Genomic DNA, 226,459 nt, shown 5'->3' on the forward strand with positions numbered 1-226,459 from the left:
CCCGGCTTCGCCCTTCGGGCTACGCCGCGGCAGCCTTCGCTCACTTCGCTACGAGGGACTTCCTAGGCCTGCCGAGCCGTAGCTCGCGAAGCGAGCGAAGGCTGGTGGAGCCAGGCGGGATCGAACCGCCGACCTCTTGCATGCCATGCAAGCGCTCTCCCAGCTGAGCTATGGCCCCTTATCCAGTTGGGATGATCCTGGGGGATCAATCCCGGCCTCCGAGCCCTAGGCGACTCGTGAGGATGCACCCTTCACCACAGATCGGCACCGATCTCAAGTCTCTTCGTCGCCGCCGACGTCACCAATAATATCGGTCACGTCCTCATCGCCCTCTTCCTCGTCGGCGATGAAGGTCGAATCGTCGTCATCATCGTCGTCGATGGTCTCATCGACCTCGATATCGTCCTCGGATTCGGGAACCACGGCCTTGACCTTGCCAGTGTTCTCCTCGGCATCGGCCTCCTCGAGCGAGACCAATTCTTCGGTCTCGGCCGCCTCGGGCATCTCGGCGGCGGTCGCGGGCGAACTGACGGTCGCGCCACGGCCCCGCGGCGGGGCTACAGGCGCGATCGGCACGACCTCACCGGTGTAGGGCGAAATCACCGGATTCTTGTTGAGGTCGTAGAACTTCTTGCCCGTGGTCGGGCAAATGCGCTTGGTTCCGAGCTCGGACTTAGCCAACGTGGTCATCCCAGAATTTTGCTGAAAAACGGTGCTTCACTTGGCTAGTTGAGGAGCCGCTGTCAATAGCGGTTTGCGCGCAAGTGACGGGCGCGTGACGCGGTGTTGCCTATGTGATACCTGCCGCGTCGCGAGAGGACACAATCTTGGCTCATTCCGACACCCCGACCCCGCTGGAATCGCGCGTTTGCGGCCCCCTGGCCGGCAAGGTCCGCATTCCCGGCGACAAATCGATTTCCCACCGCGCCCTGATCCTTGGGGCGCTTTCGGTCGGCGAAACCCGCATTTCCGGTCTTCTGGAGGGCGAGGACGTCCTCAATACCGCCAAATCCATGCGCGCGCTGGGCGCCAAGGTGGAGCGGACGGCGCCATTTACCTGGTCGGTCGCAGGCGTCGGTGTCGGCGGCTTCGCCCAGCCCTCGGCCCCGCTCGATTTCGGCAATTCCGGCACCGGCTGCCGGCTGGTGATGGGCGCGGTGGCCGGCTGCCCGATCGCGGCCATTTTCGACGGCGACGCCTCGCTGCGTACGCGTCCGATGCGGCGGATTCTCGATCCCTTGGAGCTGATGGGGGCCCGTACCAGCGACATCAGGGAGGGCGGCCGGCTGCCGCTCACCCTGCACGGCGCCCGCTATCCGGTGCCGATCGTCTACAAGACCCCGGTCGCCTCGGCCCAGATCAAGTCCGCGGTGCTGCTGGCGGGCCTGTCCGCGCCCGGCATCACCACGGTCATCGAGCAGGAGGCGAGCCGCGACCACACCGAGCTGATGCTGAAGCATTTCGGCGCCGAGATCTCCTCGGAGAAGGAAGGCAGCCATGGCCGCAGGATCTCGCTGAACGGCGAGCCCGAGCTGCACGGCGCCGAGGTCGTGGTGCCCGCCGATCCGTCCTCGGCGTCGTTCCCGATCGTGGCGGCGCTGGTCGTCGAGGGGTCCGACGTCGTGTTCTCCGACGTGATGACCAATCCGCTACGCACCGGCCTGTTCACCACGTTGCGCGAAATGGGCGCCTCGATCGAGGAGAGCGATGGGCGCGGCGATGCCGGCGAGCCGATGGCGCAATTGCGCGTGCGTGCCTCGAAGCTGAAGGGCGTCGAGGTGCCGCCGGAGCGCGCGCCGTCGATGATCGACGAATATCTGGTGCTGGCGGTCGCGGCGGCGTTTGCCGAGGGCACCACGATCATGCGCGGTTTGCAGGAGCTGCGCGTCAAGGAGTCCGACCGTCTCGAAGCCACCGCGGACATGCTGCGTGTCAACGGCGTCAAGGTCGAGGTTTCCGGCGATGATCTGATCGTCGAGGGCCGCGGCCACGTTCCGGGCGGCGGCCTTGTTGCCACCCACATGGATCATCGCATCGCGATGTCGGCGCTGGTGATGGGCTGTGCGTCGGATCGGCCGGTGAAGATCGACGACACCGCCTTCATCGCCACGAGTTTCCCGGATTTCATTCCGATGATGCGCGCGCTCGGAGCTGACTTCGCATGATCATCGCCATCGACGGACCCGCCGCCTCCGGCAAGGGCACGCTCGGCAAGCGGCTCGCCCACCACTACGGCTACCGCCATCTCGACACCGGCGTGATCTACCGCGCGGTGGCCTATGCGATGATGGCGCAGGGCGCCGACCTCAACGACGAGGCGCTGGCGGTGGCGGTCGCGCTCGAGCTCGATCCCGAGAAATTCGGCAATCCGATCCTGAAGACCCAGAAGGTCGGTGAGGGCGCGTCGGTGGTCTCGGCCTTTCCGAGGGTGCGCGAGGCGCTGGTCAGCTTCCAGCGCCAGTTCGCCGCCGATCCGCCCGGTGCGGTGCTGGATGGGCGCGACATCGGCACCGTGATCTGCCCGGATGCCGACGTGAAGATCTTCGTGGTCGCCGATCCCCGCGTGCGGGCGCGGCGGCGCACCCTGGAAGCCCGCGCCCGCGGCGAGGACGCCGACGAGGAGGCGGTGCTGGCCGACATCCTCAAGCGCGACGAGCGGGACAAGAACCGAGCTGTTGCGCCGTTGCGGCCCGCGGCGGACGCCCACACGCTGGACAATTCCAATCTCGACATCGAGGCCGGCGTCCGCGCCGCCATCGCCATCGTCGAGGCGGCGCGCGCCAGACGCTAGAATAGCTGGCATTGGAGGGCCCTTTCGGCCCGAAAACCCAGCAAAATGGGGCATTTCCTGCTTGCCGAAAACGGCTCGCAGGGCTATATCAGCGCCGTTCGGAGCGCCATCGACCGTGTCGAGGCCGTGTCTGAGCGGGCCGGCGCCGGGTTTGAACCCTCGCCGCATCTGGAGGAACGCCCGCTCCCAGGTCTTGAAGGCGATATTTTCGTTTCAGGCTCCGGATCATTCAAACGTACCGAACGTGCAGTTTTACTGCCGGCCCGCTGTTGCACCTCCTGCAATGAGCGGTCGTCAGGGTTTGCGGAACCCTGACACTTCACGCGCGGTGCGCCCATCAACCCGAACGGCCGGCAAGATCCCGCATTTGGAGAACAAATGGCTTCGAATACTGTGTCTTCCTATACCCCCACCCGCGACGATTTCGCGGCGATGCTTGATGAATCCTTTGCCGGCGGCAATCTGCAGGAAAGCTCGGTCATCAAGGGCAAGGTGGTTGCAATTGAGAAGGACATGGCCGTCATCGACGTCGGCCTGAAGACCGAAGGCCGCGTTGCGCTGCGCGAATTCGCCGGCCCCGGCCGTGAAAGCGATCTGAAAGTCGGCGACGAAGTCGAGGTGTTCCTCGACCGGATCGAGAATGCGCTCGGCGAAGCCGTGCTGTCGCGCGACAAGGCGCGCCGCGAGGAAAGCTGGGGCAAGCTCGAGAAGGCGTTCCAGAACAACGAAAAGGTCAACGGCGTCATCTTCAACCAGGTCAAGGGCGGCTTCACGGTCGACCTCGACGGTGCGGTGGCCTTCCTGCCGCGCTCGCAGGTCGACATTCGTCCGATCCGCGACGTCGCGCCGCTGATGAACAACTCGCAGCCGTTCCAGATCCTCAAGATGGACCGCCGTCGCGGCAACATCGTGGTGTCGCGCCGTACGGTTCTCGAAGAGACCCGCGCCGAGCAGCGCCAGGAGCTGGTGCAGAACCTCGAAGAGGGTCAGGTGATCGACGGCGTGGTCAAGAACATCACCGATTACGGTGCGTTCGTTGATCTCGGCGGCATCGACGGCCTGCTCCACGTGACCGATATCGCCTGGCGCCGCGTCAACCACCCGACCGAGGTGCTGACCATCGGCCAGACGGTGAAGGTCAAGATCATCAAGATCAACCACGAGACGCACCGCATCTCGCTCGGCATGAAGCAGCTGTTGGATGATCCGTGGCAGGGCATCGAAGCCAAGTACCCGCTGGGTGCCCGCTTCACCGGCCGCGTCACCAACATCACCGACTACGGCGCGTTCGTCGAGCTCGAGCCGGGCATCGAAGGTCTGATCCACGTCTCCGAGATGTCGTGGACCAAGAAGAACATGCACCCCGGCAAGATCGTTTCGACCTCGCAGGAAGTCGAAGTGCAGGTGCTCGAAGTGGATTCGGTCAAGCGCCGCATCTCGCTCGGTCTCAAGCAGACCATGCGCAATCCCTGGGAAGTCTTCGTCGAGAAGTTCCCGGTCGGTTCGGTGGTCGAGGGCGAGGTCAAGAACAAGACCGAGTTCGGACTTTTCTTGGGTCTCGAGGGCGACGTCGACGGCATGGTCCATCTCTCCGACCTCGACTGGAAGCTTCCGGGCGAGCAGGTCATCGACAACTTCAAGAAGGGCGACATGGTCAAGGCCGTGGTGCTCGATGTCGATGTCGAGAAGGAGCGTATCTCGCTCGGCGTCAAGCAGCTCGAAGGCGACCCCTTCGCCGAGCCGGGCGACGTCAAGAAGGGCGCGGTCGTGACCTGCGAAGTGCTCGAAGTGAAGGAGAGCGGCATCGAGGTCCGGATTTCGGGCACCGAGTTCACCACCTTCATCAAGCGGTCCGAGCTGGCCCGCGATCGCAACGACCAGCGCGCCGAACGCTTTGCCGTCGGCGAGAAGGTCGATGCCCGTGTCATCCAGTTCGACAAGAAGGCCCGCAAGGTGCAGGTCTCGATCAAGGCGCTGGAAGTTGCCGAAGAGAAGGAAGCCATCGCGCAGTACGGCTCCTCCGATTCGGGAGCGACGCTTGGCGACATCCTCGGCACCGCGCTGAAGAACCGCGGCACCGACAAGTAAGGCTTCGTCTCGTTGAGGCGAACATCGGGGCCCCGGCGTAAGCCGGGGCCTTTTTTGTTTTGGGGAATACCGTAGCCCGGATGAAGCGCAGCGAAATCCGGGGCTTTGTATCCGCGGCTGAAGCCTTCCCGGATTGCGCTGCGCTTCATCCGGGCTACGGATACCTCCAATTACCGGGCCTTGTTTTCTTCATATTGCGTCGCAATTGATGTATTTGGCTAAGCTGATAGTGACGCTGCGACGGCAAAACGCGCGGATTGCGCGCTGACTATTTCTGGAGAGATCGGATGTCGCTGGATTCAGACGTGATCGTCGACCGCCGCCGGATCAGGCGCAAGCTGACATTCTGGCGCGTCGCCGCTGCGGCCATTGCAATCGCGGCCATCGTCGGCGTGGGCGTGATCGCCGCCGGCGGACGCGGCGCCTTCTCGACGTCGAACGCGATCGCGCGGATCAACATCGACGGACTGATCCGCAGCGACCAGGAGCGCGTCGAGGCGCTGGAGCGGCTCGGTAAGTCGAGCTATGCGGCCGTTGTCGTGCACATCAATTCGCCCGGCGGCACCACCGCGGGCTCCGAGCAGCTTTACGACTCGCTGATGCAGTTGAAGGCGAAGAAGCCGCTTGTCGTCGTGGTCGAGGGATTGGCGGCCTCGGGCGGCTACATCACGGCGATCGCCTCCGACCACATCGTCGCCCAGCAGACCTCGCTGGTCGGCTCGATCGGCGTGCTGTTCCAGTTTCCCAACGTTTCCGAATTGCTCAAGACCGTCGGCGTGAAGATGGAGGAGATCAAATCCTCGCCGCTGAAGGCGGCGCCCAACGGCTTTGAGCCGACCAGCCCGGAGGCCCGCGCCGCGATCGACGGCCTGGTCAAGGATTCCTATGCATGGTTCCGTGGATTGGTGAAGGAGCGGCGCGGCATGGACGACGCCTTGCTGGAGAAGGTCGCGGATGGCCGCGTCTTCACCGGCCGGCAGGCGGTCGATCTCAAGCTGATCGATCAGCTCGGGGATGAAAAGACCGCGATCGCGTGGCTGGTTGCGGAGAAGAAGGTCAAAAGCGACCTGCCGGTGCGCAATTACAAGCTTAATCCGCGCTTCAGCGACCTGACCTTCCTGCGCACCGCGGCGTCGATGACGCTCGATGCGTTCGGTCTCGGCGGCATCGCGCGGCGGATCGAGCAGGGTGGCGTGGCCCAGGCGGTCGACCGGTTCGGGCTCGACGGCATGCTGGCGCTGTGGACTCCCGGAGGAACCGACTAGTCGAGAGCGAAAGGCGTACTGATCAGGGTATTCCCGCTGTGCGGGAATCGCCGCATGCTCCAATTGGGCTATTTGTCACGCGATTTCACGGCGTCCTAAATCGATTTAGCGTCTTGACAGTGCACGGCATTTTCACGGAAATGGGTTTCCGCAAGAGCCCGGATCCCATTTTCGATGATCAAATCCGAACTTGTTCAGCGTATCGCCGAGCACAACCCGCACCTCTACCAGCGGGACGTCGAGAACATTGTGAATGCGATTCTCGATGAAATCGTCGCGGCGCTGGCGCGTGGCGACCGCGTCGAGCTGCGCGGTTTTGGCGCTTTCTCGGTGAAGCATCGCCCGGCGCGTGCCGGCCGCAATCCGCGTACCGGCGAGCATGTGCCGGTCGACCAGAAGAGCGTGCCGTTCTTCAAGACCGGCAAGGAAATGCGCGAGCGCCTCAATCGCGACGAAGCCGAGGCGGGAGCCTCCAAGATCGACGCGCCCAAGGCTGACGCCTAACAAGGCTGGCGCTTGGCGCGCGACGTCGGCGCTGCCGTTGCTGTGGGCGATGCGCCCGCACTTTCTCCATCGCGGCGAGAGATGGTCATGCGAAAGTTCTTCACGGCAGTCGTCGTCGTTCCACTCGGACTGATCTTCATCATCTTTGCCGTCGCCAACCGTCACTGGGTGACGGTGTCGTTCGATCCTTTCAACTCTGTGACGCCGACGGTTGCGGTCACGCTGCCGCTGTTCGTCGTCATCATCGCATCCGCCATTCTTGGCGTGATCGCCGGTGGCATCGGAACCTGGTTCAAGCAGGGGCGCTGGCGCCGCGCCGCCCGCCAGCATGAGGCCGACGCCCGCCACGTCCGCGCCGAGCTCGCCGACCTCAGGGCCACCGCCTCCCGGGACGACGCGCAGCGTCGTTCGGCCCCGGCCCAGCTGGGGTTCTACGGGCCCAATGGGCGAGACAAGCAGGGCGCGACGTTGTAGAACCCGCCCCGTCGGACCCGGGCCAGCCCCCGTTCCGGACGCCCGAAAACCCGTTTTGAGACCCGTTTCGAGACCATGCCCCTGCTCGTCAAAATCTGCGGCCTGTCCACGCGCGAGACGCTCGACGTCGCGCTCGAGGGTGGTGCCGACATGGTGGGGTTCGTGTTCTTTCCCCCGTCGCCGCGCCATATCAGCCTCGAGACCGCGCGCGAGCTCGGCAGCCGCGCCAAGGGCCGCGCCGTCAAGGTCGCGCTGACCGTCGATGCCGACGACGCCACCTTGGAAAACATCGTCGAGACGCTGCGGCCGGATATCCTGCAATTGCACGGCAAGGAAACCACCGCGCGGCTGCGCGACATCAAGCAGAAGTTCGGCCTGCCGCTGATGAAGGCGCTGCCGGTCGAGACCGCCGCCGACCTCGCCCCGCTGCCGGGCTATGCCGGCGTCGCCGACCGCATCCTGTTCGATGCCCGCGCGCCGAAGGATGCCACGCGGCCGGGCGGTCTCGGTGCGCCGTTCGATTGGCACCTGCTGGAAAATCTCGATCTCGCGCTGCCCTACATGGTCTCCGGCGGGCTCAATGCCGAGAACGTCGCTGAAGCTGTCCGCGTTACCCGCGCCGGCGGGGTCGACGTGTCGTCGGGCGTCGAGCGCACGCCGGGCGTCAAGGATCCCGAGCTGATCCGCGCCTTCATCCGCGCCGCACGCGCAACCGGCTCTTCTTCACCTCTCCCCGTTTACGGGGAGAGGTCGACCGCGCAACGCGCGGGCGGGTGAGGGGCGCCGCAATGATGATTGAGCAAGTGGAGAAACCCCTCACCCCAACCCTCTCAGGGCGAGCTATGCTCGTCTCGGCCCCGCAAGAGCGGGGCGAGGGAGCGGAAACAGCGCCGCGGCGCGGCCAGAAGAACTGATGGTTCGATGAATCAAAACCTGCCCAATTCCTTCCGCAGCGGCCCCGACGAGCGCGGGCATTTCGGCATTTTCGGCGGACGCTTCGTCGCGGAAACGCTGATGCCGCTGATCCTCGATCTCGAAAAGGCCTATGCCGACGCCAAGGCCGATCCGGCGTTCCAGGCCGAGATGAATGTCTATCTGAAGGACTATGTCGGCCGGCCCTCGCCGCTCTATTTCGCCGAACGGCTCACCGAGCATCTCGGCGGCGCGAAGATCTATCTGAAGCGCGAGGAGCTCAACCACACCGGTTCGCACAAGGTCAACAACGTGCTCGGCCAGATCATGGTCGCGCGCCGCATGGGCAAGAAGCGCATCATCGCCGAGACCGGCGCCGGCCAGCACGGCGTGGCGACAGCGACGCTGTGCGCGCGCTTCGGACTCGAATGCGTGGTCTATATGGGCGCGGTCGACGTCGAGCGGCAGCAGCCCAACGTGATCCGCATGGAAATGCTGGGCGCCAAGGTCGTCCCGGTGCAGTCGGGTGCGCGTACGCTGAAGGACGCGATGAACGACGCGCTGCGCGATTGGGTCACCAACGTGCACAACACCTTCTATTGCATCGGCACGGTGGCGGGTCCGCACCCCTATCCGATGATGGTGCGCGATTTCCAGTCGATCATCGGCCACGAGACGCGTACGCAGATGCAGGAGGCCGAGGGCCGCCTGCCGGACTCGCTGATCGCCTGCATCGGGGGCGGGTCCAATGCGATGGGCCTGTTCCATCCATTCCTCGACGATCCCCTGGTCGAGATATTCGGTGTCGAAGCGGCCGGTCACGGGCTGACGCAGCTGCATGCGGCCTCGCTCGCTGGCGGGCGTCCCGGCGTGCTGCACGGCAACCGCACCTATCTCTTGATGGACGCCGACGGCCAGATCGAGGAAGCGCATTCGATCTCCGCCGGCCTCGATTATCCCGGCATCGGCCCCGAGCACGCCTGGCTGCACGAAACCGGCCGCGTGAAATATCTCTCGGCGACCGACGAGGAAGCGTTGGCCGCATTCCAGCTGCTGTCGCGGCTCGAAGGCATCATCCCCGCGCTGGAATCCGCGCACGCCATCGCGAAACTGTCCGAACTCGCGCCGCAGCGGCCGAAGGATCACCTGATGGTGGTCAACCTCTCGGGCCGCGGCGACAAGGACGTGCCGCAGGTCGGCGACATCTTGAAGGCGAGGCAGAAGTGAGCGATCGGCCGCGTCTCCTTGACCTCTCCCCGCCGGGGAGAGGTCGGCTGCGTAGCAGCCGGGTGAGGGGTCTTTCCCCTCACTCGAACCGAAGTGATGTTTCGATCATCTCGAGTACGCCTTCGAGATTTTCGTACACGTCCGTATTGGACACTCGCACGACGAGAAACCCGCAAGCTTCGAGGACTTCAGTCCTCGCTGTGTCGCGCTTTACCTCGGACGACGTCGAATGTGTCACGCCGTCGACCTCAATGATCAGCTTACCGTCAAGTGTAACGAAATCGACTATGTACCGGTCAACCGGATGCTGGCGCCGGAATTTCCATCGCGACAGCCTGCGATTGCGCAACGCCTGCCAAAGCTTCGCTTCGGCGCTCGTTTGCGATGCGCGGAGGCTTCTTGCTCTTGCTTTGAACTGCTCCATCCCCCTCACCCGGCTGCTGCGCAGCCGACCTCTCCCCGGAGGGGAGAGGTATAGCACAGTGAATGCCGCCCCATGACCACCCGTATCGACGCACGTTTCGCCGAGCTGAAGCAGCAGGGCCGCTCCGCTTTCGTCACCTTCGTGATGGCCGGCGACCCCGACGCCAAGACCTCGCTCGACATCCTCAAGGCGCTGCCGAAGGCCGGCGCCGACGTCATCGAGATCGGCATGCCCTTCACCGATCCGATGGCCGACGGCCCGTCGATCCAGGCCGCCGGCCTGCGCGCGCTCAAGGGCGGCATGACACTGCGCAAGACGCTGGCGATGGTCCGCGACTTCCGCAAGGACGACAACACGACGCCGATCGTGCTGATGGGCTACTACAATCCGATCTACATCTACGGCGTCGAGAGCTTCCTCGCCGATGCCAAGGCCGCCGGCGTCGACGGGTTGATCATCGTCGACCTGCCGCCGGAGGAAGACACCGAGCTCTGCATCCCCGCGCTGAAGGCCGGGCTCAACTTCATCCGGCTGGCGACGCCGACCACCGACGACAAGCGCCTGCCGGCGGTGCTCGCGAACACCTCGGGCTTTGTCTATTACGTCTCGATCACCGGCATCACCGGCGCTGCGACGGCCGATTCGAACGCGGTCGCGGAAGCCGTCGCCCGCATCAAGCGCCACACCAAGCTGCCGGTCTGTGTCGGCTTCGGCATCCGCACCCCGGAAACGGCGCGCGCGATCGCCGAGAACGCCAACGGCGCCGTGGTCGGCACCGCGATCGTCGACGTGGTGCGCGCCAACCTCGATGCCGAGGGCCGCGCGACGCCCAAGACCGTGAGCGCGGTGGCGGACCTGGTGTCCGCGCTGGCGCAGGGAGTTCGGGGCGCCAAGCAGGCCGCTGAATAAGCCACATTTTGCGGCAACAAGGCTGCAGACGGCGGCTTGCCGGGTTCGCCCGGCCCGCCATATATCCAGCTGGTGCGGGACCGACCCGCATTTCGGAGCGAACCATGAACTGGCTCACCAACGTCGTCCGGCCGAAGATACGCAACATCCTGCGGCGCGAGACCCCGGAAAACCTCTGGATCAAGTGCCCGGATTCCGGGCAGCTGGTGTTCTACAAGGACGTCGAGGCCAACCAGTTCGTGATCCCCGGCTCGAACTACCACATGCGCATGGGTGCGGTGGCGCGGCTGAAGTCGATCTTCGACAACGAGACCTGGTTCGACGTCGCGCTGCCCGAGGTGACGGCCGATCCGCTGAAATTCCGCGACGAGCGCAAATATGTCGACAAGATCAGGGATGCGCGGGCCAAGACCGGGCTGAACGACGCGGTCAAGGTTGGCTACGGCAAGCTCGAGGGCACCGGCGTCGTGGTCGCCGTGCAGGATTTCGATTTCATGGGCGGGTCGCTCGGCATGGCCGCCGGTGAAGCGATCGTGCGCGGGCTCGAGCTCGCGGTCGAGAAAAAGTCGCCCTTCATCGTGTTCGCCGCATCCGGCGGCGCACGGATGCAGGAAGGCATCCTGTCGCTGATGCAGATGCCGCGGACCACGGTCGGCGTGCAGATGCTGCGCGAGGCGAAGCAGCCCTATATCGTCGTACTGACCAATCCGACCACCGGCGGCGTCACCGCCTCCTATGCGATGCTCGGCGACGTCCAGATCGCCGAACCCGGTGCGCTGATCGGCTTTGCCGGCGCGCGCGTGATCGAGCAGACCATCCGTGAGAAGCTGCCGGAAGGTTTTCAGCGCGCCGAATATCTGCGCGAGCACGGCATGGTCGACATGGTCGTGCACCGCCATGAGATGAAGGCCACGCTGGCGCGGCTCTGCCGCCTGCTGACCAAGGCACCGGCGCCTGAAACCGCGTCCAAGCCCACGGTCGCCGTCACCGAGCCGGCACAGATCGTCACGGCACCGGAGACGGTGCCGGCAGCGCCGCACGCGTGACCGCAAACGACGCCCCATCGCAACCCTCGTTCGAGGCGTTGATCGCGCGGATATCGGCGCTGCATCCGAAGCGCATCGATCTCAGCCTCGATCGCATGCGCGGCCTGATGGAGCGGCTCGATCATCCCGAGCGCAAGCTTCCACCGGTCATCCATGTCGCCGGCACCAACGGCAAGGGCTCGACGATCGCCTATCTGCGCGCAATCCTGGAAGCGTCGGGCCTGCGCGTGCACGTCTTCACCTCGCCCTATCTGGTGCGGCTCAACGAATGCTATCGGCTGGGTGCCACGGGCGGCGGCAAGCTCGTCGGCGACGACGAGCTGCGCACGACGTTCGAGCATTGCGAAGCCGTCAACGCCGGCTATCCCATCACCATCTTCGAGATGGAAACCGCGGTGGCGTTCTGCCTGTTCGCGAAGCATCCGGCCGACGTCGCGCTGCTCGAGGTCGGCCTCGGCGGCCGGCTGGATTCGACCAATGTGGTCGAGACGCCGCTGGCCTCGGTGATCACGCCGGTCAGCATGGATCACATGGAATTCCTCGGCGATACGCTGACGTTGATCGCCGGCGAGAAGGCCGCGATCATCAAGCGCAAGGTGCCGGTGGTTTGCGCCGAGCAGGCGCCGGACGCGATGGCTGTGATCGAGGCTGAAGCGAACCGCATGCGCGCGCCGCTGCATGCCGCCGGTCAGCAATGGCATGTCGGTGTCGAGCGCGGCCGGCTGGTCTATCAGGACGAGCGCGGCCTGCTGGATCTCGCCGCGCCAAGACTGTTCGGACGGCACCAGTTCGACAATGCGGGGCTTGCGATCGCAACCTTGCGCGCGATCGACACCTTCAGGCTCAACATCGCGGCCTTTGAGGCCGGCATCGTCAACGCGGAATGGCCGGCGCGGATGCAGCGGCTGGTCTCAGGCAGCCTGGTCTGCCAGGGACCGCAGGGCTCCGAGGTCTGGCTCGATGGCGGCCACAATGCCGAGGGCGGCCGCGTTGCGGCCGCGGCGCTCGGCGATCTCGAGGAACGCGTGTCGCGGCCGCTGGTCGTGATAACCGGCATGATGGCCAACAAGGACGCCAATGCCTTCCTCGCCAATTTCGCGGGACTGACGCGCCACATCATCGCGGTCCCGGTGCCCGGCCGCGACAACGGCATGGCGCCGGACAAACTCGCCGATGCCGCACGTGCGCTCGGCATGCGGGTCGAGATCGCATCCGGCGTCGACGCCGCGCTGCAACGGCTTGCCACGCTGGCCTACGAGGTGCCGCCGCGCATCCTGATCACCGGCTCGCTGTACCTGGCGGGTCCGGTGCTTGCCGCCAACGGCACGCCTCCTGCATGATCCATCCGGTGTCCCGGACGCGGTGCAGCGCGCAGCGATGCTCCGCCGAGCCGGGACCCATCTCGACGCAATGGGCCCCGGCTCAGCAGCGCATCACTGTGTGCTGCGCTGCGTCCGGGGCACGCAAGGGAAGTGACTGACACCATGCGCTTTGCTGCGATCGCCGACATCCACGGCAACCATCTCGCACTTCAAGCCGTGCTGTCGGATATCCGAGCGCAGGGAATTTCCGACATCGTCGACCTCGGCGACATGGTGAGCGGGCCGCTCGATTCCCGGCCGACCATCGATCTGCTGATGGCGCTCGATGCGGTCCATCTGCTCGGCAATCACGACCGCTATCTGATCGACCGCCCGCACGAGAAAATGGGCTCCTGGGAACGGTTGACCTATACCCAGCTCGAGCCGCGGCATCTCGACTGGCTGCGCACGTTGCCGGCGAATGCGGTCTATCGCGACGCGGTGTTCCTGTGTCACGCGACGCCGCAGGACGACGAGACCTATTGGCTCGAGACGGTGCTGCCGGGCGGCGAAGTCTGCATGTCGACGCTGGAATCGATCGAGGCGAGGGCGGACGGCGTGACGCAATCGCTGATCCTGTGTGCGCACACCCATACCGCGCGAGCCGTGCGGCTTCGCGATGGCCGGCTGATCGTCAATCCCGGCAGCGTCGGCTCGCCTGGCTATCGCGCCGGCAAGCCGCACCCGCATGTGGTCGAGGCCGGTTCACCCGATGCGCGCTACGCGATCGTCGAACAGGTCGATGGCGACTGGGACGTCACCTTCCGCCACATCCCCTACGATCACGCCGCGATGGCGGCGCTGGCGCAGCAACACGGCCAGGCCGAACTTGCCTCGGCGCTGGCGACCGGATGGATCAGGTAGTCGCCGCAAAGCAAGCTCGTCATGCGCGGGCTTGACCCGCGCATCCATCAATCTTCGCGTGAACGATTTTCGGAAGTGGATGGATGGCCGGGTCAAGCCCGGCCATGACGAGTGGGACGATCGTGCACAAAACAAAACGGCCGGCTTGGCGCCGGCCGTTTCACAAATCAGCTAATTCGAAATCGGATCAGACCGCAGCGGTGATCCACTGCTGCAGCTTGGCCTTCGGCGCGGCGCCGACCTGACGGGACGCCATCTCGCCGCCCTTGAAGATCATCAGGGTCGGGATCGACATCACGCCATACTTCGACGCGGTCTTCGGGCTCTCGTCGACGTTGAGCTTCACGATCTTGACCTTGTCGCCCATCGCGCCGGAAATCTCATCGAGAGCGGGCGCGATCATGCGGCAGGGTCCGCACCACTCGGCCCAGAAGTCGACGACCACCGGCCCGGTCGCCTTGAGCACTTCGGCTTCGAAATCGGCGTCAGAAACCTTGCCAACGGCCATGTCAGTACCTCGTTCGGTTGAGACAAAGGGCGCGGTGGAGAATCGCGCCCGGGGAGCATGGGTCAAACCTATGAACGCCCCCTTGCCGGGTCAAGCTCGGTCACATTGACATGATCTTATGCCAGCCCGGCGTCCAGCGCGGAGGCCGAAATCTCCATGATTTCAGGCGTTTCGGTCCAAAGCAGCGCCGCCCGGACGGGCAGTTGGGGATAAAGCTTCGAAAGCACGGCCCGATAGAGCGCGAGCTGCCGGACATAGCCCCGCGGCACCTCGGCGGCGGCCTTGGGCGGGGCGTGGTTGGTCTTGAAATCGACGATCAGGACGTCGGTCGGCGTCACCACCAGCCGGTCGATCTGGCCCGAGACCAGCGCCTTGGGCTGGCCCGGCCGCTCCAGCCGTCCGACGATCGAGACCTCCGCGCGGCTGCCGGGCGCGAACACGGCGGCGAAACGCGGATCGGCGATCAAGTCCAGCACCTGGTCTGCGAGCGCGGCCTGCTCCTGTTCGCTCCAGCCGTCGGCATTGCGCGCGAGGTAGCCAAGCGCGGCGGAGCGCCGCCGCTCAGGGGCAATTTCGGGCAGCGATTGCAGCAGGCGATGCACCAGCGTGCCGCGTTGCAGGGCGCGGGCACGCAGCAGCACCGATTCGCCGGTTCGTATCGGATGGCTGTCGCCATCCGCCGGATCGGACGGACGCAATACGCCCGCGGCGGAAGCTTCTGGTGCGGCCGCGGTCCGCAGCCAGGACGGCAGCGCGATCGGCGCTACGGCCGTTGATGCAGCAGCGCCGGTGAGATCGGCGACGTCATCCGGCCGCGAATAGCGCATCACCTTGCCGGCGGGCGTCTCGATCTCCTCGAGCTTGAGCCCGGCATTGGCGAGCCCCTTGGTGATCAGGTCGTACCAGGAGGATTTTCGCACCGTGTTCATGTTGCCGGGCATGCAGCCGCCGACGATCAGCCGGTCGGCCGCGCGGGTCATCGCGACATAGAGCAGGCGGCGATATTCGTCCTCGGTGTCGCCGAGCATCGCCTTGCGCGCATCGGCGACATTGGGGGGATCCTCGGCCTTCTTGCCGGCCCACACGACGACGCCGGGCGCGTTCGGCGCGGCATTGCCCTGCGGCAGATGGATCAGCCGCAGCCGCTGCGTGTCCGACGGCGAGGTCGTGGTGTCGACCAGGAACACCACCGACGCTTCGAGGCCCTTGGCGCCGTGCACGGTCATGACGCGGACCTCGTCGCGCGAAATCTCCATGTCGCGCTTCACCTCGGTGTCGGCGGCGCGCAGCCAGGCGATGAAGCCCTGCAGCGAGGCCGGCGCCTTGCGCTCATAGCTCAGCGCGAGTTCGAGGAATTCGTCGAGCGCGTCGTTGGCCTCGTGGCCGAGCCGGCGCAGGATGCGCGCCCGCCCGCCGTCGCCGCCGAGCAGCCAGGCGTAGAATGCGAACGGCGTCTCCTCGGTGAAGCGGCGCTCGCATTGTTCGAGGCGGCGCAGCGCGGCCGCGAACCGCTCATCGGTCGGCGCCTGTGAGGCCAGCGCCTCGCGCAGCGCGCCGCGGCGCTGGTACGCCAGTTTGAACAGATCGTCGTCATCGAGGCCGAACAGCGGGCTCTTCAGCGCCACCGCCAGCGCGAGGTCGTCCTGCGGCAGCAGCAGCGCGTCGGCGAGGTTCATCAGGTCGATGATCGCGATGTGCTCGGTCAGCTTCAGCCGGTCGGCGCCGGCGACTGGAATGTTGGCGTGCTTCAGCGCCTGGATGACCGCGTCGAAGGCGTTGCCGCGCCGCCGCACCAGGATCAGCATGTCGCCGTAACGCAATGGCCGTCGTCCGCCTTCGCTGCCGGTCATGGTGCCGCTGCTGACGAGGCGCTTGATCTCGGCCTGGATGCGCCGCGCGAGCTTCACCTCGGGGCTGGTCACCGAGACGCCGTCGAACGGTGCCCGCCAGCCTTCGATGTCCTGGCGGTCGTCGGCGACGGCGAGATCCCAGAGCTCGATCAGGCTGGGGCCGGCGTCAGTCATCGCATTGTGGATCGGATAGCCGTTCTCGACCGCATGGATGCTGCGAAAGATCTCCTGCTCGCGGAACACATGGTCGACCGAATGCAGGATCACTGGTCCCGAGCGGAACGAATAGGTGAACGACACCGGATCGAACTTCAGTCCGGCGTCCTCGAACCGCCGCTTCAACTCGCGCCGCCGCAGGTCGAATTCGCGGGGTGCTGCGCCCTGGAACGAGAAGATCGACTGCTTCTCGTCGCCGACCGCGAACACGGTGCGCACCAGGCCGTCGCGCGCGCCGGCGCCGGAGGTGAATTCCGAGATGATGTGCGCGACGATGTCCCATTGCCGGGGGCTCGTGTCCTGCGCCTCGTCGATCAGCACGTGATCGACGCCGCGGTCGAGCTTGTAATGCACCCAGCCCGAGGAGACGCGGTCGAGCATCGCCAACGTCTTGTCGATCAGATCGTCATAATCGAGCAACCCGCGTTCCAGCTTCTCGCGCCGGTAATGCGCGGCTGCCGCGGTCGCGATGTGGATCAGCGCCTCGGTGCGGTCGCGCGCCACCACGGCGCGGCGTCGCTCGATCAAGGGACCGAGACGGTCGATCTCCGCCTCGAACCTGTTGCCAGCGACCGGATTCTTCTTGATGAAATTGTTGGTGATGACAGACGCGCGTGGCGCGCGGTCATCGGTCAGGAAGACGCCGAGATATTCGTCGACCTGCGCTGCCCCGGTAAAGGTCAGCGCACCCCGCAGCCGTTCCGCCTGCTTCTGATCCGCCTTGCTGCTGGTGTCGAGGAGCGTCGCCATCTCCTTCCAGCTCGCGCGCGGCAGGTTCGGGCCGTCGACGATCTCGCGCTCGACATCCTCGATGCGAATATCGGCGGAGACGCCGAGCGCGGCTGACATCTGCGCGGCGGCAGCCGTGGCGTTGCCGGCGGCGTCGGTCCAGGCCATGAAATGGTCGCGGCTCAGACAAGCCTCGCGGACCACCTCCTTGAAAGTGACATCAGCGGCGTTTGCCATCGCCGTCCGCAGCGCGCGGCCGATGGGACTGTCGGGAATCCGCGACGCCTCGAGGAACACCGCGAGATTGGCGCGTTCCATCATCTCGTTCTGGTCGCGGTCGTCGAGCACGGCGAAGCGCGCCGGCACGTTGGCCTCGAACGGAAACTGCTGCAGCAGGCGGGTGCACAGCGCGTGGATGGTCTGCACCTTCAAGCCGCCGGGCGTCTCCAGCGCGCAGGCAAACAGCTTTCGGGCCTCGCGCCGCAGCGTGGCGCTGGGATGCGCGATGCCGGCCTCGCGGATCGCGGCATCGAGCCCGGCGTCATCGAGTGTCACCCAGTGGCCGAGCGTCGTGAACACGCGCTCGGCCATGTTCGCCGCGGCGGCCTTGGTGAAGGTGATGCAGAGGATCTTCTCTGGCGGCACGCCGGACAGCAGCAGGCGGATCACGCGCTGGACCAGCACATGCGTCTTGCCCGAGCCGGCATTGGCCGACACGAAGGTCGACGCCTTCGGATCGGACGCGCGCGCCTGCGCGTCGCGCACCGCGTGCGGAATAGGGCGGGGCGCCTTCACCATTCCTCGATCCCCAAACCGCCGGCGGCGGACCATTCCTTGATGCGCGCGAGGTCGTCATAGGCGCCGTAGCGGTTGGCCCACATCGAGAGGTTCAGTGAGGTGTAGGCCTGCTGCTCGTCGTCGAAGGCGCGAATCAAGGCTTCCAGCTTGCGCCGCGCGCTGTCGGCGGCTTCGTCGGGCGGCTGCGGCGTGTCGTTGGTCTTGATCTTCAGCTCCAGCGAGCGCTGCTCGCCCGGCGGGTTGTTGCCGCTCAGCCTGACATAGACGAGATCGCCGACCGAGGAGTCCGCCGGAATATCGGCGAAGCCGCCCTCGCGCAGGATCGCGGCTTCCAGCGTCAGCTGCGGCGACAGGCCCATGCGCACCTGCTTGCCGGTCGGCGGCTGGCCGGTCTTGTAGTCGAGGATCGCAAAGCTGCCGTCATCGCGCCGCTCGATGCGGTCGGCGCGCGCCGAGAGCACGAACGTCCTGGCATCGTCGAGGGGAATGCCGATCTCGCCGCGGATCTCGGCTTTGATCGAATCAATGCTGCCGCGCCGGGCCTGCTCCCATTCGGCAAACCACGCCGCGATGCGCTGGAACCGCGGCCACCACAGCGCGCGCGCCTCCGGCCGCTCCATCAGCGGCGCAAAATGCTTGGCCCCGATCTCGCGCAGCGCGCTCTTGATGTCGTCAGGCAGCGCGTCGGCGTAAGTTTGTGTGAACTCGCCGAGCGATTCGTGGATCGCCGAGCCGCGATCGGCCGCCGACAGCGGCATATCGACGGGATCGAGCGGATCGAGCTTCAGGATGTAGCGCGCATAGATCGTGTAGGGATCGCGCAGCCAATCCTCGATCGCGGTAACGGACATTTTCAGCGGCCGCGCCTCGCGCGGGGGCCGCGGCTCCGGCTGCGGGATCGGCTGGACCGTGTCGGGCCGGTCGAGCTCGGCGGCGTATTGCACGTAAGTTTCGCCGGCTGACGTCGCCACCTTCCAGCGTGCTTCGCCCGCAACCGCCTCTAACCGGTGCAGGAAGCGCGAAGCGACCGCGGGCGCGCCGCCGACCTTGGCGGCGTGGGTGAGGATCACCTCGTCATGGCCGAGCAGCTGCGCAAAGTCGTGCGCGGAGAGGCCGATGCGCCGTTCGGGGAGATCGAGCCCGAGCTCGTGCCGCATCGGCCGGCTCAGCCACGGATCGATCCGCGGCGCCGGCGGCCAGACGCCCTCGACCAGGCCGCCGAGGATGACGCGATCGGACTCGGTCAGACGCGCCTCGAGCTGGCCGAAGATGTTGAGCTGCGCGCGCGCCGATTCCGGCCGCCGCACCATGCGGTCGGCGAACGCGGTCTGGAACACCTCGGGATAATCGGCGAGCGGCGTCATCAATCCGCTTGGCTGCTGCTTGGCGAGCAGCTCGTCGAAGGCGGACGCGAGGGACGCGCCGGCGCGCTCCTCGAACACGATTGCGACGCCGTTCTGGTCGGCCGACAGCGCGATCAGCGCCTCGCGATGGCGCGATGCCAGCTCCGCGAAATCGTAGGGTCTTGATGAGGCCATGCCTTCGAGCGGCGCCAGCGCTGCCTGAAGTTTGGCGATCAAGGCCTGTGCCTTGTCGAGATCGTTGTCGCGCAGCTGGGCGCGTTGCTCCTGTCGATGTAGTGAGGAAGTCTCGCCACTGTTGAGTTTCACAAGTTCGGCGCGGAAGCGGGCGAAGTCGCGCGCGAGGCCGCCAGTTCCCGCTTGCGGCCGCGTGCCGCGGAGCAGCGCGATCTCCAGCACCTCGATCGCGCGCTTCAGCGCGCCATGGGCGCCGCCGAGCCGGAACAGCGGATGCTTGAGCAGCGCGAGCAAAGTCGGCGGCTCCAGCCCCTTGGCCGCGGCCTCCGCGGTGAGGCGGGCAAACACGCCGGCCGGCGTCTCGATCAGCGCATCACCGCCGGAATCGTCGAACTCGAGATTCCATCGCGTCAGCGAGGCCATCACGCGGCGCGCCAGCGCGCGATCCGGCGTCACCAGCGCGGCCGATTTGCCGAGGTGCCGCGCCTCGCGCATCGCGACCGCAATCGCCAGCGCCTCCATTTCCGGATTGGGCGCCTCGACCACGGTGAGATTGGTCATCCCCGCGGAAATCCGCGTCACGATCTCGGGCCGCTCCAGCCGGTCGTGCCATTGCGCCGTTGCGGTCGAGGGGCGCATCGTCTCCGACACCAGCACCTCGCGGCCGAGCGGCGCAGGCTCGGCAAGGCTCTCGACATCGCGGCGCTTGATGCCGAAGCGGTCGAGCAGCGCGTGCATCGCGAATTGCGGGTGGTTGGACGAGGGCGGTGTGGTGAACCTGCCGTCGTCGCTACGTTCGCCGCCGATCGTGTCCCAGGAGTCTTCGTCGAGGTCGGTGTCGAGCCCGGGCAGCACCACGGCGCCGTTCGCAAGCTTCGCCACCGCGTGCAGGAATTTCGCGGTGGCCGGCATCGAGCCGGTCGAACCGGCCGCGATCACCGGGCCCGTGGGATGCGCGGTCAGCCGCGCCGCCTCCGCCTCGATCAGCAGATCGCGGCGTGCCGCGGGTTCGATCCGGCCGATCTCCTTGAGGTAGTTCGGCCAGGCGTCGCGTGCGATGCGCAGGAAGTCGAGCGAGTGCTGCCAGTATTTGTCGAGCTGGTCCGGCACCAGGCGGTCGAGCGCTCGCCAGTCGACGCCGCGCGTCACCATGTCGTCCATCAGCCGCGCCAGGTCGCCGGCGAGCTGCAAGGTCGAGGCCGGGCCGCCGACCACCAGCGGCGCCGACACCGGCGTCTTCGCCCAGGCCGCGACCAGATGCGCCAATGTCAGGCGGCGCTCGAGCTCGCCCAGTCTCGGCGGGATTTCCAGCGGCGCGGTGCCGCCGACGTCGTCGCCCTGGTCGGCGAAAGCGAGTTCGTCCTCATCGATCTCGCCGAGCGCGACGATGCGCGGCAGCACCGCGGCGTCGGAATCGAGCACATCGAGGAAGATTTCGCGCGCCAGCCGTCCGGCGCGGCGGGTCGGCAGATAGAGCGTGGCGCCGGCGAGCTTTGCCGGATCGTTGCGTGCCTCGAATCCCGCGACCAGCCGGCCAGCGACCAGCGCCGAAATGACGGTGCGCAGGAACGGCGCAGAGACGGGAACGCTGAAAACGCGCATGGGCTGCCTGGTTCGAATCAGGCGCCAATATAGGGAGCGGCGGCTGTCGTTAGCCACCCCTCTCGCTCGACCGTGTCAGCTGATTATCGCAGCCGGCCGGCGCAGCGATCAACGGCATCCAGGAACCAGCGCCGCGCCGGATCCTCAGCCGCGCGGACTGTATGGATCAGGTCGATCGCGAAGGCAGGGATGTCGATCGGCGGCATCACGACGGCAATTTCGGCGAGCTGCGTCAAGCGCCGGGCGACGCGCTCGGCCATCGTCGCGATCAGATCGGTGCCGGCCACGGCGAAGGGAACGGCCACCACATGCGCCAGCGTCACGGCCACCCGCCGCTTCAACCGATGGCGCGCCAGCAGCGCGTCGATCACGCTCGGCAGCCCATCGCCGCCGGCCGCGGAGAACAGCGCATGCGGCAGGGTCGCGTAATCCTCCAGGCTGAGCTGCTCCGATTGATTTGCGCGCGCGCCATCGCGGATGCACACGAAGCGTTCCTCGAACAGGCGATGCCGGACACAGCGTGGCGAATCCGGCAGATGGCCACCGATCAGCGCATCGAGCTCGGCGCGCTCGAGCTTCGCCAGGGCCGCCGTCGTGTCAGTCAGCGGACGCACGGCGAGGTCGATGCCCGGCGCCTCCATGCGCAGCAAGCGGCTCAGTTCCGGCACCAGAACGAGGTCGCCGTAGTCGGTCGCAGCGATGGTGAAGCGCCGTCGCGCGCTGGCCGGATCGAAGCTCCGATCGGGCGCCAGCGCGCCCCTGATTTGCCGCAACGCCTCTCCGATCGGCCCGGCCAGGGCCAATGCCTTTTCGGTCGGCTGCATGCCCGCGCCGGCGCGCAGGAACAGTTCGTCCGCAAACAGCGCGCGCAGCCTGCGCAGCGCGCTGCTCATCGACGGCTGGGCCAGCCCAATGCGCTCGGCCGCGCGGGTGACGTGGCGCTCCTCCATCAGCGCCTCGAAGGCGACCAGCAGGTTGAGATCGACGGCGGCCAAATTCATTACAGCAATAATGCTTATAAGAATAATCGATTTCAACAATGATCTGCATGTGCCTACGGTCGCGACGGACACGACCACGAGGCGGAAAGACTTGAGACGTTCAGACTTGGGACGTTCAGACTTGGGACGTTCATTCGCGAAGCTGATGCCGCGCGGGCCGACCTTGCTGATCGTCGGCGTGCTGGCCGGGCTCGCTTTCCCTGCCTTGGCGGACGGCGCGCGCCCGCTGATGGCGGCGGCGATCTTCGTTCTGGTTCTCGGGACCTTTCTCCAGGTCGACAGCGCGGCGTTCCGGCGTGCGCTGGGGCGTCCGCTGGTCTCGCTGCTGTTGCCGGCGCTGGCGATGCTGGTCTGTCCGCTTGCGGTCGGCTTCGCAGCGCGCGGCGCCGGATTTCGGCCGGAGCTGATCGTCGCGCTGGTGCTCTCGGTGTGCGCGCCGCCGTCGACCGGCACGGCGGCGGTCGCACGCATGCTTGGGTTCGACGCGACCATTCCGCTCGCCGTGACGCTGCTGTCGATGGCCCTGGCGCCGGTCACAGTTCCGCTGATCGCGGCGGGATTTGCCGGCCTCGCGCTCGATCCGCTGGCGCTCGCCGCGCGGCTGGCGCTGCTGGTTGTCGGTGCCGGCGCGCTGGCGTTGCTGCTTCGCCGTCAGGCCGCTGCACAATTGGCGCGGCATTCGCGCATCATCGACGCGCTCGTACTCGCCTCGCTGTTGCTGTTCGCAATTGCCACCATGGCGGGAGTGCGTGCACAGATCGAAGCGCAGCCGGCCACCGCGCTAAGCTTTGTCGGCCTTGCCTTCGCCTGCAATCTCGCTTTGCAAGCGCTCGGCGCGCTGCTCACGCCGGGTCCGCTGGCCGAGCGGTTGACCACGGGGCTCATTCTGAGCAACCGCAACGTCGGATTGGTCTGGTCGGCGTTGGGCGCGGCGGTGTCGCCGATGACGGCGCTGTTCTTCGCCGCCACGCAATTCCCGATCTATATGATGCCGCGCCTGATCGAGATGCTGGTTCGGCGCGAGCGAAAGGAGAAAGCCCCATCATGAGCGAGACGATCCTGACCGAAGACCTCGCCGTCCGCTTCGCCCGCATCGCGCTCGGCCACGTCACACGCGAATATCCGAACAAGCCAGATCACGTGTTGGCCGGACCGCAGGATGCATGTACGCCGCGCGAGCTGCATCCGGTGTTCTTCGGCAGCTACGACTGGCATTCCTGCGTCCATGGCTACTGGATGCTCGCCCGGCTGCTGCGCCGATACCCGGCATCCGAAGCGGCAGCTGAGATCCGCACCCTGTTCGACGCGCAGTTCGTCACGGAGAAGATCGCGGCCGAATGCGCCTATTTCGCGGCCCCGACGGCGCGCGGCTTCAAGCGGCCTTATGGCTGGGGTTGGCTGTTGAAGCTTGCGGCGGAGCTCGCGCTCTTCGATGGCGTCAGCTGGCGCGAGCAGATCGCGCCGCTAGCCGCAATCGTCGCGCAGCGGTTCCGCGATTTCCTGCCGCTCGCCACCTATCCGGTGCGGGTCGGCACGCATTTCAACACCGCGTTCGGGCTTCGCATGGCCGCCGACTACGCCGCCGCGACGCTGGACGATGCACTTAGCGCGCTGCTGCGCGAGACGGCACTGCGCTGGTACGGCGCCGATCAGGATTGCCCCGCCTGGGGTGAGCCGAGTGGCGATGATTTCCAGTCGTCTGCGCTGATCGAAGCGGAATGCATGCGGCGGCTGCTGGCGCCGGGCGAGCTCCTGCCCTGGTTCGACCGCTTCCTGCCGCGGCTCGCGCAACGCGAACCCGCAACCCTGTTCCGGCCCGCAACGGTCACCGATCGGTCGGACGGCAAGCTTGCGCATCTCGACGGACTCAATCTCAGCCGGGCATGGTGCTGGCGCGCGCTGGCCGGCGCGTTGCCGGAGAGCGATGCGCGTCGCCCGATCCTGCTGGATGCTGCGCGAGGTCACCTCGACGCCGGCCTGCCGCACATCGTCGGCGACTATATGGGCGAACACTGGCTCGCGAGCTTTGCCGTGCTCGCGATCGACAGCGATGATTGACGGGTGGGTCTAGGTTGAGCTGGAACGGCGTCGTAGTTCACCTCTCCCTTCGGGAGAGGTCGATTTGCGGGTCCTAACCGGCTACATAGGTAACAGAATAGACCGGCGACATGGGTAACAGGTCAACTGATCGGCAAGGAGGAGCTTGCCGATGGGGTGGATGGAGACCTGTGCTGTGGATGAGCGGATGCGGTTTGTGGTTGCGGCGCAAAAGCACGAGGAGTCATTTGCGGCGGTGTGTCGGCGGTTCGGAGTGAGCCGTCGGGTGGGCTACAAATGGCTTGCACGGTTCGAGGAAGAAGGCGCGGCCGGACTGTTCGATCGTCCGCGAGCTCCTCTGCATCGTCCGCAAAGCGTTGCGGAGGAGATCGCCGAGCGCTGCCTTGAGGTGCGTCGGGCGCATCCGACCTGGGGGCCGATCAAGGTGCTGGCCTTTCTTGAACGGAAGTCACCTCGGACGGCATGGCCTGCGGCAAGCACGATCGGCGAGCTGTTCGATCGTGAGGGCCTGACGGTGAAGCGCAAGCTGCGCCGGCGTAGCCCGCCCTCGAGCGCGCCCTTTGCCGGTTGCGATGCAGCCAACGATACCTGGTGCATCGACTTCAAGGGCTGGTTCCTGACCGGGGACGGCATGCGCTGCGAGCCGCTGACGATCACCGATGCCTACAGCCGCTACCTGCTGCGCTGCCAGGTTCTGGCGCGCACCGACACGGATCATGTCTGGCCGGTGCTGGACGCGGCGTTCCGCGAGTTTGGGTTGCCGCATTACATGCGCTCGGACAACGGCTCGCCGTTTGCCTCGCGCGGCGCCGGAGGATTGTCGCGGCTGTCGGTCAAGCTGATCAAAGCCGGCGTGACGCCAGAGCGCATTGCACCGGGCAAACCTCAGCAGAACGGCCGCCATGAACGCATGCATCTGACCCTGCTGCAAGACGTTGCCAGTCCGCCGGCTCCCACCATGCGCGAGCAGCTCAAGCGCTTGCACAGCTTCCAGCATCTCTACAACCAAGAACGTCCGCACCAATCGCTCGACAACGCCACGCCAGCCGACCGTTACCAAGCCTCCTCGCGCCGCTTCCACGGTGTCTTGCGCGAGCCGGAATACGCTGACGATCAGGAGGTCCGCTCGGTCCGGCAGAACGGAGAGATCAAGTGGCTGGGCAACACGATCTACATCAGCGAAGCGCTGATCGGTGAGCCCGTCGGCCTGGCCGAGGACCAAGACGGCTGGACCGTCAGCTATGGCCCGATCGTGCTCGGCACGATCGCTCGCCGCGGTGACCAACTCCGCAGGCCGAGACGCAAAGCAAGAGGCTGTGGACTTGAGGACAACGCTGCGCGTTGCCCTCAGGGTCCACAGCCTCAACAACAACAGACCTGAACGAAACGAGAATTGTGTTACCCATGTCGTCGGTCTGAACTGTTACCCATGTTGCCGGTTGCTCATGCGCAGCAAATCGGGTGAGGGGTTACGGTCTATCGAGAGAGCAAGAGCCCTCACCCGGATTGCACTGGACGATGCTTCGCATCGCCAGGCGCAATCCGACCTCTCCCCGACGGGGAGAGGTGAACCGAAAGCGCGGCAGCCCATTCAACCCGCCTTACGCGACGCTTTCCAGAAAGGCTTCTTCCGCGGCCTGGATCGCGTCGGGAGTCCCGACATGCATCCAGACGCCGTCGAGGCGCAGGCCGAACAGCCGCTCCTGCTCGTTGGCGCGGTCGAACATCTTGGTCAGCGAGAATTCACCGGCGGGGGCGTCGGCGAACAGCGACGGCGACATGATCGCGGCGCCGGCATAGACGAACGGCACCACCTGGTTCTCCCGTCGCTTGCGCAGCGCGCCGTCCGGCAACATCGAATAGTCGCCGCGGCCGCTATAGCCGATGCTCGAGGCGGTCGGTGCCATCAGCAGCAGAATATCCATCCGGGCGGGGTCGAAGGCTTCCGCCAGCCGCGCCAGATTGGAGCGCACGCCGTCGATCCACATCGTGTCGGCATTGAGATGGAAGAACGGCGCATCACCGAGCAGCGGCAGCGCCTTCACGACCGCGCCGCCGGTGCCGAGCACCTGGTCGCGCTCGTCGGAGATGATGACGCGCGGGCGGCTGCGGGTCTTGACGTGTTCGATGATCTGGTCGGGCAGGTAATGCACGTTCACGACCGCTTCGCTGACGCCGGCGCCGGCGAGCTTGTCGAGCACATGGTCGAGCAGCGGCTGGCCGGCGACGCTCACCAGCGGCTTCGGCATGGTGTTCGTCAGGGGGCGCATGCGCACGCCGAGGCCCGCAGCGAGCACCATAGCCTTGTGGGGAGTGACGGGCATTTTCCTGATATTCTCGGTCATCATCTCTCGGCGCCGATCATATCACGGCGATTCGGCAAGCGCATCGATCAGACGCCATAGTCACCGGACATGACGGCCGTAAGACGGCAACGGGGCCTAGACGTCGGCAGCCTGCGCACCGCGTTTGGCAGTTTTCTTCTTCTTGTCGCCTTGTTTAAGGAAGTTGACGCCGATCTGGTCGCCATTGACCCACGCCAGCTCGCAGCGGCGATAGGCCAATCCTGTGGACGACAACAGCAGAAAGAACTCCTTCAGGTTCAGGCCCTCGACCGAGCCGTCGACGGAGAGCTTGGCGCCCGTCTCCGACACGTCTTCCATGGTGCAGTCGCGCCGCCAGGTGCCGTCAATGCCCATCATGTGCGCGGCTATGCCGCGCTCAAACGTGACACGATCGCCCTTGCGTCGTTCCGTCCCCATTGTGTGGTCCTGCTCCCGATCGGCCGCGCCTTGGATCACATGCGGCCTTGGCAACCTTAGGAGACCCAAGGCTAATAACCCGTAAACTAAGGTACTGGGGGAGGGACGTTGGCTGTGTACCAGATGCGGAAGGTGGCCAGCGCCGGATGGGCCAGCGACCGTTCGAGGTAGGTCCAGATCCGCGGCTGGTGCTTCAGATATTGCGGCTTGCCGTCGCGGCGGTTGAGCCGCGCAAAGGTGCCGAGCAGGCGGGTGTTCCGCTGCGCCGACATGATCGCATAGAGCTCGGCGAAGCCGGCGGGATCGAAGCTCTCGTCGGTGGCGCGCCGCGCCTTGATGTAGCGGGTCAAGAGCGACAGCTCGAGTTGCTCGGGCACGTCGATCCGCGCATCCTGCAGCAGCGACACCACGTCATAGGCCGCAGGGCCGAGCAGCGCGTCCTGGAAGTCGATGATGCCGACGCGCAGGATGCCGGTGCGCTCGGCAAGCCAGATGATGTTCGGCGAATGGAAGTCGCGGATCACCCAGGTCTGCGGCGCCGCGGCGGGCTTCTGCAGAAGGCCGCGCCACATCCCGAGGAACTCGGTGCGGAGCTCCTCGCTCGGCTGCACGCCGCGATCGGGCAAGTACCATTCCAGCATCAGCCCGATCTCGATCAGCCAGGCGTCGATATCGAACACGGGGATGTCGTAACTCTCGTCTGATGTTACCGGCAGCGTGTCGGGCAGCGCCTCGCGATGCAACGCCGCCAGCATGTCGACGGCGGCCTCGTAACGCTCGGCAATCGGCTGCGGCGGGTCGCCCTCGATCACGCCTTCGGCGCCGAGATCCTCGGTGATCAGGAAGCCGGTTTCGAGATCGATGTGGCGGATCGCGGGTGCGGAGAAGCCATGCTTGCGCAAGCCGTTTCCGATGGCGACGAAAGGCCTGACGTCTTCGGCGAGATGCACCGCTGCACTGTAGGACCGGCCGTTGTAGATCGCCGGGCCGTCGGGGCGGCGCGGCGAGTTCATCAGGATGACGCTGCCGTCGTCGTTGCGCAACCGCGCATAGGAGCGCGTCGAGGCATCGCCCGGCATGCGCTCGCGCCGGGCGTTGAGAAAGCCGCCGCGTTCGAGGAACTGGCGCAGCTCGTGGAGCCGCGCAACCTTCGCCGCGCCCTTGCCATAGCCGGTGATCTCGGCCGCGCGGGCCGCCGATCCCAGCGCCGGGCGGTGGCTGAATGCGATGTCGATGCGATCAGTGGGCATGGCGTCCGGCGCACGTTCCGGCCACTCGATCAGCGCCACGATGTCGTCGGGCAGCGGCGACAGCCCGATCTCCTCGAGCTCGCTGGCATCGTTGATGCGGTAGAGGTCGGCATGAACCAGCGGAAACGACGGCAGGTCATAAGTCTGCGCCAGCGTGAAGGTCGGGCTCGGGACTTCCAGCGCGTCGTCGGTGGCGAGGTAGCGGATCAGCGCGCGGGCGGCCGCGGTCTTGCCGGCGCCGAGATCGCCCGACAACGTGATGACGTCGCCGGCGCCGATCAAGAGCGCGAGGTCGGCCATCAGCTCGGCCGTCGCGGTTTCGTTCGCGAGGGCCACCGAGAATGTCGAGGTCGCCGTCATTCCGCGGCGTTACGATGCGCGGTCTGGTCGATCGGGAAGTCGCAGGTCACGGTCGTGCCGCGGCCTACGGTCGAATCGACGCGCACCCGTCCGCCATGCAGTTCGACAAAGGAGCGGACCAGCGACAGGCCGAGCCCAGCGCCGCGATGCCGCGAGCCGTGGGAATGGCTCTCGAACCAGTTGAACACCTTGTCGCGCATCTCGGCCGGAATGCCCGGACCGGCATCGGTCACCGAAAACACCACGCTGTGCTCGGTGCGGTGCGCGCTGATCGTGACGGTGGCGTCATGCGGCGAGAAGCCGACCGCGTTGGCGAGCAGATTGTAGAGCACCTGCACCACGCGCCGCTCGTCGCCGACGAAGGCGCCGATGTTGGGCTCGATGTCGACCTTCAGCGTGATGCGGTCGGTCGCGAGACGGTCCTGGATGCCTTCGGCGGCAGCCTCGATCGCCTGGCCGATATTGACCGGGCCGAGCTCGAGCTTCATCGCGCCGGCGTCGATGGTGGCGAGATCGAGAATGTTGTTGGTCAGCGCCAGCAGCGCGTTGGTCGATTTGGTGACGTAGTCGAGATATTCGGCCTGCTTCGGCGTCAGCGGCCCGGTCGAGGGATCGCTGAGGAAATGCGCGAAGCCGATGATGGTGGTGAGCGGCGCGCGCAGCTCGTAGGAGACGTGGTGGACGAAATCCACCTTCATCTGGTCGGCGGCTTCGAGCGCCTCGTTGCGCTCGCGCAGCGCCCGCTCGACATTCTCGGTGTCGGTGATGTCCTGGAAGGCCAGCAAGGTCTTGCCGTCGGGCAGCGGGATGGTCATGCAGTTCAGCACGCTGCCGTCCTTGCGCTCCAGCTTGAGCGCGACCTGGGCGCGGTTCTCGATCGCGGTGATCTGCTCGCGCAGCGTTCGCCAGGTCAGCGCATCGTCGAACAGCGGCCGGCACAGCGCCTCCACCGCCTCGATATGCGGCTCGCCCTGCAGCGCATCGGCCGGCAGCTTCCACATCTTGGCGAACGGCGGGTTGAACAGCTCGGCGCGGCCATTGCTGCCGAACACCGCGACCGCCTCGCCGAGATTGTCGAGGGTCTCGCGCTGCACCCGCGTCAGGCGGTCGTAGCGGCGCGCGAGGTCGAGGCTCTCGGTGACGTTGTCGAACAGATAGGTGACGCCGCCCTCGAGGTTCGGCGTGGTGACGACGCTGATGGCGCGGCCGTCGGGCAGGAACCAGGTGTAGGTCTCGGATTCGACCGCGCGATAGGCTTCGTGCAGCTTGGCCTTCCAGGCGCGGAAGTCCGGCTGCTCGGGCAGCTTGCGGTTGGCGCGCAGCCGGTCCAGCACGCTGGAATCGTCGGGGTTGCTGTCGAGGAAGGCCTGGTCGAGGCCCCACAGCCGCCGATAGGACTCGTTGTAGAAGGTGAGCCGCCGGTCGGCATCGAACACCGCGACGCCCGAGGACAATTGATCGAGGGTACGCCGGTGCGCTTCGACCATCCGTGCGATCGCCGCACGCAACGCCGCGGCTTCGCTGGCGTCGATCGCGATGCCGGCGCTGCCGCCTGACAGCTTGAGCGCCTGGACGTCGTAGATCCGCCGCTCGCCGCTGACGACGATCGGCAGCCGTGCAGCGTAATTGGCATTGTCGTTCAGCGCGCGGGTCAGTTCGGTGCGCTGGTCGCTTTCGAGCAGTTCGAGATTGCGCTGCAGCGCATCCGACACGCTCTTGCCCTCGGTGGCGCGGACATAGGCCGCGTTGGCGTAGCGCAGATTGCCCTCGAGGCTCTTGGCCCAGATCGGCCAAGGCGCGGCGGCGGCGAAATCGCGCAGCAGCTCGGTCTCCTCCTGCAGCGTCTTGTAGCGCAGGTTGGATTCGGCGAGCTCGCGGCGCAGGCCGCCGAGTTCGCGGATTCGCACGATGGCCTGGCCGCCGATCGCACGGCCCATCGCCTCGATGGCGCGGCCGGCCGAGGTCGAGAGGTTGAGCAGGAATGCCTCGCCCTTCTCGCGCAGCGCGTCGACCGCGTGGTCCATCTGCAACGCCGGCTCGGGCGGCAGCCAGGTTCCGAAGGCGAGGATGCGTTGCGGCGCGCTCTCCTGCGACATCACCAGCGAGACGTCGCCCGAGATCTGCGGCCGGTTGTCGCCCGCGGCCCAGGAGATAAGGACCTGCGGCTCGACGAACAGCAGCGCGCGCAGCCGGTCCGATTGCGCCTGCAGGTCCGTGATCTCGGACTGCAGCTGCTCCTCATTCCTCGTCGCGCGCAGGCGGGTGCGCATCAACAGGATCGCGGCGACGGCGGAGAAGCCGACCAGCGCGAACGACGTCGCGAGAACCGCGACCTCCTGATGGTTGAAGCCGAAATGATCCGACATCGCCTGAGCCACCAGGCTCTCGGCGGCAAAGGACGTGCGGGCCGGCAGCAATGCGGTGATGGCGAGCCCAAGCATGCCGTCGCGCGCCAGTGAGGTGCATGACAGCAGGGTTCGACGCATTGCCGCGACTACGCCCGACATATGTTGCCCCAGAACGCACAAACCTTAAGGCATGATCCGGAAAACAGGAGACCGGTATTCCCCCACGGCAAACGTATAACGTTTGTCCGGGGATCATGCCCAAGCAGGACCCAACAGCCCGACGAAGACCCCCCGTCGCGCTCGAATCAATCCAGAATAGTCCCAACCGGACTCGGCGAGTAAGAGTCCAGACCGTGAACGCAGAATCCGCTGTGAAAAAATGCGGCGGCTGATGTGGATTTTATGCGAATTGGCTCCGTATTCGCGCGGAGAGCGCGCCCCGAAGCGTGATCTTGCGGAGACGGCCGCACACTTCGCCGGTCGCGAAGGCGCTTGGCTCCCTCTCCCCGTTCTTACGGGGAGAGGGTTGGGGTGAGGGGCCGTCTCCGCAGATACGGTGATAGCTGTGTTTGCGGAGAGTCCCCCTCACCCGGAACGCATCTAACGATGCGTCATAGCCGAAGCTCTGCTTCGGCGTTCTTGAGAACGGCCGCCGAGGGCGGCCTATGCCTCTCCCCGCACGCGGGGCGAGGTGAAGTGGAGCCCGCCGTTCTAGCGTCCGGTCGAGCCGAAGCCGCCGCTGCCGCGCTCGGTCGGCGACAGCACGTCGACCGGAACCAGCTCGGCCCTTGTGACCGGCGCGATCACCATTTGCGCGATGCGCTCGCCGCGCCGGATCGAGAACACTTCGTGGCCGTGATTGATCAGCAGCACATTGATTTCGCCGCGATAGTCGGCGTCGATCGTGCCGGGCGAGTTCAGCACCGTGACGCCGTATTTGGCGGCAAGGCCGGAACGCGGCCGCACCTGCGCCTCATAGCCCGGCGGCAGCGCGATCGTCAGTCCGGTTGGAACCATTTCGTAGCGGCCCGGCAGCAGCAGCAGCGGCGCCGACCGCGGCACCGCGGCCAGGAGATCGAGCCCCGCCGCGTCGGCGGTCTGGTAGATCGGTAGCAGAAGATCTGCGCCATGCGGCAATTGGTGGACTTCGACCTTGATGATGGCGCTCACGATGCGGTTCCTACGGCTCTTGCGATACGCGACACCAGCGCGCTCGCGACTTCTTCCTTGGTCATGACCGGCCAGGAGTCGACGGTGACGTCCTTGCCCTCGCGCGAGAGCAAATGAACGGTGTTGCGGTCGCCGCCCATCACGCCGGTCGCCGGCGAGACGTCGTTGGCGACGATCCAGTCGCAGCCCTTGCGCGCGAACTTCGCCTTGGCGTTCTCGATCAGATGCTCGGTCTCGGCGGCAAAGCCGATCACCAGCGGCGGCCGCTTCTCCTTCAGCTTCGAAATGGTCGCGAGAATGTCGGGGTTCTCGACCAGCTGCAGCGGCGGCATCCCGGCCGCGGTCTTCTTCAGTTTCTGGCTGCCTTCCGTGGCGACCCGCCAGTCGGCGACCGCGGCGGCGAAGATCGCGACGTCGACCGGCAGCGCCGCCTCGACCCGGTGCAGCATGTCGCGCGCGGACTCCACGCGCATCACGGAGATCCCCAGGGGATCGCCGAGCTCGACCGGGCCGGTCACCAGCACGACCTCGGCGCCGGCGGCGCGCGCCGCGGCGGCAATGGCAAAGCCCTGCTTGCCGGACGAGCGGTTGGCGATGTAGCGGACCGGATCGATCGCCTCATGGGTCGGGCCGGCGGTGATCAGCACGCGCTTGCCGGCGAGCGGGCGCGGCTGCGGCGGGCGCAGCATGCGGTCGGCGGCGGCGGCGATCTCGGTCGGCTCGGCCATCCGCCCGATGCCGGCTTCGCCGGCTTCCGCCATTTCCCCCGCGTTCGGACCGACGGTATGGACGCCGTCACGGCGCAGCTGCAGCACGTTGCGGCGGGTCGCCGGGTTGTTCCACATCAGCGGGTTCATCGCCGGCGCCAGCAGGATCGGCCGGTTGGCCGCAAGCAGGGTGGCGGTGGCGAGATCGTCGGCATGGCCCTGCGCCATCTTGGCCATCAGGTCGGCGGTCGCCGGCGCCACAACGATCAGATCGCAGTCCCGCGCCAGGCGGATATGGCCGGCGTCGAACTCGCTCTCGGCGTCGAACAGGTCGGTGTAGACGCGCTCATGCGACAGCGCGCTGGCGGCGAGCGGGGTGACGAATTGCTGGGCCGCCTTGGTCAGCACGCAGCGGACCTGGATGTGCCGCTCCTTGAGCCGACGGATCAAATCCAGCGCTTTGTAGGCTGCGATCCCGCCGCCAATGATCAGGGTCACCCTGGGCTCGCCGGCCACGCTGGTGATCCGTGGAGCAGGGGCTGCAACTGCCAGGGAACCCGTCCCAAGCGTCTCTGCGGGCTCGGTACCGCCCTCTGCGAGGTCCCGGAGGATCACCCGGATCTCCTCCTCGACCGAGCGCCCGTTCCTGGCGGAGCGCAGCCGCAGATAGGCCTTCAGCGTGTCGTCGAGTTTGCGGATGGTCAGGCTGGCCATGGCGTGCCCCCAGCATCGTGCTCAAATATGATAGCGATGCTATCACATGGTGCATGCATTGCAATCAGTGCGCGCGGATCGCGAAGAAGATTGCGATCAGGGCCGCGGCAATGACCCAGAGGCCGACGGTCTGTACCCGCGCCTTGCGGGCCTCGGCGCGGGCCATTTCGTCGATCGAGTCGGACGACAGCATGTGGCCCTCCCGCGTCATGGTCTCCAGCTGCTCGAGCACCGTCACGGCGCGGCTGGCGATCGACGGCAGGTTGGCGATGACGCGGCTGAGCTCGCCCACACCCGATATCGCGCCCTGGATGCGTCCAGCCGGGCCGAGATTGTGCGTGATCCATTCGCGCACCACCGGGTCTGCGACCTTCCAGATGTCGAGTTTGGGATCGAAGCCGCGCGCCACGCCCTCGACCACCACCATGGTCTTCTGCAGCAGGATCAGTTCGGGCCGCGTCTGCATGTCGAACAGGCCGGTGACCTCGAGCAGAAGCGTCAACAGCTTCGCCATCGAGATTTCCTCGGCGGTGCGGTTGTGGATCGGCTCGCCGATGGCGCGGATCGCCTGCGCGAAATTCTCCACCGAATGATGGCCCGGCACATAGCCGGCCTCGAAATGCACCTCGGCGACGCGGCGATAGTCGCGGGTGATGAAGCCGAGCAGGATCTCGGCGAGGAAGCGCCGCTCCTTCAGCCCGAGCCGTCCCATGATGCCGAAATCCACGGCAACAAGTCGGCCGGCTTCGTCGAGGAACAGATTGCCCGGATGCATGTCGGCATGGAAGAAGCCGTCGCGCAGCGCGTGGCGTAGGAAGCTCTGGATCACCTTGCGGCCGAGATCGGGCAGGTCGACCTGGGCCTGCGCAAGGCGAGCGTGATCGTTCAGCGCGATGCCGTCGATCCATTCCATCGTCAGCACGCTGTGGGCGGTGCGATCCCAATCCACCGCGGGCACGCGGAAATCCGGATCGTCGCGCGTGTTCTCGGCCATCTCGGACAGCGCGGCCGCCTCGAGCCGCAGGTCCATCTCCATCGCGACCGAGCGCGACATCGTGTTGATGACCTCGATCAGCCGCAGACGGCGCGCCTCGGCGGAATGCGCCTCGGCCTTGTGCGCGACAAAGAAGAAATCGCTGAGGTCACGGTGGAACCGCGCGGCGACATTGGGCCGGAGCACCTTGACCGCAACCTGATGCCGCACGCCGTCGCGCTCGACCTCGCCACGATGCACCTGCGCGATCGAGGCTGCCGCGACCGCCGGACCCAGCTGGACAAAGGCCTGCGACAGCGGCCGTTCCAGCGATTGCGTGAGGACAGCTTCGGCCTCTTCCTGCGCGAATGGCGGCAGCCGGTCCTGCAGGGCTTCGAGATCGCGCGCCATCGCGACGCCGACCACGTCGGGCCGGGTGGCGAGGAATTGCCCGAGCTTGAGATAGGCGGGCCCGAGCCGGGTCAGCGCACGCGACAGCCGCGGGCCGGATTTGGCGGAGCGGCGCTCGATCAGCCGCGCCAGCTTCAGCGCGAGCTGTCCGGGCGGCGGCACCAGCGAGGGATCGACGACGCCGAACACGCCCTCGCGCGCAAACACGAAGCCGGCGCGGGCAAGGCGCGAAATGTGGGTCAGTGCAGAGATCACAAACGCCAGCCCGAATGCAGCGCCACGATGCCGCCGGAGAGGCTCTGCCACTTCACGCGCGAAAAGCCGGCGGCGCCGATCATTTCGGCGAACGCGCTCGGCCGCGGGAATTTGCGGATCGACTCGACGAGATATTGATAGGACTCGGCGTCACCGGTGACGGCGCGGCCGAGCGGTGGGATCACCTTGAAGGAGAACAGATCGTAGATCTTGTCGAGGCCGGGCACATCGACAGTGGAGAATTCCAGGCACAGGAAGCGGCTGCCGGGCTTGAGCACCCGGTAGGCTTCGCGCAGCGCGAGGTCGATCTGCGGCACGTTGCGGATGCCGAACGCGATGGTGTAGGCGTCGAATGCGCGGTCGGCGAAACCCAATGCCTCGGCATTGCCCTCGACGAACGACACGCGGTCATCGAGATGCTGCCTGGCGGCTCGTTCGCGGCCGACGGCGAGCATGTCGGTATTGATGTCGCAGACCGTGGCGTGGAAGCCCGCGCCTGCGGTCTTGGCGGCCCGGAACGCGATGTCGCCGGTGCCGCCGGCGACGTCGAGCAGCGCGAACGGCCGGTCGCCCTTCGGCGGGTCGAGCGTCGTGATCATGACGTCCTTCCAGGCCCGGTGCAGGCCTGCCGACATCAGATCGTTCATCAGGTCGTAGCGCGACGCCACGCTGTGAAACACCTCGTTCACCAGCGTCTGCTTCTCGCCCAGGGGCACGTCCCTGAAGCCGAAATGGGTGGTTTGATCCGGCCGATCCATCACTCAGAACTCTTACCCTTTTTGGTCGCGTTTTCTTCACGCGAACCGGGACCCACTTCGCTCGAAAACGCTCCAGCCAAACCATAGCGCGGCGGCCGCAATGGCGCTATCACGTCACTCCCAAAAGGTGAATGCCTGCCATGCCGGAATTACCCGAAGTCGAGACCGTCCGCCGCGGCCTGCAACCGGCCATGGAAGGGTCCAAAATCCTCAAGGCCGAGGCCCGCCGCAAGGATTTGCGGTTTCCGTTTCAAAAAGACTTCATCGCCCGGCTCGAGGGCCAGACCATCACCGGGCTCGGCCGCCGTGCCAAATATCTGATGGCGGACCTGAACTCCGGCGACGTGCTGCTGATGCATCTGGGCATGTCGGGCTCGTTCCGCGTGCTGAAGCAGGACGGCGCGGCGGCGCCGGGGCAATTCCACCATCCGCGCAGCGAGGATCGCGCGCACGATCATGTCGTGTTCCACATGTCGTCCGGCGCGGCCGTCGTCTTCAACGATCCGCGACGCTTCGGCTATATGAAGATCATCGCCCGCAACGCGATCGAGGATGAACCGCTGTTGAAGGGGCTCGGACCTGAGCCGCTCGGCAACGAATTCGACGCGGCGATGCTGGCGCGCTCCTGCCACAACAAGAAGACCAGCCTGAAGGCCGCGTTGCTCGATCAGCGCGTGGTGGCGGGACTTGGCAACATCTATGTCTGCGAGGCGCTGTTTCGCTCGCACCTGTCGCCGCGGCGATTGGCCGCGACGCTTGCAACGAAGAAGGCCGAGCCGACCGACCACGCCAAACGGCTGGTCGACGCGATCCATTCGGTGCTCAACCAGGCGATCAAGGCCGGCGGCTCCTCGATCAGCGACCATCGGCTGACCAACGGCGATCTCGGCTACTTCCAGCATTCCTTCCAGGTCTACGACCGCGAAGGCGAGACCTGCCGCACGTCAGGCTGCGAGGGCATCGTCAAGCGCTTCACCCAGAACGGCCGTTCGACGTTCTGGTGCCCGAAGTGCCAGAAATAACATGTTCGAGACGCCGCGCATCGAGACGCGACGCCTGATCCTACGGCCGCTTGCGCCGTCGGATGCCGCTGCGATCCAGCGTCACTTTAACAATTGGAACGTGATCAGGACGCTCGCCACGGTGGTGCCGTGGCCGTATCCCGACGACGGCGCGGAAAGCTTCATCAAGCGCGAGCTGGACAAGATCGCGGCCGGCGAGGAGAGCTATCAATGGGTGCTGGTGCTGCGCTCTGGCGATGGCGGGGCGATCGGCAACATCAATTTCCGGCCGCGCGCCGACGGCCGCAAGGGCAATCGCGGCTTCTGGCTGGCCGAGCCTTACTGGAATCAAGGACTGATGACCGAGGCGATCGCCGCCGTGAATGATTTCGCCTTCCTGACGCTCGGCCTCGATCACTTCCATGTCTGCAATGCGCAGTCCAATGTCGCCTCGCGCCGGGTCAAGCAGAAGACCGGAGCCGAATTCGTCGGCTTCGTCGAACTTCCGCACCACAACGGCGAATCCCGAGCGGAGAAGTGGAAGGTCACGCGCGAAACCTGGCTGCGCGATCGCGCGGCGACGTGACCCCGGTTGCGAATGCCGCCGTGAGGGAATTCGCGGCGGCTTGACCGCGGATGCGAGGCCGCAGAACATGGGTCCCATCGCTCCATCAACAACGAGAACACAATGGCGATGAACGGCAATTGGCGTGATCGCGCCGCGACAAGCTTTCAGTGTGAGAAGCAGCCGGCCACCAGCAGCCGCGGCATGGTGGTGAGCAATCATCCGCTGGCATCGAGCGCGGGCGCCGAGATGCTGGCCGCCGGCGGCAACGCGATCGATGCGGCGATTGCGACCCTGTTCACGCTGACCGTGGTCGAGCCGATGATGGTCGGCATCATCGGCGGCGGCATGGCGCATATCCGCCTCGCCGACGGCAGCCATCGCTTCATCGACGGCCAGAGCACGGTGCCGAAAGCGGTGAAGCCGGATACCTACACCTCGAAGCCCGGTTCGGCGCATGACGTGTTCGACACCGTCGGCAACGAGAATTTGAACGGCCCGAAGGCGGTCGCGGTGCCGGGCTCGCTGAAGGCCTGGTGCGAGACGCTGCGCCGCTTCGGCACCATGAGCCTCGCCGACGTGATGCAGCCCGCGATCAAGCACGCCGCGCGCGGCTATGCGGCGACGCCCTATCTGCATGAATGCATCACCGACGGCGCCGAGGAGATGCTGAAGGACAAGCCGATCTCGGCGATCTATCTGCCTGGCGGCACCCCGGTGAAGCCGGGCGAGCGCGTGGTGCAGGCCGAATATGCCGAGACGCTGAAATATATCGCCGATCATGGCGACAACGCGCTGTACCAGGGGCCGCTCGGCGACATCCTGGTCGACTACATGAAGAGGAATGGCGGCTTCATCGCGCAAGAGGATCTCGCGGCCTACAAGACCGTCGAGCGGCAGCCGATCCGCTGCGACTACCGCGGTTGGGAAATCCTCGGGCCCCCGCCGCCGGCAGCGTCGGGCGTGCACATCACGCAGATGCTGAACATCCTCGAAGGCTACGACATCGCGCGCCTCGGATTCGGCACGACCGAGACGATCCATTATCTCGCCGAGGTGCTGAAGATCGCCTTTGCCGATCGCGCGGCCGCGAGCGGCGATCCCGCCTATATCAACGTGCCGGTGGAGCGGCTGACCTCGAAGGCCTATGCCGACGAGCGCCGCCGCGCGATCGATCCCGACCGCGCGCAGGCCTGGAGCGCCGGCGTCACGCAGCTCGAAAGCGCGCACACCACGCACATGACGGCGGCGGATGCGATGGGCAATGTGGTGGCGACCACCCAGACCATCAACAATCTGTTCGGGGCCAAGATCCTGATCCCGGGCCTCGGCACGGTGCCGAACAATTACATGAACCTGTTCGATCCGCGGCCGGGGCACGCGATGTCGCTCGCCGCAGGCAAGCGCGTCACCACCTCGATGTCGCCGATGATGGCGCTGCGCGACGGCAGACTGGTCTACGCGCTCGGTCTGCCCGGCGGAAAGCGCATCTTCCCGAGCGCGATGCAGGCGCTGATCAACCTGATCGATCACGGCATGGACCTGCAAGAGGCAGTCGAGGCGCCGCGGGTCTGGACCGAGGGCAATGCGCTGGAGCTCGAGCAGGCGATACCGGAGAGCATACGCGCCGCGCTGTCGGCGAAGGGCCACAAGGTGCAGGTCGTGCCGACGGTCGCCGGCGGCATGAACGCGATCCAGTTCCACGTTGACGGCACCATGTCGGGCGCGGCCTGCTGGCGCGCCGACGGCACACCGGTCGGCATCGCCGGCGGTCTGGCCCGCGCCGGGGTGCGGTTTGCGCTGAGGTGACGCCGCCTCAACGTCGTCCTGGCGAAAGCCAGGACCCATTACCCCAAATCTCATTGTTGTGCGACACCGGGGCCGCGATCCGGTTTCATCGCTGAATGCGGTGGTTATGGGTCCTGGCTTTCGCCAGGACGACGTATGGGAAGAGCCGTGGCTGAATCACAGGAGTCTCTGGAATACCCGATCGCCCGCCTTCGCGGGCGATGACAGCGTCCTACTTCCTGACGCAGATCACGCGGACCACGGCGGCCTTGGCGTCCGCCGATTCGCCCGCTGCGTTGACGCCGTGGGCCTTCAGGAAGTTGCGCACCGTGTCGGCCGGCACCAGCGCGGCCTGTGCCGGCGGCGCGGCGTTCGCGGGCCCTGCAACGATGACCGGCTTCAGCACCGCGATGCCGGCAAACTTGCCGCCGCCGTCGAGCGCCGCCGCGCCGGAGAACCCGATCGCCGGTGCCGGCGATAGCGCCTGATCGCCGCCGCCGAGTTGCGCCGCCGAGGCCTTGACGCTGCTCGCGGCCGCGCCGCCGCCCTGGTTCTGCGGATCGGCGATGCCGGTGATGTCGAGCGCGGCCTGTGTCGCCTGGCCTGCGATGTTGAGCGGCTTCAGCCCGCGCGCGCCATAGATGCGCAGCAGAGCGAGATCGTGCTCCTTGTCCGCGGCGACCCGATCGGCATTGCCGTAGCCCGGGATCGTCAGCGCGATGCAGTCGTCAGTCGCGATGCGATCGGTGATAATTGCGCCATCGTCGCTGACCACGACGCCGGTGGCATATTCGACGGTCCTGCGCGGCGGCGGCCCGGCCTGCACGCCGGACGGAAATGCGTTGAAGGCGCTCGACATCGCGATCACCACCGGCTCGACCGTGGTCTGCATCGCCTGATCGTAGAGGATGGTGAGGATGCGGACCTCGTCACCCCTTAGGGTGCCGCGCAGATAGAATTTCTTCAGCCCCTGCATGCCCGACAGCACGAAGAAATCCGGTTTCACCACGGTGTAGTCGATGGTGCGGCCGGCCGGCTCCTTCTTCTCCAACTCGGCGAGCTTTGCGGTGGTCGGGCTCGCTTCCTTGCGCCGGGCGAGCTGCACCTGGACGGTGCCGGTCGGTGAGGTCCATTTGGCGCCGGATGCGTCGCTGGTGAGCTGCGGCACCAGCTTGGTGGGGATGCCGAGCCGCGCCCCCGTGGCAGGCTCGGTGACGACCCTCCAGCCGACGCTCTCCTGCTTCCGCCGCGCGGTGTCGGCAAGCACGCCGCGCTCCTGCGGGTTCAGCACGCCGGTCGGCTTGCCGCCGCGGTTCTTCTGGAATTCCTTGATCGCATTGACCATGCGCTCGCTGACGTCGCCGGTAATCGCGCCGTTATATTCGCCGACCCAGGCGAGATCCGATTGCAGCGCCAGCCGCTCGGCCTGCGCCATCGCATTGGCGGTTTCCTCCGGCTTCTGCAAGGCGGGGCGGACCGGCACGGTCGTCACGGTCTTCGGCTTGGTCCCGGCCGTCGACGGCGGCGTCAATTGGGCGTTTGCGGCGCCAATATCTGCGACCATCGTGGCCGCGACCATCAATGTTGCCGAAAGCACCAATCTCATGACAAATCCGGGGGAAATGACTGATACCATTGACGTCCACGCAATTAAGCACATCTGCTTGGTCGGCAACAACCGCGCTCCGGTTCAGGGATAGCGCGCAGGACATCCTCATGCTGAGTGCCGACGAACTTGAACGCTATGCCCGCCACATCGTGCTGCGCGAGGTGGGCGGCCCCGGCCAGAATGCGCTGAAAAAGGCGTCGGTGCTGGTGATCGGCGCCGGCGGTCTCGGCGCGCCGGTGCTGATGTATCTGGCGGCCGCCGGCGTCGGCCGGCTCGGCGTGATCGATGACGATATCGTCTCGCTCTCCAATTTGCAGCGCCAGATCATCCATACGACGTCCGACATCGGCCAGCGCAAGGTCGACAGCGCGGCGGCGCAGATCCGCGCGCTCAACCCGCATGTGGCGTTCGAGGCGCATCCAATGCGGCTCACGGCCTGCAATGCGATGGCGCTGATCGCAAATTACGATCTCGTGCTCGACGGCTCCGATAATTTCGAAACCCGCTATCTCGTCGCCGATGCCTGCTTTCTCGCGAAACGGCCGTTGATCACGGCGGCGCTGGGCCAGTTCGACGGTTCGCTGACCACGATCCGCGCGCATGAGAAGAATGCGGAAGGCGAGTTCAACCCGACCTATCGCTGCCTGTTCCCGGAGGCGCCGCCGCCGGGCACGGTGCCGGCCTGCGCCGAGGCCGGCGTGATGGGCGCGCTCGCAGGCGTGCTGGGATCGATGATGGCGCTGGAGGCGATCCGCGAGATCGTCGGCTTCGGCGAGGGCCTGGTCGGGCGCCTCCTGATGGTGGATGCGCGCGCGATGCGGTTCGAGACCCTGCGCTACGCGCGCGATCCGCAGAACCCGCTCAACGGTGATGCGCCCGGGATCACCGATCTGAGCGGTCATCTGTAGTTCGTTAAAGCATGATGAGATTAGGTTGAGCTGGATCGGCATCGGAGGTTCACCTCTCCCTTGGGAGAGGTCGATTTGCGCAGCAAATCGGGTGAGGGGTTACGGTCTATCGAGAGAGCAAGAGCCCTCACCCGGATTGCACCGGACGATGCTTCGCATCGCCGAGAGCAATCCGACCTCTCCCCGACGGGGAGAGGTGAACCGAACCCGCGGCAAGCCGATTCAACCAAAATCATCCCGCTCTAGACGCCGTCGCGGGCTTCTCGCTGTCCATGTGCCGGAGGTGCTCCTCCGGATAGCGTCCGCCGGCAGCGGCGCCGGGCGGAAATGCTTCGGCGAGTGCGGCGAGATGCGCCGCGGTCAATTTTACATCGAGCGCGCCGAGTGCCTCGGTCAGCCGCTCGCGCCGCCGCGCGCCGACCAGCGGCACGATGTCCTTGCCTTGCGCCGCGACCCAGGCAATTGCGACCTGCGCCGGGGAGGCGCCGATCTCGTCGGCGATGACGCGCAGCCGATCGGCGAGCGCCAGGTTGGTGTCGATGTTGCCGGCCTGGAAGCGCGGGCTTATCAGACGGAAATCCTTTGCGCCCGCGTGGTCCTTCGACCAGTGCCCGCTGATCAGCCCGCGCGCCAGCACGCCATAGGCTGATATGCCGATACCGAGCTCGCGACAGGTCTTCAGGATGTCGGTCTCGATGCCGCGCGAGATCAGCGAATACTCGATCTGCAAATCGGCGATCGGATGCACCTTGTGGGCGCGGCGGATGGTGTCGGAGCCGACCTCCGACAGGCCGATATGCCTGATCCAGCCGGCCTTGATCATGTCGGCTATCGCGCCGACCGTGTCCTCGATCGGCACATTGGGATCGAGCCGTGCCGGGCGATAGATATCGATGTGATCGACGCCGAGCCGCTGCAACGAATAGGCGGCGAAATTCTTCACGGCATTGGGCCGGCAGTCATAGCCGAGGAAGCCGTAGTTGCGATCGCGCAGCGCGCCGAACTTGACGCTGATCACGAGATTGTCGCGGCTGCGGCTCTCCATCGCCTCGCCGATCAGCATCTCGTTGTGGCCCATGCCGTAGAAGTCGCCGGTGTCGAGCAGCGTGATGCCGGCATCGAGCGCGGCATGGATGGTGGCGATGCTCTCGTTGCGGTCGGTCGGACCGTAGAAGTCGGACATGCCCATGCAGCCGAGGCCGATCAGCGAAACCGTCGGGCCGGTGGAACCGAGTTTGCGTGTGTCCATGGTGGTGTTCCCAAGATGTTGCGGCGGATGATCCGCCGCGAAATGATGCGGCTGATATGGGCCGATCCGGCTTTCGGGATAAGCTGGACAATCCCGAACGGGTTGTTCACTATATCGAACAATGCAGGATTTCGACCTTCGCGACCTCGACGCCTTCGTGGCGGTGGCGCGCACGCGCAACTTTCGGCGGGCGGCGCTGGAGCAGCGCGTCTCGGTCTCGAGCCTCAGCCAGCGCCTGCGCGACATGGAAGAGCGGCTCGGCGTCCGCCTGATGAACCGCACCACCCGCAGCGTCGCGCTGACCGAAGCCGGCGAAGTGCTGCTGGCCCGCGTCGCGCCGGAGATCGCCGACGTCGGCGACGCAATCACCGAGGTGCGCGGCCTGCGCGCCGAGCCGTCGGGGCGGCTTCGCATCAACGCGCCGCCACCCGCGGTCGATCTGGTGCTGGCGCCGATGATCGCGCCGTTCCTCGCCCGATATCCGCAAGTCGAGCTCGACGTCGTCGCCGAGAGTGCGTTCGTCGACGTCGTCGCGCAGGGCTTCGACGCCGGCGTGCGCTACGGCGAGCACCTGGCGCAGGACATGATTGCCGTCCAGCTCGGCGCGCCGCAGCGTTACGCGGTGGTGGCGTCGCGCGACTATGTCGCGAAGCACGGCCGGCCGATGCATCCGAAGGATCTGCTGGCGCATGCCTGCATCCGCAGCCGCTTCAGCAACGGCGTGATGTTCGACTGGGAGTTCGAGAAGAGCGGCCGCGTGGTGAAGATCTCGCCGCCGGCCAAGCTGACCGCGACCTATCTCGGCCTCGCGCTGCGCGCGGTCCATGACGGCGTCGGTTACTGGGCGACGTTCGAGGGCTATGTCCGCTACGGCATCAAATCCGGCGCGCTGGTCAGCGTGCTCGACGATTGGTGTCCGCCGTTCGACGGGCCGTTCCTGTACTATCCGAGCCGGCGCCAGCCGCCGCCGGCGCTCGCCGCCTTCGTGTCGTTCGTCGCCGACTGGCGCAAGCAGACGCGGCGGAAGAAATAGGGCGGGCCGTCACCACATCGTCGTCCCTGCGAACGCACTATGGCATGCACAGATCTGGTGTGGCGGATTGACTCGGGGCGGGCTGGGGGGATTCCAGAATCGCCCATTGATGTGATTCCTATTACGGCACTTCGGTTTGGACGGAGTGTCAGCATGTTGTTGCGGATCGACTGGACGTTGGGCAGATTCGGGGATCGTCGTCTCGACAAAGGGGGGCGGCGTTCGTCGGACGCATGGTCGCGGGCAAGGACGTCTGCCTGCGGCGACTTTGCAAGGGTGACCGCGCGCTGGAGGTGCGGTTCAACCGCTTCCTCGGCAACACCAAGGTAACAGCGGAGCGGATCATCGAAAGCTGGAGCGAAAGCACGGTTGCAGCGGTCGTGGGCCGCCATGTGTTGGCGATCCAGGACACCAGCGAGATCCACTTCAACACCACGCCGCAACGCCGGCGCGGGCTCGGAGAGATCGCCAAGGGCAACAGCTACGGCGTGCTGCTGCATCCGATGCTGGCGGTGGATGCGGACGCCGGCACCTGCCTCGGCCTTTTGAGCGGCGAGGTGTGGACGCGCGAGGGCCGCCGCACCGTCTCGCACGACCTGCGCGAGCTGTCGGACAAGGAATCGCAGCGCTGGATGTCTACTGTGATCGCCGCCAAGCCACTGCTCGCCGGCGCTGCGATGGTGACCGTGATCGGTGACCGCGAGAGCGACATCTTTGCCCTGTATGCCAGCGCGGCCGAGCAGCAATGCCACGTGATCGCCCGCAGCATGCATGATCGCAAACTGGCCGACGCGAGCGGCCTGTATGCGGTCAGCGATGCCATGGCTGCGGTGGATCAGCGCGCCATCCAGTTGCCTGCCCGCGCGTCGCGACCTGCGCGTCAGGTTCAGCTCGAGCTGCGCTTTGGCGCCATCGAGCTTGCCCGACCCCAGACCAAGTTCCTGCGCCATTTGCCCCAAAACCTGCCGCTGGCCGTCGTCGACGTGCGCGAGGTCGGCGCCTCCAGCGTCGAGCCGCTGCATTGGCGGCTCCTCACCTCTCACCCGATTGCCAAGGCTGAAGACGCCTGGCGGATCGTTGAGTGGTACAAGCAGCGCTGGCTCATCGAGCAGTTCTTCCGCGTCCTCAAAACCCAAGGTTTCAGGCTCGAAGACAGCCAGATCGCCTCCGCCGACCGGCTCCTCAAGCTGGTCGCCATCGCCGCCAAGGCCGCCGTCATCACCATCCAGCTCCTGCAAGCGCGCAACGGCAGTCGGCAGCCGCTCCACATCGTCTTCAATCCTGGCGAGGTCGCTGCCCTCGTCGCCCTCAATCAGCAGCTCGAAACCAGCAGCAAACGGCTCAAGAATCCGCATCCGCCAGACTGCCTCGCATGGGCCGCATGGATCATCGGCCGCCTCGGCGGATGGGATGGCTATCCTTCGTCCAAGCCGCCAGGCCCGATCACGTTCAAGAACGGCCTCGAATACTTCCACGCTGTCGCCACCGGATGGAGCCTCAGAGATCTGTGCATGCCCTAGTGCGAACGCAGGGACCCATAACCACAAATGTCTATTTGTGCGCGATGTCGGAACGACGAATCCCTTCAACAACAACCGCCGCGGCGTATGGGTCCCTGCTTTCGCAGGGACGACACCGAATGTTGGTCTTAGAGCCCGATGGTTTCATCCGGGCTACTGAGTTCCTACAACATGCTCGGCAGCACGCGATCCGGCGGCTTGTGGGCATCGAGGAAGGTTCGGATGTTGATGATCACCTTCTCGCCCATCTCGACGCGGCCTTCGATGGTGGCCGAGCCCATATGCGGCAGCAGCGTCACCTTGCCGGCCCGGGCGAGCCGCACCAGCTTCGGGTTCACCGCGGGCTCGTGCTCATAGACGTCGAGGGCTGCGCCGCCGATATCGCCGGCTTCGATCAGCTTGATCAGCGTGTCCTCGTCGATCACCTCGCCGCGCGCGGTGTTGACGACATAGGCCTCTTTGCGGATCAGCTTGAGCCGCCGCGCCGAGAGCAGATGATAGGTCGCCGGCGTGTGCGGGCAGTTCACCGAGATGATGTCCATCCGCGCCAGCATCTGGTCGAGGCTTTCCCAATAGGTCGCCCCGAGCTCTTCGGCGATCATAGGCGCCACTGGGCGGCGGTTGTGATAGTGGATCTGCAGGCCGAAGGCGCGGGCACGGCGCGCCACGGCCTGGCCGATGCGGCCCATCCCGACGATGCCGAGCCTCTTGCCACCGATGCGATGGCCCAGCATCCAGGTCGGCGACCAGCCCGCCCAGTGCTGTTTGCCTTCGGTGAGGATCGAGGCGCCCTCGATCAGGCGCCGCGGCACCGCAAGGATCAGCGCCATGGTCATGTCGGCGGTGTCCTCGGTCAGCACCTTCGGGGTGTTGGTCACCGTGATGCCGCGAGCATGCGCGGCGGTGACGTCGATATTGTCGACGCCGTTGCCGAAATTGGCGATCAGCTTCAGCTTGCAGTCGGGCTGATTGATCACGTCCTCGCGGATCATGTCGGTTACGGTCGGCACCAGCACGTCGGCGGTCCTCGCCGCCTCGGCGATCTGTTCCGGCGTCATCGGCGTGTCGTCGAGATTCAGTCTGGCATCGAACAGCTCGCGCATCCGGGTCTCGATCGAGTCCGGCAGCTTGCGGGTGACGACGACGAGAGGCTTTTTCTTCACCGACATGTCCTGCTTTCATGAGGCGCGCGGCCCGTCAAAAACCGAGCCGTTGAGGCCTCATTAACCCGGTTGTTCGACACTGCTGATAGCCGCGCTGTCCCGGCGTTTCCTTCGCGTTTCCTAGGGTTCCCCGATACTTGCCCCGGCTGTCGCCAAGGGGAGACAACGGGAAATTCGGGTGTTCTGGCTCTCAGGCGTTCCGTCCTCTCTAGCAGAAGGCCGGGCCAAGACAAGAACCCCTCGGATCCATGCGGGCAGGGAACGAACAGCGCCGGCGCAGTTGGGTTTGGGTTGCAGCTCGCCGAATGCGGGTTGGGCATCTCGGCAGGAGACGAGTTGATGGTCTGGCGTTTGGGTTCATTGGTGGCTCTGGTCGGGAGCATGCTGAGTGCGTCGGTCATGCCCGGACATACCGCCAAGGATTTGAGCCCCACCACCAGCGGCCTGCCGATTCCGCGCTATGTCAGCCTGAAGTCCGATCACGTGAACGTCCGGGCCGGCCCGACCAAGGACAATGATGTCGCCTGGGTCTACACGCGGTCGGGGCTGCCGGTCGAAATCACCGCCGAGTTCGAGAACTGGCGCCGGGTGCGCGATTCCGAGGGCGCCGAAGGCTGGGTCTATCACTCCCTGCTGTCCGGCCGCCGCACCGCGGTCGTCACGATGAAGAACAAGGACGATCTGGCCTCGCTCTACGATCGTCCCGATGCCACCAGCGCCATCGCGGCGCGCCTGCAGGCCGGCGTCGTCGCACAGGTCAAGAAATGCGCCAATAACTGGTGCCGGGTCACCGGCAGCGGGTTCGACGGCTGGATCGAGCAGCAACGCCTGTGGGGCGTCTACGCCGACGAGAAGGTGGACTGACGCAGTCCTGAAACGACAATGGCCGGGACGAGCCCGGCCATCGCAACTCAATCGACAGTAAAATTGCGTCAGCGCTTCTTGCGTAGCCGCACGACCATATCGACGCGGGAAATCTCGTAGCCATCAGGCACGTTGGGCATCTTCGACAGCATGAGGTTCGGGTCGGGAATGTCGACCAGCTCGTGATTATGCTCGAGATAGAAGTGGTGATGCGTCGACACGTTGGTGTCGAAATAGGTCTTGGTGCCGTCGACGCTGACCTGACGCAGCAGGCCGGCATCGGTCAGCTGGTTGAGCGTGTTGTAGACGGTCGCCAGCGACACCGGAACCTTGGCCAGCGTGGCTTCCTCGTACAGCATTTCAGCGGTCAGGTGGCGGGCGCCCTTGCCGAACAGCAGCCAGCCCAGCGCCATGCGCTGACGGGTCGGCCGGAGGCCGGCAGACTGCAGCATCTCGTTGACGTCATGCCACGGACAGCCGGTCAGGGCAGGGTGGTGCCCAGCGCCCCGGGCAGCCGGGTGCACGGCATCATCGTTCACAGCCGGTACTTCGTCGTTCATATCCACTCTATGCACCCAACTCAGGCAATATTCCTCATAAATATAAAAAGGATGCCCATCAGATGCAAGTTTTTCGCAACTAGAACGAATCCAAGCTGCGGTAGAAACCTAAGGAGAAGCGGTAATTTATCATCGGAATGCCGCTTTGCCGCCCAGTTGGCCCTATGTTAGAGAGCGCGCGGACCACATATGCGCTTTCGGCAGAGATAACAGGTCGGTAGCGTACCCAGGTAGCGCCAAGATGCGGGACGGGTTATTCCGGTTCCCGTGGGTAGATTAAGGTCCGACCAAGCAAAGCGCTTCATCGGGACATCAGAGGTGGAAAGAGGATGCTGGATCGGCGCGGCGGTTACGAATACGAGGATTTGCTGGCCTGCGGGCGGGGCGAGCTTTTCGGTCCCGGCAACGCCCAGTTGCCGCTGCCACCGATGCTGATGTTCGATCGCATCAGTGAGATCTCGCAAACCGGCGGCGAGTACGGCAAGGGGTTGGTGCGCGCCGAGCTCGAAGTGAAACCGGATCTCTGGTTCTTCGGCTGCCATTTCAAGAACGATCCGGTGATGCCGGGCTGTCTCGGCCTCGATGCCATGTGGCAAATGGTCGGCTTTTACCTTGGCTGGATCGGGGGCGAAGGTCGTGGCCGCGCGCTCGGCCTCGGCGAGCTGAAGTTCTCCGGACAGGTGCTGCCGCACGCGCGCAAGGTTGTGTACAACATCGATATCAAGCGCGTGATGCGGTCAAAGCTCGTGCTTGGAATTGCCGACGGGTGGCTTTCCATGGACGACGAGATTATCTATCGCGCCAAGGACTTGAAGGTCGGATTGTTCAAGCAGGGCACGGCGCCATCTTGAGCAGGATCATCATGCGGCAACATAAAGGCAGGGCGAGGCGAACATGAGGCGGGTTGTCATCACGGGGATGGGGATTGTCTCGTCCATCGGTAACAACACCCAGGAAGTGCTTGCGAGCCTCTACGAGGCAAAGTCGGGCATTTCGCGCGCGGAGAAGGCCGCCGAGCTCGGCTTCCGTTCGCAGGTGCACGGTGCGCCGACGCTCAATCCCGCCGAGGTGATCGATCGCCGCGCGATGCGGTTCCTTGCCGAAGGTGCTGCATGGAATCACGTCGCCATGGAACAGGCGATCCGCGACTCCGGCCTCGAGGACAACGAAGTCTCCAACATCCGCACCGGCATCATCATGGGATCCGGCGGACCGTCGACGCGCACGCTGGTGGAGGCCGCCGACATCGCGCGCGCCAAGGGCCCGAAGCGCGTTGGTCCCTTCGCTGTGCCCAAGGGAATGTCCTCGACCGCATCGGCGACGCTCGCGACCTGGTTCAAGATCAAGGGCGTGAACTACTCGATCTCTTCAGCTTGCGCGACGTCGAACCATTGCATCGGCAATGCCTACGAGACGATCCAGATCGGCAAGCAGGACATCATCTTCGCCGGTGGCTGCGAGGAACTCGACTGGACGCTGTCGGTGCTGTTCGACGCCATGGGCGCCATGTCGTCCAAGTATAACGACACGCCGGCGACCGCCTCGCGTCCCTACGACGTCAGCCGCGACGGTTTCGTGATCGCGGGTGGTGCAGGTGTCGTGGTGCTCGAGGAACTCGAGCATGCCAAGGCGCGCGGCGCCCGAATCTACGGTGAGGTCGTCGGCTACGGCGCGACCTCCGACGGATACGACATGGTGGCGCCGTCGGGCGAGGGCGCCGAGCGCTGCATGCGTATGGCGATGTCGACGGTGGACACGCCGGTCGATTACATCAATCCGCACGCCACCTCGACGCCGGCCGGCGATCCGCCGGAGATCGAGGCGATCCGCAAGGTGTTCGGCACCGGCGACAAGTGTCCGCCGATCTCGGCGACCAAGGCGCTGACCGGCCACTCGCTCGGCGCCACCGGCGTGCAGGAAGCGATCTACTCGCTGCTGATGCTGAACAACGGCTTCATCTGCGAAAGCGCGCATATCACCGAGCTCGACCCGGTGTTCGCCGACATGCCGATCGTGCGCAAGCGCATCGACAACGCCAAACTCACGACCGTGCTGTCGAACTCGTTCGGCTTCGGCGGAACCAACGCCACGCTGGTATTCAGGCGGCTTGATGCCTGATTTCGCCTCTCCTCGCTTGCTGAGGGAGGTCCACAGGCAGCGAATGGGGATATTGCAACGATCCGGAATGGGGTGGGAATGATTATTGAACCGCGCGTGCGAGGCTTCATCTGCACGACGGCACATCCCGTCGGCTGCGCCACGAATGTCCGCGAACAGATCGCTTACGTTCTCAAGCAGGGCCCGGTCGCGGACTGCCCGAAACGCGTTGCCGTGCTCGGCTGCTCGACCGGTTACGGCCTCGCGAGCCGCATCGTGGCGACCTTCGCCGGCGGCGCCGACACGATCGGCGTCTCGCTGGAGCGCGAGCCTACGGAAAAGAGAAGCGCCAGCGCCGGCTGGTACAACAACCGCGCCTTCGAGATCGAGGCCGAGAAGATCGGACGCTCGCCGCTCACGCTGGAGGGCGATGCCTTCTCCGACGAACTGAAGGCAACCTTCATCGAACGCGTGCGCGAGAAGTTCGGACAGCTCGACATGCTGGTCTACAGCATGGCGGCGCCGGTCCGGACCGACCCGGACACCGGCAAGACCTATCGCTCGGTCATCAAGCCGCTCGGCGCCCCGGTCGAGATCAAGACGCTCGACACCGAGACTGGCGAGGTGTTCCAGACCACCCTTGAGCCTGCCAACGAGGAGCAGACCGCGGCCACGGTGGCGGTGATGGGCGGCGATGACTGGAAGCGCTGGATCGACCAGCTCGCCGATGCCGGCGTGCTGGCGCCGGGCTTCCGGACGCTCAACTACACCTATATCGGCAGCGAGCTGACCTGGCCGATCTACTGGAACGGCACGCTCGGCCGCGCCAAGGTCGATCTCGACAGCAAGGCGGAAGCGATCCGGGGCCGGCTCGGTGCGGACGCCGCCCGCGTCGTCGCGCTGAAGGCCGTGGTCACCCAGGCGAGCTCGGCGATTCCGGTGGTGCCGCTCTATGGCACGGTGCTGTTCAAGGTGATGAAGCAGCTCGGGCTCCATGAGGGCTGCATCGAGCAGATCGATCGCCTGTTCCGCACCCGCCTCGGCAAGGGCGTCGAACTCGACGATGCGCAGCGCATCCGGGTCGACGACTGGGAGCTTTCGCCCGACGTGCAGACGGAAGTCTCCCGGCGCTGGCCGCTGCTCACCACCGAGACGCTCGGCGAATTGGCGGATCTCGGCGAATACAAGAGCCAGTTCCTCCGCCTGTTCGGCTTCGGCATCGACGGCGTCGACTACACGCAGGACGTCGATCCTCGCGTCGTCCCGGGTTAGGTCCGTTCGAAAATTCGTTTCTTCGTAGCCCGGATGAAGCCAAGCGAAATCCGGGGCCTTCCTCCGCTGAGGGACTCCCCCGGATTGCGCGGAGCCTGTCATCGGGCGCGCGTTCGCGCGACCCGTTGGCTCCATCCGGGCTACATCGCGTCACCCCGTCGCGATCTTCTCTGCGCGCTGGAACGCGGGCCGCGCCACGCAGCGGTCGATATAGGCCTCGAATGACGGCCGCGGCGGCACCATCTTGAACACGCGCACCGCGAAGTTCAGTCCCGCGCCGATCGCGATGTCGGCAGCGGAGAACTGATCGCCGAGGATCCACGGCCCCTTCTGCAGCTCGGCGTCGAGCACATCGAACACCTGCGCCGCGCTTCCCCATGCCGCGGTGCTGGTCGGCACTTCGAGCTTGGTGAAGAGCTGGATCAGCGCCGGCTCGATGCAGCTCGGCGAGAAGAACAGCCATTGCAGATAGCGTGCGCGCTTCGGATCGTTCGTGGCCGGCGCGAGCTTCGTCTCCGGATAGCGGTCGGCGATATAGGCACAGATTGCCGCGGCTTCGGCGAGCCGGGCATCGCCGTCGGTCAACGCCGGCACCTTGCCCATCGGGTTGATCTTGAGGAATTCCGGTGATTTTTGCGCGCCGGTGCTGATGTCGGTCAGCACCCGCTCGTAGGCCAGGCCGGATTCTTCCAAGAGCCAGATGGCGGAGAACGAGCGCGAGCGCGGCGACCAGTACAGCTTGATCATGGTGCGGTCCCTTCTTTGGTGGACGAACAGCGCCCGTTACATCGCGCGTCTGCCGCGAATTGGCAACGCACGACGGATGGGGCAATCGCGTGACCTCAGGTCGAAAACGCTCTCTAAGCGACTTTCGCTCTCTTCCACCGATAGTGCTTCATCATGAACCCGGTGGCCGGATTGATCGCCTCCTTCTCGAACACAAATCCCTCGCGCTCGTACCAGCGCCAGGCTTTCTCGTTCTCGCGGACGCATTTCAGCCAGATCTCGTCGGGCATCTGCCGGCGCGTGAAGGCGAGCAGATGGCGTCCGAGGCTCCGGCCCTGATGGCTTGGCGCGACCATCAGCTGGTCGAGCAGCGAGGTCGGCCGATGCAGCGCCAGCATGGCGGCGATGGTGCCGCGATCGTCGGCAACGAACAGGCTCCAGCCGCCAGCGACCTCGCGTGGCAGGCGGGCACGCAGATCGCTCAACAGACGCTCGCTCGATTGCGAGAGCCCGGTCGAGACCCAGCTTTCCATCCAGATGCGCGCGATCTCGTCATACTCGTCGGGGCGGCCGGGGCGGATGGTCGGCAGCATCATCGTCGATTCCTTCGGCCGGCGGATGTCCGGACAAGAAAGTCCCACCAGCATCTCACGAGGCTTTCAAATCTAAGGCATGATGAGATTAGGTTAGGCTGGATCGGCATCGGAGGTTCACCTCTCCCTTGGGAGAGGTCGATTTGCGTAGCAAATCGGGTGAGGGGTTACGGCCTATCGAGAGAGCAAGAGCCCTCACCCGGATTGCTTCGCAATCCGACCTCTCCCCGTCGGGGAGAGGTGAACCGAAACCGCCGTGAGCCGATTCAACCAATCTCATCGCGCTTTAGCGCAGCCGTTTGCCGCCAGCGAGCCTTGCTCGGCGTCGCGCCTGGCGCGTTCAGGCATCGCATCAAACAAAAAGGGCGGCCTTTCGGCCGCCCTTCGTGGTTTCATTCCAAACAGGCTTACTCGCCGGCCGCTTCGCGCGGCGCCGGCGCGTCGGTCTTCTGCTTGGCCTCGAGGTCCTCGCCGGTCTCCTGATCGACCGCCTTCATCGACAGGCGGGTCTTGCCGCGATCGTCGAAGCCGAGCAGCTTGACCTTGACCTTGTCGCCTTCCTTGACGACGTCGGAGGTCTTCTGCACGCGGTTGGCCGCGAGCTGGCTGATGTGGACGAGGCCGTCCTTGGCGCCGAAGAAGTTCACGAACGCGCCGAACTCCATCACCTTGACGACGGTGCCCTCGTAGATCTGGCCGATCTCCGGATCGGAGGCGATCGACTTGATCCACTTGATCGCAGCCTTCATCGCCTCGCCGTCATTGGAGGCGACCTTCACGGTGCCGTCGTCTTCGATGTTGACCTTGGCGCCGGTCTTCTCGACGATCTCGCGGATCACCTTGCCGCCGGTGCCGATCACTTCGCGGATCTTGTCGGTGGCGATCTTGAAGGTCTCGATGCGCGGTGCGTATTCTCCGAGCTCGGCACGCGCAGCGGTCAGGGCCTTGGACATTTCACCCAGGATGTGGATGCGCCCTTCCTTGGCCTGGCCAAGCGCAACCTTCATGATCTCCTCGGTGATGCCCTCGATCTTGATGTCCATCTGGAGCGAGGTGATGCCCTGGTCGGTGCCGGCGACCTTGAAGTCCATGTCGCCGAGATGATCCTCGTCACCGAGGATGTCCGACAGCACCGCGAAGCGCTGACCTTCGAGGATCAGGCCCATCGCGATACCGGCAGTCGGCCGCTTCAGCGGCACGCCGGCGTCCATCAGCGACAGCGAGGCGCCGCAGACCGAGGCCATCGAGGACGAGCCGTTCGACTCGGTGATCTCGGAGACCACGCGGATCGTGTACGGGAACTCGTGATGCGGCGGCAGCACCGGGTGGATCGCGCGCCAGGCGAGCTTGCCGTGGCCGATCTCGCGGCGCTTGGTGCCGCCGAGGCGACCGGTTTCACCGACCGAGTAGGGCGGGAAGTTGTAGTGCAGCAGGAAAGTTTCCTTGTAGGTCCCCGACAGCGCGTCGATGTATTGCTCGTCCTCGCCGGTGCCGAGCGTGGTCACCACCATCGCCTGGGTCTCACCACGGGTGAACAGCGCCGAGCCGTGGGCGCGCGGCAGCACGCCGGCTTCGGCGATGATGTTGCGCACGGTCTTGGCGTCGCGGCCGTCGATACGCTTGCCGGTGTCGAGGATGTTCCAGCGAACGATCTTGGCTTCCAGTTCCTTGAACACGCCGGCGACGCGGAGCTTGTCGTATTTCGGCTCCTGGCCTTCCGGGAAGAAGTGCGCGAGCACCTTCTCCTTGACGGCGCCGACCGCGGCATAGCGTTCCTGCTTGACCGGGATCGCGTAGGCCTTGCGCAGATCCTGCTCGGCGATGCCGAGCATCTCCTTCTCGATCTCCGAATTGTCGATCGTGGTGACATCGCGCGGCTCCTTGGCGGCCTTCTCGGCGAGCTCGATGATCGCGTTGATGACCGGCTGGAAGTGGCGGTGGCCGAACATGACCGCGCCGAGCATCACGTCTTCGTTGAGCTCCTTGGCTTCCGATTCCACCATCAGCACGGCGTCGGCGGTGCCGGCGACGACCAGGTCGAGCTGGGTCTCGGTCATCTCGTCGAGCGTCGGGTTGAGGATGAACTCGTCATTGGCGAAGCCGACGCGCGCGGCGCCGATCGGGCCCTTGAACGGCGCGCCCGACAGCGTCAGGGCGGCGGAGGCGGCGACCAGCGACACGATGTCCGGATCGTTCTCCATGTCGTGCGACAGGACGGTGACGATCACCTGGGTCTCGTTGCGCCAGCCGTCGACGAACAGCGGACGGATCGGGCGGTCGATCAGGCGGGAGACCAGCGTCTCCTTCTCGGTCGGACGGCCTTCGCGCTTGAAATAGCCGCCGGGAATGCGGCCCGCGGCGTAGGTCTTCTCCTGGTAGTCGACGGTGAGCGGCAGGAAGTCGACGCCTTCGCGCGGCGACTTCGCCGCGACGACGGTGGCGAGCACCACGGTCTCGCCGTAGGTGGCCATCACGGCGCCGTCGGCCTGGCGGGCGATCTTGCCGGTTTCAAGTTTGAGGGGACGTCCACCCCAGTCGATCTCGACGGAATGCGAATTGAACATTTCGGTTTTCTTTCATGGTTTCACGAAAGCACGGCGCCCTGAAACACAAAGACCATGCCAAGACGGCGAGACACTGATGCGCTGCTGCGGTCAGCATCCGGCGATCCTGCCATGGTCCCTGGATTTCGGATGGCGTCCATCCTTTCGGTCATCTGGGCATCTTGCCCGGTCCAGCGGCCGGATTGCTGCTGGACGCTAGTGCATGGCGCGATGGCCATGCTGTTGCGCATGATCAACTTTCGACAATTCGAAAGCCCGATTTCACGGACGACCATACGAAAACGCGCGCGAACCTCGCGCGCGTGCTTCTCAAATCAACGACGGATGTTGTGCTTCTCGAGCAGCGCCTTGTAGCGCGCCTCGTCCTTGCGCTTGATGTAGTCAAGCAGGGAACGACGCGTCGACACGAGCTTCAGGAGGCCGCGGCGTGAATGGTTGTCCTTCACATGGCTCTTGAAGTGCTCGGTGAGGTTATTGATGCGTTCCGACAGGATCGCGACCTGAACCTCGGGCGAGCCGGTGTCGCCGGCCTTGTTGGCATTCGTCTTGATGACTTCCGCTTTGCGTTCGGCGGTAATCGACATCGTCAGTTACTTTCATTGTTGCGAGCCGGACTGGCAGTCAGTCCGTTCAGGTTGAACACGCGCTTGGGGATGAGTTCGCCATTGCCAATCTCGGCAAGCGCGAGAAGCCGGCCTGCCACCGTGACATAGACTGTGCCGCTGGTATTGGGCGCATCCCGTCCGCGCAACAAAACGGCCTGGCCCCGGTGGAGCCTTGCCGCATCAGCCCGTGTGACGGCCAGTGCCGGGATGTCGTCCAGCGCGGTCTCAACGGGCAAAAGCGCGTCGGCGAGGCTGCCCTCGCCAGACGCGGCTCTATTGCATAAAGCCTCCAACTGTTCCAGCGGAATCATGTCCCGCTCGGTAAACGGACCGACCAGGGTCCGCCGCAGGGCGCAGATATGGCCGAAACAGCCCAGAATCCGGCCCATATCGCGGGCCAAGGCTCGGACATAGGTTCCCTTGCCGCACTCGGCCTCGAACACGGACTGTCCGTTATCTCCATGTTCTACGAGGGTTAATTCGTGAATCTCGACCGGGCGGGGCTTCAGTTCCACGGTCTCGCCGTCGCGCGCCAGATCATAGGCCCGCTCGCCCTGCACCTTGATGGCCGAATATTGCGGCGGGATCTGCTCGATCACCCCGGTGAAACGCGGCAGCAGCTGGCGGATCGAATCGGCGGTCGGCCGGCTCTCGCTGGTCCTGACCGGCCGTCCCTCGGTGTCGTCGGTGTCGCGTTCCTCGCCCCAGCTGACCGTGAAGCGGTAGCGCTTGCGGCCGTCCATCACGAACGGCACCGTCTTGGTGGCCTCGCCCAGTGCGATCGGCAGGCCGCCGGAGGCGAGCGGATCGAGCGTGCCGGCATGGCCGGCGCGCTTGGCCTGGAACAGGCGCTTGAGCACGGCGACGGCCTGCGTCGAGGTCATCCCGATCGGCTTGTCGAGCACCACCCAGCCATGGACGTCGCGCTTGTCGCGGCGCGGCTGCTGGTTCTGCTTGCCGTGCTTCTGGCGCGGGTCGTTGTTGGTGCGGCGCGCATCGTCGGTGCGCGGCCCGGCAAAGGCATCCCGCTCAGCGTCGCGCGCGTCGGCATCCTTCGCGTCGATCACGCCGTTGGTCGTCATCACAGTCATCACTCGTCGTCCGAATCGGGTGCAAGGTCTCGCTGCACCGCAGGTGTCCGCAGTAGTTTCTCGATGCGCTCCGCCTCGTCGAAACGCTCATCGACGCGGAAGCGAATGTCGGGTGCAAATTTCAGGTTGACGCGATGCGCGATCTCGCCGCGAAGGAACTTCTTGTTGCGCTCGAGTGCTGATATCACCGCGTCGGTGTCGCGGCCGCCGAGCGGCATCACGTAGACCGTGGCGAGCTTCAGGTCCGGCGACATACGCACCTCGGGAACGGTGATGATGTGGCCTTCCAGATCGGGATCGTGGACCTCACCCTGCGACAGAATCTCGGCAACTGCATGGCGAACCGTTTCGCCGACGCGCAGCTGACGTTGCGATCCGCCGGGGCTGGAACTCTTCTTTTGACGGGGCATGACCTTCTTCCAAAACCGTAGCGCCCGCCGGCCTTGGCCGCGGGCATCAATGTCCTAGCTTTGCTTTCAATCGGACGATGCGCCGGTGGCCGGACTAAAGTCCGGCCACGTCGTCGCATTTTCAGTCAAATGGACCCAACGCTTAGTAAGATCTGCGCTTAGTAAGATTTGGACTTACAGAGAGCGCTGGATCGTCTCGATGCGGTAACATTCGATCACGTCGCCGACGCGCATGTCGCCGTAGTTCTCGAATGCCATACCGCACTCCTGGCCGGCGACCACTTCCTTCACTTCATCCTTGAAGCGCTTCAGCGTCGACAGCTTGCCTTCGTGCACCACGACGTTGTCGCGGATCAGGCGAACATTGGCGCCGCGTTCCACGGTGCCGTCGGTGACGCGGCAACCCGCGACCTTGCCGACCTTGGAAATGTTGAACACTTCCAGGATCTGCGCGTTGCCCAGCATGGTTTCGCGCAGCGTGGGCGCGAGCAGGCCGGACATCGCCTTTTTGATGTCATCCACGAGGTCGTAGATGATGTTGTAGTAGCGGATCTCGATGCCGTTGCGCTTGGCCGCGGCCGCCGCTTCCTTGTTGGCGCGGACCGAGAAGCCGATGATCGCGGCGTTGAAGCCTTCCGCCAGCGTGACGTCGGACTCCGAGATGCCGCCGACGCCGGCATGCAGGATGCGGGCGGCGACTTCGTCGGTGCCGAGCTTCTCGAGCGAGCCCAGGATCGCTTCCAGCGAACCCTGCACGTCGGCCTTGACGATCAGCGGGAACTCCTTGCGGCCCGCGGTCTTGAGCTGCGACATCATCTGCTCGAGCGAGCCGCGCATGCCGGAGATCGAGGCAGCCGCGTTCTCGCGCTTCTGGTGCGCGCGGTAGCTCGTGACCTGGCGGGCGCGGGCTTCGTTCTCGACGACGGCGAGACGGTCGCCGGCTTCCGGCGGGCCGTTGAAGCCGAGCACCTCGACCGGCACGGACGGGCCGGCCTCGTCGAGATTCTCGCCCTGGTCGGAGATCAAGGCGCGCACGCGGCCCATCTCGGCGCCGGCCACGATGATGTCGCCGATCCGCAGCGTGCCGCGCTGTACCAGCACGGTCGCGACCGGACCGCGGCCACGATCGAGCTTGGCTTCGATCACGGTGCCTTCCGCCGGACGCTGCGAATTGGTCTTCAGGTCGAGGATTTCGGCCTGCAGCGCGATCATCTCGAGCAGCCGGTCGAGATTGGTCTTGTTCTTGGCCGAGACCTCGACGTCGACGACATCGCCGCCGAGCGATTCGACCTGCACCTCGTACTGCAGCAATTCGGTGCGCACGCGCTCCGGCCGTGCATCGGGCTTGTCGATCTTGTTGATCGCCACGATCATCGGCACCTTGGCCGCCTTGGCGTGGTTGATCGCCTCGATCGTCTGCGGCATCACGCCGTCGTCGGCCGCGACCACCAGCACGACGATGTCGGTGACCTTGGCGCCGCGGGCGCGCATCGCGGTGAACGCGGCGTGGCCGGGCGTATCGATGAAGGTGATCTTCTTGCCGCTTTCCGGCGAAGTCACCTGATAGGCACCGATGTGCTGGGTGATGCCGCCGGCTTCGCCCGACACCACGTTGGCGTGCCGGAGCGCGTCGAGCAGCGAGGTCTTGCCGTGGTCGACGTGGCCCATGACGGTGACCACTGGCGAACGCGGCTCGGTGTCGGTGGAATCGTCGACAACGTCGAACAGGCCTTCCTCAACGTCGGACGCGGCGACGCGTTTGACGCTGTGGCCGAGTTCTTCGGCGATCAGTTGCGCGGTGTCGGCATCGATCACGTCGGTGATCTTGTGCATCGCGCCCTGCTTCATCAGCATGCGGATGACGTCGACTGCGCGCTCCGCCATGCGGTTCGCGAGTTCCTGGATCGTGATCGCTTCCGGGATGACGACTTCGCGGATCAGCTTTTCCTTTGGCTCGTTCGCGGCGTGACCCTTCAGGCGCTGGGTACGGCGGCGGAACGAGGCGATCGAGCGCTCGCGGACGTCGTCGGCGTTGAGCGCGGTGACGACCGTGAGGCGTCCGCGCTGCTTCTGCGGGCCGGGCTTCTGGGTGGTCTTCGGGGCCGCGACGGGACGCACGGCGCCGCCGGGGCGGCGCACCAGGCGCGGACCTTCGTCTTCGTCCGCCTCTGCGGCAACCCCCGGAGGCCTCGGCGCGGTGGCCGGCGTGCGCGCAGGTGTCGTGGTCGTCGTGCGGGCTGCCGGCGCCCGGGCTGCCGGAGCAGCAGATGCGGGAGCGGCTGCGGCCGGCCTGGCCGGTGCGGCGGCGGCTGGCGCGCCGGGCTTGGCCTCGCCCTCGCCAAAGCGGCGCTTGGCCTCGACCTCGGCCTTGCGCTTGGCCTCTTCCTCGTGGCGGTGGCGCTCCTCTTCCGCCTTGCGGCGGGCCTCGGCGGCCTCGCGCTCGACCTTCTCGGCGGCCTCGCGGACGGCGCGGCGCTTGGCTTCCTCTTCGGCCTGGCGGCGCTCCTCGATGTCGCGCTGACGGGCGTCGGCAAGCGCGCTGGCACGCGCGGAACGCTCGTCTTCGGTCAAGGTCGGCAGCACCACGCCGGAGCGGGTGTTACGCTGTTGCTGGCCGGGAGGCGGGCCCGAGGGGCGGCCCTGCGGCGGTCTGGGGGCAGGCGCCGCAGGCTTTGCAACCACGGGTTCCGGCGCATGCGCCTCGCCGGGACCATCGCCACCGGCGCGACGCTTGCCGCGCTTCTCGACCACGACCTGCTTGGTCCGGCCGTGGCTGAAGCTCTGGCGCACGGTGCCCGTCTCGACGCGCGGCTTCAGCGACAACGTCTTGCTCGGGACACTCAGAGTCTTGTCGCCAGGGGTCTTGGTATCAACCATTCAGCAGTCCTAATCTCGTTTCGCTGTGCGTATGCCGCACAAATCCTTCAACTGTCGTCGTTTGCTGAGCATGATCCGGTCGGAAAGACGGCATCCGCCTTCCTGGATCAGGCTCTGGAATTTCTGGCCGCTTCGGCGGTCTTGTCGTCGTCGGCCATCCGGTATCGGACCAGCAACTGGCAGCGCGACAGGAACGTCTTGCTCGCCGGGCCCGCGAGCAGCGCAGCATGTATCACATTTGACCGCCCAAGTGCCAAATCCAATTCTTCCGACGTCAAAACATTGACGACGGCAATTACTGGCGATTCACCACGTTTTTCGCCCCTTTGCCTGACGATCGCGTCCAATTTACGGATTCCGTCCGCTGCGCCGTCCGAAGCGTGGATCAGGGCTGCAGTTTCGTTCCGGTTGAGTGCGTCCTCGACCTTGCCGAAGCCCGCGACCACCTGACCGGCCTTGGCAGCCATCGCCAGGGCCTCGGTGACGCTGCGGATCAGGAGGGCGTCGGTGTCGGCGGGAAGGGTCGGCGCGACGCGGACATCGCGCTTGAATCCCTTGCTAAATTGGTGACGACGGACCGCTTCCGCAACGCTGCGCCGCGATGCGGAAACCCACATTCCGCGGCCGGGCAGCTTGCGCTTGAGATCCGGGATCACCTCGCCCGTGGGCGCGACGACGAACCGGATCAGCTCGTCGATCGGATGCACCTCGCGGCTGACCGCGCACATCCGCGTGGTCGCGGACTTCTGCGTCCGCGGCCCATCGTCGAGATCGGGGTCAGCCTGAGCGAGCATCCGTGGGGCATCTCCTTACGACGCCGTTTCTGCTTCGGCGGCCTCGGCCTCCTCAGCAGGCTTGGCAAGGTCGGCCTCGGTGATCCAGCCGGCCTTCAGACGGGCCTGCATGATCATGGCCTCGGCCTCGTCGCGCGAGACCTCGATGCCATCGAGGAACCCGGCATGCTTGGTCGGCTCGCCGCCTTCCTTGCGCTCGGTCCAGCCGACCAGATCGTCGGTGGCGCAGCCGGCCAGATCCTCGACGGTCTTCACGTCGTTCTCGCCGAGCTTCACCAGCATCTTGCCGGTGATGCCGGGCACGTCCTTCATGGCGTCCTCGACGCCGAGTTCCTTGCGCTTGGCCTCGAGTTCAGCCTCGAGCTGCTCAAGATATTCGCGGGCGCGGGTCTGCAGCTCGGTGGCGGTCTCCTCGTCGAAACCCTCGATGCCGGCGAGTTCCTTGACGTCGACCAGCGCGAGTTCCTCGACCGAGGTGAAGCCTTCGGAGGCGAGCAGCTGGCCGACCACCTCGTCGACATTGAGCGCTTCCATGAACACGCGGGTCGAGTTCTCGAAGTCGGCCTGGCGGCGCTCCGACTCTTCCTGCTCGGTCAGGATGTCGATGTCCCAGCCGGTCAGCTGCGAGGCGAGGCGGACGTTCTGGCCGCGGCGGCCGATCGCCAGCGACAGCTGGTTGTTGGTGTCGGGAACCACGACCTCGATGCGCTCGCGGTCCTCGTCGATCACGACCTTGGCGACTTCAGCCGGCGCCAGCGCGTTGACGACGAAGGTCGCGATATCCGGCGACCACGGAATGATGTCGATCTTCTCGCCCTGCAGCTCGTTCACCACGGCCTGCACGCGCGAGCCGCGCATGCCGACGCAGGCGCCGACCGGGTCGACCGAGGAATCACGCGAGATCACGCCGATCTTGGCGCGCGAGCCCGGATCGCGGGCGACCGCCTTGATCTCGACGATGCCGTCATAGATTTCCGGCACTTCCTGCGCGAACAGCTTCGCCATGAACTGCGGATGGGTGCGCGACAGGAAGATCTGCGGACCGCGGGTCTCGCGGCGGACGTCGAAGATATAGGCGCGGACGCGGTCGCCGTTGCGGAACACTTCGCGCGGCAGCATCTCGTCGCGGCGCACGATCGCCTCGCCGCGGCCGAGGTCGACGATCACGCTGCCATATTCGACGCGCTTGACGATGCCGTTGACGATGTCGCCGATGCGGTCCTTGAATTCCTGGTACTGCCGGTCGCGCTCGGCCTCGCGCACCTTCTGCACGATCACCTGCTTGGCGGACTGCGCGGCGATGCGGCCATATTCCAGCGGCGGCAGCGTGTCGGCGATGGTGTCGCCGACCTGGGCGCCCGGATTGGCGCGCTGCGCATCATGCAGCGAAATCTGGTTGGACGAGTTCTCGACGACATCGACCACCAGCATGTGGCGGGTCAGCCGCAGCTCGCCCTTCTTGGCGTCGATCTCGGCATGGACGTCGGTCTCGCTGCCGTAGCGGGCGCGCGCCGCCTTGGCGATGGCGTCTTCCATCGCCGCGATCACGATGGAGCGGTCGATCGACTTTTCGCGCGCAACTGCGTCTGCGATCTGCAGCAGTTCGAGTTTGTTGGCGCTGACTGCCATGGCTTAGTCTCCTTCGAATGGATCGATCTCGCCACGGCGCGCGCGTTCGGCGGCCAGGCGGTGCTTTTTGGTGTTGGTCGGAGCCGGCTTGATGCCGGGCTTCTGAGCAGGCTTGGGTTTCGGCTTCTGGCTCTTCGCAGGATCGCTCTTCTTCGCGTGAGCCGGCTGCGGCGGCGCGAGGCCGAGCTCGCGGCGCAGCTCGCGCTCGGCGGCCTTGCCGCGGCGCATCGATTCTTCGATCAGCTCGTCGGTCAGCACCAGCCGTGCGTCCGAAATGTCCTCCATCACCAGGAGAACCTCGGCGTCCTCCGTCGGGCGCGGATCGTCGCGCTTGATGCGCACCGCGTTGCCTTCGACGCCGGCGAGCAGGCCGCGGAACCGCTTGCGGCCCTGATGCGCCACCGCCATCTCGATCTTCACCAGATGCCCGGTGTAGCGCTCGAAGTCGGAGCGGCGCACCAGCGGCCGGTCAATGCCGGGCGAGGAGATTTCCAGCCGGTAGGCGCGCTCGATCGGGTCGGCGACATCGAGCACCGGCGACAGCGCCCGCGAGATCGCCTCGCAATCCTCGAGCTGCATCGAGCCGTCGGGACGCTCCGCCATGATCTGCACGGTGCAGCCGGCGTCGCCCGAGACCTTGATGCGCACCAGGCGATAGCCCATGCCCTGCAGCACCGGGACTGCGACCGCGGCGACGCGCGCCGCGACCCCGGGCTCGACGACGAGCCGCGGCTCGGCGAGCAGTTCGGTGTCCACGGGCGTGGCGGTCGGATCGGTCATATCCAGTGTCAAAGGCTGTCTAAGGGCTATGGGTTGTCTGAGGTCTGTTGTGTTGTTCAGGTGGCCTTAAGGGGCCGCTAACGCTACCTAAACTGGACCCGGCCTCGCTGGGTCCCGTCAGGTAATAAAAAAGAGCGGGTCCCGGGGGGCCCACTCTCCTACGCGATCGTATGAGATACCATAAGTTGCGGTGGATATAGCCCTTTTGCCCAGGTCCGGCAAGGCCTCCCGGCCCGGCGGAGGGCGATTTTGGGGGCTCCGGGGTGCAGGTTTGACCTAACCCTCCGTTTACGAACGGGGCCATAGATTGCCGAAAATCGGCAGAAGTCGCCGATTGGACAAGGCTCATGACGACAGCCCCCGCGCTGATCCCGGAACTCGACGACATCGTTCGCCGCGGCGACCCCAAGCGCCGCGCCGAGGCCGCGCGGCGGCTCGGCGAGCTGTTCCTGCAGGGTGCCGCGAGCTTTCGCCCCGACCATATCGACCTGTTCGACGGGGTGCTGACCAGTCTGGTCCCGCATGCCGAGTTGGCTGCGCGGATCGATCTCGCCGAACGGCTCGCGCCGCTCGCCAACGCGCCGCGGCATCTGGTCGGGCAACTCGCCCGCGAGGACGAGGTCGCGATCGCGGGGCCGGTGCTGCGCCGGTCGCCGGTGATCGACGAAAAGGTGCTGGTCGAGATCGCCAATGCCAAGGGCCAGGGCCATCTGCTGGCGATGGCCGAGCGGTCGAAGCTCTCGACCGCGCTGACCGATGTCATCGTCCGTCGCGGCGATCGCGATGTGATCCGATGCGCCGCCGGCAATGCGGGCGCGGCGTTCTCGGACGCGTCCTTCACGACGCTGGTGCGGCGCGCCGGTCAGGATGGCGTGCTGACGCTGCGGATCGGCCGCCGTGACGATCTTCCGCCCGTGCATCTGAAGAGCCTGCTGGCCGGTTCGATCGACGTGATCCGCCGCCGGTTGCAGGTCGTCGCCAAGCCGGAACGGCAGGCCGAGATCAAGCTGGCGATGAACGAGATCGAAGGCGTCGTCGCGCAGGTCGAGGGCCGCGACTTCGCAGCCGCGCAGCGCGCGATCCTGGCATTGCATCGCGCCGGCGAATTGAACGAGGCCGCGGTGGCAGGCTTCGCCAAGGCCTTCAAATATGAGGAATGCGTGGCGGCGCTCGCGGCGATGACCGGCGTGAAGATCGTCACGCTCGATCGCCTGATCTCCGGCGATCGCTACGATCCGATCCTGATCGCCAGCAAGACGGTCGGGTTCGAATGGCCGACCGTGCGCGCCCTGATCCTGATGCGGCTCGGGCCGAACCGCGTGCCGTCGCCGGCCGATATCGAAGGCGCGCGCGTGAATTTCGTCCGCCTGATGCCGTCGACCGCGCAGCGTGTCGTGGATTTCTGGAAGTCGCGCTAGCCAACACCAACAAGCTCTCGATTCCGTCATCCTGAGGAGCGCCGCAGGCGCGTCTCGAAGGATGCACGGCCACAGTCGGGCCGTCGACCCTTCGAGACGCGCGCGCGAGCGCGCTCCTCAGGGTGACGGGACTATCAAATACCTCCCAATTTCAAATTGACCCGCTATGCTTTCCACAAGGCGCGACATAGCGCCAACGGGGAGATCGCCATGCTGACGGACGCCGACATCCAATCGCACGCCGAGCGGATCCGCGACGACGGGTATACCGTGATCGCGCACGCCGCCTCGCCGGAATTGGTCGAGGGGTTGAAGGACGCCGTGCAAAGAATCGAGAGCGAACACAATCTCGCACCTGCCAGGACGTCGTTCGAGGGTTTCAAGACGCTGCGCATCAACAACCTCCTGACCTATGACGATCTGTTCTGGGAGGTGCCGCTGCATGAGAACGTGCTACCGGTGGTCGAGCGCGTGCTGGACAAGGAATGCCTGCTGTCGTCGTTCTGCTCGCTGGTGCTTGGCCCCGGCCAGGAGGCGCAGCCGATCCACGAAGATACCCAGTTGATCCCGCTGCCGCGACCGCATATCCCGATCACGATCAATGCGATCTGGGCGCTGTCCGATTTCCGCGACGACAACGGCGCGACGCGGATCATTCCGCGCAGCCACAAATTGGATTCGTCGCCGGAATACGGCAAGGACTATGACGCGGTCACCGCGACCATGCCGGCGGGCAGCGTCATGCTGTTCGACAGCGCGCTGTGGCATGGCGGCGGCGCCAACACCAGCGACGCCAGGCGCTTTGCCTTTTCCTGCGCCTATTGCTGGGGCTGGATGCGCCAGCAGGAGAATCTGCAGCTCGGAATTCCACGCGAGACCGCAGCCCGCTTTCCGCGCCGCTTGCAGGAATTGTGCGGCTACAGCGTCTACAAGGGCCAGTTCGGCCACATCGACAATCACGATCCGATCGAGCTGCTCGGTCGCGAACGCGGCAAGCGCATGGTCTGGGAGGCCACCGACGTCAGGAAGGCGCGGATGGCCAATCAGTAGCCGCGTCATGCCCGGGCTCGTCCCGGGCATCCACGTCTTTGACGTCGCGTGGAAAGAAAGACGTGGATGGCCGGGCCAAGCCCGGCCATGACAAGATGTTAGAGTCTTCGAAATCGCAGATACGCCGCCTTGCGCCCTTCGCGCTCGGCCTTGGCGCCGTAGCGCGTCATGGTGTAGTTCGGCCACGGCTGCTGCCAGTCGATCGCGCGCTCGGCGAGCCAGGCGAAGTCGGGCGAGCGCATCAGATGCGCGAGCGTCCAGGCGCAGTAATCGTCGATGTCACTGACGAAGCGGAATTCACCGCCCGGCGGCAGCAGCCGGGTCATCGCCGCGACCGTTGCATCCTGCACGAAGCGCCGCTTCCAGTGTCTTCGCTTCGGCCAGGGATCGGGATGAATCAGGTCGATGCGCGTCAGCGAGCGCGCTGGCGCCCAGGCCAGCAGCTCCGCGGCGTCGCCGGCGAACAGGCGGATGTTGCCGATATTCAACGCCTCGATCTGGGTCAGGATCTTGGCCATGCCGTTGACATAGGGCTCGCAGCCGATGAAGCCGGTCGCCGGAAATGCCTGTGCTTCCGCGATCAGATGCTCGCCGCCGCCGAAGCCGATCTCGAGCCTGACATCCGCGATGCCGTCATCGAACAGTTCGGTCAGCGCCTCGGGCGCGGGCGCCGAGATGTCGAGCGAAAGATGCGGCAGCAGATTGTCGATCAGGTCGGCCTGGTGCGCGCGCAGTTTGTGGCCCTTGCGTCGCCCGAAGAACGAGCCGCGCGAATGCGCCATCGCGCCATCGTCGGACGAATCGCGATCGCCGCTGTCGTTCGGAGCAGGTGTCATCGCAGCGTCTGATAGAGACGGTAGAGCAACCGCGCGCGCGGCTCGATCGACGAGATGTAGAGCTGCTCGTAATGGGTATGCGCGCCCTTGCCGTCGACACCGAGGCCGTCGAGGGTTGCGGTAAGCGGTGCGGTGAAATTGCCGTCGGAGCCGCCGCCGGTGAACACATCGATCAGCTCGAAGCCGAGTTCGCCTGCGAGCTCTCGGGCGTGTTCGTAGAGCGCGGCGCCGGCATTGCTCTTCTCATAGGGCGGACGGTTCAATTCGCCGGTCACCTTCACGGTGACGCCCTCGGTGCGAGAGGTGATTCCGAGGATCTTCGGCACCAGCTCGTCGGCGTCGGCCATGGTCGGCACGCGCATGTCGACTTCGGCATAGGCCTCTTCGGCGATCACGTTCGGCTTGGTGCCGCCGCGGACCACGCCGACATTGACGGTGACGCCGCGCTTGAGATCGTTCATCGCCTCCAGCGCCAGGATCACATGACCGAGCTCCCGGATCGCGCTGCGGCCATCCTCGGGGCGCGTGCCGGCATGTGCCGGTGCGCCCTTGATATGCACGTCGAAGCGCGCGACGCCCTTGCGGCCGGTGACGATCTTGCCGCCGTCGCGCGCCGGCTCGGTCACCAGCACGTATTTGGCCTTGCGGCCCTCGGCCTCGATCAGCGCCCGCGAGGTCGGGCTGCCGATCTCCTCGTCCGAGACGTAGAGCTGGGTGATGCCGAGCGGCGGGCGCGCGTCAGCGGCGCAGACCTGCCGGAATGCGTGATAGGCGAGATAGGCGCCGCCCTTCATGTCGTAGATGCCCGGGCCGAACGCGCTGTCGCCTTCGATCTTGAATGGTAACCGTTCGATGAATCCCATCGGATGAACTGTGTCGAGATGGCTCAACACCAGGATGCCCGGCGCGTCCTGCCCCCAGGACGAGCGCGTCACAAGGTGATCGCCGCAGCCGTCGCGTCCCGCAACGCGGTCGACGGTGGCCGGCAGGTCGCGATATTCCGACGCGACGAGATCAGCCAGCTTGTTGACCTGATCCGGCCGCTCCGTCGGAGATTCGATCTCGACCCAGCGGCGAATGCCGTCGAGAATAGCAGCGGTTTCGAACGGATTGCTGGACATGCTGTTGTCGTCGCCTGTGAATTTGCTTTGTCATTCAGCGCACGCGCCGAAACGAGATCCGGAAAAACGTGACGCGGTTTTCCGGAAAGATCATGCTCTATCAAGGAGCTAAAGCGCGACCACGGTTCGGTCGGAACTCGTCACGCCTTAACGCATGCCGGAATGACATATTCCAGATTTGACGATCTCTCAAACGGATATGGCCGGATCAGACCTGCTCGGCCGCCTCACGCGCCGCGATCTGCTCGACCAGTTCGACGATGCTGCGGCGGAGCTTGGCGTCCGCGATCCGCGTGAACGCGCGGGTCAGGGCCAGGCCTTCGGCGGTTGCCAGAAAATCGGACACATAGGCCGGCGAGGAGCCCTCGCTGAACCCGTCGGCGGTCTTGACGCCGCTCGGGCCGCCGTCGAACAGGAAGGAGACCGGCACCTGCAGGATTTCGGAGATCTGCTGCAGCCGGCTGGCGCCGACGCGGTTGGTGCCCTTCTCGTATTTCTGCACCTGCTGGAACGTCAGGCCTAACGCCTCGCCCAGTTTTTCCTGGCTCATGCCGAGCATGATGCGTCGCATTCGGACGCGGCTGCCGACATATTTGTCAACAGGATTGGGCGCTTTGGTGGACATTCCAACTCTCCTAAGGGATTGCGCGCCCGGGGGGTGAGGCAAGTTGGACGTGGAGTATGCCTCAGGCGCCGGTGCCGTCAAATCCTGCAAGGAGGATCGGGACGAAATGCGGACAATTTGCGCAAAGGGGCTGACTTGGCTTGTGATTTCGCGTGGAGCCGTACAATGCGAAGTGCACGGTCGATCTGTCAACAGGTGGAATCACGCTGAGGTAAATTTCGACACTTTTTCGGGTTCGTGTGACTATCGGCGATAGGCACCATCAGGCCTTTCGCCTGACAAAACGCCTCCGCAATACGATTGCGAGGGCAACTAACACAATCACCGCGGCGGGGATGTTGCCGGCACGCGCATAGATCGTCGGCGGGATGGCCGCCGGCAGGCCGGCATCGAGCACGCCTTCGATGCCGAGCCCGAGCTGGGCGACGATCCGCCCGAGCGGGTCGATGATGGCCGAGATGCCCGTATTCGCGGCGCGCACCATCGGCAGGCCTTCCTCGATCGAGCGCAGCCGGGCCTGCTGCAGATGCTGATAGGGGCCGGTCGAGATTCCGAACCAGCCATCATTGGTGACGTTGATGATCCAGCCGGGACGGTCGTCGCGGCTCACGACGTTGCCGGGGAAGATCGCCTCGTAGCAGATCAAGGGCAGCGCGCGCGGTGCATTCGGAATATCGAGCGTGCGGCGGATCGTGCCGGGAATGAAGCCGCCCTGCACCTTGGTGAGCTGCACGAAGCCGAGCTTCTCCATCCAGTCCTGGAACGGCAGATACTCACCGAACGGGACAAGGTGAAGCTTGTCGTAGACCGCAAGCACGCTGCCGTCGTGGTCGATGACGTAGATCGAATTATATGCACGCGTGACGCGGACGCCGGGCGGCAGATCGGGCGCGCGCACCGAGCCTGTGATCAGCACGGTTCCCTTCGGCAGCAGGTCGGCGATCTGCGCCATCGCGTCGGCTTCCTTGGTCAGGAAGAACGGAAACGCGGATTCCGGCCAGATCAGGATGGTGGAATCGCTCACACCGGTCGAATGCGGCCCGGAGGCACGATCCGACAGAGTGAGATATTTCTGCATCACCGCCGCCTTGGCGGAGTAGTTGAATTTGGCGTCCTGCTGCAGATCGGGCTGCATGATGCGCAGCTTGACGCCGCTGACCATGCTGGTCGGCTGTTGCGAGAGGCGCACCGCGCCGAACGCCAGCATCGCGGCGAGAACCAGCACTGCGGCCACCGGGGCGCGCCACGGCTTGCGGCCGCGCGAGCCGCCGTCGATCAGCACGGCCGGGCTTGCGAAGATCGCGACGGCCAGGAACGTCATGCCCCACAGCCCGATCAGCGATGCGGTCTGGGCCAGCGCCAGGGGTTCGGTCAGCGCGTAGCCGAATGCATTCCACGGAAAGCCGCTGAGGAGATGGCCGCGCAGCCATTCCGAAATCGTCAAGCTAACCGCCAGCGCCAGCACGCGCGAAGCGTCGCGCGGCCAGATCAGCCGTGCCAGTGCGAAGCCGAAGGCGGTGAACAGAGCGAGATAGGCGGGCAGGCCGAGCACCGCGAACGGCGTCAGCCAGGCGAAGGTGTCTGCATCGACGAAGAAGGCGTAACCGATCCAGTACAGTCCCGGCACGAAATAGCCGAGGCCGAACCAGAAACCGGACAGCGCTGCGGCGGGTACGCCGCGCCAGCGCCCCGCCGCGCTGCCGTCGATCAGCCAGACCGCCATCGAAAAGGTCAAAAATAGCACCGGCCAGGCGTTGAACGGCGCCATCGCCAGCGAGGACAATGCGCCCGCCGCGAGCGCGAGCACGACGCGCTTCCATCCCCAGGTCAGGATGACGGCGAGACCGATCGATCGGAGCTTGTCGGAGAGCCTCACTGCGGACCGGCTCCCTCGCCGGGCGGCGGCAGGTTGTCATTCGCCTGCGGGTTGCCGGAGTCCGGTGCCTGCTCGCGGCGCCGCTCGCGCTCCTTGCGCGGCGCCGGCCGTTCCTTGCGCGTCGTGATCCGCACGCGCTTGACCCGCCGCGGATCGGCGTCGAGCACCTCGACCTCGTAATTGCCGGGTCCCGAGATCACCTCGCCGCGGACCGGCAGGCGGCCGACGAACGACACGAGATAGCCGCCCAGCGTCTCGACCTCCTCGCCGGCCTCGCCGGTGACGAAGTCCTCGCCGATCACCGAACGGACATCGTCGAGGCTGGCGCGCGCGTCGGCGATAAAGGAATTGTCCGGCTGGCGGACAATGGACGGCGGCTCGTCGGAATCGTGCTCGTCGTCGATCTCGCCGACGATCTGCTCGACGATGTCCTCGATCGACACCAGCCCGTCGGTGCCGCCATATTCGTCGACCACCAGTGCGAGATGGATGCGCGAGGCCTGCATCTGCGCCAGCAGGTCGATCGCGCGCATCGACGGCGGAATATAGAGCAGCTTGCGGATGATATGAGCGTCGGCCAGCGGCAGCGCGAGATCGACGCTGCGCAGATCGAGCCCGGCCGGGAACGGCTTCTTGCGCTTCGTCTTGGTCGCGTCAGTGACCCGCGCCTTCGCGGTCATGAAGGCGAGCAGGTCGCGGATGTGCACCATGCCCTCGGGGTCGTCGAGGGTTTCGTTGTAGACGACGAGGCGCGAATGCGCCGCGCTCTCGAACAGGCTCATCAATTCGCCGAGCGGGATGTCACGCTTGACCGCGACGATGTCGGCGCGATGGATCATGACGTCGGCGATCCGCCGCTCGTTCAGCGACAGGATGTTGCGCAGCATGGTGCGCTCGATCGCCGAGAAGCCGACATCGTCGGGCGTCGAGGCGTCGAGCACCACCTGCAAATCGTCGCGCACCGAGCCGGCCTTCCAGCCGAACAGCGTGCGGATCGCGCGCACCAGCCAGCCTTCGGCCGCCGGGCGCTGCACCTCGCCTTCATGCACGACGGCTGGCAGGTTGCTCACGTTGCGCGGATTGTCATGGGTCGGGTCGGAATCCGGCATGTCAGGCGATCCGATCCGCGTAGGGGTCGGGAATGCCGAGGGAGGCGAGGATCTCGCGCTCGAGCGCCTCCATGTCCTCGGCATCGTCGTCGTTCTCGTGGTCGTAACCGATCAGATGCAGGAAGCCATGCACCGCGAGATGGCTCAAATGGTGGTCGAACGGCTTCTGTTCTTCATCGGCTTCCCGCCGCGTCGTCTGATAGGCGATCGCGATATCGCCGAGCATGCGCGGGGCATCGCCTTCGCCGCCGGCGCCCTCCGGCTGCAGCGCCGGAAACGACAGCACGTTGGTCGGCTTGTCGATGCTGCGCCAGTTGGCGTTGAGGGTACGGATCCCGGCGTCGTCGGTCAGCATCACCGCAAGCTCGGCGTCCGCGACATCGGCGTCGGCGATTGAGGCGGCGGCCTCGATGGCGCGGTGAATCACCGCGTCGGCATCGGGCTCGGCCTGCCAGCATTCGGCGGTGACGAGAACCTCGGTTGCAGGAAAAGCAGACACGTTGGTTTCAAAATCTGCGTTATGGCCGGAACCCGCATCGCGCGGGCTCGCGGCCGAAGCTATTGGTCTCAAGATCTGGCGTTTGCCGGCTTTTGCGGCAATCCCTCATAGGCGGCCACAATGCGCGCCACCAATTCATGGCGGATGACGTCCTCGGCCTTGAAATGCACCTGCGCGATGCCTTCGACGCCGTCGAGCAGCTTCACGGCTTCGGTGAGCCCCGAAGCCTGGCCGTGTGGCAGGTCGATCTGCGACGGGTCGCCGGTGACGATCATCCGGCTGTTCTCGCCGAGACGCGTCAGGAACATCTTCATCTGCATCGTCGTGGTGTTCTGCGCCTCGTCGAGGATGATGGCGGCATTGGTCAGGGTGCGGCCGCGCATGAAGGCGAGCGGCGCGATCTCGATCTCGTTGCCCTGCAGGGCGCGCTCGACGACGCGGGCATCCATCAGATCGTACAGCGCATCGTAGATCGGGCGCAGATAGGGATCGACCTTCTCCTTGAGGTCGCCGGGCAGGAAGCCGAGCCGTTCGCCGGCCTCGACCGCGGGCCGCGTCAGGATGATGCGGTCGACTTCCTTGCGCTCGAACAGCTGTGCTGCGTGGGCTACCGCGAGCCAGGTCTTGCCGGTGCCGGCCGGGCCGATGCCGAACACCAGTTCATGCCGCTTCAGCGCGCGGATGTAGGAATCCTGCGCCGCGGTGCGGGCGCGCACCGGACGCTTGCGCAGATTGATCGTTTCGAAAGTCGGCTTGGCGGTCTTGTTGTCGAATTCGAACAGCGAGCCCTGCGCGATCACGGCGCGGATGGCGCCCTCGACTTCGCCCTGATCGAGGTCGTGCCCTTCGACGGCCTGCGCATACAGGGTTTCGAGCACGCGCCGTGCCGCGTCGCAGCCGTCGCGGGAGCCCGCGATGGTGAGATGATTGCCGCGGGAATCGACCACGACGCCGAGCCGCCGCTCGATCAGCGCCAGATTCTGTCCGTAGGGGCCGACCAGCGCGGATGCGGCACGGTTGTCGTCGAAATCGATGACGACCTGAGTCTCAGGGGGCCGGGTCTCAGGTGGCATTTGCATGTCGCGGTCAGGTTTGCGGCTGGGAGCGAGCGAAGACGAATCCGATGCGCTTTTGGGCAAGGATTTCAGGCTCCAATGGTCTGCGAAATGAGGCCGGGCGCGGATGGTGTCGCGAGCTCGCCGATCAGGCTGTAGCGCTCGAGGCTGTCGATCCTGACCGGGAGGACCTGGCCGATGATGTCGGGCGATGCCATCACATGGGCGGGCTGCAGATAGGCGGTCCGGCCGACGATCTGGCCCGGATTGCGCGCGGCGCGCTCGAACAGCACATCGACCGTTGTGCCAATCGCAGCCCGGTTGAAGGCCGATTGCTGGCTGTCGATCAATTCCTGAAGCCGCCCCAAGCGCTCGTCCATCTCGGCTGCTGACACCGTCTCCCGCATCTCCGCCGCCGGCGTGCCTGGCCGTGGCGAATACTTGAATGAATACGCCGCAGCGTACCCGATTTGCGTGACAAGCGCGAGAGTGGCGGAAAATTCTTCCCTGGTCTCGCCGGGGAAGCCCACGATAAAATCTGATGAAAAAGCAATGTCTTGCCGGGCGGCCCGGAACCGGTCGATGACGCGCCGATAGTCATCGGCGGTATGCTTGCGGTTCATGGCGGCAAGGATCCGGTCCGCCCCCGATTGCACCGGCAGGTGCACGAACGGCATCAGCTGGGGCAAATCGCGATGCGCCGTGATCAGGTCGTCGTCGACGTCGCGCGGATGGCTGGTGGAATAGCGCAGCCGCGTGACGCCGGGAATTTCCGCTAGCCGCTGCAGCAATTTGCCGAGCGGCCAGACGCGGCCGTCGGGGCCCTCGCCGTGATAGGCGTTGACGTTCTGTCCGATCAGCGTGAATTCGCGCACGCCGTTGTCGGCGAGCTGCTTGACGTCGTCGATGATCTTCGCGACCGGACGCGAGACTTCCGCGCCGCGCGTATAGGGCACCACGCAGAAGGTGCAGAACTTGTCGCAACCTTCCTGCACCGTGACGAACGCGGAGATGCCGCGGGCGCGGATCGCATCGGGCTTCGGTTGCGGCAGGAAGCCGAACTTGTCCTCGACCGGGAATTCGGTTTCGAGCGCGCGGCCGTTTTCCTGGGCGCGCTTCAGCAGCTCTGGCAGATGATGATAGCTCTGCGGCCCGACCACGATGTCGACGGTCGGCGCACGATGGATGATCTCCGCGCCTTCGGCCTGCGCGACGCAGCCGGCGACTGCGATCTTCATCTCGCGGCCCTGGCGCGCGGCCTCATCCTTGGCGACGCGCAGCCGCCCGAGTTCGGAGTAGACCTTCTCCGATGCCTTCTCCCGGATGTGGCAGGTGTTGAGGATCACGAGGTCGGCGTCTTCGGCGCTCGCGGTCTCGACAAAGCCCTCGCCGGCCAGCGTGTCCACCATGCGTTGCGCATCGTAGACGTTCATCTGGCAGCCATAGGACTTGATGTGCAGCTTGCGCGGCGTCGTCATGGAACCCTGAGTGCGGAAATGGAAACGGCGCCATCAGGGCGCCGTTGCTCAAATAAGGCCTAAACCGGGGAAAATCCAGCGATCGAGCCGTGTTTTTGGCCGGCTTGGGCGATCAAATCGGGCAATTGGCGCATATCGGCGAAGGTTATGGCCGCGCCGGCCCGGCGCAACAGGTCCTCATGTCCCGCCGTGCAGTGGCTGCCGCCGTAAAAACCGAGCACCGTCATCCCGGCGGCGCGGGCTCCGGTGACGCCGGCCACGCTGTCCTCGATCACGATACAGCGCGCAGGGCTGGCGCCCATCCGGGTGGCCGCGAACAGGAAAAGATCGGGCGCCGGCTTGCCGCGCTTGACCTGGGTGGCGGAGAAAATGTGCGGCGCGAGCTGGTCGTAGAGCCCGGCGCAGGTCAGGCCGTGATGGATCTTTTCCGGCGTGCCGCTCGACGCCACGCATTTCGGCAAGGCGATCGCGGCGATCGCCTCGCCGACATGCGCGATCGCGCTGAGATCGCCGGCATAGAGACTGAGCGTCGCCTGCTTGACCTCGGCCTCGAAGCTGTCGGGCAGCGCGCGTCCGATCTCGCTTTCGACGATCCGCCGGGCCTCGCGGTCGGACACGCCGAGGAAACGCTTCAGCACGCCGTCGGGCGTGATCGGAAAGCCGTGCCGCGTCAGCGTGTCCGCATGCGCGCGACAGGAGATCACCTCGCTGTCGACAAGCACGCCGTCGCAATCGAAGATGACGAGGTCGAAGCTCACCCGGTTTACGGCTTGCTGTCGTCGTCGAGCGGAACGCAATAGAGCTCGAGACGGTGATCGACCAGCTTGTAGCCGAGCTTGCGCGCGATCTCGGCCTGCAGCTTCTCGATTTCCTCGGAGGTGAACTCGATCACCTTGCCGTCGCGCAGATTGATCAGATGGTCGTGATGGCTCTCGGGCATTTGCTCGTAGCGTGCGCGGCCCTCGCGGAAGTCGTGACGCTCGATGATGCCGGCGTCCTCGAACAGCTTGACGGTGCGATAGACCGTCGAGATCGAGATCTTGTCGTCGACCGCCACGCAGCGGCGATAAAGCTCTTCGACGTCGGGGTGATCCATGGCTTCCGCCAGCACCCGCGCGATCACGCGGCGCTGTTCGGTCATGCGCATGCCGGTCGCGGCGCAGCGCGCCTCGATGCCGGTATTTTTGTGCGCAGGCGGGATTTTCACCGTGGTCATGGGTTTCGGGCCGTATTCTTCAAACCTTGGGTGGCAGAGCAGGCGCTGTTCTGCCATCGCGCCGATGTTACGACAAGTCGCGCCGCATCAGAAGCGCGTTCAAATGTTCCCCGCCGGGCTGCTTGTAATAGCGTTCGCGGCGGCCGATCACGCCGAATCCGGCCCTTTCATAGAGCCGTCGCGCCGGCTGATTGTTCTCTTCCACCTCGAGGAAGATCGTGCGGATGCCGCGGCCGGCAAGATGGCCGAGATGGGTCAGCAGCAGGTCGCGCGACAGGCCCCGCCCGCGCTGGCCGGTATCGATCGCGATCGACAGGATTTCCGCCTCATCCGCTGCCATTCGCGAGACAGCAAAGCCGATCACCTTGCGTCCCTGGCGCAGCCGGTGCACCAGCGTGTTGCGCTCGGTCAGCATCGCCTCGAATTCGCCTTCGCCCCAGCCGCGATGAAACGACGCGCCGTGCAATTGCGCGAGCCGCGCCGCATCGCGCAAGGATGCGGGCTCGACCGCGGGCGGACCGCCGCCCCACCATCGCGACAGCCAGCCGATCATGTCGATGGCGGCGCGCTGATGACCAGGCGATCCTTCGGCGGCTTCGCGTCGGGTGCGCGCAGATAGAACGGACGCGGCGGCGCAGTGTCGGGATCCACGGCGGCGCCGACCCAGGCGATCCAGGTAATGTCGGGTGCAGGCTGCCTGTCGACCTTGACCGGCGGAGCAGCATCCGCAGGCCAGCGCTCGGCAAGAATGCTGGCAGCATTGCCGACCAGATGCAGCGGGCCGAACTGTGCGGCCTCGAGCGCTTCCGCGATCGGCGCAACCTTCGGCTTGAGCATCAAGCTGCCGTCGCCGCCGACCAGCTGAAAATAGACGTGATCGTGCCGCGCATCGATCGCCGACAGGATCGCGGGTGCGGCATTCTCGGCAACCACGGGCGCGGCGTAGGCGGCGAGCGTCGACAGTCCGACCACCGGCTTTTCCGCAGAGAGCGCGAGGCCGCGCGCTGCCGAGAGTCCGACGCGCAGGCCGGTGAAACTGCCGGGGCCGGTGGTGACGGCAATGCGGTCAAGCCCGGCAAAGCCGATGCCGCTCGCTTTCATCACCCGCGCGATCAGCGGCATCAGCGCCTCGGCATGGCCGCGCTGCATCGCCTGCGATTCGATGGCGATGGTGTTGCCGGAGTTGGTGTCGAGCACCGCCGCGGAGCAGGCGTCGAGCGCCGTATCGATCGCGAGAATGATCATGGGAGGGCGAATGGCGAATACGAAATGGCGAACAGGGAATTCGAGGAGAACGCTGTTCGCGATCCGCCACGCGCCATTCGCCGCTCCATCACATTGGCCGGACTTCCTGCACGTCGGGCACGAAGTGCCGGAGCAGGTTCTGGATGCCGTGTTGCAGGGTTGCGGTCGATGACGGGCAGCCGGCGCAGGAGCCCTTCATGTTGAGATAGACAATGCCGTCCTTGAAGCCGCGGAAGGTGATGTCGCCGCCGTCATTGGCGACCGCCGGACGCACGCGGGTCTCGATCAGGTCCTTGATCTGCTCGACCGTCTCGGCGTCCGCCTCGTCGAAGAACTCGCCTTCCTCATCGCGCGCGTCGTCGCTGCCGGCGGTGCCGTCGGCGAGCAGCGGCGCGCCGGACATGTAGTGTTCCATGATGGCGCCGAGGATCGCGGGCTTGAGGTGCTGCCAGTCGCCGTCCGCCTTCGTCACCGTGACGAAGTCGGCGCCGTAGAACACGCCGGTGACGCCGGACACGGCGAACAGCCGTTCGGCGAGCGGCGAGCGCGCCGCGGATTCGGGCGAGGAGAATTCCATGGTCCCGCTGTCGAGCACCGTGCGGCCCGGGATGAATTTCAGGGTGGCGGGATTGGGCGTGGCTTCGGTCTGAATGAACATTTGCTGTCTCCGGCGTCGCCGGTTCAAGGCCGGCGCGTTGGGGTTCCCCTACCAGATGGCAATTAAAAAGCCTGCGATCAAGCTGCAAACCGCGGTTCCAGGCCCCAATCCATGCTCTGGAGCGGCTTCAAGGCCGATAACCTAGGACAAGGCGTCGATCTCGGCGTCGGTCAGGCCGCCCGGCACGATGGTCACCGGGATCGGGAACGCCCCCATGGTCTTGGCCATGGTGGTGATGATCGGCCCGGGCCCTTCGGCGCCCGGATTGGCGGCCAGCACCAGCATGGCGATATCGACGTCCTTGTCGATCACGTCGAGGATCTGCTCAGTCGGGTCGCCCTCCCGAATCACCCGCTCCGGGGTGATGGCGGCGATCCCGTTGGCGCGGCCGGCGGCGCGATCGAGCGCCTCATTGGCGGCTTCCTCGGCCTCGGCGCGCATGATGTCGGCGACCCCCAGCCATTGCTGGTTCTGGTCCTCGGTCTCGATCACCCGCAGCATCAGAACGCCGCCGCCGACCCGGATGGCCCACCGGCTGGCGTAATAGACCGCGCGGTCCCATTCCGCGGTGTCGTCAACGATGACGAGGCATTTCGGCTTGTGACCTGTCTCGTAGCTTCGTCGCTGGGCGGTCATGCATGTCCCGGTGCTGAACCAACAAGCATGATCCGGAAAAGTGCGCAGCGGTTTTCCGAAAAGACCATGCTCAAACGAGGCCCATGCTGCCACACTCCCTCCCCGTTGGGGAGAGGGCGCGCGCAGTTCTGCCGGTGGTGTCAGCGCTGGCGGATGAAGCCGACGATGTCCTTCGTGGTGCGCATCGTCTCGTCGGCGATGATCCGTGCACGGTTAGCCCCGTCGGCCAGGATCGAATCGACATGGCCGGGATCAGCAACCAGCCGCTTCATCTCACCCGCGATGGGCGCCAGTTTCGCGACGCAAAGCTCGACCAGCGCGTTCTTGAAGCTCGAGAATTGCCCGCCGCCGAACTGGCTGAGCACCTCCTGCTTGGTGATCTCGGCGAGCGCCGCGTAGATGCCGACGAGATTGTCGGCTTCGGGCCGCAGCTCCAGACCCTTTTCTTCCGACGGCAGCGGTTCCGGGTCGGTCTTCGCCTTGCGGATCTTCTGCGCAATGGTCTCGGCGTCGTCGGTGAGGTTGATGCGCGAATTGTCCGACGCATCCGACTTCGACATCTTCTTGGTGCCGTCGCGCAGGCTCATCACACGCGTCGCGGGACCCGTGATGAACGGCTCCGGCATCGGAAAATAGAGACCTTCATTGAAGCCGTGGCCGCGGATCGAATCGCCGAAATCGTTGTTGAATTTCTGCGCGATGTCGCGGGACAGTTCGAGATGCTGCTTCTGGTCCTCGCCGACCGGCACGTGGGTGGCGCGATACAAGAGAATGTCGGCCGCCATCAGCACCGGATAGTCGTAGAGACCGACCGAGGCGTTCTCGCGGTCCTTGCCGGCCTTCTCCTTGAACTGGGTCATCCGGCTGAGCCAGCCGACACGGGCAACGCAGTTGAAGATCCAGGTCAGCTCGGCATGGCCGGCAACCTGGCTCTGGTTGAACACGATGTGCTTCTTCGGATCGATGCCGGCGGCGATGAAGGCCGCGGTCACCTCGCGGGTGTTGCGCGCGAGCTCGGCCGGGCCGCCCCAGACGTCGACGCCCTGCGTGATCGCGTGCATGTCGACGACGCAATAGATGCAGTTATGGGTCTGCTGCATCTTCACGAAGTTGACGATGGCGCCGAGGTAGTTGCCGAGGTGCAGATTGCCCGTCGGCTGGACGCCTGAGAAAACCCGTTCAACGAACGCCATGGTCTCGATTCCCGGAAATGGGGCTGCTTTCAGAAGCGTTTTCGAGCGAAGTGGCCACAGGTTCGCGTGAAGAAAACGCGTCAAAACTAAAGTCCAGAGCCCCGTTCCGATTCCATGCGGAACGGAAGAGGCTCAGGCGCGTCGTTTGCCACTTAAGCCCTGCGCGCGCAAGTCAGGCGGGGCGCCTTTGCCTGACGGCGTTAACCGCCTGTCGCCAGCCGGTGACGCCGAAAGTTGACAAAAGCAGTCCGTAGCAAGCGATACCGGCTGCGATCAGGACGAGCAGGGAGGCTGCCTGCACGAAACCGTGGCTGCCGGCTGCCGGCAGCGCGCCTGCCGCGAGCCGGAGCAGGCCGCCCATCGCGAGCGCTGCGGCCAGGATGCGCGGCAGCCGGCGGCGCGCCTCGGCATCGATCGAAAAGCCGAAGGTCGCGGCGCCCTTGCGGATCAGCGCCAGCGCATTGCTCCAGGCGCCGAGCGCAATGCCCGCGGCGATTCCACTCGCGCCGAACATACGGCCGAGCAGGAAGGCCGCGGCGATCGCGACCACGATGGCCTTCAGCGTCGCAAACAGCGGCGTCAGCGTGTCCTCGCGCGCAAAGAACGCCGGCGACAGCGCCTTCACCAGCACATGCGCCGGCAGCGCCAGCGTCAGCCAGATCAAGGCCTGCGCGGTGGCCGCGGTATCTTGGTCGGTGAACGCGCCATGCTCGAACAGCATCCGCACGATCGGTTCGCTCAGCACCATCAGGCCGAGCGTCGCGGGCAAAGCAAGTCCGACCGCGAGCTCGAGCCCGCGCGATTCCGCGTGTGCGATCGCGTGAGACTCGCCGCTGCGCACCGCGCGCGTCATCTCCGGGATCAGCACGGTGCCCATGGCGACGCCGACGATGCCGAGCGGCAGCTCGAGCAGGCGGTTGGCGAAATAGAGCCAGGACACCGCCGACGGCGAGGTCGACGCGATCACCGCGCCCGCCACCATGAGCCATTGCGGCGCGCTGCTCGCGACCATGCCGGGGACAGCCCGGCCGAGAAAGCCGCGCATCTCGGGATCGAAGGAGATGCGGAGCGGCGCTGCGAGCTTTGCGCCGCGCAGCGCCAGCATCGAGAGTTGCAGGAATCCGGCGACGCCGATCGTTGCCGCCATCACCAGCGCGGCCTGCACCGGCTCCTGCTGCCGCGCCAGCAGCACGGCCATCACTGATATCAGCGAAATGTTGAACAGCAGCGGCGAGAACGCCGTCAGCGCGAAGCGTCCCTGCGCGTTGAGCAGCGCCATCATCACGGTGACGGGGCCGGCGAAGGCGAGATAGGGCAGCATCAGCCTCGCGTCGTCGACGGTGAATTGCAGCGTGTCGCGGCCGACGAAGCCGGGCGCGATCGCCGCGATCACCAGCGGCATCAGCACGCCGATCACGAGCGCCGCCGCGATGACAGCGGCACTGACGGTGCCGAGCACGCGGCCGGCAAAGGCGCGAGCCGCCGCGTCACCATCGCTATCGCGAACCTTGAGCCAGGCCGGCACCAGCGCGGCATTCAGCCCGCCCTCGGACAGCAGCCGTCGCACAACATTCACAAGCTGGAATGCCGCAAGGAAGGCATCCGCCACCGGACCCGCGCCGAGCAGCGCCGCGATCACGGAATCGCGCACGAAACCGAGCAATCGCGAGGCCAGCGTACCCGAGGAGACCGTGAGGAAGGAGCGGAACATGGGACTTGTATAGCAGCAGCCCGCGTTGCTGCCAGCAGTGCCCCGTTAGACCCGTCATCCTGAGGAGCGCGGAACGCGCGTCTCGAAGGATGCACGGCCCGGCCGGTGGCCGTCGATCCTTCGAGACGCGCTTCGCGCTCCTCAGGATGACGGAACATAGAGCCCTGCTTGCTGCCCCGAGGCGTAACGTGATAGGTCGCGGCTCTTGTTGGGTGGCGTTAACACAGGGCAGGTCTATGGCTGACGCAAAATACGACGTTCTCGGGATCGGCAACGCGATCTTCGACGTGCTGGTGCAGACCGACGAGGCATTCCTTGCCCGTCACGGCATGACCAAGGGCTCGATGCAGCTGATCGACGAGGCGCGCGCCACCGCGATCTACAGCGACATGGGCGTGGCGACCGAGATGTCGGGCGGCTCGGCTGCGAACACCATCGTCGGCGTCGGCAATCTCGGCGCCCGCGCCGCCTATGTCGGCAAGGTCAAGGACGACCAGATCGGCAAGCTTTACGTCCACGACATCCGCGCCGCCGGCGTGACCTTCGATACCGCGCCGGCCAAGGCCGGCCCGGCCACCGGCTGCTCCTACATCCTGGTGACGCCGGACGGCGAGCGCACCATGAACACCTATCTCGGCGCGGCGCAGGACCTGACGCCCGACGATATCGATCCGGCCCAGATCGCAGCGGCGAGCATCATCTATCTCGAGGGCTATCTCTGGGATCCGAAGAACGCCAAGGACGCGTTCGTGAAGGCGGCTACGATCGCGCATGGCGCGGGCCGCCAGGTCGCGCTGACGCTGTCGGATTCGTTCTGCGTCGATCGCTACCGCGACGAATTCCTCGATCTGATGCGCAAGGGCACGGTCGACCTCGTTTTCTCCAACGAGTCCGAACTGCACTCGCTGTACCAGACCTCCGATTTCGACACCGCGCTGAAGCAGTTCGGCAGGGACACCAAACTCGGCGTCGTCACCCGCAGCGAGAAGGGCTGCGTGGTGATCTCAGGCGATGCCGTCGTATCGGCACCCGCCTCTCCGATCGACAGACTGGTCGACACCACCGGCGCCGGCGATCTGTTCGCCGCCGGCTTCCTGGTCGGCCTCGTGCGCAATGTCGGTCATGAGAATGCCGGCCGCCTCGGTGCGCTCGCCGCCGCCGAAGTGATCCAGCACATCGGCGCCCGGCCGCTGATGTCGCTGAAGGATCTGGCGAAGGCGAAGGGGCTGCTGGTTTAAGGGCGGGCTCTTCTTGCCTCGCCCCGCTTGCGGGGAGAGGCCGGAACGCATCGCCAGATGCGTTCCGGGTGAGGGGGAGTCTCCGCGTACTCACCTTCATCCAGTTTGGGGAGGCAGCCGCTCACCCCGACCCTCTCCCCGCAAGAGCGGGGCGAGGGAGGAGGCTCACGCCGTCTTCGCAGCCTTCAATCCGAGCCGCTGCTCCACCGCGTCGCGCATCACGAATTTCTGGATCTTGCCGGTCACCGTCATCGGGAATTCCTCGACGAACTCGACATAGCGCGGGATCTTGTTGTGGGCGATCTGGCCCTGGCAGAAGGCGCGGACCTCGTCGGCGGTCAGCGTTTCGCCGGCCCTGACCCTGACCCAGGCGCACAGTTCTTCGCCATAGCGCGCGTCGGCGACGCCGAAGATCTGCACGTCCTGGATCTTCGGATGACGGTAGAGGAATTCCTCGATCTCCCGGGGATAGAGGTTCTCGCCGCCGCGGATCACCAGGTCCTTGATGCGGCCGACGATGTTGCAGTAGCCCTCGTCGTCGATCACGGCGAGATCGCCGGTATGCATCCAGCCATTGGCGTCGAGCACCTCTCCGGTCTTTTCCTTCTCGTCCCAATAGCCTGACATCACGCTGTAGCCGCGGGTGCAGAGCTCGCCGCGTTCGCCGCGCGGCACCACCTTGCCGTCGAGATCGACGACCTTGACCTCGACATGCGGATGGATGCGGCCGACGGTGGAGACGCGCCGCTCCAGCGGATCGTCGGTCGCGCTCTGGAAGCTCACCGGGCTGGTCTCGGTCATGCCGTAGGCGATCGTCACCTCGCGCATGTTCATCTCGGTGTTGACGCGCTTCATCACCTCGATCGGGCAGGGCGCGCCGGCCATGATGCCGGTGCGCAGCGACGACAGGTCGAAGCGCTTGAACTCCGGATGGTCGAGCTCGGCGATGAACATGGTCGGCACGCCGTACAGCGTGGTGCATTTCTCCTGCGCGATCGTGGTCAGCGTCGCCAGCGGATCAAACCCCTCGCCGGGATAGACCATGGTGGTGCCGAGCGTGACCGATGCGAGATTGCCCATCACCATGCCAAAGCAATGATAGAGCGGCACCGGAATGCAGATGCGGTCCTGCTCGGTCAGGCGCATGGCGCGGCCGGTGAAATAGCCGTTGTTGAGGATGTTGTGATGGGTCAGCGTCACGCCCTTCGGTGAGCCTGTGGTGCCGCTGGTGAACTGGATGTTGACGGGATCGTCGAATTGCAGGCTGTCGCCAAGCGCCGCAAGCTGCTCGCGATGGCGCTCCCCGCCCATCTGCGACACCCGCTCGAACGGAATCGTGCCTGATGCTGCCGGTCCACCGATCTGGATCACGGCGCGCAGTTGCGGCAGCCGCGCCGAGCGCAAATGGCCGGGCTCGGAGCTTGCAAGCTCCGGCAGCAGCGTGTTCAGCATCTCCATATAGGCCGAGGTCTTGAACGCGGTCGCGGTCACGATCGCGGCGCAGCCGACCTTGCCGAGCGCGAATTCCAGCTCGCTCAGCCGATAGGCCGGATTGATGGTGACGAGGATCAGGCCGGCTTTGGCGGCGGCGAATTGCGTCAGCGTCCATTCCGGTCGGTTCAGCGACCAGATGCCGATCCGCTCGCCGCGTTGCAGCCCGAGTGCAAGGAAGCCGGTCGCCAAGGCCTCGACGCGCGCGGCGAATTCGTTCCAGGTCCAGCGCACATTGTGGCTGGGCGAGACCAGCGCCTCGCGCTCGCCCCAGCGCGCGCGTGCGCGGTCGAGGCTGTGGCCGATGGTTTCACCGAGCAGCGGCGTATCGGAAATGCCGCAGACATAGCTGTCTGCCTTGGGTGTGGGTGCCAAGCTCGTGCTCCTCCTGATCATGTTCGTGTCGTCGCGCTTTTTGCGCGATCTTAGTCGTTTGGCGCCGGCAGGACAGGCCCGACCTATGGCGGGTATGAAAAATCCCCCCCCCCCCCCCCCCGCAAGCTTGTCGTTCCAGACCCGTCATGGCCGGGCTTGTCCCGGCCATCCGCGTCTTCCTCACGCGGAAGCAAAGACGTGGATGCCCGGCACAAGGCCGGGCATGACGAGTTGTTGGAGCGACCGATTCTGTCGTTCGACGTTTGGAACCTCAGGCCGCTCTCTGTCCGCTGCCGGCGTCGAGCCCGGCATAGATGCCCTTCTCGAAGCCTGCGAAGGCCTCCAGGCTGTGCTTGTCGGCGAACGGCAACAGCTGGGTCAGGATCACGCCGCAGACGTCGCGCGACGGATCGATCCAGTAATAGGTGTTGGCGAGGCCCGCCCAGGCGAGGCTGCCAGGGCTGCGGCCTTCCGGCGTCTTGGCGGTGTTGATCAGGAAGCTCAGCCCCCACTTCTTCACCTGGTCCGGATAGAGATCGACGTCGTTGGTGTACATCGGCGCCGCCGTCGTCATCTTCTCGACGGTGAGCTCGCCCATGTGGTTCTGCCCCATCGTCGCGACGGTCTCGGCCTTCAGCACCTGGTTGCCGTTGCCTTTGCCCTTGTTGAGGATCATCTGGCAGAACTTGAGGTAGTCCGCCGCGGTCGAATAAAGGCCGCCGCCACCCATGTGGAATTCAGGGTTCTGCTCGAGCTCGAACGGGATCGCCGCAAGCGCTCCGTCCTCGCCGCGCGCGTGCATGCCGACCAGCCGCTTGCGCATGTTGTCGGTGATCTTGAAGGCGGTATCGCTCATGCCGAGCGGCGCGAACATGTGGTCGCGCAGATAGGCATCGAGCTTCTTGCCTGATGCTGCTTCTACCGCCTTGCCGACGAAATCGATATTGGTGCCGTATTCCCAGCGCGTGCCGGGGTCGGTCATGATCGGCGTCTTCAGCGCCGCGTTCAGGCACGAGATGATGCCGGGCGTGCCGGTCTTCTCCAGATATTTGCCGAGATCAGCGTCCCACATGTCGTAGGCGAAGCCGGCGGTGTGGGTCATCAGCTGGCGCAGCGTGATCGGCTTTTTCGCCGGCCGCAGCTTCGGCTCGCCCTTGGCATCGAAGCCGTCGAGCACCTGCACGGCGGCGAGATCGGGCAGCAGCCTGCCGATCGGCTCATCGAGCGAGAGCTTGCCCTGCTCGACGAGCTGCATTGCGCCCGCGGAGGTGACCGCCTTGGTCATCGAGGCGATCCAGAACACGCTGTCCGCCGTCATGGGATCGCTCTTGGAAAGGTCGCGCTTGCCGAACGCGCCCTCGTAGATCACGTCCTTGCCGGTGGCCGCGATGGCGACCACGCCGGGAATCTCCTTTGCCTCGCTCTTCTGCCGCAATACCTGATCGATCTGAGCCTTGCTCTGCATTGGGGGCGTCCTCCGCTGGGTTTATTGTTTTGAAGCGCGGGGATCATCCTCCCGCTTTCCGGCTCCCGCAAGGCGGGCGCGCTTCGATGATGTCGCGATGTCGTGACAGCCGGGCCATTAGGAACGGCCACGCTCAACAGGTGTTCACCACGCGCGCAGATTTTGCAGTGGACTCCGTGCAAGTCCCGATGACCCGGAAAGGCGGCCACGGTAACGTGATCGGCGGATTGATTTTCGTGCCTGTTTTTTTGCATTAACGCATTCAGATCGCTGCACAAACGTTGCGGCGGATTAGGTCGGATTTGACGAAAAGTGTCGTCATTTCCCGCCTTGCGGGGACGCAGCAATGATTTCGACGTGGAGTGAATGGAAGCGCTATCCGCGGCCGGGCCGCGGCGAGAACATCGAAGCGCCGATCAGCCCAGGTCTCTACGAAGTTCGCTACGCAGGTACCGGCGCCCTGCACTCGTTTGAAGCCGTCGACAATGTCGCCCAGGCGCTGGCGCTGCTGCAGACCGGCGCCAAGTCCTGGTTCGGCCGCCGCGACGCGCGGGCGCAGGCCGACCTCGAATACCGGACCTGCGCGACCTCGTCCAAGGCCGATGCCAAGGCCGCGGCCGAACGCATGATCGGCCGCCGCGAAACCTACATGTCGGGCGGCGCGATCTGACACGCTGCTGTCATTCCGGGGCGATGCACAGCATCGAACCTCGGATGCACAAGGGCGCACCTGAGGTCTGTTCCTTCGGACCATCCCGGAACGACAGTCTTCAGCAACGGCGCCGCGTTTGCGTCCAAGCAGGGTCGCGCTGGCCGCCAGTGCATCGCCGCGGCTTTCCGCCTATATAGGCGGCGAATACCCCCCAAGGAAATTCAGAGAAATTCCAGGAGTAACGCCATGACCCCGCCCGTTGCCGCACACGCCACGCAATCCGCAGCATCCTCCCTGCAAAGCCGCCTGAAGGACCCGTCGCTGCTACGCGACCGCTGCTACATCGACGGCGCCTGGGTCGGCACGCCGGAATTCGCCGTCAACAATCCCGCGACCGGCGTCGAGCTGATCAAGATTCCGCAACTGGGCGCTGACGATGCGACTAAGGCCGTCGAGGCCGCCCAGCGCGCATTTCCGGCCTGGGCCAAGCTGACCGCCAAGCAGCGCTCCAATATCTTACGCAAATGGTTCGATCTGATCATCGCCAATCGCGAGGACCTCGCGCTGATCCTGACCTCCGAGCAGGGCAAGCCGCTGGCGGAGGCGCTCGGCGAAGTCGATATCGGCGCGGCCTATATCGAATTCTTCGCGGAGGAAGCGCGCCGCGTCTATGGCGAGACGATCCCGACCCAGCGTCCGGATGCCCGCTTGCTTGCGATCCGGCAGCCGATCGGCGTCTGCGGCGCCATCACGCCGTGGAATTTCCCGAACTCGATGATCACGCGAAAAGTGTCGCCGGCGTTGGCCGCCGGCTGCACCGTCGTGTTGAAGCCCGCCAACGAGACGCCGCTGTCCGCGCTCGCACTGGCGGTACTGGCTGAAAAGGCTGGCGTGCCGAAGGGCGTGCTCAACATTGTCACCGGTGATGCGCCGCCGATCGGCAAGGTGCTGTGCGAACATCCGGCGGTGCGGTTCGTCGGCTTCACGGGTTCGACCAATGTCGGCAAGATCCTGTACAGGCAAGCATCGGTCGGCGTGAAGAAGCTCGGCCTCGAGCTCGGCGGCAACGCGCCCTTCGTGGTGTTCGACGATGCCGACATCGACGCCGCGGTCGAGGGCGCGATCGTCTCCAAGTACCGCAACATGGGCCAGACCTGCGTCTGCGCCAACCGTCTCTACGCGCAGGACAAGATCTACGACCAGTTCGTCGAGAAGCTGTCGAAGAAGGTCGCCGAGATGAAGATCGGCGACGGCACGGAGGCCGGCGTGACGCAGGGGCCGCTGATCAACATGAAGGCGATCGAGAAGGTCGAGCGGCACATTGCCGACGCCGTGAAGGGCGGCGCCAAGGTCGTGACCGGCGGCAAGCGCTCAGCGCTGGGCCGCAGCTTCTTCGAGCCGACCGTGCTGTCGGACGTGCGGCCCGACGCGCTCGTTGCGCAGGAGGAAACCTTCGGCCCGCTCGCGCCGGTGATCCGCTTCAAGGACGAGGCCGATGTGATCGCGATGTGCAACGCCTCGCCGTTCGGTCTCGCCTCCTACTTCTATTCGCGTGACATCGGCCGCGTCTGGCGCGTCGCCGAAGCGCTGGAGTCGGGCATGGTCGGCGTCAACTCCGGCCTGATCACGACCGAGGTCGCACCGTTCGGCGGCGTCAAGGAATCGGGCCTCGGCCGCGAAGGCTCGCGCCACGGCATGGATGAGTATGTCGAGATCAAATACGTGATGATGGCCGGCGTCTGATCGCGGAGCCGCGTCCCTTCGCCCTTGCGGGCGAGGGGACGCATGCCGGCGAACCATCGATCGTCCCTGTCGACCGCTCCGTCTGCCGGCGTGCGACATTTAATCGCGTCCACCAAATGATGGCGCTCCGATCGCGACGGCGATCGCATCAAGAATCTTTCTAATCTCGAAGCGAGCCTTCAGAATCAAGCTGCGTACGCGCGATGCCACGCAACGGAAGAATATTCGAATCGTCGAATCTTCCGCATCGATAGCGCCTCGCGCAGCAAGCTTCATCCCCTCTCTTAGATGCGTTCTAGTTGGCGTCACAGCGCATGCTGCTTATGCCCCGGTGGTCGCGCTTGAACTCTGACGATGTTCGAGCCGAAACCAAGAACAAGAATCCGGGGACCTTATGCTCGTCACTTCAAACGTTCCGTGCGCATTCCGACTCGCGTGCGCGTCTCTCCTCCTGACCACGGTCCCTTCGCTCGCACAGTCGCCGGAGCAACCACCCGCAAGCAATGTCGCGCCGCTTCCGCCGGTCGTCGTGGCCGCGCCACAGCATCGCGCCACGCCGGTTCGGAGGCCGTCATCGTCACGGTCGGCGCGCTCGTCGGCATCGCATCTGGCGAGCAGGCGCGAGCACGTGCAGACACCCGTAGCGACGCCGACGGCCGGTACGCAGCAAGCGGCGTTGCCCGTGCCCTATATCGGCGGCCAGGTCGCGCGCGGCGGGCAACTCGGGCTGCTCGGCAACAAGGACTATATGGATACGCCGTACAGCCTGACGAGCTACACCGAGAAGACGATCCGCGATCAGCAGGCAACCAGCGTTGCCGAAGTGCTGACGAATTCCGATCCGTCGGTGCGGGCTGCGATCGGCAGCAGCAACCGCTATGACGCGCTGACCATCCGCGGCTTCCGGGTCGAGAACAGCGAAATCGCGCTGAATGGGCTTTACGGCCTAGTTCCGGCCTATCGCGTCAACCCGGCTCCGATCGAGCGCATTGAGCTGCTCAAGGGGCCGGGTGCCTTCCTCAACGGTATGGCCCCGCAAGGCAGCATCGGCGGCACGGTCAACGTCGTGACCAAGCGGGCGGCGGAAGACCTCACGCGCCTCACCGCAGGCTACATCTCGGATGGACGTTTCGGAACGGAGCTCGACCTCGCTCGCCGCTATGGCGAACAGAAGGAGTGGGGCGTTCGCTTCAACGGCGGGATCGATGGCGGCAACACCACGATCGACCGGCAGTCCACGCGCAACGGCGTCGGCTCGCTCGGCGTCGACTATCATCGCGAGCGCTTTCGCTGGTCCGCCGACATCATCTCCCAGGACGACTGGATGAAGGCGGCCCAGCGCGGCTATACGCCGCTGCCCGGCATCGCCATGCCGAAGGCTCCCGATCCGCGCATCAATCTCGCGCAGCCGTTTGACCGTGCGCGGTCGCAGAGCCTGACCGGCTTGACCAGGGCCGAATACGATCTCAGCAACAGCGTCACCGTGTTCGGCGCGATCGGCGCCAACCAGTTCCGCTACGACAAGCAGGAAGACCCGGGCGCGACGATTCTCAACACCGCGGGCGATGCCCGGGGCACGTCCCGATTCCAGACCGGCAAGTCGGAGGGCGTCTCCGGCGAGGCGGGCGTCCGTGCGCGTTTCGACACCGGACCCGTCGGCCACGAGGTGGTCGTCAGCGGCAGCGCGCTCGACCGGACCGATTGGCTCGGCCAGACCAACTACGCGACCTACCTGACCAACATCTACCGACCGACCTTGTTGGCGACCGCTGGCCCCCCGGTATCGACGTTCCCGGAGGGCGAGTCGGACTTCCTCGGACTGCGCAGTGTCGGTGTTGCCGATACCATCACGACCATGGGGGGCATGTTGCAAGTAATTGTGGGCGCGCGCCGGCAGCAGGTGATTGCCAGCAGCTTCGATCCCGTCAGCGGGCTGGAAACGACGCACTACGACGACAGCGCAACGTCGCCTTCGATTGCCTTGGTGGTGCGGCCGATCAAGCAGCTCTCGCTCTATGCCAACTATATCGAAGGCCTGACGCCCGGGCCGACGCCGCCTTCGGGCGCGGCGAATACCAATGCGGTGTTCGCGCCCTTCAAGACACGGCAAGTCGAGGTCGGTACAAAGCTCGATCTCGGAGGCTTCGGCGCGAGCCTCTCGGCATTCCAGATCAGCCTGCCGAGCGGTGTGATCGATCCCGTCACCAAGATCTACAGCCTCGATGGCGAACAGAGAAACCGCGGCGTCGAGCTCAATACCTTTGGCGAGGTCGCGCCCGGCGTCCGCGTCCTCGGTGGTGTGACCTGGCTCGATGCCCGGCTCACCCAGACGCAAGGCCACCTCTACGACGGCAATCGCGCGATCGGCGCGCCTGATTTGCAGGGTAATCTGGGCGTCGAATGGGATACGCCCTTCGTGCCGGGCCTCACCGCGACGGCGCGCGCCATCTACACGAGCCGGGCCTATGTCAGCGCCGACAACATCCAGAGCGTCCCCGCCTGGGCGACCTTCGATATCGGTGCGCGCTACGCGACGAGCCTCGCGGGGCGCCCGACCACGTTCAGGGCGTCACTGACCAATGTGTTCGACAATCACTACTGGATCGGCAATCCAACCGGCTATGTGATCAGCGGCATGCCGCGGACGCTGTGGCTTTCCATGACGGTCGATTTCTAAGGCATGATCCGGAAAAGTGCGAAGCGGTTTTCCGAAAAGATTATGCCCAAAAAGTCGGCAAAACCTCGAAAAGGCCATCGCGCGCGACAAGCTGGTGTGCGGTGGCCATTCCGTTGTCGCGATCCGGCGATTGCCGGTCACACGCCCTTGTCGTTCGGATTGGCGACCGCGTCCTTCAGTGGTGCCGTCATCGGGAAATTCAGGTTCACGTTCTTCGGTGGAATTGGCCGCGTGAACCATTTTGCGTAGAGCACCTGGAATTCATTGCTCTTCATCATGGCGACCAGCGTCCGGTCGACCAGCGCCTTGAACTCCGGATCGCCCTTGCGGATGATCAGCCCGTAGGGCTCGGTGCGCAGGCTGTCGTCGATGATGCGCCAGTCGGACGGATTGGGACTGCCCGCAATCAGGCTGGCGAGCAAAATGTCGTCCATCACGAAGGCATCGCTGCGGGAGGTGGTCAGCGCCAGGAACGACGCGGCATGATCCGGCGTCAGGATGTTCTTGGTCTGAAAGTTCTTCGCCTGGGCGCGCGCGCTCAACAGTCCGATCGAGGTTGATCCCGAGGTCAGCGAGACCGGCCTGCCGCCGAGATCCTCGAAGGTCTTGATCGGCGCATCCTTCTGCACCACCGCGCGGATGCTCGACACGAAGATCGTGGTGCTGAAGGCGACGACTTTCTGCCGCTCCAGCGTGTTGGTCGCGGGACCACAGACGATGTCGATGGTGCCGTTCTCGATCAGCGGTATCTGGGTGGAGAGCTGGATCGGCTGCAGCTTGGTCTGCAGCGCCGGCAGCTTGAGCTCGGTCTTCACCGCTTCGACGATCCGCGCGCAGAGGTCCATCGCGAAGCCGACCGGCTTCTGATTGTCGTCGAGATAGGAGAACGGGACCGAGACGTCGCGGTGCCCGAGCCGGATTTCGCCGGTGTCGCGGATCTTGGCAAGGGTCCCGTCGGGCGATTGGGCTTGCGCCGGGGCCGCTGCCGTCGTCGCAAGAAAGGCTAGGTAGATCAATCGCTTGAGTGCTTTATTCATCAGGTGCTCGCAGATTCCGGCAGAATTGGATACGATAGTTGATGATTTTATACATTGGATTGCATAATCAGCAATCTGATTTTATACAATCGTGGCCAGGTCGGATACCTTGGCTTGGCACCAGCGAGAGAGAAGCCGGATGGAAACTGGAACCGCCGCAACCCATCGAGGGGCCGGACCTCACGGTTCCGCGCCGGACGCCGTGCGCGAGGCGCTGCGGGCCGCGATCAGCTCCGGTGAACTCGCGCCGGGACTGCAGCTCCGCCAGGACGAGCTCGCTGCGCGGTTCGGCACCAGCCGCATCCCGGTGCGCGAGGCGCTGCGCCAGCTCGAGGCCGAAGGCTTTGTCACGTTCCTGCCCAACCGCGGAGCGGTGGTTTCGGATCTCTCGATCGACGAGGTGATCGAGCTGCTCGAGATTCGCATCGCGCTCGAGTGCCACGCGTTGCGATTGGCGATCCCCGCGATGGGCGAGATCGATCTCGAGGCGGCGACGAAAATCCTCCGCGCCTACGACGCCGAGCCCGATCCGGCGCAATGGGGCACCTTCAACTGGAAATTCCACGCCACGCTCTACGCGCCGTGCAATCGGCCGCGTCTGCTCAGCATGATCGAGGCGAATTACGGCCACGTCGGCCGGTTCACGCGGGCGCTGGTGTCGCAGGCGACCGGCAAGGAGCGTCCGCAGCGCGAGCACTACCGGCTGCTCGAATTCTGCCGCGACGGCGAGGTCAAGAAGGCCGTCCGCCTGCTGCGCGATCACATCGAGGAGACGCAGAAGACGCTGCGCTCGGCGCAGCGCCAGGCGGTGCGCGATGCGAGCCCGGAACGTCCCGCCTGATTGCTGCACGGACAATTTGAATCATCGCAGGCTCCGTCGCGGGCCTTTGGGAGACTACGCGTGAAGACCAATGACGTCGAAATCCTGGTGATCGGTGCAGGCATCGTCGGCATCGCCACGGGCTACTACCTCGCCGTCGAGCACAAGCGGTCGCGTCTGTTGATCGTCGACGAGGGCCAGCCGATGGCGCTGACCTCGGCGCAGTCAGGCGAGAACTACCGCAACTGGTGGCCGCATCCGACGATGGCCGACTTCACCGATCATTCCACCGACCTGATGGAGGAAATCGCGCGCCGCAGCGACAACCGCATCCACATGACGCGGCGCGGATATCTGCTGGTCACGCGCGAGGAGAAGCCCGAGGAATTGCTGCAGCAGCTCTACGCCGGCTATGGCGCGCAGGCCGCGAAGCTGATCCGCCTGCATGAAGGGTCGAGCCGCGGCTATGTGCCGCCGCATTCGGCGGACTGGCAGAGCGCGCCTGACGGTGTCGATGTCCTGCGCGGTCGCGATCTCATCCAGACCCACTATCCGACCTTCGACAAGGAAGTCTCGACCGCACTGCATATCCGCCGGGCGGGCGACATCAGCGGCCAGCAGCTCGGCCAGTACATGCTGGAGACGATGCGGCCGCTGGGCGCGCAGTTCCAGCAGGCGAGGGTGGTCGGCATCGCGAAGACCGATCGCTTCGTTGTCGACGTGCTGGCCGATGGCGCGAGGCAGACCATCAAGGCCGACATCATTGTCAATGCCGCGGGCCCGTTTGCCGCGGATGTCGCGGCGATGCATGGCGAAGAGCTTCCGATCGTCAATGTGCTGCAGCAGAAGATCGCGTTCGCCGATCGCAACCGCGCGGTCGATCGCAAGATGCCGTTCGCGATCGATCTCGACGGCCAGACGCTGGCCTGGTCCGATGACGAGCGCGAGGCGCTGTCCGCGGCACCCGAATTCGCGCAGCTGCTGGCGCCGATGCCGGGCAGCATCCATTGCCGGCCCGATGGCGGCGATCATGGCGAGTGGATCAAGCTCGGTTGGGCCTTCAACGCCGAGCAGACCACGGTGCCGGTCCGCGAGCCGGAGCTGAACCCTTATTTCCCCGAGGTGGTGCTGCGCGCGGCGAGCCGCTTGCAGCCGCGGCTCGCGCAGTATCTCGGCGCCTTGCCGCGCGACCGCGTGCATTACGGCGGCTACTATCCGATGACGAAGGAAAACTGGCCGTTGATTGGGGCTGCGAAGACGCCGGGCGTGTTTCTTGCCACCGCGCTCTCCGGTTACGGCACGATGGGCGCCTGCGCCACCGGCGATCTCTGCGCCCGCGCCGTGGTCGGCGCGCCCGTACCCGAATTCGCCCGCAGCCTCTCGCTCGCGCGCTATGACGACAAGGCGCTGATGGCCGAACTCGCGGCAAGCGAAAGCCGGGGGCTGCTGTAGCTCAATCTCAGCTCCGTAGCCCGGATGAAGCGAAGCGCAATCCGGGGCCTATGTGGCCTCGCGGCGAGACCCCGGATTACGCTTCGCTTCATCCGGGCTACGCACTACGCACTGTCATCGCCGCAGCACGGCGATGGTGCGGTTGGCAAACGTCAGCCGCTCCGCCATCACGGAGACGAAATAGGTCAGGAGCTTGTGGCTGAGCTCGGGGTCCTCGTCGCGGATCGCCACGAACTGGCGGGTGTTCAGAACGTATAGCACGCTCGCCGTCTCGGCCTGGATGGTCGCGCTGCGCGGGGCGTGCGCGACGAGACCCATCTCGCCGATCGTGGTGTAGCGGCCGAGGCTGCGCACCCGCGTGGTGCGGCCGTCCTCGGCGGGCACCATGATGCCGACGCGGCCGTCGAGGATGAAGTGCATGGAATCGGCGGCGTCGCCGGCGTTCACGATGATCTCGCCGGCGTCCACCTCGATGCGCTGGCATCGCCGGATCAGCGTGTCGGCGTCGTTCTCGCTGTCGAGCATCCCGGTGAACCAGCCGCGCAGGTCGGCTTCCTCCTGCGCGAGCTCCTGGTGCTGGGAGATGATCTGGTTCTCGCACCACTCCAGCGCGTGATCGAGCTCGTCGATCACGGTGACGCCGTCGGTGATGAAGTCGCTGGCGCGCAGCACCTGCTCGGCCTTGGCCGGCAGATGCACCAGCACCAGCTCGACGCCAACCTCATGCGCGCTGCGCTTGATCTGCGCAAAGCTGTAGACCGCGGATGAATCGACGCCGGTGACGAGCTTGAAGTCGAACAGCAGATAACGGCACTCCGGGTGTTCGCGCAGCAGCGCCTTGACGTGCTGGTAGAGCCGGTTGGCGGAACCGAAGAACAGGTAGCTCTGCAGGGTCAGCCCCTGGATCTTGCCGCCATGGGCCGACAACACCTCGCGGTCGTCGCGCGAGCGATCCAGCGAGCTGCGATACTCCGAGCCGTCAAAGCCGTATTTGATCGCCTCGACCCGCGCCGCGCTGAGCGCAAAGGTCGCACAGCCGATGATCACCCCGATCAGGATGCCGGGCACGAAGCCCCAGGCCACGATGATGACGATGATCGCGAGCAGCGACACATATTCGGTCCGCGACAGCCGCTTGCGCGATTCGATCATCCATTTGTGCAACTGGTCGGCGCCGAGATAGATCAAGAGCCCGCCGAGCACGAATTTCGGCATGTAGCCGAGCAGCTGCGGCGCCACGGCCAGCATCAGCAGCGAGATCGCGGCAACCGTCAGGCCCGACAGCGGGCCGCGTCCGCCGCTGGAGAAATTCAGGATCGAGCGGCTGACCGAAATGCAGCCGGCGTAGCCGGCCAGCGCGCCGGTCACGATGTTGGCGAAGCCGGTGATGTTGAGTTCGCGCTCGAGATTGGCCTCGCGATGCACCGCGACCTCGATGCCGGTGGTGTTGAACAGCGTGCTTGCCGCCGTGACGAAGACGACGGCGATCATGTTGCCGAGCAGGTCCGGCACCGCCGACCACGGGTACTGCGCGAGCTCGGCCGTGTGCCATGGCAGCATGAAGGTCGATGCCGGCGGCGGCTGGAAGGTCCAGCCGGTCAAATGAGCTTCCTCCGGCGTAATGCCGATGATCCAGAATGCGAGATGCGCCACGATCACGCCGGTAACCAGGATGATCGGCAGGCCAAACGGGGTCCGCGAGCGGTGCCAGGTCAGATAAAGCACCAGCGCCATCGCGCAGGCGGCACTGAGCTCGGAGATCGTGATGACGTTCGTGAAGTGGAAGAGCGTGCCGAGCTGCACGGGGTAACCGGTGATCACCCTGATCGCGCCCAGCACGATCAATAGGCCGGTTGCCCCGAGGAACCCGCCGACTACGGGGTAGGGCACGTAGCGGATGGCGCGGCCCAGCCGCGTCAGTCCGAGGCAGCACAGCACGATGCCGGTGACGATGGTCGAGAGCCCAAGCGTGATCAGCACCGGCGTAAGCAGCGGCGCCGTCGGGTCGGCCGCACCGATGCGCTCGACCAGCGAGGCCATCAGGATCCCCGTTACCGCCGCGGTCGAGCTGTCAGGGCCGGCGACGGCGAAGGGCAGCGAGCTGCCGAGCGCGATCAAGGTCGCAAGCACGGCCGAGGAGATGAATGTCGCCGCGACGCCGTATGACAGATAGGGCGACAATGGCCCGGCGAAGATCAGCAGCGCGTAGGACAGGCCGAACGTGATGCCGAGGACACTGGCGGCGCTGCCGCCGAGAACGTCATGCATGGCCCGTCGCGCGCGCGAGCCGAAATAAAGCGATCGACTAATCACGTTGAAAAATGTCCTGAACTTTCGCCGTCAGTCGTAGACGAGCCCAGCGCAGGACGACAACAGGATTTTTGTGACAACCGGTTCTCAATACGCGCATTTTCTGCCTCACCCGGTCGCGGGCGAGGGCCAGGGTGCGGTGTTTCCGGATCGGATGTACCGATGCGGTCGGATTGCCTAGTGTCCCGAATCCGAAGTTCGTATCATTCGCCGCACCTTCGGAGCGAACTTCGGATTCGATCAGGAAACTAGCAAACTTATGATTCTAGTGTGCTTTACGAATGCGAAGTTCGTGAAAGCGGCTGCCGCGAAATCGCACGAACTTCGCATTCAGCACACTAGCCGAGGCTGTCCATGAATGCGCGTAACCGCGGCGCCCATTTGTGCGCGTCGCGGCCCGATGCCGAATGGCCGTAGTCGCTGTCGAGCAGAAAATAATCGGCGTCGACGCCGGCGGCCTTCAGTGCCGGCATCACCTGGGGCGCAAGCTCCGGCGGGAACAGCTTGTCGGTCCGCGACAGGACATAGAGCACCTTGGCCTTGATCTGTCCGAACTGCGCCGTAACGTCGAAGCCACGCAGCGCCTTGGCCAACGTCAACAGCGAATTGGCGTCAAACCCCCTGGCCCATTCCGTCGCCTCGGCGCGGATCGCGGCTTCGATCGCCGCGGGATCGGTCAGCGTATCGCGCAGCCGCGTTTCGATGCCGTAGGTCTTCAGCGTCGCGGTGCGGATCTGGATCATGCTTTCGAGCACGCCGCCGTGATCGTAATAGTCGCCGCCGCTCCAGCTCGGATCCTGCGACAGCGCCGCCATCAGGCGCGCGACGTTGCCCTCGGCGCGCTCGCGCGGCACCAGCGGCGCGGTGACGACAGCGGCGATGCCGCGCATCGCGTCCGGATAGTTCACCGCCCATTGCAATGCCTGGAAACCGCCATAGGACGGGCCGACGATGGCAACGAGCTTGTCGACGCCGAGTTCATCGAGCATCGCGCGCTGGGTGGCGACGATGTCGCTGACGGTGATATCAGGGAAACGCGGCCCGTAACGCCGGCCGGTCCGCGGGTCGATGCTTGCCGCATTGGTCGAGCCGTAGGACGAGCCCAGCATGTTCGGGCAGATTGCGAAGTAGCGGTTGGTGTCGACAGCCTTGCCGGGGCCGACGATCTCGTTCCAGCTGCCTTCGCCGGTCGATCCGCCGGGATCGATCATCTGCGGCCCGCTGGTGTTGCCGTGGGTGATCAGCACGACATTGTCGCGGTTGGGCGCCAGCGTGCCGACGGTGCGGTACGCGATGGTGACCTCACCCAGCACGCTGCCGTTCTCCAGGCGGAAATCGGATGTGGTGAATGTCTTCAGCTCGGTTGCGGGCATCATGTGTTCCGGATGGTTACGCCAGCTCAGCACGTTCGCGGTAGGAACGCAAAGCCTTGAGCTTAAGCCTTGAGCTCAAGCACCGCGATGGTGCAATTCGCAGACCTCAACCATTCCCGCCCTCATTGCCGAAGGCGCCGTGGCGGCCGACACCCGAGGCGAAGCGAGCAGCACCCGACAGTGTTTCGCCCGACGCGATCACGTCGAGGCCACCGCGCATTTCGTTCTTGATCGCCTCTTCCTCGTCGAGGTCCCATTGCCGCAACGCCGACAGGCGGTCGGCGCGCATGCAGTTCTGCGGGAATTTCGCGATGTCCTTGGCGAGCGCAATGGCATGCGCGCGCGTCTCGCCCTTCGGCACCAATCGGTTCGCGAGCCCCATGCGAAGCGCCTCGGGGCCTGCGACCGGGCGGCCGGTGAGGATCAGATCGATCGCCTGCGAATGGCCGATCAGCCGCGGCAGGCGGATGGTGCCGAGGTCGATCAGCGGCACGCCGAAGCGGCGGCAGAACACGCCGAAGGTCGCGTCCTCGGCGACGACGCGCATGTCGGCCCACAGCGCAAGCTCCATGCCGCCGGCGACCGCAAAGCCCTCGATCGCGGCGATCACCGGCTTCGAGAGCCGCAGCCGGCTTGGCCCCATCGGCGCAATCGTGTTGTGACCGCCGATCTCGCGCTTCTTCTCGGGATCGCCGGCTGCCACCGCCTTCAGGTCGGCGCCGGCGCAGAAATAGCCACCGGTGCCGGTGAACACCGCGACCGATGCGCTCGCGTCGGCGTCGAAGGCCAGGAACGCGTCATACAGCTTGCGTGCGGTGGCGCCGTCGACGGCGTTGCGGTTGTGCGGACGGTTGATGGAGATGATGGTGACGGGACCATCGCGCTCGACGAGCACGGTATCGGCATCGGACATGGGTCGCTCCCTGGCTTGTTGCTTGGCGCCAACGTAACGTTGCCCGTCAGGCAATGCCATCACGAACGAAGGCGACGCGGATGGTCGGGTCGCCGATCGCCTCATGCGCATCCTCGAAACGGACGCGGCGGGTGATGACATGCTCCGGGTGGTAATGGCCTGCCGCCACATGCGCGACGCAGTCGGGCAGTTCGGCGCGAACATTGACGCGGCTGACCTTCAACGTGATCCCGACTTCATACATATGCCGCAGCGGGACCGGCGTGGTCTCGGCGAAGTCGCCATACATGCGCTGGCAGATGCCGTTGGGTTCCGTTGCGCGGAATGCGAGCAGCGTGCTGGCGTCGGTCGCGGCCGCATCGATCACGATCGGGAACAGGCCGGGCGGCTCCATCGACAGGCCGCTTGGGGCTTCGATGATATCGGCACCGAGCGACTTCGCCTTGGCGAGGCGCGGCGCGTGGTCGTCGAGATAGACGACGCGGCCCGCGCCGCGCGCCACTGCCGCCTGCACCGCAAACAGCGCGAGCGACTGCGCGAAACCGCCGATCACGAGCACGTCGGCGCCGGGCCGTTGCGCGAGCCAGCGCGCCACGGCGCTGAACCCGTCGGTCGCGCCGTCCGCAAGCCCCGCGGTTTGCGACAGGGCATGGCCGTTCGGCTGGCGGACCAGCATGTGATCGGCAAACGGCACGCGGATGAGGTCGGACAGCCCGCCGCCATATTCCACGCCGCAGACCGGCTTCAACCCGTAGGAGGAGCGAAACGGCACCCCCGTGCAGGCATTGGTGTGGCCGCGCCGGCAGCGGTCGCAAGTGCCGCAACTGATCTGGAACGGAACGATGACGAGATCGCCGGGCGCGAAATTCTTCACCGCGCCGCCGACGTCGACGATGCGGCCGGCGGTCTCATGTCCCAGCGCAAACGGACCTGCGAGGCCCGACCGGCCGTGCACGATCGCAAGATCGAGATCGCAGCGCGTCACCGCGAGCGGCTGCACCAGCGCGTCGCCGTCATCCTGTAGCCTCGGCGCGGGAACGTCCCACCATTCGACCTTGTTGCCGCCGATATAAGTCAATTGCCGCATCGTGCACTCTCCGCTTTGAGCCGAGAGTGCAGCGCGGTGGATGCGCCGACAAAAGGTTTGTCTTCAACAGGGGTGAATGAGATTCACCTGGCGCCTAGTGGCTGACACGGTCAGGTGATGCCAGGTGTAGCGCGTCGCGTCGCTCCCCCCGTCATCCTGAGGTGCGAGCGCAGCGAGCCTCGAAGGATGCACGGCCCCGCTAGCGGCCGTCGACCCTTCGAGACGGCCGCGTTGCGGCCTCCTCAGGGTGACGGTGATAGAGCGAACGCGCCGACGATGACGCTAGACCTTCAGCTCGGTCCCCGTCACGCGGCGGTACGCCTCGAGATACCGCTTGCTGGTCGCATCCACCACGCTCGCCGGTAGCGGCGGGGGCGGGGCGTCGCCGTTCCAGCGGCGGGCGTGGCGTTCGACATCGAGATAGTCGCGCAGCGGCTGCTTGTCGAAGCTCGGCTGCGGCTGGCCGGGCTTGTAGGCATCGACCGCCCAGAACCGCGAGGAGTCCGGCGTCATCACCTCGTCGATCAGGATGATGCGGCCGTCTCTGTCGCGGCCGAATTCGAACTTGGTGTCGGCGATGATGATGCCGCGGGCGCGGCTGGTCTGTTCGCCGTAAGCGTAGACGTCGCGCGCCATCTTCTCCAGCGTCGCGGCAACGTCCGCGCCCACGATCTCGCGCACCCGCTTAACCGTGATGTTCTCGTCATGGCCGGCCTCGGCTTTGGTCGCCGGGCTGAAGATCGCGGGCTCGAGCTTCTGGCTCTCGACCAGGCCCGCCGCCAGCTTCTCACCGGCGAGCGTGCCGTCGGCGGCGTATTCCTTCCACGCCGAGCCGGAGATGTAGCCGCGGATCACGCATTCGATCGGGAATACGGTGGTGCGCTTGCAGAGCATCGCGCGACCGAGGATGTCGGCGCGATGGTTCTTCAGCTCAGGGACCGCGCAGATGATCTCGTCGGCATCGGCGCTGAGCATGTGATGCGGCACGGTGCCTTCGAGCTGCCGGAACCACCAGGCGCTGATCTGGGTCAGCACCGCGCCCTTCATCGGAATGGTCTCCGCCATCACCACGTCGAATGCCGAGATCCGGTCGGTGGTGAGCAGCAGCACGCGGTCGTCGCAGACGGCGTAGATATCGCGCACCTTGCCGCGGCCGATCCGGGGCAGGGGCAAATCGCTGGATAGCATCGCGGTCATGGCATTGTCTTTCTGGGCGGTGTTCAAAGACGTGCGCCCGCACGAGGCGTGCGGGCGCCGAAGATTATCACAGGAAATAGCTCACTCCGGCAGCGGAATGAACTCGTGTTCATGCGGAACCTGCGCGAAACGCCCGGTTTTCCAGTCCTGTTTGGCCTGCTCGATCCGCTCCTTCGAGGACGAGACGAAATTCCACCAGATGTGGCGCGGTCCTTCCAGCGCATCGCCGCCGAGGAACATCATGCGGGTCGGCCGCAGCGTCTTCACGGTGATGCGGTCGCCGGGCCGGAAGATCAGCAGCCGCGGGCCCTCGTGGCGGTCGCCCGCGATCTCGACCTCGCCGTCGACGAGATAGATCGCGCGCTCCTCGTGATCAGGGTCGAGCGGCACCGAGGTGCCGGCCTGCGCAGTCACTTCCGTGTAGAACCACGGCGAGACCATGCTGACCGGCGAGCTGATGCCGAACGCCGAGCCGGCGATGACGCGCGCGGTGAAGTCGCGCTCCGAGATCATCGGCAGGTCACCTGCGCCATAATGCTGGAATGACGGCGCGATCTCTTCCTTGCCGGCCGGCAGCGCGATCCAGCTTTGCAGACCGAGCATCTTCTGGCCGTCGCGGCGCTGCACGTCGGGGGTGCGCTCGGAATGCGCGATGCCGGCGCCCGCGGTCATCAGGTTCATGGCGCCGGGCTGGATCTCCTGGATGTTGCCCTCGCTGTCGCGGTGCATGATGCTGCCGTCGAACAGATAGGTGACGGTGGCGAGCCCGATATGCGGATGCGGCCGCACATCCATGCCCTTGCCGGCGAGGTACTGCACCGGACCGAAATGGTCGAAGAAGATGAAAGGCCCCACCATCTGCCGCTTGCCATGCGGCAGCGCGCGGCGCACGGCAAAGCCGTCGCCGAGATCGCGGGTGCGCGGCACGATGATCAGATCCAGCGCGTCGCAGGTCTTGGGATCGCCGAGTTCGGGATCGGTCGAGGGCTGCCAGCTCATGTCGGACTCCTTGCAGTTTTGCCGGATCATACTCTTTTGCAGCGATCATACGCTCTATCCGTCGTCCCGGCCAAGCGAAGCGCGAGCCGGGACCCATAACCACAAATGTCAATTCTTGCGCTCGCTGGGGCCGCGGCTTGCTTCAACAACGCAACCCTGTGGTTATGGGTCCCTGCTTTCGCAGGGACGACGGCGGAGTGTTCGGCTCTGGCGTGCGTTTCATGACAACGGCATAATTCCGGAAACTGGAGCATGTCATGGTTTCTCTGATCAAGCCGGGCGCAAGGCTGCTGCAGGTCGATGGTCCCGTGATCGAAACCGCGCGCCTCATCCTGCGGCCGTGGCGCGCGTCCGACATCGCTGACAACACGAAAATGCTGTCCGATCCCGAGACGGCGCGCTTCATCACGCCGGATCATCAGCCGGTCACCTCGGAGCTGAAGGGCTGGCGCAACGCCGCCGTCATCTCCGGCCATTGGGCGCTGCACGGCTTCGGCATGTTCGCGGTCGAGGAAAAATCCTCCTCCCGCTACATCGGCCGCGTCGGGCCGTATTATCCGCCGGGCTGGCCGGGCTTCGAGGTCGGCTGGGGTATCGCCAGGGAGTGTCGCGGCAAGGGCTATGCGGTGGAGGCGGCGCGCGCCGCGATCGACTTTGTGTTCGATAATTTTACTATCGACCGCATCATCCATTGCATCGATCCCGCTAACGTCGCCTCGCAGGCCGTGGCGCGGCGGCTGGGCGCGGTGAACGAAGGCCCGGGCAAGCTCGAGGGCGATGCCGTCGATATCTGGGTGACGCAGCGCAGCCGCTGGCCGCGCGATGGTTCTTGAAAAATCTCGCCTGACGGACGATTCTCTGCTGACCTTGGAGATCGCATCGACCGATGACCTTTGCCGCGACCGAACTGTGCCTGCGCGCCGCCACCGTGACGCTGCTGCTGGTGCTTGCGGCCTCGATGTTCGTGGATTTCCGCAAGGTGCTGGCCGGCCAGCTCGCGGTCGCCTTCGCGCTCGGCTCGGCCGCGCATGCGGTGACCGCGTCGATTGGTGCCGGCCCGCCGGTCTCGGACTGGCATGCGCCGCTGATCGCGCTCTCGACCGGCGACATCGTGGTGTTCTGGCTGTTCACGCGTGCGCTGTTCGATGACGCGTTTCAGCTGCGCTGGTGGCACGGCCTGATCTGGGCCGCGGTCGTGGCCTACAGCTTCGTCAATTGCATGTGGATTGCACCCGCCGGTCACGCGCAGATCGCGATCATCATGGTCAATTCGCTCACGCTCGCCTTCGTTGCGCTCGCGGTGGCGCAAACCATCGGATCGTGGTCGGCAGATCTGGTCGAGCGCCGCCGCCGTGTCCGCGTCTTCATCGTCGCCGCGTCTGCGCTGTACGGCGGCATGAACGCGCTGCTCCAGATCGCCTATGCCGGCAGCCGCGTGACTGTGGAATGGGCCAATTTGCTGAACGCGGCCGTGCTCACCGTCATCGTGGCCGCGATCACCTGGGCGATGATGCGCGTCGACGGCGCCGACCTGTTCACGGTGCCGGCGGAGGCTGTCGTGCTGACGAAGCCGGCCGCGGTCGAGGAGGCGGCGGACCAGAGACTGGTCGATGCCCTGATGCGGCTGATGGCGGACGAGCGCATCTATCGCCACGACAACATCACGATCGGCGCGCTCGCAACCCGGCTGAAGATCCCCGAATATCGTCTCCGGCGGCTGATCAACCAGCGGCTCGGCTACCGCAATTTCAATGTCTTCCTCAACAACCACCGGATCGAGGAGGCCAAGACCGCGCTCGCCGATCCCTCGCAGGCCGAGGTCCCCGTCATCACCATCGCGATGGACGCCGGCTTCCAGTCGCTCGGCCCCTTCAACCGCGCCTTCAAGGCCACCACGGGGGTGACCCCGACGGAGTACCGGAAGCTGAAGGCGGTGTAATTGGCGCCGCATACGCGGCTTTCCCTCTCCCCTTGTGGGAGAGGGTGGCTTCAATGCGGAAGCATTGAAGCCGGGTGAGGGGTCTCTCTCGGCGGATGCAGACCCCTCATCCGGCGCGGATTTCATCCGCGCCACCTTCTCCCACAAGCGGAGAAGGGAAGAGGCGTTGCGAATACAGGGCCTTGTAATCACAGCATATTTCCAGAATCGGCGAGCCGCCCCGAGTTCTCGACTAGCCTCATTTCCAAATCCGGCGAGCACTACCGCGTCCGCTGCGGCCTGATCCCGGCCACGCGCCCAATGCGCCATGCCGGAGGATCCCGTGACCCGTCGAAAGCTCTTTCTTGTTCTCGTCGCCACCACCGCCTGCGGTGCGCTGGCGCTGTCCGCCGCCCGTGCCCGCGACGTGCCGAACGTCGCGACCGGCTTTGTTGCGAATGTCGTCTGCTCGGAGACCTTCGTCAGCGGGCTCGATCCGAAGCGAAACCTGGCTGAGACCACGGACGCGATGCCGGGGGCCGGCCTGATCACCTGGGCGATGGACACCGAGGTCGACCTTGATCGCAAGGACGTCACCGTGACGCTGTTCGGGCTCGGCCGCAGCCATGCGGTCTATCGCGATGGGCTGGGCTGCACTCTCGACCACGGCGAGACGCTGGCCGATGGCCCGCTGCCGCCCTCGAGGCCGCAAGCCGCATTGCTGCCCGAGATCGCAGGTCCTGCGCTCGTCGCGCCACAAAGCGCGCAGCTTGGGGCCGCGCTCGACCGCGCCTTTGCCGAGCCGGCGGAGCCGCCGTTCCGCCACACCCGCGCTGTCGTCGTGATGAAGGACGGTCGCGTCGCCGCCGAACGCTACGCCGACGGTATCGGCATCGAGACGCCGCTACTCGGCTTCTCCATGAGCAAGTCGGCGGTCTCGGCCCTGATCGGAATCCTCGTCCGCGAGGGCAGGCTGACGCGCGACCAGCCGGTGCCGATCGCGGCCTGGCGGAATCCCGACGATCCGCGCCACGCGATCACGGTCGACGAGCTACTGCGTCACACCGCAGGGCTTGCGCTCGGCAGCTCGCTGCAGGCGTCGCTGGCGTCCGTGCTCGAGCCGGTCAACCGCATGAAGTACATGGAATCGGATATGGCCGCCTTCGCCGAGAGCGCTGCGCTGGAGAGCATGCCCGGCCGGGTCTGGAATTATCATGACGGCAACTACCTGATCCTCTCGCATCTGATCCGCAACGCCGCCGGCGGGCACGCGGCGGACGTCATCCGCTTCGCGCGTGAAAAGCTGTTCGGTCCGCTCGGCATGCGCAATGTCGTGATGCAGTTCGATGCTGCGGGCACGCCGGAAGGATCGGGCGCGATGATGGCGAGCGCACGCGACTGGGCGCGTCTCGGCCAGCTCTATCTCAATGACGGGATGGCCGGCGACAAGCGCATTCTGCCGGAGGGCTGGGCGGCCTATTCGGCTTCGGCGACGCCGAACGCCTGGGTCGGCTACGGCGCGGGCTTCTGGACCAACCTCGGCGACAGCTTCGGTGCCAACCATCGCATCGCGCATGGCTGGCCGCGCGATGCGTATTTCGCCAAGGGCACGATTGGACAATATGCCGTGATCGTGCCGTCGCAGCGGCTCGTCATCGTCCGGCTCGGCCGCTCGCCGAACATGCCGCCCGAGGCGGACGGCGTGTCCGATCTGGTCCGTGACGTCGTGACGGCAACCTCAACAAGCGCGCGGCTCGCGGGCGGCAATTGACTGGCGCGTCACGCACCACCCGCGCGATCGTGGATTGAATCGCGATCTCCGGAATTTTCTGATGCCGTGGCGCATCTCGCAGGAGGTGCGCCACAGTTCTTCAAGAACCGCCTCAGCCGGAGACCATCATGCCGAAAGCCTACTGGATCGTGCACGTCACGGTGCACGATGAAGCGCGCTATCCCGAATACCTCGCCGCCGCGATGCCGATATTCGCCAGATACGGCGCCAATTTCATCGTGCGCAACGGCCCCTATGAGGTGATGGAAGGCGCGACGCGCCAGCGCAACTTCGTCATCGAGTTCCGGGATCGCGCCACCGCGATGGAATGCTACACCTGCCCCGACTATCAGGCCGCCAAGGCGATCCGGCAGAAATATTCGGACGGGGATTTTGTGATCATCGATGGAGAGGAGTAGACTCTTCGTCATTTCGGGGGCGCGCGAAGCTGCGCCCTCATCCTCACCTGTCATCGCCCGGCTCGACCGGGCGATCCAGTACGCCGCGGCCTCTCGGTTCAAGCACTGGCGTCTCTGGAATACTGGATCACCCGCATGCGCGGGTGATGACACCGCGTGATGTGACGCCTTGAATTGCGACCCATCCTCATCGTCGTCCTGGCGAAGGCCAGGACCCATTACCCCAAATGAGAATTGTTGTGCGGGGCTGCGGCCACAGTTCGCTCTTGCAGGGACGACAGCGGCGGGTGTGGCGCGCGGCCTGCGCTGTAACGGTGGATTCGCTTACTGCCGTCCCAGCTGCGTCGCCTTCTCGACGCGGTCGAACCGCTCCAGCGTCAGGATTGCGTCCGCGAGCTGGTCGGCGCGCTTGTCGAGCACCGGGCGGGCCAGCGTCAGGAACTTCTGCTGCATCGCTTGCGCATCGGGGAACGAGGTCGGCTCACCGGAAGGATCGGCATAGAGGCGCTCATGCACGGCGTCGTCGGTGGTGATCGAGACACGGGCGCCGAACGGATGGGTGCGGCCGATCTCGAGGCGGTCGTCCTGCACGACGTCGAACTTGTCGGCGAGCGCATCGATCGCCGCATCGCCGAGCCGGTCGTAATCGTCCCAGCCGAAATGGCCCTGGTCGAGCGCGATCGCGCCGGTGAAGAACATCGAGAACTGGCCGCCGACCACCGAAGTCGGGTGACGCTTGGTGGCGGCATCGCCAGTCAACGTGATGCCGTTGCGGTGCAGGCCGATCTCGACCTTCCTGATCTGGTCCGGCGTCAGATTGTGCTCGCGCCGCATCGCGATCAGCGCGTCGATCGCGGCGTGGGTATAGCGGCAGCTCGGATAGGGCTTCACGCCGATCTTCAGGGTCTCGTAGGTGTGGCCCAAATCCGCCACCGCCTTGTCCGGGTGGGCGTCATCGGTATAGCCGACCAGAAGGCCGTGCTTGCCCTCGACCGACTCGCTCGAACCGATGAAGTCGTTGCGCGCCAGGGTCGCGGCGATCACGCCGTTCATCGCGGCGGCGCCGACCTGGTAGCGCTTGTTCCAGGCGCCGTTGACCAGGAATTGCAGCGAGCCGGCGGCCTGGCTGCCGGAGACGCCGAAGGCGGAGACGATCTGTTCCTTCGACAGCCCGAACAGTTTTGCCGCCGCCGCAGCCGCGCCATAGGTGCCGGCGGTCGCCGTCGGATGGAAGCCCTTGGCATAATGCGAAGTCGGGTCCAGTGCGTTGCCGAGCCGGCAGCACACTTCATAGCCGGCGACGATCGCGGTCAGCACGTCGCGGCCGGAGGCGCCGACCATCTCGCCGACTGCGAAGGCGGCGGGCACCACCGGCGCGCTCGGATGCAGCGAGGAATCGGCGTGGGTGTCGTCGAAATCGAGTGAATGGCCGAGCGCGCCGTTGAGCAGCGCCGCCACCGCCGGCGTCCAGGTCTTGGTGTCGCCGAACACCGTGGCCTCGCCCTTGCCGTCCAGCGCCAGCGCCTCCAGCATCTTCATCAGCGAGGGCGTCGATTCCGCATCGCGGCGGGCGCGGATGGCGCCGCCCAGGAAATCCAGCGTCAAAACCTTGGCGCGCTCCAGCACCTGCGGCGGGATATCGCAATATTTCAGGTCGGCGACGTAGGCGGCGAGCGTTGCGGTTTCGTGGGCCATCGTGTTTCCTCAATTTTGCGGCGCAGGGTAGGCGGGCAGGTTTGGCCTTTCAAGCCACCTTGCCGCCGCGGGCAGCAGCCATGCTTCGGGCCGCTGAGCCTCAAGTCATGTAACACGGGCCTTTCCATTGATTGCGGATCAGGGTGCATGAGGACCTTCGCAAAACGCATGTTCGACCAGCTCTGGACCCGCAAGACGCAGCTGGCGCTGGCGGTCCGGATCGCGTCCGCGGGCGTCGCGGCCTATGCCATCGCACTGGCGCTGCACCTGCTGCTGCCGCTATGGGCGGTGCTGACCTCGCTGATCGTGACCCAGATGAGCGTCGGCCGCTCGCTGAAGGCAACCCGCGACTACATGCTCGGCACCATCGGCGGCGCCATCTATGGCGGCGCGATCGCGGTCCTGATCCCGCATTCCGGCGAGGGCAGCCTGCTGGCGCTGCTGGTCCTGGCGATCGTGCCGCTGGCGTTCATCGCCGCGCTCAATCCCAGCCTGAACTCGGCGACGGTGACGGCGGTGATCGTGCTGCTGCTGCCGACGATGCATCATTCCAATCCTTTGGATTCTGCGATCGACCGCGTGCTCGAGGTCACGGTCGGTGCGCTCACTGGCCTTGTGATCTCGTTCCTAGTGCTGCCGTCGCGCGCGGTCAGCCAGATCAGGGTCAATGCATCGAAGCTGCTGGAACTGCTCTCGGCGGCGTTCGCCGAATTGCTCGCAGGTCTGACCCGCGGGCTCGACAACGACGCACTGCACCGGATCCAGGACGGCATCGGCACCGCGGTAACCAATTTGCACGCCACCGGCCTCGAGGCCGAGCGTGAACGCACCATGCATCTGTCGTCCGGGCCGGACACCGGTCCGCTGCTGCGGACGATTCAGCGGCTGCGGCACGACGTCGTGATGATCGGGCGCGCCTGCGTCGTGCCGCTGCCGGCCGACATCCAGGCCAGGCTGGCGCGGCCATTGGCCGACGTCAGCAACGCCATCGTGACTTATATGGTGGCAGTGGCGACCGCCCTGCGCGCCGGCAGCGGCCCGGCCGACATGGCACCGGTCGATGCCGCGCTGCATGCCTACAGCGAGGAGGTTGCCGCGGTGCGCAGCGAGGGCCTGACCCGGGGGCTTCCGGTCGATGCCATGGAGCGGTTCTTCGCACTTGGATTTTCGCTCGACCAGATGCGGCAGAACCTGAGCGACCTCAAGCGCTGCCACGGCAATTGGTGCACCAACGAAGAGGCTTCCGGGAAGATCGTTGCGGAAACGTCGGAGAAGAGCGCGGCATGACCTTTGGCTATGCCGAGCGGCGCGCGAGGCCCTTGCCCTCCATCCGCCAGATCAGGAGGTCGATACGGTCCTGACCGAAGAACGGCTCGCTTTCGAATACAAAGGTCGGCACGCCCCAATGGCCGGAGGCCGCGTGCGCGTCCTCGTTGCCCTTGACGACCGCTTCATGGCGATCGGGATCGGCAGCGATCGCCGCATCCATCGCGGCGAGGTCGAAGCCTGCAGCAGCGGCCGCTTTCGCCAGATGATCGCCCTCGTTCCAGCCCTTCACCGAGCCGTCCCACAGCACGCGGCTGATGGCGGCAGTGAAGGCAAGCGACCGCCCCTCGAGCTGCGCGGCGGCGCCGAGCCGGCTCAGGCGATGGATGTAGGGCTGATGTTCGGCGACGTCGAGCGTCGTCATGTCCTGCACGATCGGGTCCGGGCGCGGAAAGCGGAACGGGATGTTCTCATGCTTGGCGACGCGGCTGGAGTCGAGCACCACATAGCGGGCGAATTGCGGATTGGTCTTCTTGAAGAAGCCTGGCACGCGCACCGCGAGCGGATAGACCGGCCGCAAATTCACCGTGAGGTCGTAGTCGGCGACCATCCTCAGCGTCTTCGGCAGCGCCAGATAGCTGTACGGACTGCGGAACGAGAAGAACAGGTCGACCGCCAGGGTCATGCGCTAGCCTCCGTTCGGTGTGACCTCGACGACCTTCACCAGTCTGCGTGCCAGCACGCGGAAACGCAAGATCAGGAGGGTCGCATAGACCGCAGTGCCGAGCGACAGCCCGATCCAGACGCCGGGCGCCTTGAGCCCGGCCCAGAAGGCCAACGCAGAGGCCGACGCGAACCCGATCAGCCAATAGCTGATGACGGCGAACAGCAGCGGCACCTGGGTGTCGTTCATGCCGCGCAGCGCGCCAGCGGTGGTGGTCTGCACGCCATCGGCGATGAAGAAGGTCGCGCCGATCAGGAGCAGCATCGCGGTGAGCTGCGCGGTGGTGTCAGAGGCCTCGCCGAGGAACAGCGCCGCGATCTCGAAGCGCGCCAGGATCACCGCGAGCGTCATGACGCTCATGAAGACGCCGGCGAGCGCGACCGCGACAAAGCCGGCGCGCTGTACCGCGTCGGTGTCGCGGCGGCCGACCGCCTGACCGACCCGCACGGTGGCGGCCATGCTGATGCCGAACGGCACCATGAACAGGATCGCCGCGATCTGCAGCGCGATCTGGTGCGCCGCCAGCGCCGTGGTGCTGATCAGCCCCATCAGCAGACCGGCCGCGCCGAACAGGCCGTACTCCAAGAGGAAGGCGATCGAGATCGGTGCGCCGACGGCGACAAGCTTGCCCATCAACGGCCAGTCGATGCGCCAGACGCGGCTGAACACATGGTACTTGCGGAACGGGCGGCGTCGTGCCGCGAACCACACGCCGGCGAGGAAGGTGCAGAGATTGACGATCGTGGTCGCAAGTCCGGCGCCGAACATGCCGAGCTCGGGCATGCCCCATTTGCCGTAGAGCAGCAGGTAGACCATCAGCGCATTGGCCGGGATCGCCGCGAGTGTGATCCATAGCACCGGCTCCGGCCGGTTCACCGCGCTCATGAAGCCGCGGATCGCAATGAACCACAGCGCCGGCAGAATGCCCCAGGCGAGCCCGAACAGATATTGCTGCGCCAGATGCGCGGTGGCCTGGGTCTGGCCGAGCGCGAGCAGGATGCGCTCGCCATGAAACGGCAGCGCCATCAGCGGCAGCACCATGAAGAATCCCGCCCACAGGCCGACGCGGAGTGCGCGCCGCATCACGCGCGGGTTGCGCGCGCCGAACGCCTGTGCGGCCAATGGCGAGACCGCGGACATCATGCCCATGCCGATGGTGAAGCTGACGAAATACACGGTATGCGCCAGCGCCGCCGCGGCGACGTTCTCGCTGCCGAGCCGTCCGATGAAGGCGAGATCGGTGGTCATCATCGCGATCTGGCCGAGCTGCGTCAGCGCAAGCGGCACCGCGAGCTTCAGCGTTTCCGCGAGCTCGGCCGTGAGCAGCTTGCGAGGGACGGCAAGCGCCGCCCCGGAGGCGACGACGGCCGCGCGCGACACGGCCGGGTCGATCTTGTCGATGCAGGTCATGGCGGCACGTCTAGCACGGCAAACCGGCCGGAAGGATGGCTAAACCGCCCAAACGCGATGATCTCACGCAGAGATCATCGCGGCCCAAACTGTCGTTTGAGCATGGTCCGAGCGCAACACACTTGGCGTTTGCCGCGGGAAAACCGCTTCACGTTTTTCCGGATCATGCCCGGATCACGATCGCGTTGGTATCCGCTTGATCTTGGCGCCGAGCGCGTTGAGCCGTTCGTCGATCCGCTCATAGCCGCGCTCGATCTGGTCGGCATTGTTGATGGTCGAGGTGCCGTTGGCGCACACCGCGGCCAGCAGCATCGCCATACCGGCGCGGATGTCGGGCGAGTTCATCGGCGCGCCGCGCAGCCGGCTGGGACCGGCCACGATTGCGCGATGCGGATCGCACAGCACGATGCGGCCACCCATCGCGATCAGGTTGTCGACGAAGAACATCCGCGACTCGAACATCTTCTCGTGCATCAGGATGACGCCGTCGCACTGCGTCGCGGTGACGATCGCGATCGACATCAGGTCGGCCGGGAAGGCGGGCCAGGGCTGGTCCTCGAGCTTCGGCACGTGACCGCCGAAATCGTCCTGGATCTTCATGGTCTGGTTCGACGGCACGACGAGGTCGTCGCCCTCGATGCCGCAGACGATGCCGAGCCGCTCAAAGCCCATCCGGATCGAGCGCAAATGCTCGACGCCGGCGCGCGCGATGCGCAGCGGTGAGCGGGTCACCGCGGCAAGGCCGATCAGCGATCCGACCTCGATATGGTCGGGCTGGATCGCGTAGGTCGTGCCGCCGAGCGTCGCCTGGCCGTGCACGACGATGGTGTTGGTGCCGATGCCTTCGATCCTGGCGCCGAGCGCGACCAGGAAGTTGGCGAGGTCCTGCACATGCGGCTCGGAGGCCGCGTTGCGCAGATAGGTGGTGCCGCGGGCGGCGACGGCGGCGACCAGCGCGTTCTCCGTCGCGGTGACGCTGGGCTCGTCGAGGAACACATCGGCGCCCTTCAGGCGGGAAGCGCGGAATTCCAGCCGGTGCGTCGCGGTGACCGTGGCGCCGAGCTGCTCGAAGGCCAGAAAATGGGTGTCGAGCCGGCGCCGGCCGATCACGTCGCCGCCGGGCGGCGGCAGCGCGACCTCGCCGCAGCGGGCGAGCAGCGGACCTGCCAGCAGGATCGAGGCGCGGATCCGCGCGCACAGCGCCGGATCGAGATCGGCGGCGCGGATCTCCTTGGCATGGATCTGCAGCGTGTTGCGCTCGGTCCATTCGGCGCTGGCGCCGACCGAACGGCACAGCTCGACCAGCGTTTCGGTGTCGCGAATACGCGGCACGTTGGTCAGCGTGACCGGATGCTCGGTGAGCAGGGCAGCTGCGATGATCGGCAGCGCGGAGTTCTTGTTGCCCGACGGCTCGATGGTGCCCGAGAGGCGGCGGCCGCCTTCGACGATGTATTGGATCGGCGGCACGCGGAATGTCCCCTAACGCATCATCCAGACTTGGATTCAGACTTGGATTCGAACTTGGCCACACAAAATTCCGCAATGGAATCAATGGCTGTCCGGCACCGTAACACAATTCCCGGCGCAGCTTCCACACGAAAGGTAGCCGCGCGACGGTGCCGATCGCGTTGTCACGGACACGTCATCTTGGCCGAGCCATCGCGTCGGAAAGCGCAAGTCCGCTTGGCCGCCGGGAGCAGATCCCTAGATGTCGATGGTGGCGCTGAGCGAGTTTTCCTGGATGAAGTCGCGGCGCGGTTCGACCACGTCGCCCATCAGCTTGGTGAAGATATCGTCGGCCTCGTCGACCTCCTTGATCTTCACCTGCAGCAGCGAGCGCGCCTCGGTGTCCAGCGTGGTCTCCCACAGCTGCTCCGGATTCATCTCGCCGAGACCTTTGTAGCGCTGCAGCGAGACGCCCTTGCGGGCGGCATCGGTCACGGCCTCGAACAGGTCGATCGGGCCGTGAATGGTCTGCTCGGCATCCTTGCGCCGGAGCTTGCCCGCCCGCACGTAGATCTCCTGCAACCTGGTCGCATATTCGTCGAGCTTGCGTGCATCGGCCGAGCCGAGAAACGCGTCGTCGATCACGGCCACTTCCTTGACGCCGCGCACGGTGCGCTCGAACTGGAAACCCTGGCCTTCAGTGAACGTGCCGATCCAGCCGCGCTCCACTTCGTCGGCAACCGCGTCCAGCCGCTTGGCGATGTAGTCAGCCGCGGAGTTGGCGGTCGCGATATCGCTGGTGATTCTCGGGGTCAGCACGCCGGCGATCGCGGCCTGCTCGATCACCGCGCGATTGTAGCGGCTGTGCAAGTTGCGCAGCACGGAGCGGATCGTCCGGGCGTCTTCGACCAGCGACAGCAAGTCACGGCCCGAGCGGTCTTCGCCGGAGGCCGGCTTGAAGACGCATTCGTCGAGCCCGGTCGAGATCAGATAGTCCTCGAGCGCGCGCTCGTCCTTCAGATATTGCTCGGACTTGCCGCGCGAGACCTTATAGAGCGGCGGCTGGGCGATATAGAGAAAGCCGCCATCGATGATCGAGCGCATCTGACGATAGAAGAAGGTCAGCAGCAGCGTGCGGATATGGGCGCCGTCGACGTCGGCGTCGGTCATCACGATGATCTTGTGATAGCGCAGCTTGTCGACCGAGAAATCGTCGCTGATGCCGGTGCCGAGCGCGGTGATCAGCGTGCCGATCTGCTCCGACGACAGCATCTTGTCGGGGCGAACGCGCTCGACATTGAGGATCTTGCCGCGCAGCGGCAGCACCGCCTGGAATTCGCGGTTGCGGCCCTGCTTGGCGCTGCCGCCTGCCGAGTCGCCCTCGACGATGAACAGTTCGGACTTCGCCGGATCCTTCTCCTGGCAGTCGGCGAGCTTGCCGGGCAGCGAGGAGACGCTGAGCGGATTCTTGCGGGTCAGCTCGCGCGCCTTGCGCGCAGCCTCGCGGGCGGCAGCGGCTTGGATCACCTTGCCGACGATTTCCTTGGCTTCCTTCGGATTCTCCTCGAACCAGGCCGCCAGCGCCTCGTTCAGGACGTTCTCGACCACCGGTCGAACCTCCGAGGACACCAGCTTGTCTTTGGTCTGCGACGAGAATTTCGGATCGGGCACCTTTACCGACAACACCGCGGTGAGACCTTCGCGGCAATCGTCGCCGGTCAGCGCGATCTTTTCCTTCTTCGCGTTGGCCTCGGCATAGCCGTTGACCTGGCGCGTCAGCGCGCCACGGAAGCCGGCCAGATGAGTGCCGCCGTCGCGCTGCGGGATGTTGTTGGTGAAGCACAGCACGTTCTCGTGGTAGCTGTCGTTCCACCACAGCGCGGCTTCGACGCCGATGCCGTTGGCTTCCGAGCGCACCATGATCGGCGCCGGCACGATCGCCTTCTTGTTGCGGTCGAGATATTTGACGAACTCCTCGACGCCGCCGGAATAGTGCATTTCCTCGCGCTTCTCGACCGCGTGGCGCATGTCGGACAGCACGATGTGGACGCCGGAATTGAGGAAGGCGAGTTCGCGCAGCCGGTGCTCAAGCGTCGCGAAATCGTATTCGACGTTCTTGAATGTCTCGGTCGAGGCGAGGAAGGTGACCTCGGTGCCGCGTTTGCCCGGGGCATCGCCGACCACCTTGAGCGGCGCCACGGCATCACCGTGCGCGAATTCGATGTAGTGCTCCTTGTCGTCGCGCCAGATCCGCAAGCCGAGCTTGCTGGACAGCGCGTTGACGACGGAGACGCCGACGCCGTGCAGACCGCCGGATACCTTGTAGGAGTTCTGGTCGAACTTTCCGCCGGCGTGCAGCTGGGTCATGATGACCTCGGCCGCCGAGACGCCTTCGCCCTTGTGGATGCCGACCGGAATGCCGCGGCCGTCGTCGTACACGGTGACGGAATTGTCGGCGTTGAGGGTGACCAGGACGCGGCTCGCATGCCCCGCCAGCGCCTCGTCGATCGCATTGTCGACGACCTCGTAGACCATGTGATGCAGGCCGGAACCGTCGTCGGTGTCGCCGATATACATGCCGGGCCGCTTGCGGACGGCGTCGAGGCCCTTCAGCACCCGGATCGATTCCGCACCATATTCGGCCGGAATGGGATGCTCAGATTCGGCAGGGGTCTGCCGGGCAGGTTCAGTCATGTGAGGCCTTCGAGGATGTCCCGAATCAGCTGCACAAAATGAGGCGCTGATTCCGCTATTTGTGCCATGAAAGAGCAGTTGCGCCTAGCGCAAAGTCTCTGTCTACAAACTATTGAATAAATAGGATTTTTTCGGCCTGTTTCAAGGCGCTCAAAGGTCGATTCCGGAGGCTCTGAAAAGCCCGATTCGAAGGCAGATTCGAGCCCCTTTCGGAGACGATTTCGCGCATCTAGCCGCGTCGTGTGGCGCGGCCGGATTCGACGTCGAAAATCTCTCCCGTCGGGCCGATGTCGAGAAAGGCGGCAGGATCGGCGCCGGTCATCCAGACCTGTGCGCCGAGCTTGGCAAGCTCGTCGAACAACGCCTCGCGCCTGTTGGGATCGAGATGGGCGACGACCTCGTCGAGCAGCAGCAACGGCACGATGCCGGTCATCTCCGCGACCATCGTGGCATGCGCCAGCACCAGCCCGATCAAGAGCGCCTTCTGCTCGCCGGTCGAGGCGTCGCGCGCCGGCATGTTCTTTGGCGCGTAGACCACTTGCAGATCGGTCAGATGCGGTCCGTCGAGCGTGCGCCCGGCGGCGGCGTCGCGCGGCCGGCTGGCGCGCAGGATCTCGCGGTAGCGGTCCTCCACCGCGGTCGCGGGCTCCTGCAGCAGCGCGTTCTCCATCCAGCCGTCCAGCATGATCTCGGCGGACGGGAAGGCCGAGGCGGCGCCGCGCTCGTGCAGCATCGTGGCGAGCTTGGCGGCGGTCTGGCCGCGCGATGCGGCGACCGCGACCGCAAGCTCTGCGGTCTCGCGCTCGATCGCATCACACCAATGGTCGTCGTAGTTGCGGACCTCAAGCAGCCGGTTGCGCGAGCGCAGCGAGCGCTCCAGCGCCGAGACCCGGCTGGAGTGCTCGGAATCGATCGCCAGCACCAGGCGGTCGAAGAAGCGCCGCCGCTCGGAGGCGGCGCCCATGAACAGGCCGTCCATCGCCGGCGTCAGCCACACGATGCGCAGATGATCGCCGAACGCGGTCGCGGAACCCACCGGTTCGCGATCGATCCGGCAGCGCCGGCTGTTGCTCGCCTCCCCGGTCGGGGGATCGATGCCGGTGCCGAGCGTGGCGAGGCCGAGCGCGCCCTCGACTTCGGCCGAGACCGCCCAGGAGCCGTCGCCCTGATTGTCGGCGATGTCCTCCAGGGTCGCGCGGCGCAGCCCGCGTCCCGGCGACAGGAACGAGACCGCCTCCATGCAATTGGTCTTGCCGGCGCCGTTCGGCCCGACCAGCACCACCATGTCGCCCGCGACCTGCAGCGTCGCCGTCCGGTAATTGCGGAAATGCGTCAGCGACAGGCGATGAATGCGGGACGGGGTCATGTCTACTCTGTCATTGCCGGGCTTGACCCGGCAATCCATCGTCCGCGTTAGCGGACAATTTCATCATATAGGTCGCGCCAGTCGGGATTGCCGGCGACGATCAAATCAATCTTCCACTCGCGAGACCAGTGCTTGATGTTCTTCTCGCGCTGAAGCGCGGCAGCGATTGTCTCATGCGCCTCGAAGTAGACGAGCGTCTTGATGCCGTACTTCTTAGTAAAGCCCTCGGCCAAACCTTCGCGATGTTCGTAGACGCGCCGGACCAGATTGTTGGTCACGCCGACGTAAAGGGTGCCACCGGGCTTGCTGGCAAGGATGTACACCCAGTAGGTCATTTGATTGGATGGATGGCCGGGTCAAGCCCGGCCATGACAAGAGGAAATCATCACACCCGCATCGGCATCAGCACGTAGAGCGCGCCCTTGCTGTCGCGGTCCTGCACCAGGGTCGGCGAGCCGGGATCGGCGAGCTTCAGCACCGCGACCTCGCCCTCGATCTGGGCGGCGATGTCGAGCAGATAGCGCGAGTTGAAACCGATATCGAGCGCGTCGGAGGCGTACTCGACCTCGAGCTCTTCGGTGGCGCTGCCGGAATCCGGGTTGGTGACCGAGAGCACCAGCTTGCCGGCGGACAAGGCCAGCTTCACGGCGCGGCCGCGTTCGCTGGAAATGGTCGAGACGCGATCGACGGCGGCCTCGAAATCCTTCTTGTCGACCACCAGCTCCTTGTCGTTGTTCTGCGGAATGACGCGGCCATAGTCCGGGAAGGTGCCGTCGATCAGCTTCGAGGTCAGCACCACATTGCCGAGCGTGAAGCGGATCTTGCCATCCGACAGCTCGATCGAGATATCGGCGTCGTCGCCCTCGATCAGCCGCTGCACCTCGCCGACCGTCTTGCGCGGGACGATCACGCCGGGCATGCCGGTCGCGCCCTTGGGCAGCGCGAGGTCGATCTGCGCCAGACGATGGCCGTCGGTCGCAACCCCGCGCAGGGTCGCAGCCTTGGCGCTGCCGGCGGCGTGCAGATAGATGCCGTTGAGGTAATAGCGGGTCTCTTCGGTCGAGATCGCAAACTGGGTGCGGTCGATCAGCCGCTTGATGTCGGACGCCGGCAGCGAGAACGAATGCGTCATGTCACCGGCGGCAAGGCCCGGGAAATCGCTTTCGGGCAGGGTCTGCAGCGTGAAGCGCGAGCGGCCGGCGCGCACCGCGAGCACCGAGCGGTCGCCGTCGGCCTCCAGCACGATCTGCGAACCGTCGGGCAGCTTGCGGACGATGTCATAGAACATGTGCGCCGGCACCGTGGTCGAGCCGGCGGTTCCGGTCTCGGCGGCCAGGGTCTCCGTCACCTCGAGATCGAGGTCGGTCGCCTTCAGCGACAATTTGGCGCCCTCGGCGCGGATCAACACGTTGCCGAGGATCGGGATGGTGTTGCGGCGCTCGACCACGCGGTGAACGTGGCCCAGCGATTTCAGGAGTTGCGCGCGCTCGACGGTGACCTTCATTGCAATACCCGCCAGATCCCTCAGATGAAAAAGCCGGGCGGCCGTTCAGGGCAGCACCGCGGCATTGGAAACCCGATAAGCCGGATCAATACCGGATTTGATCAAACCCACGGGGGGACCGCAAGGTGGCGCGGATGGGCGGCCGGTGCAAGGGATACGGGCACAAAACGGGCCCCGTTCCCCACGTTTTGGGCCGGAAAAAAGTTTAGCCCACCCCTCTTGATAAAGGGGAGGGCCGTGGAACGAGCCAGCCAAATGAGGCGGCCTTATTCCTGCAGTCTTATTCCTGCAATTGACGCTTCAGCGATTCGACTTCCTCCGACAGCGTCGTGTCCTTGGCGACCAGTGCCTCGATCTTGCGCACCGCGTGCAACACCGTGGTGTGGTCGCGGCCGCCGAAGCGCCGGCCGATCTCCGGCAGCGAACGCAGGGTCAGCGTCTTGGCCAGATACATCGCAACCTGGCGCGGGCGCACCACATTGGCGGTGCGGCGCGACGATAAGAGGTCGGAGCGGCTGACATTGTATTGCCGGGCGACCACGCGCTGGATGTCCTCGATCTTGATCCGCTTCGGCTCCTGCGGGCGGATCAGGTCGCGCACCTCGCGCTCGGCCATATCCAGCGTCACCGGCTGGTTGTTGAGCTTGGAGTGCGCCAAGAGGCGGTTGATCGCGCCTTCGAGGTCGCGGCCGTTATGGGTGATGGTGCGCGCCAGATAGTCCAGCACTTCCTCCGGCACGTCGAAGGTCGCATGGTGGGCGCGGGCCGCGGCGACGCGCGACTTCAGGATGCCGAGCCGCAGTTCCTCGCCGAGCGAACCCATCTCGACCACCAGGCCACCGGCCAGCCGCGAGCGCACGCGGTCGTCGAGGCTTTCGAGGTCGGACGGCGGACGGTCGGCCGCGATCACGACCTGACGGCCGGCATCGATCAGCGCGTTCAGCGTGTGGCAGAACTCGGCCTGCGTCGACTTGCCCTGCAGGAACTGCAGATCGTCGATGACCAGCACGTCGATGCCGCGCAGCGCCTCCTTGAACGCCAGCGCCGTCTGCGTCTTCAGCGCCGCGACGAAGCCGTACATGAACTTTTCTGCGGTGAGATACAGCACCTTGCGCTCGCCGCCGGAATTGCCGGCCCAGGTCACGGCTTGCAGCAGGTGCGTCTTGCCGAGGCCGACGCCGGCATGGATGTAGAGCGGGTTGAACATCACGGGATCGCCGCGGCGACCTTCCGCGACCTGGCGCGCCGCCGCATGGGCCAGCGTGTTGGAACGGCCGACGACGAAGCTTGCAAAGGTCAGGCGCGGATCGAGCGGCGAGCCGCCGAGCGCGTCATGGCTGGCGGACACCGGCGCCGTCGCGAACGAGCGCAGTTCAGGCGCGGGACGGCCGTCATTGCGCTCGACACGGCGCACTTCGGCGGGCGCAGCCGCTTCCTTCACCGGAGCCATCGCGCGGATCGCCGAGCGCACGGTGAGGTCGATGCGATGTACTTCGGGCATCTCGGCCTGCCAGCAGGAGAGCACGCGTTCGGCGTAATGCGCCTGGATCCAGCTCTTGAGGAACCGGGTCGGAACCGACAGATGCACGCTCTCGTCGTGCACGCTCTCCAGATCCATCCGTGCGAACCAGCTCGTGTAGACGTCCTCGCCAACGCTCGTCCGCAAACGTCCCTTTACCCGCGACCAGCGATCCTGTTCCGTGTTCGTCATTGCCTTCGTACTTTTCCAAAACTGAGAGATGATGATTGCGAAAGCGCCGTGCAGGGGTCCTGCCACGACGCGACCTCTAGCGGGCGCGGTCTGCTCCGGACAAAGCTCTCCCGTGTGGCGGCCATGCGCCACGCGACAGGTCAGCTGTTTGGAGAAGATGCGTCCCGCGAGGTCAGCGCGTACTCGACGGTCTCTGCGGGTAAGAGCCAGCGTCCGAGGGGTTGATTACGGCACCACAGGAAATCTGCGCTTGGGCTGTCGTTGGTTCGACTGCAGTGATGATACCGTAAGGCATAAGTCCTCCCCCTCCCACCGCGACGTATCGCGGCAAGTTGTCAGCTTGCTGGTGTCTTCAAAATCGAACTGCCGCTACCGAACACCGAAATGCCCGGCGCTTCGCCGCCGCGTGTCGTCGTCAATCCGTTCGCTCGCGCCGCGTTCCCGCTGCCAGATTCCGACTGACGTCCTGGTCTCTCTTGTTCGATCCCCCAAATTGCCGGGGACATCGCGGGAGATATTTTGACACAGGTCGACCGTCCTCATATCGCTATGAGCCGTCAATCCAGCTTCGCTTGGAAAGCGTCGCTAACGCGCACACCGCCGCCGATTTGCACGTCCGCCCTTGGGTCTCAAACCGCGCTGATCTGGAGAGCCGTGGGCGTCGCGAACAAGAAATAAATACACCAAGCGCATTTTCTGACAATCCGTGGATTCGACGGGGGTCGAGACTCTTCGCGACTGTTGCGGTGTTGCCGACGCAGAGTTGCGAAAGCAAGGTTTTGAATCAGCGCACAGATTCACGCGCGTCACAAACGACGGTGCAATACCAAAAATTTTTCATAGAAAATTTACATTTGGTCTCGCGCCGGTCATTTTTCCAATCGCTGTTCGACGCTATGTGCATAAGTAATTCGCGAGACGTCATTTTTCGCGATTGCTTTTGCAGGGTAACCCCGCTTCGCAATTTTCAACGCGAGATATTCGCGCGCTATTCCATCTACCCAGCTTAGCGCAGAACAATCTGAGCGCGAGTGTGGCGCGTTAAGCATATTGAGCCGGTAGAACTACGGACGCGACGAAACATGACACGCAGTTCGTTGCGCGGCAACGCCGACTCTTCTCGCGCTATGAAACTTCCACGACAAAATGCGAGACCAAAACAAAAAGCCCGGCGCGAGCCGGGCTTCGTGACAAATGCGTGCTTCAGTCAGCTCACGCGGCGAGCTCTACTCGCTGAGCTTACTTGGCGAGCTTGGCGATGCTCTGCGTGAGGCGCGACACCTTCCGGCTCGCGAGGTTCTTGTGAATGATGTTGCGCTGCGCTGCCTTCATCAGTTCGGGCTCGGCCTTGCTCATCGCCTTCAGTGCCGCCTCGCGGTCGCCGCTCTTGATCGCTTCCTCGACGGTGCGCACCGCGCCACGCATCTGCGTGCGGCGCGACTTGTTGACGATGGTGCGGCGGGCAATCTTGCGGGTCGCCTTCTTGGCGGAGGTGGTGTTGGCCATGGTTCTCTAACTGTCCTTCGGCGGTGATCGCTCGGTGGTCGGGTTTGCGCGCACCGGCCGGTTCAAATCTCAACTCTGATGTATTTGTCCAAGGTGTATTCTTGGGTGTCCTTGAGGCGGCCATGCGAAGAGCGCATAATGCTGCCCCCGCATGCGGCACTGTCCAAAGAACAGCGGCGGCAGGATTGCGCCCGCCGCCATCGGCCGGTCTTATAGATGGCGCAGGCTTAACCGTCAACGCTTTCGGGGCCGAAAAAGGGCCCGAAATCGGCCTCGCGAGGGCCGGATAAGCCGCTGAAGAGGTTGAATTTCCAGGGGGCGCCCGGTAAGGCCTGTCGACGCGTGGGGCGCGACAGGGAGTTAGGGTGACGCATGATCCGCGGCTTTTTCCGCCTGATCGGCCTTTTGCTGCTGGCCGGCAGTTTCATCTTCATGGTCTATGACGGGGCCCGCTACGTCGCCGACCAGAGCCTGCGGTTCACCCAATTCGGCCAGTTCTGGAACGATATCCACCAGTCGAGCCAGCAGGTGTTCCATGCCTGGGTGGATCGTTCCGCGCCCTGGCTGTGGAACGACGTGATCCGCGTGCTTCTGGAGCAGCCGGTGTTCGCCGTGCTCGGCATTGCCGGCATCTTGCTGATGATTCTGTTCCGGCCGCGCAAGCCGCTGATCGGCTACGCACGCGACTGAGCTGGCTTCAGCCCCCTTGGCCGCAGCCGTCAGTAACGGGGCTGCCATCATCCGCGTAAGGACATATATAGGTGACAGCCGGCCCGCAGGCCGTTGCCGCGTCGGCCGATGTCCCGCCCGGAGGTATCCATGTTGTTCATGCGCAAGACCACCGCGTTGCCAAGCGCCGCCGAGGCGCTGCCAGGCCGCGCGACGCCGATCCCGACCGCGACCACGCATTTCGTCAACGGCAGCAAATTGACGCCACCCTATCCGCAAGGCCTCGAGCAGGCCGTGTTCGGACTCGGCTGTTTCTGGGGCGCGGAGCGGAAGTTCTGGGAGCTCGGCGACGGGATCTACACCACGGCGGTCGGCTACGCCGGCGGCCACACGCCGAACCCGACCTATGAAGAGGTGTGCTCGGGACGCACCGGCCACACCGAAGTCGTGCTGGTCGTGTTCGACCCGAAGAAGATCTCCTACGAGAAGCTGCTGAAGACGTTCTGGGAGAACCACAACCCGACGCAGGGCATGCGCCAGGGCAACGACATCGGCACGCAATATCGTTCCGCGATCTACACGTTCAGCGACGCGCAGCGCAAAGCCGCCGATGCGTCGCAGGCGATGTATCAGAAGGCGCTCGCCGCCAAGGGCCTCGGCGCGATCACGACGGAAGTGGCACCGGCCGGCGAGTTCTACTTCGCCGAGGATTATCATCAGCAATACCTCGCAAAGAATCCGGCGGGCTATTGCGGGCTCGGCGGCACCGGCGTGTCCTGCCCGATCGGTGTCGGCGTCACCGCCTGATCGCCCTGTCATGCGCTAAATCGAGGGGAGGCGGGCCTTCCGGCTCCCACTCGGTCCTCGAAAACCCTTTGTTAACCATAAGTGGTGCAAGACTGGGCTTGTCTCGCCGTTGAGGGATAGGTCCGGTGCCGGTTGCACGCGCGTTACGATTGCCGATCACTGCCGTTGTGGCTGCGCTCGCGCTGTCTGGCTGCATGAGCACGTCCGGTCCGGTCGCCGTCGGCCCGCAAGGTGTCGATGCCGTCACCTATGGACCGGCCTACGCACCCGCCCCGGTTGCCGATGGAGGCGGCGGTGGTGCGATCAGCGCACTGCGTTCCGCCTTCGCCAGCGCTTCTCCTGGTTATGGCTATGCCGCGCCGGTCGCCGCCCCGGTGGTCTATGCCGCCGCACCGGGTGGGCCCGCCGGTTACGACAACTCCTATCATCTCGGCCCGGGCGACAAGCTCCGCGTCGTGGTCTACGGCCAGGAAGGCCTGACCAACTCCTACGCGATCGACGCTGCCGGCTCGATCACCATGCCGCTGATCGGCTCGGTGCCGGCGCGCGGCCGCACGCCGGCCGGGCTCGCCGGTGAAATCTCGGCACGCCTGCGCAACGGCTTCATCCGCGAGCCTTCGGTCGCGGTCGAGATCGAATCCTACCGGCCGTTCTTCATCCTCGGCGAAGTCCAGGCTCCCGGCCAGTATCCGTACGTGCCGAACATGACCGTCGAAAGCGCGGTCGCGATCGCTGGCGGCTTCTCGCCGCGCGCCCGCCGCGATAGCGTGACGCTGACCCATACGGATGCGTCCGGCGCTGGCCGCTTCGTGGTGCCGCTCGGCACGCCGATGAGCCCGGGCGATACGGTGTTCGTCGGCGAGCGCTGGTTCTGACCACCGCTCGTCATGCGCGGGCTTGACCCGCGCATCCATCTACGAAGAGTCTTTCGAAGATGATGGATTGCCGGGTCAAGCCCGGCAATGACGGTCAGCGCAGATGCTTTCCAAAAAATTCCATGCTGCGCGGCCAGGCGATGTCGGCGCTCGCCTTGTCGTAGCTTGCGCGCTCGTCGCAATGGAAGCCGTGCTGCGCGCCGGGGTAGATGAAGACCTCGACCTCGGGCCGCTTCGACTTGATGGTCTCGACATCGCTCAAGGGAATGCCGGCATCCTTCTCGCCGAAATGCAGCTGCGTCGGCACAGTCGGCTTGTCGTCGGCGAAGCGGATCACGGCGCCGCCGTAATAGCCGATCGCGGCCGACAGCCCGGTCAGCTTGGTGGCGGCCGCATAAGCGATGCTGCCGCCGAGGCAGAAGCCGATGATGCCGACCGGCCCGACCGGCTTCACCGCGTCGATCGCCGCCTGGCTGTCGCGCAGCATCGCGGCAAAGTCCGGATTGGCGACGAATTTCCGCGCTTCGGCTACCTCGTCGGGAGAATAGCCGCTCTGGAAGTTCGGCGTGATGCGGTCGAAGATCGACGGCGCAACCGCGACATAGCCTTCCTTCGCCAGCCGGTCACAGACCGAGCGGATGTGGTGGTTGACGCCAAAGATCTCCTGGATCACCACGATCGCGCCCTTCGGCGCGCCGGCGGGATCGGCGCGATAGCCGCCGAGTTCAAAGCCATCCGAAGCCTTCAGTTTGATGTCTTGTCCCATGGTCCATCCTTGTCATGTTGGGGGTTGCATGAAGGTCATCGATGAGGCTCAGCGCCACATCCAGTTCTCGCCCCAGTCCGCCTTCCAGCCAGTCAGCCGGTGCTTGCGAAATTGCAGGAACAGACGGTCATGGTGCGGGAACAGCCCGCTGCCGCCGAGGTCACGGAAGGTCAGGAAGATCTCGTTGCCGGGCCGACCGCTGACATGGGTGAAGGGGGTACCGAGCGCGCGCTGCGCGTCCGCGACGTCCATGCCGAACACCAGCGGTATGTTGTTGGAGAGCGTCGCGGTGAAAGCCGATGCGGGTCCGCCGAACGGCGGAAGCTTCTCCGCGCTGGCGGCCGTGGCGGCCACAGTCAGCAGCAGGGCGACGGCGATCGTCTTCATGGCCTGATCCTTCATTTGGCCTTTCACGCTGCGCTAGCCTCGAGACCATCGAGGAACGGCAGCACGGCGGCGATGAAGGCTTGCGGCTGATCGATGTTGACGGCATGGCCGGCGTTCGGAATCACCGCCTTCTGCGCGCCCGGGATCTTCGCCGCCATGTAGTCGGACGCCGCCAGGAACGGCGTGTCGTCAGCCCCGACCACAACCAGCGACGGCACCTTGATCCCGGGCAATGACTCGATCACCCGCGCATCGCGCTGTGCCAGCATGCCGCGCGCGGCGAGCGCCAGGCCCTTGGCATTGCGATGCGTGACCGACGCGCGCTCGGCGCTCAGCGACTTCAGCACCTCGAGCCCTTCACGATCGAAGCGGTCGCCGGTGTCGCGGGCGCGCGTGTTCCAGCCTTCGCGGGCGTCGTCCTTCTTGAATCCCGGGCCGGTGTCGATGATCAATAGCGCGCGCACCCGCTCCGGATGAGCGCGGTGGAAGGCAAGCGACATGTAGCCGCCGAGCGACAGGCCGCCGACGATCGCCTTGTCTGCGCCGGCAACATCGAGCAGGGCTGCAATGTCGCCGACCGTCGCCGCCTCACTATAGGCATCCGGATTGTCGGGATAGTCGGACTGGCCATGCCCGCGCATGTCCCACAGAATCAGCCTGTGCCGCTTCGACAGCGCCTCGATCTGGCCTTGCCACATCGCAGACGTCGACGAATAGCCGTGGGTGAGGATCAGGGGTGGGCCGCTGCCGTGAATCTCGTAATAGATATCGACGCCGCTGCGGTTGAGCTTGGCCATTGACGGGCTCCTTCTGTTGTCGACGTCAGGTGCGGCTGCGCTACCGACCTTGGTAGGATTGATCGATACGGCATCAATACTGGCATATCAAAAGCTTCATGCCGTTGCCGCATCGCACAACCGGCAGTTTCCGAAATTTATTCTTTTCGATCAATTCCAAATTGGATTGCCTCCAGCCGGGAACCGGATCATTGTTTCGGCAACTGTCGCTTACCCGGTGGGCGCCAGCCATGACCCAAAAGTGAGTTGCCGCCGTAAGCGGCTTCCTACACCGGAAGGGGAGAGAGATGCCAAATCTCAATATCAACGGACGGAATATGTCCGTCGAGGCGGCCAATGACACGCCGCTGCTTTGGGTCATCCGCGAGCAATTGCAGATGACGGGCACCAAATTCGGGTGCGGCGCCGGTCTCTGTGGCGCCTGCACGGTTCACCTCAACGGCGAAGCGGTGCGGTCCTGCCAGACCTCGCTCGCCGACGCCGTCGGCAAGAAGATCACCACCATCGAAGGCCTCTCCGCCAAGGGCGAACATCCCTTGCAGAAGGCCTGGGTCGCCGAGCAGGTGCCGCAATGCGGCTACTGCCAGTCCGGCCAGATCATGCAGGCAGCAGCGCTGCTGTCGAAGAACACCAACCCGACGAAGGAAGAAGTGGTCGCGCATATGGACGGCAATCTGTGCCGTTGCATGACCTATTCACGAATCCAGAAGGCGATCATGCGCGCTGCGTCCGACATGCGCACCGCATCGGCCACCGGATCCGAGCGGAGGGCCACATGAACAAGCACGTGAAAAACCTCGCTCCTGAGACGACCGATCTCAGCCGCCGTTCGTTCCTGGTCGGCACCGCTGCAACCGGTCTCGTGCTCGGCTACGCCGCGTCCGGCATCGACCACGCGCTTGCGGCGCCCGCGCCCGCCAATTTCGAGCCGAGCGTCTGGTATTCGATCTCGCCCGATGGCCTCGTCACCGTGACCTGCGGCAAGGCCGACATGGGCCAGCACGTCGCCTCGACGATGGCGCAGATCGTGGCCGAAGAGCTCGGCGCGAACTGGAAGGACATGCGGGTCCAGCTCGCCTCCAACGATCCGAAGTTCAACGATCCCGTGCTGGGAGCGCAGATCACCGGCGGCAGCTGGTCGACGATGATGAACTTCGACGCTATGAGCCGTGCCGGCGCCGCCGGCCGCATCGCATTGACCGAGGCGGCGGCTGCCTCGATGGGCGTGCCGGCCAGCGAGCTGGTGGTGCGCGCCTCGACGATCAGCCATCCGAAGTCGAAGAAGTCGATGTCGTTTGCCGAGGTGGTGAAGAGCGGCAAGGCGACCAAGACCTTCACGGCGGATGATCTGAAGGCGATCAAGCTGAAGTCGGCCGACCAGTACACCATGATCGGCGTCTCGGTGCCGCAGCTCGACATTCCGTTGAAGGTCAACGGCACGGCCAAGTACGGCATCGACGTGATGCTTCCGGGCATGGTCCACGGCGCGCTGGTCACCCCGCCGGTCCGCTACGGCGCCACCGTGAAGTCGGTGGACGATAGCGCGGCCAAGAAGGTGCCGGGCTTCATCAAGGCCGTCACCCTGGACGACAAGACCACGACCACGACCGGCTGGGTCGTCGCGGTCGCCAATACCTACGCCAACGCCAAGAAGGCGGCGGCGGCGCTGAAGATCGACTACGATGGCGGTCCGAACGCCAAACTGTCGAGCGAATCGCTGTTCGCCGAGGCCAAGCGGCTTCAGGGGCTCAGCGATTCCGGCGAGTTCTTCGTCAAGGACGGCGATCCGAACGCAGCCTTCGGCACGGCGGCCAAGGTGCTCGAGGCGGAATACACCACCAACATCAACATCCACGCGCCGATGGAGCCGATGAACGCCACCGCGGAGTTCAAGGGCGACATCCTGCACATCTATTCCGGCAACCAGTTCGCGACGCGCTCCGGTGCGATCGCAGCCGGCGCCGCCGGGATCGATCCGAAGTTCGTGGTGATGCATCAGATGTGGCTGGGCGGCGGCTTCGGCCGGCGTCTCGACGCCGACATGATGGTGCCCGCGGTGCAGGCGGCCAAGGCCGTCGGCAAGCCGGTCAAGGTCATCTACACGCGCGAGAACGACATGACGATGGATTTCTCGCGTCCGCTGACCTACCAGAAAGTAAAGGCCGGCGTGGACGGCGACGGCAAGCTCGTCGCATTGAGCCACGATGTGGTCTCGGCCTGGCCGACCCAGCGTTGGGGCATCCCCGACTTCCTGTCGCCCTCGGTCGACAAGAAGGGACCGCTCGATGCGTTCACGGTGAACGGTTCGGACTTCTTCTACACCGTCCCCAACCACTATGTGCGGGCGATCAAGAACGAGATGGCGCACAATGCCACCCCGTCGGGTCAGCTCCGTTCGGTGGCGCCGGGCTGGACGTTCTGGGCGGTCGAAAGCATGGTCGACGAGATCGCGCATGCGACCGGCAAGGATCCGGCCCTGCTTCGCGTCGAGTTGCTCGACGGCAAAGGCAAGAACGACGGCGGCGCGCAGCGTCTCCGTAACACCTTGCTCGCGGCGATGGGCCTCGCCGGCTACGGCACCAAGAAGCTGCCCAAGGGCGAAGGCATGGGCGTGGCCTGCGTGTCGTCGCAGGAGCGCGCCACGGCGAGCTGGACCGCCTGCGTCGCCCATGTCGCCGTCGCCCCCTCGGGCGAGGTGACGGTGAAGAAGCTGACGGTCGCGACCGACGTTGGTACGCAGGTGAATCCCGATGGCATCCGGGCCCAGGTCGAGGGCGCGGCGCTGTGGGGCATGTCACTGGCGCTGTTCGAGAAGGCGACGTTGAAGGACGGCGGCATCGAGCAGACCAATTTCGACAGCTACACGCCGCTTCGGATGAGCCAGCTGCCCGAGGTCGCGGTCAACGTCATCGCCAATGGCGAGAAGGCGACCGGCGTCGGCGAGCCCGCAGTGACGGTGGTGGCGCCGGCGATCGGCAACGCCGTCTTCAACGCGGTCGGTGCCCGCGTCCGCGGCCTGCCGATCACCGCGGAGGCCGTCAAGGCTGCGATGAAGGCGTAACGGCCTGAACCAATGAAGACGCCGGAGAGCTTGCCGCTCTCCGGCGTTTTTCTTTGCTCCGGGCGTCGGCCGGGTGGCGGCGGCGTCGACGTCTTTGACATCGCGAAAATTCATGATTCGCCTGCGCTGCAGCCGCTCGCCACCATTTTCTGCCGGCCTGATTCTGCTGGCGGATTCCGCGATTCCTCAAATTGTATCCATTGCGCTTAACCACCGTTCAGCATCCCCATTAAGCCGGAGGGAACGCATCGTCAGGTAGCGTCCCGGCGTCGGTCGTTACCGCGACGGGGATTGCATGACAGCCTTAGCCAACAACAAGATTTCGAAGCGCCGCCTGCTGCTGGCCTCAGATCGAAGCGATCAGAGCAACGAACTCGCCAGCATCCTGCGCTCGGTAGGCGAGGTCGATACCGTTCCGACCTCGGACATTCCCGAGCAGCCGGCCCGCGATTTCTCCGGCATCGTGGTCGACATCAATCTGCGCTCGCCCGAAGCCGTGCAAATGGTCCGCGCCAAGCTGCAGGCCGACGCCTATCGCGAGATGCCGCGGCTGTTCGTGCTGGCGGATGCGTTGCATCACGCCTCGATGCAGGCCTGGGCGCTCGGCGCCACCGACACGATCTCGCGGCCGTTCGATGCGCGCGGCATCCTGCAGCGCATCCGCGCCGCGTTCCCCGACAACAGCGGCTATGACGAGACCGACCGCGGCAAGGCGCTCAATCGCGGCGTCGAGGCCGCGCATGGCGTGATGGTCAAGATGTTCGAGCGGATGCGCGCCGGCGAGCCGCTGAAGTTCGAGGACATCGTTGCCGCCGAAAACAAGATCCTCAAGGCGATCAAGCACAATTCGCTGCGTGAATGGCTGACCACGGTCGGCTGCCATCACCAGGAGACCTATCGCCACTGCCTGTTCGTGACCGGCTTTGCGGTCGCGTTCGCGCAGCATCTCGGCATGCGCGACGACGACCAGCGCCGGCTCGCCCGCGCCGCGCTGCTGCACGATGTCGGCAAGGCCTTCGTTCCGGTCGCGCTGCTCGACAAGCCCGGCGCGTTCACGGTCGAGGAAATGGCCGAGATGCGCGAGCATCCGCGCCGCGGCTACGAGGCGCTGTCGGCGCAAGGCGGCTTCCCGCCGGAAATGCTCGACGTGATCCTGCATCATCACGAATTCCTCGACGGCACCGGCTATCCGAACGGCCTCAGCGGCAACCAGATCAGCGACATCGTCCGCGTCACAACGATCGTCGATGTCTATGCCGCTTTGGTCGAGAAGCGTGCCTACCGGCTGCAATTCACCCACGCCAAGGCGTTCTCCATGATGGAGGAGATGGGCGGCAAGCTCGACCAGCAATTGCTGCAGGCGTTCCGCCCGGTGGCGTTCGGGCATTATTGAGCTGGCGTCGTCCCGGGACGACGGCTGAGGCACTAGCCAATCAACGCAAGTCGTCCTCCTTGCGTCCGCCTAGATTTCGGCGATCATCGGCGCGCGACCGGTGCCTGGGCAGGTGAGGACGATCATGGACACGGCAACGACCGGGGATTTCGACATCCCCGCCAACATCGCGGAAACCCTCGTCGATCCCGTCGCCTATGCCGACGACCGCATCCACGACAGCTATCGCTGGCTGCGTGCCAACAACCCGCTCGGGATCGCGCGGCCGGAGCGCTTCGACCCGTTCTGGGTGGTGACCAAGCACGCCCATATCCAGGCGATCAGCCGCCAGAACGAGCTGTTCCACAACGCCGACCGCCCCACCACGCTGACGACGCAGGCGCTCGAGGAGCGCGTCCGCAAGATCACCGGCGGGCCCAATCTGGTGCGCTCGCTGGTGCAGATGGACGCGCCCGACCATCCGAAATACCGCGCGCTGACGCAGGGCTGGTTCATGCCGGCCAATCTCGGCAAGTTCGAGGGCCGCGTCCGCGAGATCGCGCGCGCCACAGTGCAGCGCATGCTCGACCGCGGCGGCGCCTGCGATTTCGTCGAGGACGTCGCGCTCGGCTATCCCCTGCATGTCATCATGGAGATCCTCGGCGTGCCCGAGGCGGACGAGCCGCGCATGCTGAAACTGACGCAGGAGCTGTTCGGACCGCAGGATCCCGACACCGCGCGGGTCCGCGACGCGCTGAGCGCGGAACAGGTCTCCGCGATGCTGCAGGCGATCGTCGCCGACTTCTCCGCCTACTTCCGCAAGATCACCGAGGAACGCCGCCAGAACCCGCGCGATGATCTCGCGACCGTCATCGCCAACGCGAAGATCGGTGGCGACTATATGCCGGAGCACGATCAGACCAGCTATTACATGATCGTGGCGACCGCGGGCCACGACACCACCTCATCCTCGACCGCGGGCGCGATCTGGGCATTGGCTCGGGATCCCGCGGAATTCGCCAAGGTGAAGGCCAACCCGGAATTGATCCCGGGCCTGGTCGACGAGGCGATCCGCTGGATGACGCCGGTCAAGCATTTCATGCGCTCGGCCACCGCGGATACCGAGCTCGGCGGCCGCAAGATCGCCAAGGGCGACTGGCTGATGCTGTGCTACGCCTCGGGCAACCGCGACGAGGATGTGTTCGAGGAACCCGATCGCTTCCGCAGCGACCGCAAGCCCAATCGCCACGTCGCGTTCGGATATGGCGCGCATCTCTGCCTCGGCCAGTATTTGGCCAAGCTCGAGATGCGCATCCTGTTCGAGGAATTGCTGCCGCACCTCAAATCGCTGTCGCTCGACGGCGAGGTGAAGATGACGCAGGCCTATTTTGTGAGTGGTCCGAAGAAACTGCCGATCCGGTTCGAGGTGAACTGACGGAACGTCATTCCGGGGCGATGCGTGAGCATCGAACCTCAGATGCGCAATTGCGCATCGGGGAATCTCGAGGTTCCGGGTTCGGTGCTTCGCACCGCCCCGGAACGACATATTCCAGCTACTCCAGCATCTTCCTCAACTCTGCTTTCGCAACCTTCTCCAGCGTCGAGCGCGGCATCTCGTCGACGAAGCGGATCTCGCGCGGTACCTTGAAGTCGGCGAGCGCGGAACGGCAGGCGGTCATGACCTTGTCGTGCAGGTCGGCGGGCAGTGCCGCGACGCCGGCTTGCGGGATGATGAAGACGACCGGTACCTCATCGAGCATCGGATGCTTCTTCGCCACCACGGCGGCCTCGCGCACGCCCGGCACCACCGCGATCACCTGCTCGATCTCGGAGGCCGCGACATTCTCGCCGCCGACCTTGAGCATGTCCTTGGAGCGATCGCCGAACCTGACATAGCCGCGCTCCAGCATCGTGACGCGGTCGCCGGTGATGAAATAGCCGTGCTCGTCAAAGCTCTCGCGCGTCGCCTTCTCGTTATGCAGATATTCGGCGAACAGCGACAGGCCGGGAATGCCCTTGATCAGCAGGTTGCCGGTCTCGCCGACGGCGGTCGGCGTACCATCATCGTTGATGACGCGGATTTCGTACTCCGGCGCGACGCGGCCGATCGACATCGGCGGGTTCGGCTGGTCGACCTCGCCGATGATGCCGTGGGTGATGGTCTCGGTCATGCCCCACCAGCCGATGATCTTGATGCCGAATACGGCAAATGCCGGCGGCTCGTTCACGGCAGTGCCCCAGAGGCGGAATTTGTGGCTCTTCGGAACCTCGTGCTCCAGCAGCGCCTTCATGCAGAACGGGATCGTCGAGGTCCAGGTCGAGCCATGCTCGAGCGCCACCGGCCAGAAGCGGCTCGCCGAGAAGCGCGGCTGGATCACGCAGGTCGCGCCGACCCACAGGCTTGCCAGCATCGAATAGGCCAGCGCGTTGGTGTGGAACAGCGGCAGATAGGTCTGGTGCACGTCGGTCGCATGCAGGTCCTGATGCGCGGCGTTGATCTTGGCGCCCCACAGCGCATTCGCATGCGTCCATAGCACCGCCTTCGGCCGCGACGTGGTGCCTGAGGTATATTGCACGCTGCACGGTGCGAACGGATCGATCGGGCGCTTCGGCCGGTCGGCGCTGTCGGCGAACAGCGCGTCAAAGCTGTCGCCGCGCGCGGGCGCCTGTGCCGGCGCCTGGCCCGCATCATGCGAGGTCACCGCGATCCAGCGCAGCCCCTTGCAGTTGGCGGATATCAGTTCGGCATAGGCCGGCTGGGTGATCGCGGCGACCGCGCCGCAATGGCCGGCAAAATATTCGATCTCGGCCGCAGCCGAGCGGGTGTTGGTGGTGACGGCGATGGCGCCGAGCTCGACGCAGGCGAACCACGCCATGATCGCCTCAACGCAGTTGTCGAGATGGATCAGAACATAGTCGCCCTGCTTGATGCCGCGCCTGGCGAGGCCGGCCGCGAGCGCGCCGACGCGCTCATGGAATTCGCCATAGCTCCAGCGCCGCGCCGGCGCATCGAACGGCGCCCAGATCAGGAACGGATGATCGCGGCGCACCTCGGCGCGCATCCTGAGCAGCCACGGCACGTCGAGCCCCGCAAACGGTCCGACGATGCCCGGCACTGGCTGTGAAGTCGTCATATGTCCTCCCGCGCAGCCTTGCCGGCCGCCATTGATCTTGGTTGGGATCAGTTCTGCCACCGGCGTGCGCCGAGAGCAAATCGGGATTTGCAAAGTGATTTAGCACTGAGGCAATCCGTTCCGCCGCGCGGAACGGATGGATCTGTTCAGGCAGCCTGTCGTTGGGCGCGCATTCGCGCGAATGGTTCGCTCGCAGTGACGAACGACAGCTAGCTTGGATCCCTCTCATACGACGAGATCTCGATCAGGCTGCCGTCGGGGTCGCGGCAATAGACCGAGCGCAGCGTGCCGCGCGCGCCCTGCTTGGCGACCGGGCCTTCCTCGATCTTGACGCCATGGGCCTTCAGATGCGCGACCACCTGGTCAGGCGTGCTCGAGGTGAGGAAGCAGAGATCGTCGCTGCCGGCCGCTTCATGATCGGCGGTGAACCAGTCCACCTTGTCGGCATCGCGCGGCCGCACGTTGATCTTCTGATTACCGAACACCAGCGAGGTGCGCGGTGTCTTGCCCTTGCCGGGATCGAACACCTTCACCTCCATGCCGAGGATCCTGCTGTACCAGGCAACCGAGCGCACCACATCGGTGACATTGATCACGAGATGGTCGAGCCCATTCACCTTGACGGACATGATCGATCCTCTTCGGTCCGGAGCGTTGCAGCTTAGCCTTTCGTCGCGGTCAATGTCGCACGTGTCGCACTGGCCGCATCAGACATTGTTTGTTAGAACCGCGCCGCACGCAACGCAACAGAAACGGGCAGGGGGTCAAACCCTGCGGGATTGGGAGAGACTTCATGATTTCACGCCGCGCCGCGCTGGGCCTGATCGGGTCGGGGATTTCGACATTCGCGATCGGCCGCGCTTCGGCTGCCGACTATCCGGCGCGGCCGGTGCGCTGGATCGTGGGTTATCCGCCGGGCGGCGCCACCGACATCATCGCGCGGCTGATCGGACAGCGGCTGTCGGAGAAGCTCGGCCAGCAGTTCGTGATCGAGAACAAGCCGGGCGCCGGCAACAATATCGGCACCGAAGCTGCGATCAATGCCGAGCCGGACGGCTACACCGTGCTGCTGGTCAATCCGGCGAACTACATCAACGCCTCGCTCTACGCCAATCTGAAGTTCAACTTCGTGCGCGACGTCGCGCCGGTCGCTTCCTTCAACCGCGTGCCGAACGTGATGACCGTCAACAAGGATGTGCCGGCGAAGAACGTCGCCGAGTTCATCGAGTATGTGAAGGCCAATCCCGGCAAGGTGAACATGGCCTCTTCGGGCAACGGCACCTCGGTACACCTCTCCGGCGAGATGTTCATGTCGATGACCGGCTGCAAGATGCAGCACGTGCCGTATCGCGGCGCCGCGCCTGCGATCACCGACATGCTCGGCGGCCAGGTGCAGGTGATCTTCGACAACATGCCTTCGATCATCCAGCACATCCGCTCGGGTTCGCTGCGCGCGCTCGGCGTGACCACGACGGAGCGCTCCTCGCAACTGCCGGACGTGCCGGCGATCGCCGAGACCGTGAAGGGCTATGAAGCGAGCGCGCTGTTCGGCATGGGCGCGCCGAAGAACACGCCGAAGGAACTGATCGCCAAGCTCAACACCGAGATCAACGCCGTTCTCGCCGAACCCGATATGAGGAAGCGCCTGGTCGAGCTCGGCGGCGACTCGCTGATCCAGACGCCGGACGCCTTCGGCAACGACATCAAGGCCGAGACCGACAAATGGAAGAAGGTGGTCGAGTTTGCCGGCCTCAAGGTCGAGTAGGCCGCGTACGTTCGGCTTCGCTGAACCGTGCGGGGCAGGTCTGATCCGCGCGGCTGATGCCTGCAAATTGCCGGGCCTTGACGCGGATTAAAATGACCTTCAGGAACCTTACCCAGGATGCCGCGCTTTAACTGCGGTATCTCAGGAGGCGGATCATGCGCACATCGCAAATGGCAATGCTTGTCTTGGGAGCGATGACGCTTGCCGGTGCGGCGGGCATCAAGCCTGCTGCCGCAGATCCTTATGACTATCCGTGGTGCGCGCAGGGGCCGAGCCTGGGCTATCCCGGCGAATGCGCGTATCAGACCTATGATCAATGCCTTGCGAGCGTGTCCGGACGCTACCTGGCCTGCGGGGAGAACCCGCGCTTCCTGTTTCGCGCGCAGCTCGAGCCGGAGCAGCCTCGGCCGCACCGCCACCGGCATCGGCACCACCGGCAGTAGCCACCGCTGGAAGGGCGCTGCTGCTTCCTCCTGCGATCGTCCTAACCATCCGGCGTCGTGACGCCCCGGCATTGACGTGATCGTGATGCCGGGCGCTTGACGCCGCGCCGTTTGCGGCTATACTAAACCACATGGTTAAGTATCAAGACGAGACGCTGGACCGCACCTTCGCGGCGCTTTCCGATCCCACCCGCCGCGCGCTGCTGGCGCGGCTCGGCGCGCAGGAAAGCCTGTCGGTGAGCGAGCTGGCGCAGCCATTTGCGATGTCGTTGCCGGCGATCATGAAGCATCTCGACGTGCTCATGGATGCCGGCTTGGTCGCGCGCGAAAAGACCGGCCGCACGGTGGCGTGCCGGCTCACTGCGAGGCCGATGGAGCAGGCGATGAACTGGCTCAATCGCTATGCGCAATTCTGGTCCGACAATCTCGACCGCCTTGCCGCTTTTGTGGAGGAAGACCCATGGCAATTGAATCGGCAACCCAATCTGCAGCCGACGCCGGCCTTGCCGCGCGTCCAAGCCTCACCCTCACGCGGCGCCTCCGCGCCCGGCCGGAAAAAGTCTACGCCGCGTGGACCGAGCCGGAAAACCTAGTGCAATGGTTCGGCCCGGGCCAAGTCAGGCCCGGCACGACGCAAGCCGAGCTCGACGTCCGTGTCGGCGGACGCTACCGGATCAAGTTCACCGGCACCAACGGCGAATATCACGAGGTCGGCGGCGTCTATCGCGAGGTGTTGCCGAACGAGAAGCTGGTGTTCAGCTGGGCCTGGCATTCGACGCCGGAGCGCGAGTCCGAGGTGACGGTATCGATCAAGCCCGACGCCGGCGGTACGTTGCTCACCTTCCATCACGCGCAGTTCGTCGACGAGACGGCGCGCGACAACCATCAGCGCGGCTGGACCGAATTCCTCGGCAATCTCGCGCAATATGTCGACGCCTGAACCGCAAAGGAGCATCTCATGCAACAGCACAAGATCGTCTCGCGCGAAGAATGGATCGCGGCCCGCAAGGCGCTGATGGCCCGCGAGAAGGAACTCACCCAGGCCCGCGACGCGTTGAGTCAAGAGCGCCGCGAGCTGCCGTGGGTGAAGGTCGACAAGGACTATGTGTTCGACGGACCCAATGGCAAGGTGACGCTCGGCGAGCTCTTCAAGGGCAGGCCGCAGCTCGTGGTGCAGCATGTGATGTTCGCGCCCGAGTGGGACGCAGCCTGCAAGAGTTGCTCGTTCTGGGTCGACGGCTTCGACCGCATGGTGCCGCATCTGGCGGCACGCGACACCACGATGGTGGCGGTCTCGCTTGCGCCGCTGGCCAAGCTCGAGGCCTTCAAGCAGCGAATGGGCTGGACCTTCGACTGGGTGTCGTCGGGCGCCAATGACTTCAACTACGACTACGGTGTGTCGTTCACGCAAGGCCAGATCGATGCCGGGGACGCGAAATACAACTATGGAACGACCCCGCTCTATGGTCCCGAACTGCCTGGCATCAGCGTGTTCTTCCGCGACGAGAAGGGGGACGTGTTCCACACTTACTCGACCTTCGCGCGCGGCCTCGACATGATGAATGCGGCCTATCACTATCTCGACCTGACGCCGCTCGGCCGACACGAGGAAGGCTTGCCCTATCCGATGGATTGGGTGCGGCTACGTGACCAGTACCAACCGGCACCGGTTCAGGCATCCTGCTGTCACTCCTGATCGTCATTGCGAGCCAACAGGTCGCGCGAGTGCGCGCCCCGTTGGCTCCTCGCAATGACGGGGAACCAGACAGCAGGAAACGCCCATGCCCTACGCCGATGGTTTCGTCGTTGCCGTGCCGAAGAAGAAACTCAAAGCCTATGCGCAGCTCTCCAGGAAGGCCGGCAAGGTCTGGTGCGAGCATGGTGCGCTGGATTATCGCGAATGGGTCGCCGACGACGTCAAGCCGGGCAAGCTGACCTCGTTTCCGCAGAGCGTGAAACTGAAGGCCGGCGAAACCGTCGTGTTCGCCTGGATCACTTACAAGTCGCGCGCCCAGCGCGACAGGATCAATGCCAAGGTGATGGCCGATCCTCGCCTGGCATCGATGGGCACGGGCGACGTGCCGTTCGACGCCAAGCGGATGATCTATGGCGGCTTTGCGAGTCTCGTGAAGATCTGAGGCGGCACGCTTTCGCCGCAATCCGTGCAGTAACCGCCTGTTAAACATCGCGACCGGCAAGCGGCGCGTTGCCGCTTGCGTTTGCTTGGTGATCCCGTATACTTTGCATTACAAAGTTCGGGCGAATCATGCGCGACCTCGACAAGGCGTTGGCCGATATTCTCGCGATCCGCAGCCAGATTGCGGCGGGAACCGCATTCCGCGGCTACGGTCCGGCGACGGTTGCCGCCACCAGCGGCATCGCGCTGGTCACGGCGCTTGCGCAATATCTCTGGCTCGATGATCCGACCCATCATCCGATCGTGTTCCTCGCGGGCTGGGCGGTCGCCGCGTTGCTGTCGGCGGTGCTGATCTGGATCGAGATGCAGGCGCGCTCGCGGCGGCATCATTCAGGCCTTGCGGACGCGATGGTCCAGCAGGCGATCGAGCAGTTCGTTCCCGCTGTGATCGCCGGCGTGCTGCTCGCGATCCTGCAGTGGAAATTCGCGCCCGAGACGCTGTGGATGCTGCCCGGCCTGTGGCAGGTGCTGGTCAGCCTCGGCGTGTTCGCCTCGGTCCGCCTGCTGCCGCGCACGATCGCGCTCGGCGGCGCCTGGTATTTCCTGTCGGGGTTCACGGTGCTGCTGATCGCAAGCCAGAGCCACGCGCTGTCGCCCTGGACCATGGGCCTGCCATTCGCGATCGGCCAGTTGCTGCTCGCAGCGCTGTTGTATTTCGCTTCCGGAGGCAATGATGTCGAAGACTGACGTGACTACCGCGCCATTTGCCTATGATGGCCTCGACCGCGTCATCCACGAGAAGGCGCGGCTCGGCCTATTGACCTCGCTGATGGCGCATCCGAAGGGACTCGCCTTCGCCGATCTCAAGCAGCTCTGCGGCCTGACCGACGGCAATCTCAGCCGGCATCTGCAGGTGCTGCAGGAGGCCGGCCTCGTCGACGTCATCAAGGGCTATGAAGGCAATCGTCCGCATACCACCTGCCGCCTGACGAAGAGCGGCCGCCGCCGCTTCCTCGATTATCTCGCCGTGCTCGAGCAGCTGGTGCGCGACGCGGCCAAGGCCGCCGGCAAGCACGAAGGCGCGCCCGGACGTCTCGGCGTTCAGACGATTTGATTATTCCATTTTTTACCCGGAGACTTTGTGATGCAAAGTAATGTTGCGCTCAAACCGGAAGCCGTGGCGAGGCTCCATGTCGGTATCATCATGGACGGCAACGGCCGTTGGGCGACGCGGCGCGGCCTGTCGCGCCTGCGCGGACATGAGGCGGGCGTCGAGGCGATCCGCCGCATCGTGGAGGCTGCGCCGGATCAGGGCGTCGGCACGCTGACGCTCTACGCGTTCTCGAGCGACAATTGGCGCCGTCCGAAGGCCGAAGTCACGGCGCTGATGGGGTTGCTGCGGTTCTATCTCGCCAACGAGATCGCAGCCCTCGTCCGCAACGGCGTTCGCCTTACGGTGATCGGCCGCCGCGACCGGCTGCCCGACGGCATCGCCGCCGCGATCACGCGCGCCGAGGCCGAGACTGCCGACGGCACCACGCTGCATCTGCGCATCGCGATCGACTATTCGGCGCGCGACGCCATCCTGAACGCCGCCGCGCGCGCCGCTGGCGCTGGCCAGCTGAGCCGCGAGGCCTTTGCCGATCTCATCACCGGCGAGGCCGGCCTGCGCGATGTCGACCTGATCATCCGTACCTCGGGCGAGAAGCGGCTGTCGGACTTCCTGCTCTGGGAAGGCGCCTATGCCGAGCTGCATTTCACCGAGCGGATGTGGCCCGAATTCGATGCCGACGATCTCGCCGACGCGCTCGCTTCCTTTCATCGCCGCGAGCGCCGCTTCGGCGGGCTGACCGCGATCGCGCCGGCGCCGGCGCCGAACTTCTAGCGCGCGGTTGCGGTAGTTGTTCCAAAAGCCCGGCCGGGGGGTTGGGCTCTCTTCCACAAGATGCGGGGACGAACGATCACGCCAATCAAAGCGGGAGCGATCATCCATGCGCATTCTTCTCATCAACGTGCCGCATCCGGCGATCGGCAGCCGGATCCCCGACGACCATTTGCCGCCGCTCGGCCTGCTGTCGATCGGCGGTCCCCTGATCGATGACGGACATGAAGTCCGGCTTCTCGATGCCGAGTTCGGGCCGATGCCGCTCGCCGCAATCCTGGCGGAGGCATCGCGATTTTCACCGGATGCGGTGTTGTTCGGCCATTCCGGCTCGACCTCGGGCCATCCGGTCATCGCGCAGGTGGCGCAAGCGATCGTCAAGGCCTTGCCCAGGGCGCTGATCGTCTATGGTGGCGTATTCCCGACCTATCACTGGCGCGAGATTCTGCGCGAGGAGCCTTACGTCACCGCGATCGTGCGCGGCGAGGGCGAGGAGACTGCGCGCCGTCTGATGCGGGCGCTGGAATATGGCGGCGATCTTGCCGGCATCGATGGCATCGCATTCCGCGACGATGATGAGCCGCGTGCCACGCGGCCCGCGCCGGTCATCCGCGATCTCGATGCCTATCGGGTCGGCTGGGAACTGATCGATCACGCGCGCTACAGCTACTGGGGCGGGCTGCGCGCCGTCGTGGTGCAGTTCTCGCGCGGCTGTCCGCATCTCTGCAATTATTGCGGCCAGCGCGGCTTCTGGACGCGATGGCGGCACCGCGATCCCGTGCGTTTTGCCAGGGAATTGGCACGGCTCAATCGTGAGCACGGCGTCAAGGTGATCAATTTCGCCGACGAGAATCCGACCGTCTCGAAGAAGACCTGGCGGACCTTCCTCGAGGCCCTGATCGCGGAGAACGTCGATTTGATCCTGGTCGGCTCGACCCGCGCCGACGACATCGTCCGCGATGCCGACATTCTGCATCTCTACAAGAAGGCGGGCTGGCAGCGCTTCCTGCTGGGCATGGAGAACACCGACGAGAAGACGCTGGAGCTGATCCGAAAGTGCGCGACCACCACGATCGATCGCGAGGCCATTCGCCTGATGCGCCAAAACGGCATCCTGTCGATGGCGACCTGGGTGGTCGGCTTCGAGGAGGAGACTGATCGCGATCACTGGCGCGGCCTGCGGCAGCTGTTGTCCTACGATCCCGATCAGATCCAGATGCTCTACGTCACGCCGCATCGCTGGACGCCGTATTTCCGTCTCGCGGCAGAACGGCGCGTCATCCAGACCGATCGCCGGCTCTGGGACTACAAACATCAGGTGCTGGCGACACGGCACATGCCGCCGTGGCGAGTGCTGTTCTGGTTCAAGTTCACCGAGATGGTGCTGCAATGCCGCCCGAAGGCCTTGCTCCGCGTGCTGCTGCATCGCGACGCCGGACTTCGTCATGCCATGCGCTGGTACACGCAGATGGGACGCCGGGTCTGGCCGCACGAGATCCTCGGCTTCCTGCGGGCTCACCGGTTGAGGCACGGGCCGACGGTGCGGGAATTTTGGGGCGCGCCGCAGGATATGGAAGAGGAATCGATGTCGTCGCAGCGGCCCGAGCGCCGTGTCGGCACATCACGCGCAGCGTAAATCGATACCGCCATGCCGTCTTCTGGATAACTGGCGCTGATGACTGGACGCCTGAGTCATCAGCGCGATAATTTCCAGGTCGGCTGCGCAGAACAAAAAGAACCGTGGCGGTCGAGGCTTTGAGTTGAGCATACAGGTTGCGATTCTAAAGATATTGGCCAGTCACGTCAGCGGCAGAGCCACGCTCGATTCACTTAAGCATGACCTCGCTATTCTCTCAGCGAGCGGCGACGATTGGCATGCGCGGATCAAGCGCCTGGCGTCGCGGGTTCCCGAACTCGACATCTTTAGCAATCGCTATGTGCTGCGTGACGTCGAAGGCTGGGAGATCACAATGGCCGGTCGCGAGTTCCTGCGCGCGCTGGAGGCCGTCACCCAAGACAATCTGCCGCGTGCGCCATTGGCCGAATCCGCAATGCGCGAAGAGGGCAAGCTGATCGTGGTCGGTCACCGCTTCAGGAACAGGGCACGGCCGCAACGTGACCCGGAGCCGAGCGCATCGGTACGCCGCCGGCCGTTCCGCGAGCCGCGTTGAACCTCAAAGCCCCGCGCGCGACCTACCTTCGGGACGTGGCTCTGGAGGTCGCAAATGACTGCTTTGGCTCAATCGATCGCACGCGTGTTTCCGGCCAATTCGCTTCGGAGCAGCATCGCCCGGCATGTCCTGCTGTTCGCCTTTGCGGGCCTGTTCGTCGCGGTGCTCAGGGCAAGCTATGGCCTCGATCTCAGCGCCGGGTTCTTCTAGCCGCGATGAGTTTTCCGTCGGCACGTTATATTGGGTTAACCGGACCGGGATAGCTAATCGCACGCTTTCCTTGCATCTCGAACCTGGGCCGATCTTCCATGGACAAGCCGATGCGCTGCCAGTGCGGCAGGACGCGCACCATTGCGCTCGACAAACATTTCCGGACCGCGCTGGTTTGCCCCAAATGCGATGAGATCGAGGCGGCCGGGCCGGTCAAGCCGGAGGAACCGGTGTTGACCGCACGATAGCGCGGTCGTTTTCGGCGCCGAAACACGCTAGGTTCCGTCTGACGAAACGGTTCAAAGCGAAACCCGATGCCGCATCCTTCCGATACTACCGCCGTCACCCTCGCTGACGTGCGCCGTGCCGCCGACGTGATCCAGGATTCGGTCATGGTCACGGCGTGCAACGAGAGCCGCACGCTGGGCGAGATCTGCGGCTGCCGCCTGTTCCTCAAATTCGAGAACCTGCAGTTCACCTCGACCTTCAAGGAGCGCGGTGCGCTGAACAGGCTGCAGGCGCTGACCCCCGAAGAGCGCAAGCGCGGGGTGATCGCGATGTCGGCCGGCAATCATGCCCAGGGCGTAGCCTATCACGCCAAGCGGCTCGGCATCCCCGCCACCATCGTGATGCCGACAGGCACGCCGATGGTGAAGATCGAGAACACCAGGCGGCACGGCGCCGAGGTCATCATCACCGGGCAGACGCTCGAAGAATGCTTCGCGTTCGTCAGCGCGCATGCCGGAGAGCGCGGCCTGATCCTGATCCATCCCTATGACGATCCGCTGATCATTGCCGGGCAAGGCACGATCGGGCTCGAGATGCTCGCGGCGGTGCCGGAGCTCGATATCCTGGTGGTGCCGATCGGCGGCGGCGGGCTGATCTCGGGCATCGCCACGGCCGCGAAGGCGATCAAGCCGTCGGTGCAGGTCATCGGCGTGCAGGCCCAGCTCTATCCGTCGATGTACAATGCCGTCAAAGGGGCGCAGCTGCCGATGCGCGGCGATACGCTCGCCGAGGGCATCGCGGTCAAGTTGCCGGGGCAGATCACCACCAAAATCGTTCGCGAGCTCGTCGACGACATCGTGCTGGTCAGCGAGGACCAGATCGAGCGCGCGGTCGCGACCCTGATCTCGATCGAGAAGACGGTGGTCGAGGGCGCCGGCGCCGCCGGCCTCGCGGCGGTGCTCGCGGCACCCGGGCGCTTTGCCGGCCGCAATGTCGGCCTCGTGCTGACCGGCGGCAATATCGACACCAGGCTGATCGCCTCGGTGCTGACCCGCGAGCTGGCGCGCGAGGGGCGGCTGACCCAATTGGCGCTCGACATCGTCGACCGGCCCGGCCAGCTGGCGGCGGTGTCGATCCTGCTCGCGGATGCCGGCGCCAACATCATCGAGGTCTCGCATCAGCGCACCTTCTCCGACCTGCCGGCAAAGGCGACGCTGCTCGAGCTCGTGATCGAAACCCGCGACCGCGCGCATCTGGAGGAGGTGTTGGCCCGGCTCGGTGCCGAAGGATTTGCGGTGCGGGAGAGCTAGCTAGCAGCGCTTTGCGCACCCGCGAGTCGAAGCACCTGAACCGTCATCCTGAGAGGATGTGAGGCTATATCCTCGTCCACCGCTGTCATCGCCCGGCTTGACCGGGCGATCCAGTACGCCGCGACCTCTCGGCTCAAGCACCGCGGTCTCTGGGATACTGGATCACCCGCATGCGCGGGTGATGACACTGAGCAAGCTGAGCAATCACCCCGTCATCCTGAGGAGCCGCGAAGCGGCGTCTCGAAGGATGAATCGGCCACCAGCCGGGCCGTGCATCCTTCGAGACGCGCTGCGCGCTCCTCAGGATGACGGGGTTGGGTTCTCGGACTGGGCTCAGTCGTCACCCGCCGCGAGCTCGGCGAGCTTCGCGATCGTGTTGATGTTGCGCGCGGTGCCGTTGGCGGCGGCGGGGATCTTCAGCTTCGAGCGGCCCATGCCGATGCCATAGGCGACATAGATCTCGCGCTTGCCTAGCTGCATCTGCTCGTCCTGCTGGCCCTTGATGTCCTTCAGGGCGTCCTTGGCCGGCGGCCCGTCGAGGAAGATCGCGACCGTGGTGTTCGGGGGCGCTTTCGGAAACGGATTGGCGTTCAGCACCGCGGCGATCTCCTCCGCGCTCCGCACCGCGACGCCGACCGGTTTGCCGGCATAGGCGTGCAGCCGCTTCTCAAGCGCGGCCTTGACCTTCGTTGCGCCGAGCTGCGAGGAGAACACGACATTGCCGCTGGCGATATAGGTCTGCACGTCGGCAAATCCCGCGTCGAGGCACATCGCCTTCAACTCGGTCATCGGCAGCTTGCCGGTGCCGCCGACATTGACCGCGCGCAGCAAGGCGACATAACGCGGCATCACGAACTCACGTCAGCAGCAGCGCCATGCCCGGATCGCCCTTCTGCATCGCGCGCTGATAGGCCGGGCGCGCGGCGATGCGGCCGAGATAATTCCTGATGTTGGGGCAGCGGCCGAGGTCATAGGGCAGGAAGTAACGCATCGTCGTCAGCGAAAAGCCGATCATGATATCGGCCGTCGTGAACACCTCGCCCGCGAGATATTCGGCGTCGCGTGCCCGTGCCTCGATCAGGTCGAACGAGCGGTCGACCCGCGCCCGGGTCGCGACCAGCATCGGATTGTCGGCCGCGAGGTTGAGGCGGTTCAGGATCATGCTGCGGCCCATCTGCGCCTGCAGCGTGCCGTTGGCGAAGTGAAACCAGTACAGGAATTGCGCGAAGTCGGGATGGTCGGGCTGCGGCGTCAGCCGTCCATTGCCGTACCTAGCGACGATGTATTCGACGACCGCGCCGGATTCGGCCAGCACCAGCTCGCCGTCGGTGATGACAGGCGCGGTGCCGATCGGGTGCAACGCCTTGTAGTCGGCCGGCGCCAGCATCGTGACCGGATCGCGCGCGGTGCACTTCAGCTCGTACGGGATCGCAAGCTCCTCGCACAGCCAGACGATCCGCTCCGATTGCGACTTGCCGAGATGGTGAACGGTGAGCATGCGCGCTCCTTTCAGGCGTCCGCTTTCCTCTTCGCAGGCTTGCCGGCCGGCGGCGGCTCTTCCATCGCCTTCTTCATCGCGCGGGCATAGGCGTCGGCGGCGTTCTCCGCGGAATTCTGCAGCCGCTTGGCGGTCGCGGTCGCGTTCAGGATCGTGCTCTTGGCGAGGAAGCGGAAGCGCGCCTTGGTCTCCTTGTCCTTGGCCTTGGCGGCGCGCGCGACCCAGACGGCCTGGCGCTTCTTGGCGGCCGCCATTACGGCCTTGGTCTGCGCTCTTGCGGTTTGCCGGATGACGGCGTCGAGGTCGGCTTCGGCCATTCAGATACACTCATTGACTGGACGTACGCCGGGGTGGGCGCACGGTGGGAGGAGGGGGAGGTATCACTAGCGCAACCCGCGCCGTTTGAACATGCGATCCTTTGCGATACCCTCGAGGGGCGTGGGCCGCGGGATGGTTGCACGTTGTATCGGGCGTGCAGTTCGGCGTGATATAGCGGGCCCGGCCGGGGGCCGCGCAGTCGGGGCGAGGTTTCGACGCAAGCTATCAGCCGAAGGAGCCTGCTCGGCGGCGTTGCCCTGCTGGCGGCGTCGCCTTCACTTGCCGCGGTGACGGCCGAGCAGCTGTCTGTCGATGCTGGCGAAGGCCGGGTCGCGGCGTGCCGGTTTGCCTCGGAGCGCACCGGCAAGCGGCCGGCCGTGCTTGTCCTGCACGGCTCGCGCGGCTTCGATCTCAGGCCGCGGGCCTATGCGCGTTATGCCGATGCGCTGACGGCCGACGGCATCGACGCCTATTTCGTTCGCTACTACACCCCGGCCGACGCGCAGGCATTCAGGACGCTGAACACGCGCGAAACCCGCGAGGCCTACGAGACCGGGCGTTTCGACGCCTGGGCCGCGCGGGTCTCGTCGGTGCTGTCAGCGGTGCTGGCGGGCGCGGACAGTTCCGGCCGGATCGGACTGCTCGGCTTTTCGCTTGGCGGCTACGTTGCCGCGGCCGCGGCGGCCCGCGACGAGCGGGTATCTGCGCTGGCCGTGCTGTATGGCGGCATGCCCGACAAGATCGCGCCGCAGGTCAAGCATCTGCCGCCGATGATCGAGCTGCACGGCGAGGCCGACCGCAACGTGCCGCTTGCCAGCGGTGAGGCGCTGGTCAGGCTCGGCAAGTCGGTCGGCGCCGCGGCGGAGATTGTCCGATATCCGGGCAAGGCGCATGGTTTCGATTTCGCCGACAGTGATCCAACGACTGCCGATGCGGTTAACCGTGTTGCCGGTTTCTTCCAGGCTCGTCTGAACGCAGCTTGAGTCTCAGTCCACAGACGAACCCGGCGGCACCTTGGCGCCGGCGAGCAGTCCGGCCAATTCCACCTGTCGGCCCAGCCCGGTCTTCGCCAGCACGGCCTTGAGCTGGTTGCGCACCGTTTCGCGGGAGACGCCGAATGCGACGGCGATGGCCTCGACGGTTCGTCCCTCGCCGATGCCGCGCGCAACGCGCGCCTCGGCCGGCGTCAGGTCGAACAGGCCCTGCAGCACTTCCGCGGTCGGCACCTCCGATGGCACCACCGGCGTCACGATCACGATCGCCAGCGCACGGTCGAACAGATCGCGCGCTGCGCCCTGGATCGGGACCAGATGCACGATCAGGGGCGGACGATCGTCCTGTGCCGTGATCGGGACCGAGCGAACCTCGACGCCGATGAGACCCTGATCGAGCGCGGCCAACGCCTGCGCGAACAGCGCGTCGGCGGCGGTTGCCGCCAGCGTCAGGCGATCGCTGCGATCCTGCATCACATCGGGCACCAGGCGGTCGAAAAGCGTGTTGGCCGTCATCAGACGGCCGCCGCGCCGCAGCACCGCCGCGGGCAGTCCAAGCATCGCCAGCGACTCGGTTGCCGCCCTGGCGCGCTCCATTCCGAGCCGCGCCGACAACAGCGCCGCCCGCGCCAGATGCGGGCGCAGCGCGTCGAGCTGCTCGATCGCTTCCCGCTCGATCGGTCCGTGCTGGTATTCGCGTTCGACGCTGTAGATCAGCACGTCGCCGCTCGGCACTGAAATCGCGGTACCGGCGCCCCATCCGAGCCCGCGCGGGCGGAAGAACTCGCGGATCTGGAAATCCTGCTGCACTTCCTCGGGCGTATCGAACACGTCGATGTCGCGCAGGAAGCCGGCATGGTTGGCCGCCAGCAGGCGCGGCAACCTCCCGTTGCGCTCGTGCCAGCCGCCTTCGACATAGGCAACCGTGTCGTCGTGCATGTCGGGGGATGCGACCCAGCGGACGTCGTGCGGGGCTGCCGTCAGCAGCACGATGCCGCGCGCCCGCGCGATCCCGCCGACCTGATGCAGCACGTTCGGCCAAAGCTCGGGGACGACCGCGGCCTCATAGGCCAGTTCAATCAGATGCTCGTGCAGGTCGTTCGCCATCGGCCATTCCAGGAAACATTGCTGCCCAATAGATTAACCCATCGACCGCGAAAGTTATTGCGTAAAGCAATTCAGCCCGAGCCACGAGTCCGGGCTTTCCCGGTGCGCGGCCAGGGTGCACCGCGGGGATCACGGCGTTTCGCCGGGCTCGTTCGCGGCTTTCGCGCGGGCGCGGAGGGCCTCCCGCGTTTGGCTGCGACCCGGCGCGCGCCGGCCGGCGCAGCCTGCGCCCAGACGGCGAGTTCGTCGGGCTCATCGAACAGCCGTTCCGGCAACCGCCAGGATGCGAGATCGATGGTCGCGCCCTGCTTGGCGTAGTTGAGCGGTGGGCTCGCCGCCGCCTTGAAGGTCTCACGGTTCTGGTCGTCGACCCGCACGTAGATTGCCTACAAGTTCCGGCGAGATCGGCACGTCGGTCGTGCTGTCGCGCGTCGCTTATCTTGCGACCGACATTTTCGGCTTCGATCGCAGCCACAATATCGTGCAGCCGAATGCGTTCTTCACGGTGAAGAGCAACGGCGTCGAAGTCGAAGGCTCCGTCTCGCCATACCCTGGGCTGAACGCGTAGATCGGCTTCCAGAAGAAGCTCGATTTTGGCGACGCGCCGAAGGCCGCCGATGCCAAGGTCGCCGGGATCAAGCCCAAGACGTAAAGATCGAGACGTGAAGACCGGAGACTTGACGATCAAGGCCTGACCGATCATCGCCGCGTGTGGCGAAATTGAACCCGCGTGACAATCAGACATATTTCCGAAGCGTCTCGAAACGTATTCGGCATGAATTGCTGCGGCGCGAGGCCAACAAGCGTCACACGTTTGCAACGCTGCGCGCGATCCTTCGACCATGAACATGCTTTAATTTGTATCCGCGCGACTTGTCGTGCCTGCTAGGCGGCGATCCGTGACATGCAGTCGAGCCATCGCCGGCTCGGGGAGGGCCGATGATCAGCCGCAGGGCGCTTTCCGGATTGTTGATGACGCTGGTCGGGCCCTCGTCGGTCACCCGCAACACGCTGACGCTGGGTCACTGCCAGGGATCGTGCGCGAACGTCGATCTGCCGGCGCTGGGCTACGATACGTTCTGCCGGTCGTTCTTCGATATCGCGACGCGAGGAAAGCTGCGCGCCGTCGCCACCGGCCCGGACATTCGAAGGGAGATGCGGTCGCTGTTCCGGGGGCGGCGGCTCTATCGGCCATCGCACGACGAGATCCGGATTCTCTGGCGCGGCACCGCGGATGGATTCTCGGTCGTGAAGGTCGAGTTCGATCTGGAATGCGGCGTGCCGGTGCGCGGATGTCTCGGGATTCCCGACGGCGCGTTCAAGGGATTGATCCTGCTCGGCCATGGCATGGCGAGCACGCCGGAGCGGTGCTTCGATGATGCCGACAAGGACTACATGAACGCGCTCGGCAAGCAGCTTTGCCAGGATGGTTATGTCGTGTGGTGCCCCTACATCGTGCAGATGGGAAATCAGGAAAGCCAGAACAACATCGCCGCGATGCTGGCATCCCATGGCGTCTCCGCGCACAACGTGTCGTGCGCATCGATCGACGCCGGCGAAACCGTCTGCCGGAAGTTGACCGGCGCGTCCGGTCTGAATGTCGGCGTCTATGGGGTGTCCTCGGGCGCCTTTCTCGCGCTGCACCTGGAAGCCGCGACGGGGCGGATGCGGCCGACTGTCGCCTCCGGATACATGCGTGACGAGAGGAAGTTTCTGATGTCGTCCGTCATCAGCAAGAATCTCGGCATCGAACTTGCGGCCTACATTCATTTCGCCAACAGCCGCGCCAAATACACCGGCGCAGAGTTGGCGTATCTGCTCTGTCCGTGTCCGCTGTTCGTCGAGATCGGCAGCCGCGATGCTGCAAACGCGATCGATCTCGGGCGGGATGAGAAGTTCGCGGAAATGCAGTCCATCTATATATCATCGGCCCATCAGGGTCTGATCGACTTGGACGTCTTCGACGGCGTGCACGAGGCCAGCGGCAAGCGCGCAAGGCCATGGCTGTACGGCCATCTGGCATCGCCGGCCTATCAGGAGACATCTCGCTTGAAGAATGCGATCGCTTTGTGAGGGGCGGCAGCCGTCCTCGCTGGGCTACGCTACCGGGCCCGCACCATCCTGCAAGCACCCGCGCCTGACTTCGATCAGGTCACGCTTATCGCGCGTCACATTCCTGAGAGCTTTCGGCACCCGCGACCTGTGCCGGGGCGGACGGCATGGCTGCAATCGCCACACAGCATCGCAGCGTCGAGACGTTTCTCCAAGCGGCCTGTTGCCGGGATCGACGAAGCGGGCGAGCACGCTACAGGATTGTCGGATTGGTCGCGTTATGATCTCCTGTGTTGCATCTAGCCCATCCTGACCTTCTCGGTCTGAGGGAACTCGACGTCATATCCGTCTCGTAGAGCTTGTTGGTAGCCGAAGGGTGGGACAGCATGAGTGGTACGGAACGAATGCTCGGTGGATTGGCAGGGCTTTTCGTATCGGCGGGATTGGCGGCCATCGGGATTTCGGCGGCCCATGCGCAGGCGGGTCCGCCCGGGCCTCCTGCCGTGGGCGTGTTCGAGGCGGTGAAGCGGCCGGTGACCGAGACCAATGAATTTCTGGGACGCATCGAGGCCCCCAACCGCGTCAACGTGGTGGCGCGCGTCACGGCGTTCCTTGAGAAGCGGAACTTCGTCGAAGGCTCCGAGGTCAAGGCCGGTGACCTGCTGTATCAGCTCGAGCGCGGGCCGTTCGAGGCCGACCTGGCATCGAAGAAAGCGCAGGTCGCCCAGTTGCAGGCGACGCTGGTCAACGCCAAGCTGACTACCGATCGCGCCAAGGCCCTGATGGGCGGGCCGGCCGGCCAGCAATCGAACGTCGACGCGGCGGTCGCCAACCAGCAGAGCCTCGAGGCACAGGTGCAGGCCGCGCAGGCGCAGGTCGACCTGTCCCAGATCAATCTCAATTATACCCTGATCCATTCTCCGATTGACGGCAGGATTGGACGCACCTCGGTCACGGAAGGTAACGTCGTGACGCCGAGTTCGGGAACGCTGACGACCATCGTCAGCCAGGATCCGATGTATGTCACGTTCCCCGTGTCGGTGCGCGAGGCGCTCGACCTGCGCGACCGCTATGCGACACGCGGTGGCTTCAAGGCCGTCGTCATCCGGCTGCGCCTGACGAACGGGCGGCTGTACGAGAAGACCGGTGAGCTGAACTTCGTCAACAACACCATCGCGCAGAACACCGACACCATCTCCTTGCGCGGCACCATCCCCAACCCATCGACATACACGTCCGTCGCAACCGGCGGCTCGATCCGGGAGCTCACCGACAATGAATTCGTGACCGTGCTGTTGGAGGGCGTGCAGCCGGTCGAGGTGCTGGCGATCCCGCGTTCGGCGGTGCTGTCGGACCAGCAGGGGGAATATGTCTACGTCGTCGGCGCGGACAACAAGGCCGAGCAAAAGCGGATCCAGCTTGGCCAATCGACCGCGACGATCGCGGCGGTGACGAGCGGCATCGCGCTCGGCGACAAGGTCATCGTCGAGGGATTGCAGAAGGTCAGGCCGGGCGAGGTGGTTGCGCCGGGACCCGCCAGCGCGCTGATCCAGTCGAGCATGAAGGTTTCGGCGGACGGCGGCGCCAGCAGCACGCCGAAAGCGACAGGCAATAACCCATGATTTCCGCTGTCTTCGTCGATCGTCCGCGGCTTGCGATCGTCATCGCGTTCGTGATCACGATCGCGGGCGCGCTGGCGCTGATGCAAATCCCGGTCGCCCAGTTCCCGGACATCGTACCGCCGCAGGTGACGGTATCGGCCGTATTCCCCGGTGCTTCGGCCGAAGTCGTCGAATCGAGCGTCGCCCAGCCGCTGGAAGCGCAGGTCGTTGGCGTCGACAAGATGCTCTACATGAAGTCCACCAGCGGCAATGACGGCAGCTATACGCTGACGGTCTCGTTCGCGCTCGGCACCGACCCCGATATCAACACCGTCAACGTCAACAATCGGGTGCAGAGCGCGCTGGCGCAATTGCCGACCGAGGTACAGGCACAGGGCCTGACCGTGCAGAAGAAATCCTCGGCCGTGCTGCAGTTCATCGTGCTGTACAGCAAGAGCGGCGAGCAGGATCCGCTGTTCATCACCAACTATGCCATCATCAACGTGCTGGACGCGATCTCGCGCACGCCCGGCGTCGGACAGGCCTCGCTGTTCGCCAAGCTGAACTATTCGATGCGGATCTGGTTCGACACCCAGCGCCTGACCAGCCTCAATTTGGCGCCGTCGGACGTGATCGCTGCGATCCGTGCCCAGAGCGTGCAGGCGCCGGTCGGCCGCATCGGCGCGCGTCCGATCAGCAACGACCAGCAATTCCAGTTCAACGTGCAGACCCAGGGCCGCCTGACGACATCCAAGCAGTTTGGCGACATCGTGCTGCGGGCCAATCCGGACGGATCGGTGCTGCGGATCAGGGACGTCGCAACCGTCGAGATCGGCGCGCAGAACTCGGACTCGGAGTCGCGGATCGACGGCAATCCCGGCGTGCCGATGGGCATCTATCTCGCACCCGGCGCCAACGCCGTGACCACGGCCAAGGCCGTGCAGGCCACGCTTGCGAAGTTGTCGGAGCGGTTCCCGTCGGGGCTGACCTACCTTGTACAGTACGACTCCACGACATTCGTCTCCGATACGATCAAGGAAGTGATGAAGACGCTCGGCGAGGCCTTCGTGCTCGTCGTGATCGTGGTGTTCCTGTTCCTCGGCAATCTGCGCGCCACGGTAATCCCGGCAGTCGCGGTTCCGGTCAGCCTGATCGGCGCCTTCGCCGTGCTGCTGGCGCTCGGCTATTCCGCCAACACCGTCTCGCTGCTGGCGATGGTGCTTGCGATCGGCATCGTGGTCGATGACGCCATCGTCGTGGTCGAGAACGTCGAACGCGTCACGGAGGAGGAGCCGGAGCTGTCGCCGGCCGACGCCACCAAGAAGGCGATGGCGCAGATCACGGCGCCGATCATCGCGATTTCACTGGTGTTGCTCTCGGTGTTCGTGCCGATTGCATTCATTCCCGGCATCTCAGGTACGCTGTTCCGCCAGTTCGCGGTGACGATCAGCGCCGCGATGGTGATCTCGGCGCTGAATGCGCTGACATTGTCGCCGGCGCTGTGCGCCGTATTCCTGCGTCACAGCGGGCCGCGCCGAGGCATCATGGGACGGGTGCTCGGCGGTATCGATTGGGTGCGCGACCGTTATGCCGGCGTGGTGCAGCGGCTGGTCCGGGTGGCGGTGTTGTCATTGGTCGCGGTGCTGGTGTTTGCCGGCGCGGTGTTCGGCGTGTCGAAGGTCACGCCGACCGGATTCCTGCCCGAGGAAGACCAGGGCGCCTTCTTCATCGCCGTGCAGCTGCCTGACGGCGCCTCGGTGGCGCGCACCAGCGAGGTCACCAAGCAGGTTGAAGCGATCCTGAAGAAGAACCCGGCGGTCGACCATGTGCTGTCGATCATCGGCTTCTCGCTGCTCGACGGCGCCAGCGAGCCCAATTCGACATTCATGGTGGCGCGCATGAAGGCGTTCGCCGACCGCAAGGCCGTCACCGACTCGGTGCAGGCCGCGATTCGGCAGACCTTCATCGCGGGATCGCAGATCCGTTCGGCCTCGGTTCTGCCGTTCAACCTGCCACCGATTATCGGGCTCTCGACCTCCGGCGGCTTTGAATATCAGCTCGAGGCGCTGGAAGGGCAGGATCCGGCTTCGCTCAGCAGCGTGATGGGCGGGTTGATCGGCGCTGCGAACCGCAATCCAAGTCTGACCCGCGTGTTCTCGACCTTCACTGCGACCAACCCATCGGTCTATCTCGATATCGACCGCGCCAAGGCACAGGCGCTGGGCCTGAACATGGCCGACGTGTTCACCGCGCTGCAGGCCACGCTCGGCGGCATCTATGTCAACAATTTCAACCTGTTTGGCCGCACCTGGCAGGTCAACGTGCAGGGCGATGCGGCTAACCGCGGCGACATTCCCGACATCTGGCAGATCTATGTGCGCAACACCGGCGGCGAGATGGTGCCGATCCGCTCGATCGCAAGCCTGCGGATCGTCACCGGCCCGCAGGTGATCACGCGCTACAACAATTATCGCTCGGTCACGGTGAACGGCAGCCCGGCGGCGGGCGTGTCCTCGGGCACCGCGATTGCGACGATGGCCGACCTGTCCAAGACGACGCTGCCTTCAGGCTACTCTTACGAATGGACCGGCACGGCCTATCAGGAGCAGGCGGCTTCCGGCCAGACCGGCATCATCCTCGCGCTCGCGGTGCTGTTTGCCTATCTGTTCCTGGTGGCGCTGTATGAGAGCTGGACGATCCCGATTCCGGTGCTGCTGTCGGTTACGGTCGGCGTGCTGGGCTCCTATCTCGGCATCAAGCTCGCCGGCCTCAATCTCGATCTCTACGGCCAGATCGGTCTCGTGGTGCTGATCGCGCTCGCCGCCAAGAACGGCATCCTGATCGTCGAATTCGCCAAGGAGCAGCGCGAGGCCGGAAGGCCGATCGCGGAGGCCGCGACGATGGGCGCGCAAATGCGCTTCCGCGCGGTCATGATGACCTCGATCGCCTTCATCCTCGGCCTGGTGCCGCTGGTGGTCGCGACCGGCGCCGCGGAGATCAGCCGCCGTGCGGTCGGCACCGCGGTGTTCGGCGGCATGCTGGCCGCCAGCTCGATCGGCATCTTCCTCGTGCCGATGCTGTTCGTCACCTTCCAGGGCTGGCGCGAGGGTGTAAAGAACCGCTTCGGCCGTCGAGGCAAGTCGGAACAGCCGGCGTCGCATTAGCGCGTGATCCCGAAAGATCATGCGTGAACAACGAGCCAATGTGCGATGACGATCCAGCCTAATCCCATCGCGCATTAGCGCCGCGGGTGAGGCGGGGCTATACTGCCCGCTCCATCGATGGAGTTCCGGATTGAGCGTTGCCTTTACCAAGGAAGAAAGTGCCGAGACCGCGTCCGAAACGCTGTTGCCGGACCGCCCCATTTCGCCGCATCCCAATCTGGTGACCGAGGCGGGACGCAAGGCGCTGGAGCGCCAGCTCCTGGAGGCACGCGAGGCCTATGCGGCAGCGCAGCAGCTGGACGACGTCAACGAACGGCGACGGCAGTCGGCGGTGCCGTTGCGCGACACACGCTATCTCACCGAACGGCTCCGCACCGCGCAGGTCGTCCCCGACCCCGCCTCGACAGCAACCGTTGCCTTCGGCAGCACCGTGACGTTCAGCCGCGCCGATGGGCGCGTGCAGAGCTACCGCATTGTCGGCGAGGACGAGGCCGATCCAAAGGCCGGCTCGATCTCCTTCGTCTCGCCGGTAGCGAGATCGCTGATGGGCAAGGCCGTGGGCGACGTTGCGGGCGCGGGCGATCAGGAGCTGGAGATCGTGGCGATCGCCTAGCGGATCGCAGATCCCGATCACGCCGCCGGCAGGGCAAGCCGCTCGATCGTCTGAATATGCCGTGCGAGCAGGCTGCAGGCTTGCTCGATGTTGCGCGCGCGCAGCGCCTGCAGGATCACGCGATGATCCTGGCTCGGCCGCGGCCGCCAGCCGGCGTTGCGCGCCATCGCGAACACCAGTCGTGAATTTGCGAGCTGCAAGCCGTCGAGGCTCGCGAGCAGACGCGGCATCGCGCAAGGCGCCACCAGCGCATGATGGAAGGCGCGATTGGCCAGTTCGAATTCCTGAACCGTCTCGGCATTGTCGCCTTCGATCAGCGCGACCTCGATCCGTGCCAGATGGGCCGACGTGTATCTGGCAGCAGCATTGCGCAACGCGACCACCTCCAGCGCGGCGCGCATCTCGGCGATCTCCTTCACCGACCTGGTGTCGAGCGGAGCAACCCGCACCCCGCGCCGCGGCACGGCCACGACGAGATGCTGCGCCTCCAATTGCCTGAAGGCCTCGCGCACCGGGACATGGCTGGAATGGAATTCCCGCGCGACGTGGTCCTGCCGCAGCGGAGCATCCGGCGGCAATGCCCCGCTGATGATGCGCTCGCCGATCGCCTCGGCGATGCGCCCGGCAGTCGTCGTGTTCTCGCCTTCGCTGGTCATAGATTATCTATCATAAAAACGGGTGCGCTCTCGGCCGGGCTCGGCTAGCATTATTCTAAGTCCAATATCATAGATAACATACAAGATTATCTATGATCTACACAAGCAAGAAGGCAAGCCGATGGTTGATGTCGTTGAGATCGAACGGACCGACAGCCGCAGCAGCGCACCGCTCCGCAAGAACTGGGAGCGTGCCGAGGCCGAGGCGCTCTACAACCTGCCGTTCGCGGACCTGATGTTCCAGGCGCAAGGCACCCATCGCGCCAACTTCAATCCGAACCACGTCGAAACCGCGAGCCTGCTCAGCATCAAGACTGGCGGCTGCCCGGAAGACTGCGGTTACTGCTCCCAGAGCGCGCATTACGACACCGGCCTGAAGGCAACCCGCCTGATGCCGCGGGACGAGGTGGTCGCGGTTGCGCAGCGCGCCAAGGACGCCGGCGCAACCCGTTTCTGCATGGCCGCGGCCTGGCGCAGCCCCAAGGACCGCGATCTCGATCAGGTCTGCGACATGGTCAGCGCGGTGAAGGGGCTGGGCATGGAAACCTGCGTCACGCTCGGCATGCTGACGCCTGATCAGGCTGAGCGCCTCTCCGACGCCGGGCTCGATTTCTACAACCACAATGTCGATACCTCGCCGGAGTACTACGACAAGATCATCACCACCCGCACCTTGCAGAACCGCATCGACACGCTCGCGCATGTGCGCGACGCCGGCATCAAGGTCTGCTGCGGCGGCATTATCGGCATGGGCGAACAGGTCGAGGACCGGCTCGGCATGCTGATGCTGCTTGCCAATCTCCCCAGCCATCCGGAGAGCGTGCCGATCAATCTGTGGAACGAGGTCAAGGGCGTGCCGGTCAACGACACCGCCGAGCGTCCCGATCCGATTGCGCTGGTGCGGCTGGTTGCGACCGCGCGGATCATGATGCCGCAGAGCGTAGTCCGGTTGTCGGCCGGACGGCAATACATGACCGATGAACTGCAGGCGATGTGCTTCCTCGCCGGCGCGAATTCGATCTTCATCGGCGATGTGCTGCTGACCACCAAGAACCCGCAGCGCGATCGCGACGCCGATCTGCTGGATCGGCTCGGCATCACATCCCGTCTCGCCTGACTGCAACCTTCGGCACTTGCGCGGCGTCGTTCGCCGCGCGATAGAGCGTTTTCGAGCGAAGTGGATACCGGTTCGCGTGAAGAAAACGCGTCAAACAAATCTGCCACCATCCTGAGAGTCAAGCATGAGCGCAATCCATGCGGCCAAGGCCGCTGATTACGCCGCGGCCTTGCACGCCTTGAGCAAGGACGATCGGCTGCGCGGTCTCAAGCCGCGCGCGGGCATCGATTTCGTATCGAACGACTATCTGGCGCTGGCGAGTGCGCCGCGCATCAAGCAGGCCGTTTCTGCCGCGCTCGCGGCCGGCACGCCGATTGGCGCCGGCGGATCGCGGCTATTGCGCGGCAATTGCGAGGAGCACGAACGGCTGGAGGCCGAGGCCGCCGCGTTCTTCCGTGCCGAGACCGCGCTGTTCTTCGGCGGCGGCTACGTCGCCAATTTCGCCGTGCTGACGACGCTGCCGCAGCGCGGCGATCTGCTCGTCCTCGATTCGCTGGTGCATGCCAGCATCCATGAAGGCGCGCGGGCCGGCCGCGCTGCGTTCCGGTTCAGCGCGCACAACGATCCCGGATCGGTTGAAGACACCATTCGCGGCTGGCGCGCCGAGGGCGGAACGGGCCGGGTCTGGATCGTGGCCGAAAGCGTCTACAGCATGGACGGCGACGTCGCGCCGCTCGACGACCTCGTCGCCATCGCCGAGCGGCACGAGGCGTTCCTGATGGTGGACGAAGCGCACGGCACCGGCGTCTACGGCGAACAGGGGCGCGGGTTGACGGCGCCCTATGAAGGGCGCGAGAATCTCGTGATCGTTCATACCTGCGGCAAGGCGCTGGGCGCCGCGGGCGCGCTGGTCACGATGTCGACCGTGCTGCGCGACTTCATGGTCAATCGCTGCCGCCCGTTCATCTTCGCCACCGCGCCGTCGCCGCTTGTGGCCGTCGCCGTGCGTGAGGCGCTGCTGATCCTGCAGCAGGAGCCCGAACGCCAGCAGCGCCTGGCAAAGCTGGTCGCGTTCACGCATCGCGAGCTCGATCTGCGCGGCTTGCGCAGTCCGTCGCGCTCGCAGATCGTGCCCCATATCGTCGGCGACAATGCGCGCGCGATGCTGCTTGCCTCGGCGTTGCAGGCGCGCGGCTTCGACATCAGAGGTATCCGCCCGCCGACCGTGCCGGCGGGCACCGCGCGGCTGCGTATCGCGCTGACGCTCAATGTCGGCGAGGACGACGTGCGCGCGCTGCTCGATGCGCTCGTCGAGGAGACGAAGGGCCGGTCGCGATGACCAGCCGGATCGTGGTGACCGGCACCGATACCGGGATTGGAAAGACGATCTTCTCCGCGGGCCTCACCGGTTTCCTCGGCGCGAGCTACTGGAAGCCGGTTCAGTCCGGCCTCGAGGAAGAGACAGATGCGCAACTGGTGGCGCGGCTTGCGGGTCTCGCAGCAGACCGCATCTTGCCGGAACGCTACCGGCTTCGAACGCCGGCGTCGCCGCATCAGTCCGCGGCGATCGACGGCATGCGCATCGATCCTGCCGCGCTCAACGTGCCCGCTGCCTGTGACCGGCCGCTGGTGATCGAGGGCGCCGGCGGGCTGATGGTGCCGCTGAATGACGACACGCTCTTTATCGACATGTTCGAGCGATGGCGGCTTCCGGTCGTGCTCTGCGCCCGCACGGCGCTCGGCACCATCAATCACTCGCTGCTGTCGGTCGAGGCGCTGCGCAAGCGCAACATCGATGTCCTCGGGATCGCCTTCATTGGCGAAAGCAATCCCGAGAGCGAGCGCGCCATCTGCGAGCTCGGGCAAGTCCGCCGGCTGGGCCGGTTGCCCTGGCTGTCTCCGCTCGCAGCAGACACGCTGCAAATGGCCTTCAACGCCTCGTTCCGGCACGGCGATTTCAACGCATGATATCAGCTCAGAAATCGCCGATCTGGCACCCGTTCACGCAGCACGCACTGCACGACCGGATGACCAGGATCGTGCGCGGAGAGGGCGCCTATCTCTACACCGCGGATGACCGCCGCATCATCGATGCGATCGCATCCTGGTGGGTCGTGACCCACGGCCATTGCCATCCGCATATCGTGCGCGCGATCCAGAACCAGGCCGAACAGCTCAACCAGATCATCTTTGCCGGCCATACCCACGATCCGGCCGAAGAGGTGGCCGCGCAGCTCCTGAAGCTTGCGCCGCGCGGCCTGGAGTATGTGTTCTTCTCCGACTCTGGCTCGACCAGCGTGGAAGTGGCGCTGAAGATGGCGCTCGGCTACTGGCACAATATCGGCGTGCCGCGCACGCGGATCATCGTCATGCAGCACTCTTATCACGGAGACACCGTTGGAACGATGTCGGTCGGTGCGCGCGGCGTCTTCAACAAGGCCTACGAGCCGCTGCTGTTCGACGTCGAATCGATCCCGTTTCCTGCCGCAGGCCACGAGCAGGCGACGCTCGATGCACTCGAGGCCGCGTGCAAGACGGAGACCGCGGCAGCGTTCATCGTCGAGCCGCTGATCCTGGGCGCGGGCGGGATGCTGATGTATCCGCCCTCGGTGCTGAAGGAAATGAAGCGGATCTGCGAAGCCCATGACGTGCTGTTCATTGCCGACGAGGTGATGACCGGCTGGGGCCGGACCGGCACCTTGTTCGCGTGCGAGCAGGCCGACATCACGCCCGATATCGCCTGCTATTCAAAGGGCCTCACCGGTGGATCGCTGCCGCTCGCGGTGACGCTCTGCCGTGCCGAGATCTACGACGCGCATTATTCCAGCGATCGTTCGCGGATGTTCTTCCATTCCAGTTCCTACACGGCGAACCCGGTCGCCTGCGCGGCGGCGAGGGCAAACCTCGAGCTCTGGCAACATGGCGCGGGCGAGCGCGCCACGTCGCTCGCCGCGATGCAGGAGCGCCTGATCGCGCCATTCCGCGCCGATACACGCTTCGAGAACGTCCGCCGCACCGGGACCGTCACCGCGCTTGACCTGAAGGCAAGCGATGCCGGTTATCTCGCCGGCATCGGCCCAAAACTTCAGGCCTTCTTCGCGCGTCGAAACCTGCTGCTGCGTCCGCTCGGCAACACGATCTATGTCATGCCGCCCTACTGCGTGACGGAGGCGGACCTCGTTGAGATTTATGCCGCGATCGCGGACGCAGCCGACGAGCTGGCCTGACGGTGCGCCTTGCGCGCCTGAAATCCCGTGACTGACGATTTGCATCGCGTGCCGTTCTGCACGCGATGGGTTCTCATACGAAATCGGCGTGCCGTTGCGGGCACGCCGATAGGCCGGATCACGCGTGCCTGTGTGGCGCTGGCCTCGCAGCGGGATGCTGCGGCCGTGGCGCAGGATGGGGCCGCGGAGCCGGCCGTGACACATGCGGTGGCGGCGGACGCCGGGGCGGCGGCGGAGCCCGGTGCACAGCCGCTTGCGCGACGCGCGGCGCCGGCGGATGCGCGGCCGGGCGTGGCGCAGGTGGTGCGTGCTGTGCGATCTGCGGTCTCGGCGCATGCGCGGCTGGCGCTGCGACGTGCGGTGCCGGAGCGGGATGGTTGACGGCAACAGGCCGAGCCTGTCCCGTCGGCAGTGCGTGTACAGCCGGCGAAGCGCTTGCCGCAGGCAAGGCGTGTCCCGTTGTCGACGCGTGTACCGGCGGTAGCGCGTTTCCGGTGGGCAGGGCGTGTCCTGTCGTCGTTGTCTGTGGTTGCGGCAGCGCGTTTCCGGAAGGCAGGGCGTGCCCCGTCGGCGATGCATGTGTTGGCGGCAGAGCGTTTCCGCTTGGCAGAGCGTGTCCTGGCGGCAGGGCATTTCCTGTCGGCAGAGCGTGTCCTGTGGTGGATTGCGCATGATGAGGCGGCGGCGCCGCGACTGGCTTGCCCGGGTGTGCGGCGATCACGCCGGCACCGCTGAACCGTGCCGCGTGCGCGGTCGCAGCGATCGCCGGATGACCATGGTTGTTGGCGAGCGTCAGTGCCGGATCCTTCATCGCCGCTTCCGCGTGCCGGTTCTGCTCGGCGGTCGCAGCCACATGGTGCTCGTTCGCGGCGGCGAGTTGTTGCGGCGTCGGTCTCACCGTGGTGCCGCCGGTGCCACCGTTGTAGCTGACGTTGGTCGTGTTGTTGATGACGGTCTTGTTGTAGACGTTGGTGACCGAGACATTCGAGATGTTGTTGACGGAATTGTTGTAGAAGAAGTTGCCGCCGCGCCAATAACCGCCCTCATAGCCGATGCCGGTGTAGCCGAAGCCATAGGAGATGCCGCCGTAGAAGCCGACGGTCGCTCCCCAATAACCGGCGTGGAATGCGTAGACGCCATCGTTCCAGCCCCAATAGCCGGGCGTCCATAGCAACTCAGGCGCGGGCGGAAGCACCCACGTGCCGGGAACCCAGTAGTAACCGATATCGTCGCTCCACGCCCAATAGCCGGGAGTCCAGATGTAGCCGTCGGCTGGGATCGGCGGCTGCTCGTAGACCGGCAAGGGCGGCGGTGCTGCATCGACGCTGATGCCGATGCCGATGGCAAGCTGCGCGCGCGCAGCGTGAGGTGGAGAGAGACAGCAGAGGCTGAGAGCCAAGGCGAAAGGCAGTCCGGCGATGCGGCGCATGGCACATACTCCAATCTTCTTCCCCCAGCGTTGGAGTTGAATAGTGGCGGCGACATGAACCCGTTGTGAATGTTTGTGCTGACACCGTGATTTTGCGATCGCGCGTCGATGAAAGCGTTGACGACAGCGAATGCGCGTCAGCTCGGTGTCAGGATGGAACGCGAATCGCAGGATTCGTAGTTCGGATATGGACCACGCGACTCGCACGAGACGCGAGTGTGTCGCGTGTCTGCTTCGGGATCTGCATCAGCTGTGTTCGATCGGCTGCGGCTTCAAAGCGAGCGACCTCGCGGCTGGATCAAGTTGTGCTGGCGTCTTGCGTCGCGATGGTGCGCCCTCGTCGGCTTCATCACTGCGCCAAATAGTCGAATTTTCGTTTTGAATTGGACGACGACCCCCTGCGCGTCATCAATCGATCATCGGAGCATCCGGCTCGCACAAGGCCGGGCAGGGAGGTTTGGCATGGCGCGATCCGCCGACATCGACATCAACGCGGGCGCGCGCCTCGACAGGCTGCCGATCTGCGGATTCCACTGGCGCATCCTGGCCCTGATCGGCGCCGGCATGTTCCTCGATGCATTCGACATCTATCTGGCCGGCGGTGTGCTGGGCGCGGTGCTCAAGGAAGGCTGGTCGACGCTCGAGCTCAACGCCGCCTTCGTCTCCGCGACCTTTGTCGGCATGACGATCGGTGCCTGGTGCTCGGGTATCCTTGGCGACCGCTTCGGCCGCCGCTTCTCCTACCAGATGAACCTCGCGATCTTCGGCCTCGCGTCGATCGCGGCGGCCTTCGCGCCCAGCATGACCGTCCTGATCGGCCTGCGCTTCATCATCGGCATCGGGCTCGGCGCGGAGATTGTGGTCGGCTACGCGACCTTGACCGAGTTTGTGCCGGCCGCCTCGCGCGGCCGCTGGATCGGGCTATTGGCCGTGATCACCAACTTCTCGCTGTTCGCGTCGTCCATGATCGGCCTGTGGGTGATCCCGACGCTGGGATGGCGCTACATGTTCGCACTCGTCGGTATTCTGGCGATGATCGTCTGGATCTTGCGCAAGTCGATGCCGGAATCGCCGCGCTGGCTCGCCGCCAACGGCCGCGCCGACGAGGCGGAGACGATTCTGTCGGCGATCGAAGCGGAGGCCGCGCGCAAGGGAACGCTGGCTCCCGTCGTCGCCGGCGCGACGGTGCAGGAATCACCCGGCGCGGTCTGGCGCCTGTTCCAGCCTCCGTATCTCGCGCGCACGCTGCTCGGCAGCCTGCTGCACATCGTCGTCGGCTTCAGTCTCTACGGGTTCATCGGCTGGCTGCCGACCTTCATGGTCAAGGGCGGCCACAGCGTGGTCTCCTCGCTGGGCTACACGACGGTGATGGCGCTCGGCGGGCCGGTCGGATCGCTGATCGGGCTCGTGCTTGCGGATCGATTGGGACGCCGGCTCTCGATCGTCTGCTCGTCGATTGCGGCAGCCGTGCTCGGCATCGCCTATCCGTACATGCCGGACGGCGCTGCGCTCGCGACCGTGGGCTTCCTGCTGGTCACGGCGATCTACGTCATGCTGGCGACCGGGTTCGCAATGCTCGTCCCCGAACTGTTCCCGACGCGCTACCGGCTTCGCGGCACGGCGATCTGCGCCACGTCCGGACGCATCGCGACCGCGCTGGTCCAGTACGTCGTGGTCGCGATCTTCGCCTGGCAAGGGTTGACCGGCGTGCTGACCACCCTGGCCGGCATCCTCGTGTTCCAGGCTGTGGTGTTTCTTGTGTTCGGATTCGAGACCAAGGGACGATCGCTGGAGGACGCTTCGGCAATCACGGACGCCGAGGCAGGACATCCGTCGTCGATCGCGCGGAGGCCGGCGGACATCGGGGCCTAGCCGAGATCGGAGCACGCGGCCCTGAGCCGATCGCGGAGCCAGCCGTTGGCATTGCTCTGATCGTATCTGCGATGCCAGTACAACATCCAGTCGAACGGCGCGGACTCGAACGGCAGTTCCTCCATCCGCAGGCCGTCGTCCATCAGCACGGCCGCGAGGTGTCTCGGCATCACCGCGAGCAGGTCGGTGCTCTTCAAGACGTGAGGCACGACCAGCCAATGCGGCACATTCAGCGCGATGCGTCGTCGATGGCCGCGTTCGGCGAGCACGTCGTCGACGAAACGAAGGTCGGTCGGACTCATCGAGACCTTCATATGCTCCTGCGCGATGAAGCGTTCGAAGGTCAGCCGTCCGCGCTTGATTGGGTGACCGCTCCGCATCAGGCAAACCATGCGGTCGCGCAGCAGCGTCTCGGAACGGATCGATGCGGAATGCTCGAGCCCCATGCTGACAGCGACGTCGAGCTCGTCCCGCTCCAGCGCGTCGATCGTCAAAGCAGGCGGCAGATGGATCGTGTTGTAGGAGATCCGCGCATCCGGCGGCCGCGCCGCGGCGAGTCTCGGCAGCAGCAGGCACGCGAGGATGTCCGACATCCTGATCGTGAAGGTGCGTTCCGTTCGGCCTGGATCGAAGCCGGCATCGCTCGCCATCACGCGCTCGACCTGGCGCAGCACCTGGCGCAACGGCTCCGCCAGTTCGGTGGCACGGGGCGTCGGCTTCATCCCGCTCGTCGTCCGCACCAGGAGTTCGTCCTCGAACATTGCCCGCAACCGGTTGAGCGCGTTGCTCATGGCAGGTTGACTGAGGCCGACGCGATCGGCCGCCTTGGTGACATGACGCTCGGTCAGCAGTGCGTCCAGTGCGACGAGCAGATTGAGGTCGATGGATCGGAGGTTCATGTCATCATTCATATCGTGAATAGTGAGAGATCACAAATCCATTTCATCTATGGCGATGCGGCGAGTATCCAATCGACCTGAACCAAGGAGGCACCAATGAATTCTGAGACGATCAAGCGCGAAGTGAAGATCTGCATGTTCGATCAGTACGGCACGGTCGTCGACATGCAGGGCGGCCTGACCAGGATCGCGGCGCCGTTCCTTCAGAAGAAGGGCTGGAAGGGCGATCCGAATTCCTTCGTCACATGGTGGCGCCGCACCCATTTCGAGAACTCGATGATCGATGCGCTGCTGCATCGCGAGCACACGCCCTATCGCGAGATCGGCCACCGCGCGGTGTCCCACGTCATGGACCGCGCCCAGATCGACTACACGATGGACGAGGTGCGTTACCTGGTCGGTGAGATCGAGAAGCTGGTGCCGTTTCCGGAAGTGCCGGAAGCGCTGGCGCGGCTGCAAGCCAAATACAAGCTGGTGGTGCTCTCGAACGGCGATCCCGACATGCTCGAGACCGCGAAGCAGTACCACAAAGTCCCGTTCGATCGCGTGATCTCGGTGGCCGAGGCTAATTCGTTCAAGCCGCATGTCGCGACCTATACCAAAGCGGCCGAGATCATGGGCGTGAAGCCCGCCGAGGTGCTGTTCGTCGCAAATCACGCCTTCGACTGCATCGGTGCCAAGTCCGCCGGCATGCGGACGGCCTTCATCGACCGGCGCAGCCGCCCGTTCGGCATCACGCCGCACCAGCCCGATATCCTTGTGCCGTCGATGAAGGACCTCGCCGATGCGATCGTCTGACCGCGAGCCGCTGTCGGGCATCAGGGTCCTCGATCTCTGCCGGGTGGTCTCCGGCCCGTTTGCCACGATGCAGCTCGGCGATCTCGGCGCCGACATCGTCAAGATCGAGGACCCGCGGCAGGGCGACGAAAGCCGGCGCTACGGACCGCCCTTTATTGGCGGCGAGAGCGCGTATTTCCTGTCGGTGAACCGCAACAAGCGCAGTTGCGCCATCGATCTGAAGTCGCCGGCGGGGCGCGACGCGGTGCTCGATCTTGCATCCGCAGCCGACGTCGTGATCGAGAACTTCCGCCCTGGCACGCTCGACAAATGGGGTCTCGGCTTCGACGCGCTGCGCACCCGCAAGCCCGACGTCATCCTGTGCAGCATCTCGGGATTCGGCCGTACCGGTGCGGACGCCTTGCGCCCCGGCTACGATCTGATCCTGCAGGGCGAATCCGGTGTGATGGACATCACCGGTGATCCCAACGGACCGCCGACCAAGGTCGGCACCTCGATCGCCGATCTCGTCACCGGCCTGTATGCGTCGCATTCGGTGCTCGCCGCCCTGCTGCGGAAGAACCGGACGGGCGAGGGCGGACGGGTCGACGTCTCGATGCTCGATGCCATGGCATCGCTCCTGACGTTCAACGCCGGCATGTACTTCGCCTCGGGACAAAGCCCCCGGCGCCGGGGCAACGTCCATCCGACCATCAGCCCGTACGAGCCGTTCGAGGCGAGTGACGGCTGGATCAATGTCGGGGTTGCGAACGACAAGTTCTGGACGGCCTTTTGCGACGTCGTCGACCGGGCGGACCTGCGCGAAGATGCGCGTTTCGAAACCGCCCCGAAACGCGCGGCGAGCCGCAACGATCTCGTTGCGATCCTCGCCCCCATCTTCATCCGCAGAAGCCGCGCCGATTGGCTGCAGGCGCTCGCCGTGGCTGGCATTCCCTGCGGCGCGATCAAGTCAGTCGGCGAGGTCTGCGAGGCGCCGCAACTCACGCAGCGCGGCATGGTCCAGACCGTGAGCCACCCGGCCGCGGGGGATGTGAGGTTCATTGCGAGGCCGACGCGGTTCGGCGACGAACCGCCGGCGCCTTCCACGCCGCCGCCCATGCTCGGCGAGCACACGCGCGAGGTGCTTGCGGAATGGCGTGGCTGGACCGACGATCGGCTCGAGAGATTCGCAATCGAAGGCGCGTTCGGGGACTTTGGACGGAGCTTCGTGCGATCGCCTAAATAAGCATCGTTATCAAGTGAGTATCGTCATGAGAGATATCGCCGAGCAGATGATGCGTCGCGCCGTCGAGGACGAGCGGCAGGAATTCGGCTCGTTCTTCCTCTCGCGCTTCTTCGGCCTCGAAATCGCCTATCAAAGCGAAGCATGCATCGTCTCCTTCGACGTCGAGAGGCCGCTGTTCAACCCGCAAGGCACGCTGCACGGCGGGGTTCTCGCCACCGCGCTCGACATCTCGATGGGTCATCTCGTCAACCACGTCGCGGGTGCCGGCACCACGCTGGAGATGAAGGTGCAATATCTCGCCGCGGTCCGCGAAGGGCGCGTGACCTGTCACGCGACCTTCCTCAAGCGCGGCCGGAAGACCTTCTTCGTGCAGTCTCAGGCCTCCACCGCAGCCGGCGAGCCGATCGCGCACGCCACATCGACCTGGCAATTGCTGAACCGAAGCTGAGAAGCGCGGCCGGTTCGCGGTGGCCCGTTGTCGCGCTGCCGAGGCCCCGTTCCTTCGCACGAAGCGGTCACGGGCATTGCCAGGATCGAGATCCGGTTTCATACTCTGACGTCGGAAGCACATCTGCACGGTGCGGCCGGCGCGAAGATACGAGAAGCGATACCTTAAAGCGGAAACACGGCGATGCGGTTTCGTCTCGCGTTTGCCTTTGTATCGATCGCGGCGCTGCTCGTTGATCCGATTGCCGCCATGTCGCAGGACATGTTGCGCAGCGTCGACCTCGACAGTCCCGAGATGACGACGTCGGAGATGACGCGCGCCGAAGTCGACGCGCTCCTCAAGGCCGCGCCTCAAGGGGGCCGACGCACTGCAGATCTGGAGGGAAAGCGGCTGTCGCACCTCGATCTCTCGGGCCTCGACTTCTCCGGCGGCAACCTTCATCTCGCAAAGCTCAACCGGACCGATCTGAAAGCCGCGCGCTTCGATCGAGCCATACTGAACCAGGCTTGGCTCATCGACGCCGATCTGACGGGGGCGTCCTTCGTCAAAGCATCGCTGCTCGGCACGCAGATGCAGCGCGCCAAGCTTGGCGGCGCCGATTTGAGCGGCGCTCGCATCACCGCCGATCTATCCGGTGCCAGCCTGATCGGGGCCAAGCTCGCCGGGGCGGATTTGAGCGCCGATATGCGCAACCAATCGATGGGCCTGATGCGTGGTGTGCTCGAATCCGCCGATCTCCGCAATGCGGATCTGAGCGGCGCCAATCTCGCGCGCGCCGATCTCGAATTCGCGCAGTTGCAGAACGCCAATCTGGCGAACTGCAACCTCAACAAGGCTGACCTTGCGGGAGCCGACCTCTCCGGCGCCAATCTCGCCGGCGCCGATTTCACCGGGACCGACCTTGCGTCGGCCGTCTTGCCGGGCGCGGCCGCGCTGGCAGAGGCCCGCAATCTGGACAAGGCCCGGAACCTGGACCGGGTGCGGCGTCCAAATTAGGGCTCGAATTGCAGCGCCTTGCGGTGTTGCGCCGCAAATTGCGGCTATTTGCTTGCCGTGCTGTCGGCATCGCATCACCTCAAGCTGGCGGATCGGAAGGCGAGCTTCGGCCGGCGATCATGAGACGTTGCCTCACCTCGGTCGTGCGCAATTCGCGCGCTTGACCGCCGGTTCCCTGCACGATCGCTTCAGTACGCACGACTGAGGGCATGATAGCCGGGCCGTCTGCCGCTGCGCCTTGATCAAGGCGCAGCACGCATGCGGTCACGCCCGATCTGTTGTATGGTTGCAAGCGAGGGGGCTGCTGCCTTGCAAGGGAGATCCTCCATGAAGGTCAAGGATGTGATGCACAAGGGCGTCGATTGGGTCAGCCCCGATACCCCGATCACTGAAATCGCGAAATTGATGCAAGGGCACGACGTCGGCTGCATTCCGGTCGGGCAAGACGATCGTCTGATCGGGATGGTGACGGATCGCGACCTCGTCTGCAAAGGCCTTGCGAGCAAGGACTTCAACTCTACGCGCACCACAGCGCGCCATGTGATGACCGAAGGCATCCACTGCTGCCGGGAAGACGACGATCTGGCGAAAGCGGTGCATCACATGGAGACGCTGAAGATCCGCAGGCTGCCCGTCATCAACAAGAGCAAACGGATGGTCGGCATGGTCAGCCTGGGGGATATAGGCCACTTTGCCGGTGCCGATCTGATGTCCCAATACATGAAGAGCGTGTCGGCTCATCACTGAGGCGAGGCCGGTCTGCTGAACATCGGCAGATCGGCCGGCACCGTGGCCGGACACCAACCCGGCAATGAAATGGCGCGCCACGGCCGATGAAGATGGGCACTATTGCTTCGCCGTGGTGCTATGATGGGTCCGCCCGACACACGTTCCGTGCACCGGGTCTGCGATGTGGTTCGATCTCGCGCCTCGAACAGTCGGAGTTGCCGAGTTGCGTCGGCGGGCGCTTGGCAACTTGCCTTCCTGCAGCGCTATAGACATGGGCGCGGTGCGCGCAAACCGTGCGCATGCGGCCCGCGCCAGATGCCGCGGCTTCACTCGCGCCGCTCCGGCGCATAGTCGAGCGGCAGCACCGTCGTCGCCTTGATCTCTTGCATGACGAATGACGACGACACGTCCGCGAGCGTGATCCTCCCGATCAGGCGCTGGTAGAGCCGGTCATAGGCGGCAACATCCGGGATGACGGCCTGCAGCAGATAATCGACATCGCCGGTCATGCGGTAGACGCCGATGATCTCCGGAATGTCGCGCACGGCGTTCGCAAACTGGTCGAGCCAAGTCGCGCTGTGCTCGGTGGTGCGCAGCGCGATGAAGGCGGTCAGGCCGACGTTGATGCGGCTTGCATCGAGCAGTGTCACGCGGCCCTTGATGACGCCCTCATCCTCCAGCCGCTTGATGCGGCGCCAGCAGGCGTTGCGGGATAGCCCCGCCCGCTCGCTGAGTTCGTCCAGCGACAGGGCAGCGTCACGCTGAACCAAGTTGAGGAGCTTGCGATCTGTTTCGTCCATTATCCCAAGAATACGATGAATTACCGTCCAAATTCAACCAAACTGGTGAATATCGTGTGATATTTGGGACATTTTCTTGGCCCAAATCCCTTAGAGATCGCAGCGAACCGCGCGCCTTGGAGCCTCGCATGCAAGCCACCCTGCACCGGCTGTTTCTGTCCCACCCAAAGAGCGTCGACGAATCCTACGGCGAGCATTTCCTGTTCGCGCTCGGCTTCGCGGCGCGCCTGTTCGGCGCCGCATTGGCGGCCCTGGTGCACGCCGTCATCCCCTGCCTGTTCGAGACCACAGCAAGCCGCATGATCCGGCAGATGCACGAGCGCATCGCGCGCCGCAGCCGCACGCTACAGCCGGCTGAGTAGCCAGCGTCGCGATCGAGAGCCGAGGAACCAACATGTGCCGATGGTTGGCCTATCTGGGCGCGCCGGTCTTTCGCGAGGACTTCATCGCAAAGCCCTGCCAGAGCCTGATCGCGCAAAGCCGGCATCGCCGTGAGCCCGTTTCGCCGATCATGACCGGATCGCCGGCGAACCAGATGAACTTAATTCGTCGGTGGTCTTCTTCCGGCCATTTGGGCTCCGCCAAGGTTTGTGCGTTTCCTACATAATACCGGGTCAACCCAACCGCTCCGTCAGCCGTACGGTCACCGCATCGCCGGCACTTTTGCCGATCAGCTTGCGCAATGCGGCGTTGATCGGAAGTTTGTGTGTTCCGTTCCCCAGTGCCATGAACGAACTTTGGAAAGGGCAGCTATCGACCACGCCTTTGACCTTCACGAGGCCGCGGGTTCCGAAGAACGACACCGAATGCGGCCAAACCACATAGGTCCAGCCGCCTTTGCTGGGACTCTGCTGTAAGACTGCCGTAAACTTCTGATTGATGGCGCTCATCTGTTCCCTGGCGAATCATCGATGTTCGAAGGACGGCTCGCGGCACTGCAAGCCTACAACAGGCTTCGGATTTTTTCGGCGGCCTGGAATCCGACATGACGTCCTTCACGACGTAAGCGGTTCCGGCGCAACGTCTCATAGAACGCTGTCGCCAAGGTGGCATTCAGAGTTGCCCGCATGGTTGCTCGTGGAGAAACAAGTATGTTGCGCTATTGGTAAAATGATCGCCGTCTTTCCTTGTTGGAAAACACGGAGAACACTGCACGGTCAGCGGATGCGGCTCGCAGGGCGAGTTTCGGCGTCAATAGCCTACACCGAAGTGGCGCACCCGACACGATTCGAACGTGTGACCTTTGCCTTCGGAGGGCAACGCTCTATCCAGCTGAGCTACGGGTGCGTGCAGGCCACCATTTAGCTGATTGGCTCGGTGTCGGCAACGGCGTTGTCCGGCCCGTTGGGGGCTGTTTTGGGGGTGGCGTAAGGCTCCGAAGGCAAAGGTCACACGTTCGAATCGTGTCGGGTGCGCCAGGAGGCTAGTTCGCTCGTGCCGTGGCTGTGGCGCCAAAAGAAGTGAGCTTTTCCGTGCGTGCAAACGGGCCTACAATCTAGGGTATGGGCAACTAGGGGCACACATGGGTAATCGTTGGGCTAGCGGCGGGTTGTCGGGAGGCCGGAATGTCTTCACCGCGCTGCACACCGGGCTCACCGTGGGTTTAATTGCCACGCACGCCAATGAGCTGAAGACTTGCGCGCCTCACGATCTCATCGAAGACGTGCTTCGGCGTAATCCGGACGACTTTGATTTCCTTCCAGTTGTCGACGGAGCTAGTCGTTTTGTCGGAATGTTCCACGCCGCAGCTCACAGAGAGCGGCGAACCTTGGGCACGGTGTGGCAATGCTACGTTCCCATGTCGGAGGATTTCCTGCTGGGAGCGGATGCAAGCATTCTGGATTTTGTCTTGGACGCGGATGAAAAACCATGCCGCTTGGTGATCTCAGGAACAAAGGTCGCTGGACTGGTCAGTCTTTCCGATCTGCAAAGGCTCCCCGTAAGAGCAGCGCTGTTTGCATTGATCACCGGGCTGGAGATGACGATGGCTGATCTAATCCGAGCAAGGCATACAAAAAACGAAGATTGGATGCGGTTCTTAACCGCAAGGCGCCAGGCGAAAATGGAGGAAGAACACGAGAAAGCCAAGCGCGAGGACGGGTATGTCGACACACTCCTATTCACGCAATTCTGCGACAAGCGGGATATCCTAATTCAGAATCTTCCTGAACCAGAAAAGACCTTGTTGAGTGCTACGCTTGAGCGCATCGAAAATCTCAGAAACCGCGTGGCCCATGCGAACGAATATGCTTCTACGCCCGCTCAGGCAAAGAATGTCTGCAAAGTCATTCGGGAGCTGTTGCACCTAGTGGATCAGTTTCGGGCGCAATTGTCGGCGAACCATCCATAAAGCGGTGAATTACACCTTTGGTCGAAGAGAAGTGCGTTTGACAACCGATTGGAGAGAACGCACTAAATAGCTCTTTCGAATCAGAGTTCTACATGGCCCGACATCGTCGAAAACAGCCAGCTGCGCGGCCCCAGGATGTTCGGCGTGCGGAGGCGCCATCTCCCTTGTCGGAGGCCCTCGGAGGTCTTGCAATTGAGAAAGGAGAGCGAATTTCTGAATACAAGCGGCGCAAGCCGCGCTTTCTTCAAAAGAAGGTCGAGCCAACTGAAATTGGAACGCTAGTCGAAGATGGCTGGATTGAACGTCGCAAAGTAGCAGGCGGAAAGATCCTCTTCGAGAGATCGAAGGCGCACGACGAGATCCTCGAAAATCGGTTTTGGAGTATCCTCTACCAACTTGGCTTCGAGGAACTGAACAAAGGGCGTAACTTCAAGATTAATGTGGTCAGCGAGGGCCACATCGTAAACAAACAAGTCGACGTGTTTGCAAAAATCGGAAACACCGTCGTGGTCGCCGAATGCAAATCCTCCGCTCGCCGCGGACAACGTAACCTCCAAAAGGATATTGGCGAGCTAGGCTCACTCCAAAGGCCAATCGCAAATTCGCTTCGTAAGCACTACGGCGCGGAATCGAAGCTCAAAGTCATTTGGCTGATGGTTACGAACAATGTGAACTGGTCGAATTCTGACAAGGCACGTGCTGCCGAGCAAGGAATCCAGATAGTCCGCGAAAGAGAGCTGCGATATTTTGAAGAGATCGCGAAGAATGTTGGGCCAGCCGCGAAGTTTCAATTCATTGGGGAGTTTCTGAGTAGCCAGGAAATTCCTGAACTTTCGAACTATAGTGTGCCCGCCATTCGAACAAAGCTGGGCGGCCAATGGGCCTATTATTTCCTTGCGGCTCCAGATCGCATTCTTCCAATCGCTTTTGTAAATCATCGGGGCCTTCGAGATGTCGAAGGTGCTCCCTCTTACCAGCGCGTCTTGAAGCGGTCGCGCCTAAAGGAAATTGGAAGCTATCTCGATGGGGGCGGCTTTTTCCCCAACTGCATTCTAATGAACTTCCGTCAGAACGTTCGCTTTCAGCGACAGACGTCTGTCGATGATCGCCAGATTTCGTTCGGCAATTTATTCCTGCCCGACCGATACAAGAGCGCTTGGATTATAGATGGACAGCATCGGCTTTACGGATTTACGGAGTCGGAGCAGCTTTTGTCGAAACAAAGTATTCCGATTCTCGCTTTCGAGAAATTGTCGACGCTCGCCGAAGCAGAGCTGTTCACCACAATCAATAGCAAACAGCAGAAGGTTGCCCGGGGGTTGCTGGATGAGCTTGCGGGCGAGTTGAAGCTCGATTCGGAAGATTTTGACGAACGTATGAGCGCCATTGCGTCTCGCGCTCTCGACATAATGGCCACTGAGACGGGAAATCCGTTCGAGGACAGAATCAAAACAGCAGACCTCGCCGATAGCGACACCATTTGTCTCACAATCTCCGAGCTTAAGAAGGCAATCATCTCGTCGAAGGTGCTTGGAACTAAATCTCGGAATGGCGTAATTGCGCCCGGCGACTTCTCTCGTGCTGATACCGAGGAAAGCCGAGGGCGCTCACGCCCTACTTGCCGGGGAGTCAACAAAAGGGCCAGGCTAAGTGAAAATTCTGTCTGCGGACCCAAAAGGCATGGGATTGGGCTCCTCAACGCGGCTCTAGGACTTCGACCGCTGAAGTCCTAGAGCGAGGCGAGGAGCATGGAGCGGCGCTAGCTAGCGGAGATTGTAGCCCCAATGGCGACAGACACGCTCAGCGAGGTCCCCCAGGATGGCGTCCTCGGAGGTGCCCGCTTTGTAGCTGTAAATGACGACTTTACCGTTATTGCGTTTTACGGTGCCGGCGATCGTCCTAAAGCCTATGTAGCCGCCGTAGCTGTTCTTGGCGTTGACCCTGAAGCAATACCCTACCTCGTCGCCTTTTGCTGCAGGATCAATAATCAGATCAGGCCACCGATATTGAGCCGAGACAGGGTCCTTGAGATCGGCGCCGTATGAGCCGCTGATGATCTTCCTCTCAGCGTCATTTAAAGGGCGGGTTTCTGCATGGCAGACTTCTACCGATCCGGTCCCTATGAACGCGAGCAATATTGCAGTCTTCAACACTTCCATTTCCCCGTTTTGCTTGGTTAGTAGACACGTTTGGCAGCAGCTACCCTAGTCGGGCGACTAGATCGACGGCGCGCAGATGCGTGTAGCGCTGAAGCATTTTGAGCTCTCGATGCCCCGAGATGGTGCTGACCTCGGCGATGTTGAGACCCTTCTCAAAGAGCCGGGAGATCGCCTCATGACGCAAATCGTGGAAATGAAAGTCGGACATACCAGCTCGGACGCGCAGATGCTCGAAGGCCAGTCGCACGGCATTTCCGGTCATGGGAAACACCCGATCCATCTTAGGACCGCCCGCGCGCACCTGATGCAAGGTCTCGATAGCGCGACGTGATAGTGGGACGTCTCGGCTGTCACCGTTCTTGGTTAGGGGCAAATGCGCGACGCCGCGCTTAAGATCGACATGCTCCCAACGCAATTCGAGCAACTCGCCCCGTCGCATGCCGGTCTCGATAGCAAGGACGATCAGGGGTTTTAGCAGAAGGGTGCGCCCGCGATCGCAAGCCAATAAGAGTGCATCTTCCTCCCCCTCTTTGAGGCGACGGGTGCGCCCTCGAGGGATTGGCGGACGTCGAACGAGCTTCACAGGATTGCGGGGCAGCCAAAGTCCCCACTCGCGGGTCGCAATCTCTATCGCGTGACTGATCGTATTCAATTCCCGGACGATGGTTGCCGGAGCGACTGACTTAAGCCGCTCGTCGCGATATGTCGCGACGTCCGAGCTGGTAAGCTTGGCAAGCGTTCGATGCCCTATAGGGCAGCGCACAATCGAGTTGATCCTCGCTCTCTCGGACACAGCCCCACGCTTGCCAGGTGTCACCTCGTCGCGGTAACGCGTCAGGAGCTCTTTCAGCGTTGTCTTCTCGGCAGCGCGCGTATCAGCGACCCAGCCCGACCGGTCGGCTTCTGCCTCGAGGTCGCGTGCCCAGCGCTCCGCCTCAGTCTTGCTGTCGAATGACTTGGCCCGGGGAGGGACGCCTCTGCGACGCACCTGCGCCTGCCAACGTCCCCTGAGCTTGCGAATTGTCGCCATGAGAAGCGCTCGGATCACCCTTGTTTTCTCGATACAAGGACGCCGGTGACTCGGTGCCAAGGACTATCCCGGAACGGCGCAGGGAAATCTGGTTGTGCCGCTTGTGTGCCTATTCTGGGCCACAGTCTTCAGGCGAAGTCGGAAAGCCCTTTCGGATCAAGAGGGATCGAGCAGCGCTAGAATGCTACGTGTGCTGCAGACGTTGCCGTGCTGAGGCAACGCTCCTTCAGGCTCCAAAATGCTGCAAGTGCGAAAGCTGAGCCGCGCGGCGCACTACGACAAAATGCCGAGACAATCGTAGATTGTCCTGCCTTGCCGCTTGTGATCGATTGGCAGCCTTGATTCATTGCATGAAGATCTCCATGGCAACAAATCCTGGTGTAAATTCAAGTTTCCAGATGGTCACGTTCACGCTTGCCGAAAGGCAAGCGATTATGCGTCTTTCCAGGCATTTCTACATAACCCGCGCGGCTGATCCACTTCAGGTCGGAAATAGCTCGTATCGAGCGTTCTTGATGCGCCCAACAGAGGCTGTTTCCACCGTGCTCAACGTGGAGCGGGAAATTGTGGTTCTCTTCTCAGACTATGAGACATTCGAATCTAGAAGTTTGCGCGCCATAGACATGGTGTGCGATCAGTTCGATGACGTGCGAGTTGATCGGTCTCTACGATTCTTAATCAGCCGAGACAAAAACATCGAAAGCAGCATTCGCCACTACCTCTCGCAAGACCCGGAATATCCGATCGTCATTCCGTTTCATTTCGATGATTTCCACTCCGCGAATGAGGACTTCATTTTCAATGCCGTTCGCAAGAACTATCTCATAAGAGACCTGTTCGGCTATCAATCTCCACTTAAGCAGGAGTATTTCTTCTTCGGGCGCCAGAAACTCGTTGGAAACGTAATTGATCTGCACAAATCAGGCCAGAATAGTGGGCTCTTCGGGCTTCGCAAAAGCGGAAAGACCTCAACTATCTATGCGATTCAGCGGCGTGCGAAAGCGACCGGAGTCCGGACTATCTTACTTGACTGTCAGGACCCTGCCATCCACGCGAGGCGCTTTGGTGCCCTGTTGCAGTATTTGGTCACTGAGGTCCGACGTGAACTAAATCTTCGCAAGCTCCCAATCGAGTTGGGCGACAGCCCCGACCAGATCTCAGAAAACTTCCGAAGATGCATGAATGAGGCGCTATCGTCGGCAGCGACCGATGTCTTAGTAATATTCGACGAGATCGAGAACGTCTCGCCTCGCACGGCTGCTTCCAATCATTGGCGAGACAGCGATGACGCGCTACTCTTCTGGCAGACTGCCAGAGCATTCTTCCAAAGCCCGCAAAAGCACAAGCTTTCTTTCTGCTTTGTTGGAACGAATCCGCACCTCTTTGAAACTCCAAAGCTGCGCGAGGTAGACAATCCGGTCTATCTCTTCGCTCCTAAGACATTCATCCCGATGCTAACGTCAGCTGAGACGAGTGAGCTGATAACGCGACTCGGCTATTTTATGGGATTGGATTTTGGGCCGAGCGTCGTCTCATACATTCATCAGAGATTTGGCGGCCATCCCTTCTTTATAAGACAGCTGTGCAGCCAGATACATAAGAAGATCCCAATAAGTCGCCCCCGAGAAGTGTCTTTGCAGGCGTGCAAAGAAGCTGAGCAGGATGCTAACGCTGATATTCACGGCTATCTCAGCGAAATTCTGAGCACTCTAAAGAAGTTCTATCCAGATGAGCATTCAATGCTCGAATATTTAGCGAGGGGCGATAGCGCTACTTTTGTTGAGATGTGTCAATACAATCCGGCCTACGTGGAGCACTTGCTTGGTTACGGCCTAGTCGTGCGTCGTGGCGACGATTATGAATTCGGCTTCGATGCGATCGCAGAGTCGGTAAAAGCAAACTTCGCTAGCCCGGAGATCTCAGATCTTAGTGATCGCTGGCGCCAAATAGGTGCTCGTCGTAACCGTCTTGAGGAAGAGATTAGAATGGCGCTGTATCGTTGGGCGCAGCGACTTGACAGCGAGCAGTGGACGACCGCAGTAGACAATTGTCTCACGCAGAAGAGAAAGCAAGAGCTGGGTGCGTTGGGTCGTCGAGATGCGTTTTCGCGAAACAATAGCCGTCTCAACTTCAGCGAGCTTCTTCAATTCATCCGGTTCAGTGACGAATTTTTCACGTCCTACGCCTCGAAGAGCGACGTCGCAGCTGCAATGAATGATGTGAATAAGGGGCGCGTTGATGCTCACGCGAAGGAGATCAGCGAGGATGCGTTCAAGAGCCTTATTCGTTCATTCGAACTGCTGGAAGATATTTTTCTACCACCAACGTGAGCCGATTGCGTGATCTCGACAGAGATTGGGCGCAAGCAAGAAGTGCGGGAAGCTATAAGTTTGTGTATGGCGCGAAATGACAGATTTATTGTTTGGGCCGCGCGAGTTGCTTCTAGCGCACCGGTGGTCATCGCTATTGTTTACAACATATTCGCTGAGCCTATCATTCGTTGAGTCCGTTATAGTTTCGGCGGTGGCTCGAAATTACCGCGCGCTGACCGTAGTAGCCGACATCGAAGGTTACAGAGCTTCACTAGCGGATGCCGGCGCAGTGGGGGCGGGGCGAAACTACGATATCGTGCCGGTCGAAGCTAAACCGAATGGCGTATTTCATCCAAAGATTGGCATCTTAATTGATGATGAGGGCACGGTTCGCGCGACAATAGGGTCGGGAAATCTGACCTTTGGAGGCTGGGGCTACAATACCGAAGTGTTGGAGTTGCTTGTGCCCGGCCGTGATGGTCGATGCTTCGAAGATCTCGCCGGGTTTGTGGAGGCCCTCGGAGATCAACGTGACCGTGTAGGTGCAGAGCGGATGCCTGACTTATCGCTCTTCGTCGAAACATGCCGCAGGGCCGCTCGCGTGAGAGGAGCCGGAAATTCGCGCGTGTTGCACACATTGTTTGAACCGTTGGATGTGCAACTAGCAGACATTGCCGCGGACGCGGGCGGGGCAGTGTCATTGACTGTGTTGTCGCCATTCTTTTCGTTACATCACGGTGTGAAGCGGCTTGCGACAAAGCTATCTTGTAATGACGTATTTGTGGCCGTGCCACCTAGAGCGCCAGAGATCTTTGACTTCGCCGCTAGTGCTAAAGCCGGCTTCGCGGCCTCGCCGGTCGCTGCTGACTTGTTTGGCGAGACTCGATCACTCCACGCGAAGCTCTTCGAGATCAACTGTCGGCGTGGGAGTCTCGTTGTGGCCGGTAGCGCTAATGCGACTACCGCGGCACTATCGGGCAGGAATGTGGAGGCGGTGATCGTTAGGCGGCTCGATGAGGCCTACTCGTTTGGATGGCGTTCGTCGGGTTCGCACAGCGGCAAAGCTACCGGTGAAAAGCCACCGAATGAGCTGTTGGGACCTTGCATCGTTGCATACCTCAGTGACCAGCACATAAGTGGCCGCATCCTCGGATTGAAGAATGCTAAGGGTGCTTGGGGTGGATTGCTTTCATCAGGAGCTCGACGTGATCCTATAGGGAGCATTGCGGTAGACGATGAGGGACGGTTTCGCGTCCTGGTTCCGCCGGGGGGCGACCCGATTGCGCGAGGATCATCGGTGCAGCTCATATTGGAGCGTCAGGACACCGAGCTGCGTGGATGGATTGTTCTGGAGGAGATGATTGCTGCCGCCCGCGAAAAGGGGCCGATCGCGCGGTCCTTGGGCCGGATGTTGAGCGGCATGAGCACAGGCGCCGATGTCGCCGCAATCCTGGAATACCTCGCCCGTGCACCCGAGGCAGCTATCGAAGCGGCGGACAGGCAGCGCGGTGCACGGGTGGATCGGGCTGCGCCCCTAGGCCCGACTTCCAACATGAAGGCTTCCACATTCGATCCTATCAGTGCGTTTGACATGCCTTCGCGATGGAAGGGCGCAGCCCTGCATGGAGGGTTCGAGAGCTTGTTTGACGCTCTGCTCCGTCGCTTTGCATCGTCTCTTCCAGATATCGATGATGATGGAGCGGACGATGAAGACGAGGGTGAACTCACGGCTCCCACACGGTTATCGAACAGGAGCGTAAGGAAGCGCGTTAAGCGCCCGGCAGCTTCACTAGCAAAGAAGGCATTTGCGGCCATGTTCGCATTGCTCGAGCAGCGTCCGAGAGGTATGGATCGCACGGCAGGTCTATACGCGTTGTTTGACATGATCTTGCAAATTGCGCCACGCTGCGACAATGCAGACGAATTGACCCGTGAATGCTTTGCCAAATGGCTAGCGGCCGGCCGAGGCTGCGGGAGCGCACAGGGCCAATGGTCACCTCTGGATCGTTCAGTCGCCGCAGTCCTGACAAAGATGGTCATCGATGATCCAAAGCAGGCGACGGCGGCCCATGCGCACTTGCAGGAATGGCTGGGATCAGAAATAGACGAAATGATGAGGCGATCCCTTGCTCCCTCCGCAGAAAGGATTGATGAACGTCGGGTAGGGTCAGGCGTCAATCAAGCAAGCTGGGATGCGGCGTGGGATACGATGCTTGCAACGACGACGCCTTGGGCGGCAGCCAAGGCGCTCGAAAAATCCATCGTCGTTGGCGGGCCATTGTGCATTCCCAGCGGGCTGACCGTCGAAGAGATTGATGCGATCCGAGCTGTCGTCAAGGGAGAGGCAAAGAAAGATAGCGTTATAATTGGACCGGTAGATCGAACCCGTAAAGCATCCTGTCCAAGGTGCAATTACTTGCTCCCGGCCGTGCAACGTGCCCGATTATGGGAGTGTCACGTGGCAACATGCGATAATCCACGTTGCCACCGTGTGATCGTCAACACGTCTCATTGAGAAATTCGATGCCTACGTCACTTTCCGACATTGATAAGGCATTTAGCGGACCGCCTGGCTTTCGAATCGTAGACAGGCTTGCTTTAGCTGAGAGCGGCGTTGACCCTATTGGTCTGAGGCAATTGAACCTTGACCTTATGGACGAAACAGTTCCGGGTATAAACAACGTAACTATGCTTGTCCGACCTTACTGCTTCATGGCGTGGGCATGGTGGAAAGCTCGGCAAGTCGTCGCGGATGATGGCGAGATCGATCCGGACGAAATGATCGATCTGGTCGCTCGATACGAGACAATCTATGCATGGGCGCATTGCCTCACAGAGAGCCCGTTGCGTGGCGCGGCTGCAGTTCGGGCCCACCTCCCGTTGAATGGCTCTTTTGAATCTTTTCTATTCGAGGGAGGGAAATGGGAACAGTTCAAGAAGAGCCGAACGAGCATAATGGCACCGACCGAATACGGACCTTCGCTAAAATCTCTTCACTTTCTGCAAAGCGAAGGGCAGGGCACTTTCAGGTGCTCGCAAGAAGCAGAAGCCGCCGTCCTTCAGATCGACAAAACCATAAACTCTTGCCTCTCAGCGCATATTTTGGCGAGAACGCCACCGAGCGTCACTTGCGAACAGGTCGAGCCGCTTGCGATTGCGCTGCCGGTTCAAGAGACAAGCCAGAAGGAACGCGATGTCTTTCGCTTCTTGGTCTATCAGTCCGGTGCAAGCGATCGCGCACACAAAGACATGCGCCGACGAAAAGCAACGATCGACCTAATTCACGACGTGATGCCTCAGACCGGGCAACCAATTTCGGTAAGTGAGCTCCGACGCAGGTTGGCGGCCCGACGTAGCCTGGGTAACGACGAAGAGGCTCGGACGTCTTCAATCCTCTTATCCATTCTACAGGCCCGCCAACTGCAACGATTGGCTATCGAGAGTATGATGCTTTGGGTCGAGCACAGCATCTCAGCCAATGTCGCGGAAGGAAAGAGCACGGAGCAGTTGGCGAAGGAGGCGAATGCCGCGGCATCGAAGCACGACGGTATGATCGCATCGTCCCAGTCCGTGGCAGCATACGTCGATGCCGTTTCCGCGATCGGAAACGAAATTGGATGGCCTCAGGCCGCGGCGGCAGCGAAGACAGATGCTGTCGAATTGTCAGAGCTTCTCCAGGAGGCGCAGCGGCGCGACCTAACCAAAATACCAGGATACGCCCTTCGGGCGTTTGCGGTCGTCTATGCAGTTACTCAGGCGATGAGAGAGCTTGCGAAAGAACTCCCTGAAACTCCAAATCCCATCGAGGCTCGACCGGATCGGCTCCCGATGGGATTATTGGTTCGCCGTATCGATGCAATTCGAAATAAGCCTCTGGTTTCGTTGTGGTCCGAAGTTATCGAGACCTGGATAATCGCACAGCATGTCCATTGGTCTGCAATTCGTGGCGTAGACGGAAAGAAAAGACTGCGCATAGGTCTGGAGGCGTCCGGTTGGATCAGAGTGCGGTCCAACCCGAGCCGAGCATTTATGCCTACGCCAGATAGGTTGCTAACACTCCTGTCTCTCGGGTCCGAATGCGGCTTGTTCAAGAGGCAGGATGGCGAGCAGCCGCTATTCGGAAGGGCTTTGGGTTAGCCACGTCAGAGGCGCTGGTGTGCGTTGCCCTTATGGTTATGCCATCTCGAAGGAATAGCAGGAGTCGGACTTGGACACCAGCATCGTGAAGCACAAGTTTTCGGGTCATCGGATTTGCCCTCGAACAGAGACGCTTATCATCGGAACATTCAATCCGGATACGCCGAGGAACAGAGCAGAATTTTTCTATAGCACAGGGCGCAACTATCTTTGGCGTATACTTCCTGTGGCTTTCGGTGAGGAGCCCCTTAATCAGAATGATGTGTTGGAAAAGCTAGAGTTTATTCGAGCGAAGCGCATAGATTTTATTGATCTTATTGCGAGCGTTGAGGTGAAGCGCGGCCGAGAGGGTGTTCGGAGTGATGTCTTTATTGATTCGAAAGTTAGATCGTGGACTGATGTGATCAGGGAGGTCGATGAGCTTTCGGAGTTGCGGCGGGTCTGCTTTACGCGGAAAACATTTTACAAAATTCCGGAAATAAAGAACCAGATCGAAACGTTGTCCGAGAGGTTGAGAGGACGAGCAATAAAATTGACATGCCTCGTATCCCCCGCCCGATACTACAGCTGCGGTAAGCAGAAAGAATGGACGGAATTTCTCATGTCAGACTGAAGGTGGCTTGATCCGCCCGCCTCCGTGCATCCGTGAAAAAGTGTCGCCTGTTAACAACAGGCGAGCTAGGAAAGCAACATGACAGGGTATGGAGTTTCGTCTCTACGAATACAGACAGGTCTTCGTTCAAGGACCCGTGCTCCGCCAGAGCCGAAGGTCCTTAGTCTTCGCATGCATACGTTCATATCGTTCAAAGGTTGTTGACGAAAGCGCAGCTCGAGATCGGCTTGATGCGTTTTCCGGCCTTCAACACCTGCCTCCGTCGGCCCCAATCCCAGCACCAACAATTCGGTAGTGGTTGGCCTGTGGCTTCACTAAAACGAGCGGCTGCCGCTTGGAGTTGAGTGAGGGCTGCCAAAATGTCGAGCGAGAAATTTTGCTTTGCTAACCTGGGAATGCCCTCGGCAATCGCCCAGCGATCGGCAGCGCAATCGCAAGCCATATCAACATTTGGCGCTATACGTGGGCCACGGCCAAAATGATGTCCCGCCTCATGAACCAACGTGAATGCCAAGGCGTCTCGTCCGACCGTGGGATGGAAAGCAAGACCTCCGAAGAGATCAATCAAGAGCGCCCCTCTGATCTGCGAAGCCTGTGCATTGACGACCTTAACGTTGTCGACGAGACGAATTGAGATCGAAGGGAAGCAAGCCTCACAAACTCGAATTACTTCAGCGACCATCGCCCGTCTTTCTACGGAGCGATCTTGGGGGGCCTTGGTTGTTTCGCTAGAGCCAAAAAACATGACCTCACCCGTCCGGCTGCGCGCGCTAACTTAAGGTCGCTGATCTCGTCGAACCGACGGACTCGTCAAAGAAAGTCCGTCACAACTTATTATCCCGCGAGCCTCTAGAACTTGGTTGGATCAAGAGCCGCTGTCCGCTCCTGCCTTCTTGGCGGACTTTTTAGCCGCCTTTTTAGCTGCTTTGTTTGCGGCCTTCTTGGCTCCGGAAGGCTTCTTAGCCGCATTCTTGCCAGGCCTTTTTGCTTTCGGCGCGAGACTCGGCGGCGGTGGAGGAGTTCCGCTTTCTCCAGGATCAGCGTTGGTCGGGTCTGGAATGCCAGGTTCGGCACCGTCAATTTCGTGCTGGCATACTAGAGTTATCGTTATCCAGTATTGGCCAGCCAAATCGGGCGGAGCTTGGTAAACATCGACACGGTAATCTTGTGAAAGTTGAGGATCGTAAATCGCCCAGAATTTGATTCCGACACAACCGGACGGCGGATTGGTAGTTGTGTTCCAATCGTTTACGCCGTCCCTGATTGTCTTTTGTATCTTTGCAGGATTAGTGGGGACTGTCTTTCCAAGTAAGTCCCGTAGAAATTTGAACCAGCGTGCCCGTGGCATTGGCCCCGAGGTAGGAAAAATCCCAAGCCGTAGCGAGATGCGATGGAGATGCCGCGAGGCCTTGAAGGTATCATCATTATGACCAGCCATGAAGCTGCGCAGTGCGGCTAGTCCAGCTGGGCCAAACCTATTATTGAGTTTGTTGACGATCTCAATGTCGTTGGGATTGGGAATTAGCGCTCCCATGCCATCCTCCAAATACTGATTTATCGAAACCGGTAGATTGAAAAGATAACAAGTCCAATTCAGGCGACGCAGCGAACATTAAATTACAGAATTTGGCTCCTGTCACGCGGCAGTTGTATTGTCGAGCTGACTTTCGGCAGGGTCGAGTCCGGGGCTGGAGGCGGCCCTACGACCCTTGGTGGCGTTTCTAAGCGGAATCCCCTTGATGGCGTAGCCAACATGGTTCGGATATATTGAATTCCTTCTGGGGGGCCATCTCCTCGACCTAGCAAGGACGTGCGGGCGCATGAAAATTGAATGCACTGCCTGCGGTTATGCCAATGAGCCCAACAACCGATACTGTGGGCAGTGCAGCGCCGTGCTTTCCGTTATCTCGCCCGATACCAGTCAGTCACCGCAGCAGCTCTTAAAATCCCTAAGCATCAAGGGCGGAGAGCGAAAAACACTGACCGTCCTGTTTGCGGATATCCAGAACTCAACCGGCCTCATCGACAGCTTGGGTGATCCCGAATTAGGCATGCGACGTCTCGATCCCGTGATCGCGCTCATGAAGGACGCGGTTCACAAATATGACGGCGTAGTCAATAAAACGCAGGGCGATGGAATCATGGCGCTCTTCGGCGCGCCCCGTCCACATGAAGATCATGCCGTGCGCGCTTGCCTGGCGGCGCTTTCGATGCTGGACGCGATCGCCAAGCTGAACGATCCAGATATTCACGTTCGCGCCGGCGTGAATACCGGCGAGGTTGTGGTGCAGGCCGTCGAAAACAGCATGCATCAGTCATACGATGCGGCAGGCGCCGCAGTTCATTTGGCAAATCGTTTGGAGCAAATGGCTGACGCGGATTGCGTCCTAGTTGCTGATGATACCTTTCGTGCCGCAAAGCAGTTTGTAGAAGGTAACTCGCTGGGACCTCGGGCAATCAGAGGCCTCAAATCACCGATAGAAGTGCACCAGCTGCTCGGGTTGCGAAATGCTCCAGCAAGCGGTGTGTTTCGCACCGGGCGGTTGAACCGCTTGGTTGGGCGAGATGATCAGGCTGCATTTCTGAGACGCGAACTCGTCGAGGCGGCTAACGGTGATGGCCGCGTCGTCGGTGTTGTAGGGGAGGCCGGGATCGGCAAGAGCCGCCTTTGCTTTGAGTTCGCCGAGGATTGCCGCCGAAAGGACATACGTGTCTTCGAAGCCCGCGTTTTGGCACACGGTCGCGCGACACCATTTCAGCCGGTGCTGGAACTGCTTCGAGACTTCTTTGGAATCAAGCCGGATGACGCAGCAGATATAGCCCGCAGCCGTGTTAGAGAGCGATTCACGGCTGTTTCCGATTCGGAGTTGCTACTTCGGCACTTGCTTGAGTTCTTGGGAATTGCAGAGACGAGAGCGGCGCCATCAAAAGTAGATCCGAAGGGCCGCAAACTGCAATTGTTGGATTTCGTTAGAACTCTGGTTCGTTCTGGTCCCCGCAACGTTCCTACTGTAGTCATCATTGAAGATCTCCACTGGATTGACGCAGCGAGTGAAGAATTCGTAGAGGCTCTTGCAGACGCGGTTGTAGGAACGTCGCTGCTCCTGATCGTGAATTTTAGGCCGGGATTTGCAGCGCCCCTGATGCAAAAGTCGCACTACAAGCAAATAAACATGCCTCCTCTGGCGTTAAACCAAGCGCAAATGCTGTTGCGAGAATGCTGTGGGGATGATGCATCGCTCGCGCTGGTCGGTCGAAACATTGTAGAGCGAGCTCAAGGCAACCCATTCTTTCTTGAAGAGCTGGTCAATGCGATAGCGGAGCGAGGCGATTTCGAAGGAGAGAGAGGGGCTTACCGTCTGAAGGGCGGCTTGGAGAGCATTCCGCTGCCGGCTACTGTTCAAGCTGTCGTGGCCGCGCGTATTGATCGTTTGGAGACTTCTGCGAAGAACGTTCTAGAGGTTGCATCAGTATTTGGTCGTGAATTCGAGCTACCAATCCTCTCGCGTGTAGCGGGAATACCGTCAGAAGAGCTTGCTGAAGCCATGTGGCAGCTGAGACAAGCCGAACTCGTATACGACTTGCCGCCTTACGAACGCGGCGTGCACGCGTTTCGTCACCCTCTGATTCAGGATGTTACCTACAAATCGCTCTTGAGAGAGCGATCTAAGTCGATTCATGCGGCCGTGGCTGACGCTATTCAAACTTCCAAGGACTTTAAGGAAGAGCGCGCAGCGCTCCTGGCTTATCATTTTGAACAAGCTGGCGAGGCGCTTAAGGCTGCTCAGTTAAATATGCGCGCGGCAATCTGGGCTGGTTCGAATGACCCGAGCCAAGCTTTGCGCAGCTGGAAGAAAGTTCGTGAACTGCTGGCAAATCAGCCAGCCTCGCAATCCAACGACTATCTCCGAATGATGGCCTGCGGTCAGATTGTTAATCATTCATGGAGAGAAGGAATATCTGCTGAGGATGCATGGGCTTACTATGACGAGGCCAAGAAGCTGGCGTTTGCACTTGGGGACGTGCGGGCCAATGCCTTGATAAATGCTGCCTATGGAAGAATTCTAGCGAACGGCGGCTCGGCAGACGAATACGTCGAACGCATCAGGGAGGCGGCGGCGATAGCCGAACCAGGGCCCGACGAGAGTGTGAAGGTTACGTTGAAGGCGGTTCTTTGCCATGCTCTTCGGCTGTCGGGTAAAATGTTGCAAGCTCTCGAATTGAACGTCGAGGCTTTGAATCGGGCTCATGAGATCGTTAAGTTCGATCGGCAAACGCTCGGCTTTGACATCAATACGTGGCTTATTGCCATGCGCGGACAAACTCTTGTCATGTTGGGCCGCGGTGATGAAGCGCGTCCCTATCTTGAGGATGTTATGAAGGAATCGGAGGAGACGATTGATCCCATTCACTCTGCTATTCCGAGCTTGGCTTACGTTGATCTCGCTTGGTCCGAGGGCGACAACTCGACGGCCCAACTTCATGCTGCTCGTGCCTTCTCACTAGCGGCAAAAAGCGGTAATCCCTACTTAAGGGTCTACGCCCAGGCATCTCGAGGCCTAGCTCATCTAGTGTCAGGTAATTATTCCGCCGCGATAGATGAAATGACGAACGCCTTGCGTTTCGCGAGGTCTCGCAAAGCTGGTTTAGAGAACGAGGCTCGAATACTGGCGGATTTGGCAAATGCATATTCGCTGAGGGGAGACCGGATTAGCGCGCGAAGTTTTGCTGATGAAGCAATCGCAGTCGCAAGCAGTCGTCACACCCGAATTCCGGCATGTCTTGCACACATCGTGCGGGCGGAGATCGTCGGAGCAGGCTCGGAGCAGCAAAGTGCAGAAGCAGAGAGCGATCTCTCGCGAGCGGCGCAACTGATAGAAGAGACTGGGGCAGCTATCTATCAGCCTTTGCTGGACCGGGTTAGACAGCGAATTCAGGCAGACGAGCCTACGCGGTCTAGTCAAGCCAGTTGAAGTGCTCCAGACGCTTTCAGTTGACGCAAGAGTGTTGCTTCCGCGAATTTGACGATGCTAAGCGCCCAAATTCTAGGAAATCCTGCACCGTCGCCATCAACGCCATGTCGTTCTGTCTAGCTTCGGAGGGCCGCGGTCCATCATTCCTATTGCGATGGCTTGCGCCTCCGCTAAGTCGTCGAAGCAACCCTACTGAATTTAACAAGGATTTCGGCGATGGAGCGTGTCAAGAAGCCGCGGTTCATTCAGGTGCCCGAAGCCGGAATGCCAATCGCCGAACTAGGCGATCGCACTCCGACTCGGGTCCCGCGAGCTGGTGAAAGCTCACCTGCCTGATGGGCTCCGCACGGGTTCGCCGCCATCCCCATCGCCACGATTGCTCCGCCCCAGAGTGCGGCTTCTCCCGTGGTCCCCGCGCTTTTGGGTCCGGGTCCCCATCTGGAGCCGAGCTAGTCCGTCGGAAGCGTTGACGTCATCTGCACAATATTCCGAAATTCGCTCAAGAATTCTGGTTGGCGCTCTCCAAGATATTTAGCGACTTTGGGGTTGCCGACGAGCTTTGCAAGGTATCCTTTGACGACCGTCAAGTGGAGGTGATCTTGACCATACGTCTCTTGAATAGATGTTATTGATTGCTGTAGTCGTGACAGCTCTCCCTCCATTCGCGCTAGCGCCTCAGCGGTCATGCCCTTCATTCGCTTTGGCGTCGTGGAGTCAGCTAGCTGCGCTTGTGGTGTGCCGGCAAGGATCGCGGTCGCGTAGCTGATCGAGTAGTTGTTTGCGTTGATCAGGAGTTCTGCGGCCTCAATCTGACGTATCGGGTTCATTTTTCGTAGGACGTCAAAGACTGCTAATGGGCAGATCTTATCTTTCAGCAAGCCGACCGCTTCTTCGCAAATCCCGTCTATCAAGGTAGCTTTGCGAACCAAGCTGCGGACATTTATGTTGAGGGCTTTTGCGATCGCTTCCTTCGAGACATTTCGTTCGATGGCCCTCGCTATCATCCGCTGTTCTTGAATCGGGGACAGTCGACTTATGCGCTTGTTGTAGGTGAATGCCTCGTCGTCGGTCGAGAGCAAGCATTCTATATCCGTGTGCCCCAACTCCTTGAGAGCCTCGACTCTGAGGTGGCCGTCCAGTAGTAGGTAGGAACCGGCCTGGGTGCTTCGACAAACGACGGGAGGCTCGACGAGCCCTATCTCCGCAATGGAAGAGGCAATCTGTCGATACTTGCTACTCGACTTTACAGTCTTACCGATAGCTCGCACCGGAAGAATTGCATCAATTGCGATAATCAGGGTGTCAGGGCTGAAGGCCCGAATGATTTCGTCCAAAACGACCGGCTCGACGATCCGATTCATTGCGCCGCTCTCGCCGTGAGTTGTTGCTCTAGAAATGCAGGCATCAGGCCTAGCTCCTCAGCCTGAAGCAGGCGAACAAATTCCGTATCTTGTCGAAGCGACCGAATAGCTTCAACCACAAACAAAAGTCTGTTTTGGGTGACCTCAGCCTTCTTAACTAGGAGGCGCTGGCGATCAGCCTCTTGTCGATAGGCCCTAATCATAGATTCGCTTGTCAGAGGTCTCTTTGGAGTATCTCGCCGTCCGTAGATTGGGCCGTGCAGATGCTTGCCACGACGCCTGCGTTCATCAATCAAGCGACGAACGGCAACCAGTATTTTTCCTCTTAGCTTCTTTTCCGTGTATGCTTGGGTGAGGGCGCGCTGAACTTCGTCGTCGTCGGACTTGGCGATTTCTATCGCCATGTTCAGGGGTATAACTCCAACTTCAACCGCGTTTACCAAACGTTCCTCGCCTTTGTTAAGCAGAGTGCTGATCATCCGAACATAGTCGAGGGTAACTCCGATCTTAGCTGCGATCTCTCGGTCGTCGTATCCCCGCTTTCGCAGCGTTCCGATGTCTGCCAGAAGATCAATTGCGCGGTGATGCTTGCGCGCACAGTTTTCTACCAGACTCATAACGAGGCAGTGGCTCTCATCCGCATTGATGATCAGTGCGGGAATTTCCGATTGTCCTAGCTGAAGGAACGCCTCGATGCGTCCCTGTCCGCAAACGAGGTCGTATTCAAAGGAATCTGTCTCGCAGGTGCGCGGACTGACAGTAATGGGACGCTTGAGTCCGACTTGTGCGATACTTCGCACGATTTCGGCAAAAATCCTTTGGTTTCTAGCTCGCGGATTTAAGATTCGGATTGCGTCGATTCGAATTGTCCTTAGCTGCCGTTGTTCAAGGGGCGCCCGGTTCACTACGTTCATGCTGCCTCTCCGAAAGAGCATTGCGAAGCAAGGGAATAGAGAAATTCTAAAGACGCACATCGATAAGCATCTAGAGAAAGAGGATTGTGCTCCTGCAGCTTCAGGCGCGGAACGCTCATATCGATGCTTGGAAAAATGTAATAGTCGAGTGGATGCACGTTCGACGAGTCGAGCCGCACAGCAACCGTTATGTCTGGCACTAGGCCGGTATCTAGCCGTATTCGCCAACGCAAGGAGCCGGTGCTCGTTGCAAAGGCACGAGCAATGACCACCGCCACAGTGAACTCGCGATTGATTGTCATCAGCTGGCTATCTTCGTTGCGCGCTACTTCGCCGCCGGCGCCTTTAAAGCCGGCAATGATATCGTTCACGATTCGCGGATGAGCTTCGCGAATGCGCCGATTGACCTCGATGTATCGATAGTCGCGCTCAGGAATGTAGCCGATCAAGCTGTAGGCGCGAATCAGGCTTCCAAAGCGATGTCGGTAAGCGCTTGATGATGGCATATCGGTTCGTTCGTCGATCACGACGCCGGATAGAAATCCCTCTTCTTTCAGAATAGCCTGCAACTTCGTTAGAAGCTCTTCGTTAGAATAATGATTGCTGCGCGCATCGATTGTGGATCGTGCTCTTTCAAAGAGAGCTCGTGAAATGATCGACGGATAAACTCCATCTGCGCGGACCCACGTCTCGCGACTGTTTACCACCCGCCGTTGCTTGAGCTTGAAGGAGACGCGGTTGAAGATGTTATTTCCGATGTATTTCTCATTTGTCAGGATCTGATGCACCGAAGCGCGGCTCCAAGGCCGGCCTAGATCCGTGACGATTCCCTCATCATTCAAGCGCGATGCAATCTCTTGTTCGGAGAGTCCGCGGTCGACGAACATGGAATATATTCGGCGAACTTGCTCAATTTCTTGCTGAGGTCCCAGGGTCAGGACGACCCGGTCGGTCTGGAGACTCTTTCGGTCGCCTCGGTGGAGTTCTCCCTTGGGAACGCGGTTCTCATCGACGAGTTGTCGGCGTAGGCCGAATCCGGCGAGGCCCCCCTGCCTGAAGCCGAGTTCCACCAGGCGGCACTGGCCGGCGAAGACCTTGACGGAAAGCTCGCGGCTGTATTCTCCCGCCATAACGCGCTTTACGTTCTTCAATAGAATTGACCCAATGCTGCCGTCATTATCGAACTGCTCTCCACAATAGTGCACTCGAATGCCGGCTCGTGAGCAAAGGTGTTCGTAATAGGCGCCTTCGTCGGCGTCTTGGAAGCGCCCCCAACGACTTACGTCGTAAACGAGTATTGCCTCGAAATTCGAAGTCCGCGACTGCACATCTCTCATCAACCGCTGGAGCCCGTCGCGGCCTTTGACCTTCAATCCACTGCGACCAGAGTCTTCGTAAATCTGACAGATTTCGAGGCCACGCTGCTCTGCGTAGTGTCGAATTGCCTCCAATTGATTTTCTGTTGAGTATTTCTGGTGGTCCGTGGACATCCTTACGTAGGCTGCGGCGCGGGCTAGCCTATCGGGGGATTCATTACCCGGAGCTGGGCGACTGATTCGCCTAATCAATTGCGGACGCCTTCTTGAGAAATTGGCGATCGATGGTTGCGCGGGCCGTGCTCACAGGAGCGCCATCTTAATGAACGAAGCGGCTGAATGTCGTTTCCAAATCTGGGCAAGTTCTTTCCACAGCGGCGAAGAGGCGCGCGCGTCTTGGAAGGTCGAGAGAAGCGATTTGCAATGGAAATAGCCGCGGCTCTCCAACGAGCATCGGTCGAAAGCGGGCTGCAAATTAAGACGGTTGCTGGATGGACGGGCGCCAACGAGAGGACGGTGAAAAACTGGTTTTCAGGTCAATATGGTCCGAGTGGCGAACACTTGCTCGTCTTAGCTGGTCATAGTCACGAGGTGTTCAAGACAATGCTTGGAATGATGGAACGCCAAGACTTGCTTGTGGCGTTAGAGTTCGTGGAAATCGAAGATCGTATCGCGAGGCTGATGATGTTAATGCAAGAGCTGAAGGATAAGGGTCAGTCATGAAACGTTCGCTCGTCGCGAAGCGTCGCTTGTTAGCGTGCTAATGGCGGTCCTTCCACGCAGGGGCTAACTTAATTAGAGAGGGCAGACGTAATGCTCGTCTGTCCGGCCCTCGAACATCAATCTGTCCGCTTTCGTATCGCTTGATCGATCCGTTGGTCAGCCGAGCAATTGTTTCCAGATATCGCTCGCCCGCCGATTGATTTCCTGCCATGCGCGCATCCGTTACGGACTTGAGAAGCCAGATACTTCCGGTTGGTTCGATCGTTCCGGCGGAGAATGCTAAGCCATCCTCACTTTGCCATCGCAAGAAAAGAGATTTGCCATACTTCGGTTCGATGCCCAAAGGTCTTAGGGAGCTGACAAACTCCTTCAGCTTTTCCGTCTGACCGGGCAAGCGCTGCTCGAGTTGAGTATAGAATTCGAGTTCCGAACCTTGAGAAGCCGGGGCGTTAGCAAGGGTATCGTTCGCTGTCGAAAGCTCGGTGATTGCTGCGCCTACCTTGGCTGAAGTGGCGGCCAGTTTTTCAGTTGAAACACCCGGCGGCAACCTCTGACCTTAACTCCAGAATCTGTTTCTCAAGTTCGCTGCGGGCTCGATGAACGTCTCCTTCACGATCAGTAGCAGAATTGAGGCGCAACTCTAGGAGCTCGATATGCGATTTAAGATTATCGATGGTTGCCATGGAGGCCTTCGACTCGAGCTCCGGCGAGCCTGTTTCCGATCCACCATCCAACCATCAGCGCCAAAGCAACTAACGGCATCAAAATGTAGGGCGCACTCGCAATCAACTCCCAATGATGCTTCCACGTTTCCGCACTAAATGGGTCCATAGGTAATGCTCTTCCGGATCATGATAACGCTGTGGTATGCGATGTTGTTGCTGAGCCGCTTTGGCTCCCACTGAAGCAAGGCGGCGGATCGTTGCCCGTCACCTACGGATAGCCTTGGTTTGGCGAGAAGCGTATTGCTTCACGCGGCCGACTTAAAGCGCTCGAAACGCACAGCTAATCGATCTCGGTCAGGATGGTCCTTTGTCCGGCCGGGCAAACGAATGTTTCGACCGTTCAACTGTTTCAGGGCTTCTAACATCGGACCGTCAGTTTGACCGAGTAGTCGACTTGACACGTGCATACGGAAGTTTGGATCAATTCCGATTAAATGCGCGTCGAAAGCTGCGTGATGGATTTTCGAAAGAGGGATACCGTTCGTGACCATCGGCTGGCCGAGTTGCTCGTCTATATCGGCAATGATGTGTGCAGCGTCGAGAAGCAGTGGTTCGGGAAGGCCAGAAAATGCACAGCGCCCGTCGTATGCTGCAATCACCGCCTCTCTGAAAGTTGCCTGATGCAACCGTTGTTTGACTGTGCGCAGCGCGTATCGCCGTTCAGTGCTGTCCGTTGGGGGAGCCAGAGTCTCTGGATTAGGTCCGAACGTCACGCGGGTCTTTAAAGCGTGCTCGTCCCAGCCAGAGATGAAGGTTGGTAGGAGGGCTTGATAACGGCCTGGTGCTATCCCAAGAAAATAGATGATAGGTATTTGGTTTTCGTATGCTTCCTTCAACCATCGATTGTCCGCGGCATCCGGGTTTTTGCCCATGAAGGCATAGTCTACGGTCTCATCACCATGGAATATCTGACGATGGACTTCCCTCTGGTCATCATACCAGACCTTGGCGCCCGGCTTCGGGAAGACCGTCTTAATCGACAGCAAGAACCGCATCTGTTGTGGCTTGAAAATACCTCGCTGGGGATTGACCAGGGGGATGCGTTCTCCCCGAAAGAGAAATCCCGGCTTGAATTCCGTGGTGGTCAGATGGTCGTGAATTTCATTCAGCGCTCGGACGCGCTCGAAGGCGGCCACTCGCATGAGCGTGTCAAGATTTGGCGTGTCCATCCGGTCGCTTCGCAGGGCAATGCGGGCAATTTGAAGTTTTAACCCTGGCATAGCTCGCGCAAGATTCGAAGCGCTACCTTCTATCGAGCCCCGCTCCGCAGATTAGTCTTTTGACGGTAGGGCGATCGATGCGAACGCAGCTAAACGTGGCCCGGGTGTGCCTGAGACGCGGAAATGACGCACCGGGTGTCAGAAAACCTGCAGTTTTCGAGGGATCTGGTCTGTCACCGGTCCAGCTTCGGAGGGCAACGCTCTATCCAGCTGAGCTACGGGTGCGTACCGGCCACCATTTAGCTGATTGGCTCGGTGTCGGCAACGGCGTTGTCCGGCCCCTCAAGGGCTGTAAACTGGCCTGCGCCAATATGACAGGCCTTACGGAAAAGGCCGGCTTTCGAGGGAGTTTGCCCCATGCGTCCGCTGGAATTCGGCTGGTATCTGCCCACGCATGGCGACACCACGGCCTATGGGCTGATGGAGGCGCAGGTCGCGGGATCGCCGGAACTCTGCGACCGCGTGGTCAAGGCGGCCGAGGATGCCGGGTTCGAATATCTCCTGATCCCGGTCGGCTCGGTGTGCTGGGAGGCCTGGATATCCGGCGCCTTCATGGCGGCGCGCTCGGCGCGGATCAAGCCGCTGATTGCAGCAAGGCCCGGCTACATCAACCCGGTGCTGATGGCCAAGATGATCTCGACTTTCGACCAGATGTCGGGCGGGCGGATCTGCATCAATTTGATCGCCGGCCAGAACGAGAGCGAGGTCGAGGCCGAAGGCGTGCGTTACGCCAAGGAGGAACGCTACGCGTTGATGGACGAGGAAGTCTCGATCCTCAAGGCGCTGTGGACGACGCGCGGGCCGGTGAACTTCCAGGGCAAGTTTCACACCATCTCGGGCGCGCATATCCGGCCGCGTCCGCTGCAGCAGCCGTTTCCAAAATTCTATCTCGGGGGCGGCTCGCGGCAGGCCTGGGAGGTGTCGGCGAAGCATTCCGACGTTCATCTGTTCTGGGGCGATCTGCCGGAGCGCATCGCAGACAATATCGCCGAGATCAGGCGGATGGCGCGGGCGCATGACCGCGAGGATGCGATCGGCTTCGGCATGCGGCTGCAGGTGATCTGCCGCGAGAACGAGGCGGATGCCTGGGAGGCCGCCGACCAGCTTGTGCGTCACGCCACCGAACGGCAGAAGCAGGAGATGAAGACGCTCTACGTCAGGTCCGAGGCCAACCAGCGCGTGCAGCAGCTCGCGCGCGACTACGGCGATCTCCTGATGCCGCATCTGTGGACCGGCATCACCAAGGTGCGGCCCGGCGCCGGCATCGCGGTGGTCGGCAATCCCGAACAGTGCGCCGCGACCTTGCAGCAGTTCATCGACGCCGGTTGCCACTCCTTCTGCCTGTCCGGCTATCTGCACGACGAAGAGGCCGAGCGGTTCGGCCGACTGATCCGCCCGATCCTGGCTGCGAACAATCGCGGCCGGCTCGCGGCGTGAGTGTCATCCGGAAGCATTCTGAAAATTCATGGGTGAATCGACGCCTAACGCGCCATGATCCCGCCCGATCGCATCGTCCCTACCAAAGCGTTTTCGAGCGAAGTGGGTTCCGGTTCGCGTCAAGAAAACGCGTCAAAACAAGAATGGCACCAACGGAGTTGAAATCATGCATCAGCGAGCCTGGCTTGCGGCATTGACGCTGCTGATCGCGACCGTTCACGCGCCGGTCGCGTCGGCAACGCAGGCGCAGATCGAGCGTGACAAGAAGCCGGTCAAGGAAATCGCCAGCGGTCGCATTGCCGTCGGCAGCGCGACGTTTCCGGTCTATCTCTCGGCCGACTGGTCCAATCCGCTGCCGGACGTCACCCGCGCGGTGCTGGTGCTGCACGGGGTGCTGCGCAATGCCGACGATTATTTCCGCGCCGCGCTGAGCGCGCAGGCCGCGGCCGGTGATATCGGCAAGAGCACGCTGATGATCGCGCCGCAGTTCTTGATCGAGCCCGACGTCGAGGCGTTCAAGCTGCCTCCGGATACGCTGCGCTGGAGCCTCTATGGCTGGCAGGGCGGCGAGCCTGCGATCGCGCCGAATCCGGCGAGCTCGTTCGAGGCGCTCGATGCGATCCTCGCGAAGCTCGGCGACCGCAAGCTGTTTCCGAACCTGAAGCAGGTCATCGTGTTCGGCCATTCCGGCGGCGGCCAGGTGGTGCAGCGCTATGCGATCGCGGTGAAGGGCGATCAGGTGCTGCTGCGCGAGGGCATCGGCGTGCGCTACGTGGTCGCCAATCCGTCCTCCTACGCCTATTTCACCGAGGAGCGGCCGGAGCCCGCGATCGCGGCGAAATGCGAAGGCTACAACAGCTGGAAGTTCGGCATGGACGACCGTCCGCCCTATCTCGCCGAGCCGACCCCGGCTGCGCTGGAGCAGGCCTATGTCGCGCGCCGCGTGATCTATCTCCTGGGAACGCTCGACACCAACCCCAATCATCCCGCGCTCGACAAATCCTGCATGGCGGAAGCCGAAGGGCCGTATCGCTACGCGCGCGGGCATTCCTATGTCGCGGCGATGCGGGCCCGCGACAACGGCACGCCGCACCACAGCGTGTGGGATGTGCCCGGCGTCGGCCATGAGGGCGGCAAGATGCTCAACTCGCCTTGCGGCCTGACCGCAGTGTTCGACATCCCTGGCTGCGAGGCGGCGCGCTGAACCGATGCAAACACCGGAATGTGTGCGTGGGCCCGGTGGCGAGCGCGATTGGGATCGCCTATGATCGGCGCGATGCGATGCATCACGACCGACGGCGCGAAGGAGGAGATCATGAGGGCATATTTGCTCGTGGTTCTGACAGCCGGTGTGTTCCTTGGTCCGATCCCGGCCAACGCAGCGGAGGGATGTGGCACCGGTTGCCACAGGACCTTGAACGGCGCTTGCGTGATTGACGGCTGGGGCACCGGCGCACGGGTCAGGAACGAATGCCCCGCCACCTCGCGCCCACGCCCCCCATGTGACGGAGGCGGATTTGTCTGGCGGCGCGACCTTCAGGCCTGCTCTCAAACGACGAAGGATTGGCTGTAGAGCCTTGTCCGTTCCGATGAGATCGGAACGGTGCTCCGCAAGGGCGGCCCTACGCCGGCACGATCACCTTGCCGATCGGCCACAGCGCGATGCCGGCAAGCTTGAGATGCGCCCAGGCAAAGGGAATGCCGATAATGGTCACGGCCAGAAGAATGGCGGTGATCACATGGCCGATCGCGAGCCACCAGCCGGCCAGGATGAACCAGATCAGATTGCCGATCACGCCGAGCGGCCCGGTTCCGATATCGGACATGCCGGTGACCTCATCGCGCCGTACCGCACGCGAGCCGAACGGCAGCAGCGTGTAGACCGCGATGTTGAACGCCGCGCGTGCCCAAGGCAGCCCGATGATGGTGACCGCCATGATCACAGCGGCGATCAGCCAGCCGAACGCCATCCAGGCGCCACCGATCAGGATCCAGAGGATGTTCAGGAGGATAGATACAGGCTGCATGGCTGACACCTTCGCGCCGCTTCGGACGCCCTCAATATAGACCGATGTCGGCTGTGGCGGTAGGTGCGGCCCAAACGCGCGCTCGCCGCGTTGCATCTCCCTTGATCGCGACTAAGCTCGCGCGGCCGTGCAGGACACGAGAAGCCTGCATCGGAAAGGGAGAGCAACAATGAGAAAATTACTTGGGGCGGGCGTCCTGGCAGCCCTGGCGTTGACGGCGCAGGCCGCGCGCGGCGAGGATGCCGTTCGGTTCGCGCCGCTCAAGGCCGAGGAGCTGTCGCCGCCGCAAAAGGCCTGGGCCGACCTGATCAGCGCGCCGCCGCGCAACGCCAAGTTCACCGTGCCGCCCTACCGCGCCTATATCCGCAATCCCGATCTGGCACCGAAGCTGTCGAACCTGTCGGATTATCTGCGCTGGAATACCTCGCTGCCGCCGCGGCTGAGCGAAATGGCGATCCTGATCACGGCGCGGCACTGGACCGCGCAGTACGAATGGTCCGCGCACTATCCGCTGGCGATGAAGGGCGGGCTCGATCCGAAGATCGCAGATGCCATCGCCAAGGGCACGCGGCCCGACGGCATGAAGGACGATGAAGCCGCGCTCTACGATCTCGGCATCGCGCTCTATCGCGACAGGAAGGTCAGCGACGCCGTCTACAAGGCTGCGCTGGAAAAGTTCGGCGAGCGCGGCATCATGGATATCATCGGGATCATGGGCTACTACGACCTCGTCTCGATGACACTGATCACGATGCAGGCCGGCTCTGCCGACGACAGCGTGCCGCCATTGCCGGTGCTGGAGAAGTAGCTGCATCCGCAGCTGTCTCGCTCTCCTACACCGCGTGGTGTGACGCCTTGAATGGGAACCATCCTCATCGTCGTCCCTGCCTAGTGCGCAATTGCGCACGGGAGCAGGGGCCCATACGCCGCGGCGGACCTTGTTGCAGGGACTCGTCGTTCCAACATCGCCCAACAATTGGTAGCTGTGGTTATGGGTCCCCTGCTTTCGCAGGGACGACGTGTTGGAGGGGCCGCGGACTCAACAGCGGGCGTCGCGAAGGAGGGCCGCAGGGAAGCGACGCAGCAGGGCGTTCCGATATGAGATAGCGGCTGGGCCGTCTGCACGATTTCGGAATAATGGAAGAGTGCCACTGATTTGCCCGACGAGTCAAGTTACCGCTACGGACAGTTACCGCGTCGAACAGTGTACCGCGTCGAACGTTGCCGCGTCGAACGCCGGCACTCGCCGGCTACTGTGCATGGGGTTGTTTTCGATATTTTGACAGCGCGCCCCTAGGACAAGCTATCGCATCCGGTTGTCGGCCTCGTTCCATGACCCGGCCATGACGACGTGAAGGCGTCAGTTGGGGAAGAGGGATTGCAGTCCCGTCGCGGTTGCCTTCTGACTTGCGTTACCGCCGAAAACCACTGGCGCGCGAGTAGCTCTGGCGGCCTTCCTGGGCCGGGCGTGCCGCCATGCTGGCGCGCGTCTCGCTGGCGACCGGCGTCGCGGGCTTCAGGTCCTCGAGGAAGATCGGCTTGGCGAAGTAAAAGCCCTGGGCGTAGCGGATCTTGGTCGCCGCCTGCAGATAGGTGAGCTCCTCGTAGGACTCGATGCCCTCGGCGATCACGGTCATGCCTAGCGCCTCACTCAGCGATTCGATCGCGCGCAGGATGCCCTGGCTGCGCGGCCGCTGATGGATGTCGGTGATGAAGGAGCGATCGATCTTGATCTCGTCGGCGGTGATGTCGGCGAGCGCCGACAGCGACGAATAGCCGATGCCGAAATCGTCGATCGAGATGCCGACGCCGATGCCGCGCAGGATCGGCAGGATCTGGTCCTGGAAATGCGACCGGGTCACGAACGCGTCCTCGGTCACCTCGATCATGAATCGTTTCGGGAAGCCGGTCTCCTCGAGCGCGCGTGCGAAGCGGCGCATGAATTCGACGTTGCCAGCCTGCTTGGCGGCGACATTGATGCTGATCGTCGCCGTGGGGCCGAACGTGTCGTTGATCAGGTCGATCGACTTGACGATTTCCGCCAGCACCAGAAACGTCAGCTCGTCGATCAGGCCGAGCTCCACGGCGAGGTTGATGAAGGTGCCCGGTGCCTGGATCACACCTTCGTCGTCGCGCAGCCGGACCAGCGCCTCGATCCCCTTGATCTCCTGGGAGCGGATATCGACCTTGGGCTGGAATGCGCAGCAGAAGCGCTTTTCCAGGATCGCCAGCCGTAGCGACTGCTCGATCTTCATCCGCGCCAGCGCCTCGCGCTCCATGCTGTTGTCGAAGAACGCGATCGAGCCCTTGCCGTTGTTCTTGACGCGGTACATCGCGATGTCGGCATTCTGGCGCAGTGCCTCGTAGCTCCGGCCGTGCACCGGGTAAAGGCTGACGCCGATCGAGGTCGAGGCGAAGATCTCGGAGTCCTCGATGAAGAACGGCGCCTTCAGCCGTTCCTGCATGACATGGATGAATTCGGCGACCTCGTCGTTGCCGCTGATCGGGTTCAGCAGCAGCAGGAACTCGTCGCCGGAGATCCGTGACAGGATGTCGGTCTCGCGCAGCGCGTGGCCGAGCCGCTTGGACAGTTCGACCAGCAGCGCGTCGCCGATCGCGTGGCCGTAATAGTCGTTGATGTGCTTGAAGTTGTCGACGTCGAGGAAGGCGAGCGCGAATTGGCTCTGCGCGGAGTCGCGGATCAGGCCGTTGACGCGATGCTCGATCACCCGCCGGGTCGGCAGACCGGTCAGTTCATCGTAATAGGCCGAGCGGAACAGCTGGTCCTCGAACGCTTTCTGCTCGCTGATGTCGGTCGAGGTCGAAATCAGGAGATTGCGCCCGGCAATCTGGACCGGCCGGTGCGCGGTGAGAAACACGTATTTGGCTGCGCCGCAGGCGAGGACTTCCTCGAGCACCACAGGACGGCCGCTGCGCAACAGGTCCAGATTGGCGGCATGGCGCTCGTCAGCCGGCGATGGCTGGCTCGCGCCGGCCGCCAGCTGCAACTGGCTCGCTGCCGCTTCGTTCACCAGGATGAACTGGCCCTGCTCGTCCTGGACGGTCACGCCCGCCGGCAGCAGTTGGAGAAGATCGCGCAAGATGCGCAATTCATTGCTGGAAATGTCGTCCTGCCCGGTACCTGCCGTGCCCGTCTGAAAATCATTCTTGGTGAAACTATGCATGCGCCGACCTTGGCAAAGTCCGTTGTAGTTTTGGTTAAGCGGACTTGCGAAATGCCGTGACAGAAAGAGACGCGGGCTGCTTTCGCAAGCCGTCGCGGCAATCGTCATTAACAGAGTATCAATGTCGGCATCGGCCGCCGGTGAAAGCGATTTCGGAGCGCGCGGTTACATCGGCACGCGCAAATAAAGCGCGTGTACCGAAAAGCAGGCTTATCAACAGCTGGGGAGATTGCACTGCATGATGCAGTGAACACCGGTCTTCAGGTAACTGATCTCGGTCTTGCCGTCGAACGGCCGCAGCGCCGACTTCAACAGCTTGGTGCCGAAGCCGGCTTCGCCGATGACCTCGACCACCGGTCCCTCGGTTTCGTCCCAGATCACGTTGAGGCGCCCATCGTCCACGGTCCATGACACCTGCAGAAATCCACGCGGCGAGGAGAAGGCGCCGTATTTTCCTGCGTTGGTTGCGAGCTCATGGAAGATCAGCGCCAGCGAGACGGCGAGCTTGGCGGGCAGGAACAACTGCTCGCCATTGAGATTGAACCGCACATGGCCGTAGGGGCCGAGCTCCGAGCGGAGCAAATCCTTGATATCGCAGCCATAGCCGTCGACCCGCGCGATCAGATCGTCGGTCGCCGCGAGCGCGCGGATGCGATGGTCGATGCGCTGCCAGACATCGGGCCGGTCCTGCAGCGCCTGATGCAATACGGCATGAATGGTCGAGGATTTGTTCTTCAGCCGGTGCTGCAATTCGTCGACCACGATCTTGCGGTACTGCTCCTCCTCGATCAGCCGCTTGGAAACTTCGCGCTGCTGCGCGACCAGGGAACGGTAGTGCTCCACCCCCCAGATCGCGATGCCGCACACCACCCAGAAGATCATCAGCAGCGCAAAGCGCGCCGGGTCGGCATGCGCGCTGTTGAAATTGAGCAGGACGCCGAGCAGGCCGCTGGCCAGCGCGGTTGCGATCCCGATCCGGAAGCCGCCAAGGGCGGTTGCGAAGAATACCGCCGGGAAATAGGGCGTGAAGAACACGTCTGGCCTGATCTGGGCGAGCCCGAACCGCGCGGCCGTGGCCAAAACGAGACAGAACACCGCGAAAGCGACCGCAAGCAGCAACGATGGCTGTGCATCGCCCCGCCAACTCGCCCTGAAATCTTCAATCCATTTCGCCATCGGTCGCGCCAGTTCACGTGAACAGGCGACCCAAAATAAGGCCGCTGCGACCGAAAAACCGCAGTTGTGGCCTTCTGGCCACAGGCGGACCTCGCTTGCCGTTAACCGCGCCTGCGCTTGCGTTGGCGGGAGCGGCTGGGGAATATCTGCAACATCAAACGACAGTTGGAGGACCGGCATGGGACGGCTGGACGGCAAGGTCGCGGTGATCACTGGGGCGACCAGCGGCATCGGGTTACGTACGGCCGAGATCTTTGTCGCGGAGGGCGCGAGGATCGTGATCGCCGGGCGCCGCGCACCGGAGGGCGAGGCACTGGCGCACCGGCTCGGCGAGACTTGCGTGTTTCGCCAGACCGACGTCACGGTCGAGGCGCAGATGCAGGCGCTGATCGCGCTTGCGGTGGAGAAGTTCGGCCGGCTCGACTGCCTGTTCAACAATGCCGGCGGCCCGGCGCAGACCGGGGGCATCGAGGGCCTCGATGTCGAGCGGTTCGACGCCGCGATGGCAACGCTGGTGCGCAGCGTCATGCTCGGCATGAAGCATGCCGCGCCCCATATGCGCAAACAGGGTTCCGGCAGCATCATCAACAATGGCAGCATCGCCGGCCGGCTCGCCGGCTTCTCCTCGTCGATGGTCTATGGCGCCGCGAAGGCCGCGGTGATTCATTTCACGAAATGCGTGGCGATGGAGCTCGGCGAGTCCGGCATTCGCGTCAACTCGATCTCGCCCGGCGCGATCGCCACCGGCATTTTCGGCAAGGCGCTGGGGTTGTCGACCGAAGCCGCCGAGAAGACTTCGGCCGTGATGCGCGATGTCTACAAGGCAGCACAGCCGATCCCGCGCGCGGGCCTGCCTGACGATATCGCGCATGCCGCGGTGTTCCTGGCGAGCGACGAATCGAGCTTCATCAACGGCCACGACCTCGTCGTCGACGGCGCCATGACCGGCGGCCGCAACTGGAGCCAGCAGCAGGCGGGCTACGTCGCGCTGCGCAAGGCGTTCGATCAGGGAGCGGGATAGAGCGTTTCCATCGCGCGCGAAACGCATTGGTCCAGTCGTAGCTCGCTTGATCGCTTCGGGGAGGAATATGACGATGGTCGATCTGGCAAGCTCTCCCCGACAGCTCTCTCGCATGAACGCCAGGCTCGAGCGGAAGCTGCAACGTCTTGCTGCCGTGGTCGTGGTCGGCACCCTGTCCGGTATCGCAGTCGGCCTGATTCACGGCAAAGGAGCGACGGCGTTGATCACCGGCGCCACCTACGGCTTCCTGCTTGGCTTCATCATCGGGGCGGTCGAAATGTTCGTCCTCGAGGATTGGGACTGGCTCAATCGCCTGTCCTTCCTCGCCAATCTGGCCGTGCGCAGCACCGTCTACGCCGCCATCATCATCGGCATCCAGTTGCTGCATCCAGGTGAACGCATTGCGGGGGTCCCGCTGGAGGCCTCGTTTGGGGATTTCTGGTGGGGCTTCGCCTACTCCGCGGGTGTCTCGGTGCTGATCAACCTCGGCTTCGGCATAGCCAATCTGATCGGCCCGCGCGCCTTCATGAACTTCGTGACCGGGCGCTACCACACGCCGGTCGAAGAAGACCGTTTCGTGTTGTTCGTCGACATTGCGGGGTCGACCGGGCTTGCCGAACGACTCGGCGGCATCGGCATCCATCGTTTCCTCGACCGCACCTTCCGCCTGCTGACGCAGTCGGTGGTCGATTATCGCGGCGAGGTGCTCAATTACATCGGCGACGAGATCATCGTCACCTGGCCGGAGGGGAACGGTGCGGTCGATTGCCGGCCGCTGCGCTGCTTCGTGGCGATGCGCCGCGCGCTGCAGAAGGCGGCGCCGCAGTTCGAGCGCGAGTTCGGCGCGGTGCCGCAGATCCGCGGCAGCCTGCATTTCGGTCCGGTGATCGTCGGTGAGATCGGCGACATCAAGCGCGCGATCGTGTTCAACGGCGACGTCATGAACACCGCGGCGCGGCTGGAAGAGCTGAGCCGCAAGGTCGAGGGCGGCTTTCTCGCCTCGCGCGCGGCGATGGCGCGTTTCGCCGTGCCGCCGCCGTTTCCGATGAGCGATCTCGGAACGCTTCCGATCCGCGGCCGCGTCGACGGCATCGATGTCGTCGGGATCGGAGCAGTAGCGTAGAGCGTTCGTCTCTGCTGCAAGCGGGAGGCGGCGCTTCAGGATGCTCACCCCGCAGCGATGCGTTCAGATTTGGAAGCAAGAACCGGAGTGCGAAAGCGAACCCGGCGACCGATGTTGCGACTGCATCGTGCCTGGGAGCATTTCACATGAGGAAAACGCTGGCGTTGGTGCTCTTGCTGTCGGGGACCGTTTCGAGCAACGCCGCTTCCTTGCTCGAAAGACGTCAAATGGCGCAAAGAGACGTGCCAACGGAGTGCGTCGCAACCTGCAACTCAGCCAACTATACCTGCGCGACGAGTTGCGGCCTGTCCGGAGCCTGCGTCGCCCAATGCACTGCCGAGGCCGCCGCGTGCAAGAGCCGGTGTGGTGCGAACACAAGGAACTGAGCTTTCGATCAGACCAGACCGCACCTGTTATCGTTGTAAGGGGCGTATCGTACGATCCCCGATCGACCAGATAGCTAAAGCTGCACCCGTCAGTCTCGCCATCGACGCGTCACCGCTTCCAGGATTCGTCCTTCGTGGGACGCACGAAGCCGATGACTTGAGCGGTCTCTGGTGTGGCAGTCGAGTCCGCTTCAATCGCTTCCTGCGGCGGTGTCACGAACTGCCGTTTCATGGCACGCCAGCCGGTCGGATCGCGTTCATCGAACGGCTGCATATCGGTGATGTCGATGGCAACGATCGGAATGGCGGATCCGCTTCTTAAATTCTGATCGGCAAGCGATTGCACGACCAGGCCCGGGTGGTCCGGGCAGGTTTCCGCGATGTGAGCAAGCCGCTTGAGGGGCCATTGCAAACGCGCCCAGTGCTTGAGGATCGACGGCCAGTCGACGCCATCCTTGAAGGCGCCGTTCAAGAGGCCGCTCGACAGCGGATCGTGCGGCGCAAAGACACCCGCGCTCCTGGCGATGTCGACGATTTGGGGGCCATTGGGAAGGATTACGACGAGCCCGATTGTCTCACCCGTCATCACGGCTAGTTTCATGACGTCCTCCTTGGTCGCGAGGGGGCCATCCGCCAACGCCATGGGCGACGCTGCAGCTTCATGCGCCGGCTTCCTTTTCGAGCAGCTCGCGCTTGCGCTCGAGGCCCCAGCAATAGTCGGCAAGCTCGCCGTCGGCGCGAATGACGCGATGACAGGGAATGACGAGCGCAAGCGGGTTGGCAGCGCAGGCGTTCGCTACGATGCGCGCGGTGACCTGGGGATAGGCGGCGTTGATCAGGCGAGCCACCTGCATGTAGCTCCGGGTCTTGCCGAGCGGGATCGAACGAAGCGCGTTCCATACGCGGCGCTGGATCGGCGTGCCGCGCATGTCCAGCGTGAGATCGAGTCCCTCGGAGGGCTTGTCGGCGTAGCGTGCTACCTTCGCCATGTCGTCGCGAACCATCACCTCGTTCGGAACGAGCGTGGAGTGCGGGAAGCGTCTCGTAAGATTGTCTTCCAGTGCGCGTGCATCATCGCCGAGCAGGATGGCACAAACCCCCTTGACGCTGCGTGCGATCAGAACCGTGCCGAACGCGCAGCCGCCAGTCGCGTAGAAAAGAACGTCGGCGGTGGTGGTGGCCATGTCGACCGAGGGCCCAGCGTGTGTCATGAGATTCATGGGTCGTCTCCTTCATCTATCTTCGTGACCGAACGTATGTGGAAGCTGGCGACGCCAAACTCCGATGCTTGCTTTCAAATCGAGAAAGGTTTCAAGCCGCGGACGAAGCAGATAAGCCAAGCGCATTGGCGCCTGGCTGAAGAAGATCAGGGACCCGTATCGCCGATCACGCGATGCGCGTGATCGTGGTCTGTTCGAGGAGATACGTCTCGCCCGTGGCGAGCCGCAGGCGGATGGTCCCGTTGTCCAGCGTTTGCCATTCGGCAAACCCGTCTGCGACGAGCTTGCGGAGATGGGCCATCACCTTGATCCTGGCGAGATCGGACTGCATCGGGGCTGCAATCGCATCGAACGTCGCCTCGACACGCTCTTGTTTATCGAGCGGTTTCTTCGGTGCGAAGCGAGGATCCATCGTCAGGGACATTCCTTGTACCGGCGAGCCCTGGCCTCCCGATCGAGCAGAGCGCGCTTTCGCTCGACGCCCCACGCGTAACCTGAGGCCGAACCATCCGTGCGGATCACGCGGTGGCAGGGAATGGCGACAGCGAGTTTGTTTGCGGCGCAAGCGCCCGCGACCGCGCGCACGGACTTGCAGGACCCGATGCGTTGCGCGAGTTCGGCATAGGTGACGATTTCTCCGACAGGAATTTCCTGGAGCGCCTGCCAGACGCGTTGTTGGAAGGCGGTGCCGCGAACATCGAGCGGAAGATCGAGGCCGAGTTCCGGCGCTTCCACGAAGCCGACAACGCGCGCGACGATAGCCTCGTAGTCCTGGTCGGCGCCAATCAGGCGGGCGCTCGGGAAGCGGTCCTGCAGATCGCGGAGCAGCGTCTCCGCATCATCGCCCAGAAGGATCGCGGCAACGCCCTTGGTGCTCGACGCGACCAGAATGGCGCCCAGGAAAGTCTGGCCGATCGCAAACTTGATCTCCTCATTCGCGCCACCTGCGCGGTATTGCGAAGGCGTCATGCCGAGCATGCCGGTGGATTTTTCGTAGAAGCGGCCGCTTGAATTGAACCCGGCGTCATAGATCGCTTCTGTGACACTGTTTCCCGAGACGAGGTTTTCGCGAACCTTCCTGGCGCGGTAGGCAGCGGCATATCCTTTGGGCGTCAGTCCGGTCGCCGCTTTGAACATGCGGTGGAAGTAGCCGGGACTCAAGCAGACCGCGTCAGCCAACTCTTCCAGCGAAGGCTCTTCTTCCCTCTGTTCGACAAGACGGCATGCCTTGACAACAAGTGCGGCATTTCCCGCCTCGATCGATAGTCCGTCCGGATTGCAGCGCAGGCACGGCCGAAAGCCGGTCGCCTTGGCGCTCTCCAGAGTGTCATGCAACTGAACATTCCTGGGATTCGCGGTGCGTGAGGGACACGAAGGCCGGCAGTAGACCCCGGTCGTCGCAACCGAGTACCAGAATTCGCCATCTGCCCTCTTGTCGCGTGCAAGAACCCGCGTCCATCGCGGGTCGGTGGCGACGGAGAGCGGCGTCGATTTCCCGGTCTTTTTGAGGTTCACGTTCATCGATTGCATCACGCCACAGGAGGGTCGACGCTGCCACCCGCTTTCAGAGGACAAACTCCGGTCCTTGCTTTCAAATCCGGGCGGGCCAATCAAATTCGGTCCGGCAACTCCGGCCTCAGCAGATCGGCATGGCGATACACGTGCGGGAGGACAGACTGTCCGACTTGCACAGGCGAATGAGGCCCGCAAACCGGCGCGGGCCTCGCTCGACTTCGCCTTTGGTGCTCGACCTCGCCGATTACGCAGCCTTCAGTAACCCGAGTTGCGTGAGCGCGGTGACACCGTCGTCGAGGCCGATCTCCTCGACGATCTTGCCGTTGACGACCTTCAGCACGGTGGTGCCGGTGAAGTGCATCTTGCGTCCGGTCTCGGCCGGCAGACCGCCGATCAGGAAGTCCTTGAACGCGGGCCCCGTGTGGGTGCCGCCGCCTTCCCACTGACCGACGACATAGTCGCCCTCGGCGATCAGATCAGCCGTTCCCCAAAAATTGAGATCGGGGAATGCAGCCCGGAAATCGGTCATGAACGCCCTGATGTCGTCGCGTCCGCGGCGGGGCTCGTGCAGCGAATATTTCAGCAGCATGTCGGGCGCGGCGATCTCGTCGATCACGCCGAGGTTGACGGACTTGCCCCAAAACTCGGTGAACCAGCGGCCGACGACCGCCTTGTTATCTTCTTCCTTGCTCATTCGGATGGCTCCTTGATCAGACTCGTCAGAGATCACTGGCGACGCCAACGACCCGGGAGAGCGTCTACGTCTGATTCCAATCGGCCAAACTCCGGTTCTTGTCGTGGAATTCCAGCTCTGTTGCGATGGCTGTTTGAGGAAGGGCGGAAAGGCAAAGCTCGGACCGATCGTCACGAGAATGCGGATGCCTCACAATTGGCGCAAAAAATTCAGTGTCGTCCCGGCTTTCGCCGGGACGACGGCGGTGGATGTGGTGCGAACTGTAGGTCTTTCTTGCTCCGGAGGAGGACCGCAAATCACACCTTCTGCTTCGCCGCTTCCTTTGCGAGGTCCGGCGCATTCACGGCCGGGATCGCGACGCGGCCGGTGCCGGTATGCTGAAGCGCGGCGGCGGCCTTGTCGTTCTGCATGATCTTCGCCATCACCGCCTGTCCGGCGCGCTCGAACACTGCACGGTTGTCGATCACGAACTGGCGCGACTTGCGCAGGCCGTCGATATAGCCGTTGATCTCGGGCACGACATAGCGCGCCACCATGTCCCAGCTGCGGCGGGTGTTCTCGGGATTGGCCCAGTCATGGGCAAAGCCGATGATCGAGCCGACGCCGCCGGAGACGTCGACCAGGTTCTTGATCATCTTGATCAGATCATCCGGCGTGCCGATGGTGGAGGCAGCACCTTCGACGAAGGCGGTCTTGTCGACGGCTTCATCCGGCGAGGCGAACGCGGTCAGGCCCGGCCGCATCAAGGTGCCGACGTTATATTCGTTGTGCCAGCGCAGCAGCCCGGCGCCGGCCTCGCGCCGCGCCTGCTCGCGGGTCTCGGCAATGTGCCAGGACAGCAGCACGCGCCAGTTGGAACGGCTCACCGTGGTGCCGGCCTTCTTGGCGGCGTCTTCGGCGAATTGCCACTGCTGCGGCAGCGCCATCAGGCCCTGGGTCGACATCGAGCCGAGCGAGATGATGCCGATGCCGTACTTGCCGGCGAGCGTCATGCCCGACGGCGAGATCTGCGAGGCCACCACGAACGGCATGTCCTCCTGCAGCGGCAGGATCTGCAACGCGGCGTCGTGCATCTCGAACCAGTCGGTCTTGGCGGTGACGCGCTCGCCGTTGAACAGGCGGCGGATCACCGCGATCGCCTCGTCCTGGCGATCGCGCTGGGTCATCGGGTCGATGCCGAGCGTATGCGCGTCGGAGGCGAGCGCGCCGGGGCCGGAGCCGAAGATGGCGCGGCCGCCGGTCATGTGGTCGAGCTGCACCATGCGCTGCGCGACGTTGAAGGGATGGTGATAGGGCAGCGAGATCACGCCGGTGCCGAGCTTGATGCGCTTGGTGCGTTCGCCGGCTGCGGCCAGGAACATTTCCGGCGAGGCGATCGTCTCCCAGCCCGAGGAATGGTGCTCGCCGCACCAGAATTCGTCGTAACCGAGCGCGTCGAGCTGTTCGACGAAATCGAGGTCGCGGCGGAATTGCAGCATCGGATGCTCGCCGATCGGGTGATGCGGGGCGAGGAAGGCTCCGAACTTGAGGCGCGCCATTGGTCGTTCTCTCCGGATGATTGTTATCGGGGGCTTTCCGCCAACCTACGGGCTGGCCCGAGGCAAGGCAATGCTCCGAGGCCGCGGCGCCCGCATGGTTGTTGCGCAAATCGGCGGCGATTGCCGCCCTCCGGAATGTTTCCCAGCGCATCAACGCAAATTGGCGCCGGGTCGAGCGTCCGTGATGCCAGGCTTACCTCGCAGGTAATCGAAGCAATGATCGGAATCTGCTGATGTCCGCTGCAACTTCATTTCGGGCGGGACAGAGCATGCATCAGATCGTTTCGACGCGGGCGGAGACCTCCCGCCGCTGGTGGGTGCTTGCGATCGTGGTGTCAGCGCAATTCATGTTCGGCGTCGATGCCTTCATCGTCAACGTCGCGATCCCGACGATCGCGGCGGAGCTCCACGCGACGCCGGCGCAGATCGAGGCCGTGATCGCGATCTACCTGATCGCCTATGCCACGCTGGTGGTCACCGGCGGCCGGCTCGGCGATATCCACGGCACGAGGAACGTGTTCATCGCCGGCGTCGCGGGCTTCTCGGTGACCTCGCTGTGGTGCGGTCTGGCGCAATCCGGACCCGAGCTGATCGTCGCACGGCTGGCACAAGGCGCGACGGCGGCGCTGATGGTGCCGCAGGTGCTGGCGACGCTGCATCTGTTGTTCTCCGATGCCGCACGCGCACGGGCGTTCGGCATCTACGGCATCGTGCTGGGGCTCGCCGGCGCGGCCGGCTTCATGCTCGGCGGGGTGCTGGTGACGCTCGATCTCGCCGGCCTCGGCTGGCGCGCGGTGTTCTTCGTCAACGTGCCGTTCGGCGTCATCATCATCGCAGCCGCGCTGAAGATCATGCCGACGGTGCCGCGCCGCGCCGGCACGCGGCTCGATCTTCCCGGCGCGGTCGTGCTGTTTGCAGGTCTGCTGTGCCTGATCGGCCCGCTGCTGTTCGGTCACGATCTCGATTGGACGGCGTGGGTCTGGCTGGTGATGGCGGTGGGCGTCGCGATCATCGTGGCCTTCGTGCGGCTCGAGCGCAGCGTCGCCCGCCGCGGCGGCATGCCGCTGATCGACCTGTCGCTGCTGTCCGATCGCGCCTTCATGCGCGGCCTGGTCGCGGTGTTTTTCTTCTTCTTTGCGAACCTGTCCTTCTACCTGGTCATGACCATGTTCATGCAGAAGGGCTTGCGGATCCCGCCATTGCAGGCCGGGCTGGTGTTCGTGCCGCTGGCGCTGACCTTCGTGATCGCCTCGCGGCACAGCGGCCTGCGCGCGAGGCATCGCGGCACTCTGGTGCTGATCGAGGGCTGCGCCGTGCAGATCGTCGGACTCGGTGTGCTGGTGGCGACGGTTCAGGCGATCGCATCGCCGTCGGCGCTCTTGCTCGCACTGGTGCTTGTCATCTTCGGCTACGGTCAGGGTCTGGTGATGGCGCCGCTGTCGAGCGCGGTGCTGTCGAGCGTGAAGCCCGCAAGCGCCGGAGCCGGCTCCGGCATGTATGGCACGACGACGCAGATCGGCAACGCGGCCGGCGTTGCTGCGATCGGCGCGGTGTTTTTCGCCGTCGAGAGTGCGACGTCCGCGCATCTGGCGTTGTATTCGGCATGCGCATTGTTTGTGCTGTCGATCACCATTTCAGCCGCATTTCTGTCATGGATGCGACGCGCCACAGCGTGAATCCGGAGAGGCGTGGCGCACTTCTTTCAAAAGTTCACGCTCAAACAAGGTGCTAGGGCTACTATTTCGACCGATCCTCGTCGCGCTTCGGCGCGATCACGCATTAACGCCGATTCTATTATTTCCGCAGGGAAAGACAGCACACGGCCTTTTCATTTTGCAGTGCAGCAATTATCTGATCGGGTGACACAGAAGAATAAATCACCTCAGGAGTTGCTGTTGTCCCTGGTCAACAACGTCGAATTTTTGCGTCATCTGCCCAAGATGAACGCGTTCAGCGGTCTCGGCGCGCTTGCGCCGGCCGTGCCGACGCCGCTCGTCGAGACGACCGAATTCGGCGTCAACCCCGGCGATCTGAAGATGTACTCGTTCGTGCCCGCGCAGCTTGCGCGGTCGCCCGCGCTCGTCGTGGTGCTGCATGGCTGCGGCCAGACCGCCGCGTCCTATGATCTCGGCGCCGGCTGGTCGACGTTGGCGAGCCAATACGGCTTCGCGCTGTTGATGCCTGAACAGCAGGCGGCCAATAACGGCAACACCTGCTTCAACTGGTTCAATCCGCAGGACATCGCGCGCGGGCAGGGCGAGGCCGCTTCGATCAGGCAAATGATTGGACACCTCGCCGGTGCGCACAAGATCGATCCGCGCCGTGTCTTCGTGACGGGACTGTCCGCCGGCGGCGCGATGGCCTCGGTCATGCTCGCGACCTATCCGGATGTGTTCGCGGGCGGCGCCATCGTCGCCGGCCTGCCGTTTGGCGTCGCCGGCGATCTGCGCGAAGCGCTGCATGCGATGCTGCATGGAAGCGCGCTGTCGGCGCCCGAGCTCGGCGGTCTCGTCCGCAACGCCTCGACGCATGGCGATGCATGGCCGAAGATCTCGGTGTGGCATGGCAGCGCCGACCGCACCGTGCATCCCGGCAATGCCGATGCGATCGTCCGGCAGTGGCTCGACGTGCACGGCCTGCCGCTTGCGGCGATGTCGAAGTCGGATGTCGACGGCCATCCGCGCGAGGTCTGGTGGAACGCCGATGGCGAAACGTTGGTCGAATCCTACTCCATCACCGACATGGCGCACGGCACGCCGCTCGGGCTTGCCGACAATGACGAGCGCTATGGCGTGGAGGGCGCGTTCCTGATCGAGGCCGGGATCTCCTCGTCGTATCACATCGCGAGCTTCTTCGGCCTGACCGACAAGGTCCGTCAGCCGCATATCGCGCCGACCGGAATTCCGCGCGAGCGCGCCGACACGATCTCGATGACGATCCCGGTACCTGCGGCCGAGCCGGAGGCTGAGCCCGCATCCGGCCGCAAGAGCGACCGGCCGCGCAAGCGCCGGAGCAAGGCTGTCGACGTCGGCGGCGTCATCACGCGGGCGCTCACCGCCGCAGGCCTGATGAAGTAACGGCTGATGAAGTAGCTAGAGGTTCGGTTCTGATTGAATCAGAACCGAACCTCTAGTTCTTGTTTTGACGCGTTTTCTTCACGCGAACCGGTTTCCACTTCGCTCGAAAACGCTCTACATCTCGCCGGTCAGGAACGGGTTTGTCATCCGCTCCTGGCCGATGCTCGATCCGGCGCCGTGGCCGCAGATGAAGCCGACATCGTCGCCGAGCGGCAGCAGCTTCTCCTTGATCGACTGGATCAGCGTCGGGTGGCTGCCGCCGGGCAGATCGGTGCGTCCGACCGAGCCGGCGAACAGCACGTCGCCGACATGGGCGAAGCGCAGCTCCTTGTTGAAGAACACCACGCTGCCCGGCGAATGGCCGGGGCAGTGCAGGATATCGAAGGTGAGGTCGCCGATCGAGACCTGATCGCCCTCGTCGAGCCAGCGGTCCGGCCCGAAATTGCGCACCCCGGTCATGCCGAAGCGCTCGCCGCTCGAGACCACATTGTCGAGCAGATATTTGTCCGCGATATGCGGGCCCTCGATCTTGACCTGCAACGCATCGCGCAGTTCGGCGGCGCCGCCGACATGATCGATATGGCCGTGGGTCAGCCAGATCTTCTCGACCGTCACGCCGGTCTGCTTGATCGCGGCCTGGATCTTCGGCACGTCCCCGCCGGGGTCGATCACCACGGCCTTCTTGGTCGGCTCGTGCCAGATGATGGTGCAGTTCTGCTCAAACAGCGTCACCGGCACGATGATCGCGCCGGCCTTCGGTTTGGTGTCGGTTGTGTCGTTCATGGGGGCACCATAGGCTACCGGGAAATGCCGTCAACACGCGCGGGAAATGCGTCGGCCCCGGCGTGTGATCCCAAAACGGACCGTGATAAGGTCACCTCCAGCAGAACATGTTCGTGAGCAGGCCGGTAAACGGTTGCCCTCAATCACGCGTTAAGTCCTCGCAGTCCGGAACTTCATGACCCAGGCCCCCAATTCACCGCTCGGCGGACCCCGGACCACCGCCCGCGCCTTCTTCGTCGCGGACCGCATCAACACGTCCGGCCTCGAGCGCGGCGACGTGCTGGCCACGACGCCGCTGGCGTTTCGCGTCAACGACAATGGCGTGGCGATCCTGTTCCGCTACGGCGTCGTCGTCCTGATCGGTCTCAATGCGCTGGAGGAGGATGAATTCCTGCGCAGCCTGCAATCGCGCATGACCGGTCTGTTCACGCGGCGCGAGGAGGAGATCGCGATCATCGAGCTTGCGGCTGACAGGGAAGACCAGATTCCGCCGGGCGGCCCGATCTATCTGCAGAGCCTGTCGCCGGAGCGGCTGATCCTGGTCGGCGAAGCGCTGGCCAAGAGCGTGGTGCTGGCGCGGCACGAGCGCGAAGTCAGGGCGGTCTTCGACACGACCGAGCCGTTGGCGCGCGAGCTCGCCAAGGGCGGCCAGGTCCGAGGCGGCCGCGTCGCGATCCTCAAGCACATCGGCAACGCGCTGCTGGTGCGGCATCGCGTGGCCGGACCGGTCGAAGTGTCGGAGAAGCCCGACATCCTCTGGGACAAGCCGCATCTCGAGCGGCTCTATGCCCGGCTCGAGGACGAGTACGAACTGAAGGAGCGCGCGGAATCGCTGAACCGCAAGCTCGCGGTCGTGGCCGAGACCGCGCAGGTGCTGACCGATATCATCGACACCAGCCGCTCGCTGCGGCTGGAGCTGATCATCGTCTTCCTGATCCTGTTCGAGGTGCTGATCACCATCTATCAGCTCGCAATCGCCCGGCACTGATGCGCAATGCCGTAGCCCGGATGGAGCCCAGCGAAATCCGGGGTTCTCGCCGAGCGATTGGACCGTTCCCGGATTGCGCTCCGCTCCATCCGGGCTCCGGCGCCATCTTTCCGTCCCGAATTGTGCGTCATCCCTAAAACAACAGGCCGCCCCGGGGCGCGGAGCGGCCGGGCTGCGAGCTTGGGGGGACGGGATGGATCAGGACGGCAGGGACTGGTGGCGGCGCGGCATCTTCTATCAGGTCTATCCGCGCTCGTTCGGGGATAGCGATGGCGACGGCGTCGGCGATCTCAGGGGGATCATCGCGCGGCTGCCTTATCTGACGCGGCTTGGCGTCGACGCGATCTGGCTGTCGCCGATCTTCCCGTCGCCGATGGCCGATTTCGGTTACGACATCTCCGACTACACCGGCATCGACCCGCTGTTCGGGACGATGGAGGATTTCGAAGAGTTGGTCGCGACTGCGCACGATTCCGGCCTCAGGCTGATCCTCGATCTGGTGCCGAACCACACATCGGATCAGCATCCGTGGTTCGTCGAGGCGAAGAGCTCGCGCGAAAACCCGAAACGCGACTGGTACATCTGGCGCGATCCGGCGCCGGATGGCGGTCCACCCAACAACTGGCTGTCCGAGTTCGGCGGCAGCGCCTGGACGTATGACGAGGCCTCCGGCCAATATTACTATCACGCCTTCCTCGCGCAGCAGCCTGATCTGAACTGGCGCAATCGCGAGGTCCGGGACGCGATCTATGACGTGATGCGCTTCTGGCTGCGCAAGGGCGTCGACGGCTTTCGCGTCGACGTGATCTGGCACCTGATCAAGGATGCCGAATTCCGCGACAATCCGCCGAACCCGCATTATCGCGAGGGCCGACCGCCGCACGAGAAGGTGCTGACGCAATATTCGACCGATCAGCTCGAAGTCCATGCGGTCATCACCGAGATGCGCCGCGTCACCGAGGAGTTCGACAATCGCGTGCTGATCGGCGAAATCTATCTGCCGTTGCACCGGCTGGTCGCTTATTACGGCAACGATCTGCGCGGCGCGCAGATGCCGTTCAATTTCGCGCTGCTGTCGACCTTGTGGAGCGCGCGCGCGGTCGAGCAGATCATTGCCGATTATGAAAAGGCGCTGCCGCCGGGCGCCTGGCCGAACTGGGTGCTCGGCAATCACGACCGGCCGCGGGTGGCGAGCCGGGTGGGGCCCGCGCAGGCGCCGGTCGCAGCAATGCTGCTGCTGACGCTGCGCGGCACCCCGACGCTGTACTACGGCGACGAGATCGGCATGCACCAGGTTGCGATTACCCCTAGCGAGGTGCGCGATCCCTTCGAGAAGAACGTGCCCGGCATCGGCGTCGGCCGCGACGGCTGCCGCACCCCGATGCAATGGAGCGCCGAGCGCTATGCCGGCTTCTCGACCACAAGGCCGTGGCTGCCGCTCGCGCAGGATTTTGCAAGCGACAATGTCGCGAGCCTCGAGGTCGAGCCGGCGTCGATCCTCAACTTCTACAAGGCGCTGATCGCGCTGCGGCGAAAGCTGCCGCAGCTCGTCCATGGCAGCTACGAGCCGGTCGCGGCGCACGGCGATGTCCTGCTCTACCGGCGGCGCAGCGTGGAGGGCGTCGCCGTGATCGCGCTGAATTTCGGCGCGGCCGCCGCATCGGTCTCCTCCAGCGCGATCGGCTTCAGCAACGAGGTTCTGCTGTCGACCTTCATGGACCGGCAGGGCGAGAAGGTCGAGGGCGTGCTCGACCTGCGCGGCAATGAAGGCGTGATCCTCGGACCGCATCAGGGTGACTAACGGTGCTTGCGGGGCTCGTTGGTATCGATATCGCTGCGCTTGAGCAGATAGTCGAGCCCGCCGACCCGGTACCAGCGATAGCCGTAGGCCTCGATCAGAAGCTTGTGACGGCCGCCATCGTCGGCGCGGCTGTGATCCTCGGTCAGGAGGTTGACCAGGAGCTTGCCGGCGTCGTCGGGTAGCCCGGCATCGAACGAAATCTCGAGTGGCTTTTCTGCGAAATTGTGCACGAACAGCACCGAGTTGTTGCGCCAGTCGTAACGAATGATCAGGACGGCAGGGTTTCGGGTTGCGATGATCTTGAAGTCACCCCAGCCGACCTCGGGGACTTCCTTGCGCATGCGGATGATGCGCTCGGTCCAGTTCAACATCGAGTTGGGGTCGCGCCGCTGCTTGGCGGCGTTGACGTGCTCATAGCCGTAGGGACCTTCGTCGATCACGGGCACGCATGGCCGATCGCTTTCGGTAAAGCCGCCGTGCGGCTCGGTCGACCATTGCATCGGGGTGCGCGCGCAAGCGCGTTCGGGCAAATCGAGATTGTCACCCATGCCGAGTTCGTCGCCGTAGCGGATCACGGGTGTGCCGGGAAGCGTGCACATCAGACTGTAAGCGAGCTCCAGGCGCCGTCGATCGCCGCCCAGCATGGGCGCGAGGCGCCTGCGGATACCGCGGTCGTAGAGCTGCATGCTCTTGTCGGGACCGAACGCCTTGAACACCGCCTCGCGCTGCGCCTTGGTGAGGCGGCCGAGGTCGAGTTCATCGTGATTGCGCAGGAACAGGCCCCATTGCGCGGTCGGAGGCCGTGGCCTGGTCGCCGTCAATGCTTTCGCCAATGGCTTCGAATCCGCTGACGCCAGCGCGTAGAACAGATGCTGATTGACGTGGAAGTTGAACATCATCTGCATGCGGTCGCCATCGCGCCCGAAATACTCCATGTCCGTCTCGGGCAAGACATTGGCTTCGGCGAGGATGATCGCGTTGCCTTGGCGCCATTGCAGGAATTCGCGGAACGATCGCAGCATGTCGTATTGTTCGACCGGCTTGCGCACGGAGGCGCCCTTGGTTGCGATCACGAAGGGCACGGCGTCCATGCGGAATCCCGAGACGCCGAGCTGGATCCAGAACCCCATGATCTTGAGGATCTCGGCCTGTACGTGCGGGTTCGACGTGTTGAGGTCCGGCTGGAAATCGTAAAAGCGATGAAAGTACCAGGCGCCTGCCTGCTTGTCGCGCGTCCAGGTCGATTTCTGGACCCCGGGAAACACCATGCCCGTGTTGGCATTGGCGGGCTTCTTGTCTGACCAGACATACCAGTCGCGAAAGGGCGAGTCCTTCGAGCTACGTGCGGATTTGAACCAGGCGTGCTGGTCCGACGTGTGATTGACGACGAGATCGATGATCACGCGGATGCCGCGTTGCCGGCAGCCATGGGTGAATTCGACGAAATCGCCCAGCGTGCCGTAGCGCGGATCGACGCCGTAATAGTCCGAAATGTCGTAGCCGTCGTCCCTGCAGGGTGAAGGCTGAAACGGCATCAGCCAGATCGCAGTGATGCCGAGCCCGTGCAGATAATCCAGGCGCCGCAGCAGGCCGCTGAAATCGCCGATGCCGTCGCCGTTGGCATCCATGTAGGTGCCGACGGACAGGCAGTAGATCACGCCGTTCTTGTACCAGAGGTCGTCGATCACCGGGCAGCCCTCATCGGTCCGCCCATGGTGGCGGTCGTGGGATAAGCGGCGAGGCGGCGGCGGGTTCCTGCCCGGAGCGCCGCTTCACTTTTCCGGATCGCGCCTCGCGGAATCGGCTATCCTTGAGCGATGGAATCGCCCGCCCGCCAGATCGCGCTTGTGCCCGCGCCCGATCGACGCCAGTCGGAGACCGCGCTTGCGATCGCGCGCGGCACGGCGCGGCTTCTGAGATCGCTGGGATTTTCCTGCATCAGCGAATTGCCGCTGCCGTCCGGCCGGCGGGCCGATTTGGTCGCGCTGAACGAGCGCGGCGAGATCTGGATCGTCGAGATCAAGTCATCGATCGAGGATCTGCGCGCGGACCAGAAATGGCAGGACTACCGGATGCATTGCGACCGGCTGTTCTTCGCCTTCACGCAGGATCTGCCGTGCGAGATCTTCCCCGCAGACACCGGCCTGATTATCGCCGACGCCTATGGCGCGCATCTGCATTGCGAGGCGCCGGAGCACCGCCTGCCGGCAGCAACCCGCAAGGCGATGACGGTGCGCTTTGCGATGGCCGCAGCGCAGCGGATCAATCGCCTGGTCGATCCGCAGGGGCACGAGTTTTAGACAAGTAATCCGTCATCCTGAGGAGCGCGTAGCGCGTCTCGAAGGATGCGCGGCCCACCTCGTGGCCGTCGACCCTTCGAGACGCGCGCAAGAGCGCGCTCCTCAGGGTGACGGTGATAGCGCTGTAGGATGGGTAGAGCGAAGCGAAACCCATCGCCCTTTTTCGTGGCGCGAGGTTGATGGGTTTCGCTTCGCGCTACCCATCCGACGAAACCACAAAAAGCAAATGGCCGGGACAAAGCCCGGCCATCGCAAAACAATATCAAAGCCGCTTAGCGCGGTGCGCGTTTGGCGAGGATGCGCTGCAAGGTTCGGCGGTGCATGTTGAGACGGCGCGCGGTCTCCGAGACGTTGCGGTTGCACATCTCGTAGATGCGCTGGATGTGTTCCCAGCGCACACGGTCCGCCGACATCGGATTGGCCGGCAACTCGGATTTTTCGGTGCCGGTCGCGAGCAACGCAGCGACGACGTCATCGGCGTCGGCGGGTTTCGAGAGATAGTCGACGGCGCCCATCTTCACCGCGGTGACGGCGGTGGCGATGTTGCCGTAGCCGGTCAGCACGATCGCGCGCGCTTCGGGGCGCTTGCGCTTCAACGCCGAGACGACGTCGAGGCCGTTACCGTCGCCAAGGCGGAGGTCGACGACCGCGAAAGCCGGCGCGGCGCGGCCGATCTCGGCGAGGCCATCAGACACCGTGTCGCATGACTTCACCGCGAAACCGCGCGTCTCCATCGCGCGCGACAGGCGTTCCAGGAACGGCTTGTCGTCCTCGACGATGAGGAGCGAGCGGTCGGCATGGTCATTCAGTTCAGTGATGGCGTTCACGATCCATTTTTCCCTGTGGCAGACACCTAATATATGGGGTCCTACTGCGGCGCTGCCAAGGCAGCCGAAAGTCGCGTGCCATTCCAGAGAGAGTGCTGCATCCGGTATGCCAGAGCAGCGATCAAGAATCGTTCTCAGGATTCGTTTTCGTCGGCCGGCGCGGCTTCCTCGAAGCGCTCGCGGGGCCAGACGATCTGCACCACGGCGCCGTGATCGGGGAAGGGCCGATTGGTAAACGACACCTTGGCTCCAGTGCGTTCCAGCAGCGTCCTTGCGATGAAAACGCCCAAGCCCAGGCCGCCACGGGCATTTTGGGCCTCGTCTGCGCCCCGGCGGCGCGACAAATACGGTTCGCCGATCCGTTTCAGCATGTCGGGCGCGATGCCCGGGCCGTCGTCGGAGACCACGATCTCGATGGTTTCGGCGTTCCACCAAGCGTTCACCTCGACGGTCTGGTGCGCGAAATCGACTGCATTTTCGAGAATGTTTCCGACGCCATAAAGGATCGCGGGATTGCGCGCGGCGACCGGTTCGCGCGTTGCTGCGACAGCAAGCCGCACCTTGATGTTGATGCCGAAATCGCGATGCGGCGCCACCGCCTCCTCGATCAGGGTCGACAGCTTCAGGGTGTCGAACGGCGCGCCGCTCGATGACAATTGCGCAATCTTGCTCAGGATGTCGCGGCAACGCTGCGCCTGTTCGCGCACCGTCTTGAGGTCGTCGGCGATCGCCGGGTCGTGCACCGTCTTCTCGAGCTCGCGCGAGATCAGGAAGATCGTCGACAGCGGCGTGCCGAGTTCATGCGCGGCGGCGGCGGCGAGGCCGTCGAGCTGGGTCAGATGCTGCTCGCGCGTCAGGATCAGCTCGGTCGCGGCAAGCGCATCGGAGAGCTGGCGCGCCTCCTCGGTCACCTGGAATGCGTAAAGGCTGGTGACGCCGATCGCGAGCAGGATCGAGAGCCAGACGCCGATCAGATAGATCGGCGGCAGCACCAGCGGATCGTCGCCGTCCCAGGGCAGCGGCAGATGGTAGAAGAACAGCGCCGAGGCGCAGGCGACCGCAAGGCAGCCGAGCGCGATCGTCAGGCGGATCGGCAGCACCGTGGCCGAGATCAGGACCGGCGCCAGGAACAGGAACGAGAACGGGTTCTGCAAGCCCCCGGTGAAGTACAGCAGGCCGCCGAGTTCGACGATGTTGAAGGCGAGCAGGGCCGCGGCATAGGCCGGCTCCAGCCGCTGCATCGGGTTGAACGCGATCTGGAGCGCCAGATTGAGCAGCGCCGAGAACGTCACGATGATGACGCAGGGGACGATCGGAACGTCGAATTCCAGTCCCTGGGCCACGATGAAGATCGCGACGAGCTGGCCGAGTGCGGCGAGCCAGCGCAGCCGCAGGATCGTATCCAGGCGGACATAGCGGCGGGGTTGGCGGAAATCGGAAGCGACGTCGGTCATGTCAGGGACTTTAGCTGTGCCGTGGGCGGCGCACAAATTCGCGACTTAGCGCAAGCACGCGCGGCAAGCCTTGCGCTTATTGTCGCAATGCCCCAATGACGGCCATATGCAACAGAGCGGGACAGGTCAGGCGCGAGCGCCTGCGGCTAATCAAGCGCCTGCGGCCAATCAAGCGCCTGCGGCCAATCGGGCGCCCGCGGCCGATCAGGACGGATCGGCCGCGATCGACGTCGCGCATCTGGTCAAGCTCTACAAGACCACCCGCGCGGTCGACGACATCTCCTTCCGCATCGCGCGCGGCAGCATCACCGGCCTGCTCGGCGGCAACGGCGCCGGCAAGACCACGACGATCGCAATGATCATGGGGCTGGTGCTGCCGACCTCGGGCAGCGTCGAGGTGCTCGGCGCGAAAATTCCCGAACAGCGCTACGACGTGCTCGGCCGGATGAATTTCGAAAGCCCCTATGTCGACATGCCGATGCGGCTCACGGTGCGGCAGAACCTGACCATTTTCGGCCGCCTCTATGCCGTGAAGCATCTGCGCGAGCGGATCGACCAGCTCGCGGCCGATCTCGATCTCAAGGAATTCCTCGACCGCTCCAACGGCAAGCTCTCGGCCGGGCAGAAGACGCGCGTCGCGCTGGCGAAGGCGCTGATCAACGAGCCGGACCTGCTGCTGCTCGACGAGCCGACCGCATCGCTCGATCCGGACACCGCCGACTGGGTGCGGCAGCATCTCGAGACCTATCGCAAGACCCATAACGCGACCATCCTGCTGGCGTCGCACAACATGCTGGAGGTCGAGCGCCTCTGCGACCGCGTCATCATCATGAAGCGCGGCAAGATCGAGGACGACGACAGCCCCGAGGGGATCATGGCGCGCTACAACCGCGACACGCTGGAGGAGGTGTTTCTCGACGTGGCGCGGGGCCGCCTCCGGGAGGGCGCGCCAGAGGGCACACCATGAGCGAGATCGTCAGCCATCAGCCGTGGAGCATTTCACTGCAACGCATCAACGCGATGGTGCTGCGCTATTGGTATCTGCTGATCTCGTCGTGGCCGCGGCTCTTGGAGCTGATCTACTGGCCGGCCTTGCAGATCATCACCTGGGGCTTCCTGCAGAACTACATCTCGCAGGCATCCGGCTTCTTCGCCAGGGCGGGCGGCACGCTGATCGGCGCCGTGATCCTGTGGGACATCCTGTTTCGTGGCCAGCTCGGCTTCTCCATCTCGTTCCTGGAAGAGATGTGGGCACGCAATCTCGGCAACCTGATGATGAGCCCGCTAAAGCCGATCGAATTCCTGCTCTCGCTGATGATCATGAGCCTGATCCGGCTCGCCATCGGCGTGATCCCGATGACGCTGCTGGCGCTGTTTTTCTTCGGCTTCAATTTCTACGCCATCGGGCTGCCGCTGATCGCGTTCTTCTGCAATCTGATCTTCACGAGCTGGTCGGTCGGCGTGTTCGCCTCGGGCCTTGTGCTGCGCAACGGGCTCGGTGCGGAGAGCATCGTCTGGACGCTGATGTTCGCGGTGATGCCGCTCGCCTGCATCTACTATCCGGTCGAGGTGCTGCCGGTCTGGTTGCAATATGTCGCCTGGACGTTGCCGCCGACCTATGTGTTCGAAGGCATGCGGTCGCTGCTGATCGATCACGTCTTCCGTGCCGACCTGATGGCGTGGGCGCTCGCCATCAACGCCATCCTGTTCGTTGCCTCTTTTGCGGTCTTCCTTGCCCTTTTGCAGAGCGCCAAGCGCAACGGATCGCTGCTCGCAGGTGGTGAATAAATGTCACTTTCCCGTGGATTCTCGGTGTTTTAGCCCAATATCGACCCCAGATTCGGTTCGCGGCGCATTGACGCATTGTTGCGCATTGGTCAGTATGCTGCGGCGCAAAACAGGGGTCTGAAAATACTATGCCCATCGGTGAATTTGGCGGTGCCCCGCCACTAGCGGCGGAAGGCAGCCCGGCACTCACGACGCCGCTGTACTGGATGTACGAGATGGCGCATGCCTCGCTCAATCCGGTACGCGCCGTGACCGACGCCACCAAGATCCTGTTTCAGAATCCGCTCAATCCCTGGACGCACACCGAGTTCGGCAAGTCGATCGCCGCCGGCTGCGAATTGTTCGAGCGCACCACGCGCCGATACGGCAAGCCGGATTGGAACCTGCCGACGACGGAGGTCAACGGCATCCGTACGGCGGTCGAGGTTCGCACGGTCTGGGAAAAGCCGTTCTGCCGCCTGCTGCATTTCGATCGCAAATTGACGCGCCCGCTGCGCTCGCCGCAGCCGCGCGTGCTGATCGTGGCGCCGATGTCGGGCCACTATGCGACGCTGCTGCGTGGCACGGTCGAGGCGTTCCTGCCGACGCATGAGGTCTATATCACCGATTGGGCCGATGCGCGCATGGTGCCGCTCGCGGCCGGTCGGTTCGATCTCGACGACTATGTCGATTACCTGATCGAGATGCTGCACGCGCTCGGCGGCAACATGCACATCGTCGCGGTGTGCCAGCCTTCGGTGCCTGTCGTGGCAGCCGTTTCCGTGATGGAAGCCAGCAACGACCCGTTCGTGCCGTTGTCGATGACGTTGATGGGCGGCCCGATCGACACCAGGCGCAATCCGACTGCGGTCAACAACCTCGCGGAAGAGCGCGGCATCGAGTGGTTCCGCAACAATGTCATCACCAAGGTGCCGTTCCCGCATCCGGGCGTGATGCGCGACGTCTATCCGGGCTTCCTGCAGCTCAACGGCTTCATCAGCATGAACCTGGATCGGCACATGGACGCGCACAAGGCGCTGTTCGCCAATCTGGTGAAGGGTGACGGCGATCTCGTCGACAAGCACCGTGAATTCTACGACGAATATCTCGCGGTGATGGACCTCACCGCCGAGTATTACCTGCAGACCGTCGACCTCGTCTTCGTCAAGCACGCGCTGCCGAAGGGCGAGATGACCCATCGCGGCAAGCCGGTCGATCCGTCGAAGATCCGCCGCGTCGCGCTGATGACGGTCGAAGGCGAGAAGGACGACATCTCCGGCCTCGGTCAGACCGAAGCAACGCACGCGCTCTGCACCGCGATTCCGAACCATCGCCGCGTGCACTACGTCCAGAAGGGCGTCGGGCACTATGGCGTCTTCAACGGCTCGCGGTTCCGCTCCGAAATCGTGCCGAGAATCTCCGATTTCATGGTTTCGGCGGCCAATACGCGGCTTTCGCTGGTCGCCGCGGCCGAATAGGTATCGCCCCGGCCGCGATTATCGCGGTCGCGCAAGCTACTGATTTAACTAAAAGAATCTCAAATCAGCCAAGGCTCAAGTGATGAATTTAATTTCATCTCTTGGGCCTTTCTCGTGACTCGGATTCATCAGAAAAAATCCGGTTCCGCCCCCTGCCGGTAGAGGTCAATTAACGGCCAGCCCCTGTATATTGGGCAAATGATTTGTTTTTGCGCCGAGCGCTTTCCCTGGCGGCGGATATGGCAAAGTTCGGGCGAACTCCTGCTCCCCGGACTTTCAGAAATGGCTACTCGCGCGCTCCTCTATCGGCGGCCTGCCGAACCCGCGACCGTATTGGTCAGACACGGCTCCCAGTTCTTCACCGTCAGGCTGCGCCGGCACAGGCGCGCGCGCCGCTATACGCTCAGGATTCATCCAACCGATCGTGAAGCGATCCTGACCATGCCACCGCGCGGCACGATCGTGGAAGCCAAGGAGTTCGCCAATATCCACGGCGGCTGGATCGCAGCCCGTCTTGGCCGTCTGCCGAAGGCGGCGCCGTTCCAGCCCGGCACCGTGGTGCCGTTGCGCGGCGTGCCGCATCGGTTGGTGCACCGCTCGGGCGAACGCGGCACGGTCTGGACCGAAACGCGCGACAGCGGCGAGAAGATTCTGTGCGTCGCCGGCGGCGTCGAGCACATGGATCGCCGGGTGCATGACTTCCTCAAGCGCGAGGCGCGCAAGGATCTGCAGAAGGCGGCGCAGCTGCACGCCGCGGAACTCGGCGTGCGGGTGCGGCGAATCTCGATTCGCGACCAGTCGAGCCGTTGGGGCTCGTGCACCTCGGCCGGCTCGCTGTCGTTCTCGTGGCGGCTGATCCTGGCGCCGCCCTTCGTGCTCGACTACCTCGCCGCGCATGAGGTCGCACATCTCGTCGAGATGAACCACTCGGCGCGGTTCTGGCGGGTGGTCGACAAGGTCTGCGCGTCGGTCACGCGCGCCAAGAACTGGCTCGACACCTACGGCAACGACCTGCATCGCTACGGGATTCAGGAGTAGGCGGCGCTATCTCCGCCACCTCCGCTGTCATCGCCCGCGAAAGCGGGCGATCCAGTATTCCAGAGACGCTCATATTCGACCGATAGGCCGCGGCGTACGGGATCCCCCGCATTCGCGGAGGATGACGGCCTGAGTGTGAATGAAGGCGCGGTGCGTAGTGCGTAGCCCGGATGGAGCGCAGCGTAATCCGGGGCAGCTTTCACTGATCGCGCGACTGGTCCCGGATTTCGCTGCGCTTCATCCGGGCTACGAGCCAGAATTATCGATCTACCGAAACAACCGATCGGCCAGCCACCCATCCAGCCCCGCCGCAGCCTCCGGCCGCGCATTCGGGTTGGGCGGTGGCGCCGAGGCGCGAGTTGGTGTCGGCGGTGGCTGGCGATAATAGCCGCCGCCGGATGGGACCGGCGCGGGCGGCGGCGCCTGCATCGGCGGTTGAATCTGCATCGGCCCCGCCGGTGCTGAAGGCGCCGATATCTGCGACGAGATCTGCATCAGGTTCGCCGGGGCCCAGCTGCCCTGCGAGTTCGGGATCGCCGCGACCGGCACGCCCTGATGCGCGGCCTTCATGAAGCGGCTCCACACTTCCACCGGCAATCCGCCGCCGGTCGCCTTCCTGGTCGGCGAATTGTCGTCATTGCCGAGCCAGACGCCGGTGACGAGCTTGGCGGTGTAGCCGATGAACCAGGCGTCACGATAGTCCTGGCTGGTGCCGGTCTTGCCGGCGGCTGTCCAGCCCGGGATTTCGGCCTTGCGCGCGGTGCCCGAGATCAGCGTCTCGCGCATCATGCTGTTCATCATCGCGTCATAGCGCGGCTCGATCACCTGGTTGGGCGGATCGGTGGGGGGGTCATAGAGCAGCTTGCCGGAGCTGGTCTTGATCCTGGTCACCACATGCGGCGACACGGCGTAGCCGCCATTGGCGAACGGCGCATAGGCGCCGACCAGCTCGATCACGGACACTTCCGACGTGCCGAGCGCGATCGAGACGTTGGGCTCCAGCTTGGAGGAGATGCCGAGCCGGTGCGCGGTACGCACCACATTCTTGGCGCCGACCTCGACGCCGAGCCGCACCGCCACCGTGTTCAGCGACATCGCCAGCGCCTGGGTCAACGTCACCGAGCCGAAATATTCATGGGTGTAGTTCTCCGGCTTCCAGCCCTTGATGTCGAGCGGCGCGTCGGTGCGGATCGTGTCCGGCGTCAGCCCGGATTCGACCGCGGTGAGATAGACGAACGGCTTGAACGACGAGCCCGGCTGCCGCTTCGCGGTGACGGCGCGATTATACTGGCTCTCGGCATAGTTCCGGCCGCCGACCATGGCGCGCACCGCGCCGTCGGGCGTCATCGCCACCAGCGCACCCTGGCTGACATTGAACTTCACGCTCTTGGCCGCGAGCTCGTCGATGACGGCGGCTTCGGCGACGTTCTGCAGCTTGGGATCGATCGTGGTCTGCACGATGATGTCCTGGTCGATCTGGCCGACCAGATCGTCGAGCACTTCGCCGATCCAGTCGGCGACATAGTTCACGGTGCCGGCCCCGGCCGGCTTCACCGCGATCGAGGGCTGGCCGATCGAGGCTTTTGCCTGCGCCTCGGTGATGAACTTGGCGTCGGCCATCGCCGCGAGCACGACCTGCGCGCGCTGCTCGGCGCCCTCGGGGTTGCGGTTCGGCGCCAGCCGCGACGGCGACTTGACGAGGCCCGCGAGCATCGCCGCTTCCGGCAAGGTCACGTTCTTCGCCGACTTGCCGAAATAGCGCTGCGCGGCGGCCTCGACGCCGTAGGCGCCGGACCCGAAATAGACGCGGTTGAGATAGAGCTCGAGGATCTCGTCCTTGGAATGCTTGCGTTCCAGCCACAGCGCGAGTTCGGCCTCCTGCAGCTTGCGCTGCATGGTGCGCTCCTGGGTCAGGAACAGGTTCTTGGCGAGCTGCTGGGTCAGCGTGGAGCCGCCCTGCGACACACCCCGATGCAGCACGTTGGTGACGGCTGCGCGTAAAATGCCGAGCGGGTCGACGCCGAAATGCGAATAGAAGCGGCGGTCTTCAATGGCGATGAAGGCCTTCGGCAGATAGGGCGGCAGGTCCTTCAACGCGATGTTGGCGCCGGCCATTTCGCCGCGCTGCGCCAGCACGCTGCCGTCGATCCCGACGATCTGGATCGTCGGCGGACGCTTCGGGATCTCCAGGGACTGGATCGGCGGCAGATGCGCGCCGACCCACACCACGACACCGATCACGGCAATGCCCGCCCACAGGCCGAGCACCGCGGTCCAGTAGAACAGGCGGCCGATGCCGAAGCCGCGCGACTTGGTGCGCCGCTTGCTGCCGCTGCGCGACGGGCGCGGTTTCTCGCTGCCGGATTCGCTGCTTTTGGGTTTGGATTTGGCAGGTTTGTCGTCGCTGCCGCCGGGAACGCGATCGGAGGGCGACAGTCGGAGGTCGGCAAGCGCGGCCGGAAGCCCGAACAGCGGCTCCTTGCGCGCACCGCCTTTTTTACGTCCCCACGCCATCGCAACGCTCACACCCTGACAGGGGCGCACGCTAGCGTTCCCGGTTTAAGGGGCGGTTACGCAAAGCTTAACGGGGGATTAGGAGGTGAGGCGGCGCGTGCTACATGTAGGAGCATGATCCGGAAAAGTGGGGACCGGTTTTCCGAAAAGATCATGCTCAAACAGGATGGGAGAGCGCGATCGAGCGATCGCGCTTGGGAACAACAAAACAAAGGAGCACCGCATG

Annotated in this window: 201 protein-coding genes, 2 tRNA genes and 2 pseudogenes (1 of these 205 running past the window's edge); 101 read left to right on the forward strand and 104 right to left on the reverse strand. The window is 63.9% G+C overall.

What is annotated here, in order from left to right; translation table 11 throughout:
- Positions 1–102 precede the first annotated feature (102 nt).
- Both ACE10Z_RS00285 and ACE10Z_RS00290 read right to left on the reverse strand, forming a co-directional pair.
- Positions 103–178 (reverse strand) — tRNA-Ala (locus ACE10Z_RS00285).
- Between the two features lie 95 nt (positions 179–273).
- Entirely contained in the window at positions 274–681 is a 408-nt protein-coding gene (locus ACE10Z_RS00290; protein WP_029082481.1) for a TIGR02300 family protein, read from the reverse strand.
- A gap of 146 nt (positions 682–827) precedes the next feature.
- Between ACE10Z_RS00290 and aroA the strand changes: the two genes are divergently transcribed.
- The 8 genes from aroA to trpB all read left to right on the forward strand — a co-directional run bounded on the left by aroA (position 828) and on the right by trpB (position 9,261).
- A complete protein-coding gene (gene aroA, locus ACE10Z_RS00295; protein WP_375786173.1) occupies positions 828–2,165 on the forward strand; it encodes a 3-phosphoshikimate 1-carboxyvinyltransferase in 1,338 nt (445 codons plus the stop codon).
- The gene (gene cmk, locus ACE10Z_RS00300; protein ID WP_298370137.1) at positions 2,162–2,791 is read left to right on the forward strand and encodes a (d)CMP kinase; all 630 of its coding nucleotides are present in this window, start codon (positions 2,162–2,164) and stop codon (positions 2,789–2,791) included. The genes aroA and cmk overlap by 4 nt, the downstream gene beginning before the upstream one ends.
- A gap of 378 nt (positions 2,792–3,169) precedes the next feature.
- The gene (gene rpsA / locus ACE10Z_RS00305; protein ID WP_050404279.1) at positions 3,170–4,879 is read left to right on the forward strand and encodes a 30S ribosomal protein S1; all 1,710 of its coding nucleotides are present in this window, start codon (positions 3,170–3,172) and stop codon (positions 4,877–4,879) included.
- 287 nt (positions 4,880–5,166) lie between these two features.
- Entirely contained in the window at positions 5,167–6,144 is a 978-nt protein-coding gene (sppA, locus tag ACE10Z_RS00310) for a signal peptide peptidase SppA (RefSeq protein WP_375786174.1), read from the forward strand.
- 174 nt (positions 6,145–6,318) lie between these two features.
- Positions 6,319–6,648 carry an integration host factor subunit beta gene (locus ACE10Z_RS00315; protein WP_050426527.1) on the forward strand — a complete coding sequence of 110 codons (330 nt, stop codon included), beginning with the start codon at positions 6,319–6,321 and terminating at the stop codon, positions 6,646–6,648.
- An 87-nt stretch (positions 6,649–6,735) separates the two neighbouring features.
- Positions 6,736–7,122, forward strand: coding sequence for a lipopolysaccharide assembly LapA domain-containing protein (locus tag ACE10Z_RS00320; RefSeq protein ID WP_207834248.1), 387 nt, complete (start codon positions 6,736–6,738; stop codon positions 7,120–7,122).
- A 75-nt stretch (positions 7,123–7,197) separates the two neighbouring features.
- Positions 7,198–7,899 (forward strand): phosphoribosylanthranilate isomerase, encoded by a 702-nt coding sequence (locus ACE10Z_RS00325; protein ID WP_375786175.1) that lies wholly within the window; start codon positions 7,198–7,200, stop codon positions 7,897–7,899.
- Between the two features lie 144 nt (positions 7,900–8,043).
- On the forward strand, positions 8,044–9,261 hold the full coding sequence (trpB, locus tag ACE10Z_RS00330) for a tryptophan synthase subunit beta (RefSeq protein WP_375786176.1): 1,218 nt from the start codon (positions 8,044–8,046) through the stop codon (positions 9,259–9,261).
- 79 nt (positions 9,262–9,340) lie between these two features.
- Here trpB and ACE10Z_RS00335 read toward each other — a convergent pair whose 3' ends face one another.
- Positions 9,341–9,685, reverse strand: a complete 345-nt coding sequence (locus ACE10Z_RS00335) for an endonuclease domain-containing protein (protein WP_229172248.1) — start codon at positions 9,683–9,685, stop codon at positions 9,341–9,343.
- A gap of 72 nt (positions 9,686–9,757) precedes the next feature.
- On the opposite strand from ACE10Z_RS00335, the gene trpA reads away from it, so the two are divergent.
- From trpA to ACE10Z_RS00355, 4 genes are all read left to right on the forward strand, one after another.
- Positions 9,758–10,594, forward strand: coding sequence for a tryptophan synthase subunit alpha (trpA, locus tag ACE10Z_RS00340; protein ID WP_375786177.1), 837 nt, complete (start codon positions 9,758–9,760; stop codon positions 10,592–10,594).
- 104 nt (positions 10,595–10,698) lie between these two features.
- On the forward strand, positions 10,699–11,640 hold the full coding sequence (gene accD, locus ACE10Z_RS00345; RefSeq protein ID WP_342725379.1) for an acetyl-CoA carboxylase, carboxyltransferase subunit beta: 942 nt from the start codon (positions 10,699–10,701) through the stop codon (positions 11,638–11,640).
- Positions 11,641–11,735: 95 nt separating this feature from the next.
- Complete coding sequence (locus ACE10Z_RS00350) at positions 11,736–12,980, forward strand: bifunctional folylpolyglutamate synthase/dihydrofolate synthase (RefSeq protein WP_375790067.1); 1,245 nt, start codon at positions 11,736–11,738, stop codon at positions 12,978–12,980.
- Positions 12,981–13,124: 144 nt separating this feature from the next.
- On the forward strand, positions 13,125–13,865 hold the full coding sequence (locus tag ACE10Z_RS00355; RefSeq protein ID WP_375790068.1) for a metallophosphoesterase family protein: 741 nt from the start codon (positions 13,125–13,127) through the stop codon (positions 13,863–13,865).
- A 187-nt stretch (positions 13,866–14,052) separates the two neighbouring features.
- Here ACE10Z_RS00355 and trxA read toward each other — a convergent pair whose 3' ends face one another.
- The 4 genes from trxA to ACE10Z_RS00375 form a co-directional block, all read right to left on the reverse strand.
- Positions 14,053–14,373: a thioredoxin gene (gene trxA, locus ACE10Z_RS00360; RefSeq protein ID WP_016847387.1), complete on the reverse strand. Its 321-nt coding sequence runs from the start codon at positions 14,371–14,373 to the stop codon at positions 14,053–14,055.
- A 116-nt stretch (positions 14,374–14,489) separates the two neighbouring features.
- The gene (gene addA / locus ACE10Z_RS00365; RefSeq protein ID WP_375786178.1) at positions 14,490–17,966 is read right to left on the reverse strand and encodes a double-strand break repair helicase AddA; all 3,477 of its coding nucleotides are present in this window, start codon (positions 17,964–17,966) and stop codon (positions 14,490–14,492) included.
- Positions 17,960–21,106, reverse strand: a complete 3,147-nt coding sequence (gene addB / locus ACE10Z_RS00370) for a double-strand break repair protein AddB (protein WP_375786179.1) — start codon at positions 21,104–21,106, stop codon at positions 17,960–17,962. The genes addA and addB overlap by 7 nt, the downstream gene beginning before the upstream one ends.
- An 83-nt stretch (positions 21,107–21,189) precedes the next feature.
- A complete protein-coding gene (locus tag ACE10Z_RS00375) occupies positions 21,190–22,143 on the reverse strand; it encodes a LysR family transcriptional regulator (protein WP_375786180.1) in 954 nt (317 codons plus the stop codon).
- Positions 22,144–22,228: 85 nt separating this feature from the next.
- Between ACE10Z_RS00375 and ACE10Z_RS00380 the strand changes: the two genes are divergently transcribed.
- The 3 genes and pseudogenes from ACE10Z_RS00380 to ACE10Z_RS00390 all read left to right on the forward strand — a co-directional run.
- On the forward strand, positions 22,229–23,155 hold the full coding sequence (locus tag ACE10Z_RS00380) for a hypothetical protein (protein ID WP_375786181.1): 927 nt from the start codon (positions 22,229–22,231) through the stop codon (positions 23,153–23,155).
- Positions 23,152–24,165: a DUF2891 domain-containing protein gene (locus tag ACE10Z_RS00385; RefSeq protein ID WP_375786182.1), complete on the forward strand. Its 1,014-nt coding sequence runs from the start codon at positions 23,152–23,154 to the stop codon at positions 24,163–24,165. The genes ACE10Z_RS00380 and ACE10Z_RS00385 overlap by 4 nt, the downstream gene beginning before the upstream one ends.
- Before the next feature lie 151 nt (positions 24,166–24,316).
- Positions 24,317–25,432, forward strand: a pseudogene (locus tag ACE10Z_RS00390) (integrase core domain-containing protein); the annotation flags it as partial.
- Between the two features lie 334 nt (positions 25,433–25,766).
- On the opposite strand, the gene ACE10Z_RS00395 reads toward ACE10Z_RS00390, so the two are convergent.
- From ACE10Z_RS00395 to ubiE, 8 genes are all read right to left on the reverse strand, one after another.
- Positions 25,767–26,489: a nucleotidyltransferase family protein gene (locus ACE10Z_RS00395; protein ID WP_375786183.1), complete on the reverse strand. Its 723-nt coding sequence runs from the start codon at positions 26,487–26,489 to the stop codon at positions 25,767–25,769.
- Positions 26,490–26,606: 117 nt separating this feature from the next.
- Positions 26,607–26,927: a PilZ domain-containing protein gene (locus ACE10Z_RS00400; RefSeq protein WP_163156892.1), complete on the reverse strand. Its 321-nt coding sequence runs from the start codon at positions 26,925–26,927 to the stop codon at positions 26,607–26,609.
- 86 nt (positions 26,928–27,013) lie between these two features.
- Entirely contained in the window at positions 27,014–28,537 is a 1,524-nt protein-coding gene (gene tsaE / locus ACE10Z_RS00405; protein WP_375786184.1) for a tRNA (adenosine(37)-N6)-threonylcarbamoyltransferase complex ATPase subunit type 1 TsaE, read from the reverse strand.
- On the reverse strand, positions 28,534–31,044 hold the full coding sequence (locus ACE10Z_RS00410; RefSeq protein ID WP_375786185.1) for an ATP-binding protein: 2,511 nt from the start codon (positions 31,042–31,044) through the stop codon (positions 28,534–28,536). The genes tsaE and ACE10Z_RS00410 overlap by 4 nt, the downstream gene beginning before the upstream one ends.
- Before the next feature lie 552 nt (positions 31,045–31,596).
- Positions 31,597–32,055 carry a dUTP diphosphatase gene (dut, locus tag ACE10Z_RS00415; protein ID WP_375786186.1) on the reverse strand — a complete coding sequence of 153 codons (459 nt, stop codon included), beginning with the start codon at positions 32,053–32,055 and terminating at the stop codon, positions 31,597–31,599.
- On the reverse strand, positions 32,052–33,476 hold the full coding sequence (coaBC, locus tag ACE10Z_RS00420; protein WP_375786187.1) for a bifunctional phosphopantothenoylcysteine decarboxylase/phosphopantothenate--cysteine ligase CoaBC: 1,425 nt from the start codon (positions 33,474–33,476) through the stop codon (positions 32,052–32,054). The genes dut and coaBC overlap by 4 nt, the downstream gene beginning before the upstream one ends.
- A gap of 64 nt (positions 33,477–33,540) precedes the next feature.
- Positions 33,541–35,115, reverse strand: a complete 1,575-nt coding sequence (gene ubiB, locus ACE10Z_RS00425; RefSeq protein WP_375786188.1) for a 2-polyprenylphenol 6-hydroxylase — start codon at positions 35,113–35,115, stop codon at positions 33,541–33,543.
- A complete protein-coding gene (gene ubiE / locus ACE10Z_RS00430; RefSeq protein WP_375786189.1) occupies positions 35,112–35,873 on the reverse strand; it encodes a bifunctional demethylmenaquinone methyltransferase/2-methoxy-6-polyprenyl-1,4-benzoquinol methylase UbiE in 762 nt (253 codons plus the stop codon). Before ubiE ends, ubiB begins: the two co-directional genes overlap by 4 nt.
- A 140-nt stretch (positions 35,874–36,013) precedes the next feature.
- On the opposite strand from ubiE, the gene mutM reads away from it, so the two are divergent.
- The 3 genes from mutM to ggt all read left to right on the forward strand — a co-directional run bounded on the left by mutM (position 36,014) and on the right by ggt (position 39,248).
- Positions 36,014–36,895 (forward strand): bifunctional DNA-formamidopyrimidine glycosylase/DNA-(apurinic or apyrimidinic site) lyase, encoded by an 882-nt coding sequence (gene mutM, locus ACE10Z_RS00435; protein WP_375786190.1) that lies wholly within the window; start codon positions 36,014–36,016, stop codon positions 36,893–36,895.
- A 1-nt stretch (position 36,896) separates the two neighbouring features.
- Positions 36,897–37,460 (forward strand): GNAT family N-acetyltransferase, encoded by a 564-nt coding sequence (locus tag ACE10Z_RS00440; protein ID WP_375786191.1) that lies wholly within the window; start codon positions 36,897–36,899, stop codon positions 37,458–37,460.
- Between the two features lie 108 nt (positions 37,461–37,568).
- Positions 37,569–39,248, forward strand: coding sequence for a gamma-glutamyltransferase (gene ggt, locus ACE10Z_RS00445; RefSeq protein WP_375790069.1), 1,680 nt, complete (start codon positions 37,569–37,571; stop codon positions 39,246–39,248).
- Between the two features lie 211 nt (positions 39,249–39,459).
- On the opposite strand, the gene ACE10Z_RS00450 is transcribed toward ggt, so the two are convergent.
- The gene (locus tag ACE10Z_RS00450; protein WP_375786192.1) at positions 39,460–40,833 is read right to left on the reverse strand and encodes a peptidoglycan-binding protein; all 1,374 of its coding nucleotides are present in this window, start codon (positions 40,831–40,833) and stop codon (positions 39,460–39,462) included.
- A gap of 110 nt (positions 40,834–40,943) precedes the next feature.
- Here ACE10Z_RS00450 and ACE10Z_RS00455 point away from each other — a divergent pair, with 110 nt between their 5' ends.
- A complete protein-coding gene (locus tag ACE10Z_RS00455) occupies positions 40,944–41,744 on the forward strand; it encodes a ThiF family adenylyltransferase (RefSeq protein ID WP_375786193.1) in 801 nt (266 codons plus the stop codon).
- A 232-nt stretch (positions 41,745–41,976) separates the two neighbouring features.
- Here ACE10Z_RS00455 and ACE10Z_RS00460 read toward each other — a convergent pair whose 3' ends face one another.
- On the reverse strand, positions 41,977–42,993 hold the full coding sequence (locus ACE10Z_RS00460; protein WP_375786194.1) for an aldo/keto reductase: 1,017 nt from the start codon (positions 42,991–42,993) through the stop codon (positions 41,977–41,979).
- 121 nt (positions 42,994–43,114) lie between these two features.
- On the opposite strand from ACE10Z_RS00460, the gene ACE10Z_RS00465 reads away from it, so the two are divergent.
- Together ACE10Z_RS00465 and ACE10Z_RS00470 are read left to right on the forward strand one after the other, a co-directional pair.
- A complete protein-coding gene (locus tag ACE10Z_RS00465; RefSeq protein WP_375786195.1) occupies positions 43,115–44,026 on the forward strand; it encodes a LysR family transcriptional regulator in 912 nt (303 codons plus the stop codon).
- A gap of 233 nt (positions 44,027–44,259) precedes the next feature.
- Positions 44,260–45,546, forward strand: a complete 1,287-nt coding sequence (locus ACE10Z_RS00470) for an IS4 family transposase (protein WP_375783368.1) — start codon at positions 44,260–44,262, stop codon at positions 45,544–45,546.
- Between the two features lie 164 nt (positions 45,547–45,710).
- On the opposite strand, the gene ACE10Z_RS00475 is transcribed toward ACE10Z_RS00470, so the two are convergent.
- The gene (locus ACE10Z_RS00475; protein WP_375786196.1) at positions 45,711–46,715 is read right to left on the reverse strand and encodes a 2-hydroxyacid dehydrogenase; all 1,005 of its coding nucleotides are present in this window, start codon (positions 46,713–46,715) and stop codon (positions 45,711–45,713) included.
- Positions 46,716–47,048: 333 nt separating this feature from the next.
- Here ACE10Z_RS00475 and ACE10Z_RS00480 point away from each other — a divergent pair, with 333 nt between their 5' ends.
- Complete coding sequence (locus ACE10Z_RS00480) at positions 47,049–47,573, forward strand: SH3 domain-containing protein (RefSeq protein ID WP_375786197.1); 525 nt, start codon at positions 47,049–47,051, stop codon at positions 47,571–47,573.
- A gap of 68 nt (positions 47,574–47,641) precedes the next feature.
- Here ACE10Z_RS00480 and irrA read toward each other — a convergent pair whose 3' ends face one another.
- A complete protein-coding gene (gene irrA / locus ACE10Z_RS00485; protein WP_375786198.1) occupies positions 47,642–48,133 on the reverse strand; it encodes an iron response transcriptional regulator IrrA in 492 nt (163 codons plus the stop codon).
- A 329-nt stretch (positions 48,134–48,462) separates the two neighbouring features.
- On the opposite strand from irrA, the gene fabA reads away from it, so the two are divergent.
- From fabA to fabV, 3 genes are all read left to right on the forward strand, one after another.
- Positions 48,463–48,984 carry a 3-hydroxyacyl-[acyl-carrier-protein] dehydratase FabA gene (gene fabA / locus ACE10Z_RS00490; protein ID WP_028343922.1) on the forward strand — a complete coding sequence of 174 codons (522 nt, stop codon included), beginning with the start codon at positions 48,463–48,465 and terminating at the stop codon, positions 48,982–48,984.
- Between the two features lie 43 nt (positions 48,985–49,027).
- The gene (gene fabB / locus ACE10Z_RS00495; protein WP_375786199.1) at positions 49,028–50,251 is read left to right on the forward strand and encodes a beta-ketoacyl-ACP synthase I; all 1,224 of its coding nucleotides are present in this window, start codon (positions 49,028–49,030) and stop codon (positions 50,249–50,251) included.
- Positions 50,252–50,329: 78 nt separating this feature from the next.
- Positions 50,330–51,502: an enoyl-ACP reductase FabV gene (gene fabV, locus ACE10Z_RS00500; protein ID WP_375786200.1), complete on the forward strand. Its 1,173-nt coding sequence runs from the start codon at positions 50,330–50,332 to the stop codon at positions 51,500–51,502.
- A 150-nt stretch (positions 51,503–51,652) separates the two neighbouring features.
- Here fabV and ACE10Z_RS00505 read toward each other — a convergent pair whose 3' ends face one another.
- The 10 genes from ACE10Z_RS00505 to rimP form a co-directional block, all read right to left on the reverse strand.
- Entirely contained in the window at positions 51,653–52,249 is a 597-nt protein-coding gene (locus tag ACE10Z_RS00505; RefSeq protein ID WP_375786201.1) for a glutathione S-transferase family protein, read from the reverse strand.
- 113 nt (positions 52,250–52,362) lie between these two features.
- A complete protein-coding gene (locus ACE10Z_RS00510; protein WP_375790070.1) occupies positions 52,363–52,824 on the reverse strand; it encodes a GNAT family N-acetyltransferase in 462 nt (153 codons plus the stop codon).
- A 404-nt stretch (positions 52,825–53,228) separates the two neighbouring features.
- Entirely contained in the window at positions 53,229–55,385 is a 2,157-nt protein-coding gene (pnp, locus tag ACE10Z_RS00515; RefSeq protein WP_375786202.1) for a polyribonucleotide nucleotidyltransferase, read from the reverse strand.
- A gap of 314 nt (positions 55,386–55,699) precedes the next feature.
- The gene (gene rpsO / locus ACE10Z_RS00520; RefSeq protein ID WP_016844725.1) at positions 55,700–55,969 is read right to left on the reverse strand and encodes a 30S ribosomal protein S15; all 270 of its coding nucleotides are present in this window, start codon (positions 55,967–55,969) and stop codon (positions 55,700–55,702) included.
- Between the two features lie 2 nt (positions 55,970–55,971).
- Positions 55,972–57,081: a tRNA pseudouridine(55) synthase TruB gene (truB, locus tag ACE10Z_RS00525; RefSeq protein WP_375786203.1), complete on the reverse strand. Its 1,110-nt coding sequence runs from the start codon at positions 57,079–57,081 to the stop codon at positions 55,972–55,974.
- Positions 57,081–57,491 carry a 30S ribosome-binding factor RbfA gene (rbfA, locus tag ACE10Z_RS00530; RefSeq protein ID WP_342725348.1) on the reverse strand — a complete coding sequence of 137 codons (411 nt, stop codon included), beginning with the start codon at positions 57,489–57,491 and terminating at the stop codon, positions 57,081–57,083. The genes truB and rbfA overlap by 1 nt, the downstream gene beginning before the upstream one ends.
- A 174-nt stretch (positions 57,492–57,665) precedes the next feature.
- Complete coding sequence (gene infB / locus ACE10Z_RS00535; protein WP_375786204.1) at positions 57,666–60,368, reverse strand: translation initiation factor IF-2; 2,703 nt, start codon at positions 60,366–60,368, stop codon at positions 57,666–57,668.
- Between the two features lie 107 nt (positions 60,369–60,475).
- A complete protein-coding gene (locus tag ACE10Z_RS00540) occupies positions 60,476–61,162 on the reverse strand; it encodes an RNA-binding protein (protein ID WP_375786205.1) in 687 nt (228 codons plus the stop codon).
- A 15-nt stretch (positions 61,163–61,177) separates the two neighbouring features.
- The gene (gene nusA, locus ACE10Z_RS00545) at positions 61,178–62,791 is read right to left on the reverse strand and encodes a transcription termination factor NusA (RefSeq protein WP_229196788.1); all 1,614 of its coding nucleotides are present in this window, start codon (positions 62,789–62,791) and stop codon (positions 61,178–61,180) included.
- Positions 62,792–62,794: 3 nt separating this feature from the next.
- Positions 62,795–63,571 (reverse strand): ribosome maturation factor RimP, encoded by a 777-nt coding sequence (gene rimP / locus ACE10Z_RS00550; RefSeq protein ID WP_375786206.1) that lies wholly within the window; start codon positions 63,569–63,571, stop codon positions 62,795–62,797.
- Positions 63,572–63,918: 347 nt separating this feature from the next.
- Here rimP and ACE10Z_RS00555 point away from each other — a divergent pair, with 347 nt between their 5' ends.
- On the forward strand, positions 63,919–64,989 hold the full coding sequence (locus tag ACE10Z_RS00555) for a DUF2336 domain-containing protein (RefSeq protein WP_375786207.1): 1,071 nt from the start codon (positions 63,919–63,921) through the stop codon (positions 64,987–64,989).
- A gap of 210 nt (positions 64,990–65,199) precedes the next feature.
- The gene (locus ACE10Z_RS00560) at positions 65,200–66,039 is read left to right on the forward strand and encodes a phytanoyl-CoA dioxygenase family protein (protein WP_375786208.1); all 840 of its coding nucleotides are present in this window, start codon (positions 65,200–65,202) and stop codon (positions 66,037–66,039) included.
- 98 nt (positions 66,040–66,137) lie between these two features.
- Here the strand turns inward: ACE10Z_RS00560 and ACE10Z_RS00565 are convergent, their stop codons facing one another.
- The 16 genes from ACE10Z_RS00565 to murJ form a co-directional block, all read right to left on the reverse strand.
- Positions 66,138–66,875: a tRNA (guanine(46)-N(7))-methyltransferase TrmB gene (locus ACE10Z_RS00565; RefSeq protein WP_375786209.1), complete on the reverse strand. Its 738-nt coding sequence runs from the start codon at positions 66,873–66,875 to the stop codon at positions 66,138–66,140.
- Positions 66,872–67,996 carry a M20 family metallopeptidase gene (locus ACE10Z_RS00570; protein ID WP_375786210.1) on the reverse strand — a complete coding sequence of 375 codons (1,125 nt, stop codon included), beginning with the start codon at positions 67,994–67,996 and terminating at the stop codon, positions 66,872–66,874. The genes ACE10Z_RS00565 and ACE10Z_RS00570 overlap by 4 nt, the downstream gene beginning before the upstream one ends.
- 208 nt (positions 67,997–68,204) lie before the next feature.
- Positions 68,205–68,621 carry a helix-turn-helix domain-containing protein gene (locus tag ACE10Z_RS00575; RefSeq protein WP_021082652.1) on the reverse strand — a complete coding sequence of 139 codons (417 nt, stop codon included), beginning with the start codon at positions 68,619–68,621 and terminating at the stop codon, positions 68,205–68,207.
- Between the two features lie 262 nt (positions 68,622–68,883).
- Positions 68,884–70,497, reverse strand: a complete 1,614-nt coding sequence (gene lnt / locus ACE10Z_RS00580; protein WP_375786211.1) for an apolipoprotein N-acyltransferase — start codon at positions 70,495–70,497, stop codon at positions 68,884–68,886.
- Complete coding sequence (locus ACE10Z_RS00585; RefSeq protein WP_375786212.1) at positions 70,494–71,606, reverse strand: hemolysin family protein; 1,113 nt, start codon at positions 71,604–71,606, stop codon at positions 70,494–70,496. Before ACE10Z_RS00585 ends, lnt begins: the two co-directional genes overlap by 4 nt.
- 1 nt (position 71,607) lies before the next feature.
- Positions 71,608–72,105, reverse strand: coding sequence for an rRNA maturation RNase YbeY (ybeY, locus tag ACE10Z_RS00590; RefSeq protein WP_375786213.1), 498 nt, complete (start codon positions 72,103–72,105; stop codon positions 71,608–71,610).
- Between the two features lie 68 nt (positions 72,106–72,173).
- The gene (locus tag ACE10Z_RS00595) at positions 72,174–73,244 is read right to left on the reverse strand and encodes a PhoH family protein (RefSeq protein WP_080686933.1); all 1,071 of its coding nucleotides are present in this window, start codon (positions 73,242–73,244) and stop codon (positions 72,174–72,176) included.
- 5 nt (positions 73,245–73,249) lie between these two features.
- Positions 73,250–74,638: a tRNA (N6-isopentenyl adenosine(37)-C2)-methylthiotransferase MiaB gene (gene miaB, locus ACE10Z_RS00600; RefSeq protein WP_375786214.1), complete on the reverse strand. Its 1,389-nt coding sequence runs from the start codon at positions 74,636–74,638 to the stop codon at positions 73,250–73,252.
- 59 nt (positions 74,639–74,697) lie between these two features.
- A complete protein-coding gene (locus ACE10Z_RS00605) occupies positions 74,698–75,396 on the reverse strand; it encodes an HAD family hydrolase (protein ID WP_375786215.1) in 699 nt (232 codons plus the stop codon).
- A 5-nt stretch (positions 75,397–75,401) separates the two neighbouring features.
- Positions 75,402–75,854, reverse strand: a complete 453-nt coding sequence (locus ACE10Z_RS00610) for a Fur family transcriptional regulator (protein WP_375786216.1) — start codon at positions 75,852–75,854, stop codon at positions 75,402–75,404.
- A 67-nt stretch (positions 75,855–75,921) separates the two neighbouring features.
- Entirely contained in the window at positions 75,922–76,407 is a 486-nt protein-coding gene (rimI, locus tag ACE10Z_RS00615; protein ID WP_375786217.1) for a ribosomal protein S18-alanine N-acetyltransferase, read from the reverse strand.
- Positions 76,404–77,099, reverse strand: a complete 696-nt coding sequence (gene tsaB / locus ACE10Z_RS00620; RefSeq protein WP_375786218.1) for a tRNA (adenosine(37)-N6)-threonylcarbamoyltransferase complex dimerization subunit type 1 TsaB — start codon at positions 77,097–77,099, stop codon at positions 76,404–76,406. Before tsaB ends, rimI begins: the two co-directional genes overlap by 4 nt.
- 88 nt (positions 77,100–77,187) lie before the next feature.
- Positions 77,188–77,757 carry a NifU family protein gene (locus tag ACE10Z_RS00625; RefSeq protein WP_212312430.1) on the reverse strand — a complete coding sequence of 190 codons (570 nt, stop codon included), beginning with the start codon at positions 77,755–77,757 and terminating at the stop codon, positions 77,188–77,190.
- 141 nt (positions 77,758–77,898) lie between these two features.
- Positions 77,899–78,393 (reverse strand): universal stress protein, encoded by a 495-nt coding sequence (locus tag ACE10Z_RS00630; RefSeq protein ID WP_092120638.1) that lies wholly within the window; start codon positions 78,391–78,393, stop codon positions 77,899–77,901.
- A 140-nt stretch (positions 78,394–78,533) separates the two neighbouring features.
- A complete protein-coding gene (gene trpS, locus ACE10Z_RS00635) occupies positions 78,534–79,586 on the reverse strand; it encodes a tryptophan--tRNA ligase (RefSeq protein WP_375786219.1) in 1,053 nt (350 codons plus the stop codon).
- Positions 79,587–79,758: 172 nt separating this feature from the next.
- A complete protein-coding gene (gene murJ, locus ACE10Z_RS00640) occupies positions 79,759–81,297 on the reverse strand; it encodes a murein biosynthesis integral membrane protein MurJ (protein WP_375786220.1) in 1,539 nt (512 codons plus the stop codon).
- Positions 81,298–81,533: 236 nt separating this feature from the next.
- Between murJ and ACE10Z_RS00645 the strand changes: the two genes are divergently transcribed.
- Complete coding sequence (locus ACE10Z_RS00645) at positions 81,534–82,535, forward strand: adenosine kinase (protein ID WP_375786221.1); 1,002 nt, start codon at positions 81,534–81,536, stop codon at positions 82,533–82,535.
- Positions 82,536–82,700: 165 nt separating this feature from the next.
- On the opposite strand, the gene ACE10Z_RS00650 is transcribed toward ACE10Z_RS00645, so the two are convergent.
- Together ACE10Z_RS00650 and ACE10Z_RS00655 are read right to left on the reverse strand one after the other, a co-directional pair.
- The gene (locus ACE10Z_RS00650) at positions 82,701–84,422 is read right to left on the reverse strand and encodes an AMP-binding protein (RefSeq protein ID WP_375786222.1); all 1,722 of its coding nucleotides are present in this window, start codon (positions 84,420–84,422) and stop codon (positions 82,701–82,703) included.
- Between the two features lie 250 nt (positions 84,423–84,672).
- Complete coding sequence (locus ACE10Z_RS00655) at positions 84,673–85,866, reverse strand: serine hydrolase domain-containing protein (RefSeq protein WP_375786223.1); 1,194 nt, start codon at positions 85,864–85,866, stop codon at positions 84,673–84,675.
- Positions 85,867–86,212: 346 nt separating this feature from the next.
- On the opposite strand from ACE10Z_RS00655, the gene ACE10Z_RS00660 reads away from it, so the two are divergent.
- On the forward strand, positions 86,213–86,536 hold the full coding sequence (locus ACE10Z_RS00660; RefSeq protein WP_375786224.1) for a hypothetical protein: 324 nt from the start codon (positions 86,213–86,215) through the stop codon (positions 86,534–86,536).
- Between the two features lie 228 nt (positions 86,537–86,764).
- The gene (locus ACE10Z_RS00665; protein ID WP_375786225.1) at positions 86,765–88,261 is read left to right on the forward strand and encodes an NAD-dependent succinate-semialdehyde dehydrogenase; all 1,497 of its coding nucleotides are present in this window, start codon (positions 86,765–86,767) and stop codon (positions 88,259–88,261) included.
- Positions 88,262–88,360: 99 nt separating this feature from the next.
- On the opposite strand, the gene ACE10Z_RS00670 is transcribed toward ACE10Z_RS00665, so the two are convergent.
- The gene (locus ACE10Z_RS00670; RefSeq protein ID WP_375786226.1) at positions 88,361–88,537 is read right to left on the reverse strand and encodes a hypothetical protein; all 177 of its coding nucleotides are present in this window, start codon (positions 88,535–88,537) and stop codon (positions 88,361–88,363) included.
- A gap of 352 nt (positions 88,538–88,889) precedes the next feature.
- On the opposite strand from ACE10Z_RS00670, the gene ACE10Z_RS00675 reads away from it, so the two are divergent.
- On the forward strand, positions 88,890–90,938 hold the full coding sequence (locus ACE10Z_RS00675) for a TonB-dependent receptor (RefSeq protein ID WP_375786227.1): 2,049 nt from the start codon (positions 88,890–88,892) through the stop codon (positions 90,936–90,938).
- Positions 90,939–91,075: 137 nt separating this feature from the next.
- Here the strand turns inward: ACE10Z_RS00675 and ACE10Z_RS00680 are convergent, their stop codons facing one another.
- Complete coding sequence (locus ACE10Z_RS00680; protein WP_375786228.1) at positions 91,076–91,975, reverse strand: amino acid ABC transporter substrate-binding protein; 900 nt, start codon at positions 91,973–91,975, stop codon at positions 91,076–91,078.
- 139 nt (positions 91,976–92,114) lie between these two features.
- Between ACE10Z_RS00680 and ACE10Z_RS00685 the strand changes: the two genes are divergently transcribed.
- Entirely contained in the window at positions 92,115–92,816 is a 702-nt protein-coding gene (locus tag ACE10Z_RS00685) for a GntR family transcriptional regulator (RefSeq protein ID WP_375786229.1), read from the forward strand.
- Between the two features lie 60 nt (positions 92,817–92,876).
- Positions 92,877–94,247: an NAD(P)/FAD-dependent oxidoreductase gene (locus ACE10Z_RS00690; RefSeq protein ID WP_375786230.1), complete on the forward strand. Its 1,371-nt coding sequence runs from the start codon at positions 92,877–92,879 to the stop codon at positions 94,245–94,247.
- A gap of 114 nt (positions 94,248–94,361) precedes the next feature.
- On the opposite strand, the gene ACE10Z_RS00695 is transcribed toward ACE10Z_RS00690, so the two are convergent.
- The 6 genes from ACE10Z_RS00695 to ACE10Z_RS00720 all read right to left on the reverse strand — a co-directional run bounded on the left by ACE10Z_RS00695 (position 94,362) and on the right by ACE10Z_RS00720 (position 102,126).
- Complete coding sequence (locus ACE10Z_RS00695; RefSeq protein ID WP_375786231.1) at positions 94,362–96,515, reverse strand: SLC26A/SulP transporter family protein; 2,154 nt, start codon at positions 96,513–96,515, stop codon at positions 94,362–94,364.
- 380 nt (positions 96,516–96,895) lie between these two features.
- The gene (locus tag ACE10Z_RS00700; RefSeq protein WP_375786232.1) at positions 96,896–97,930 is read right to left on the reverse strand and encodes an alpha/beta fold hydrolase; all 1,035 of its coding nucleotides are present in this window, start codon (positions 97,928–97,930) and stop codon (positions 96,896–96,898) included.
- A 106-nt stretch (positions 97,931–98,036) separates the two neighbouring features.
- The gene (locus ACE10Z_RS00705; RefSeq protein WP_375786233.1) at positions 98,037–98,843 is read right to left on the reverse strand and encodes a crotonase/enoyl-CoA hydratase family protein; all 807 of its coding nucleotides are present in this window, start codon (positions 98,841–98,843) and stop codon (positions 98,037–98,039) included.
- Positions 98,844–98,889: 46 nt separating this feature from the next.
- The gene (locus ACE10Z_RS00710; RefSeq protein WP_375786234.1) at positions 98,890–99,930 is read right to left on the reverse strand and encodes a zinc-binding dehydrogenase; all 1,041 of its coding nucleotides are present in this window, start codon (positions 99,928–99,930) and stop codon (positions 98,890–98,892) included.
- Positions 99,931–100,212: 282 nt separating this feature from the next.
- Positions 100,213–101,127 (reverse strand): phosphoribosylaminoimidazolesuccinocarboxamide synthase, encoded by a 915-nt coding sequence (locus ACE10Z_RS00715; protein ID WP_375786235.1) that lies wholly within the window; start codon positions 101,125–101,127, stop codon positions 100,213–100,215.
- 81 nt (positions 101,128–101,208) lie between these two features.
- On the reverse strand, positions 101,209–102,126 hold the full coding sequence (locus ACE10Z_RS00720; RefSeq protein WP_298370341.1) for a pirin family protein: 918 nt from the start codon (positions 102,124–102,126) through the stop codon (positions 101,209–101,211).
- Positions 102,127–102,383: 257 nt separating this feature from the next.
- Between ACE10Z_RS00720 and ACE10Z_RS00725 the strand changes: the two genes are divergently transcribed.
- The 4 genes from ACE10Z_RS00725 (at position 102,384) to ACE10Z_RS00740 (ending at position 106,234) form a co-directional block, all read left to right on the forward strand.
- On the forward strand, positions 102,384–102,959 hold the full coding sequence (locus tag ACE10Z_RS00725; RefSeq protein WP_375786236.1) for a GNAT family N-acetyltransferase: 576 nt from the start codon (positions 102,384–102,386) through the stop codon (positions 102,957–102,959).
- A gap of 53 nt (positions 102,960–103,012) precedes the next feature.
- Positions 103,013–104,065, forward strand: a complete 1,053-nt coding sequence (locus ACE10Z_RS00730) for a helix-turn-helix domain-containing protein (RefSeq protein ID WP_375786237.1) — start codon at positions 103,013–103,015, stop codon at positions 104,063–104,065.
- A gap of 322 nt (positions 104,066–104,387) precedes the next feature.
- Complete coding sequence (locus ACE10Z_RS00735; protein WP_375786238.1) at positions 104,388–105,815, forward strand: serine hydrolase domain-containing protein; 1,428 nt, start codon at positions 104,388–104,390, stop codon at positions 105,813–105,815.
- Positions 105,816–105,943: 128 nt separating this feature from the next.
- The gene (locus tag ACE10Z_RS00740) at positions 105,944–106,234 is read left to right on the forward strand and encodes a DUF1330 domain-containing protein (protein WP_375786239.1); all 291 of its coding nucleotides are present in this window, start codon (positions 105,944–105,946) and stop codon (positions 106,232–106,234) included.
- Positions 106,235–106,558: 324 nt separating this feature from the next.
- Here the strand turns inward: ACE10Z_RS00740 and ACE10Z_RS00745 are convergent, their stop codons facing one another.
- Entirely contained in the window at positions 106,559–107,929 is a 1,371-nt protein-coding gene (locus tag ACE10Z_RS00745; protein WP_375786240.1) for an MmgE/PrpD family protein, read from the reverse strand.
- A 147-nt stretch (positions 107,930–108,076) separates the two neighbouring features.
- On the opposite strand from ACE10Z_RS00745, the gene ACE10Z_RS00750 reads away from it, so the two are divergent.
- On the forward strand, positions 108,077–109,216 hold the full coding sequence (locus tag ACE10Z_RS00750) for an aromatic acid exporter family protein (protein ID WP_375786241.1): 1,140 nt from the start codon (positions 108,077–108,079) through the stop codon (positions 109,214–109,216).
- Positions 109,217–109,223: 7 nt separating this feature from the next.
- On the opposite strand, the gene ACE10Z_RS00755 is transcribed toward ACE10Z_RS00750, so the two are convergent.
- The 9 genes from ACE10Z_RS00755 to rpsT all read right to left on the reverse strand — a co-directional run bounded on the left by ACE10Z_RS00755 (position 109,224) and on the right by rpsT (position 121,556).
- Entirely contained in the window at positions 109,224–109,880 is a 657-nt protein-coding gene (locus ACE10Z_RS00755; protein WP_375786242.1) for a 2-hydroxychromene-2-carboxylate isomerase, read from the reverse strand.
- Between the two features lie 3 nt (positions 109,881–109,883).
- Positions 109,884–111,329 (reverse strand): MATE family efflux transporter, encoded by a 1,446-nt coding sequence (locus tag ACE10Z_RS00760; protein ID WP_375786243.1) that lies wholly within the window; start codon positions 111,327–111,329, stop codon positions 109,884–109,886.
- A 174-nt stretch (positions 111,330–111,503) separates the two neighbouring features.
- Entirely contained in the window at positions 111,504–112,796 is a 1,293-nt protein-coding gene (murA, locus tag ACE10Z_RS00765; protein ID WP_375786244.1) for a UDP-N-acetylglucosamine 1-carboxyvinyltransferase, read from the reverse strand.
- A gap of 237 nt (positions 112,797–113,033) precedes the next feature.
- Positions 113,034–115,469, reverse strand: coding sequence for a DNA topoisomerase (ATP-hydrolyzing) subunit B (gene gyrB / locus ACE10Z_RS00770; RefSeq protein WP_375786245.1), 2,436 nt, complete (start codon positions 115,467–115,469; stop codon positions 113,034–113,036).
- Between the two features lie 229 nt (positions 115,470–115,698).
- The gene (gene recF / locus ACE10Z_RS00775) at positions 115,699–116,835 is read right to left on the reverse strand and encodes a DNA replication/repair protein RecF (protein ID WP_375786246.1); all 1,137 of its coding nucleotides are present in this window, start codon (positions 116,833–116,835) and stop codon (positions 115,699–115,701) included.
- A 47-nt stretch (positions 116,836–116,882) separates the two neighbouring features.
- The gene (locus ACE10Z_RS00780; RefSeq protein ID WP_212057902.1) at positions 116,883–117,170 is read right to left on the reverse strand and encodes a GIY-YIG nuclease family protein; all 288 of its coding nucleotides are present in this window, start codon (positions 117,168–117,170) and stop codon (positions 116,883–116,885) included.
- Between the two features lie 50 nt (positions 117,171–117,220).
- Positions 117,221–118,339 (reverse strand): DNA polymerase III subunit beta, encoded by a 1,119-nt coding sequence (gene dnaN / locus ACE10Z_RS00785; protein WP_375786247.1) that lies wholly within the window; start codon positions 118,337–118,339, stop codon positions 117,221–117,223.
- Positions 118,340–118,619: 280 nt separating this feature from the next.
- Positions 118,620–120,050, reverse strand: coding sequence for a chromosomal replication initiator protein DnaA (gene dnaA / locus ACE10Z_RS00790; RefSeq protein ID WP_375786248.1), 1,431 nt, complete (start codon positions 120,048–120,050; stop codon positions 118,620–118,622).
- Between the two features lie 1,239 nt (positions 120,051–121,289).
- Positions 121,290–121,556: a 30S ribosomal protein S20 gene (gene rpsT / locus ACE10Z_RS00795; RefSeq protein WP_029079417.1), complete on the reverse strand. Its 267-nt coding sequence runs from the start codon at positions 121,554–121,556 to the stop codon at positions 121,290–121,292.
- Positions 121,557–121,928: 372 nt separating this feature from the next.
- Between rpsT and ACE10Z_RS00800 the strand changes: the two genes are divergently transcribed.
- The 3 genes from ACE10Z_RS00800 (at position 121,929) to ACE10Z_RS00810 (ending at position 123,907) form a co-directional block, all read left to right on the forward strand.
- Positions 121,929–122,246 (forward strand): hypothetical protein, encoded by a 318-nt coding sequence (locus ACE10Z_RS00800; protein WP_375786249.1) that lies wholly within the window; start codon positions 121,929–121,931, stop codon positions 122,244–122,246.
- A 129-nt stretch (positions 122,247–122,375) separates the two neighbouring features.
- On the forward strand, positions 122,376–123,032 hold the full coding sequence (gene msrA, locus ACE10Z_RS00805) for a peptide-methionine (S)-S-oxide reductase MsrA (protein ID WP_375786250.1): 657 nt from the start codon (positions 122,376–122,378) through the stop codon (positions 123,030–123,032).
- A gap of 125 nt (positions 123,033–123,157) precedes the next feature.
- The gene (locus tag ACE10Z_RS00810; protein WP_375786251.1) at positions 123,158–123,907 is read left to right on the forward strand and encodes a polysaccharide biosynthesis/export family protein; all 750 of its coding nucleotides are present in this window, start codon (positions 123,158–123,160) and stop codon (positions 123,905–123,907) included.
- Positions 123,908–124,001: 94 nt separating this feature from the next.
- On the opposite strand, the gene ACE10Z_RS00815 is transcribed toward ACE10Z_RS00810, so the two are convergent.
- From ACE10Z_RS00815 to ACE10Z_RS00825, 3 genes are read right to left on the reverse strand one after another with little or no spacing between them, the layout of a single operon-like run.
- Positions 124,002–124,673 (reverse strand): dienelactone hydrolase family protein, encoded by a 672-nt coding sequence (locus ACE10Z_RS00815; RefSeq protein WP_375786252.1) that lies wholly within the window; start codon positions 124,671–124,673, stop codon positions 124,002–124,004.
- Positions 124,674–124,721: 48 nt separating this feature from the next.
- On the reverse strand, positions 124,722–125,060 hold the full coding sequence (locus ACE10Z_RS00820) for a hypothetical protein (RefSeq protein WP_375786253.1): 339 nt from the start codon (positions 125,058–125,060) through the stop codon (positions 124,722–124,724).
- A 23-nt stretch (positions 125,061–125,083) separates the two neighbouring features.
- Complete coding sequence (locus ACE10Z_RS00825; RefSeq protein WP_375786254.1) at positions 125,084–125,857, reverse strand: alpha/beta fold hydrolase; 774 nt, start codon at positions 125,855–125,857, stop codon at positions 125,084–125,086.
- A gap of 287 nt (positions 125,858–126,144) precedes the next feature.
- On the opposite strand from ACE10Z_RS00825, the gene ACE10Z_RS00830 reads away from it, so the two are divergent.
- From ACE10Z_RS00830 to ACE10Z_RS00845, 4 genes are all read left to right on the forward strand, one after another.
- Positions 126,145–126,636, forward strand: a complete 492-nt coding sequence (locus ACE10Z_RS00830; RefSeq protein ID WP_050425001.1) for a (2Fe-2S)-binding protein — start codon at positions 126,145–126,147, stop codon at positions 126,634–126,636.
- On the forward strand, positions 126,633–128,918 hold the full coding sequence (locus ACE10Z_RS00835) for a molybdopterin cofactor-binding domain-containing protein (protein WP_375786255.1): 2,286 nt from the start codon (positions 126,633–126,635) through the stop codon (positions 128,916–128,918). Before ACE10Z_RS00830 ends, ACE10Z_RS00835 begins: the two co-directional genes overlap by 4 nt.
- Positions 128,919–129,213: 295 nt before the next feature.
- Positions 129,214–130,311 (forward strand): HD-GYP domain-containing protein, encoded by a 1,098-nt coding sequence (locus ACE10Z_RS00840; RefSeq protein ID WP_375786256.1) that lies wholly within the window; start codon positions 129,214–129,216, stop codon positions 130,309–130,311.
- Positions 130,312–130,435: 124 nt separating this feature from the next.
- On the forward strand, positions 130,436–131,725 hold the full coding sequence (locus ACE10Z_RS00845; protein WP_375786257.1) for a cytochrome P450: 1,290 nt from the start codon (positions 130,436–130,438) through the stop codon (positions 131,723–131,725).
- A gap of 118 nt (positions 131,726–131,843) precedes the next feature.
- Here the strand turns inward: ACE10Z_RS00845 and ACE10Z_RS00850 are convergent, their stop codons facing one another.
- Both ACE10Z_RS00850 and ACE10Z_RS00855 read right to left on the reverse strand, forming a co-directional pair.
- Complete coding sequence (locus tag ACE10Z_RS00850) at positions 131,844–133,424, reverse strand: AMP-binding protein (RefSeq protein WP_375786258.1); 1,581 nt, start codon at positions 133,422–133,424, stop codon at positions 131,844–131,846.
- 209 nt (positions 133,425–133,633) lie between these two features.
- Positions 133,634–134,053, reverse strand: a complete 420-nt coding sequence (locus ACE10Z_RS00855) for a VOC family protein (protein ID WP_375786259.1) — start codon at positions 134,051–134,053, stop codon at positions 133,634–133,636.
- Positions 134,054–134,217: 164 nt separating this feature from the next.
- On the opposite strand from ACE10Z_RS00855, the gene ACE10Z_RS00860 reads away from it, so the two are divergent.
- The 14 genes and pseudogenes from ACE10Z_RS00860 (at position 134,218) to ACE10Z_RS00925 (ending at position 143,570) form a co-directional block, all read left to right on the forward strand.
- A complete protein-coding gene (locus ACE10Z_RS00860) occupies positions 134,218–135,189 on the forward strand; it encodes a tripartite tricarboxylate transporter substrate binding protein (RefSeq protein ID WP_097671232.1) in 972 nt (323 codons plus the stop codon).
- 155 nt (positions 135,190–135,344) lie between these two features.
- The gene (locus ACE10Z_RS00865) at positions 135,345–135,632 is read left to right on the forward strand and encodes a DUF3551 domain-containing protein (RefSeq protein WP_375786260.1); all 288 of its coding nucleotides are present in this window, start codon (positions 135,345–135,347) and stop codon (positions 135,630–135,632) included.
- 131 nt (positions 135,633–135,763) lie between these two features.
- Positions 135,764–136,225 (forward strand): ArsR/SmtB family transcription factor, encoded by a 462-nt coding sequence (locus ACE10Z_RS00870; protein WP_375786261.1) that lies wholly within the window; start codon positions 135,764–135,766, stop codon positions 136,223–136,225.
- Positions 136,210–136,572, forward strand: a pseudogene (locus ACE10Z_RS00875) (SRPBCC domain-containing protein); the annotation flags it as partial. The gene ACE10Z_RS00870 and the pseudogene ACE10Z_RS00875, both read left to right, overlap by 16 nt.
- Positions 136,573–136,590: 18 nt before the next feature.
- Positions 136,591–137,328 (forward strand): DUF899 domain-containing protein, encoded by a 738-nt coding sequence (locus ACE10Z_RS00880; RefSeq protein WP_375786262.1) that lies wholly within the window; start codon positions 136,591–136,593, stop codon positions 137,326–137,328.
- Positions 137,329–137,413: 85 nt separating this feature from the next.
- A complete protein-coding gene (locus tag ACE10Z_RS00885) occupies positions 137,414–137,770 on the forward strand; it encodes a DUF1428 domain-containing protein (protein ID WP_375786263.1) in 357 nt (118 codons plus the stop codon).
- A gap of 128 nt (positions 137,771–137,898) precedes the next feature.
- A complete protein-coding gene (locus ACE10Z_RS00890) occupies positions 137,899–138,516 on the forward strand; it encodes a hypothetical protein (RefSeq protein ID WP_375786264.1) in 618 nt (205 codons plus the stop codon).
- Positions 138,503–138,883, forward strand: a complete 381-nt coding sequence (locus ACE10Z_RS00895; protein WP_223971751.1) for a transcriptional regulator — start codon at positions 138,503–138,505, stop codon at positions 138,881–138,883. The genes ACE10Z_RS00890 and ACE10Z_RS00895 overlap by 14 nt, the downstream gene beginning before the upstream one ends.
- Positions 138,884–138,913: 30 nt before the next feature.
- Positions 138,914–139,654: a di-trans,poly-cis-decaprenylcistransferase gene (locus tag ACE10Z_RS00900; RefSeq protein ID WP_375786265.1), complete on the forward strand. Its 741-nt coding sequence runs from the start codon at positions 138,914–138,916 to the stop codon at positions 139,652–139,654.
- 106 nt (positions 139,655–139,760) lie between these two features.
- Complete coding sequence (bchE, locus tag ACE10Z_RS00905; RefSeq protein ID WP_375786266.1) at positions 139,761–141,287, forward strand: magnesium-protoporphyrin IX monomethyl ester anaerobic oxidative cyclase; 1,527 nt, start codon at positions 139,761–139,763, stop codon at positions 141,285–141,287.
- Between the two features lie 154 nt (positions 141,288–141,441).
- Positions 141,442–141,822 (forward strand): aminoacyl-tRNA deacylase, encoded by a 381-nt coding sequence (locus tag ACE10Z_RS00910; RefSeq protein WP_375786267.1) that lies wholly within the window; start codon positions 141,442–141,444, stop codon positions 141,820–141,822.
- 54 nt (positions 141,823–141,876) lie between these two features.
- Positions 141,877–142,032, forward strand: a complete 156-nt coding sequence (locus tag ACE10Z_RS00915; protein WP_375786268.1) for a response regulator — start codon at positions 141,877–141,879, stop codon at positions 142,030–142,032.
- Between the two features lie 98 nt (positions 142,033–142,130).
- Positions 142,131–142,280, forward strand: a complete 150-nt coding sequence (locus ACE10Z_RS00920) for a hypothetical protein (RefSeq protein ID WP_375786269.1) — start codon at positions 142,131–142,133, stop codon at positions 142,278–142,280.
- A gap of 66 nt (positions 142,281–142,346) precedes the next feature.
- Positions 142,347–143,570 carry a threonine ammonia-lyase gene (locus ACE10Z_RS00925; protein ID WP_375786270.1) on the forward strand — a complete coding sequence of 408 codons (1,224 nt, stop codon included), beginning with the start codon at positions 142,347–142,349 and terminating at the stop codon, positions 143,568–143,570.
- 333 nt (positions 143,571–143,903) lie between these two features.
- Here ACE10Z_RS00925 and ACE10Z_RS00930 read toward each other — a convergent pair whose 3' ends face one another.
- From ACE10Z_RS00930 to ACE10Z_RS00940, 3 genes are read right to left on the reverse strand one after another with little or no spacing between them, the layout of a single operon-like run.
- Entirely contained in the window at positions 143,904–144,419 is a 516-nt protein-coding gene (locus ACE10Z_RS00930; RefSeq protein WP_375786271.1) for a DUF1697 domain-containing protein, read from the reverse strand.
- A 7-nt stretch (positions 144,420–144,426) separates the two neighbouring features.
- Positions 144,427–145,068 carry a glutathione S-transferase family protein gene (locus ACE10Z_RS00935; RefSeq protein WP_375786272.1) on the reverse strand — a complete coding sequence of 214 codons (642 nt, stop codon included), beginning with the start codon at positions 145,066–145,068 and terminating at the stop codon, positions 144,427–144,429.
- An 11-nt stretch (positions 145,069–145,079) separates the two neighbouring features.
- On the reverse strand, positions 145,080–145,385 hold the full coding sequence (locus ACE10Z_RS00940; protein WP_375786273.1) for a hypothetical protein: 306 nt from the start codon (positions 145,383–145,385) through the stop codon (positions 145,080–145,082).
- Between the two features lie 288 nt (positions 145,386–145,673).
- Here ACE10Z_RS00940 and ACE10Z_RS00945 point away from each other — a divergent pair, with 288 nt between their 5' ends.
- Entirely contained in the window at positions 145,674–146,369 is a 696-nt protein-coding gene (locus tag ACE10Z_RS00945; RefSeq protein ID WP_375786274.1) for a dienelactone hydrolase family protein, read from the forward strand.
- Positions 146,370–146,372: 3 nt separating this feature from the next.
- Here the strand turns inward: ACE10Z_RS00945 and ACE10Z_RS00950 are convergent, their stop codons facing one another.
- Both ACE10Z_RS00950 and ACE10Z_RS00955 read right to left on the reverse strand, forming a co-directional pair.
- Positions 146,373–147,485 (reverse strand): helix-turn-helix transcriptional regulator, encoded by a 1,113-nt coding sequence (locus ACE10Z_RS00950; protein WP_375786275.1) that lies wholly within the window; start codon positions 147,483–147,485, stop codon positions 146,373–146,375.
- Positions 147,486–147,556: 71 nt separating this feature from the next.
- On the reverse strand, positions 147,557–147,862 hold the full coding sequence (locus ACE10Z_RS00955; RefSeq protein ID WP_375786276.1) for a TfoX/Sxy family protein: 306 nt from the start codon (positions 147,860–147,862) through the stop codon (positions 147,557–147,559).
- 5 nt (positions 147,863–147,867) lie between these two features.
- On the opposite strand from ACE10Z_RS00955, the gene ACE10Z_RS00960 reads away from it, so the two are divergent.
- The 5 genes from ACE10Z_RS00960 (at position 147,868) to greA (ending at position 154,915) form a co-directional block, all read left to right on the forward strand.
- Positions 147,868–148,053, forward strand: a complete 186-nt coding sequence (locus ACE10Z_RS00960) for a hypothetical protein (protein ID WP_375786277.1) — start codon at positions 147,868–147,870, stop codon at positions 148,051–148,053.
- A gap of 371 nt (positions 148,054–148,424) precedes the next feature.
- Complete coding sequence (locus ACE10Z_RS00965; RefSeq protein ID WP_375786278.1) at positions 148,425–149,558, forward strand: hypothetical protein; 1,134 nt, start codon at positions 148,425–148,427, stop codon at positions 149,556–149,558.
- A gap of 365 nt (positions 149,559–149,923) precedes the next feature.
- Complete coding sequence (locus ACE10Z_RS00970) at positions 149,924–151,159, forward strand: efflux RND transporter periplasmic adaptor subunit (protein WP_375786279.1); 1,236 nt, start codon at positions 149,924–149,926, stop codon at positions 151,157–151,159.
- Positions 151,156–154,302 carry an efflux RND transporter permease subunit gene (locus ACE10Z_RS00975; RefSeq protein ID WP_375786280.1) on the forward strand — a complete coding sequence of 1,049 codons (3,147 nt, stop codon included), beginning with the start codon at positions 151,156–151,158 and terminating at the stop codon, positions 154,300–154,302. The genes ACE10Z_RS00970 and ACE10Z_RS00975 overlap by 4 nt, the downstream gene beginning before the upstream one ends.
- A gap of 130 nt (positions 154,303–154,432) precedes the next feature.
- Entirely contained in the window at positions 154,433–154,915 is a 483-nt protein-coding gene (gene greA, locus ACE10Z_RS00980) for a transcription elongation factor GreA (RefSeq protein WP_375786281.1), read from the forward strand.
- Positions 154,916–154,932: 17 nt separating this feature from the next.
- Here greA and ACE10Z_RS00985 read toward each other — a convergent pair whose 3' ends face one another.
- A complete protein-coding gene (locus tag ACE10Z_RS00985; RefSeq protein WP_375786282.1) occupies positions 154,933–155,571 on the reverse strand; it encodes a GntR family transcriptional regulator in 639 nt (212 codons plus the stop codon).
- Positions 155,572–155,692: 121 nt separating this feature from the next.
- Here ACE10Z_RS00985 and bioB point away from each other — a divergent pair, with 121 nt between their 5' ends.
- The 4 genes from bioB (at position 155,693) to ACE10Z_RS01005 (ending at position 159,855) form a co-directional block, all read left to right on the forward strand.
- On the forward strand, positions 155,693–156,688 hold the full coding sequence (gene bioB / locus ACE10Z_RS00990; RefSeq protein ID WP_375786283.1) for a biotin synthase BioB: 996 nt from the start codon (positions 155,693–155,695) through the stop codon (positions 156,686–156,688).
- A 124-nt stretch (positions 156,689–156,812) separates the two neighbouring features.
- On the forward strand, positions 156,813–157,967 hold the full coding sequence (locus ACE10Z_RS00995; protein WP_375786284.1) for an 8-amino-7-oxononanoate synthase: 1,155 nt from the start codon (positions 156,813–156,815) through the stop codon (positions 157,965–157,967).
- Positions 157,964–158,596: a dethiobiotin synthase gene (gene bioD / locus ACE10Z_RS01000; protein ID WP_375786285.1), complete on the forward strand. Its 633-nt coding sequence runs from the start codon at positions 157,964–157,966 to the stop codon at positions 158,594–158,596. The genes ACE10Z_RS00995 and bioD overlap by 4 nt, the downstream gene beginning before the upstream one ends.
- Complete coding sequence (locus ACE10Z_RS01005; RefSeq protein ID WP_375786286.1) at positions 158,593–159,855, forward strand: adenosylmethionine--8-amino-7-oxononanoate transaminase; 1,263 nt, start codon at positions 158,593–158,595, stop codon at positions 159,853–159,855. The genes bioD and ACE10Z_RS01005 overlap by 4 nt, the downstream gene beginning before the upstream one ends.
- 118 nt (positions 159,856–159,973) lie before the next feature.
- Here ACE10Z_RS01005 and ACE10Z_RS01010 read toward each other — a convergent pair whose 3' ends face one another.
- Positions 159,974–161,284 (reverse strand): hypothetical protein, encoded by a 1,311-nt coding sequence (locus tag ACE10Z_RS01010; protein ID WP_375786287.1) that lies wholly within the window; start codon positions 161,282–161,284, stop codon positions 159,974–159,976.
- A 462-nt stretch (positions 161,285–161,746) separates the two neighbouring features.
- Here ACE10Z_RS01010 and ACE10Z_RS01015 point away from each other — a divergent pair, with 462 nt between their 5' ends.
- Positions 161,747–163,156 carry an MFS transporter gene (locus tag ACE10Z_RS01015; RefSeq protein WP_375786288.1) on the forward strand — a complete coding sequence of 470 codons (1,410 nt, stop codon included), beginning with the start codon at positions 161,747–161,749 and terminating at the stop codon, positions 163,154–163,156.
- Here ACE10Z_RS01015 and ACE10Z_RS01020 read toward each other — a convergent pair.
- Positions 163,153–164,055: a LysR family transcriptional regulator gene (locus ACE10Z_RS01020; RefSeq protein ID WP_375786289.1), complete on the reverse strand. Its 903-nt coding sequence runs from the start codon at positions 164,053–164,055 to the stop codon at positions 163,153–163,155. The genes ACE10Z_RS01015 and ACE10Z_RS01020 overlap by 4 nt on opposite strands.
- Positions 164,056–164,151: 96 nt before the next feature.
- On the opposite strand from ACE10Z_RS01020, the gene ACE10Z_RS01025 reads away from it, so the two are divergent.
- The 5 genes from ACE10Z_RS01025 to ACE10Z_RS01045 all read left to right on the forward strand — a co-directional run bounded on the left by ACE10Z_RS01025 (position 164,152) and on the right by ACE10Z_RS01045 (position 168,269).
- Positions 164,152–164,853 (forward strand): haloacid dehalogenase type II, encoded by a 702-nt coding sequence (locus tag ACE10Z_RS01025; protein WP_375786290.1) that lies wholly within the window; start codon positions 164,152–164,154, stop codon positions 164,851–164,853.
- Complete coding sequence (locus ACE10Z_RS01030; RefSeq protein WP_375786291.1) at positions 164,840–166,078, forward strand: CaiB/BaiF CoA transferase family protein; 1,239 nt, start codon at positions 164,840–164,842, stop codon at positions 166,076–166,078. The genes ACE10Z_RS01025 and ACE10Z_RS01030 overlap by 14 nt, the downstream gene beginning before the upstream one ends.
- Before the next feature lie 25 nt (positions 166,079–166,103).
- Complete coding sequence (locus tag ACE10Z_RS01035; protein ID WP_375786292.1) at positions 166,104–166,526, forward strand: PaaI family thioesterase; 423 nt, start codon at positions 166,104–166,106, stop codon at positions 166,524–166,526.
- A gap of 183 nt (positions 166,527–166,709) precedes the next feature.
- Entirely contained in the window at positions 166,710–167,522 is an 813-nt protein-coding gene (locus ACE10Z_RS01040; RefSeq protein ID WP_375786293.1) for a pentapeptide repeat-containing protein, read from the forward strand.
- A gap of 327 nt (positions 167,523–167,849) precedes the next feature.
- Positions 167,850–168,269 (forward strand): CBS domain-containing protein, encoded by a 420-nt coding sequence (locus ACE10Z_RS01045; RefSeq protein WP_375786294.1) that lies wholly within the window; start codon positions 167,850–167,852, stop codon positions 168,267–168,269.
- 308 nt (positions 168,270–168,577) lie between these two features.
- On the opposite strand, the gene ACE10Z_RS01050 is transcribed toward ACE10Z_RS01045, so the two are convergent.
- Positions 168,578–169,051, reverse strand: a complete 474-nt coding sequence (locus tag ACE10Z_RS01050) for an Lrp/AsnC family transcriptional regulator (RefSeq protein ID WP_375786295.1) — start codon at positions 169,049–169,051, stop codon at positions 168,578–168,580.
- Positions 169,052–169,179: 128 nt separating this feature from the next.
- Here ACE10Z_RS01050 and ACE10Z_RS01055 point away from each other — a divergent pair, with 128 nt between their 5' ends.
- Positions 169,180–169,413 carry a DUF6356 family protein gene (locus ACE10Z_RS01055; protein WP_375786296.1) on the forward strand — a complete coding sequence of 78 codons (234 nt, stop codon included), beginning with the start codon at positions 169,180–169,182 and terminating at the stop codon, positions 169,411–169,413.
- Positions 169,414–169,457: 44 nt separating this feature from the next.
- Positions 169,458–169,658, forward strand: a complete 201-nt coding sequence (locus ACE10Z_RS01060) for a hypothetical protein (RefSeq protein ID WP_375786297.1) — start codon at positions 169,458–169,460, stop codon at positions 169,656–169,658.
- Positions 169,659–169,665: 7 nt separating this feature from the next.
- Here the strand turns inward: ACE10Z_RS01060 and ACE10Z_RS01065 are convergent, their stop codons facing one another.
- Both ACE10Z_RS01065 and ACE10Z_RS01070 read right to left on the reverse strand, forming a co-directional pair.
- Positions 169,666–169,941: a DUF1905 domain-containing protein gene (locus tag ACE10Z_RS01065; RefSeq protein WP_375786298.1), complete on the reverse strand. Its 276-nt coding sequence runs from the start codon at positions 169,939–169,941 to the stop codon at positions 169,666–169,668.
- A 320-nt stretch (positions 169,942–170,261) separates the two neighbouring features.
- A tRNA-Arg gene (locus tag ACE10Z_RS01070) sits at positions 170,262–170,338 on the reverse strand.
- Positions 170,339–170,573: 235 nt separating this feature from the next.
- On the opposite strand from ACE10Z_RS01070, the gene ACE10Z_RS01075 reads away from it, so the two are divergent.
- Positions 170,574–171,401, forward strand: a complete 828-nt coding sequence (locus tag ACE10Z_RS01075) for a hypothetical protein (RefSeq protein WP_375786299.1) — start codon at positions 170,574–170,576, stop codon at positions 171,399–171,401.
- 164 nt (positions 171,402–171,565) lie between these two features.
- Positions 171,566–173,134: a DGQHR domain-containing protein gene (locus ACE10Z_RS01080; RefSeq protein WP_375786300.1), complete on the forward strand. Its 1,569-nt coding sequence runs from the start codon at positions 171,566–171,568 to the stop codon at positions 173,132–173,134.
- 30 nt (positions 173,135–173,164) lie between these two features.
- On the opposite strand, the gene ACE10Z_RS01085 is transcribed toward ACE10Z_RS01080, so the two are convergent.
- Complete coding sequence (locus tag ACE10Z_RS01085) at positions 173,165–173,560, reverse strand: hypothetical protein (protein WP_375786301.1); 396 nt, start codon at positions 173,558–173,560, stop codon at positions 173,165–173,167.
- Between the two features lie 40 nt (positions 173,561–173,600).
- A complete protein-coding gene (locus ACE10Z_RS01090) occupies positions 173,601–174,590 on the reverse strand; it encodes a tyrosine-type recombinase/integrase (protein WP_375786302.1) in 990 nt (329 codons plus the stop codon).
- 350 nt (positions 174,591–174,940) lie between these two features.
- Here ACE10Z_RS01090 and ACE10Z_RS01095 point away from each other — a divergent pair, with 350 nt between their 5' ends.
- The 4 genes from ACE10Z_RS01095 to ACE10Z_RS01110 all read left to right on the forward strand — a co-directional run bounded on the left by ACE10Z_RS01095 (position 174,941) and on the right by ACE10Z_RS01110 (position 181,652).
- Positions 174,941–176,920 carry a hypothetical protein gene (locus ACE10Z_RS01095; protein WP_375786303.1) on the forward strand — a complete coding sequence of 660 codons (1,980 nt, stop codon included), beginning with the start codon at positions 174,941–174,943 and terminating at the stop codon, positions 176,918–176,920.
- Between the two features lie 76 nt (positions 176,921–176,996).
- Entirely contained in the window at positions 176,997–179,417 is a 2,421-nt protein-coding gene (locus ACE10Z_RS01100; protein WP_375786304.1) for a hypothetical protein, read from the forward strand.
- Between the two features lie 8 nt (positions 179,418–179,425).
- Positions 179,426–181,039 carry a hypothetical protein gene (locus ACE10Z_RS01105; RefSeq protein ID WP_375786305.1) on the forward strand — a complete coding sequence of 538 codons (1,614 nt, stop codon included), beginning with the start codon at positions 179,426–179,428 and terminating at the stop codon, positions 181,037–181,039.
- Positions 181,040–181,109: 70 nt separating this feature from the next.
- The gene (locus ACE10Z_RS01110; RefSeq protein WP_375786306.1) at positions 181,110–181,652 is read left to right on the forward strand and encodes a hypothetical protein; all 543 of its coding nucleotides are present in this window, start codon (positions 181,110–181,112) and stop codon (positions 181,650–181,652) included.
- 190 nt (positions 181,653–181,842) lie between these two features.
- Here ACE10Z_RS01110 and ACE10Z_RS01115 read toward each other — a convergent pair whose 3' ends face one another.
- Both ACE10Z_RS01115 and ACE10Z_RS01120 read right to left on the reverse strand, forming a co-directional pair.
- Positions 181,843–182,397, reverse strand: a complete 555-nt coding sequence (locus ACE10Z_RS01115; RefSeq protein ID WP_375786307.1) for a hypothetical protein — start codon at positions 182,395–182,397, stop codon at positions 181,843–181,845.
- A 120-nt stretch (positions 182,398–182,517) separates the two neighbouring features.
- Positions 182,518–183,186, reverse strand: coding sequence for a hypothetical protein (locus ACE10Z_RS01120; protein WP_375786308.1), 669 nt, complete (start codon positions 183,184–183,186; stop codon positions 182,518–182,520).
- 286 nt (positions 183,187–183,472) lie between these two features.
- On the opposite strand from ACE10Z_RS01120, the gene ACE10Z_RS01125 reads away from it, so the two are divergent.
- Positions 183,473–186,625, forward strand: coding sequence for an AAA family ATPase (locus tag ACE10Z_RS01125; RefSeq protein WP_375786309.1), 3,153 nt, complete (start codon positions 183,473–183,475; stop codon positions 186,623–186,625).
- A gap of 449 nt (positions 186,626–187,074) precedes the next feature.
- Here the strand turns inward: ACE10Z_RS01125 and ACE10Z_RS01130 are convergent, their stop codons facing one another.
- Genes ACE10Z_RS01130 through ACE10Z_RS01140 form a run of 3 tightly spaced genes read right to left on the reverse strand, consistent with a single transcriptional unit; the run spans position 187,075 to position 190,390 of the window.
- Positions 187,075–187,986, reverse strand: a complete 912-nt coding sequence (locus ACE10Z_RS01130; RefSeq protein WP_375786310.1) for a plasmid partitioning protein RepB C-terminal domain-containing protein — start codon at positions 187,984–187,986, stop codon at positions 187,075–187,077.
- Positions 187,983–188,900, reverse strand: a complete 918-nt coding sequence (locus ACE10Z_RS01135; protein ID WP_375786311.1) for a plasmid partitioning protein RepB C-terminal domain-containing protein — start codon at positions 188,898–188,900, stop codon at positions 187,983–187,985. Before ACE10Z_RS01135 ends, ACE10Z_RS01130 begins: the two co-directional genes overlap by 4 nt.
- On the reverse strand, positions 188,897–190,390 hold the full coding sequence (locus ACE10Z_RS01140) for a recombinase family protein (RefSeq protein WP_375786312.1): 1,494 nt from the start codon (positions 190,388–190,390) through the stop codon (positions 188,897–188,899). Before ACE10Z_RS01140 ends, ACE10Z_RS01135 begins: the two co-directional genes overlap by 4 nt.
- A 165-nt stretch (positions 190,391–190,555) precedes the next feature.
- On the opposite strand from ACE10Z_RS01140, the gene ACE10Z_RS01145 reads away from it, so the two are divergent.
- Positions 190,556–190,939: a hypothetical protein gene (locus tag ACE10Z_RS01145; protein WP_375786313.1), complete on the forward strand. Its 384-nt coding sequence runs from the start codon at positions 190,556–190,558 to the stop codon at positions 190,937–190,939.
- Between the two features lie 37 nt (positions 190,940–190,976).
- Here the strand turns inward: ACE10Z_RS01145 and ACE10Z_RS01150 are convergent, their stop codons facing one another.
- A complete protein-coding gene (locus ACE10Z_RS01150) occupies positions 190,977–191,486 on the reverse strand; it encodes a hypothetical protein (protein WP_375786314.1) in 510 nt (169 codons plus the stop codon).
- A 423-nt stretch (positions 191,487–191,909) separates the two neighbouring features.
- A complete protein-coding gene (locus tag ACE10Z_RS01155; RefSeq protein WP_375786315.1) occupies positions 191,910–192,833 on the reverse strand; it encodes an HNH endonuclease in 924 nt (307 codons plus the stop codon).
- 408 nt (positions 192,834–193,241) lie between these two features.
- Here ACE10Z_RS01155 and ACE10Z_RS01160 point away from each other — a divergent pair, with 408 nt between their 5' ends.
- The 3 genes from ACE10Z_RS01160 to ACE10Z_RS01170 all read left to right on the forward strand — a co-directional run bounded on the left by ACE10Z_RS01160 (position 193,242) and on the right by ACE10Z_RS01170 (position 195,894).
- Complete coding sequence (locus tag ACE10Z_RS01160) at positions 193,242–194,321, forward strand: LLM class flavin-dependent oxidoreductase (RefSeq protein ID WP_375786316.1); 1,080 nt, start codon at positions 193,242–193,244, stop codon at positions 194,319–194,321.
- A gap of 166 nt (positions 194,322–194,487) precedes the next feature.
- Complete coding sequence (locus tag ACE10Z_RS01165; RefSeq protein ID WP_375786317.1) at positions 194,488–195,525, forward strand: alpha/beta hydrolase; 1,038 nt, start codon at positions 194,488–194,490, stop codon at positions 195,523–195,525.
- Positions 195,526–195,636: 111 nt separating this feature from the next.
- Entirely contained in the window at positions 195,637–195,894 is a 258-nt protein-coding gene (locus ACE10Z_RS01170) for a GCG_CRPN prefix-to-repeats domain-containing protein (protein ID WP_375790071.1), read from the forward strand.
- 49 nt (positions 195,895–195,943) lie between these two features.
- Here ACE10Z_RS01170 and ACE10Z_RS01175 read toward each other — a convergent pair whose 3' ends face one another.
- Positions 195,944–196,348, reverse strand: coding sequence for a YccF domain-containing protein (locus tag ACE10Z_RS01175; RefSeq protein ID WP_212312132.1), 405 nt, complete (start codon positions 196,346–196,348; stop codon positions 195,944–195,946).
- Between the two features lie 169 nt (positions 196,349–196,517).
- Here ACE10Z_RS01175 and ACE10Z_RS01180 point away from each other — a divergent pair, with 169 nt between their 5' ends.
- The gene (locus ACE10Z_RS01180) at positions 196,518–197,156 is read left to right on the forward strand and encodes a carboxymuconolactone decarboxylase family protein (RefSeq protein ID WP_375786318.1); all 639 of its coding nucleotides are present in this window, start codon (positions 196,518–196,520) and stop codon (positions 197,154–197,156) included.
- A 604-nt stretch (positions 197,157–197,760) separates the two neighbouring features.
- Here the strand turns inward: ACE10Z_RS01180 and ACE10Z_RS01185 are convergent.
- Both ACE10Z_RS01185 and ACE10Z_RS01190 read right to left on the reverse strand, forming a co-directional pair.
- Positions 197,761–199,533, reverse strand: a complete 1,773-nt coding sequence (locus ACE10Z_RS01185) for a putative bifunctional diguanylate cyclase/phosphodiesterase (protein WP_375786319.1) — start codon at positions 199,531–199,533, stop codon at positions 197,761–197,763.
- A 213-nt stretch (positions 199,534–199,746) separates the two neighbouring features.
- Complete coding sequence (locus ACE10Z_RS01190; protein ID WP_375786320.1) at positions 199,747–200,709, reverse strand: sensor histidine kinase; 963 nt, start codon at positions 200,707–200,709, stop codon at positions 199,747–199,749.
- Positions 200,710–200,887: 178 nt separating this feature from the next.
- Here ACE10Z_RS01190 and ACE10Z_RS01195 point away from each other — a divergent pair, with 178 nt between their 5' ends.
- Both ACE10Z_RS01195 and ACE10Z_RS01200 read left to right on the forward strand, forming a co-directional pair.
- A complete protein-coding gene (locus ACE10Z_RS01195; RefSeq protein ID WP_375786321.1) occupies positions 200,888–201,730 on the forward strand; it encodes an SDR family NAD(P)-dependent oxidoreductase in 843 nt (280 codons plus the stop codon).
- A 67-nt stretch (positions 201,731–201,797) separates the two neighbouring features.
- A complete protein-coding gene (locus ACE10Z_RS01200) occupies positions 201,798–202,853 on the forward strand; it encodes an adenylate/guanylate cyclase domain-containing protein (protein ID WP_375786322.1) in 1,056 nt (351 codons plus the stop codon).
- A 495-nt stretch (positions 202,854–203,348) separates the two neighbouring features.
- On the opposite strand, the gene ACE10Z_RS01205 is transcribed toward ACE10Z_RS01200, so the two are convergent.
- The 6 genes from ACE10Z_RS01205 to ACE10Z_RS01230 form a co-directional block, all read right to left on the reverse strand.
- On the reverse strand, positions 203,349–203,882 hold the full coding sequence (locus ACE10Z_RS01205) for a hypothetical protein (protein ID WP_375786323.1): 534 nt from the start codon (positions 203,880–203,882) through the stop codon (positions 203,349–203,351).
- A 16-nt stretch (positions 203,883–203,898) separates the two neighbouring features.
- Complete coding sequence (locus tag ACE10Z_RS01210) at positions 203,899–204,459, reverse strand: methylated-DNA--[protein]-cysteine S-methyltransferase (protein ID WP_375786324.1); 561 nt, start codon at positions 204,457–204,459, stop codon at positions 203,899–203,901.
- Between the two features lie 166 nt (positions 204,460–204,625).
- Positions 204,626–204,871 (reverse strand): hypothetical protein, encoded by a 246-nt coding sequence (locus ACE10Z_RS01215; protein WP_375786325.1) that lies wholly within the window; start codon positions 204,869–204,871, stop codon positions 204,626–204,628.
- A 2-nt stretch (positions 204,872–204,873) separates the two neighbouring features.
- Positions 204,874–205,980 carry a bifunctional DNA-binding transcriptional regulator/O6-methylguanine-DNA methyltransferase Ada gene (gene ada / locus ACE10Z_RS01220; RefSeq protein WP_375786326.1) on the reverse strand — a complete coding sequence of 369 codons (1,107 nt, stop codon included), beginning with the start codon at positions 205,978–205,980 and terminating at the stop codon, positions 204,874–204,876.
- A gap of 238 nt (positions 205,981–206,218) precedes the next feature.
- Positions 206,219–206,668 carry an ester cyclase gene (locus ACE10Z_RS01225; protein WP_375786327.1) on the reverse strand — a complete coding sequence of 150 codons (450 nt, stop codon included), beginning with the start codon at positions 206,666–206,668 and terminating at the stop codon, positions 206,219–206,221.
- A gap of 296 nt (positions 206,669–206,964) precedes the next feature.
- Positions 206,965–208,206 carry an LLM class flavin-dependent oxidoreductase gene (locus tag ACE10Z_RS01230; RefSeq protein ID WP_176534773.1) on the reverse strand — a complete coding sequence of 414 codons (1,242 nt, stop codon included), beginning with the start codon at positions 208,204–208,206 and terminating at the stop codon, positions 206,965–206,967.
- 269 nt (positions 208,207–208,475) lie between these two features.
- On the opposite strand from ACE10Z_RS01230, the gene ACE10Z_RS01235 reads away from it, so the two are divergent.
- Both ACE10Z_RS01235 and ACE10Z_RS01240 read left to right on the forward strand, forming a co-directional pair.
- Positions 208,476–209,882 carry an MFS transporter gene (locus ACE10Z_RS01235; protein ID WP_375786328.1) on the forward strand — a complete coding sequence of 469 codons (1,407 nt, stop codon included), beginning with the start codon at positions 208,476–208,478 and terminating at the stop codon, positions 209,880–209,882.
- 219 nt (positions 209,883–210,101) lie between these two features.
- Positions 210,102–211,283, forward strand: a complete 1,182-nt coding sequence (locus ACE10Z_RS01240; protein ID WP_375786329.1) for a PHB depolymerase family esterase — start codon at positions 210,102–210,104, stop codon at positions 211,281–211,283.
- Between the two features lie 114 nt (positions 211,284–211,397).
- On the opposite strand, the gene ACE10Z_RS01245 is transcribed toward ACE10Z_RS01240, so the two are convergent.
- Positions 211,398–212,066 carry an MBL fold metallo-hydrolase gene (locus ACE10Z_RS01245; RefSeq protein ID WP_375786330.1) on the reverse strand — a complete coding sequence of 223 codons (669 nt, stop codon included), beginning with the start codon at positions 212,064–212,066 and terminating at the stop codon, positions 211,398–211,400.
- 175 nt (positions 212,067–212,241) lie between these two features.
- On the opposite strand from ACE10Z_RS01245, the gene ACE10Z_RS01250 reads away from it, so the two are divergent.
- Entirely contained in the window at positions 212,242–213,054 is an 813-nt protein-coding gene (locus tag ACE10Z_RS01250; RefSeq protein WP_092120381.1) for an RMD1 family protein, read from the forward strand.
- 193 nt (positions 213,055–213,247) lie between these two features.
- The gene (locus tag ACE10Z_RS01255) at positions 213,248–214,855 is read left to right on the forward strand and encodes an alpha-amylase family glycosyl hydrolase (protein ID WP_375786331.1); all 1,608 of its coding nucleotides are present in this window, start codon (positions 213,248–213,250) and stop codon (positions 214,853–214,855) included.
- Here ACE10Z_RS01255 and ACE10Z_RS01260 read toward each other — a convergent pair.
- Complete coding sequence (locus ACE10Z_RS01260; RefSeq protein ID WP_375786332.1) at positions 214,852–216,543, reverse strand: alpha-amylase family protein; 1,692 nt, start codon at positions 216,541–216,543, stop codon at positions 214,852–214,854. The genes ACE10Z_RS01255 and ACE10Z_RS01260 overlap by 4 nt on opposite strands.
- 129 nt (positions 216,544–216,672) lie before the next feature.
- On the opposite strand from ACE10Z_RS01260, the gene ACE10Z_RS01265 reads away from it, so the two are divergent.
- Positions 216,673–217,155, forward strand: a complete 483-nt coding sequence (locus tag ACE10Z_RS01265) for an MmcB family DNA repair protein (RefSeq protein WP_106321421.1) — start codon at positions 216,673–216,675, stop codon at positions 217,153–217,155.
- 272 nt (positions 217,156–217,427) lie between these two features.
- Here the strand turns inward: ACE10Z_RS01265 and ACE10Z_RS01270 are convergent, their stop codons facing one another.
- The gene (locus ACE10Z_RS01270; RefSeq protein WP_016845514.1) at positions 217,428–217,982 is read right to left on the reverse strand and encodes an ActR/PrrA/RegA family redox response regulator transcription factor; all 555 of its coding nucleotides are present in this window, start codon (positions 217,980–217,982) and stop codon (positions 217,428–217,430) included.
- Positions 217,983–218,116: 134 nt separating this feature from the next.
- Complete coding sequence (locus tag ACE10Z_RS01275; RefSeq protein ID WP_375786333.1) at positions 218,117–219,436, reverse strand: ActS/PrrB/RegB family redox-sensitive histidine kinase; 1,320 nt, start codon at positions 219,434–219,436, stop codon at positions 218,117–218,119.
- Positions 219,437–219,542: 106 nt separating this feature from the next.
- Here ACE10Z_RS01275 and ACE10Z_RS01280 point away from each other — a divergent pair, with 106 nt between their 5' ends.
- From ACE10Z_RS01280 to ACE10Z_RS01295, 4 genes are all read left to right on the forward strand, one after another.
- Positions 219,543–220,403 carry an ABC transporter ATP-binding protein gene (locus ACE10Z_RS01280; RefSeq protein WP_375786334.1) on the forward strand — a complete coding sequence of 287 codons (861 nt, stop codon included), beginning with the start codon at positions 219,543–219,545 and terminating at the stop codon, positions 220,401–220,403.
- Complete coding sequence (locus ACE10Z_RS01285) at positions 220,400–221,224, forward strand: ABC transporter permease (protein ID WP_375786335.1); 825 nt, start codon at positions 220,400–220,402, stop codon at positions 221,222–221,224. The genes ACE10Z_RS01280 and ACE10Z_RS01285 overlap by 4 nt, the downstream gene beginning before the upstream one ends.
- A 128-nt stretch (positions 221,225–221,352) precedes the next feature.
- Entirely contained in the window at positions 221,353–222,681 is a 1,329-nt protein-coding gene (locus ACE10Z_RS01290) for a polyhydroxyalkanoate depolymerase (RefSeq protein ID WP_298370588.1), read from the forward strand.
- A 198-nt stretch (positions 222,682–222,879) separates the two neighbouring features.
- Positions 222,880–223,719, forward strand: coding sequence for a M48 family metallopeptidase (locus tag ACE10Z_RS01295; protein ID WP_097671176.1), 840 nt, complete (start codon positions 222,880–222,882; stop codon positions 223,717–223,719).
- Between the two features lie 267 nt (positions 223,720–223,986).
- Here ACE10Z_RS01295 and ACE10Z_RS01300 read toward each other — a convergent pair whose 3' ends face one another.
- The gene (locus ACE10Z_RS01300) at positions 223,987–226,233 is read right to left on the reverse strand and encodes a transglycosylase domain-containing protein (RefSeq protein ID WP_375786336.1); all 2,247 of its coding nucleotides are present in this window, start codon (positions 226,231–226,233) and stop codon (positions 223,987–223,989) included.
- Positions 226,234–226,456: 223 nt separating this feature from the next.
- Between ACE10Z_RS01300 and ACE10Z_RS01305 the strand changes: the two genes are divergently transcribed.
- Positions 226,457–226,459, forward strand: the 5' portion of a protein-coding gene (locus ACE10Z_RS01305) for a DUF1330 domain-containing protein (RefSeq protein ID WP_375786337.1). Its footprint extends 423 nt past the window's final position; 3 of the gene's 426 nt are visible here — the first part of the coding sequence; its start codon is at positions 226,457–226,459; the stop codon falls past the right edge of the window.

Source organism: Bradyrhizobium sp. Pha-3, assembly GCF_042258615.1.
In the GTDB taxonomy this organism is placed as follows: domain Bacteria; phylum Pseudomonadota; class Alphaproteobacteria; order Rhizobiales; family Xanthobacteraceae; genus Bradyrhizobium.

What these genes read in the sequence shown, in the direction of transcription:
- cmk (WP_298370137.1), top strand. Translation starts at nt 2,162, where the DNA reads ATGATCATCGCCATCGACGGACCCGCCGCCTCCGGCAAGGGCACGCTC.
- rpsA (WP_050404279.1), top strand. Translation starts at nt 3,170, where the DNA reads ATGGCTTCGAATACTGTGTCTTCCTATACCCCCACCCGCGACGATTTC.
- sppA (WP_375786174.1), top strand. Translation starts at nt 5,167, where the DNA reads ATGTCGCTGGATTCAGACGTGATCGTCGACCGCCGCCGGATCAGGCGC.
- ACE10Z_RS00315 (WP_050426527.1), top strand. Translation starts at nt 6,319, where the DNA reads ATGATCAAATCCGAACTTGTTCAGCGTATCGCCGAGCACAACCCGCAC.
- ACE10Z_RS00320 (WP_207834248.1), top strand. Translation starts at nt 6,736, where the DNA reads ATGCGAAAGTTCTTCACGGCAGTCGTCGTCGTTCCACTCGGACTGATC.
- ACE10Z_RS00325 (WP_375786175.1), top strand. Translation starts at nt 7,198, where the DNA reads ATGCCCCTGCTCGTCAAAATCTGCGGCCTGTCCACGCGCGAGACGCTC.
- trpB (WP_375786176.1), top strand. Translation starts at nt 8,044, where the DNA reads ATGAATCAAAACCTGCCCAATTCCTTCCGCAGCGGCCCCGACGAGCGC.
- ACE10Z_RS00335 (WP_229172248.1), bottom strand. Translation starts at nt 9,685, where the DNA reads ATGGAGCAGTTCAAAGCAAGAGCAAGAAGCCTCCGCGCATCGCAAACG.
- trpA (WP_375786177.1), top strand. Translation starts at nt 9,758, where the DNA reads ATGACCACCCGTATCGACGCACGTTTCGCCGAGCTGAAGCAGCAGGGC.
- accD (WP_342725379.1), top strand. Translation starts at nt 10,699, where the DNA reads ATGAACTGGCTCACCAACGTCGTCCGGCCGAAGATACGCAACATCCTG.
- ACE10Z_RS00350 (WP_375790067.1), top strand. Translation starts at nt 11,736, where the DNA reads ATGCGCGGCCTGATGGAGCGGCTCGATCATCCCGAGCGCAAGCTTCCA.
- ACE10Z_RS00355 (WP_375790068.1), top strand. Translation starts at nt 13,125, where the DNA reads ATGCGCTTTGCTGCGATCGCCGACATCCACGGCAACCATCTCGCACTT.
- trxA (WP_016847387.1), bottom strand. Translation starts at nt 14,373, where the DNA reads ATGGCCGTTGGCAAGGTTTCTGACGCCGATTTCGAAGCCGAAGTGCTC.
- addA (WP_375786178.1), bottom strand. Translation starts at nt 17,966, where the DNA reads ATGGTGAAGGCGCCCCGCCCTATTCCGCACGCGGTGCGCGACGCGCAG.
- addB (WP_375786179.1), bottom strand. Translation starts at nt 21,106, where the DNA reads ATGCGCGTTTTCAGCGTTCCCGTCTCTGCGCCGTTCCTGCGCACCGTC.
- ACE10Z_RS00385 (WP_375786182.1), top strand. Translation starts at nt 23,152, where the DNA reads ATGAGCGAGACGATCCTGACCGAAGACCTCGCCGTCCGCTTCGCCCGC.
- ACE10Z_RS00395 (WP_375786183.1), bottom strand. Translation starts at nt 26,489, where the DNA reads ATGCCCGTCACTCCCCACAAGGCTATGGTGCTCGCTGCGGGCCTCGGC.
- ACE10Z_RS00400 (WP_163156892.1), bottom strand. Translation starts at nt 26,927, where the DNA reads ATGGGGACGGAACGACGCAAGGGCGATCGTGTCACGTTTGAGCGCGGC.
- tsaE (WP_375786184.1), bottom strand. Translation starts at nt 28,537, where the DNA reads ATGACGGCGACCTCGACATTCTCGGTGGCCCTCGCGAACGAAACCGCG.
- ACE10Z_RS00410 (WP_375786185.1), bottom strand. Translation starts at nt 31,044, where the DNA reads ATGTCGGGCGTAGTCGCGGCAATGCGTCGAACCCTGCTGTCATGCACC.
- coaBC (WP_375786187.1), bottom strand. Translation starts at nt 33,476, where the DNA reads ATGGCCAGCCTGACCATCCGCAAACTCGACGACACGCTGAAGGCCTAT.
- ubiE (WP_375786189.1), bottom strand. Translation starts at nt 35,873, where the DNA reads ATGGATCGGCCGGATCAAACCACCCATTTCGGCTTCAGGGACGTGCCC.
- mutM (WP_375786190.1), top strand. Translation starts at nt 36,014, where the DNA reads ATGCCGGAATTACCCGAAGTCGAGACCGTCCGCCGCGGCCTGCAACCG.
- ACE10Z_RS00440 (WP_375786191.1), top strand. Translation starts at nt 36,897, where the DNA reads ATGTTCGAGACGCCGCGCATCGAGACGCGACGCCTGATCCTACGGCCG.
- ggt (WP_375790069.1), top strand. Translation starts at nt 37,569, where the DNA reads ATGAACGGCAATTGGCGTGATCGCGCCGCGACAAGCTTTCAGTGTGAG.
- ACE10Z_RS00450 (WP_375786192.1), bottom strand. Translation starts at nt 40,833, where the DNA reads ATGAGATTGGTGCTTTCGGCAACATTGATGGTCGCGGCCACGATGGTC.
- ACE10Z_RS00455 (WP_375786193.1), top strand. Translation starts at nt 40,944, where the DNA reads ATGCTGAGTGCCGACGAACTTGAACGCTATGCCCGCCACATCGTGCTG.
- ACE10Z_RS00460 (WP_375786194.1), bottom strand. Translation starts at nt 42,993, where the DNA reads ATGGACACACGCAAACTCGGTTCCACCGGCCCGACGGTTTCGCTGATC.
- ACE10Z_RS00465 (WP_375786195.1), top strand. Translation starts at nt 43,115, where the DNA reads ATGCAGGATTTCGACCTTCGCGACCTCGACGCCTTCGTGGCGGTGGCG.
- ACE10Z_RS00470 (WP_375783368.1), top strand. Translation starts at nt 44,260, where the DNA reads ATGGTCGCGGGCAAGGACGTCTGCCTGCGGCGACTTTGCAAGGGTGAC.
- ACE10Z_RS00475 (WP_375786196.1), bottom strand. Translation starts at nt 46,715, where the DNA reads ATGTCGGTGAAGAAAAAGCCTCTCGTCGTCGTCACCCGCAAGCTGCCG.
- ACE10Z_RS00480 (WP_375786197.1), top strand. Translation starts at nt 47,049, where the DNA reads ATGGTCTGGCGTTTGGGTTCATTGGTGGCTCTGGTCGGGAGCATGCTG.
- irrA (WP_375786198.1), bottom strand. Translation starts at nt 48,133, where the DNA reads ATGAACGACGAAGTACCGGCTGTGAACGATGATGCCGTGCACCCGGCT.
- fabA (WP_028343922.1), top strand. Translation starts at nt 48,463, where the DNA reads ATGCTGGATCGGCGCGGCGGTTACGAATACGAGGATTTGCTGGCCTGC.
- fabB (WP_375786199.1), top strand. Translation starts at nt 49,028, where the DNA reads ATGAGGCGGGTTGTCATCACGGGGATGGGGATTGTCTCGTCCATCGGT.
- fabV (WP_375786200.1), top strand. Translation starts at nt 50,330, where the DNA reads ATGATTATTGAACCGCGCGTGCGAGGCTTCATCTGCACGACGGCACAT.
- ACE10Z_RS00505 (WP_375786201.1), bottom strand. Translation starts at nt 52,249, where the DNA reads ATGATCAAGCTGTACTGGTCGCCGCGCTCGCGCTCGTTCTCCGCCATC.
- ACE10Z_RS00510 (WP_375790070.1), bottom strand. Translation starts at nt 52,824, where the DNA reads ATGATGCTGCCGACCATCCGCCCCGGCCGCCCCGACGAGTATGACGAG.
- pnp (WP_375786202.1), bottom strand. Translation starts at nt 55,385, where the DNA reads ATGTTCAATTCGCATTCCGTCGAGATCGACTGGGGTGGACGTCCCCTC.
- rpsO (WP_016844725.1), bottom strand. Translation starts at nt 55,969, where the DNA reads ATGTCGATTACCGCCGAACGCAAAGCGGAAGTCATCAAGACGAATGCC.
- truB (WP_375786203.1), bottom strand. Translation starts at nt 57,081, where the DNA reads ATGACTGTGATGACGACCAACGGCGTGATCGACGCGAAGGATGCCGAC.
- rbfA (WP_342725348.1), bottom strand. Translation starts at nt 57,491, where the DNA reads ATGCCCCGTCAAAAGAAGAGTTCCAGCCCCGGCGGATCGCAACGTCAG.
- infB (WP_375786204.1), bottom strand. Translation starts at nt 60,368, where the DNA reads ATGGTTGATACCAAGACCCCTGGCGACAAGACTCTGAGTGTCCCGAGC.
- ACE10Z_RS00540 (WP_375786205.1), bottom strand. Translation starts at nt 61,162, where the DNA reads ATGCTCGCTCAGGCTGACCCCGATCTCGACGATGGGCCGCGGACGCAG.
- nusA (WP_229196788.1), bottom strand. Translation starts at nt 62,791, where the DNA reads ATGGCAGTCAGCGCCAACAAACTCGAACTGCTGCAGATCGCAGACGCA.
- rimP (WP_375786206.1), bottom strand. Translation starts at nt 63,571, where the DNA reads ATGACCGATCCGACCGCCACGCCCGTGGACACCGAACTGCTCGCCGAG.
- ACE10Z_RS00555 (WP_375786207.1), top strand. Translation starts at nt 63,919, where the DNA reads ATGACGACAGCCCCCGCGCTGATCCCGGAACTCGACGACATCGTTCGC.
- ACE10Z_RS00560 (WP_375786208.1), top strand. Translation starts at nt 65,200, where the DNA reads ATGCTGACGGACGCCGACATCCAATCGCACGCCGAGCGGATCCGCGAC.
- ACE10Z_RS00565 (WP_375786209.1), bottom strand. Translation starts at nt 66,875, where the DNA reads ATGACACCTGCTCCGAACGACAGCGGCGATCGCGATTCGTCCGACGAT.
- ACE10Z_RS00570 (WP_375786210.1), bottom strand. Translation starts at nt 67,996, where the DNA reads ATGTCCAGCAATCCGTTCGAAACCGCTGCTATTCTCGACGGCATTCGC.
- ACE10Z_RS00575 (WP_021082652.1), bottom strand. Translation starts at nt 68,621, where the DNA reads ATGTCCACCAAAGCGCCCAATCCTGTTGACAAATATGTCGGCAGCCGC.
- ACE10Z_RS00585 (WP_375786212.1), bottom strand. Translation starts at nt 71,606, where the DNA reads ATGCCGGATTCCGACCCGACCCATGACAATCCGCGCAACGTGAGCAAC.
- miaB (WP_375786214.1), bottom strand. Translation starts at nt 74,638, where the DNA reads ATGACGACGCCGCGCAAGCTGCACATCAAGTCCTATGGCTGCCAGATG.
- ACE10Z_RS00610 (WP_375786216.1), bottom strand. Translation starts at nt 75,854, where the DNA reads ATGACCACGGTGAAAATCCCGCCTGCGCACAAAAATACCGGCATCGAG.
- rimI (WP_375786217.1), bottom strand. Translation starts at nt 76,407, where the DNA reads ATGATCGGCTGGCTGTCGCGATGGTGGGGCGGCGGTCCGCCCGCGGTC.
- tsaB (WP_375786218.1), bottom strand. Translation starts at nt 77,099, where the DNA reads ATGATCATTCTCGCGATCGATACGGCGCTCGACGCCTGCTCCGCGGCG.
- ACE10Z_RS00625 (WP_212312430.1), bottom strand. Translation starts at nt 77,757, where the DNA reads ATGTTCATTCAGACCGAAGCCACGCCCAATCCCGCCACCCTGAAATTC.
- ACE10Z_RS00630 (WP_092120638.1), bottom strand. Translation starts at nt 78,393, where the DNA reads ATGACCGCCCAGCGACGAAGCTACGAGACAGGTCACAAGCCGAAATGC.
- trpS (WP_375786219.1), bottom strand. Translation starts at nt 79,586, where the DNA reads ATGGCGTTCGTTGAACGGGTTTTCTCAGGCGTCCAGCCGACGGGCAAT.
- murJ (WP_375786220.1), bottom strand. Translation starts at nt 81,297, where the DNA reads ATGTTCCGCTCCTTCCTCACGGTCTCCTCGGGTACGCTGGCCTCGCGA.
- ACE10Z_RS00645 (WP_375786221.1), top strand. Translation starts at nt 81,534, where the DNA reads ATGGCTGACGCAAAATACGACGTTCTCGGGATCGGCAACGCGATCTTC.
- ACE10Z_RS00650 (WP_375786222.1), bottom strand. Translation starts at nt 84,422, where the DNA reads ATGATCAGGAGGAGCACGAGCTTGGCACCCACACCCAAGGCAGACAGC.
- ACE10Z_RS00655 (WP_375786223.1), bottom strand. Translation starts at nt 85,866, where the DNA reads ATGCAGAGCAAGGCTCAGATCGATCAGGTATTGCGGCAGAAGAGCGAG.
- ACE10Z_RS00660 (WP_375786224.1), top strand. Translation starts at nt 86,213, where the DNA reads ATGATTTCGACGTGGAGTGAATGGAAGCGCTATCCGCGGCCGGGCCGC.
- ACE10Z_RS00665 (WP_375786225.1), top strand. Translation starts at nt 86,765, where the DNA reads ATGACCCCGCCCGTTGCCGCACACGCCACGCAATCCGCAGCATCCTCC.
- ACE10Z_RS00670 (WP_375786226.1), bottom strand. Translation starts at nt 88,537, where the DNA reads ATGAAGCTTGCTGCGCGAGGCGCTATCGATGCGGAAGATTCGACGATT.
- ACE10Z_RS00680 (WP_375786228.1), bottom strand. Translation starts at nt 91,975, where the DNA reads ATGAATAAAGCACTCAAGCGATTGATCTACCTAGCCTTTCTTGCGACG.
- ACE10Z_RS00685 (WP_375786229.1), top strand. Translation starts at nt 92,115, where the DNA reads ATGGAAACTGGAACCGCCGCAACCCATCGAGGGGCCGGACCTCACGGT.
- ACE10Z_RS00695 (WP_375786231.1), bottom strand. Translation starts at nt 96,515, where the DNA reads ATGCATGACGTTCTCGGCGGCAGCGCCGCCAGTGTCCTCGGCATCACG.
- ACE10Z_RS00700 (WP_375786232.1), bottom strand. Translation starts at nt 97,930, where the DNA reads ATGCCCGCAACCGAGCTGAAGACATTCACCACATCCGATTTCCGCCTG.
- ACE10Z_RS00705 (WP_375786233.1), bottom strand. Translation starts at nt 98,843, where the DNA reads ATGTCCGATGCCGATACCGTGCTCGTCGAGCGCGATGGTCCCGTCACC.
- ACE10Z_RS00710 (WP_375786234.1), bottom strand. Translation starts at nt 99,930, where the DNA reads ATGCGGCAATTGACTTATATCGGCGGCAACAAGGTCGAATGGTGGGAC.
- ACE10Z_RS00715 (WP_375786235.1), bottom strand. Translation starts at nt 101,127, where the DNA reads ATGACCGCGATGCTATCCAGCGATTTGCCCCTGCCCCGGATCGGCCGC.
- ACE10Z_RS00720 (WP_298370341.1), bottom strand. Translation starts at nt 102,126, where the DNA reads ATGAGCTGGCAGCCCTCGACCGATCCCGAACTCGGCGATCCCAAGACC.
- ACE10Z_RS00725 (WP_375786236.1), top strand. Translation starts at nt 102,384, where the DNA reads ATGGTTTCTCTGATCAAGCCGGGCGCAAGGCTGCTGCAGGTCGATGGT.
- ACE10Z_RS00730 (WP_375786237.1), top strand. Translation starts at nt 103,013, where the DNA reads ATGACCTTTGCCGCGACCGAACTGTGCCTGCGCGCCGCCACCGTGACG.
- ACE10Z_RS00740 (WP_375786239.1), top strand. Translation starts at nt 105,944, where the DNA reads ATGCCGAAAGCCTACTGGATCGTGCACGTCACGGTGCACGATGAAGCG.
- ACE10Z_RS00745 (WP_375786240.1), bottom strand. Translation starts at nt 107,929, where the DNA reads ATGGCCCACGAAACCGCAACGCTCGCCGCCTACGTCGCCGACCTGAAA.
- ACE10Z_RS00750 (WP_375786241.1), top strand. Translation starts at nt 108,077, where the DNA reads ATGAGGACCTTCGCAAAACGCATGTTCGACCAGCTCTGGACCCGCAAG.
- ACE10Z_RS00755 (WP_375786242.1), bottom strand. Translation starts at nt 109,880, where the DNA reads ATGACCCTGGCGGTCGACCTGTTCTTCTCGTTCCGCAGTCCGTACAGC.
- ACE10Z_RS00760 (WP_375786243.1), bottom strand. Translation starts at nt 111,329, where the DNA reads ATGACCTGCATCGACAAGATCGACCCGGCCGTGTCGCGCGCGGCCGTC.
- gyrB (WP_375786245.1), bottom strand. Translation starts at nt 115,469, where the DNA reads ATGACTGAACCTGCCCGGCAGACCCCTGCCGAATCTGAGCATCCCATT.
- recF (WP_375786246.1), bottom strand. Translation starts at nt 116,835, where the DNA reads ATGACCCCGTCCCGCATTCATCGCCTGTCGCTGACGCATTTCCGCAAT.
- ACE10Z_RS00780 (WP_212057902.1), bottom strand. Translation starts at nt 117,170, where the DNA reads ATGACCTACTGGGTGTACATCCTTGCCAGCAAGCCCGGTGGCACCCTT.
- dnaN (WP_375786247.1), bottom strand. Translation starts at nt 118,339, where the DNA reads ATGAAGGTCACCGTCGAGCGCGCGCAACTCCTGAAATCGCTGGGCCAC.
- dnaA (WP_375786248.1), bottom strand. Translation starts at nt 120,050, where the DNA reads ATGACGAACACGGAACAGGATCGCTGGTCGCGGGTAAAGGGACGTTTG.
- rpsT (WP_029079417.1), bottom strand. Translation starts at nt 121,556, where the DNA reads ATGGCCAACACCACCTCCGCCAAGAAGGCGACCCGCAAGATTGCCCGC.
- ACE10Z_RS00800 (WP_375786249.1), top strand. Translation starts at nt 121,929, where the DNA reads ATGATCCGCGGCTTTTTCCGCCTGATCGGCCTTTTGCTGCTGGCCGGC.
- msrA (WP_375786250.1), top strand. Translation starts at nt 122,376, where the DNA reads ATGTTGTTCATGCGCAAGACCACCGCGTTGCCAAGCGCCGCCGAGGCG.
- ACE10Z_RS00815 (WP_375786252.1), bottom strand. Translation starts at nt 124,673, where the DNA reads ATGGGACAAGACATCAAACTGAAGGCTTCGGATGGCTTTGAACTCGGC.
- ACE10Z_RS00820 (WP_375786253.1), bottom strand. Translation starts at nt 125,060, where the DNA reads ATGAAGACGATCGCCGTCGCCCTGCTGCTGACTGTGGCCGCCACGGCC.
- ACE10Z_RS00825 (WP_375786254.1), bottom strand. Translation starts at nt 125,857, where the DNA reads ATGGCCAAGCTCAACCGCAGCGGCGTCGATATCTATTACGAGATTCAC.
- ACE10Z_RS00830 (WP_050425001.1), top strand. Translation starts at nt 126,145, where the DNA reads ATGCCAAATCTCAATATCAACGGACGGAATATGTCCGTCGAGGCGGCC.
- ACE10Z_RS00835 (WP_375786255.1), top strand. Translation starts at nt 126,633, where the DNA reads ATGAACAAGCACGTGAAAAACCTCGCTCCTGAGACGACCGATCTCAGC.
- ACE10Z_RS00840 (WP_375786256.1), top strand. Translation starts at nt 129,214, where the DNA reads ATGACAGCCTTAGCCAACAACAAGATTTCGAAGCGCCGCCTGCTGCTG.
- ACE10Z_RS00845 (WP_375786257.1), top strand. Translation starts at nt 130,436, where the DNA reads ATGGACACGGCAACGACCGGGGATTTCGACATCCCCGCCAACATCGCG.
- ACE10Z_RS00850 (WP_375786258.1), bottom strand. Translation starts at nt 133,424, where the DNA reads ATGACGACTTCACAGCCAGTGCCGGGCATCGTCGGACCGTTTGCGGGG.
- ACE10Z_RS00855 (WP_375786259.1), bottom strand. Translation starts at nt 134,053, where the DNA reads ATGTCCGTCAAGGTGAATGGGCTCGACCATCTCGTGATCAATGTCACC.
- ACE10Z_RS00860 (WP_097671232.1), top strand. Translation starts at nt 134,218, where the DNA reads ATGATTTCACGCCGCGCCGCGCTGGGCCTGATCGGGTCGGGGATTTCG.
- ACE10Z_RS00865 (WP_375786260.1), top strand. Translation starts at nt 135,345, where the DNA reads ATGCGCACATCGCAAATGGCAATGCTTGTCTTGGGAGCGATGACGCTT.
- ACE10Z_RS00870 (WP_375786261.1), top strand. Translation starts at nt 135,764, where the DNA reads ATGGTTAAGTATCAAGACGAGACGCTGGACCGCACCTTCGCGGCGCTT.
- ACE10Z_RS00880 (WP_375786262.1), top strand. Translation starts at nt 136,591, where the DNA reads ATGCAACAGCACAAGATCGTCTCGCGCGAAGAATGGATCGCGGCCCGC.
- ACE10Z_RS00885 (WP_375786263.1), top strand. Translation starts at nt 137,414, where the DNA reads ATGCCCTACGCCGATGGTTTCGTCGTTGCCGTGCCGAAGAAGAAACTC.
- ACE10Z_RS00890 (WP_375786264.1), top strand. Translation starts at nt 137,899, where the DNA reads ATGCGCGACCTCGACAAGGCGTTGGCCGATATTCTCGCGATCCGCAGC.
- ACE10Z_RS00895 (WP_223971751.1), top strand. Translation starts at nt 138,503, where the DNA reads ATGTCGAAGACTGACGTGACTACCGCGCCATTTGCCTATGATGGCCTC.
- ACE10Z_RS00900 (WP_375786265.1), top strand. Translation starts at nt 138,914, where the DNA reads ATGCAAAGTAATGTTGCGCTCAAACCGGAAGCCGTGGCGAGGCTCCAT.
- bchE (WP_375786266.1), top strand. Translation starts at nt 139,761, where the DNA reads ATGCGCATTCTTCTCATCAACGTGCCGCATCCGGCGATCGGCAGCCGG.
- ACE10Z_RS00915 (WP_375786268.1), top strand. Translation starts at nt 141,877, where the DNA reads ATGACTGCTTTGGCTCAATCGATCGCACGCGTGTTTCCGGCCAATTCG.
- ACE10Z_RS00920 (WP_375786269.1), top strand. Translation starts at nt 142,131, where the DNA reads ATGGACAAGCCGATGCGCTGCCAGTGCGGCAGGACGCGCACCATTGCG.
- ACE10Z_RS00925 (WP_375786270.1), top strand. Translation starts at nt 142,347, where the DNA reads ATGCCGCATCCTTCCGATACTACCGCCGTCACCCTCGCTGACGTGCGC.
- ACE10Z_RS00930 (WP_375786271.1), bottom strand. Translation starts at nt 144,419, where the DNA reads ATGCCGCGTTATGTCGCCTTGCTGCGCGCGGTCAATGTCGGCGGCACC.
- ACE10Z_RS00935 (WP_375786272.1), bottom strand. Translation starts at nt 145,068, where the DNA reads ATGCTCACCGTTCACCATCTCGGCAAGTCGCAATCGGAGCGGATCGTC.
- ACE10Z_RS00940 (WP_375786273.1), bottom strand. Translation starts at nt 145,385, where the DNA reads ATGGCCGAAGCCGACCTCGACGCCGTCATCCGGCAAACCGCAAGAGCG.
- ACE10Z_RS00950 (WP_375786275.1), bottom strand. Translation starts at nt 147,485, where the DNA reads ATGGCGAACGACCTGCACGAGCATCTGATTGAACTGGCCTATGAGGCC.
- ACE10Z_RS00965 (WP_375786278.1), top strand. Translation starts at nt 148,425, where the DNA reads ATGATCAGCCGCAGGGCGCTTTCCGGATTGTTGATGACGCTGGTCGGG.
- ACE10Z_RS00970 (WP_375786279.1), top strand. Translation starts at nt 149,924, where the DNA reads ATGAGTGGTACGGAACGAATGCTCGGTGGATTGGCAGGGCTTTTCGTA.
- ACE10Z_RS00975 (WP_375786280.1), top strand. Translation starts at nt 151,156, where the DNA reads ATGATTTCCGCTGTCTTCGTCGATCGTCCGCGGCTTGCGATCGTCATC.
- ACE10Z_RS00985 (WP_375786282.1), bottom strand. Translation starts at nt 155,571, where the DNA reads ATGACCAGCGAAGGCGAGAACACGACGACTGCCGGGCGCATCGCCGAG.
- bioB (WP_375786283.1), top strand. Translation starts at nt 155,693, where the DNA reads ATGGTTGATGTCGTTGAGATCGAACGGACCGACAGCCGCAGCAGCGCA.
- ACE10Z_RS00995 (WP_375786284.1), top strand. Translation starts at nt 156,813, where the DNA reads ATGAGCGCAATCCATGCGGCCAAGGCCGCTGATTACGCCGCGGCCTTG.
- bioD (WP_375786285.1), top strand. Translation starts at nt 157,964, where the DNA reads ATGACCAGCCGGATCGTGGTGACCGGCACCGATACCGGGATTGGAAAG.
- ACE10Z_RS01005 (WP_375786286.1), top strand. Translation starts at nt 158,593, where the DNA reads ATGATATCAGCTCAGAAATCGCCGATCTGGCACCCGTTCACGCAGCAC.
- ACE10Z_RS01010 (WP_375786287.1), bottom strand. Translation starts at nt 161,284, where the DNA reads ATGCGCCGCATCGCCGGACTGCCTTTCGCCTTGGCTCTCAGCCTCTGC.
- ACE10Z_RS01015 (WP_375786288.1), top strand. Translation starts at nt 161,747, where the DNA reads ATGGCGCGATCCGCCGACATCGACATCAACGCGGGCGCGCGCCTCGAC.
- ACE10Z_RS01020 (WP_375786289.1), bottom strand. Translation starts at nt 164,055, where the DNA reads ATGAACCTCCGATCCATCGACCTCAATCTGCTCGTCGCACTGGACGCA.
- ACE10Z_RS01025 (WP_375786290.1), top strand. Translation starts at nt 164,152, where the DNA reads ATGAATTCTGAGACGATCAAGCGCGAAGTGAAGATCTGCATGTTCGAT.
- ACE10Z_RS01030 (WP_375786291.1), top strand. Translation starts at nt 164,840, where the DNA reads ATGCGATCGTCTGACCGCGAGCCGCTGTCGGGCATCAGGGTCCTCGAT.
- ACE10Z_RS01035 (WP_375786292.1), top strand. Translation starts at nt 166,104, where the DNA reads ATGAGAGATATCGCCGAGCAGATGATGCGTCGCGCCGTCGAGGACGAG.
- ACE10Z_RS01040 (WP_375786293.1), top strand. Translation starts at nt 166,710, where the DNA reads ATGCGGTTTCGTCTCGCGTTTGCCTTTGTATCGATCGCGGCGCTGCTC.
- ACE10Z_RS01045 (WP_375786294.1), top strand. Translation starts at nt 167,850, where the DNA reads ATGAAGGTCAAGGATGTGATGCACAAGGGCGTCGATTGGGTCAGCCCC.
- ACE10Z_RS01050 (WP_375786295.1), bottom strand. Translation starts at nt 169,051, where the DNA reads ATGGACGAAACAGATCGCAAGCTCCTCAACTTGGTTCAGCGTGACGCT.
- ACE10Z_RS01055 (WP_375786296.1), top strand. Translation starts at nt 169,180, where the DNA reads ATGCAAGCCACCCTGCACCGGCTGTTTCTGTCCCACCCAAAGAGCGTC.
- ACE10Z_RS01065 (WP_375786298.1), bottom strand. Translation starts at nt 169,941, where the DNA reads ATGAGCGCCATCAATCAGAAGTTTACGGCAGTCTTACAGCAGAGTCCC.
- ACE10Z_RS01075 (WP_375786299.1), top strand. Translation starts at nt 170,574, where the DNA reads ATGGGTAATCGTTGGGCTAGCGGCGGGTTGTCGGGAGGCCGGAATGTC.
- ACE10Z_RS01085 (WP_375786301.1), bottom strand. Translation starts at nt 173,560, where the DNA reads ATGGAAGTGTTGAAGACTGCAATATTGCTCGCGTTCATAGGGACCGGA.
- ACE10Z_RS01090 (WP_375786302.1), bottom strand. Translation starts at nt 174,590, where the DNA reads ATGGCGACAATTCGCAAGCTCAGGGGACGTTGGCAGGCGCAGGTGCGT.
- ACE10Z_RS01095 (WP_375786303.1), top strand. Translation starts at nt 174,941, where the DNA reads ATGAAGATCTCCATGGCAACAAATCCTGGTGTAAATTCAAGTTTCCAG.
- ACE10Z_RS01100 (WP_375786304.1), top strand. Translation starts at nt 176,997, where the DNA reads ATGACAGATTTATTGTTTGGGCCGCGCGAGTTGCTTCTAGCGCACCGG.
- ACE10Z_RS01105 (WP_375786305.1), top strand. Translation starts at nt 179,426, where the DNA reads ATGCCTACGTCACTTTCCGACATTGATAAGGCATTTAGCGGACCGCCT.
- ACE10Z_RS01115 (WP_375786307.1), bottom strand. Translation starts at nt 182,397, where the DNA reads ATGTTTTTTGGCTCTAGCGAAACAACCAAGGCCCCCCAAGATCGCTCC.
- ACE10Z_RS01120 (WP_375786308.1), bottom strand. Translation starts at nt 183,186, where the DNA reads ATGGGAGCGCTAATTCCCAATCCCAACGACATTGAGATCGTCAACAAA.
- ACE10Z_RS01125 (WP_375786309.1), top strand. Translation starts at nt 183,473, where the DNA reads ATGAAAATTGAATGCACTGCCTGCGGTTATGCCAATGAGCCCAACAAC.
- ACE10Z_RS01130 (WP_375786310.1), bottom strand. Translation starts at nt 187,986, where the DNA reads ATGAATCGGATCGTCGAGCCGGTCGTTTTGGACGAAATCATTCGGGCC.
- ACE10Z_RS01135 (WP_375786311.1), bottom strand. Translation starts at nt 188,900, where the DNA reads ATGAACGTAGTGAACCGGGCGCCCCTTGAACAACGGCAGCTAAGGACA.
- ACE10Z_RS01140 (WP_375786312.1), bottom strand. Translation starts at nt 190,390, where the DNA reads ATGTCCACGGACCACCAGAAATACTCAACAGAAAATCAATTGGAGGCA.
- ACE10Z_RS01145 (WP_375786313.1), top strand. Translation starts at nt 190,556, where the DNA reads ATGTCGTTTCCAAATCTGGGCAAGTTCTTTCCACAGCGGCGAAGAGGC.
- ACE10Z_RS01155 (WP_375786315.1), bottom strand. Translation starts at nt 192,833, where the DNA reads ATGGACACGCCAAATCTTGACACGCTCATGCGAGTGGCCGCCTTCGAG.
- ACE10Z_RS01160 (WP_375786316.1), top strand. Translation starts at nt 193,242, where the DNA reads ATGCGTCCGCTGGAATTCGGCTGGTATCTGCCCACGCATGGCGACACC.
- ACE10Z_RS01165 (WP_375786317.1), top strand. Translation starts at nt 194,488, where the DNA reads ATGCATCAGCGAGCCTGGCTTGCGGCATTGACGCTGCTGATCGCGACC.
- ACE10Z_RS01170 (WP_375790071.1), top strand. Translation starts at nt 195,637, where the DNA reads ATGAGGGCATATTTGCTCGTGGTTCTGACAGCCGGTGTGTTCCTTGGT.
- ACE10Z_RS01175 (WP_212312132.1), bottom strand. Translation starts at nt 196,348, where the DNA reads ATGCAGCCTGTATCTATCCTCCTGAACATCCTCTGGATCCTGATCGGT.
- ACE10Z_RS01180 (WP_375786318.1), top strand. Translation starts at nt 196,518, where the DNA reads ATGAGAAAATTACTTGGGGCGGGCGTCCTGGCAGCCCTGGCGTTGACG.
- ACE10Z_RS01185 (WP_375786319.1), bottom strand. Translation starts at nt 199,533, where the DNA reads ATGCATAGTTTCACCAAGAATGATTTTCAGACGGGCACGGCAGGTACC.
- ACE10Z_RS01190 (WP_375786320.1), bottom strand. Translation starts at nt 200,709, where the DNA reads ATGGCGAAATGGATTGAAGATTTCAGGGCGAGTTGGCGGGGCGATGCA.
- ACE10Z_RS01195 (WP_375786321.1), top strand. Translation starts at nt 200,888, where the DNA reads ATGGGACGGCTGGACGGCAAGGTCGCGGTGATCACTGGGGCGACCAGC.
- ACE10Z_RS01200 (WP_375786322.1), top strand. Translation starts at nt 201,798, where the DNA reads ATGACGATGGTCGATCTGGCAAGCTCTCCCCGACAGCTCTCTCGCATG.
- ACE10Z_RS01205 (WP_375786323.1), bottom strand. Translation starts at nt 203,882, where the DNA reads ATGGCGTTGGCGGATGGCCCCCTCGCGACCAAGGAGGACGTCATGAAA.
- ACE10Z_RS01210 (WP_375786324.1), bottom strand. Translation starts at nt 204,459, where the DNA reads ATGAATCTCATGACACACGCTGGGCCCTCGGTCGACATGGCCACCACC.
- ACE10Z_RS01215 (WP_375786325.1), bottom strand. Translation starts at nt 204,871, where the DNA reads ATGGATCCTCGCTTCGCACCGAAGAAACCGCTCGATAAACAAGAGCGT.
- ada (WP_375786326.1), bottom strand. Translation starts at nt 205,980, where the DNA reads ATGAACGTGAACCTCAAAAAGACCGGGAAATCGACGCCGCTCTCCGTC.
- ACE10Z_RS01225 (WP_375786327.1), bottom strand. Translation starts at nt 206,668, where the DNA reads ATGAGCAAGGAAGAAGATAACAAGGCGGTCGTCGGCCGCTGGTTCACC.
- ACE10Z_RS01230 (WP_176534773.1), bottom strand. Translation starts at nt 208,206, where the DNA reads ATGGCGCGCCTCAAGTTCGGAGCCTTCCTCGCCCCGCATCACCCGATC.
- ACE10Z_RS01235 (WP_375786328.1), top strand. Translation starts at nt 208,476, where the DNA reads ATGCATCAGATCGTTTCGACGCGGGCGGAGACCTCCCGCCGCTGGTGG.
- ACE10Z_RS01245 (WP_375786330.1), bottom strand. Translation starts at nt 212,066, where the DNA reads ATGAACGACACAACCGACACCAAACCGAAGGCCGGCGCGATCATCGTG.
- ACE10Z_RS01250 (WP_092120381.1), top strand. Translation starts at nt 212,242, where the DNA reads ATGACCCAGGCCCCCAATTCACCGCTCGGCGGACCCCGGACCACCGCC.
- ACE10Z_RS01255 (WP_375786331.1), top strand. Translation starts at nt 213,248, where the DNA reads ATGGATCAGGACGGCAGGGACTGGTGGCGGCGCGGCATCTTCTATCAG.
- ACE10Z_RS01265 (WP_106321421.1), top strand. Translation starts at nt 216,673, where the DNA reads ATGGAATCGCCCGCCCGCCAGATCGCGCTTGTGCCCGCGCCCGATCGA.
- ACE10Z_RS01275 (WP_375786333.1), bottom strand. Translation starts at nt 219,436, where the DNA reads ATGACCGACGTCGCTTCCGATTTCCGCCAACCCCGCCGCTATGTCCGC.
- ACE10Z_RS01280 (WP_375786334.1), top strand. Translation starts at nt 219,543, where the DNA reads ATGCAACAGAGCGGGACAGGTCAGGCGCGAGCGCCTGCGGCTAATCAA.
- ACE10Z_RS01285 (WP_375786335.1), top strand. Translation starts at nt 220,400, where the DNA reads ATGAGCGAGATCGTCAGCCATCAGCCGTGGAGCATTTCACTGCAACGC.
- ACE10Z_RS01290 (WP_298370588.1), top strand. Translation starts at nt 221,353, where the DNA reads ATGCCCATCGGTGAATTTGGCGGTGCCCCGCCACTAGCGGCGGAAGGC.
- ACE10Z_RS01295 (WP_097671176.1), top strand. Translation starts at nt 222,880, where the DNA reads ATGATTTGTTTTTGCGCCGAGCGCTTTCCCTGGCGGCGGATATGGCAA.
- ACE10Z_RS01300 (WP_375786336.1), bottom strand. Translation starts at nt 226,233, where the DNA reads ATGGCGTGGGGACGTAAAAAAGGCGGTGCGCGCAAGGAGCCGCTGTTC.